General features: G+C 68.8%; 205 protein-coding genes, 1 tRNA gene and 3 pseudogenes (2 of these 209 cut by a window edge). 84 read left to right on the top strand and 125 right to left on the bottom strand.

Annotated features, from left to right (window positions below; genetic code table 11):
• Positions 1 to 14,696 carry the 5' portion of a non-ribosomal peptide synthase/polyketide synthase gene (locus ABI214_RS16250; protein ID WP_348603554.1) on the bottom strand. Its footprint begins 9,682 nt before the window's first position, so 14,696 of the gene's 24,378 nt are visible here — the first part of the coding sequence; it begins with the start codon at positions 14,694 to 14,696; the stop codon falls past the left edge of the window.
• Between the two features lie 285 nt (positions 14,697 to 14,981).
• On the opposite strand from ABI214_RS16250, the gene ABI214_RS16245 reads away from it, so the two are divergent.
• The 4 genes from ABI214_RS16245 to ABI214_RS16230 all read left to right on the top strand — a co-directional run bounded on the left by ABI214_RS16245 (position 14,982) and on the right by ABI214_RS16230 (position 18,361).
• Positions 14,982 to 15,728 carry a TetR family transcriptional regulator gene (locus ABI214_RS16245; RefSeq protein WP_348603553.1) on the top strand — a complete coding sequence of 249 codons (747 nt, stop codon included), beginning with the start codon at positions 14,982 to 14,984 and terminating at the stop codon, positions 15,726 to 15,728.
• Between the two features lie 205 nt (positions 15,729 to 15,933).
• Complete coding sequence (locus ABI214_RS16240; protein ID WP_348603552.1) at positions 15,934 to 17,091, top strand: acyl-CoA dehydrogenase; 1,158 nt, start codon at positions 15,934 to 15,936, stop codon at positions 17,089 to 17,091.
• 99 nt (positions 17,092 to 17,190) lie between these two features.
• Positions 17,191 to 17,364: a hypothetical protein gene (locus ABI214_RS16235; RefSeq protein WP_348603551.1), complete on the top strand. Its 174-nt coding sequence runs from the start codon at positions 17,191 to 17,193 to the stop codon at positions 17,362 to 17,364.
• A gap of 148 nt (positions 17,365 to 17,512) precedes the next feature.
• Positions 17,513 to 18,361: a 3-hydroxybutyryl-CoA dehydrogenase gene (locus tag ABI214_RS16230; RefSeq protein WP_348603550.1), complete on the top strand. Its 849-nt coding sequence runs from the start codon at positions 17,513 to 17,515 to the stop codon at positions 18,359 to 18,361.
• Between the two features lie 147 nt (positions 18,362 to 18,508).
• On the opposite strand, the gene ABI214_RS16225 is transcribed toward ABI214_RS16230, so the two are convergent.
• From ABI214_RS16225 to ABI214_RS16200, 6 genes are all read right to left on the bottom strand, one after another.
• Positions 18,509 to 18,643, bottom strand: a complete 135-nt coding sequence (locus ABI214_RS16225) for a hypothetical protein (protein ID WP_348603549.1) — start codon at positions 18,641 to 18,643, stop codon at positions 18,509 to 18,511.
• A gap of 218 nt (positions 18,644 to 18,861) precedes the next feature.
• Positions 18,862 to 19,536, bottom strand: a complete 675-nt coding sequence (locus tag ABI214_RS16220) for a hypothetical protein (RefSeq protein WP_348603548.1) — start codon at positions 19,534 to 19,536, stop codon at positions 18,862 to 18,864.
• 166 nt (positions 19,537 to 19,702) lie between these two features.
• Complete coding sequence (locus ABI214_RS16215) at positions 19,703 to 19,924, bottom strand: hypothetical protein (RefSeq protein WP_348603547.1); 222 nt, start codon at positions 19,922 to 19,924, stop codon at positions 19,703 to 19,705.
• A 2-nt stretch (positions 19,925 to 19,926) separates the two neighbouring features.
• Positions 19,927 to 21,075, bottom strand: a complete 1,149-nt coding sequence (locus tag ABI214_RS16210; protein ID WP_348603546.1) for a Rieske 2Fe-2S domain-containing protein — start codon at positions 21,073 to 21,075, stop codon at positions 19,927 to 19,929.
• Positions 21,076 to 21,205: 130 nt separating this feature from the next.
• Complete coding sequence (locus tag ABI214_RS16205) at positions 21,206 to 22,000, bottom strand: RsiV family protein (RefSeq protein ID WP_348603545.1); 795 nt, start codon at positions 21,998 to 22,000, stop codon at positions 21,206 to 21,208.
• A 10-nt stretch (positions 22,001 to 22,010) separates the two neighbouring features.
• Positions 22,011 to 22,511, bottom strand: a complete 501-nt coding sequence (locus ABI214_RS16200; protein ID WP_348603544.1) for a hypothetical protein — start codon at positions 22,509 to 22,511, stop codon at positions 22,011 to 22,013.
• Between the two features lie 228 nt (positions 22,512 to 22,739).
• Here ABI214_RS16200 and ABI214_RS16195 point away from each other — a divergent pair, with 228 nt between their 5' ends.
• Both ABI214_RS16195 and ABI214_RS16190 read left to right on the top strand, forming a co-directional pair.
• On the top strand, positions 22,740 to 23,993 hold the full coding sequence (locus ABI214_RS16195; protein WP_348603543.1) for an acyl-CoA dehydrogenase family protein: 1,254 nt from the start codon (positions 22,740 to 22,742) through the stop codon (positions 23,991 to 23,993).
• Positions 23,990 to 25,453: an MFS transporter gene (locus ABI214_RS16190; RefSeq protein WP_348603542.1), complete on the top strand. Its 1,464-nt coding sequence runs from the start codon at positions 23,990 to 23,992 to the stop codon at positions 25,451 to 25,453. Before ABI214_RS16195 ends, ABI214_RS16190 begins: the two co-directional genes overlap by 4 nt.
• A 7-nt stretch (positions 25,454 to 25,460) precedes the next feature.
• Here ABI214_RS16190 and ABI214_RS16185 read toward each other — a convergent pair whose 3' ends face one another.
• The 8 genes from ABI214_RS16185 to ABI214_RS16150 form a co-directional block, all read right to left on the bottom strand.
• Positions 25,461 to 26,885 carry an amidase gene (locus tag ABI214_RS16185; RefSeq protein WP_348603541.1) on the bottom strand — a complete coding sequence of 475 codons (1,425 nt, stop codon included), beginning with the start codon at positions 26,883 to 26,885 and terminating at the stop codon, positions 25,461 to 25,463.
• A gap of 94 nt (positions 26,886 to 26,979) precedes the next feature.
• Complete coding sequence (locus ABI214_RS16180) at positions 26,980 to 27,969, bottom strand: ABC transporter ATP-binding protein (protein WP_348603540.1); 990 nt, start codon at positions 27,967 to 27,969, stop codon at positions 26,980 to 26,982.
• Complete coding sequence (locus ABI214_RS16175; protein WP_348603539.1) at positions 27,969 to 29,042, bottom strand: ABC transporter ATP-binding protein; 1,074 nt, start codon at positions 29,040 to 29,042, stop codon at positions 27,969 to 27,971. The genes ABI214_RS16180 and ABI214_RS16175 overlap by 1 nt, the downstream gene beginning before the upstream one ends.
• On the bottom strand, positions 29,039 to 30,151 hold the full coding sequence (locus ABI214_RS16170; protein ID WP_348603538.1) for an ABC transporter permease: 1,113 nt from the start codon (positions 30,149 to 30,151) through the stop codon (positions 29,039 to 29,041). Before ABI214_RS16170 ends, ABI214_RS16175 begins: the two co-directional genes overlap by 4 nt.
• A complete protein-coding gene (locus ABI214_RS16165) occupies positions 30,144 to 31,097 on the bottom strand; it encodes an ABC transporter permease (RefSeq protein WP_348603537.1) in 954 nt (317 codons plus the stop codon). Before ABI214_RS16165 ends, ABI214_RS16170 begins: the two co-directional genes overlap by 8 nt.
• Positions 31,098 to 31,163: 66 nt before the next feature.
• Positions 31,164 to 32,774, bottom strand: coding sequence for an ABC transporter substrate-binding protein (locus ABI214_RS16160; protein ID WP_348603536.1), 1,611 nt, complete (start codon positions 32,772 to 32,774; stop codon positions 31,164 to 31,166).
• On the bottom strand, positions 32,771 to 34,474 hold the full coding sequence (locus ABI214_RS16155; RefSeq protein WP_348603535.1) for an amidohydrolase: 1,704 nt from the start codon (positions 34,472 to 34,474) through the stop codon (positions 32,771 to 32,773). The genes ABI214_RS16160 and ABI214_RS16155 overlap by 4 nt, the downstream gene beginning before the upstream one ends.
• A 143-nt stretch (positions 34,475 to 34,617) precedes the next feature.
• A complete protein-coding gene (locus ABI214_RS16150) occupies positions 34,618 to 35,328 on the bottom strand; it encodes a GntR family transcriptional regulator (protein ID WP_348603534.1) in 711 nt (236 codons plus the stop codon).
• Between the two features lie 532 nt (positions 35,329 to 35,860).
• Between ABI214_RS16150 and ABI214_RS16145 the strand changes: the two genes are divergently transcribed.
• Positions 35,861 to 37,465, top strand: coding sequence for an ABC transporter substrate-binding protein (locus ABI214_RS16145; RefSeq protein ID WP_348603533.1), 1,605 nt, complete (start codon positions 35,861 to 35,863; stop codon positions 37,463 to 37,465).
• Between the two features lie 83 nt (positions 37,466 to 37,548).
• Here ABI214_RS16145 and ABI214_RS16140 read toward each other — a convergent pair whose 3' ends face one another.
• The 3 genes from ABI214_RS16140 to ABI214_RS16130 all read right to left on the bottom strand — a co-directional run bounded on the left by ABI214_RS16140 (position 37,549) and on the right by ABI214_RS16130 (position 41,010).
• The gene (locus tag ABI214_RS16140; RefSeq protein WP_348603532.1) at positions 37,549 to 39,288 is read right to left on the bottom strand and encodes an N-acyl-D-amino-acid deacylase family protein; all 1,740 of its coding nucleotides are present in this window, start codon (positions 39,286 to 39,288) and stop codon (positions 37,549 to 37,551) included.
• Positions 39,281 to 40,261: an alpha/beta hydrolase gene (locus ABI214_RS16135; RefSeq protein ID WP_348603531.1), complete on the bottom strand. Its 981-nt coding sequence runs from the start codon at positions 40,259 to 40,261 to the stop codon at positions 39,281 to 39,283. The genes ABI214_RS16140 and ABI214_RS16135 overlap by 8 nt, the downstream gene beginning before the upstream one ends.
• A 122-nt stretch (positions 40,262 to 40,383) precedes the next feature.
• Entirely contained in the window at positions 40,384 to 41,010 is a 627-nt protein-coding gene (locus tag ABI214_RS16130; protein WP_348603530.1) for a TetR/AcrR family transcriptional regulator, read from the bottom strand.
• A 97-nt stretch (positions 41,011 to 41,107) separates the two neighbouring features.
• Here ABI214_RS16130 and ABI214_RS16125 point away from each other — a divergent pair, with 97 nt between their 5' ends.
• Both ABI214_RS16125 and ilvD read left to right on the top strand, forming a co-directional pair.
• Complete coding sequence (locus ABI214_RS16125) at positions 41,108 to 42,736, top strand: flavin-containing monooxygenase (protein WP_348603529.1); 1,629 nt, start codon at positions 41,108 to 41,110, stop codon at positions 42,734 to 42,736.
• Positions 42,737 to 42,854: 118 nt separating this feature from the next.
• A complete protein-coding gene (gene ilvD / locus ABI214_RS16120; protein ID WP_348603528.1) occupies positions 42,855 to 44,561 on the top strand; it encodes a dihydroxy-acid dehydratase in 1,707 nt (568 codons plus the stop codon).
• Positions 44,562 to 44,592: 31 nt separating this feature from the next.
• Here the strand turns inward: ilvD and ABI214_RS16115 are convergent, their stop codons facing one another.
• Complete coding sequence (locus ABI214_RS16115; RefSeq protein ID WP_348611678.1) at positions 44,593 to 45,249, bottom strand: S1 family peptidase; 657 nt, start codon at positions 45,247 to 45,249, stop codon at positions 44,593 to 44,595.
• A gap of 184 nt (positions 45,250 to 45,433) precedes the next feature.
• A complete protein-coding gene (locus ABI214_RS16110; RefSeq protein ID WP_348603527.1) occupies positions 45,434 to 46,216 on the bottom strand; it encodes a DUF6319 family protein in 783 nt (260 codons plus the stop codon).
• Between the two features lie 259 nt (positions 46,217 to 46,475).
• On the opposite strand from ABI214_RS16110, the pseudogene ABI214_RS16105 reads away from it, so the two are divergent.
• Positions 46,476 to 46,784: pseudogene (locus ABI214_RS16105) on the top strand (adenylate/guanylate cyclase domain-containing protein); the annotation flags it as partial.
• A gap of 146 nt (positions 46,785 to 46,930) precedes the next feature.
• Here ABI214_RS16105 and ABI214_RS16100 read toward each other — a convergent pair.
• On the bottom strand, positions 46,931 to 47,650 hold the full coding sequence (locus ABI214_RS16100; protein WP_348603526.1) for a TetR/AcrR family transcriptional regulator: 720 nt from the start codon (positions 47,648 to 47,650) through the stop codon (positions 46,931 to 46,933).
• Between the two features lie 73 nt (positions 47,651 to 47,723).
• Between ABI214_RS16100 and ABI214_RS16095 the strand changes: the two genes are divergently transcribed.
• Complete coding sequence (locus tag ABI214_RS16095; protein WP_348603525.1) at positions 47,724 to 49,289, top strand: MFS transporter; 1,566 nt, start codon at positions 47,724 to 47,726, stop codon at positions 49,287 to 49,289.
• A gap of 26 nt (positions 49,290 to 49,315) precedes the next feature.
• Here the strand turns inward: ABI214_RS16095 and ABI214_RS16090 are convergent, their stop codons facing one another.
• The 7 genes from ABI214_RS16090 to ABI214_RS16060 form a co-directional block, all read right to left on the bottom strand.
• On the bottom strand, positions 49,316 to 50,962 hold the full coding sequence (locus ABI214_RS16090; RefSeq protein ID WP_348603524.1) for a class I adenylate-forming enzyme family protein: 1,647 nt from the start codon (positions 50,960 to 50,962) through the stop codon (positions 49,316 to 49,318).
• Positions 50,963 to 51,008: 46 nt separating this feature from the next.
• Positions 51,009 to 52,157: a steroid 3-ketoacyl-CoA thiolase gene (locus ABI214_RS16085; protein ID WP_348603523.1), complete on the bottom strand. Its 1,149-nt coding sequence runs from the start codon at positions 52,155 to 52,157 to the stop codon at positions 51,009 to 51,011.
• Between the two features lie 80 nt (positions 52,158 to 52,237).
• The gene (locus ABI214_RS16080) at positions 52,238 to 53,458 is read right to left on the bottom strand and encodes an alpha-hydroxy acid oxidase (RefSeq protein ID WP_348603522.1); all 1,221 of its coding nucleotides are present in this window, start codon (positions 53,456 to 53,458) and stop codon (positions 52,238 to 52,240) included.
• Positions 53,455 to 53,775, bottom strand: a complete 321-nt coding sequence (locus tag ABI214_RS16075; RefSeq protein WP_348603521.1) for a galactose-1-phosphate uridylyltransferase — start codon at positions 53,773 to 53,775, stop codon at positions 53,455 to 53,457. The genes ABI214_RS16080 and ABI214_RS16075 overlap by 4 nt, the downstream gene beginning before the upstream one ends.
• Positions 53,772 to 54,527 (bottom strand): class II aldolase/adducin family protein, encoded by a 756-nt coding sequence (locus ABI214_RS16070; RefSeq protein WP_348603520.1) that lies wholly within the window; start codon positions 54,525 to 54,527, stop codon positions 53,772 to 53,774. The genes ABI214_RS16075 and ABI214_RS16070 overlap by 4 nt, the downstream gene beginning before the upstream one ends.
• Before the next feature lie 48 nt (positions 54,528 to 54,575).
• Positions 54,576 to 55,448, bottom strand: a complete 873-nt coding sequence (locus ABI214_RS16065) for an alpha/beta fold hydrolase (protein WP_348603519.1) — start codon at positions 55,446 to 55,448, stop codon at positions 54,576 to 54,578.
• Positions 55,449 to 55,458: 10 nt separating this feature from the next.
• On the bottom strand, positions 55,459 to 56,664 hold the full coding sequence (locus ABI214_RS16060; protein WP_348603518.1) for an amidohydrolase family protein: 1,206 nt from the start codon (positions 56,662 to 56,664) through the stop codon (positions 55,459 to 55,461).
• A gap of 104 nt (positions 56,665 to 56,768) precedes the next feature.
• Between ABI214_RS16060 and ABI214_RS16055 the strand changes: the two genes are divergently transcribed.
• The 7 genes from ABI214_RS16055 to ABI214_RS16025 all read left to right on the top strand — a co-directional run bounded on the left by ABI214_RS16055 (position 56,769) and on the right by ABI214_RS16025 (position 65,720).
• Positions 56,769 to 57,503, top strand: a complete 735-nt coding sequence (locus ABI214_RS16055; protein WP_348603517.1) for an IclR family transcriptional regulator — start codon at positions 56,769 to 56,771, stop codon at positions 57,501 to 57,503.
• Positions 57,504 to 57,634: 131 nt separating this feature from the next.
• Complete coding sequence (locus ABI214_RS16050) at positions 57,635 to 58,552, top strand: AurF N-oxygenase family protein (RefSeq protein WP_348603516.1); 918 nt, start codon at positions 57,635 to 57,637, stop codon at positions 58,550 to 58,552.
• 338 nt (positions 58,553 to 58,890) lie between these two features.
• Complete coding sequence (locus tag ABI214_RS16045; RefSeq protein ID WP_348603515.1) at positions 58,891 to 59,682, top strand: enoyl-CoA hydratase/isomerase family protein; 792 nt, start codon at positions 58,891 to 58,893, stop codon at positions 59,680 to 59,682.
• Positions 59,683 to 59,722: 40 nt separating this feature from the next.
• Entirely contained in the window at positions 59,723 to 60,703 is a 981-nt protein-coding gene (locus tag ABI214_RS16040; RefSeq protein ID WP_348603514.1) for an ABC transporter substrate-binding protein, read from the top strand.
• Positions 60,704 to 60,829: 126 nt separating this feature from the next.
• Positions 60,830 to 63,169, top strand: coding sequence for a CaiB/BaiF CoA-transferase family protein (locus ABI214_RS16035; protein ID WP_348603513.1), 2,340 nt, complete (start codon positions 60,830 to 60,832; stop codon positions 63,167 to 63,169).
• Positions 63,170 to 63,232: 63 nt separating this feature from the next.
• Positions 63,233 to 64,180, top strand: a complete 948-nt coding sequence (locus ABI214_RS16030) for a quinone oxidoreductase family protein (RefSeq protein ID WP_348603512.1) — start codon at positions 63,233 to 63,235, stop codon at positions 64,178 to 64,180.
• Positions 64,181 to 64,214: 34 nt separating this feature from the next.
• Positions 64,215 to 65,720, top strand: coding sequence for an AMP-binding protein (locus ABI214_RS16025; protein WP_348603511.1), 1,506 nt, complete (start codon positions 64,215 to 64,217; stop codon positions 65,718 to 65,720).
• A 29-nt stretch (positions 65,721 to 65,749) separates the two neighbouring features.
• Here ABI214_RS16025 and ABI214_RS16020 read toward each other — a convergent pair whose 3' ends face one another.
• The 16 genes from ABI214_RS16020 to ABI214_RS15945 all read right to left on the bottom strand — a co-directional run bounded on the left by ABI214_RS16020 (position 65,750) and on the right by ABI214_RS15945 (position 80,117).
• Entirely contained in the window at positions 65,750 to 66,415 is a 666-nt protein-coding gene (locus ABI214_RS16020; RefSeq protein WP_348603510.1) for a DUF6891 domain-containing protein, read from the bottom strand.
• 75 nt (positions 66,416 to 66,490) lie between these two features.
• Entirely contained in the window at positions 66,491 to 67,381 is an 891-nt protein-coding gene (locus ABI214_RS16015; protein WP_225017833.1) for an IclR family transcriptional regulator, read from the bottom strand.
• Between the two features lie 140 nt (positions 67,382 to 67,521).
• Positions 67,522 to 68,373, bottom strand: a complete 852-nt coding sequence (locus tag ABI214_RS16010) for an alpha/beta fold hydrolase (RefSeq protein WP_348603509.1) — start codon at positions 68,371 to 68,373, stop codon at positions 67,522 to 67,524.
• Entirely contained in the window at positions 68,373 to 68,693 is a 321-nt protein-coding gene (locus tag ABI214_RS16005; protein ID WP_225017837.1) for a 4Fe-4S dicluster domain-containing protein, read from the bottom strand. The genes ABI214_RS16010 and ABI214_RS16005 overlap by 1 nt, the downstream gene beginning before the upstream one ends.
• 3 nt (positions 68,694 to 68,696) lie before the next feature.
• Positions 68,697 to 69,701: an NAD(P)/FAD-dependent oxidoreductase gene (locus tag ABI214_RS16000; protein ID WP_348603508.1), complete on the bottom strand. Its 1,005-nt coding sequence runs from the start codon at positions 69,699 to 69,701 to the stop codon at positions 68,697 to 68,699.
• Positions 69,702 to 69,861: 160 nt separating this feature from the next.
• Positions 69,862 to 70,644 (bottom strand): class II aldolase/adducin family protein, encoded by a 783-nt coding sequence (locus tag ABI214_RS15995; protein WP_348603507.1) that lies wholly within the window; start codon positions 70,642 to 70,644, stop codon positions 69,862 to 69,864.
• Positions 70,645 to 70,676: 32 nt separating this feature from the next.
• Positions 70,677 to 71,510, bottom strand: coding sequence for an ABC transporter permease (locus ABI214_RS15990; RefSeq protein ID WP_348603506.1), 834 nt, complete (start codon positions 71,508 to 71,510; stop codon positions 70,677 to 70,679).
• The gene (locus ABI214_RS15985) at positions 71,507 to 72,316 is read right to left on the bottom strand and encodes an ABC transporter ATP-binding protein (RefSeq protein WP_225017844.1); all 810 of its coding nucleotides are present in this window, start codon (positions 72,314 to 72,316) and stop codon (positions 71,507 to 71,509) included. Before ABI214_RS15985 ends, ABI214_RS15990 begins: the two co-directional genes overlap by 4 nt.
• Complete coding sequence (locus tag ABI214_RS15980) at positions 72,313 to 73,266, bottom strand: ABC transporter substrate-binding protein (protein ID WP_348603505.1); 954 nt, start codon at positions 73,264 to 73,266, stop codon at positions 72,313 to 72,315. Before ABI214_RS15980 ends, ABI214_RS15985 begins: the two co-directional genes overlap by 4 nt.
• A 219-nt stretch (positions 73,267 to 73,485) precedes the next feature.
• Entirely contained in the window at positions 73,486 to 74,433 is a 948-nt protein-coding gene (locus ABI214_RS15975) for a 2-hydroxyacid dehydrogenase (RefSeq protein WP_348603504.1), read from the bottom strand.
• Between the two features lie 81 nt (positions 74,434 to 74,514).
• A complete protein-coding gene (locus tag ABI214_RS15970) occupies positions 74,515 to 75,387 on the bottom strand; it encodes an alpha/beta fold hydrolase (RefSeq protein WP_348603503.1) in 873 nt (290 codons plus the stop codon).
• Between the two features lie 35 nt (positions 75,388 to 75,422).
• Complete coding sequence (locus ABI214_RS15965) at positions 75,423 to 76,376, bottom strand: catechol 1,2-dioxygenase (protein WP_348603502.1); 954 nt, start codon at positions 76,374 to 76,376, stop codon at positions 75,423 to 75,425.
• Positions 76,376 to 77,719, bottom strand: a complete 1,344-nt coding sequence (locus ABI214_RS15960; RefSeq protein ID WP_348603501.1) for a M20 family metallopeptidase — start codon at positions 77,717 to 77,719, stop codon at positions 76,376 to 76,378. The genes ABI214_RS15965 and ABI214_RS15960 overlap by 1 nt, the downstream gene beginning before the upstream one ends.
• A 124-nt stretch (positions 77,720 to 77,843) precedes the next feature.
• Positions 77,844 to 79,139, bottom strand: coding sequence for an aromatic ring-hydroxylating oxygenase subunit alpha (locus ABI214_RS15955; protein WP_348603500.1), 1,296 nt, complete (start codon positions 79,137 to 79,139; stop codon positions 77,844 to 77,846).
• A 94-nt stretch (positions 79,140 to 79,233) separates the two neighbouring features.
• Positions 79,234 to 79,635, bottom strand: coding sequence for an acyl dehydratase (locus ABI214_RS15950; protein WP_348603499.1), 402 nt, complete (start codon positions 79,633 to 79,635; stop codon positions 79,234 to 79,236).
• Positions 79,632 to 80,117 carry a hypothetical protein gene (locus ABI214_RS15945; protein ID WP_348603498.1) on the bottom strand — a complete coding sequence of 162 codons (486 nt, stop codon included), beginning with the start codon at positions 80,115 to 80,117 and terminating at the stop codon, positions 79,632 to 79,634. The genes ABI214_RS15950 and ABI214_RS15945 overlap by 4 nt, the downstream gene beginning before the upstream one ends.
• 102 nt (positions 80,118 to 80,219) lie before the next feature.
• Here ABI214_RS15945 and ABI214_RS15940 point away from each other — a divergent pair, with 102 nt between their 5' ends.
• Together ABI214_RS15940 and ABI214_RS15935 are read left to right on the top strand one after the other, a co-directional pair.
• Positions 80,220 to 81,071, top strand: coding sequence for an alpha/beta fold hydrolase (locus ABI214_RS15940; protein WP_348603497.1), 852 nt, complete (start codon positions 80,220 to 80,222; stop codon positions 81,069 to 81,071).
• Positions 81,068 to 82,324, top strand: coding sequence for a multidrug effflux MFS transporter (locus tag ABI214_RS15935; RefSeq protein WP_348603496.1), 1,257 nt, complete (start codon positions 81,068 to 81,070; stop codon positions 82,322 to 82,324). Before ABI214_RS15940 ends, ABI214_RS15935 begins: the two co-directional genes overlap by 4 nt.
• Here ABI214_RS15935 and ABI214_RS15930 read toward each other — a convergent pair.
• The 3 genes and pseudogenes from ABI214_RS15930 to ABI214_RS15920 all read right to left on the bottom strand — a co-directional run bounded on the left by ABI214_RS15930 (position 82,287) and on the right by ABI214_RS15920 (position 84,882).
• A complete protein-coding gene (locus tag ABI214_RS15930; RefSeq protein WP_348603495.1) occupies positions 82,287 to 83,033 on the bottom strand; it encodes an IclR family transcriptional regulator in 747 nt (248 codons plus the stop codon). The two genes, ABI214_RS15935 and ABI214_RS15930, sit on opposite strands and share 38 nt — an antisense overlap.
• Before the next feature lie 114 nt (positions 83,034 to 83,147).
• Positions 83,148 to 84,115: pseudogene (locus ABI214_RS15925) on the bottom strand (2-hydroxyacid dehydrogenase).
• A gap of 5 nt (positions 84,116 to 84,120) precedes the next feature.
• Positions 84,121 to 84,882, bottom strand: a complete 762-nt coding sequence (locus ABI214_RS15920) for an SDR family NAD(P)-dependent oxidoreductase (protein WP_348603494.1) — start codon at positions 84,880 to 84,882, stop codon at positions 84,121 to 84,123.
• Positions 84,883 to 85,064: 182 nt separating this feature from the next.
• On the opposite strand from ABI214_RS15920, the gene ABI214_RS15915 reads away from it, so the two are divergent.
• Positions 85,065 to 85,841 carry an SDR family oxidoreductase gene (locus ABI214_RS15915; protein ID WP_348603493.1) on the top strand — a complete coding sequence of 259 codons (777 nt, stop codon included), beginning with the start codon at positions 85,065 to 85,067 and terminating at the stop codon, positions 85,839 to 85,841.
• A 71-nt stretch (positions 85,842 to 85,912) separates the two neighbouring features.
• Here ABI214_RS15915 and ABI214_RS15910 read toward each other — a convergent pair whose 3' ends face one another.
• The 8 genes from ABI214_RS15910 to ABI214_RS15875 form a co-directional block, all read right to left on the bottom strand.
• Entirely contained in the window at positions 85,913 to 86,728 is an 816-nt protein-coding gene (locus ABI214_RS15910) for a MaoC/PaaZ C-terminal domain-containing protein (RefSeq protein ID WP_348603492.1), read from the bottom strand.
• A 26-nt stretch (positions 86,729 to 86,754) separates the two neighbouring features.
• Positions 86,755 to 87,933, bottom strand: coding sequence for a lipid-transfer protein (locus tag ABI214_RS15905; RefSeq protein WP_348603491.1), 1,179 nt, complete (start codon positions 87,931 to 87,933; stop codon positions 86,755 to 86,757).
• Positions 87,933 to 88,379, bottom strand: a complete 447-nt coding sequence (locus ABI214_RS15900) for a MaoC family dehydratase (RefSeq protein WP_348603490.1) — start codon at positions 88,377 to 88,379, stop codon at positions 87,933 to 87,935. Before ABI214_RS15900 ends, ABI214_RS15905 begins: the two co-directional genes overlap by 1 nt.
• Positions 88,376 to 89,488 (bottom strand): acyl-CoA dehydrogenase family protein, encoded by a 1,113-nt coding sequence (locus ABI214_RS15895; RefSeq protein ID WP_348603489.1) that lies wholly within the window; start codon positions 89,486 to 89,488, stop codon positions 88,376 to 88,378. The genes ABI214_RS15900 and ABI214_RS15895 overlap by 4 nt, the downstream gene beginning before the upstream one ends.
• Positions 89,488 to 90,471, bottom strand: a complete 984-nt coding sequence (locus ABI214_RS15890; protein ID WP_348603488.1) for a bifunctional MaoC family dehydratase N-terminal/OB-fold nucleic acid binding domain-containing protein — start codon at positions 90,469 to 90,471, stop codon at positions 89,488 to 89,490. The genes ABI214_RS15895 and ABI214_RS15890 overlap by 1 nt, the downstream gene beginning before the upstream one ends.
• Entirely contained in the window at positions 90,468 to 91,634 is a 1,167-nt protein-coding gene (locus tag ABI214_RS15885) for an acyl-CoA dehydrogenase family protein (protein ID WP_348603487.1), read from the bottom strand. Before ABI214_RS15885 ends, ABI214_RS15890 begins: the two co-directional genes overlap by 4 nt.
• A 266-nt stretch (positions 91,635 to 91,900) precedes the next feature.
• A complete protein-coding gene (locus ABI214_RS15880) occupies positions 91,901 to 92,746 on the bottom strand; it encodes an SDR family oxidoreductase (RefSeq protein ID WP_348603486.1) in 846 nt (281 codons plus the stop codon).
• 1 nt (position 92,747) lies between these two features.
• Complete coding sequence (locus ABI214_RS15875) at positions 92,748 to 94,388, bottom strand: AMP-binding protein (protein WP_348611675.1); 1,641 nt, start codon at positions 94,386 to 94,388, stop codon at positions 92,748 to 92,750.
• A 367-nt stretch (positions 94,389 to 94,755) separates the two neighbouring features.
• Between ABI214_RS15875 and ABI214_RS15870 the strand changes: the two genes are divergently transcribed.
• From ABI214_RS15870 to ABI214_RS15840, 7 genes are all read left to right on the top strand, one after another.
• The gene (locus tag ABI214_RS15870) at positions 94,756 to 96,420 is read left to right on the top strand and encodes a class I adenylate-forming enzyme family protein (protein ID WP_348603485.1); all 1,665 of its coding nucleotides are present in this window, start codon (positions 94,756 to 94,758) and stop codon (positions 96,418 to 96,420) included.
• Positions 96,420 to 96,902, top strand: a complete 483-nt coding sequence (locus ABI214_RS15865) for a nuclear transport factor 2 family protein (protein ID WP_348603484.1) — start codon at positions 96,420 to 96,422, stop codon at positions 96,900 to 96,902. Before ABI214_RS15870 ends, ABI214_RS15865 begins: the two co-directional genes overlap by 1 nt.
• A 42-nt stretch (positions 96,903 to 96,944) precedes the next feature.
• A complete protein-coding gene (locus ABI214_RS15860) occupies positions 96,945 to 97,286 on the top strand; it encodes an EthD domain-containing protein (RefSeq protein WP_348603483.1) in 342 nt (113 codons plus the stop codon).
• Positions 97,287 to 97,341: 55 nt separating this feature from the next.
• On the top strand, positions 97,342 to 98,265 hold the full coding sequence (locus ABI214_RS15855) for a TIGR03619 family F420-dependent LLM class oxidoreductase (protein WP_348603482.1): 924 nt from the start codon (positions 97,342 to 97,344) through the stop codon (positions 98,263 to 98,265).
• Positions 98,262 to 98,786 (top strand): nuclear transport factor 2 family protein, encoded by a 525-nt coding sequence (locus tag ABI214_RS15850; protein WP_348603481.1) that lies wholly within the window; start codon positions 98,262 to 98,264, stop codon positions 98,784 to 98,786. Before ABI214_RS15855 ends, ABI214_RS15850 begins: the two co-directional genes overlap by 4 nt.
• Positions 98,787 to 98,945: 159 nt before the next feature.
• The gene (locus ABI214_RS15845) at positions 98,946 to 100,190 is read left to right on the top strand and encodes a phytanoyl-CoA dioxygenase family protein (RefSeq protein ID WP_348603480.1); all 1,245 of its coding nucleotides are present in this window, start codon (positions 98,946 to 98,948) and stop codon (positions 100,188 to 100,190) included.
• Between the two features lie 58 nt (positions 100,191 to 100,248).
• On the top strand, positions 100,249 to 100,977 hold the full coding sequence (locus ABI214_RS15840; protein ID WP_348603479.1) for a helix-turn-helix domain-containing protein: 729 nt from the start codon (positions 100,249 to 100,251) through the stop codon (positions 100,975 to 100,977).
• Here ABI214_RS15840 and ABI214_RS15835 read toward each other — a convergent pair.
• Positions 100,914 to 101,303, bottom strand: a complete 390-nt coding sequence (locus ABI214_RS15835; protein WP_348603478.1) for a VOC family protein — start codon at positions 101,301 to 101,303, stop codon at positions 100,914 to 100,916. The genes ABI214_RS15840 and ABI214_RS15835 overlap by 64 nt on opposite strands.
• 186 nt (positions 101,304 to 101,489) lie before the next feature.
• On the opposite strand from ABI214_RS15835, the gene ABI214_RS15830 reads away from it, so the two are divergent.
• The gene (locus tag ABI214_RS15830) at positions 101,490 to 102,233 is read left to right on the top strand and encodes a hypothetical protein (protein ID WP_348603477.1); all 744 of its coding nucleotides are present in this window, start codon (positions 101,490 to 101,492) and stop codon (positions 102,231 to 102,233) included.
• 115 nt (positions 102,234 to 102,348) lie between these two features.
• Complete coding sequence (locus ABI214_RS15825; RefSeq protein ID WP_348603476.1) at positions 102,349 to 102,753, top strand: hypothetical protein; 405 nt, start codon at positions 102,349 to 102,351, stop codon at positions 102,751 to 102,753.
• A gap of 27 nt (positions 102,754 to 102,780) precedes the next feature.
• Here the strand turns inward: ABI214_RS15825 and ABI214_RS15820 are convergent, their stop codons facing one another.
• From ABI214_RS15820 to ABI214_RS15790, 7 genes are all read right to left on the bottom strand, one after another.
• Positions 102,781 to 103,569 carry an SDR family NAD(P)-dependent oxidoreductase gene (locus ABI214_RS15820; RefSeq protein ID WP_348603475.1) on the bottom strand — a complete coding sequence of 263 codons (789 nt, stop codon included), beginning with the start codon at positions 103,567 to 103,569 and terminating at the stop codon, positions 102,781 to 102,783.
• A gap of 83 nt (positions 103,570 to 103,652) precedes the next feature.
• Positions 103,653 to 104,303 (bottom strand): PaaI family thioesterase, encoded by a 651-nt coding sequence (locus tag ABI214_RS15815; protein ID WP_348603474.1) that lies wholly within the window; start codon positions 104,301 to 104,303, stop codon positions 103,653 to 103,655.
• On the bottom strand, positions 104,300 to 105,172 hold the full coding sequence (locus ABI214_RS15810; RefSeq protein ID WP_348611672.1) for a MaoC/PaaZ C-terminal domain-containing protein: 873 nt from the start codon (positions 105,170 to 105,172) through the stop codon (positions 104,300 to 104,302). Before ABI214_RS15810 ends, ABI214_RS15815 begins: the two co-directional genes overlap by 4 nt.
• Positions 105,172 to 106,380 carry a lipid-transfer protein gene (locus ABI214_RS15805; protein WP_348603473.1) on the bottom strand — a complete coding sequence of 403 codons (1,209 nt, stop codon included), beginning with the start codon at positions 106,378 to 106,380 and terminating at the stop codon, positions 105,172 to 105,174. Before ABI214_RS15805 ends, ABI214_RS15810 begins: the two co-directional genes overlap by 1 nt.
• Positions 106,381 to 106,391: 11 nt before the next feature.
• Entirely contained in the window at positions 106,392 to 108,584 is a 2,193-nt protein-coding gene (locus tag ABI214_RS15800) for an acyl-CoA dehydrogenase (protein WP_348603472.1), read from the bottom strand.
• 40 nt (positions 108,585 to 108,624) lie between these two features.
• Positions 108,625 to 109,788: a steroid 3-ketoacyl-CoA thiolase gene (locus tag ABI214_RS15795; RefSeq protein WP_348603471.1), complete on the bottom strand. Its 1,164-nt coding sequence runs from the start codon at positions 109,786 to 109,788 to the stop codon at positions 108,625 to 108,627.
• 192 nt (positions 109,789 to 109,980) lie between these two features.
• Entirely contained in the window at positions 109,981 to 110,619 is a 639-nt protein-coding gene (locus ABI214_RS15790; protein ID WP_348603470.1) for a TetR family transcriptional regulator, read from the bottom strand.
• A 150-nt stretch (positions 110,620 to 110,769) separates the two neighbouring features.
• Here ABI214_RS15790 and ABI214_RS15785 point away from each other — a divergent pair, with 150 nt between their 5' ends.
• Entirely contained in the window at positions 110,770 to 112,356 is a 1,587-nt protein-coding gene (locus tag ABI214_RS15785) for an FAD-dependent oxidoreductase (protein ID WP_408586874.1), read from the top strand.
• A gap of 25 nt (positions 112,357 to 112,381) precedes the next feature.
• On the opposite strand, the gene hsaA is transcribed toward ABI214_RS15785, so the two are convergent.
• The gene (gene hsaA / locus ABI214_RS15780) at positions 112,382 to 113,548 is read right to left on the bottom strand and encodes a 3-hydroxy-9,10-secoandrosta-1,3,5(10)-triene-9,17-dione monooxygenase oxygenase subunit (RefSeq protein ID WP_348603468.1); all 1,167 of its coding nucleotides are present in this window, start codon (positions 113,546 to 113,548) and stop codon (positions 112,382 to 112,384) included.
• A 308-nt stretch (positions 113,549 to 113,856) separates the two neighbouring features.
• Between hsaA and ABI214_RS15775 the strand changes: the two genes are divergently transcribed.
• The 5 genes from ABI214_RS15775 to ABI214_RS15755 all read left to right on the top strand — a co-directional run bounded on the left by ABI214_RS15775 (position 113,857) and on the right by ABI214_RS15755 (position 117,832).
• Positions 113,857 to 115,011, top strand: a complete 1,155-nt coding sequence (locus tag ABI214_RS15775; RefSeq protein ID WP_348603467.1) for a Rieske 2Fe-2S domain-containing protein — start codon at positions 113,857 to 113,859, stop codon at positions 115,009 to 115,011.
• Positions 114,992 to 115,255, top strand: a complete 264-nt coding sequence (locus ABI214_RS15770; protein WP_348603466.1) for a hypothetical protein — start codon at positions 114,992 to 114,994, stop codon at positions 115,253 to 115,255. Before ABI214_RS15775 ends, ABI214_RS15770 begins: the two co-directional genes overlap by 20 nt.
• 28 nt (positions 115,256 to 115,283) lie before the next feature.
• Complete coding sequence (locus ABI214_RS15765; RefSeq protein WP_348603465.1) at positions 115,284 to 116,075, top strand: SDR family NAD(P)-dependent oxidoreductase; 792 nt, start codon at positions 115,284 to 115,286, stop codon at positions 116,073 to 116,075.
• Positions 116,076 to 116,158: 83 nt separating this feature from the next.
• Positions 116,159 to 117,052 (top strand): nuclear transport factor 2 family protein, encoded by an 894-nt coding sequence (locus tag ABI214_RS15760; protein ID WP_348603464.1) that lies wholly within the window; start codon positions 116,159 to 116,161, stop codon positions 117,050 to 117,052.
• Between the two features lie 78 nt (positions 117,053 to 117,130).
• The gene (locus ABI214_RS15755) at positions 117,131 to 117,832 is read left to right on the top strand and encodes a hypothetical protein (RefSeq protein WP_348603463.1); all 702 of its coding nucleotides are present in this window, start codon (positions 117,131 to 117,133) and stop codon (positions 117,830 to 117,832) included.
• 20 nt (positions 117,833 to 117,852) lie between these two features.
• On the opposite strand, the gene ABI214_RS15750 is transcribed toward ABI214_RS15755, so the two are convergent.
• Complete coding sequence (locus ABI214_RS15750; RefSeq protein WP_348603462.1) at positions 117,853 to 118,668, bottom strand: DUF72 domain-containing protein; 816 nt, start codon at positions 118,666 to 118,668, stop codon at positions 117,853 to 117,855.
• A 114-nt stretch (positions 118,669 to 118,782) separates the two neighbouring features.
• Between ABI214_RS15750 and ABI214_RS15745 the strand changes: the two genes are divergently transcribed.
• The gene (locus ABI214_RS15745; protein WP_348603461.1) at positions 118,783 to 119,946 is read left to right on the top strand and encodes an alpha/beta hydrolase; all 1,164 of its coding nucleotides are present in this window, start codon (positions 118,783 to 118,785) and stop codon (positions 119,944 to 119,946) included.
• An 87-nt stretch (positions 119,947 to 120,033) separates the two neighbouring features.
• Here ABI214_RS15745 and bphC read toward each other — a convergent pair whose 3' ends face one another.
• The 5 genes from bphC to ABI214_RS15720 form a co-directional block, all read right to left on the bottom strand.
• Positions 120,034 to 120,939: a biphenyl-2,3-diol 1,2-dioxygenase gene (gene bphC, locus ABI214_RS15740; RefSeq protein ID WP_348603460.1), complete on the bottom strand. Its 906-nt coding sequence runs from the start codon at positions 120,937 to 120,939 to the stop codon at positions 120,034 to 120,036.
• A gap of 39 nt (positions 120,940 to 120,978) precedes the next feature.
• On the bottom strand, positions 120,979 to 122,151 hold the full coding sequence (locus tag ABI214_RS15735; RefSeq protein ID WP_348603459.1) for a hydroxylase: 1,173 nt from the start codon (positions 122,149 to 122,151) through the stop codon (positions 120,979 to 120,981).
• A 40-nt stretch (positions 122,152 to 122,191) separates the two neighbouring features.
• Entirely contained in the window at positions 122,192 to 122,380 is a 189-nt protein-coding gene (locus ABI214_RS15730; RefSeq protein ID WP_348603458.1) for a hypothetical protein, read from the bottom strand.
• A gap of 158 nt (positions 122,381 to 122,538) precedes the next feature.
• Positions 122,539 to 124,251 carry an FAD-binding protein gene (locus ABI214_RS15725; RefSeq protein WP_348603457.1) on the bottom strand — a complete coding sequence of 571 codons (1,713 nt, stop codon included), beginning with the start codon at positions 124,249 to 124,251 and terminating at the stop codon, positions 122,539 to 122,541.
• 13 nt (positions 124,252 to 124,264) lie between these two features.
• On the bottom strand, positions 124,265 to 125,131 hold the full coding sequence (locus tag ABI214_RS15720; RefSeq protein ID WP_348603456.1) for an alpha/beta fold hydrolase: 867 nt from the start codon (positions 125,129 to 125,131) through the stop codon (positions 124,265 to 124,267).
• A 248-nt stretch (positions 125,132 to 125,379) separates the two neighbouring features.
• Here ABI214_RS15720 and ABI214_RS15715 point away from each other — a divergent pair, with 248 nt between their 5' ends.
• Entirely contained in the window at positions 125,380 to 125,919 is a 540-nt protein-coding gene (locus ABI214_RS15715; protein WP_348603455.1) for a flavin reductase family protein, read from the top strand.
• Between the two features lie 27 nt (positions 125,920 to 125,946).
• Here the strand turns inward: ABI214_RS15715 and ABI214_RS15710 are convergent, their stop codons facing one another.
• On the bottom strand, positions 125,947 to 126,840 hold the full coding sequence (locus ABI214_RS15710; RefSeq protein WP_348603454.1) for an IclR family transcriptional regulator: 894 nt from the start codon (positions 126,838 to 126,840) through the stop codon (positions 125,947 to 125,949).
• A 285-nt stretch (positions 126,841 to 127,125) separates the two neighbouring features.
• Between ABI214_RS15710 and ABI214_RS15705 the strand changes: the two genes are divergently transcribed.
• Together ABI214_RS15705 and ABI214_RS15700 are read left to right on the top strand one after the other, a co-directional pair.
• The gene (locus tag ABI214_RS15705) at positions 127,126 to 128,007 is read left to right on the top strand and encodes a TIGR03619 family F420-dependent LLM class oxidoreductase (protein ID WP_348603453.1); all 882 of its coding nucleotides are present in this window, start codon (positions 127,126 to 127,128) and stop codon (positions 128,005 to 128,007) included.
• 59 nt (positions 128,008 to 128,066) lie between these two features.
• Positions 128,067 to 128,564 carry a nuclear transport factor 2 family protein gene (locus tag ABI214_RS15700; protein WP_348603452.1) on the top strand — a complete coding sequence of 166 codons (498 nt, stop codon included), beginning with the start codon at positions 128,067 to 128,069 and terminating at the stop codon, positions 128,562 to 128,564.
• A 66-nt stretch (positions 128,565 to 128,630) separates the two neighbouring features.
• Here ABI214_RS15700 and ABI214_RS15695 read toward each other — a convergent pair whose 3' ends face one another.
• Positions 128,631 to 130,247: an acyl-CoA synthetase gene (locus ABI214_RS15695; RefSeq protein ID WP_348603451.1), complete on the bottom strand. Its 1,617-nt coding sequence runs from the start codon at positions 130,245 to 130,247 to the stop codon at positions 128,631 to 128,633.
• Between the two features lie 283 nt (positions 130,248 to 130,530).
• Here ABI214_RS15695 and ABI214_RS15690 point away from each other — a divergent pair, with 283 nt between their 5' ends.
• The 4 genes from ABI214_RS15690 to ABI214_RS15675 all read left to right on the top strand — a co-directional run bounded on the left by ABI214_RS15690 (position 130,531) and on the right by ABI214_RS15675 (position 134,939).
• A complete protein-coding gene (locus ABI214_RS15690) occupies positions 130,531 to 131,472 on the top strand; it encodes a 3-oxoacyl-ACP reductase (RefSeq protein WP_348603450.1) in 942 nt (313 codons plus the stop codon).
• A gap of 19 nt (positions 131,473 to 131,491) precedes the next feature.
• The gene (locus ABI214_RS15685) at positions 131,492 to 132,244 is read left to right on the top strand and encodes an SDR family NAD(P)-dependent oxidoreductase (RefSeq protein ID WP_348603449.1); all 753 of its coding nucleotides are present in this window, start codon (positions 131,492 to 131,494) and stop codon (positions 132,242 to 132,244) included.
• 119 nt (positions 132,245 to 132,363) lie between these two features.
• On the top strand, positions 132,364 to 134,019 hold the full coding sequence (locus tag ABI214_RS15680) for a GMC oxidoreductase (protein ID WP_348603448.1): 1,656 nt from the start codon (positions 132,364 to 132,366) through the stop codon (positions 134,017 to 134,019).
• A gap of 140 nt (positions 134,020 to 134,159) precedes the next feature.
• On the top strand, positions 134,160 to 134,939 hold the full coding sequence (locus ABI214_RS15675) for a VOC family protein (RefSeq protein WP_348603447.1): 780 nt from the start codon (positions 134,160 to 134,162) through the stop codon (positions 134,937 to 134,939).
• Between the two features lie 6 nt (positions 134,940 to 134,945).
• Here the strand turns inward: ABI214_RS15675 and ABI214_RS15670 are convergent, their stop codons facing one another.
• Positions 134,946 to 135,803, bottom strand: coding sequence for an amidohydrolase family protein (locus ABI214_RS15670; protein WP_348611669.1), 858 nt, complete (start codon positions 135,801 to 135,803; stop codon positions 134,946 to 134,948).
• Between the two features lie 223 nt (positions 135,804 to 136,026).
• Between ABI214_RS15670 and ABI214_RS15665 the strand changes: the two genes are divergently transcribed.
• Entirely contained in the window at positions 136,027 to 137,166 is a 1,140-nt protein-coding gene (locus ABI214_RS15665; protein ID WP_348603446.1) for an NADH:flavin oxidoreductase, read from the top strand.
• A gap of 130 nt (positions 137,167 to 137,296) precedes the next feature.
• On the top strand, positions 137,297 to 137,749 hold the full coding sequence (locus ABI214_RS15660) for a hypothetical protein (protein ID WP_348603445.1): 453 nt from the start codon (positions 137,297 to 137,299) through the stop codon (positions 137,747 to 137,749).
• Between the two features lie 3 nt (positions 137,750 to 137,752).
• Here the strand turns inward: ABI214_RS15660 and ABI214_RS15655 are convergent, their stop codons facing one another.
• Positions 137,753 to 138,295, bottom strand: a complete 543-nt coding sequence (locus tag ABI214_RS15655; RefSeq protein WP_348603444.1) for a ribonuclease H family protein — start codon at positions 138,293 to 138,295, stop codon at positions 137,753 to 137,755.
• A gap of 73 nt (positions 138,296 to 138,368) precedes the next feature.
• Here ABI214_RS15655 and ABI214_RS15650 point away from each other — a divergent pair, with 73 nt between their 5' ends.
• Positions 138,369 to 139,301 carry a DNA-3-methyladenine glycosylase family protein gene (locus ABI214_RS15650; protein WP_348603443.1) on the top strand — a complete coding sequence of 311 codons (933 nt, stop codon included), beginning with the start codon at positions 138,369 to 138,371 and terminating at the stop codon, positions 139,299 to 139,301.
• Positions 139,302 to 139,379: 78 nt separating this feature from the next.
• Here the strand turns inward: ABI214_RS15650 and ABI214_RS15645 are convergent, their stop codons facing one another.
• Genes ABI214_RS15645 through ABI214_RS15635 form a run of 3 tightly spaced genes read right to left on the bottom strand, consistent with a single transcriptional unit; the run spans position 139,380 to position 142,379 of the window.
• Entirely contained in the window at positions 139,380 to 140,177 is a 798-nt protein-coding gene (locus ABI214_RS15645; RefSeq protein ID WP_348603442.1) for an SDR family NAD(P)-dependent oxidoreductase, read from the bottom strand.
• Positions 140,170 to 141,216 (bottom strand): 2,3-butanediol dehydrogenase, encoded by a 1,047-nt coding sequence (locus tag ABI214_RS15640; protein ID WP_348603441.1) that lies wholly within the window; start codon positions 141,214 to 141,216, stop codon positions 140,170 to 140,172. Before ABI214_RS15640 ends, ABI214_RS15645 begins: the two co-directional genes overlap by 8 nt.
• Positions 141,213 to 142,379 carry an LLM class flavin-dependent oxidoreductase gene (locus ABI214_RS15635; RefSeq protein ID WP_348603440.1) on the bottom strand — a complete coding sequence of 389 codons (1,167 nt, stop codon included), beginning with the start codon at positions 142,377 to 142,379 and terminating at the stop codon, positions 141,213 to 141,215. The genes ABI214_RS15640 and ABI214_RS15635 overlap by 4 nt, the downstream gene beginning before the upstream one ends.
• Positions 142,380 to 142,523: 144 nt before the next feature.
• Between ABI214_RS15635 and ABI214_RS15630 the strand changes: the two genes are divergently transcribed.
• Positions 142,524 to 143,291 (top strand): helix-turn-helix transcriptional regulator, encoded by a 768-nt coding sequence (locus ABI214_RS15630; protein WP_348603439.1) that lies wholly within the window; start codon positions 142,524 to 142,526, stop codon positions 143,289 to 143,291.
• On the opposite strand, the gene fabG is transcribed toward ABI214_RS15630, so the two are convergent.
• Positions 143,264 to 144,025 carry a 3-oxoacyl-ACP reductase FabG gene (fabG, locus tag ABI214_RS15625; protein WP_348603438.1) on the bottom strand — a complete coding sequence of 254 codons (762 nt, stop codon included), beginning with the start codon at positions 144,023 to 144,025 and terminating at the stop codon, positions 143,264 to 143,266. The two genes, ABI214_RS15630 and fabG, sit on opposite strands and share 28 nt — an antisense overlap.
• A gap of 56 nt (positions 144,026 to 144,081) precedes the next feature.
• Positions 144,082 to 144,531 carry a hypothetical protein gene (locus tag ABI214_RS15620; protein ID WP_348603437.1) on the bottom strand — a complete coding sequence of 150 codons (450 nt, stop codon included), beginning with the start codon at positions 144,529 to 144,531 and terminating at the stop codon, positions 144,082 to 144,084.
• A gap of 249 nt (positions 144,532 to 144,780) precedes the next feature.
• Here ABI214_RS15620 and ABI214_RS15615 point away from each other — a divergent pair, with 249 nt between their 5' ends.
• From ABI214_RS15615 to ABI214_RS15590, 6 genes are all read left to right on the top strand, one after another.
• The gene (locus ABI214_RS15615) at positions 144,781 to 146,226 is read left to right on the top strand and encodes a coniferyl aldehyde dehydrogenase (protein ID WP_348603436.1); all 1,446 of its coding nucleotides are present in this window, start codon (positions 144,781 to 144,783) and stop codon (positions 146,224 to 146,226) included.
• Between the two features lie 67 nt (positions 146,227 to 146,293).
• Entirely contained in the window at positions 146,294 to 146,746 is a 453-nt protein-coding gene (locus tag ABI214_RS15610) for a nuclear transport factor 2 family protein (protein ID WP_348603435.1), read from the top strand.
• A 121-nt stretch (positions 146,747 to 146,867) separates the two neighbouring features.
• Positions 146,868 to 147,503 (top strand): TetR/AcrR family transcriptional regulator, encoded by a 636-nt coding sequence (locus tag ABI214_RS15605; protein WP_348603434.1) that lies wholly within the window; start codon positions 146,868 to 146,870, stop codon positions 147,501 to 147,503.
• Between the two features lie 149 nt (positions 147,504 to 147,652).
• On the top strand, positions 147,653 to 148,168 hold the full coding sequence (locus ABI214_RS15600; RefSeq protein ID WP_348603433.1) for a nuclear transport factor 2 family protein: 516 nt from the start codon (positions 147,653 to 147,655) through the stop codon (positions 148,166 to 148,168).
• 72 nt (positions 148,169 to 148,240) lie between these two features.
• Positions 148,241 to 148,765 (top strand): nuclear transport factor 2 family protein, encoded by a 525-nt coding sequence (locus tag ABI214_RS15595; RefSeq protein ID WP_348603432.1) that lies wholly within the window; start codon positions 148,241 to 148,243, stop codon positions 148,763 to 148,765.
• Between the two features lie 17 nt (positions 148,766 to 148,782).
• Complete coding sequence (locus ABI214_RS15590; RefSeq protein WP_348611666.1) at positions 148,783 to 149,910, top strand: 12-oxophytodienoate reductase; 1,128 nt, start codon at positions 148,783 to 148,785, stop codon at positions 149,908 to 149,910.
• Positions 149,911 to 149,998: 88 nt separating this feature from the next.
• On the opposite strand, the gene ABI214_RS15585 is transcribed toward ABI214_RS15590, so the two are convergent.
• From ABI214_RS15585 to ABI214_RS15550, 8 genes are all read right to left on the bottom strand, one after another.
• A complete protein-coding gene (locus ABI214_RS15585) occupies positions 149,999 to 151,036 on the bottom strand; it encodes an NAD(P)-dependent alcohol dehydrogenase (protein ID WP_348603431.1) in 1,038 nt (345 codons plus the stop codon).
• Positions 151,014 to 151,955, bottom strand: coding sequence for an alpha/beta hydrolase (locus ABI214_RS15580; protein ID WP_348611663.1), 942 nt, complete (start codon positions 151,953 to 151,955; stop codon positions 151,014 to 151,016). The genes ABI214_RS15585 and ABI214_RS15580 overlap by 23 nt, the downstream gene beginning before the upstream one ends.
• 11 nt (positions 151,956 to 151,966) lie before the next feature.
• Positions 151,967 to 152,605 carry a TetR/AcrR family transcriptional regulator gene (locus ABI214_RS15575; RefSeq protein WP_348603430.1) on the bottom strand — a complete coding sequence of 213 codons (639 nt, stop codon included), beginning with the start codon at positions 152,603 to 152,605 and terminating at the stop codon, positions 151,967 to 151,969.
• A gap of 39 nt (positions 152,606 to 152,644) precedes the next feature.
• A complete protein-coding gene (locus ABI214_RS15570) occupies positions 152,645 to 153,994 on the bottom strand; it encodes a flavin-containing monooxygenase (protein ID WP_348611660.1) in 1,350 nt (449 codons plus the stop codon).
• 229 nt (positions 153,995 to 154,223) lie between these two features.
• Complete coding sequence (locus tag ABI214_RS15565) at positions 154,224 to 155,324, bottom strand: DUF7064 domain-containing protein (protein WP_348603429.1); 1,101 nt, start codon at positions 155,322 to 155,324, stop codon at positions 154,224 to 154,226.
• Positions 155,324 to 156,469 carry a phosphotransferase family protein gene (locus ABI214_RS15560; RefSeq protein WP_348603428.1) on the bottom strand — a complete coding sequence of 382 codons (1,146 nt, stop codon included), beginning with the start codon at positions 156,467 to 156,469 and terminating at the stop codon, positions 155,324 to 155,326. The genes ABI214_RS15565 and ABI214_RS15560 overlap by 1 nt, the downstream gene beginning before the upstream one ends.
• 335 nt (positions 156,470 to 156,804) lie before the next feature.
• Positions 156,805 to 157,281, bottom strand: coding sequence for a pyridoxamine 5'-phosphate oxidase family protein (locus ABI214_RS15555; RefSeq protein WP_348603427.1), 477 nt, complete (start codon positions 157,279 to 157,281; stop codon positions 156,805 to 156,807).
• 48 nt (positions 157,282 to 157,329) lie between these two features.
• Complete coding sequence (locus ABI214_RS15550; RefSeq protein WP_348603426.1) at positions 157,330 to 158,079, bottom strand: enoyl-CoA hydratase-related protein; 750 nt, start codon at positions 158,077 to 158,079, stop codon at positions 157,330 to 157,332.
• A 453-nt stretch (positions 158,080 to 158,532) separates the two neighbouring features.
• Between ABI214_RS15550 and ABI214_RS15545 the strand changes: the two genes are divergently transcribed.
• Entirely contained in the window at positions 158,533 to 159,144 is a 612-nt protein-coding gene (locus ABI214_RS15545) for a TetR/AcrR family transcriptional regulator (RefSeq protein ID WP_348603425.1), read from the top strand.
• Between the two features lie 99 nt (positions 159,145 to 159,243).
• The gene (locus ABI214_RS15540) at positions 159,244 to 159,918 is read left to right on the top strand and encodes a TetR/AcrR family transcriptional regulator (RefSeq protein WP_348603424.1); all 675 of its coding nucleotides are present in this window, start codon (positions 159,244 to 159,246) and stop codon (positions 159,916 to 159,918) included.
• Here ABI214_RS15540 and ABI214_RS15535 read toward each other — a convergent pair.
• The 6 genes from ABI214_RS15535 to ABI214_RS15510 form a co-directional block, all read right to left on the bottom strand.
• Positions 159,915 to 160,565 carry a CoA transferase subunit B gene (locus ABI214_RS15535; protein ID WP_348603423.1) on the bottom strand — a complete coding sequence of 217 codons (651 nt, stop codon included), beginning with the start codon at positions 160,563 to 160,565 and terminating at the stop codon, positions 159,915 to 159,917. The two genes, ABI214_RS15540 and ABI214_RS15535, sit on opposite strands and share 4 nt — an antisense overlap.
• The gene (locus tag ABI214_RS15530; protein WP_348603422.1) at positions 160,562 to 161,308 is read right to left on the bottom strand and encodes a CoA transferase subunit A; all 747 of its coding nucleotides are present in this window, start codon (positions 161,306 to 161,308) and stop codon (positions 160,562 to 160,564) included. Before ABI214_RS15530 ends, ABI214_RS15535 begins: the two co-directional genes overlap by 4 nt.
• Entirely contained in the window at positions 161,305 to 162,489 is a 1,185-nt protein-coding gene (gene fahA, locus ABI214_RS15525) for a fumarylacetoacetase (protein WP_348603421.1), read from the bottom strand. Before fahA ends, ABI214_RS15530 begins: the two co-directional genes overlap by 4 nt.
• Positions 162,486 to 163,397 (bottom strand): hypothetical protein, encoded by a 912-nt coding sequence (locus ABI214_RS15520; protein ID WP_348603420.1) that lies wholly within the window; start codon positions 163,395 to 163,397, stop codon positions 162,486 to 162,488. Before ABI214_RS15520 ends, fahA begins: the two co-directional genes overlap by 4 nt.
• Positions 163,394 to 164,593: a homogentisate 1,2-dioxygenase gene (locus ABI214_RS15515; RefSeq protein ID WP_348603419.1), complete on the bottom strand. Its 1,200-nt coding sequence runs from the start codon at positions 164,591 to 164,593 to the stop codon at positions 163,394 to 163,396. The genes ABI214_RS15520 and ABI214_RS15515 overlap by 4 nt, the downstream gene beginning before the upstream one ends.
• Before the next feature lie 273 nt (positions 164,594 to 164,866).
• Positions 164,867 to 165,436, bottom strand: a complete 570-nt coding sequence (locus ABI214_RS15510; RefSeq protein WP_348603418.1) for a MarR family winged helix-turn-helix transcriptional regulator — start codon at positions 165,434 to 165,436, stop codon at positions 164,867 to 164,869.
• Between the two features lie 234 nt (positions 165,437 to 165,670).
• Between ABI214_RS15510 and ABI214_RS15505 the strand changes: the two genes are divergently transcribed.
• The 4 genes from ABI214_RS15505 to ABI214_RS15490 all read left to right on the top strand — a co-directional run bounded on the left by ABI214_RS15505 (position 165,671) and on the right by ABI214_RS15490 (position 171,157).
• The gene (locus ABI214_RS15505; RefSeq protein ID WP_348603417.1) at positions 165,671 to 166,354 is read left to right on the top strand and encodes an IclR family transcriptional regulator; all 684 of its coding nucleotides are present in this window, start codon (positions 165,671 to 165,673) and stop codon (positions 166,352 to 166,354) included.
• Positions 166,355 to 166,625: 271 nt separating this feature from the next.
• On the top strand, positions 166,626 to 168,932 hold the full coding sequence (locus ABI214_RS15500; RefSeq protein WP_348603416.1) for a cytochrome P450/oxidoreductase: 2,307 nt from the start codon (positions 166,626 to 166,628) through the stop codon (positions 168,930 to 168,932).
• Positions 168,933 to 168,973: 41 nt separating this feature from the next.
• On the top strand, positions 168,974 to 170,320 hold the full coding sequence (locus ABI214_RS15495; RefSeq protein ID WP_348603415.1) for an MFS transporter: 1,347 nt from the start codon (positions 168,974 to 168,976) through the stop codon (positions 170,318 to 170,320).
• A gap of 75 nt (positions 170,321 to 170,395) precedes the next feature.
• Positions 170,396 to 171,157, top strand: a complete 762-nt coding sequence (locus tag ABI214_RS15490; protein ID WP_348603414.1) for an alpha/beta fold hydrolase — start codon at positions 170,396 to 170,398, stop codon at positions 171,155 to 171,157.
• Positions 171,158 to 171,235: 78 nt separating this feature from the next.
• Here ABI214_RS15490 and ABI214_RS15485 read toward each other — a convergent pair whose 3' ends face one another.
• The 6 genes from ABI214_RS15485 to ABI214_RS15460 all read right to left on the bottom strand — a co-directional run bounded on the left by ABI214_RS15485 (position 171,236) and on the right by ABI214_RS15460 (position 176,807).
• Entirely contained in the window at positions 171,236 to 171,724 is a 489-nt protein-coding gene (locus ABI214_RS15485; protein ID WP_348603413.1) for a nuclear transport factor 2 family protein, read from the bottom strand.
• Between the two features lie 66 nt (positions 171,725 to 171,790).
• Positions 171,791 to 173,140, bottom strand: a complete 1,350-nt coding sequence (locus ABI214_RS15480) for an MFS transporter (protein WP_348603412.1) — start codon at positions 173,138 to 173,140, stop codon at positions 171,791 to 171,793.
• Positions 173,141 to 173,182: 42 nt separating this feature from the next.
• The gene (locus tag ABI214_RS15475) at positions 173,183 to 174,646 is read right to left on the bottom strand and encodes an FAD-dependent oxidoreductase (protein ID WP_348603411.1); all 1,464 of its coding nucleotides are present in this window, start codon (positions 174,644 to 174,646) and stop codon (positions 173,183 to 173,185) included.
• Positions 174,643 to 175,428 carry an SDR family NAD(P)-dependent oxidoreductase gene (locus tag ABI214_RS15470; RefSeq protein WP_348603410.1) on the bottom strand — a complete coding sequence of 262 codons (786 nt, stop codon included), beginning with the start codon at positions 175,426 to 175,428 and terminating at the stop codon, positions 174,643 to 174,645. The genes ABI214_RS15475 and ABI214_RS15470 overlap by 4 nt, the downstream gene beginning before the upstream one ends.
• A complete protein-coding gene (locus tag ABI214_RS15465; RefSeq protein WP_348603409.1) occupies positions 175,421 to 176,272 on the bottom strand; it encodes an SDR family NAD(P)-dependent oxidoreductase in 852 nt (283 codons plus the stop codon). Before ABI214_RS15465 ends, ABI214_RS15470 begins: the two co-directional genes overlap by 8 nt.
• A gap of 79 nt (positions 176,273 to 176,351) precedes the next feature.
• Positions 176,352 to 176,807 carry a nuclear transport factor 2 family protein gene (locus ABI214_RS15460; RefSeq protein ID WP_348603408.1) on the bottom strand — a complete coding sequence of 152 codons (456 nt, stop codon included), beginning with the start codon at positions 176,805 to 176,807 and terminating at the stop codon, positions 176,352 to 176,354.
• 138 nt (positions 176,808 to 176,945) lie between these two features.
• On the opposite strand from ABI214_RS15460, the gene ABI214_RS15455 reads away from it, so the two are divergent.
• A complete protein-coding gene (locus tag ABI214_RS15455) occupies positions 176,946 to 177,686 on the top strand; it encodes an IclR family transcriptional regulator (RefSeq protein ID WP_348603407.1) in 741 nt (246 codons plus the stop codon).
• Between the two features lie 88 nt (positions 177,687 to 177,774).
• On the top strand, positions 177,775 to 178,617 hold the full coding sequence (locus ABI214_RS15450; RefSeq protein WP_348603406.1) for a MerR family transcriptional regulator: 843 nt from the start codon (positions 177,775 to 177,777) through the stop codon (positions 178,615 to 178,617).
• Between the two features lie 52 nt (positions 178,618 to 178,669).
• On the opposite strand, the gene ABI214_RS15445 is transcribed toward ABI214_RS15450, so the two are convergent.
• The 3 genes from ABI214_RS15445 to ABI214_RS15435 form a co-directional block, all read right to left on the bottom strand.
• Positions 178,670 to 180,586, bottom strand: a complete 1,917-nt coding sequence (locus ABI214_RS15445) for an FAD-dependent monooxygenase (protein ID WP_348603405.1) — start codon at positions 180,584 to 180,586, stop codon at positions 178,670 to 178,672.
• Positions 180,587 to 180,588: 2 nt separating this feature from the next.
• Complete coding sequence (locus ABI214_RS15440; RefSeq protein WP_348603404.1) at positions 180,589 to 181,914, bottom strand: MFS transporter; 1,326 nt, start codon at positions 181,912 to 181,914, stop codon at positions 180,589 to 180,591.
• A 165-nt stretch (positions 181,915 to 182,079) separates the two neighbouring features.
• Positions 182,080 to 183,006, bottom strand: a complete 927-nt coding sequence (locus ABI214_RS15435) for a LysR substrate-binding domain-containing protein (RefSeq protein ID WP_348603403.1) — start codon at positions 183,004 to 183,006, stop codon at positions 182,080 to 182,082.
• A gap of 112 nt (positions 183,007 to 183,118) precedes the next feature.
• Here ABI214_RS15435 and ABI214_RS15430 point away from each other — a divergent pair, with 112 nt between their 5' ends.
• Positions 183,119 to 185,080: an acyl-CoA dehydrogenase family protein gene (locus tag ABI214_RS15430; protein ID WP_348603402.1), complete on the top strand. Its 1,962-nt coding sequence runs from the start codon at positions 183,119 to 183,121 to the stop codon at positions 185,078 to 185,080.
• On the opposite strand, the gene ABI214_RS15425 is transcribed toward ABI214_RS15430, so the two are convergent.
• Positions 185,077 to 186,306 (bottom strand): MFS transporter, encoded by a 1,230-nt coding sequence (locus tag ABI214_RS15425; RefSeq protein ID WP_348603401.1) that lies wholly within the window; start codon positions 186,304 to 186,306, stop codon positions 185,077 to 185,079. The genes ABI214_RS15430 and ABI214_RS15425 overlap by 4 nt on opposite strands.
• Positions 186,307 to 186,430: 124 nt before the next feature.
• Here ABI214_RS15425 and ABI214_RS15420 point away from each other — a divergent pair, with 124 nt between their 5' ends.
• Entirely contained in the window at positions 186,431 to 187,405 is a 975-nt protein-coding gene (locus tag ABI214_RS15420) for a LysR family transcriptional regulator (RefSeq protein WP_348603400.1), read from the top strand.
• 33 nt (positions 187,406 to 187,438) lie between these two features.
• A complete protein-coding gene (locus ABI214_RS15415) occupies positions 187,439 to 188,974 on the top strand; it encodes a bifunctional 3'-5' exonuclease/DNA polymerase (RefSeq protein ID WP_348603399.1) in 1,536 nt (511 codons plus the stop codon).
• Here the strand turns inward: ABI214_RS15415 and ABI214_RS15410 are convergent.
• Positions 188,953 to 190,245, bottom strand: coding sequence for a hemolysin family protein (locus ABI214_RS15410; RefSeq protein ID WP_348603398.1), 1,293 nt, complete (start codon positions 190,243 to 190,245; stop codon positions 188,953 to 188,955). The genes ABI214_RS15415 and ABI214_RS15410 overlap by 22 nt on opposite strands.
• Before the next feature lie 263 nt (positions 190,246 to 190,508).
• Here ABI214_RS15410 and ligD point away from each other — a divergent pair, with 263 nt between their 5' ends.
• Entirely contained in the window at positions 190,509 to 191,483 is a 975-nt protein-coding gene (gene ligD / locus ABI214_RS15405; RefSeq protein WP_348603397.1) for a non-homologous end-joining DNA ligase, read from the top strand.
• Between the two features lie 77 nt (positions 191,484 to 191,560).
• Positions 191,561 to 193,792 carry an MMPL family transporter gene (locus ABI214_RS15400; protein WP_348603396.1) on the top strand — a complete coding sequence of 744 codons (2,232 nt, stop codon included), beginning with the start codon at positions 191,561 to 191,563 and terminating at the stop codon, positions 193,790 to 193,792.
• A 4-nt stretch (positions 193,793 to 193,796) separates the two neighbouring features.
• On the opposite strand, the gene ABI214_RS15395 is transcribed toward ABI214_RS15400, so the two are convergent.
• Positions 193,797 to 194,318, bottom strand: coding sequence for a MaoC/PaaZ C-terminal domain-containing protein (locus ABI214_RS15395; RefSeq protein WP_348603395.1), 522 nt, complete (start codon positions 194,316 to 194,318; stop codon positions 193,797 to 193,799).
• Between the two features lie 159 nt (positions 194,319 to 194,477).
• Here ABI214_RS15395 and ABI214_RS15390 point away from each other — a divergent pair, with 159 nt between their 5' ends.
• The 3 genes from ABI214_RS15390 (at position 194,478) to ABI214_RS15380 (ending at position 198,779) form a co-directional block, all read left to right on the top strand.
• Positions 194,478 to 195,929 carry a catalase gene (locus tag ABI214_RS15390; protein ID WP_348603394.1) on the top strand — a complete coding sequence of 484 codons (1,452 nt, stop codon included), beginning with the start codon at positions 194,478 to 194,480 and terminating at the stop codon, positions 195,927 to 195,929.
• 67 nt (positions 195,930 to 195,996) lie between these two features.
• Positions 195,997 to 197,382, top strand: a complete 1,386-nt coding sequence (locus ABI214_RS15385; RefSeq protein WP_348603393.1) for a hypothetical protein — start codon at positions 195,997 to 195,999, stop codon at positions 197,380 to 197,382.
• Positions 197,379 to 198,779 (top strand): PQQ-binding-like beta-propeller repeat protein, encoded by a 1,401-nt coding sequence (locus ABI214_RS15380; protein WP_348603392.1) that lies wholly within the window; start codon positions 197,379 to 197,381, stop codon positions 198,777 to 198,779. The genes ABI214_RS15385 and ABI214_RS15380 overlap by 4 nt, the downstream gene beginning before the upstream one ends.
• 39 nt (positions 198,780 to 198,818) lie before the next feature.
• Here the strand turns inward: ABI214_RS15380 and ABI214_RS15375 are convergent.
• Positions 198,819 to 199,080: pseudogene (locus tag ABI214_RS15375) on the bottom strand (3-methyladenine DNA glycosylase 2); the annotation flags it as partial.
• Positions 199,081 to 199,268: 188 nt separating this feature from the next.
• Here ABI214_RS15375 and ABI214_RS15370 point away from each other — a divergent pair.
• Genes ABI214_RS15370 through ABI214_RS15355 form a run of 4 tightly spaced genes read left to right on the top strand, consistent with a single transcriptional unit; the run spans position 199,269 to position 203,134 of the window.
• A complete protein-coding gene (locus tag ABI214_RS15370; protein WP_348603391.1) occupies positions 199,269 to 201,734 on the top strand; it encodes a sensor histidine kinase in 2,466 nt (821 codons plus the stop codon).
• A gap of 2 nt (positions 201,735 to 201,736) precedes the next feature.
• Positions 201,737 to 202,150, top strand: a complete 414-nt coding sequence (locus ABI214_RS15365; protein WP_348603390.1) for a roadblock/LC7 domain-containing protein — start codon at positions 201,737 to 201,739, stop codon at positions 202,148 to 202,150.
• 6 nt (positions 202,151 to 202,156) lie between these two features.
• The gene (locus ABI214_RS15360) at positions 202,157 to 202,546 is read left to right on the top strand and encodes a DUF742 domain-containing protein (RefSeq protein WP_348603389.1); all 390 of its coding nucleotides are present in this window, start codon (positions 202,157 to 202,159) and stop codon (positions 202,544 to 202,546) included.
• 6 nt (positions 202,547 to 202,552) lie between these two features.
• Positions 202,553 to 203,134 (top strand): GTP-binding protein, encoded by a 582-nt coding sequence (locus tag ABI214_RS15355; protein ID WP_348603388.1) that lies wholly within the window; start codon positions 202,553 to 202,555, stop codon positions 203,132 to 203,134.
• A gap of 52 nt (positions 203,135 to 203,186) precedes the next feature.
• On the opposite strand, the gene ABI214_RS15350 is transcribed toward ABI214_RS15355, so the two are convergent.
• The 13 genes from ABI214_RS15350 to ABI214_RS15290 all read right to left on the bottom strand — a co-directional run bounded on the left by ABI214_RS15350 (position 203,187) and on the right by ABI214_RS15290 (position 213,701).
• Positions 203,187 to 204,053: a DNA-3-methyladenine glycosylase family protein gene (locus tag ABI214_RS15350; RefSeq protein WP_348603387.1), complete on the bottom strand. Its 867-nt coding sequence runs from the start codon at positions 204,051 to 204,053 to the stop codon at positions 203,187 to 203,189.
• Positions 204,050 to 204,715 carry an alpha-ketoglutarate-dependent dioxygenase AlkB family protein gene (locus ABI214_RS15345; RefSeq protein ID WP_348603386.1) on the bottom strand — a complete coding sequence of 222 codons (666 nt, stop codon included), beginning with the start codon at positions 204,713 to 204,715 and terminating at the stop codon, positions 204,050 to 204,052. Before ABI214_RS15345 ends, ABI214_RS15350 begins: the two co-directional genes overlap by 4 nt.
• Entirely contained in the window at positions 204,716 to 204,979 is a 264-nt protein-coding gene (locus ABI214_RS15340) for a metal-binding protein (protein WP_348603385.1), read from the bottom strand.
• Positions 204,980 to 204,986: 7 nt separating this feature from the next.
• Positions 204,987 to 205,700: a 2OG-Fe(II) oxygenase gene (locus tag ABI214_RS15335; RefSeq protein ID WP_348603384.1), complete on the bottom strand. Its 714-nt coding sequence runs from the start codon at positions 205,698 to 205,700 to the stop codon at positions 204,987 to 204,989.
• Positions 205,697 to 206,284, bottom strand: a complete 588-nt coding sequence (locus ABI214_RS15330; RefSeq protein WP_348603383.1) for a methylated-DNA--[protein]-cysteine S-methyltransferase — start codon at positions 206,282 to 206,284, stop codon at positions 205,697 to 205,699. Before ABI214_RS15330 ends, ABI214_RS15335 begins: the two co-directional genes overlap by 4 nt.
• Positions 206,281 to 206,787, bottom strand: coding sequence for an RNA polymerase sigma factor (locus tag ABI214_RS15325; protein WP_348603382.1), 507 nt, complete (start codon positions 206,785 to 206,787; stop codon positions 206,281 to 206,283). The genes ABI214_RS15330 and ABI214_RS15325 overlap by 4 nt, the downstream gene beginning before the upstream one ends.
• Before the next feature lie 46 nt (positions 206,788 to 206,833).
• The gene (locus tag ABI214_RS15320; protein WP_348603381.1) at positions 206,834 to 207,337 is read right to left on the bottom strand and encodes a methylated-DNA--[protein]-cysteine S-methyltransferase; all 504 of its coding nucleotides are present in this window, start codon (positions 207,335 to 207,337) and stop codon (positions 206,834 to 206,836) included.
• A gap of 72 nt (positions 207,338 to 207,409) precedes the next feature.
• Entirely contained in the window at positions 207,410 to 208,183 is a 774-nt protein-coding gene (locus tag ABI214_RS15315) for a polysaccharide deacetylase family protein (protein WP_408587034.1), read from the bottom strand.
• Positions 208,184 to 208,245: 62 nt separating this feature from the next.
• Positions 208,246 to 208,761: an Lrp/AsnC family transcriptional regulator gene (locus ABI214_RS15310; protein ID WP_348603379.1), complete on the bottom strand. Its 516-nt coding sequence runs from the start codon at positions 208,759 to 208,761 to the stop codon at positions 208,246 to 208,248.
• A 16-nt stretch (positions 208,762 to 208,777) separates the two neighbouring features.
• Positions 208,778 to 209,629 (bottom strand): universal stress protein, encoded by an 852-nt coding sequence (locus ABI214_RS15305; RefSeq protein ID WP_348603378.1) that lies wholly within the window; start codon positions 209,627 to 209,629, stop codon positions 208,778 to 208,780.
• Between the two features lie 114 nt (positions 209,630 to 209,743).
• Positions 209,744 to 211,204, bottom strand: a complete 1,461-nt coding sequence (locus tag ABI214_RS15300) for a wax ester/triacylglycerol synthase domain-containing protein (RefSeq protein WP_348603377.1) — start codon at positions 211,202 to 211,204, stop codon at positions 209,744 to 209,746.
• 891 nt (positions 211,205 to 212,095) lie between these two features.
• A complete protein-coding gene (locus tag ABI214_RS15295; protein WP_348603376.1) occupies positions 212,096 to 212,227 on the bottom strand; it encodes a hypothetical protein in 132 nt (43 codons plus the stop codon).
• A gap of 1,003 nt (positions 212,228 to 213,230) precedes the next feature.
• The gene (locus ABI214_RS15290) at positions 213,231 to 213,701 is read right to left on the bottom strand and encodes a hypothetical protein (protein WP_348603375.1); all 471 of its coding nucleotides are present in this window, start codon (positions 213,699 to 213,701) and stop codon (positions 213,231 to 213,233) included.
• Positions 213,702 to 214,465: 764 nt separating this feature from the next.
• Here ABI214_RS15290 and hppD point away from each other — a divergent pair.
• Positions 214,466 to 215,641 carry a 4-hydroxyphenylpyruvate dioxygenase gene (gene hppD, locus ABI214_RS15285; RefSeq protein ID WP_348603374.1) on the top strand — a complete coding sequence of 392 codons (1,176 nt, stop codon included), beginning with the start codon at positions 214,466 to 214,468 and terminating at the stop codon, positions 215,639 to 215,641.
• 22 nt (positions 215,642 to 215,663) lie between these two features.
• Here the strand turns inward: hppD and ABI214_RS15280 are convergent, their stop codons facing one another.
• Complete coding sequence (locus tag ABI214_RS15280; protein WP_348603373.1) at positions 215,664 to 216,476, bottom strand: mycofactocin-coupled SDR family oxidoreductase; 813 nt, start codon at positions 216,474 to 216,476, stop codon at positions 215,664 to 215,666.
• Between the two features lie 155 nt (positions 216,477 to 216,631).
• On the opposite strand from ABI214_RS15280, the gene ABI214_RS15275 reads away from it, so the two are divergent.
• Positions 216,632 to 216,708: transfer RNA gene (locus ABI214_RS15275), tRNA-Met, on the top strand.
• Positions 216,709 to 216,803: 95 nt separating this feature from the next.
• On the opposite strand, the gene ABI214_RS15270 is transcribed toward ABI214_RS15275, so the two are convergent.
• Together ABI214_RS15270 and ABI214_RS15265 are read right to left on the bottom strand one after the other, a co-directional pair.
• Complete coding sequence (locus tag ABI214_RS15270; protein WP_348603372.1) at positions 216,804 to 217,160, bottom strand: hypothetical protein; 357 nt, start codon at positions 217,158 to 217,160, stop codon at positions 216,804 to 216,806.
• Positions 217,157 to 217,633, bottom strand: coding sequence for a hypothetical protein (locus ABI214_RS15265; protein ID WP_348603371.1), 477 nt, complete (start codon positions 217,631 to 217,633; stop codon positions 217,157 to 217,159). Before ABI214_RS15265 ends, ABI214_RS15270 begins: the two co-directional genes overlap by 4 nt.
• Before the next feature lie 172 nt (positions 217,634 to 217,805).
• Between ABI214_RS15265 and ABI214_RS15260 the strand changes: the two genes are divergently transcribed.
• The 3 genes from ABI214_RS15260 to ABI214_RS15250 all read left to right on the top strand — a co-directional run bounded on the left by ABI214_RS15260 (position 217,806) and on the right by ABI214_RS15250 (position 219,450).
• Positions 217,806 to 218,279, top strand: coding sequence for a DUF309 domain-containing protein (locus ABI214_RS15260; RefSeq protein ID WP_348603370.1), 474 nt, complete (start codon positions 217,806 to 217,808; stop codon positions 218,277 to 218,279).
• Between the two features lie 17 nt (positions 218,280 to 218,296).
• Positions 218,297 to 218,941 (top strand): LON peptidase substrate-binding domain-containing protein, encoded by a 645-nt coding sequence (locus tag ABI214_RS15255; RefSeq protein WP_348603369.1) that lies wholly within the window; start codon positions 218,297 to 218,299, stop codon positions 218,939 to 218,941.
• Between the two features lie 62 nt (positions 218,942 to 219,003).
• Positions 219,004 to 219,450 (top strand): SRPBCC family protein, encoded by a 447-nt coding sequence (locus tag ABI214_RS15250; protein ID WP_348603368.1) that lies wholly within the window; start codon positions 219,004 to 219,006, stop codon positions 219,448 to 219,450.
• 6 nt (positions 219,451 to 219,456) lie between these two features.
• Here ABI214_RS15250 and ABI214_RS15245 read toward each other — a convergent pair whose 3' ends face one another.
• The 3 genes from ABI214_RS15245 to ABI214_RS15235 all read right to left on the bottom strand — a co-directional run bounded on the left by ABI214_RS15245 (position 219,457) and on the right by ABI214_RS15235 (position 222,568).
• Positions 219,457 to 220,431, bottom strand: a complete 975-nt coding sequence (locus ABI214_RS15245) for an alpha/beta hydrolase (protein WP_348603367.1) — start codon at positions 220,429 to 220,431, stop codon at positions 219,457 to 219,459.
• A 92-nt stretch (positions 220,432 to 220,523) separates the two neighbouring features.
• The gene (locus tag ABI214_RS15240; protein ID WP_348603366.1) at positions 220,524 to 221,165 is read right to left on the bottom strand and encodes a TetR/AcrR family transcriptional regulator; all 642 of its coding nucleotides are present in this window, start codon (positions 221,163 to 221,165) and stop codon (positions 220,524 to 220,526) included.
• A gap of 257 nt (positions 221,166 to 221,422) precedes the next feature.
• Positions 221,423 to 222,568, bottom strand: coding sequence for an alkaline phosphatase family protein (locus tag ABI214_RS15235; protein WP_348603365.1), 1,146 nt, complete (start codon positions 222,566 to 222,568; stop codon positions 221,423 to 221,425).
• Between the two features lie 118 nt (positions 222,569 to 222,686).
• On the opposite strand from ABI214_RS15235, the gene ABI214_RS15230 reads away from it, so the two are divergent.
• From ABI214_RS15230 to ABI214_RS15210, 5 genes are all read left to right on the top strand, one after another.
• Positions 222,687 to 223,694: an NAD(P)H-dependent glycerol-3-phosphate dehydrogenase gene (locus ABI214_RS15230; protein WP_348603364.1), complete on the top strand. Its 1,008-nt coding sequence runs from the start codon at positions 222,687 to 222,689 to the stop codon at positions 223,692 to 223,694.
• Between the two features lie 98 nt (positions 223,695 to 223,792).
• Complete coding sequence (locus ABI214_RS15225; RefSeq protein WP_348603363.1) at positions 223,793 to 225,262, top strand: flavin-containing monooxygenase; 1,470 nt, start codon at positions 223,793 to 223,795, stop codon at positions 225,260 to 225,262.
• 62 nt (positions 225,263 to 225,324) lie between these two features.
• Positions 225,325 to 226,575, top strand: coding sequence for a zinc metallochaperone AztD (aztD, locus tag ABI214_RS15220; protein WP_348603362.1), 1,251 nt, complete (start codon positions 225,325 to 225,327; stop codon positions 226,573 to 226,575).
• 186 nt (positions 226,576 to 226,761) lie between these two features.
• The gene (locus tag ABI214_RS15215; RefSeq protein WP_348603361.1) at positions 226,762 to 227,241 is read left to right on the top strand and encodes an alpha-isopropylmalate synthase regulatory domain-containing protein; all 480 of its coding nucleotides are present in this window, start codon (positions 226,762 to 226,764) and stop codon (positions 227,239 to 227,241) included.
• A gap of 180 nt (positions 227,242 to 227,421) precedes the next feature.
• Positions 227,422 to 230,686 carry the 5' portion of a protein kinase domain-containing protein gene (locus ABI214_RS15210; RefSeq protein ID WP_348603360.1) on the top strand. 11 nt of this gene lie beyond the right edge of the window, so 3,265 of the gene's 3,276 nt are visible here — the first part of the coding sequence; its start codon is at positions 227,422 to 227,424; its stop codon lies off the right edge, out of view.

The following is a 230,686-nucleotide window of genomic DNA, read 5'->3' as shown; positions in this document are numbered from 1 at the left end:
CGGTCGACGACGACGACGCGTCCGCCGAATGCGATGGCGCCCCACAGTTCCCAGACCGCGAAGTCGAAGGCGTAGGAGTGGAACATCGTCCACACGTCGCTGCGGTCGAAGCCGAGGACGTCGCGGGCGCCGGAGAGCAGCGTGACGACGTTGCGGTGTGTGACGACGACACCCTTGGGCCGCCCGGTCGAGCCGGAGGTGTAGATGACGTACGCCGGTGAGTCGGCGCGCAGCGGACTGGTGCGCTCGCGGTCGTCGACGGGGCCCGCCGGGCGGCTGCCGATCCGATCCCGGGTGTCCGGTGCGTCGAGTCGGACGACCGGCACGTCCCCGGCGGCATCGGCCACCCGCCCCGCCGAGACGTCGTCGGTCAGGACGCACACCGCCCGCGCGTCCGTGAGGACGAATCCGATGCGTTCGACGGGATAACCGGGGTCCACGGGCAGGTACGCCGCGCCCGCCCGGACGACCGCGACCAGGGCTGTCACCAGGTCCACGGACCGCTCCATCGCGACGGCCACCACCGATTCGGGACCGATGCCTCGCTCGATCAGCCAGCGCGCCAACCGGTTCGACCGCATGTCGAGGTCGCGGTAGGTGAGCCGCGCGTCGCCGCCGACGACGGCCTCGCTCTCCGGTGTCGAGGCCGCCGCCGATGCGAACATCTCGGCCAGGGTGCCTCGGGCGGCGGTGGGCTCCGCGGCCGGCACCCATCCCTCGGTCAGCTCGATGTCGCCGACCGGAACCGACGGATCGGACGCGACGGTCGCGAGCAGCCGGGGCAGCATCGCGGCCAGACCGGTGACGGTGGTGTCGTCGAACACGTCCGTCGCGAAGACGATTTCGCCGGACAGCCCGTCCGGGGCGCCGGCCTCGTCGACGTGCTCGCCGATCCCGATCTGCAGGTCGAACTTCGCCTCCCCGGTGTCGACGTCGACGGATTCGACCGTGAGTCCCGGTAGCTCCACACGGGGCCGGTCGACGTTCCGGAACTCGAGCAGCACCTGGAACAGCGGGGCGTAGGACGTGTTGCGTGCGGCGCCGGAGCGGACGATCAGTCGCTCGAACGGCAGGTCCGCGTGCGCGAACGCGTCGACGTCGACGCCGCGGACCCGCTCGAGGACACTCGCGAACGGGGCCGCCGGATCGATCTCGGTACGCAGCGGCAGCGTGTTGACGAACATGCCGACGACGTCGTCGAGTTCGGCCTCACCGCGCCCGGCCACGGGCGTACCCACCACGATGTCGCGGTCCTGTCCGATCCTGGACAGCAGGACAGCCAGCGCCGCGTGCACCACCATGAAGATCGTCGAATCATGCTGCGCGGCAACCCCGGACAGCGCGCGGCGCACGTCCTCACCCACCCGCAGCGGCACGCGTGCGCCGCGGGTCGATCGCCGCGCACCCCGCGGGCGATCCAACGGGAGCGTCGTCACCGGCGGCGCACCGGCCAACCGCTCGAGCCAGTGCGACTCCTCGCGGGCGACCAGCGACGACGGATCGTCGGGATCGCCGAGAACCTCCCGCTGCCACAGCGCGTAGTCCGCGTACTGGACGCGGAGCGGATCCCAGTCCGGGGCACGACCGGAGACGCGCGCCGAGTAGGCGGTCACCACGTCACGGGCGAGCGGGCCGATCGAGAAGCCGTCCGCGACGATGTGATGCACCACCAGCACCAGGACGTGGACGTCCGGTTCGAGCCGCAGTACCCGGACACGCATGGGGGCGCCCTGTGCCACGTCGAATCCCGCCGCGATCAGCTCCCCGATCCGGGCGTCGAGGTCCGCGGCCCGCACGGGTTCGGCCGCGAGGTCACCCACGACGTCCTGCGCCGCCACGGTCACCTGGAACGGCCCGGACGGCGACGGGGGGAACACCGTCCGCAGCGATTCCTGCCGCGTCACCACGTCGACGACCGCGGCCTGCAGTGCGTCCGCGTCGAGCGTGCCCGTCAGTCGCAGCACCATCGGCACGTTGTAGGTGGCCGACGTGGGCTCGAACTGGTCGATGAACCACATCCGTTCCTGCGCCCACGACAGCGGTATCCGGTCCGGCCGCACGACGGTTCCCAGGCGCGTGGTGGACTCGGCGCGGGCACGCCCCGCCCGCGCCGCGAGCCGTCCGGCCGTTCCGCACTCGAACAGGTCACGCACGTCGATCCCGGACCCGAGCGAGCGGTTGATGCGCGCGACCGCCCTTGTCGCGCTGAGGGAATTGCCGCCGAGTGCGAAGAAGTTGTCGTCCACTCCCACCCGCGGGGCGCCGGTGACGTCCGCGAACACGGCCGCGACCCGCTTCTCGGCGGGCGTGCTGGGGGCACGGAATCTCGGCGCCGCCGAGGAGAAGTCGGGCTCGGGCAGGGCGTCGCGGTCGAGCTTCCCGACGGGGGTGAGGGGGAGATCGTCGAGGACGACGATCGCGTTGGGCAGCATGTGCGCGGGCAGCCGCCGGGCCGCGAACTCGGTCAGCGTCGCGCCGTCGACTCCGTCGTCCGTCGCCGGCACCACGTAGGCGACCAGCAGCGGGTCGCCACCGCCTCCGCGCCGACGAGCCGCGGCGACCGCGTGCGCCACCGCCGGGTGGGCCACCAGCGCGGCCTCGATCTCGCCGAGCTCGATGCGGAATCCGCGCACCTTCACCTGGAAGTCGCTGCGCCCCAGATAGTCCATCGCGCCGTCCGCCCGTCGTCGCACGACGTCCCCGGTGCGGTACATGCGGTCGCCGGGCGCCCCGCCGGGACCCGCGACGAAGCGCGCCGCGGTCAGCCCCGGCCGGCGGTGGTAGCCGCGGGCGGTGCCCGCGCCCGCGACGTACAGTTCCCCGGGCACGCCGGTCGGGACGGGACGCAGGAAGGCGTCGAGCACCACCAGATCGGTTCCGCGGACCGGCGTCCCGATCGGGATGTCGGCTCCGGGCACGAGCGGCTCGCTGATCGTGGTGAGCACGGTCGACTCCGTCGGCCCGTAGCCGTCGAGCATCACCCGGCCGGGTGCCCACGCGGCGACGAGTTCCGACCCGACGGCGTCGCCGGCGACCACGAGGACGTCCAGCGTCCCCGTGTGATCCGGTTCGACGGTGGCGAGCGCCGCGGGCGTGATGCAGGCGTGGGTGATTCGCTGCGCGGTGAACAGGTCGGCCAGCGCGGTCCCGCCGTACACGTCCGGCGGCGCGACGACGAGGGTCGCCCCGGCCGCGCACGCCTGCAGCAACTCGAGCACCGCCACATCGAAGCTCGGCGAGCAGATATGCAGGCACCGCGCCGACCTCGGGACCGGATACCGGCGGTGCTGCTCGTCCAGCAGGCTCGCCAGCCCGCGGTGGGTGACGGCGACGCCCTTGGGTCGTCCCGTCGAGCCCGACGTGTAGATCAGGTACGCGACGTCGTCCACGTGCACCGGCCGGGTCCGGTCCCGATCGGTCACCGCGGCCGCGGACGGCGCCTTGCCGTCGACGCCCGGATCGTCGGGGAACAGCCAGTCAACGGTGTCCGGCAACGCTTTCCGCGCCGCGGCCGACGTCAGACCGACGACCGCCCCGGAGTCGGTGAGCATGTGCTCGATCCGCTCACGCGGGTAGGTGGGATCGACGGGGACGAACGCCGCCCCCGTCTTCGCGACCGCCCACACCGCGAGCACCGAGGCCGCGGAGCGCGGCAGCGCGCACGCCACGACGTCACCCGGTCCGGTTCCCGCGCCGATCAGCACACGCGCGAGCCGGTTCGACTGCTCGTCGAGGTCCCGGTAGGTCAGCCGCGCGTCGGCCGCATCGACGGCGGACCCGTCCGGATTCGATGCGGCGCCGGAGTCCAGGATCTGCGGCAGCACTCGCGGCGACGACGGATCGCCGCCACGCGCGACAGCGGCCGCGCGTTCGGGCGCCGACAGCAGATCGATGCGCGCGATCGGCGGATCTTCAGGGGCGCTCACCTGAGCAAGTGCGAATTGCAGTCGCTGACGGAGCGATTCGATCCCGACGGCATCGAACGCGCCGGTGCGGTACTTCAACGTCACGTGCAGCCGATCGGTGAGCCCGGCCAGCAGGGTCAAGGGATAGTGGGTGGCGTCCAGCCCCCGGACCGCGACCACGGAAAGCCCGGCGATATCGATGTCGCGTTCGAGCGCGGACCGGTCCACCGGGTAGGACTCGAACACGGTGAGGGTGTCGAACACCGCGCCGGGACCGGCCGCCTGTTGGATGTCCGCGAGGCCGACGTCGTGGTGGTCCATCAGGGCCGCTTGTTCGCCTTGGACGCGGCGCAGCAACTCCCCCACGGTTTCACGTGGATCCAGACGCACCCGCACCGGCAGGGTGTTGATGAAGAGGCCGATCGCCGACTCGATTCCGGGTACGTCCGGGGGACGGCCCGACACCGTCGCACCGAACACGACATCCGTTCGCCCGGTGAGGACCCCGAGCACCAGCGCCCACGCCACCTGGACAACGGTGTTGGGGGTGACGCCGTGGGCGCGCGCGGCCCTCGTCAGCGCCGCGGTGGCGGACTCGTCGAGGACCAGTTCCACGTCACGGGATTCGCCACCGCGTTCCGCCGCGTCCGGTGCCGCGAGCAGCGTCGGGTCCTCGGCGCCGGCGAGTGCGCGGCACCAGGCTGCGACCGACGCGTCCCGGTCGCGCGCCGCCAGCCACACCAGGTAGTCGCGATAGTCGCCGGCCGGAGGAAGGATCGTCGCGTCGCCCTCGGCGGCGTACAGCATCAGGAGTCGTTGCAGCAGCAGCGGTGTCGACCAGCCATCGAGCAGGATGTGGTGGTGCGTCAGCAGCAGCCGGTAGGCGCCGGGGCCGACGCGGGCGAGCGTGAACCGCAGCAGCGGTGCCCGATCCATCGCGAAGCGCAGGTCCCGGTCCTCGGCCAGCAGGTCCCGCCACCGGCTCTCGACGCCGTCGGACGCGCCGTCCGACAGGTCGACCTCGCGCCACGGCATCGACACGTCGGACGCGATCACCTGGAGGGTCTCGCCGTCGACGTCGTCGACGAAGCAGGCACGCAGGTTGGGGTGCCGGTCGAGCAGGGTTCGGGCCGCGTCCCGCAGGCGTTCTCGCACCGGTTCGCCCCGCAACTCGATCACGAGCTGGACCATGTAGGCGTCCGGAACGTCCGCCGCGAGGTGGGCGTGGAACAGCAGCCCCGCCTGCAACGGGCTCACCGGCCACACGTCGACCACGCCGTGCCGATCCGCCTCGAGCGCGTCGATCCCGCGCTGATCGAGGCGGACCAGGTCGAGGTCCGACGGCGTGAGACCGCCGGCACCCGGGGTGCGCGCGTAGGCCGCAAGTCCGCGCAGCGCGTCCCGCCACAGGTCGGCGAGGCGCCGGACGTCGGCGCTGTCGAGCACGCCCGTCGCGTACCTCCACGCCGCCTGCAGGGTCGCACCACCGGATCCGGTGCGCACGCCCGCAGCGATGTCGACGGCGGCGGTCACCGGCATGTCGGGGTCCTGTGTGCCACCGAGGCCGCCGGCCGACACCGGCATCCACGGAGTGGGTTCCCCGGCAGGGTCGTCCACGACGGACAGACGTCCGAGGTAGTTCAGCACGATCTGCGGCGCGGCTCGCAGTCGCCGACCCTCGTCACCGTCGAGTTCGGTGAGCAGTCCGTACCCGATCCCGTGATCGGGGGCGGCCCGCAGGTGTTCCTTGACGAGCTTGACGGCGGTTCCCGCGGCACGCCCCCCGGCGTAGGCGTCGGCGAGGTCGATCCGCGAGAGATCCGGCCGTACCGGATGAATCGTGGTGAACCACCCCACCGTTCGACTCAGGTCGGCGCCGGGGACGGCCCCCTCCTCACGCCCGTGCCCCTCGATTCCGAACAGCGCGGGGCGCTCGTCGCGGTCGCGTTCGGCGTCCCACCGGGCCACGGCCATCGCGAGTGCGGTGAGCAGGACGTCCTGGGCGTTGCCGTGGACGGCGGCGGGCAGTCCGGTGAGCAGCGCCGCGGTGTCCGCGGACGGCACGTCGACGTCGATCACGTCCGTCGTCGCGTGCACGTCCCGCTCCGGATCGAGCGCGCCGCGCCCGACGGGCGCCTCGGGACCGTCGACGATGGTCCTCCACCAATGCAGTTCGGCGGCCCTGGCGGGGACGGCGTCACGGAGGGCGTGCGCCCACCGCCGCATCGACGTGCCGACCGGTTCCAGCACGGGAGTCCGCCCCTCCGTGGCTTGGGCCCACGCTGCGGCCAGGTCGGGCACGATCACTCGCCAGGACACGCCGTCGACCACGCTGTGGTGGATCACGAGCAGCAGCCGCCCGGTTCCGTGCGGGCCGGCGAACCACACGAGCCGAACCATCCGGCCCGCCGCAGGATCCAACCGGTCGGCCGCCGCATCCAGTTCGGCGGCCGCATGCCGCTCGAAGTCCTCGCCGAAGCCGCGCACCGCGGACCGGGTGAGGACGTCGCGGGCGTCGACCGCACCGATCGGGAGAACCTCCATCCGCCATCCGGATTCGTCGCCGACGAGCCGCGCACGGAGCATGTCGTGCCGGTCCAGGACCGCCTGCACGGCGTCCACGAGGTCCTGTTCTCGGACGCCGGCGGGCAGGTTCAGCAGCACCGACTGCGCGAAGCGGTCGATCCGGTCGCCCGCGCGCCGCACCAGCCACGCGAGGATCGGCGTCAGCGGTACGTCCCCCACCCCGCCGCCGTCGAGTTCCGGAAGGGTGTCGGCCGCTTCCTCGTCCGAGGTCGCGACCGCCGCCAGCGCCGCGACGGTACGGCGGTCGAACACGTCCCGAGGGGTGACGGACAGCCCGGCCGTCTTCGCGCGCGCCACCAGTTGGATCGACATGATGCTGTCGCCGCCGAGGTCGAAGAACGAGTCGTCGACGCCGACGGTCTCGAGCCCCAGCACGTCCGCGAACACCCGGGTCAGGGTGCGCTCGACGTCGGAGACCGGCGCCCGGCTCTGCGTCGTCTCGGTGCCGAAGTCCGGTTCCGGCAGCCTGACGCGATCGACCTTGCCGTGCACGGTCACCGGGATCCGCGGGAGCACCGTGATGTGCGAGGGGACCATGTACGACGGCAGCCGCGCAGCGACGGCGGCGTGCAAGTCCCCGGTGTCGACGTCGGCACCCGCGGCCGGAACGACGTACGCCACCAACCGTTCCCCGATCCGGCCCACGCGCCGGATGTCGGCCGCGGCCTGGCCGACGTCGGGATGCTGTGCCAGCACCGCCTCGATCTCGCCGAGTTCGATCCGGTACCCGTGGAGCTTGATCTGCCGATCGACGCGGCCGACGTACTCGAGTGTCCCGGCGGCGGTCCACCGCACCCGGTCACCGGTGCGGTACATGCGTTCGCCCGGTGTCCCGCTCGGGTCGGCGACGAACCGGGACGCGGTGAGCGGCGGGCGCCGATGGTAGCCGCGGGCGAGGGCCGGTCCGGCGAGATAGAGCTCTCCCGGGGTGCCGACCGGGACGGGATGCAGTCGCGAATCGAGCACCAGCGCATGAAATCCGGGAGTCGGTCCGCCGATCGTCACGGCGGCCCCTGGTGTCAGCGGCGCACTCAAGGTCCCGACGACGGTCGTCTCGGTCGGGCCGTACGCGTCGAGCATCGTCCGGTCGGACGCCCACCGTTCGACGACGTCCGACGGGCACGCCTCACCGCCGGTCAGCACGCACGCGAGGTGATCGAGGCCGCCGGGGTCGGTGGCGGACAACGCGGTCGGCGTCACGAACGCGTGTGTCACCCGCTCGGATGTCAGCAGCTCGCGTAGTTCCTCGCCGCCGTAGACGGGAGCGGGCGCGATCACCGTCGTCGCGCCCGCCCCGAACGCCAGCACCAGTTCGAGGATCGACGCGTCGAAACTCGGTGACGCGAGTTGGAGGACCCGGGAGTCCGGGGTGGTCCGGCACCGGTCGTGGAGCAGGGCCGTGAACGAGGCGAGCCCGCGATGTGTGACGGCGACACCCTTCGGGATTCCGGTGGAACCCGACGTGTAGATGAGATAGGCAATGTGGTCCAGGTTCAGCGGCGCGATCCGTTCGCCGTCCCGGATCGGGCGGTCGTCCGGTCCGGCGGCGGACGGGTTCTCGTCGAGCACCCACCACGGAAGACCGTCGGGGAACGAGCCGCGTGATGCCTCGACCGTGAGTCCCAGCGAGGCGCCGGAGTCGGCGAGCATCAACCCGATCCGGTCGGGCGGGTGCGCCGGATCCACGGGCACGAACGCCGCACCGGTCTTCGCGACCGCCCACAGTCCGGTGAGGAACTCGGGGCACCGCCCCATGCCCAGCGCCACCACCGCACCGGGTCCGACGCCCGCGCCGATCATCCTGCGGGCCAGCACGTTCGATGTCCGGTCGAGTTCGCCGTAGGTGACGTCGGAGCCGTCGTAGCGGATTGCGGGGTGCAACGGGTCGCGGTTGGCGGCAGCGACCAGCAGGTCCGCCAGGGCGCGTGGTGCCGTCCCCGCGGCGCCGTGGACGGGCACCAGGGCCTGCCGCTCCTCCGGATCCAGGACATCGATGTCGGCGACTAGGGCGTCCGGTGACGAGGACACCGCCCGCAGGATCCGGACGAAGCGTCGGGCGAACCGCCTGACGGTCGCCGCGTCGAACAGGTCGGTCGCGAAGACCAGCCCGCCGGACATCCCCTGGGCCGAGCCGTCGTCGTCGAACTCCTCGCCCACATTGAGCTGCAGGTCGAAGGCGGCCACCTCGTCGGTCCGCTCGAACGGCTGCACCCGCAGGCCGGGAAGGTCGAGAGCGGGGCTGGTGATCGTGCGGAACTCGAGCATCACCTGGAACAGCGGCGAATGCGTCGTCGACCGTGGCGGATCCACGGCCTCCACGACCCGCTCGAAGGGAACGTCGGCGTGCATGAAGGCACCGAGATCGGTGTCGCGGACCCGGTCCAGCAGACCCGCGAACGAGCACCCCCCGACGTCGCAGCGCAGCACGAGCGTGTTGACGAACATGCCGACCATCTCGTCGAGCGTCGCCGAGCCGCGGCCCGCGATCGGGGTGCCGATCGCGATGTCGTCGCTTCCGCTGAGCCGGGCCAGCAGCACCGCGAGCGCCGCGTGCACAACCATGAACACGCTCGCGCCGCGCTCACGAGCGAGGCGGACTAGGCGCTCGTGCAACTCCGCCGGAACCTCGAACTCGACGCGCCCGCCGCGCTGCGAGCGCACGTCCGGGCGTGGCTGGTCCGTCGGCAAGTCGAGCACCTCCGGCAGCCCGGCCAGGGTGTCGGCCCAATAGGCCAGCTGCCGCGCCGACGGCGCGTCCGGATCCGCGGTGTCGCCGAGCCAGTCGCGCTGCCACAGCGCGTAATCCGCGTACTGGACGTCGAGCGCCCGCCACACCGGGGGCGCACCACCGAGGCGCGCCACGTACGCCGCGGCGAAGTCGCGCGCCAGCGGGGTGAGGGAGAACCCGTCCGCGAGGATGTGGTGGAGGACCACCGTGAGGACGTGCTCGCCGTCACCGAGGCGGAACAGGCAGGCCCGAAGCGGGACCCGTTCCGTCACGTCGAATCCCCCGGCCATCACGGCCCGCATCCGGGGCAGCAGTTCGGACTCGGCCTCGACATCGACGACGTCGAGGACCGCGCCCTCCCGCCCGGCCGGCAGCACCTCCTGTCGCGGACCCGCATCGTCGAGGGGATAGATCGTGCGGAGGGACTCGTGCCGGTCGACGACGTCCGCGAGTGCGGCGCGCAGTGCGTCCTCGTCGAGTCGACCGGACAGCCGGACCGACAAGGAGATGTTGTATGTGGGTGAGGTGGTGTCGAACTGGTTGATGAACCAGATGCGTTGCTGCGACGGCGAGAGCGGAATGCGTTCCGGCCGTCGCCGTGCGACCAGTGGGGGCCGCGCGGCTTCGCCGCTCGCGGTGGCGCGACGGGCGAGGCCCTCCACGGTGGGCTCGTCGAAGACGTCCCGGACGCCGAGCCCGACGCCGAGCACCTCGCCGATCCTCGCCGCCAGCTGCGCCGCGACCAGCGAGTTGCCGCCGAGCGCGAAGAAGTCGTCGGAGGTGCCGACGTGGTCGAGGCCCAGCAACTCCCCGACCGTGGCGGCCACCGCCTCCTCGATCGGGTTTCCCGGTGCGCCCCGCGGCCGCTCCTCCGCGTCCGGTGGCGGTAGCGCGGCGCGGTCGAGTTTGCCGTGGACCGTCGTCGGCATCCGGTCGAGGACGACGACCGCCGACGGCACCATGTAGCTCGGAAGCAGTTGCGCCACAGCATCTCTTACGGCATCCGGATCGACCGATGGGGATTCGGGCACCACGTAGCCGAGGATCCGGGTACCGACCGGGCCCTCGGCGGCGATCGCGACGGCGGATGCCACCCCCGGCGCCGCGGTGAGCGCGGACTCCACCTCCCCCAGTTCCACCCGGTATCCGCGTATCTGCACCTGGAGGTCGGATCGCCCGGCGAAGCGGAGGGTACCGTCCGACGTCCATGTGCCCAGGTCTCCGGTGCGGTACATGCGACCGCCGGGGTCGAAGGGGTCGGCCACGAAACGGGCGGAAGTGAGCCCGGGGCGGTCGAGGTACCCGCGCGACAACTGCGCACCGGAGACGTACAGCTCCCCCGTCACTCCGGGCGGCACGGGGTGCAGCCGCAAATCGAGGACCCGCACCGCCAGGCCCGGGACGGGGGTGCCGATCGACCCGACCGGGGCACCCGTGATCGCCTCGGGGTCCAGCGGATCGTGGGTGACGTGGACGCAAGTCTCGGTGATCCCGTACATGTTCGTCATGCGTGGAGACGACGCCGGGTGCCGCTCGAACCACCCGGACAGATTCGCCGGGTCCAGTACCTCACCACCGAAGACGACATGCCGCAGCGCTGGGAGCTTGTCCCCGGCGGCATCGTCCGCGAACTGCCGATCGGCCTCCGCCAGCTGCCGGAACGCACTCGGCGTCTGGTCGAGGACGGTCACCCGCTCTCGGCGCAAGAGCTGCAGGAAGTCCCGGGGAGATCGTGCGGTGTCGTGGTCGACGAGCACGACGGTGCCACCGTGCAGCAGGCCACCCCACAGCTCCCACACCGCGAAGTCGAAGGCGTACGAGTGGAACATCGTCCACACGTCCGAGGCATCGAACCCGAACAGCGGCAGCGTACGGTCCAGCAACGTCACGACGCTCCGATGCGGCACCGCCACACCCTTCGGCCGCCCGGTCGAACCGGACGTGTAGATCACGTAGGTGATCGAATCGGGCTGCAGCGGTGCACGATCGGCGTCGGTAACCGCATCGGGTGACCGCGACGCGATGTCGGCAGCGACGGCCGGATCGTCGAGATCCACCACCGGAATCTCGAGCGCCGCCGACGACAACCGCCGCGCGCCTGCCGCGTCGGCGAGCACGCACGCGGGCGACGAATCAGCGAGCACGAACGAGATCCGCTCGTCGGGGTAGTCCACGTCCACCGGAACGTACGCGGCGCCGGCGCCGACCACCGCTGCGAGCACGACCGGCAGATCCACGGACCGTGTCATTGCGACCGCCACGCGGCGCTCAGGTCCGATTCCGCGATCGATCATCCACCGCGACAGCCGGTTCGACCGTTCGGCGAGAGTCCGATACGTCATCCGATCCACCCCGGCGACCACCGCGATCGCGTCCGGGCGCTGCGCCGACACCCGCGCCAGCCGGTCCGGCAGCGTCGCGGGGACACCCACCCGGTCGGCGTGCGCCGCAGACAGGGCGCGCTCCGTGTCGTCGGTGACCCGGATGTCGCCGACGACGGCATCACCGTTCGCCGCGACCGTTGTCAGGATGCGGGAGAACCGCTCGACGAACCGGACGACGCTGTCGCGGTCGAACAGGTCGGTGGCGAAGTGCACGGCCGCCGACAGACCGGCAGGCTCGCCCGACGGATCGACGCGCTCGCGGACACTTAACTGCATCTCGAACTTGACGACGGGCGAATCCACCTCGGTCACTTCGGCGTCCAGGCCGGGAAGTTCCACCGACGTGGTTTCGGTGTTCTGCAGCTCGAGGAGCACCTGGACGAGCGGGGCGTGCGCGGGCGAGCGTTCGGTGGCGAACGCCTCGACGAGGCGTTCGAACGGCAGCTCGGTGTTGGCGAGCGCCTGCAGATCCGTCTCGCGCACGTGGGCGAGCACGTCGACGAACGACGCCCCGGGATCGACGTCGGTGCGCAGGACGAGGGTGTTGACGAACATCCCCACCAGGTCGTCGAGTTCGGGCGCGGCACGTCCGACGACCGGGGTGCCGATCGCGACGTCGCGACCGGCGCCGAGTCGCGCGAGCAGCACGGCGAATGCGGTGTGCAGCACCATGAACAACGTGCAGTCGCGGGTCCGGGCGAGATCGACCAGGCTGCGGTGGACGTCGGGGCCGATCACGAACGGGACCGTGTCACCGGCGGGCGACATCAGGGGCGGGCGAGGGCGGTCGAGCGGCAGCGAGATGACCGGAGGTAGGTCGGCCAGTTGCGCTGTCCAGTACCGCAGCCCACGGGCGGACACCGAATCGGTGTCGGCCGGGTCGCCGAGCAGGTCCCGCTGCCACAGCGTGTAGTCGGCGTACTGCAGCGGCAGCGGATCCCATCGCGGCGCCTGCCCCTCATGGCGCGCGGCGTACGCCACCATGACGTCGCGCGCGAGCGGCACCATCGACTGCCCGTCCGCAGCGATGTGATGCGCGACGACGGCCAGCACGTGCTCGTCGGGTGCGGTCCGAAAGAGTCTGGTGCGCAGCGGAAGCTGCGCGCTCACGTCGAACCCCACTGCGGCCTCGGCGAGCACCGCGTCCCACAGGTCCCCCCGGTCGATCTCGACGGGCCGAAGATCCGGCACGGCGTCCCGGGCATCGACGACAACCTGGTGCGGCCCGAGCGCATCCGACGGGAACACCGTCCGCAGCGTCTCGTGCCGCTCGACGACGTCGGCGAGAGCCGCGCGGAGCGCGTCGGTGTCGAGGTCTCCGGTCAGGGTCACCGCGAAGGGGATGTTGTACACCGGGGACGCCGTGTCGAGCTGGTCGACGAACCACATGCGCTGCTGCGCCGGCGACAACGGCAGCCGGTCGGGCCGGTCGCGGCGAGTCGGCGCGGACGGAGCGACCCCGCTCGCCCACGACCCGTCCTCGCCGAGCGCCGACTCGACGAATCCCGCCAGTCGCCGCACCGTGGGCCTCTCGAACAGGTCGCGGACGGTCAGCGCCGCGCGGAGCGTCGCGTTCAGGCGGGCGACCACCTTCGTCGCCACCAGCGAGTCGCCGCCCAGGTCGAAGAAGCTGTCCTCGGGGCCGACGGGCCGCCCGGTGGCGAGCACGGCCGCGAACGTGTCGGCGATCGCCCGCTCGATCTCCGCCTCCGACTCAGTCAGTGCTGCGGCGGCATCGGAGTCGTCGGCCTCCCCGGTCTCGGCGGGCGCGGGCGTCCGCGTGGCCGGGTGTGAGAACGGTGGCGATGCAGCCGCGCGTAGTTCGCCGAGGGGCGTCTGCGGATCGGCGGCCACGAACTCCTCGACCAGGTCCACGAACAGCCGATGGTAGGTCCGCTGCTCGCCCGCACCGTACCGGTTCGGGTTCGCCCGGAAGTCGACGAACGTCCGTACGGGCGTTCCGGATTGGTAGACGTTGACCAGCAGGTCGTCGACCGGACCGGAGGTGAGGATGTGGAACTCGGTGCGGAGGTCGCCCATCACGATCTCCGGGTGGAAGAACATCACGTTCACGATCGGCGCCGGCGGATCCCTACCGAGGTCACGCAGGATGTCGGCCCGGTTGCAGCGCTGATGTCGCAGCGCCGCAACGAGTTCGAGCTGGATCCGATTCGAGAGCGACGCCACGGTGTCGTCACCGGCGATCTCCACCGGCAGCGGCAGGAGGTTGACGGTCATTCCACCGGACCGCCGAAGCAGCGCAGTGGTGCGGGCCGAGACCGGGATGTTCACGAGCACGTCCCGCCGCCCCGTCATCCGACTCAGGTAGCACGCGAACGCGGCGACGATCCGCACGGCGGCCGACACCCCGGTCGACTCCGCCCCCTCCGACCGCTCGAGTGCGCGGACCGTCGGGGCCGACAGTGCGGCGCTCGCGAGCCTACTCTCGGCGACCGCGGGCGCCGTCGACTCGCTCAGTGAGATCCCACGGACATCGGAAAGCGTTCTCGCCCAATACTCCCGGTCCGCCTCGTGGCGTCCCGACCCCCGGTAGCGCTCGTCGATCTCGAGTAGGGCGCGCAGGTCGGCCGCACTCGCCGGATCGGGCTCGCGCCCCTCGATCGCAGCAGTGTAGAGGTCGGCGATCCGGTAGAGCATCGTGGCGGCGGCGTAGCCGTCGAGCGCGATGTGGTGACTTCGGCTGTACCACAGGAAATGCCGATCGCCGACCTGGAGGACTGCGGTCTCGATCAGCCAGTCGACGGACAGATCGATCGGGGTCGCCATCTCGCGCCGCATCCACTCCTGAGCGGCACCGATCGGGTCGCGCTCGGCGCGCAGATCCATGAGCCTGATCGACCTGTCCCGCACCGGGTCGACGTACTGCAGCGGCTCGCCGTCCACGGTGACGACTCGCACGCCCGGCGACTGGAACTCGAAAGCTGCACGGACGTTCGCTTCCCGCAGACGGTCGATATCGAGCGGGCCCTCGATATCGACGTACTGCGCGATGAACAGTGGGACGTCGGGCACGAGCTGCTGCGCGAACCACAGGGCGCGCTGCGCCTCCGACAGCGGGAATCGGGATCCCACCAATTGCCGTCGCGGCTCGCGAGAATCGGCAGCGCCGGGTTCGGGTTCACGTTTTGCGGGTCCTGCGGAGTCCACGTATCGCCCCCAGAAGGATCGGTTCGCCGCGGTGGCTCGCGCCACCGTCGCCGAACGACACTCCCTCAGGCGGAAGCCGTCCGCGACGGGCAGCGCCTATGTGTGAGTATCCGCCCACGTCGCAATACGGTCCAGATCGGCAGGTCAGACGAGCCGGACGGATCGGTCGGGCGAACGGACCGGCGCCAGCGTGTGTGGATACTGGCACCCATGAGTGAGCGCGCCGAGGGCACCGAACCCGACAAAAGCGGCGAACCCGCCGACTTCCGGGTCCATGTCGCGAACCAGGCCATCCGACTGTTCGCCGAACACGGGTACGAGGCGACGACCGTCGACCAGGTCGCGGCCGCCGCCGGTGTCTCGCGACGCACCTTCTTCCGGCAGTTCCGGTCGAAGGAGGACGTGATCTTCGCCGATCACGAATCGCTGCTCGAGCAGGCCTCGGCGTACCTCGCCACCACCACCGAGGATCCGTGGGTGGCGGTGTGCGAGGCCGCCCGTCTGGTGTTCGACCGATTCCGGGAGAACCGCGAACTGTCGGTCCGGCGATACCAGGTGGTCCAGCGGGTGCCGGCGCTGCGCGAGCGCGAGTTGGTCACCGGGCACCGCTACGAACGGCTGTTCACCGACTACCTGCGCGGCGCGGTCCCGTCGGCGAAGCCCCTGGACGTCGTGGGTTTCGCGGCGTCCGTCACGGCGTGCCACAACTACCTGCTGCGGGCGATGATCCGGGGCGACGAGACCGCGACCCCGGCCGAGTTGCAGCGCACGCTCGCAGAGATCCGACGCAAGTTTCTGTCCGTGACCACGGGTCCCGACGCCGCGCCGACCTCGGCCGACGGGACAGCGGTGACGGTCGTGACGTACCCGGCCGGCACCCCGGCGGAGGAGGTGGCGCGGCGCGTGCGCCTGCAGTTGGAGGCGGCGTCGCCACCGACGGGATCACCGAGCCCTTGACTGGCACTAAGTGCCATGGTTCACTGGGGCCATTCGTGGATCCACGTGCGTGATCGGCAATTGAACACCAGAAACATGCCGACGAGTACGCCACAGCACGACGAACAGCCGTGGCACTGAGTGCCCCAAGACACATGGTGTCACTCGCTGCCAGCAGACCGTTCACGAACAACCGACCGTCCTGCACACCCGAGGAGCGACCCCCATGGCCGGCAACCCCGATTTCCCCCTCTTCCAGCTGAACGAGGAGCACGACGAGCTGCGGGCCGCGATCCGCGCTCTCTCCGAGAAGGAGATCGCGCCCTACGCGAAGGAAGTCGACGAGCAGGCCCGCTTCCCGCAGGAAGCTCTCGATGCGCTCGTGAACTCGGGTTTCAACGCCATCCACGTCCCCGAGGCCTACGACGGGCAGGGCGCCGATTCGGTCGCCACCTGCATCGTGATCGAGGAGGTCGCCCGCGTCTGCGGTTCGTCCTCGCTGATCCCCGCCGTCAACAAGCTCGGCACCATGGGCCTGATCCTCAAGGGCTCCGAGGACCTCAAGAAGCAGGTGCTCCCCGAGATCGCCGCCGGCGCGATGGCGTCGTACGCCCTGTCCGAGCGTGAGGCCGGCTCCGACGCCGCGAGCATGCGCACCCGCGCGAAGGCCGACGGCGACGACTGGATCCTCAACGGCTCCAAGTGCTGGATCACCAACGGCGGCCAGTCCACCTGGTACACCGTCATGGCCGTGACCGACGCCGACAAGGGCGCCAACGGCATCTCCGCGTTCATGGTCCGCAAGGACGACGAGGGCTTCGTCGTCGGCCCGCTCGAGCACAAGCTCGGCATCAAGGGCTCCCCCACCGCCGAGCTGTACTTCGAGAACTGCCGCATTCCGGGCGACCGCATCATCGGCGAGCCCGGCACCGGCTTCAAGACCGCGCTCGAGACCCTCGACCACACCCGCCCCACGATCGGCGCGCAGGCGCTCGGCCTGGCACAGGGCGCGTTCGACGCGGCAGTGGCCTACACCAAGGACCGCAAGCAGTTCGGCAAGTCGATCGCCGACTTCCAGAACACCCAGTTCATGCTCGCGGACATGGCGATGAAGATCGAGTCGGCCCGCCTCATGGTCTACACCGCTGCCGCCCGCGCCGAGCGCGGCGAGAAGAACCTCGGCTTCATCTCCGCCGCCGCAAAGTGCCTCGCGTCGGACGTCGCGATGGAGGTCACCACCAACGCCGTGCAGCTGTTCGGCGGCGCCGGCTACACCACCGACTTCCCGGTCGAGCGCATGATGCGCGACGCCAAGATCACCCAGATCTACGAGGGCACCAACCAGATCCAGCGTCTGGTGATGTCACGCGCACTGCTCAAGTGACGCACAGTTCCGCTGCGACGGTTTCCGACCCCGCGGTCCCCGACGTTCAATAGGGGTTCGGGTCCGGTGCCGTGACCGACGCGGAGGAGTTGAGTTCACATGGGATCGATCAGCATGCTGGGGGAACTGGTGCAGGTGTTTGCCCAGTTGATGACCCTCATGGGCGGTCAGGGTAACGGCGGTACCGGGGGTGGGGGTCTCGGCGGCCTCGGAGGTGGGGGTCTCGGCGGCCTCGGGGGTGGTGGCCTCGGAGGTGGCAGCCTCGGCAGCTGACCGGTTCGACGACACCCGCCGTACCCGTCACCCCGGCGTCGGAGCTTCCGACGCCGGGGTGCCGGGTGCCAGGCCCCCAATAGCAGAATGACCTTGACAGCACGTCGCTCTACCGGCGACGTGAAGAGACGACAGTGGAGATTCGACTGTGGAGCTAGTTGGTGTGATCGGTGGCGGCACGATGGGTGCCGGCATCGCAGAGGTGTGTGCCAAGGCCGGAAGCAACGTCCTGGTTCTCGAGACGAAGCAGGAGTTCGCCGACGCCGCACAGGCGCGCATCGCTAACTCGATCAGCAAGGGTGTCGCTCGCGGAAAGATCACCCAGGAGGAGGCGGACGCCGCCATCGCTCGGGTGCGCGTGACCCTCGACATCAACGAGTTCGCGGACCGAGACCTCGTCATCGAGGCCGCTCCGGAGATCGAGGCCCTCAAGGCCGACATCTTCGGCAAGCTCGACAAGATCGTGAAGCCGTCCGGCATCCTGGCGACCAACACGTCGTCGATCCCGGTCATCAAGATCGCCAACGCCACCGAGCGCCCGTCGCAGGTCGTCGGCGTCCACTTCTTCAACCCGGTGCCGGTCATGCCTCTGGTGGAGATCGTGGTCAGCCTGGTCACCTCCGAAGAAACTGTCGCGGCGGTGACGAATTACGCACGCGACGTCCTCGGCAAGAAGGCCGTCCGTGCGGGTGACCGCGCCGGCTTCATCGTCAACGCGCTGCTAATCCCGTACCTGTGCGACGCCGTCCGCATGCTCGAGTCGGGCTACGCGACCGCCGACGACATCGACGAGGCGATGAAGGGCGGCTGCGGCTACCCGATGGGTCCGCTGACGCTTCTCGACACCGTCGGTCTCGACGTCGCGCTCGCCGCGGCCGAGTCGATGTACGCCGAGTTCGGTCAGCCCAACTACGCGCCGCCGGCCCTGCTCCGCCGCAAGGTGGACGCCGGTCACCTCGGCAAGAAGGTCGGCCAGGGCTTCTACAGCTACAAGTAGTCCACCCAGTACCAGCAAAGCCCCCCATCGCCAGTATGGCTTTGGGGGGCTTTGCCGTTCGCGAGCTCTTCATGCCGGCAGCACAAAGACATCCGGCCCGCACCCGACGACGAGGACGGAGTGCGGGCCGGAGGCGGCAGCTGGAATTCAGCTCAGCTTGAGGGCGTTCAGCGCGCCGATCACGCTCAGGACGGCGCCGATGCCGCCGAGGATGGTGCCGATGCCGCTGACGACGGGCTGGATCTGCTTGATCAGGGCGAGATCAGCGTCGGAAGAACCCATGACAAAACTCCTCACAGTGGATGTGTGTACGCGTTGTGCGCGTTCGATGTACTGCACGACGCCCACGAGAGTACGTAGGGCGGCCGGGCAGAGATTCTGCAAGACAGTCGATTTCGCTTCCGACCAGCTCGAATCTCCGTGAGTAATATTCACGTGACCCGGCAACGATCTTGGAACGATCAGGTGTCGAACAGGCGAACAGCAGCGGTCGAATCGGATCAGTCGCGTGACCGTGAGCGAAGCACCCGGACGACCCCCGAGAGCGGGCTCTTCCTGTCCGAGAAGTCGTAATTCGGCGTACGTCCGTTCCCCAGATTGAAGTAGACGCCGGCCTGACCCAGCTCCGGAGGCACCGGAACCGAGGCACACGCGACGCTGACGATGCACGGATAACCGGCGAACATCGCTGCGATCCGCTTCTGGTCCGACGCCGAGATCCGGAATCCGGGATCGATCAGAGAGTCGATCTCCACCTGGAAGTACTCGACGCCGGCGTCGACGAGCCGGTCCAGATGTTCGAGGCTGTCGAGCAGGGACACGTCGTCCTTCAGGATGAAGAATCCGTTCGCGATCTTCGGCACGGTCAGCCGCTGCAAGAGATCCAGTTGCTCGTCGACCTGCGAGACCTTCGCCGAATCCACGGACGTGAACTCGAAGTAGGCGGGCCGGAGCGAATCGACGGCATCGACGACAACCTCCGGCGTGTACCCCGCCGAGGCGTCGACGTACAACGACGTTCGGGGGCCGATCGCCTCCTGTAGGGAGGCGAATGTAGTCGCATCGACCACCCGCTTGTCGGTTGCGTCCGGATCGCCGAGGCAGATCCCCACGACCTCGACGTCGCGCAGTTTCTCCGCCTCTGCGCGCGAGACGACCTGGTTCACCTTGATCACAGAAACCTCCTGGGCGCGCACCGTCCCCTCGGATGGTAGGCGGGCCGAACCCGGATTCCGGCAGGCACTTCGGACATCCGGGCAGAACCGGGCTGGATCGAGACGGAGGTCCCCGCGCTCGTGAAACGAGCACGGGGACCTCCGTGGACTGCGAGCGAAACCGCTCTCACTCGTCGAGAACGGTAAGCCGCCCCTCGACCGCGGCGCGGGCGATGGAGTCCCGCATCGCGGAGCAACTTCGGGACCGTGCCCCGGGATCGTCCGGCTCGCCGCCCAGCTCCTGGCATGCGGCGCGCGCCTCGGCGGTCCACTGAACCGCGGTGTGCTGCCAACTGTTCTTGCTCACCAGCACGCAGCACCCGCAGCGGTCGCACTCGACGGGTTCCACGACTACGCCTCCTGCGCTGCTGCGCGGCGGGCGAGGTTGTCGGCGACCTCCGCCTGCCAGGCCTCGACGGGCTTGGTGGTGTCGAGTTCGAACTCGAAGCGGTCGACCATGTCGGGGGTGATGTCGGCGACGTCGACGTAGAACTGCTCGTACCAGCGGCGCAGCTGGTAGACGGGGCCGTCCTCGTTGGTGAGCAGTGGGTTCTCGATGCGGGTCTTGTTCTTCCAGATCTCGATGTCCTGCTCGAATCCGACGCCGATGTAGCCGATCATCGCGTCCACCAGCTGGTCGGCGATCTCCGCGGGCACTTGCTCGGTCTTCTTCACCGAGATGCCGTACATGAGCACGAACTTGTCCGGGGCGATCGGGTAGTGGCAGTTGATGAGCACGGACTCCACGTCGTACTTGTCGTAGTGGTAGACGAGGTCGTCGATCATGAACGACGGGCCGTGGTAGGCCGCGACGGAGGTGTTGCCCACCAGCTTCGGGACGTCCGGGTCGGTCCACTCGGTGACGTCCTCGCGGCCGACGCCCTTCTGCTCCTGGATCGCGACGTGGCCCTCGAAGATGTTCTTGAAGTAGGTGGGGAACGAGTAGTGCACGTAGAAGAAGTGCGCCATGTCCACGACGTTGTCGACGATCTCGCGGCAGTTGGTGTCGATGACCAGCGACTTCCACTGCCAGTCGGTCCACTCGGCGTCGGTGGCGCGGATCGCGGGGATCGCGACCTCCGGCGGGGGCGGGTTGCCCTCGGGGTCGTTCCACACGAACAGCAGCTCGTCCTGCTCGAGCGTGGTCCACGCGCGGGTCTTCGCGACCGGGGGCACGCGGCGGGCGTAGGGGATGTCGGTGCAGCGGCCCTTGCCGTTCCAGCGCCAGTCGTGGAACGGACACGCGACCGAGTCGCCCTTGACGGTGCCCTGGCTCAGGTCACCGCCCATGTGCCGGCAGTACGCGTCGAGGACCTTGACCTCGCCCTTGCTGTCGGCGAACACGACCAGCTTGGTGCCGAACGCCTCGACGGGGTGCGGCGTGCCGTCCTTGAAGTCGGCGACGAGTCCGAGGCAGTGCCAGCCACGGGCGAAGCGGGCCGGCGGCGTCCCGGCTTCGATGATGCGGATCTCGGCGGTGTCGGCATCCACGGAGGTCATGGTCAGTCCTTTCGTTCCCGGAACACGCATACGGGCTGTGCAGTGCTCCGCTCTGATCTCCAATCTCCTGTCGGGCGAGCCTCCGTTCCAGACGTCCTCCCGTTGACCGGTCACCCGTCCGGCGGACCGGTCAGCTCGACACCACGCCGACGAGGTCCGGTGCGACGACGTCGGAGAGGCGGTCCCACGGAACCGTCACCACGATCAGGCCGATGGCGTGCGGCCCCACCTGGTAGTCAGTGAAGTGGATCTCCATCCCGGCCGGGGTGGCCACCCAGTTCGCGAAGTTCTCCCGCTTCGGCTCGATTCCCTCGCGCTGGAAGTCGGGGCCGGCGGCAGTGGCCGGCAGCAGGCGAGCGGATTCCTCCGACAACCGGTTCAAACCCGCCTGAAGATCGGGGAACAGTCGGTCGAGCGTGATCGGCTGCGCGTCGTCCGCGTCGATCACCACCGTCGCCACCAACGGCGTCGGGTGCGCACCCGGCGGATCGGCGTTCCACGACGTCACCAACAGTCCGCTGAGGACCCGGGATCCGATGTGCACGACCGACGACTCGTTCCGGGATTCGAGGGTGAACCGCTGTCCCGTCCAGCCGTCGATCTGGTCCTGCAGCGCCGCCCGCATCGACTCGTCGAACTCCGCCGCGACGGCCGGATCCCCTCCGTCGACCTGCGGCACCACGACGTCGTAGCGGACCCGGCCGGTGTCCCCGGTGATCCGCACGGCCGTCGCGGTGTACCCGGCTTCGATCTCGGAGATCGGTGCGGCGCTCGGCGGCGCCGACACCGTCGTCGGAGCGGCCGACACCGGCACTTCCCGCGTTTCCGGCGTGCCGTCGGTGGTGCCCGAACAGCCCGCGACCGCGACCAGCACGCCGACCGACAACGCCGTGATCGCTACCCGAAGGATCGGAGTGTTCGCCATCACCCCATCATCACGCACAGGCGGGGGACGACAGCCCCGCCATGCCCACGAAGCCGCACGCGTTGTCCTGTGACAGCTTCCAGACGCCGTCCTCGGCGACGAAGTTGATGATGGTGTCGGGGCCCGGTTGACCGTCGAGCGTCATGACGGCCGTCGCGGCGACCATGCCGTCGCCGAGGTCGGTCACGTCGGTGACCTGCGCGGCCACCTTGTTCGCCTTCGCCGCCGCAACCACCTGGTCGATCAGTTGCGGGTCCGCCTCCGCGCCCTGGACCAGCGTGACCTTCTCCGCGGCCGGGACGTTCTCGTCGAACGCCCGCACCAGGCTGGCGTTCAGTTCGGTGGGTGTCGGTGGCGGGATCGGCGGTTGCGACGGTGTCGCCGTAACGGTGGGCGTCGTCGGAGAGTCTCCGCCTTCACCGTCGGAGCACGCCGAGAGCGCAAGCACCGCAAGGCACATCGCTCCGGCAGTCGCCGCCCGCCCGATGCCCTGCACACGCGTCGAGATCATGCCATTCCCCCATCGTTCGTCCGTCCGGTCGATCGAGGCACGGTATCCCGGCACAAGCCCCGAATGCGGCGATCCAGGCGCATTCTCACAATCCCCTCACGATTCGCTCGCGTCAGCTTGTCTCGGTACAGATTCCGCAACCAGGACGGCCCCTCCAACGAGCGGGGATATCCTGGCATCGAGTCACCGACGGCCCTCGGGCGAGCAGGGGCGGAGAAGGGAGTCCCCGTGGCAATCGACTTCACTTTCACCGAAGCCCAGAGCGCCCTGCAAGCAGCCACTCGGGAACAAGCACGCAGGATCCTGGACAACGTGGCCGAACAGACCCGCTACCTGCCGACGCCCGAAGAACGGTTCCGGGCCACGCGACCGGCCTATGAGCAACTGGTCGCGGAAGGGCTCCTCCGCAAGCTCATTCCCGCCGCCGTGGGCGGCGAGGGCAACGGGCTGGTCGACGCGGCGATCATCGCCGAAGAGCTGTACGCCGGCGACGCCAGCGTCGCGCTCACCGCGCTCGGCTCCCTCCTCGGACTGCTGCCGATCGCCCTCGCCGGCAATCCCGATCACACCCGAAAGACCGTGCCGCTCTTCCTTTCCGGCGAAGGCGCCCCGCTGGCAGCCCTGTGCCACAGCGAACCGGGCGGAAGCGCCAACTTCGATGCTCCCGCACCAGCGGAAGGGGTGCGCACCACGGCCCGTCTCGACGGTGACGAATGGGTGATCAACGGCGAGAAGCGCTGGGTCTCGAGTGCCACCGGATGGGACGGCAACGGCGCCGACGTCCTCACCGTCGTCTGCCGGACCGCCGAAGACCCCGCCACCCCGGCGGACCAGGCCCTGTCGGTGCTGCTGGTACCCGGTGGTGCCGACGGGTTCGTCGACCACGGGGCAATCGACATGATCGGCCACCGCGCGCACCTCGCCCCCACCTTCGCCTTCGACAATGTCCGGGTACCCGCCGGCAACGTCGTCGGCGCGGTCGGCATCGGCAAGGCACTCGTCGAAGGCAGCTTCGCCGCCAGCGCCGCCCTCGTCGGAATCTTCGGCGTCGGCCTCATGCGCCACGCATTCGATTACGCGCTCGACTTCGCGCGACGCGAGCACCGCGCCGGCCCGCACCCCATCGTCGACTATCAAGCCGTCGGCTACGCACTCGCCGACGCCAAGACCGCGATCGAAGCCGCGCGCTGGCTCAGCTACCGCGCCTGCCACGCCCTCGACACCCTGGAACCCGCGGCCCTGGAACTGGCCGTGCAAGCGAAGATCTTCGGCTCGGAAACTGCGGTCACCGTCGTCACCGACCTGATGCGAGTCGTGGGCATCGAAAGCTACGACACCGACAACCCCCTCGGCCGACTCCTGCAGGACGCCCTCGCCCTGCCCATCTTCGACGGCGGAAACCTCGGCGTCCGCCGCCGCCAACTCCACCAGCTCCTCCGCGCCCCCGAGTACGACCCCCTCGCCACCATTACGACGACATGAGCGCTCCGGAGCTCCACCTGAAGTCCGCACGGGGCCGGTGGGTCGTAATCGCGACCGTCCTCGGCTCGTCACTCGCGATGCTCGACGGCACCGTCGTCAACGTCGCTCTGCCCCGGATCGGCGCGGACCTCGGCGCCGAGGTCGCGGGAGTGCAGTGGGTCCTCAGCGGCTACACGCTCACCCTCGCGTCCCTGATCCTGCTGGGCGGCGCCCTCGGAGACCGGCTGGGGAGACGACGCGTATTCGTCTGGGGAACAGTGTGGTTCGCGATCGCGTCCGGGCTGTGTGCGCTCGCCCCCGACGTGGGCACCCTCGTGGCGGCTCGTCTGGTGCAGGGCGTCGGTGCGGCGTTGCTGACTCCGGGGAGCCTCGCGATCATATCGGCGTCGTTCGACGACGACGATCAGGGCGCGGCGATCGGCCTGTGGTCCGGGCTGGGCGGGGTGGCGGCGGCCGTCGGACCGCTGCTCGGCGGCTGGCTCGTCGAGGTCGCGGGCTGGCGCTCGGTGTTCCTCATCAATCTGCCCCTGGCCGTCGCCGTCGTGTGGGTGTCGGTCCGGCACGTGCCCGAGACCCGGGATCCACACCCACCCGAACGCCTGGACGTACCGGGGGCGGTGCTCGCGGCCGTCTCGCTGGCGGCGCTGACGTACGGGCTGATCGAGAAGACCGTGTGGGTGGCGGTCGCCGGTGTCGTCCTGATGGGCGCCTTCGTCGTGGTCGAGCGGCGCTCGCGGTACGCGCTGGTGCCCAGTTCGCTGTTCGCGTCGAGGGTGTTCGTGGCCGCCAACCTGGTGACGCTCGCGGTGTACGCGGCGCTCGGGGGCGTGTTCTTCCTACTGCTGCTGCAACTGCAGATCGTGTCCGGCTACTCGCCGCTCGCTGCGGGGATCGCATCGCTGCCGATCACGATCCTCATGCTGCTGCTGTCGTCGCGGGCGGGACGGTGGGCACAGGTTCACGGGCCGCGGATCCCGTTGACCGTCGGCCCGCTGCTGGGCGCGGCCGGGCTGCTGCTGATGCTGCGGATCGGCCCGGACGCGTCGTATCCGACGGAAGTCCTGCCCGCGGTGCTGGTGTTCGGGCTCGGCTTGTCCGCACTCGTCGCGCCGCTGACCACGGCCGTGCTCGGGTCGGTGTCCTCGGACCAGGCCGGGATCGCGTCGGGCGTCAACAATGCGGTGGCGCGGACGAGTCAACTGCTCGCGGTCGCCGCGCTGCCCGCGCTGGCCGGTATCGGCGCGGACGCCCTCTCGGATCCCGCGGCGTTCGCATCCGGGTTCCGGATCGCGATGCTCATTTGCGCGGGCCTGCTGGTGGTCGGTGCACTGATCTCGGCCGTGATGATCCCTCGCCGCGCCGCTGCCGAGGAGCCCCCGGAGGTGCCGGCGGGCGAGAACGTCGCGTGCCAACCGCACTGCGACGTCACTGCACCCGCCGTCCAACCCCCGACGCACTGATCTGGACTCAGCCGGTGACGGCCGGCCACGCGGGAGACGTGGTCCACGGGTACGCCGCCTCGAGCTGCGAGGCGACGCGGATCAACAGATCCTCACGTCCGTGCGCCGCGACAAGTTGGGCACCGAGCGGCATGCCGGTCGAATCCTTGCCCAGCGGAAGCGAAATCGCCGGCTGACCGCCGCTGTTGAACGGGGAGGTCAGCGCACCGTAGACGCCGGCGTGCTTCCACATGGCCTCGAGATCCATCGCGTCGAGCAGTCCCAGCGGGGGCGTCGGGCTGCCGAGCGTGGGGGTCAGCAGCAGGTCGAACTCGGTGAAGAACCGGCCGATGTCCCGTGCCGTCCGCTCGAGTTCGGTGTACGCGAACGACAGGTCGGTCACGGATTGCGACTTGCAGCGCTCGTACTGCACGCGAGCCATCGTCTCGAGGTCGTCGTCGCGCAGCTCCCGACCCAGTTCGGCCAGCCGATGATCGATCTCGACCGACATCGGCGCGGACATCAGGTACTGCATCGCCGCCGCGAGCGCGTCCTGGTGGAACACCGGCGCGGCGGTCTCGACGTGATGCCCCAGCTTCTCGAGCATCACCCCGACGTCCGACGCCACGGCCGCGCAGTCGGGGTGGACCTGCTCTCCGTTCGGCATGGTCGTGGTGATGCCGATGCAGAGCTTGCCGGGGTCGGCCCCCACCTCTCCGACGTACGGACGTGCCGGCGGGGCGACGCCGAACGGTGCGCCCATCGCGGGACCGGACGTGAGATCCAGCAGCAGCGCGGTGTCCCGCACGCTGCGGGTCACCGCGTGCTCCACCGACAGCGGCCCCGCGAGCGGCGAACCCGACGGCATGCGCCCACGCGACGGCTTGAGACCCACGAGGCCGTTCGCGGACGCCGGGATTCGGATCGAGCCGCCACCGTCGCTCGCGTGCGCGGCGGGCGTGATTCCCACGGCCACGGCCGCGGCCGCACCCCCCGACGAACCACCCACGCCGTGCGTGAGGCGGCGCGGGTTGCGCGTCGGCCCGAACAGGACGGGCTCGGTGCTCGCGTTCTGACCGAACTCCGGCGTGTTGGTCTTGCCGATGATCACGAGACCCGCCCGGCGGTAGCGGGACACCAACTCGGTGTCCCGCTCGGCAACCCGGCCCGCGAACAATCGCGACCCGTTCGAGGTGGGCAACCCCGCAACGTCGGCGTGAAGATCCTTGATCAGGAACGGGATTCCGCGAAGCGGACCGTCCGGCAGTCCGGTGTCCACTTCGGCGAGCGCCTCCGCGGCACGGTCGACCACCACCGCGTTGACGGTGCCGTTGCGCTCCTCGACTCGGCGCAGCGCGAACTCGACCACCTCACGGGCCGACACGTCACCGTTCCGGATCGAGGCAGCGAGCCCGGTCATGTCCTGGCCGTCGTACAAACTCTCCATTGACATAGCTGCTCCTCCCACCCCCGCGTTTTGCGCACTTATCGCGCTCCGGGTGCCGGATTTCCAACGACAAGTGCGCAAAACGCGGGAGATATATGTGTCAGACGTTGTGGCAGGCCACGAAGTGGTCGGGGGCGATCTCCCGCAGCTGGGGCTCCTCCGCCGCACAGTGGTCGGTCGCGAGGGGGCAGCGCGTGCGGAAGCGGCAGCCCGACGGTGGGTCGAGCGGCGACGGGAGGTCGCCCTCGATCTGGGGTGTCGACTCGGCTTCGCCGCGGTGCACATCGGGGTCGGGGATCGATGCCAGCAGGAGCCGCGAATACGGGTGTCGCGCCTGGTTTTCCATGTCGCTACTCGGGGCGATCTCGCAGACCTTGCCGAGGTACATCACCATCACGCGGTCGCTGATGTTCTTGACCACCGCCATGTTGTGGGCGATAAAGATCATCGTGAGCTCGAACTCGGTCTTGGTCTGCTCGAGCAGGTTGAGGATCTGCGCCTGGACCGACACGTCCAGGCTCGAGACGGGCTCGTCGCAGATGAGCACCTTCGGTTTGAGCATCATCGCGCGGGCGATGCACACGCGCTGGCACTGGCCGCCCGACAGCTCGCCGGGCAGCCGTTCCCAGACCATGTCCGGGTCCAGCCCGACCGCCCGGAGGAGTTCGCGGGCGAGCTGGTCGAGGCGTTCGGTGTTGCGTTGCCCCCACATTCGGGGTCCCTCGGTGACCAGGTGCTTGACCTTGCGACGCGGGTTCAGCGAGGAGATCGGGTCCTGCATGATCATCTGGATCTGGGCCCGGGTCTTGCGCAGCGCGGACGGACTCAGGGTCGTGAGTTCGATGCCGTCGATCTCCACGCTGCCGGATGTCGGGGCCGGCAACTGCAGGACGGCGCGGCCGGCCGTGGACTTGCCACAGCCGGATTCGCCTACGATTCCGAGGGTTTCGCCCGGCAGCAGATCGAAGCTGATGTTCGACACGGCGTGCACCGTCTGACCGCGCCCGGCGGGGAACTCCACGACCAGGTTCCGGGCCGCGAGGACGGGCTTGTCGTCGGTGCGCAGGTGCGCGACTCCACTTCCGGCCATCAGATGCTCTCCACTTCCAGCTCACGATCGTCCGCGCCCGCGGTGGGGGGCGCTGCGAGGTCGACGACACCGGCACCGCCGCGCGGGAAGTGGCACGCCACCTCGTGCGGGTGCCGGGCGCCGGCGGTGTCCGGGGCGGCGGTGAGGGTCGGCGCGGTCTCCCGGCACTTGTTCTGCGCGTACTTGCAGCGGGACGCGAACGCGCACCCAGTCGGTGGTTTCGTCATGTCCGGCAGGCCGCCGTCGATGGACTCGAGCCGGGTGTGGGGCTGCTGCTCGAGGCGGGGAACCGCGGCGAGGAGCGCCTCGGTGTAGGGGTGCCGGGGACCGGCGAACAGTTGCCGGGTCGGTGCGGTCTCGACGATCCGGCCCGCGTACATGACCGCGACCCGATCAGTCTGTCCGGCAACGACTCCGAGGTCATGGCTGACAAGGATCCCGGCCATGCCCATCTCGGTGCGCAGCGACTCGAGCAGCTCGAGGATCTGCTTCTGCACCGTCACGTCCAGCGCGGTGGTTGGCTCGTCGGCGATGGTCAGCTTCGGATCGCACGCCAGCGCCATCGCGATCACCACCCGCTGGCGCATGCCGCCGGAGAGTTCGTGCGGGTACTGGTCGATCCGCCGCGTCGGCTCGGGGATGCGGACCTTGCGCAGCAGCTCGATCGCCCGCTCTCGGGCCTGCGTCTTGTCCAGGCCGAGGTGGGCACGCAGCGACTCGGTGATGTGCGTCCCGATCCGCTTGAACGGGTTGAGAGCCGACATCGGATCCTGGAACACCATCGCGATGTCCTTGCCCCACACCTGCTGCTGCTGCGTGCGGGTCAGTGCTTGCATGTCGCGGCCCATGAACTGCACCTCACCGGTGACCGTCGTACCGCCGCCGCTGGAGACGAGTCCCATGATGGTCTGTCCCAGAACGGATTTACCGGATCCGGACTCGCCGACCAGGCCGAGGGTCTCGCCCGCGTCGAGCGACAGCGTGACCTGCTCGACCGCTCGGAGCTGCCCTCGCTTGGTGCGGAAGCGGGTGGAGACGCCGTCCACCGTCAGGAGTGGTTCGTTGCTGCTCACAGTTTCACCTCCCGGGTGCCGCCGGTGCGTTTCTGGGCCTTCTCGCCGACCATGTTGAACGAGAACACCGTCAGGAACAGGAACAGGCCGGGCACCAGCACGATGTAGGGGTGTTGGGCGAAGACGTTGCCCTGGCCCTCGGAGATCATGTTGCCCCACGTCGGGGCGGGCGGCGCGATGCCGAGCCCGAGGAAACTCAGCGACGCCTCGGCGACGATCATCACCGAGATCATCACCATGCCCAGCGACGCGACCGGCAGGACCACGTTGGGGGCGATCTCGCGCAGCATCACCCGCCACTTGCTCGCGCCCATCGCCCGTGCCGCGAGGACGAATTCGCGTTGCGAGAACACGAGCGTGTTCGCCCTCGCGATGCGGACCATGGACGGGATCGCCAGGACCGCGAGCGCGAGGGAGATGTTACGCAGGTTCGGCTCGAGCACCGAGGCAAGCGCGATCAGCAGGATCAACGCCGGCACCGCGAGCAGCGAGTTGGTGAGCACGCCGACGATCCGGTCGACCCAGCCGCCGAAGTAGCCGGCGGCGATACCGATCGCGCCACCGACGATCATCCCGATCAGCACCGCCGCGACCGCGACGACCAGCGACGACCGGGCACCGAAGATGGAGCGGGCGAGCATGTCGAGTCCGAAATTGTTGGTGCCCAACGGGTGCGCCGAGAACAGGCTCGGCGCGGCATAGCTCTTCGCGCTGAGCGTCTTGGTGGTGTCCTGGTGCTCGGCCAGCGGCAGCACCGGCGCGAGCACCGCGGCCGCGATCAGCACCACCAGCCACACACACGACAGGATGAACGTGAGGTCGAAGTCCGACCCGAAGCGCGCCAACCCGATCCGTCGCACACCCATGTAGAGCGCGACGAGGCCGACCAGGAAGATCACGACACGTGCCCCCATGACCAGCATGGGCGCGAGACCGATCCCGGCCGCGATCACGCCCACCACGGTGAGGATCGTGCCGACCCGGTAGAGGTTGCGGCGCTCGGCCAGATCCGACGCGTTCGCCGACTCCTCGGCACCCGCATCGTCGAGGACCCGGCCCGTGATGGCCGGCATGTCGACGTCGATGTCGTCAATCTTGATCTCAGACATGGGCTCGTCGGCTCCTTGGGTCGAGGTATCCGTAGGAGATGTCGATGACACCGTTGGCCACCACATAGATGACCGCGATCACCAGCACCGCACCCTGCACCATCGGCATGTCACCCTGCTGCGCCGCACGGACGATCAGCGAGCCCATGCCCGGCAACGAGAACAGCGTCTCCACGATCACGGTGCTGCCGATCATCGACCCCAGCACGATGCCGAGCATCGTGATCAACGAGAACGACGACGGCCGCAACGCATCACTCAGCAGCAGCCGCGTGTTCGACATGCCCTTCGCCTTCGCGACGAGGATGAAGTTCTCCTTCAGCGTCATCACCAGGTCACTGCGCAGGATCCGCGTGAACATCGCCATCTCCAACAGGCTGATCGCGATCGCCGGCAGGATCGCGTGATACAGGTTCTGCCCCAACCCATCCGAGATCCGCACCCACTGCGAACGCGGGAACCACCCGAGATAGTTCACCATCACCATGATCAGCAACAGACCCGACAGGAAACTCGGGATCGACAACACACCGAACGTGCCCGCCCCGATCGCGCGATCGATCCAACCACCCTGGTGCCGGGCGGAGAACATCGCCAGCGGCACCGCGACGACCAGCGCGATGAACAAACCCATCACCGCCAACTGGATGCTGACCGGGATCGCCGCACTGATGCTGTCGGTCACCGGCCCCTGCGGCGGAACCATCGAGTTCCCCAGATCGCCCCGCAACGCGCCCGACAACCAGTGCCAGTACCGCGTCAGGAACGGATCGTCGAGACCCATCTCCGCACGCACCCGCGCATAGTCCTCGGGCGCATGCCCCTCACCGAGAATCGCGACCGACGGATCGCCCGGAATGAACGAAACCAGCGCGAACGTGCCGAGACTGACGATGAAGAGCACCACGACCAGCTCGACCACCTTGTCGATCACCGTCCGCGCCATCGCGTCACCGCCTCCTTCCTGTGTTCATCGGGCGTCCCGAATCCGAGTGTTGCCATGGAGTCGCCTCTAGGACGCGGAATCGGAAGCGAGCCAGGCATTTCCGAACAGCATGATCCCGTCCGCACTGGGGGTGATCCCGTGCGTATTCGTGCTCCACGGGATGAAGTACTTACCGGCGCTGACAACGATCACCGGGGCGGTCTCGTTCACGACGGTCTGGATGTCCTCGAGGACCTTGCGGCGATCGGCGTCGCTCGGTGCGGTCTGCAGCTTGCCGAGCAGCGCGTCCATCTCGGGGTTCTTGTAGCCGAGGACGTTCGACGTCGACTCGCTGTAGAAGTTGCCGTACATGCGCACGAACGGCGACTCGTCGAGAATGTTGAACCCCGCGTACCCGATGTCGTAGTCGTGCTGCACGTACATCGTCTTCACCAGGTCGTTGATGCTCGTCGTGTAGACGATGTCGACGGTGAACCCTACGGCCTGCAACATCGACTGGAACGCGAGCGCGCTCTGCTGCGTCGCGGGATCGTTGAGTCCGACGTACGTGAGCTTGCCGTCGTAGCCGTCAGCCTTGGCCTCGGCGAGGTACTTCTTCGCGGCCTCCGGGTCGTAGCCCGTACCGGCGACGTCACCGTGCCACTTCGACCAGGACTGGAACATGTCGCTGCTCGGCATGCCGAAGCCGGCCTCGACCCGCTGGTTGAACGTCTCCGGGTTGAACGCCGCAACGATCGCCTTTCGCACGCGTTCGTCGGACGCGGGTCGGCCCTCACGCTCGTTGATGTTGCCGACACCGCCCATGTTGGCGGTGTAGACGTAGCCGACGTCGCCGGCCTCGAGGGCGTTGTGGACCACCTCGGCATTGCGCAGGTACGCCGCCTGCACGCCGCCGGTGTGCAGCGCGTCCAGCTTGGCCTGCTCGCTCACGATCGCCGGGAAGCGCAGCTTGTCCAGGTGCGGCTTCCCGTTCCAGTAGCCGGGGTTCGCGGCGAGCAGCAACTCGTCCTGCGACGCGAACTTCTCCACCGTGAACGGGCCCGCACCGACCGCGACGAACTTGCCACTCGCCATCGACGACGGCGACACGATCATGCCCGGACCGGTGGTGAACAGGATCGGGAACTCGTTCCACGGCTGCTTCAGCGTGAAGACCACCGTCGACGGATCGGGCGAGGACACGTCGGCGACCGACGCCTTCCACACCTGCGTGTGGGTGCCCTTCTTCTCCAGGTAGTGGTTGATGCTCCACTGCACCGCCGCCGCGTCGACCGCGGTGCCGTCGCTGAACTTCGCTCCCTCGCGCAGCTTCAGCGTCCACACGGTGTTGTCGCCGTTCGCCGTCAGCGCCTGCGCCAACTGCGGCTGGTACTGCTTCGACTCCGGGTCGTAACGCATCAACAGGTCGTAGATCGCGGCCATCTCGCTGCCGCCGGTGGCGCCGCCGTCCTGACGGTCCGCCGGATCCAGGCTGCTGACACCGTTGTACGTCGCGTAGGACAGCGTCCCGCCGGACGTCGGATCACCACCGTCGGCCTGGTCGCCGACCAGGCCGGTCGTGACGTCCGACGCATCGGTTGCCGAACCCGAACCTCCCGCGCACCCGGCCAGCAGCACCGTCGCGGCGGTCAATGCCGTGAACAGCGTTCCGATCCGGGCAAGTGACGATCGCTTCATCCGCACTCTCCTTCGTGAGATCCGTCGATTGCCGATCCGAGATCCCGGTCGGCCGCGTACACGACGCGGTCCCCGACGACGGTCGCGAGCACCTCGATGTCCTTGATCGTCGCTGGATCGCAGGCAAGGGGGTCGCTCGTGAGAACGACGAAGTCCGCCAACAGGCCTGGCGCGATCGCGCCCTTCACGGCGCTCTCGGCGCCGAGGCGAGCCGCCGACGTCGTGTATCCGGCTACCGCCGTCTGGGCGTCGATCCGCTGCTCGGGACCCAGCACCCGCCCGCCCCGCGTGACGCGGTTGACCGCGGTGTGGATGGTGAACAACGGATCGACGGGGGTGACGGGACTGTCGCAGTGCAGCGCGAACTGCAGATCCGCCGCCGCGATCGATGCGAGCGGGCTGATCCTGCTGCCGCGTCGCGGTCCCAGGAAGCGGTCCCGGTGCCGGTCGCCCCAGTAGTAGACGTGGTTGACGAACACCGAAGCCGCGACGCCGAGTTCACGCATCCGCAGGATCTGGTCCTCGCGCAAGGTCTGGACGTGTTCCAGGCGGTGCTGCAGTCCGGGCGGTGTCAGAGCAGCATCCCCCGACGCCGCCCTCGCCTTCTCGATCGCATCGAGCGCGACGTCGATGGCACGGTCCCCGTTCGTGTGGATCGCCACCTGCCGGCCCGCGGCGTGACATCGAGCCACCATCTCGTCGAGATCCCCGGGCGGAATCGCCATGTCACCGCAGCGACAACCACCCAGGTCGTGATAGGGCTCGGACAGCGCACCCGTGTGCAGCTGGATCGACCCGTCCGAGATCAGTTTCACACCACCGACACTCAGGACGTCGTCGCCCTCCACGGTGGCGCTGTCCCCCAGGGCGAATCCGTCGAGCATGCCGAAGCCCGCGTACAGACGACCGCGAAGCATCAGTTCTCCCGAGGCGTGCAACCGTCGGTACGAGTCCGCCATGACGGGGGTGGCGAACATGTCGTGGAAGCTCGTGACGCCGACGGATGCCATTCGCGCCAGCGCACGACGGAGCGAATCGTCGAGCTCGCCGGCCGGCGGCATCGTTTCACTCGGATCGAGCACCAACCGCATGGCCGGGATCTCGCAGAACTCCCCCGTGGGACGCCCCGTCGCGTCGCGAACGATCACGCCACCTTCGGGGTCCGGTGTGTCACCGTCGATTCCCTTGTCCCGCAGTACGAAAGAGTTGACGTACACGCCGTGCCCGGACAGGTGCCGCACGACGATCGGACGATTCGTGGCGGCGCGATCGAGGTCGGCCGAGGTCAGTCCGCGATCGTCGACGACGAGGCTGTCGTCGAATCCCGTCGCGCGGATTGCCTCCCCGGGCGCGGACGTCGACGCCCGGGCCGCCAGCGCACCGATGAGTGATTCGATGTCCGGGCAGGCCTCCACTCCGGCGTCGACATCGAGACTGCCCGCACCCGACATGTGCGGATGAACATGCGTTTCGATGAATCCCGGGAGCACCGCACGACCGCCCAGATCGACCGATACGGTCCGCGGACCCGCGAGAACCCGGACCTCCGCATCGGATCCGACCGCGACGAACCGTCCGGCGCGGACCGCGAAGGCGGTTGCACGTCCGGCTCCCACCATGGTCCGCACGCTGCCGCCCAGGTAGATCCGGTCGGGATGCTGCCCGTCCGCGAGCGGACCGGCTGCCGGACGATCGACCACTCGACTCCTCCTGAGATGTGCGTCACACGGTGTTTCGAAGAGGCTAGCTCACAATAGAATTCATGTCAGTGCTCGGCGCGAAAGTACTGCCGAGTAGTTTTCCGACCAGGCCGATCGCCTGTCCGGGACCAACCGTCGGGACGTCAGATCGGAGCGATCGACGACCCGACGGACGTGGCGACTCGGTACCGATCGGCGGGGTGCGTGTGCACCCCCACCGCCTCCAGGGCGTCGCTCGAGTTGAAGTGCCGATGAACGACAACCAGTGCTGCGCTCGCCTTTTCGACACCGAGTGCATCTGCAACGGCGGGTGTGACGGTCTCCGCCGCGACTTCCTGTTCGATACGCTGGCGCACGAGGTTGACGATGTCGAACCGCCCCCTCAGCAACATTCGCCGATGGGGAAGATCCGCTTTCAGATACAGCTCACTCCAGCAGACCGGCGCCGCCGACGATCCACGGAGCTCGCGGGCACCCGACACGCAGTACCACTCACTGCCGACGGGCACGCCGATTCGTTCCGACAGATGCTCGTCCGCCGCAACGATATTGGTCTCGGGGTCACGAATCCTCGTGCGCTGCACGAAGGCCAGCATCTCGGCTCGGCTGGTGACGAACGCCCGATACCCGCCGGTCGGCAGCGGCGCGGCGACCGTGGTGCCGGCACCACGCCGTCGATTGATCAATCCCGCGTCCTCGAGATGCTTCAGTGCCTGCCGCACCGTCCCCCGAGCCAGCGAACGACTCTCGCACAGTTCGAGTTCGGTGGGCAGCCTGTCCCCGACCCGGAACTCTCCCGCCTTGATCCGCGCGATCAGTTCTTGCGCGAGGATCACGTGCTGCGGGTCCGTCACGGTTCAGGGGCTCTCCGCACGTTGCCGGAGACGGGTAAAGCACGCACTTCCTGGTACATCGAGAGAGCCCTCCCGCCTCGGTGCCGGTCGTCGTCTTCGCACACGCCCGCCCGGAAAGGCCGGCGACCTGCGAAAACGGGACAAGGAACTTTGTCTATACAAACCCGCGTCCCGACAATCTAGGACGCATTTCTCAATTCCACAAGCGTTTCGTACGGATTGGGGCCGGTCAATTGTTCGACAGCCCGAGGGGCCGCGGCTCGGTGGCTACCGGTGCCGCGCGGGTGTCGGCCGAATACCTCTGCACCAGTTCGGAATCACCGAATCGCCGGAGTCCTTGTGGACAGCAGTTCGTCCGGTTAGAGTCCGATTCTGCAACGGACCGATCGGCGATGAACGCCGGGGCCGTCAGCACTCGGCGACCGGGCGCTCTGCCCTGTCTGGACCCGAGAAGTCAACTCGATCAGGCGGACGCGCATTTCAGCCCGTACCGACAGCGCGGGCGTCAACCCCGAACCGTGGAGGTTGCTTCATGAGCAGGTATTCGACAAGGGTCGGCCGGATGCTGGCGATGGTCGCCGTCGGCGCCGTCGCTCTCGCCGGCTGCGCCAGCGCCGAAGGCGACAGCGAGAACAGCTCGTCCGGCCCGACGACGACGGCGTACGGCGTCCTGGGCGACCAGGGCGACGGCGGCACACCGGTATCCGGCGGCACGGTGAGCTTCGCGTCGTACGCACCGGTGACGAGCCTGGATCCGACGGTGACGCAGCCCGCCGGTGCGACCGGCGGCACCGAGATGGCGGCGGTGTACGACGTCCTGATGCGCTACGACACCGGGTCGCAGAGCTTCCAGCCGCAGCTGGCGAAGTCGTTCGAGGAGAGCGCCGATCACCTCACCTGGACCCTCAAGCTCCGGGACGGCGTGACATTCAGCGACGGGTCCCCGCTCGACGCGGACGCCGTGGTGGCGAGCATCAACAGGTACAACCAGCGGCGCGGCGGCAACTCGCAGGTGTACACGCAGATGGTGGCGAGCACCGCGGCGCAGGATCCGTCGACGGTTGTCTTCACCCTCAAGCAGCCGTGGCGCACCTTCCCCGCGATGCTCGCCTACGGGCACGGGATGATCGTCGCACCGTCCTCCCAGCAGGGCGACAAGTTCACCCCGATCGGGGCCGGACCGTTCACGGTCGTCAGCCTGCAGCCGCAGCAGGAACTCCAGCTCGAGGCGCGCCCTGACTACTGGGGCGGCGCACCGAATCTCGAGGGCCTGAAGTTCGTCGCCATCGCCGGTGAGCAGCCCAAGATCGACGCCCTGAAGACCAACGGCGTCGACATGGTCTACCTCCGCAACGCGGCGACCGTGAACGCCGCCAAGGCCGAGTTCCCCGGCTACATCGAAACCGTGAGCATGTCGATGGTCGGTCAGCTCAACGAGGCGCCCGGGCGCCCGGCGGCCGATCCGCGTGTGCGCCAGGCGATCGCCTACGCCGTCGACCCCGAGGTCCTCAACCAGCGCGTGCGCGCCGGCGAGGGTATGCCCGGAACCGACATGTTCCAGCCCTGGTCCGAGTGGTTCGGCGACACCACCGGCATCACCCCGGACGCGGCGAAGGCCAAGGAACTGCTCGACCAGGCCAAGGCCGACGGCTTCAACGGCAAGATCACCTACGTCGGTGTCAACGACCCCGATGCGCAGCAGATGGCACTCGCCGTCCAGGCCCAGATGAATGCCATCGGATTCGACGTGTCGCTCGAGACCACCAGCAGCATCACGGACATGGTCAAGCGGCTCTACATCGACCGCAACTACGACATGAGCTACAGCGCATACAGCATCTCGGACGTCGCGCCCGAGATCCGGCTGTTCAGCGCGCTGTCGAGCACCTCGACGAACAACATCCTCGGCTACAAGAACCCGCAGATGGACGAGCTGCTCGGGAAGGCGCTCTCGGCTCCGGACGACGCCGCCAAGCGCGCGGCGATCGTCGACATCCAGAAGCTGGTGAACACCGACCAGCCGTTCCTCTCCTGGGGCGCCGGCGTCAACTATGTGGCGTGGTCGGACAACGTGTACCGCGCCAACCCGACCGTCGACGGAATCATCCTGTTCGACAAGGCATTCAAGAAGAACTGACCCGCTCCGGAACCATCCGGGCACCGGGCGCACCGGAAGGCCCCACCACTCCCGAGTGGTGGGGCCTTCCCCGTCCGATCACGTCACGCTCGGGCGTCCCAGGCAGGCGCGGGCTGCGCCCCACGGATCAGACGGCCGGGCAGCCCGCCGGTGTGCTCGCCGTTCTCGAACACCACCTCGCCGGCCACGACGGTAGCGACGTATCCGGTCGCGGACTGCATCAGGCGCCGGCCGCCGGTCGGCAGGTCGTACAGCACCTGCGGACGATCGGCCTGCAGCCGATCGAAGTCGATCACGTTGAGGTCGGCCCGGTAGCCGACACGCACCTGGCCACGATCGAGCAGTCCCACCACGGCGGCGGTGTCGGCGGTGTGCCGCTTGACCAACCACTCCACGGGGAATCGACCGTCGCCCTGGCGATCCCGGCCCCAGTGAGTCAGCAGTGTCGTGGGGAAACTGGCGTCGCAGATGGCTCCACAGTGCGCACCGCCGTCGCCGAGCGCAGGCACGGTGTCGGTCCTCGCGAGCATCTCCCGCACGGCGTCGAGATTTCCTGCCGCGTAGTTGAGCATCGGGAAATACAGTAGCCCGCGGCCGTCCTGCTGCATCATCGCGTCGTACGCGACCTCGGTGGGACTCACCCCGGAACGTGCCGCCAGGGCGGCGACGGAGTCGTCCGGTCCCGGTTCGTAGTTCGGGGGATCGCCGAGCAGATACACCTGGTCGAACCGCGTCGACAACCGTTCGACGAACTCGCTATCGGTCTCGGGCGTCTCCGCGAGGACCGCCGCCCGCACCTCCGGTCGGCGCAGCCGCTCCACACGTTCCGCCGGAGCCAATGCCGCCAGAGCCTGGAAACTCGGGTACGCCATGAACGGATGCCAGCTCAGCTCCCAACCGAGCATGACGCCGACCGCGCGGGGCGCCACCTGACCGGTGATCGGAATACGCTGCCTCGCCGATACTTCCGCCAAACCGTCGAGCAGGCTGCGCCACTTATCGGGCGCCCGGTCGCTCTGCACCACCGACACCGACAACGGCCGCCGCGCGGCCTCCACGATCGCGCTGACGAGCTCCATCTCCTCCGGCTCGTCCATGAAGTCGGAGATGAAGTCGATGACCCCGGCCCCGGCCCCGGCCTTCGCGAGACCGCGTGCCATGCCGGTCAGCTCCGCGCGCGACGCGGTCAGGCTCGGTGTGGGTGAACCGTCCGACGCCCTGTGGACGGCGGAGCGCGACGTGGACCAGCCGAGCGCGCCGGCCTCGACCGCCTCGGCCACGAGGTCGCACATGCGCTCCATCTCGTCCTCGGTCGGGCGCGCCAGGTGGTCGCCGCCGCGACGGCCCATCACGTAGGTACGCAGCGCACCGTGCGGCAACTGCGCCGCGAAGTCGATCGCGTGCGGAGTGTCGATCGCATCGAGATACTCGGGAAACGTCTCCCAGTTCCACGTCATGCCCTCGGCCAGAACGGTTCCGGGGATGTCCTCGACGCCCTCCATCAGGCTGATCAGCCAGTCCCGCTGGTCGCGCTCGACGGGGGCGAACCCCACCCCGCAGTTGCCCATGACCACGGTGGTCACACCGTGCAGCGACGACGGCGTCAGCAGCGGATCCCACGTCACCTGCCCGTCGTAGTGCGTGTGGATGTCGACGAATCCCGGGGTGACGAGCCTGCCCGCGGCGTCGATCTCGCGGCGCCCCGCCTCGGGCACCTCACCGACCGCGGTGATGCGACCGTCGTCGACGGCGACGTCGGCTGCGCGCGGGGCCGCCCCCGTTCCGTCGACCACGAGACCACCCCGGATCACCAGGTCATGCATGAGCACCTCCGGTTGTCGAGTCCATCTGTGCAGCAGTCTCTTCGAGAAGCCTCGCGGTGGCGGACGCGATCTCGGCGATCGCGTCCGCCGACGCCGGCGAGACCGCGGTGAACTGCAGGAATCCGTGCGGCAGTGTGGGGTACCGCAGTAGTTCGACGGGCACGCCGCTCGCGGCCAGGCGCTCGGCGTACTCGAGGCCCTCGTCGAGGAGGGGATCGTGGCCGCCGATCACCACGACGGCGGGCGGCAACGCCGACAGGTCGGCCGCCTGGAGCGGGGCGAGCCGCGGCGACGTCCGCTGGGCCACGTCGGGGCAGTAGTGATCGAGGAACCACTGCATCTCCCTGGCGCCGAGGAAGATTCCCGAGTTGGCGGCGTAGGAGTCGCGGCCCAGGTCCGCGTCGACCACCGGGTAGACGAGCACCTGACCGACCAGCTCGATGCGGTCGTCGTCTCGCGCCAGGTGGGTACAGACCGCCGCCAGGTTGCCGCCGGCACTGTCGCCCGTCACCACGATGCGCGGGTCCAGCCCCTCGGATCCGGCTGCCACCCAGTGCAACACGTCCATCGCGTCGTCGACCGCGGCGGGGAACCGGGCCTCCGGCGCGAGTCGGTAGTCCACGCTGACGACCGCGGCCCCGGACCGGTCGGCGATGGTCCGGCAGGTCGCGTCGGCGTAGTCGAGATCCCCCGTGACCCAACCGCCCCCGTGGAAGTGGACGACGGTGCCGACCGCCTCGCGCGCGAGCGGTCGGTATATCCGCACCGTCGCATGCTCACCTACGGAGTGCGTCGTGACCGTGTCGACCTCGGGTCCGGCCGCGCACGACTGCCGCGCCGCTCGGATCCGCTGCCGCGCACCGTGCGGGTCCAGTTCGACCATTGGCGGCAACCCCGACCCGGCTACCGCGTCGGCCACCGCGCGCAGGGCGGGATCCAGTCCTGCCCGCGTTTCCTCCACACCGCTTGTCATGAACTAGAATCTAACTCTAGTCTGCGCATATGACAACGGTCACACCCCGTCCGGTCTGCGGAACACGGATCCCCGAATTCAGCTTGCGGGTCTTGATGTCTCGCGCTCGGCGGCCGGCCTTCTCAGTCCCTCGGATCCAGCGCGAAGACCATGTCCACCGTGCGATCGAGGAGGCGATGGACCTCCACGATGTCCTGCCGGCCCAGCCCGAACAACAGCAGTTCGTGCGTGAGGACGGCGGTCACGACGGCGACGATGTCCGACGCGTCCTGGTCCGGGAGGTCGAACAGCTGCGCCCGATAGGACTCGAGCGCCTGTGCGGAGAACTCGGCGAACAGCGCGCACACGACCGGGTCGGTGGACTGGCGCAGCACGTTCTGCAGGCGCAGGTAGGTCGGGTACTCCTCGAACCGGTGGACCGAGTGGTGCAGGCGGATCCGGATTCGCTCGGCCGGTGGCAGATCCGGGTCGGGTGCCCCCTGATGCTTGATCGGATCGCCCGCCGACCAGTCCCGGAGGACCGCCGCGTAGAGGTGCTCCTTGGACGAGAAGTACCGGTACACGGTGCCGAGGGCGACGCCCGAACGATCGGCGACGTCCCGGATCTGGATGCGCTCGAAGTCGTCCGCCACGAGGAGTTCACCGGCCGCGTCGACGATGCGCTGCCGCCGCTCCCGCTGGCCCTTCGGCAACGACGCGGGGTCGAGCACCGTCGGCCTGTCCGACCGGTCCGGATCGCCTGCGCCCACGCTCGTCTGCCTCCCGTCGCACCCGCCCGATCGGCGGGATACCTGCACTGATGCTACTGGCACCCCTCTCTCCGTCCACGAAACGAGGTCACTCCCCATGCCGAACACCGCACCTCCCGAGCCCACCCACGATGTCGTCGTCGTGGGCGCCGGATTCGCCGGTCTGTACGCGCTGCACAGTCTTCGGCAACGGGGAGTGTCCGTGCGGCTGTTCGAGGCCGGCGACGGCGTGGGTGGCACGTGGTACTGGAATCGCTACCCGGGTGCGCGCTGCGACGTCGACAGCGCCGACTACTCGTACTCGTTCGACGACGCACTGCAGCAGGGCTGGGAGTGGACCGAACGCTTCCCCGCGCAGCCGGAGATCCTGCGCTACCTCGAGCACGTCGCCGATCGGTTCGGGCTGCGCGAGGACATCACGTTCGGTACCCGGGTGACGTCGGCGCACTTCGACGAGACGTCCGGGCTGTGGACGCTCGGCACCGACGGCGGCGACGGCGGCACCGTGACCGCGCGCTGGACCGTCATGGCCACCGGACCGCTCTCGGCCGCACGACTCCCCGACATCGACGGTCGTGACACGTTCGCGGGCGAGGTCCACCACACCGCGCACTGGCCGGCGGACAGCGTCGACTTCACCGGCAAGCGGGTGGGCGTCATCGGTACCGGTTCGTCTGGTGTGCAGGCGATCCCGGTGATCGCGGACCAGGCCGCGGCGCTGACGGTGTTCCAGCGCACCGCGGGATTCGTCATCCCGGCCCGCAACCGGCCCCTGCGCCCCGGGGAACTCGCCGAGATCAAGGCGAACTACCCCGCACGCCGACAGCTGCAGCGGGAGTCGTACGGCGGCTGGATCCTCCCGGCGCCGGTCGGTCTCGCACTCGAGACCGCACCGGAGGTCCGGGTCAAGGAGTACGAGACCAGATGGGCTGCAGGCGGTCTCGCCTTCCAGACCACGTTCGGTGACATCATGACGGACGCCGCGGCCAACGAGACCGCCGCCGAATTCGTGCGCTCCAAGATCCGCGAGACGGTCACCGACCCCGCCACCGCCGAAGCGCTGTGCCCCCAGGGCTATCCGCTGGGAACCAAGCGCGTGTGCATCGGCACCGACTACTACGAGACATACAACCGCGACAACGTCGACCTCGTCGATCTGCGCGCGACCCCGATCGAGCGGATCGTCCCCGACGGTATCCGCACCGACACCGGCCTGCACGAACTCGACATGATCGTCTACGCCACCGGATTCGACGCGATGACCGGCGCGCTGGGCGCGATCGACATCCGCGGCCGCGGCGGCGTCACGCTGCGCGAGACCTGGGAGGCGGGCCCGCGCACCTACCTCGGTGTCGCGGTCGCCGGGTTCCCGAACCTGTTCGTCCTGGCGGGGCCCGGCAGCCCGTCGGTGCTCTCGAACGTGGTGGTCTCGATCGAACAGCACGTCGAATGGGTGGTCGGCTACCTCGACCACATGCGCAGCACCGGTGCCCGGTTCGCGGAGGCGACGGCGGCGGCGCAGGACCAGTGGGTCGAGCACGTCACCACCATCGCGGAGCCCAGCCTCTACATGCGGGCCGACTCCTGGTACCTCGGCGCCAACGTGCCGGGCAAGCTGCGCAGCTTCATGCCGTACCTCGGCGGCGTGGCCACCTACCGCACCCTGTGCGCGCAGATCGCGGCGGACGGCTACCGCGGCTTCACCACGACCACCGACCTCGCCTGACGTCCGTCCGGTGTCGACGGGGCGTCTCCTTCGCCGGAGACGTCCCGTCGCGTCCGGCGCGGTGGTTACATGGACCAGAGCACGCCATCCGTGACGATCGATCGTTGGGAGCAGCGCCGTGACCACCTCGCAGAACACACCGGACATCAAGCCGCGCAGTCGAGACGTCACGGACGGGCTCGAGAAGACCGCCGCCCGCGGGATGCTGCGGGCCGTCGGCATGGGCGACGACGACTGGGACAAGCCGCAGATCGGCATCGGGTCGTCGTGGAACGAGATCACCCCGTGCAACCTGTCCCTCGACCGGTTGGCGGACGCGTGCAAGGACGGGGTGTTCGCGGCCGGCGGCTACCCGCTCGAGTTCGGCACCATCTCCGTCTCGGACGGCATCTCGATGGGGCACGAGGGCATGCACTTCTCGCTCGTGTCGCGGGAGGTGATCGCCGACAGCGTCGAGACGGTGATGCAGGCCGAACGGCTCGACGGCTCGGTCCTGCTCGCCGGGTGCGACAAGTCGTTGCCCGGGATGCTCATGGCGGCCGCGCGCCTGAACCTCGCGAGCGTGTTCCTCTACGCCGGGTCGATCCTGCCCGGTATCGCGAAACTGTCCGACGGCACCGAGAAGGAAGTCACGATCATCGACGCCTTCGAGGCGGTCGGCGCGTGCTCACGGGGCCTGATGAGCCGCGAGGACGTCGACGCGATCGAGCGCGCGATCTGCCCCGGCGAGGGCGCGTGCGGCGGTATGTACACCGCCAACACGATGGCGTGCGCGGCGGAGGCGCTGGGGATGTCGCTGCCCGGCAGTGCCGCTCCCCCGGCCACCGACCGGCGGCGCGACGGCTACGCCCGGCGCAGCGGGCAGGCCGTGGTGGAGCTGCTGCGCCGCGGGATCACCACCGCCGACATCCTCACCAAGGAGGCGTTCGAGAACGCGATCGCCGTCGTCATGGCGTTCGGCGGCTCCACCAACGCCGTGCTGCACCTGCTCGCCATCGCGCACGAGGCGGAGGTGTCGCTCACCCTCGACGACTTCGCCCGCGTCGGCGCGCGCGTCCCGCACCTGGCGGACGTCAAACCGTTCGGCCGGCACGTCATGATCGACGTCGACCGCATCGGTGGCGTGCCGGTGATCATGAAGTCGCTGCTCGACGCCGGACTGCTGCACGGCGACTGCCTCACGGTCACCGGTCGCACGCTCGCCGAGAACCTCGCCGAGATCGCCCCGCCCGACCCGGACGGGAAGGTGCTGCGTGCCCTCACGTCCCCGATCCATCCGACCGGGGGCATCACGATCCTGAAGGGGTCACTCGCGCCGGGCGGCGCGGTGGTCAAGTCCGCCGGGTTCGATTCGTCCGTGTTCGAGGGCACTGCACGGGTTTTCGATCGGGAGCGCGCCGCCATGGACGCCCTCGAGGACGGCACCATCACCGCCGGCGACGTCGTCGTGATCCGCTACGAGGGCCCCAAGGGCGGGCCGGGGATGCGGGAGATGCTGGCGATCACCGCCGCGATCAAGGGTGCCGGACTCGGCAAGGACGTGCTGCTGCTGACCGACGGCCGGTTCTCCGGCGGCACCACGGGCCTGTGCGTCGGGCACGTCGCGCCCGAGGCCGTCGACGCCGGGCCGATCGCGTTGGTTCGCGACGGCGACCGGATCCGGCTCGACGTCGCGAACGGCGTTCTCGACCTGCTGGTCGACGAGAAGGAGCTCGCCACCCGCCGCAGCGGATGGGAGCCCCTGCCTCCGCGCTACACGCGCGGTGTCCTGGCCAAGTACACCAAGCTCGTCGGGTCCGCCTCCGACGGCGCCGTGTGCGGGTGAGCTTTCGGCGACGCCGCCGTCGGAGGCCGGATCAGATAGGTCGGTAGCCGGCCCCCACCCCGCCGGTCGCATTGATGTCGTTGATGATCGAGACCATGTTGGTGCCGAGCTCGGGACCGACGCACGCCACCCCGAGATAGGCGTTCACCATGGCGACCAGTGTCGTACCGACGACGACCGGTGATCCCGAGTCGCCCTCGATGACGCACATCTGGGTCCACGTCTCCTGCGACTGCAGCAGGTCGCCGTAGACGACGCCGCACGTGTGCCCGGTGGTGCGGCCCTGCTTACAGGCGACCGCGGGGAACTGGGCGGGCTTGCCGATGCCGGTGATGGTGACCTCCCCGATCGTGTTCACCGGCGTGACCTTTGCGGGATCGAACTCGATGACCGCGTAGTCGTAGTTGTGGTTGGACACCACGAACCGGCCGACGACGCCCGCGTCGGGAACGGCCTCGGGGACCACCGTCGAGCCGGCCTCCCCGCAGTGCCCGGCGGTGATGCCGACGAGCCGCCCGGCGTTGTCGTGCCCGATGGTGGTGAGCGTGCACTCGTACATGTTGTCGATCACGATCCCGGACCCGCCACCCAGGACCGCCTTCGGCGGCGCGGCGGTGGCGGTCCCGATCCCGAGAGTGGCGGCGATGACCGCCAGTGCCGCGAAGATCAAGGAAAGGCGCTTGAGCATGTTGTCCTCCGGTTGGCGCTGTGAATGTGCCATTCGGTCGATCACCGCCCGCATGCCTGCGCAACCAAACTGCCTGCACTCCCCGAGGCTCTGACCCCGAGGCGGCGGGACACTCTATCGGCCACTTTCCCACCCGGGAGTCAGCCCCCGGGCTGCCTTGATCCGATCGTCACCTAATCGCCGACTAGGACGTCGCGCCGAGCGCTTCGAGTGCCCGCCGCGCGTCCTCGAGTTCCTGCGACAATGCGGCAATTCGCTGTTCCGCAGCCTCCCGAGCAGCGGAAATGACCGATTGGACCGCCTCGAGCGCACTGGGCTCGCCGAGTTCACGCATCGCGCGATCGACCGCGTCCGGGGTAACGGGAACCGCCTTGTTCGGACGCTTGGCGCCGTGTGCGACGGTGACCGTCCACTCGTTCTCCGGACCGGCGTGGATCGTCACGCTCACACCACCCTGCGGCTTCTTCGTCCGGCGCGGGGCCGACGCGGGGGCGGGAGTCCGAACCGGGGCGGGGGCCGGCGTCGGCGCCGCCACCACAGTCGGTACGGGAGCGACCGACGGCTTCGGGATGGCAGGCGGCTTCGGGGCGGCGGACGCCTGGGGCGCCGACGTCGGGGCAGGGGCCGGCGTGGACGCGACGGCCCGCGGTGCGGTCTTGCGCGGGGCCGGCGTCGACGCGGCAGACCGGGCAGGCTTGGCCGGCTCGGGCGCCTTGCGCGTCATGCGCAGCTCCTCCGCCTCGAACGGCAGTTCGTCGTTGACCCCCTTGGGGCTGATGACGACCGTGTTCCCCTCCACCGAAACGACTTTCGCCGAGCAACCGGCCTCGATCCCGAGGCTGGGGGTGGCCTCGCGGAGATAGACGGTGGCGCGCTTGCCCTCGGCCACGGCCGCAGCCAGCGTTTCGAGGTTCTCCGCGGTGAGGTGTTCCGGCGTCGACACACCGGAGCGGCTGCGGGGCGGCATGATGAGGTTCCTCCTGAATGCCTATGGAAATTCGTGCACCGGCTACTTTTCCACAGTCCTCCGACAGCCGGTGCGGGCCACGAGACGGTAGAAACATCCCCGAGAACAGACCCGCCGGTTCATCGTCGGGCGGTCGACACGGAATGAGGGTCCTGCCATGGAACTGTCCGAGCACCTCGACCCGGCCGTGCTGGGCCTCATCCAGTCCGAGGTCGAGCAGACCCGACGGCGGGGCACTCGCCGTGGATGCCGCGGTCGCGAGGACTTCGAATCACGCACGATTGCCGTGATCGCGCGGGGCGGAGGATGGGTGATCAAGAACGTCGGCGACGAAGTGATGTTCGCGGCCGAGCGCGCCGCGGACGCCGCACGAATTGCGCCGCCCGCCTGACGACCGCGGCGCGGCCCGGCACGGTACTGGTTCGACGCGGACCTCGCGGCCGCCCTCCGGGAGGACCCCGCACAGGCCGCGGGCATGGAACTCAGGTCGCTGCGCCCGCTCCGGGTCCGCGGCTACAACCGACTGCGCGCGTACGCGCTGCGGCCCGGACCCGGTGCGGACGCGTGAGAGTCAGCTGCCGTTCGGCAGGCTGCCCTGGGGAATCTGGTAGCCGCTGCTTCCGGCCGAACCGGAACCGACCACATTGAGAATCCAGTTGAGCGCATTCGTGATCATCGTGTGCCCCTCCCTCGTGACGATGCTCGATCCCCGGCTCAGGCCACGGTACCGTCGGTCTCCACCACTGTCCGGCCTTCGACCGGGTTGCCCGCGCCCCGGACCCGCTCCGCAGCCCGGGCCGCGAGGAAGTCGTCGACGATGCGCACGCACGCGTCCGGACCGAGCGGTGCCAGGGTCGCCAGCCGAGTGAAGACGAGCGGCCCGACCAGTTGCGCGAGCGCGAGGTCGTAGTCGAAGTCGCCCAGCAGGGCTCGCGCCTCGTCCGTGCCGAGGACCCGGTCGAAGGCCGCCCGGTACTGCACGACGACGTGTTCACGCAGCGACCTGAGCTCGGGCCGGTCGTGGTCGCCCCGGTCGCCGGCGTCGAGATCCGACGCGCTCGAGTAGTTGTCGAGCGCGGGCCCCATCCCCAACCAGCACAACGCGGTGACGTGCATCGGCGCGTCCTCGATCATCCGCGCCTGGACGGTGAGCAGCTCGATCAACTGCTCGCGCAGGTCGCCCGAGACCGGCACCTCGGGGGCCGGTGCCACCAGCTTCCCGAACGCCGCGGCCACCAACTCGGTCCCGCTGTCGAAGTGTCGGTACAGCGTCGCGCGTGCCACCTTCGCGAGCTTGGTGACGGCGTCGATGGTGACCGCCTCGGTGCCGCCCTTCGCGAGCAGGGTCGTCGCCGCGTCGAGCAGCCGCGCCCGTGACCGCGCCTTGCGGGGATCCTGCTCGGCAGTGGTCTCGTGCCCGCCTTCGGTACCCATCCGTCACCACCTCTTGTGGAACCGTCAGTTCACCTACGATACTGGCAGTCTTGTTTCCTACGGGGAGGCCCGCATGGCTGGAAAGCGCACCGGAAACATCGACCGGATGACCTGGGGCCAGATCTGGACACTCACCGTATCGTGCGCGGCGGTCGCGCTGGTCGTGGCCGCGATGGCCGCGCTCAACACCGCGCTCGCCGACATCGCCCGCGACACCGGCGCCACCCAGTCGCAACTGACCTGGATCGTCGACGGCTACACGCTGGCACTCGCGTGCCTGCTGCTGCCGTCCGGCGCGCTCGGGGACCGCTACGGCCGACGCGGGGTGCTCGTGTTCGGTCTGCTGGTGTTCGGACTCGCCGCGGCGTCGCCCATCGTCCTCGACATACCGACGTGGATCATCGCCGCGCGCGCCGTCGCGGGGGTCGGCGCGGCGTTCGTCATGCCCGCGACGCTGTCGATCCTCACGGCGAGTTTCCCTGTCGCGCAGAGAGCCAAGGCCGTCGGCATCTGGTCGGGTGTGGCCGGCTCGGGCGGCATCGCCGGGCTCGTCGGCTCCGGACTGCTGCTCGAGAAGTGGTCGTGGCACGCGATCTTCATCGGCCTGGCAGCCGTGTCGGCCGTGCTCTTCGTGCTCGCCTTCACCATCCCGTCCTCACGCGACGAGCACTCCTACCCCTTCGACGCCCGCGGCGCGGTGCTGAGCGCCGGATCGATCGGCCTGTTCGTGCTCGGCATCATCGAGGCCCCGCAACGCGGTTGGCTCGACCCGTGGGTGCTGGCCGCAATCGTCGGCGGCCTGGCGGCCGGCGCCGTGTTCGCGGTCGTCGAGACCCGCACTGAGCATCCGCTCCTGGACGTCCGACTCTTCGGCAACCGCTCGTTCGGTGTCGGCGCGACGTCGCTGACGCTCCAGTTCCTCGCGACGTTCGGGCTGTTCTTCCTCATCGTCCAGCACCTGCAACTCGTGCTGGGCTATTCGCCGCTGCAGTCCGCGCTGGCGCTCGCGCCGATCGCCGTGGTGGTCCTGGCGCTGTCGATGGCGGCGCCGTGGCTGATTCCGTTGTTCGGGCTGCGGGTGCTCACCTTCGTCGGCCTCGCCGTGCTCGGTGTCTCGCTCGCGCTCCTCGGCCAGCTCGACACCGACAGTTCCTACCGCGACGTCGCGGTGCCGCTGGTGATCGCGGCCGTCGGGCTCGGCCTGTGCACCGCCCCGGCGACCACCGCGATCGTGCAGAACACCCCGACCGCCAAGCAGGGAGTCGCGTCGGCGGTCAACGACGCGACCCGGGAGATCGGCGCCGCGATCGGGGTCGCCCTGGCCGGCAGCGTGCTGGCCGCCGGCTACGGACGGCACATCCAGCCTGCGGTCGACGCCGTGCCCGAACCGGCCAAGCAGCCCGTCGGCGACTCCCTCGCTGCGGCTCTCGAGGTGTCGAAACTGGCCGGGCCGCAGGGGCAGCAGCTCGCCGAGTTCGCCAAGGAGTCCTTCCTCCACGGCATGCAGGAGGCGTCGACGGTGCTCGCCGGCGTCATGCTGGTCACCGCCGTCGTCCTGGGCGTCTGGGCGCCCGGCGGTCGCGGAATCTCCTCGCTCACCGAAGAATCCGGCGCCGAGGAGTTCGCCGACGTCGACTGACGGGCCACAGCGGCTTTCGTGGCCTGCTACGGAAGGGCGGCGACGACGTCCGCCCGCTTCACCTTGCCGGTCGCGTTGCGCGGCAATTCCTCGGTTGCGAGGACCCACCTGCTCGGCACCTTGTATCGAGCAATACGTTCGGCCATGAACGCCCGCAGATCCTCCGCGGTGACCGCATCGCGATCCGCGACCACCACCACCGCGCATACCTCCTCGCCGAGGTCGGCGTGCTCGACGCCGAGCACGATGCACTCGCGCACCGCGTGGTGCTCGGCCAGGACGTTCTCGACCTCGACGGGATAGACGTTCTCACCGCCGCGCAGAATCAGATCCGAACGGCGACTACTGATCCGGAGATAACCGTCCTCGAGCGTGCCGAGGTCGCCCGTACCCATCCACCCGTACTCGTCGATCGAGGCCGCGGTCGCCTCCTCGTTGTTCCAGTACCCCAGCATGACAAGCGGACCTCGGATACAGATCTCACCCTCGACACCGTCCGGTACCGCGTTGCCGTGCTCGTCTCGAACCTCGACACACATGGTCGGCACCGCAGTTCCGACCGTATCCGGACGCTCGGCCAGGTCCGCAGCAGTGGCAATGGTTGCCGCCGAGGATGATTCGGTCAGTCCGTAGGTGGTGCCGAGGGAGCGACCGGCCACCGGCAGCGTCTTGCGTAGCTGCTCCTTGAGGGCGGCCGACGACGGCGCCGAGCTGACCGAGATCGTCTGCAGCGACGACAGGTCGTAGCCGGAGAGGTCGCCGTGTTCGACGATCCGACTCACCATGGTGGGGACCGCGCCCCAGTTCGTCACGCGTTCGCGCTCGATCAGCCGCAGCACCCGGTCGATGTCGAATCGACCGGTGGTGATGACCGCGGTGTCACCGAACGCGAGGCGCGGTACAGCGAGATTGTGCAGGGCCGCAATGTGGAACAGCGGTGTCGCCAACAGGAATCGGCGACCGCTCGGCGCCCGGCCGAGTTCGGTCGCCAACGCGTCGTTGAACCGGTGGAAGTCCACCGCGGCGATCATGTTCCGCTGCGAGTGCGTGGCGCCTTTGGGCCGGCCGGTGGTCCCACTGGTGAAGAGAATGACCGCGGGATCCTCCTCGTCCACGTCGGGGTCCGGCAACTCGGCGCCCGGATGGGCCGTCGACAGCGCCGGGATGTCGTCCTCGACGGTCAGGACCGGGACGTCCACTGCGCCGAGCAGTTCCCGGCGCGGAGCGTCGGCCACGATCAGGCTCGGCTCGGAAAGCTCCACGCCATACTCGATCTCGCGGGCCGACCACAGCGAGTTCATGCCGACCGTGACGGCGCCGAGCGCCGTGGCCGCCCAGAACGTCATGACCCATTCGGCGTTGTTGGCCGACAGGATCGCGACCCGGTCGCCCTTGCCGATGCCGTATCGGGTGCGCATCGCGTGGCTCAGTGATGCGACCCGGTCGAGGTGCTCGGTGAAGCTCAGCCTCAGGTCGCCGCACACCAGGTAGTCGGTGTCGCCGAACCGGGCGGATTCGGTCAGTATCCGGTGCAGCGACCGGTACCTGTTGCGGAACACCTGCATCGGTGTCCCGCGCACCGGTTCCTCGACGATCTCGAACTCGGCGCCGGGGGCGGTCAGTCGCGCCACGGCTTCCGCACGCGGGTCGGGTACACGGGAAGGATCGGACATCTCTACGCCTTTCGTGAGGATCGGACGCGACCGACGGGCGCGGGCGTCAGAGCCGCTCCACGATCGCTCCCGATGCCATCGCGCCGCCCGCGCACACCGCGACGAGGGCGCGTTCGCCGTCGCGGCGCTCGAGTTCGTCGATCACCGCGCCGATCAACCGGACACCCGACGAGCCCACCGGGTGGCCGAGCGCGATCGCACCGCCGTTGACGTTGAGCCGGTCCTCGTCGATGCCGTGCACGCGGGCCATCGACATCGGCACCGCCGCGAAGGCCTCGTTGACCTCGAAGATGTCGATGTCTCCGACCGTCAGTCCGGTGCGCTCGAGCAGGTAGTCGGTGGCCTGCACCGGTCCGTCGAGCAGGAAGTGCGTCTCCGCGCCGATCAGGCACTGCGCGACGAGCCGGCCCCGCGGGCGCAGGCCGAGATCGCGGGCCCGCGCCTCGTCCATCAGCACGGCCGCGGCCGCGCCGTCGGAGATCTGCGACGACGTGCCGGCGGTGTGCAGGCCGCCGTCGAGGACGGGGTTCAGGCGCGCGAGTGCCTCCATCGACGTCTCCCGCAGGCCCTGGTCGCGGGTCACCTCGGTGGGGGCCGCGCCGTCGGCGCTGGGGGCCTTCACCGGGATGATCGCGCGGTCGAACCGGCTGTCGGCCCACGCCTGCGCCGCGCGCTGCTGCGAGCGGAGGCCGAACGCGTCGAGGTCCTCGCGGGTGAGCCCGCGGCGGCGCGCGATGCGGTCGGCGCCCTCGAACTGGGCCGGGATGTCCACGGTCCAGTCCGCGGGCTTGGGGCTGCCGAAGTCGCCGCTGATGTTGGACAGCAGGGGAACTCGGGACATCGCCTCGACGCCGCACGCCATGCCGGCGTCGATGACACCGGCGGCGATCTGGGCCGCGATCAGATGCACCGACTGCTGCCCCGAACCGCACTGGGCGTCGATGGTCGTCACACCCGTCCGCTCCGGCAGGCCCGCGTGTAGCCACGCGTTGCGGCTGACGTTCGACGCCTGCTCCCCCGCCTGGGTGACGCAGCCACCGATCACCTGCTCGACCAGCGTCGGGTCGAGATTTAGCCGCTCGAGCAGCCCCGACTGGACGGCACCCAGCAGTTCCGCGGCGTGGAGGCCGGATAGCCAGCCGCCACGACGACCGATCGGCGACCTCGCGACGTCGACAATCACCGGGTTACCCATAGCAGTCCTCCTCGAGCAGTACCAACGTCTGGAATCCGATTCTTGATACAGAAGAAGTCAGCGCCGCTGTGTCGCCAGTCTCACTGGGTGGTAATCACCGGCATGGAAATCCCGTTCTGATCGCCGAGTGCGGCCGGGCGCACGTGTGTGCGATCGAGATCCCTGATGTCGCGTACCCCGAGGAGGGTGAGCCCGCGCTCGATCTCCGCCCGCAGGATCGTCAGCACGTGCTCGACGCCGCGATCACCCGCCACCGCCATCCCGTAAAGACACGGCCGGCCGATCAGTACCGCGTCCGCCCCGAGTGCCAGCGCCTTGATCACGTCGGTGCCGCGCCGGATCCCGCCGTCGAGCAGGACCTCGGCCCGCCCGGCGACGGCCTCCGCGACGGCCGGCAGCGCGGAGACCGACGGAATGCAGCTGTCCAACTGGCGGCCGCCGTGATTCGACACCACGACGCCGTCGAGGCCGAGATCCACGGCCCGGACCGCGTCCTCGGCGCGCAGCACCCCCTTGAGGTGGAGCCGGCCCTTCCAGTTGTCCCGCATCCAGGCCAGGTCATCCCAGTTCAACCGGGACTGGACGAGATGGCGCTCCTGGACCTCGATCGACGCGAGGGCCGCGGTCACGCCATCCCCGGACGCGAGGTTGCGACCGCCGATCCGACGATGACGCACGACGTCGTACGCCCACCGCGGGTGCCGGGAGACGTCCAGCAGCCGTCGCGGCGTCAGCACAGGCGGCACGCCCATGCCCGCACGCTTCTCGCCCTCACGGTTGCCGACGGTCGGGACGTCCACAGTCACGAACAGGGACCGGAAGCCGGCGTCCCAGGCCCGGCGCATGAGGGCCGCGGCCACACCGCCCGAACCGGGGTACAGCTGGAACGCGTGCTGCGCACCGGCCGCGTCCGCGATCTCCTCCACCGACCACGTCGACGCCGTGCTCACAACGCACCGCGTCCCCACCCGCTCGGCCGCCCGGATCGCATCGAGGTCGCCGCTCCAGCGGGTGAGCCCGTTGAAACCCGTAGGGGCGGTGAGAACCGGCATCGACACGGGCAGCCCCGCAACCTCGGTGGCGAGATCGTGGGTGTCGTGTCCGGCGAGGACGCTCGGCACGAGCCACCAGTCGTCGAACGCCGACCGGTTGCCCGCGACGGTCCGGAGGTCGTCGGCGCCGCCCTCGACGTACGCCCACACCATGCGCGGTACGTGGCGCCGCGCCGCGCGGCGGTAGTCCTCGACGCTGATCAACTCGTCCGAAGCCCTCCAGCGCCAGTCGAATCCGAACGCCTTCACTGCGACACCGCCACACGGGATCCATCTTCCGATCGGCGCGCCGCCACCCACGCGAGGATGTCCGCCGGCCAGATCGGTCTGGCGTGCAGGCGGTAGTGGTCCCACGTCGCGTCCAGTACCTCGGATTCGGTGCACCCGCAGAGCAGTTCGGCCCAGTAGTACTCGTCGAGCCGTTCACCGGGTGGGCGCCGTTCGATCCCGGAGATGATGCGGATGACCTCGCGGCACGTGAAGATGTCGGCGGCACGCTCCGCCGAGGCGGGACGGACCTCAGCCGGATCCGGTCCCGCCTCGACGGGGGTCGGCTGCACGGTCATCGCGGCCGCGACAGGATCTTGTCGGCCAGCACCGGATCGGCGCGGAGCTCCTTGCGCACCGCCGCCTCCCAGAAGCCGTGGAATCCGTTGCCGTCGTTCTTCAACTGCCGATCGAGCCACCAGTCCGGGAGCGACGTCTTGTCCGGCCCGCCCGCGACACGCACCATCCACGCGTTCTTGCAGCGCTGTTCGAGGGCCACCGCCCGGAGGAACACCGCCTTGGCAGTGTCGGCGATGACGAAGACGCCGTGCCCACCGAGCAGGGCGCGATCGGCATCGCCGATGGCGCGAACCGCCTTCTCGGCGGCCTCCATGCTGTTGACCGCGCCGTCGTACTCGTCGACGAGCACCACATCGCCGCCACCCAGGCTCGAACTCTGGTCGTACGCGGGCGGCACCTCCTTGATGTCACCCCACACGGTGCCGTACTCGGAGTGGTTGTGCAGCGCCCACACCACCTCGGGCCGAGCATTGTGCAGCGCGAGGTGCAGCGGGATACCGAGCGGTACCGGCCAGTTGCCCTCGATCAGGTTGCCCTGCAGATCGATTCGCAGCAGATCGTCCGGGCAGACCTCCTCCCACGTCAGCAGCCACGGGTTGCACAGCAGGGTGCCGTCACCGAGGTTGTAGGTGATGTGGCCGGCCAGGTGGTCGCGGTACCCCTCGTTCCAGAGGGTGCGGCCGAGCATAACCATCTCTTCCCGCGCATCGAGTTCCGGGATCAGACGATCTGCGGTGGGTGTGAATTCCAACGGAGTATCTCCTCTCATGTTGCGAGGCACGCCGGCCTCGGTTGACGCTCAGTCGAGTTCGCCGCACCGCCACGGTTCGAGGAACTCTGCGATTGCACGCACGACGTCGTCGGGAGAGTCATCGACGAAGAAGTGCCCTCCCGGGATCGACCGTCCGGTCACGTTGTGCGCAAATCGCTTCCATACGTTCAGCGGGTGCTCGCGCCGGGTGAGCGGGCCCCGATCGCCCCACAGGGCGAGTACCGGGCAGGCGATCCGACGACCGGCGTCGAGCGCGTCGTGCTCGAGGTCGACGGACGCGCCGGCCCGGTAGTCCTCGCAAGTCGCGTGAACCACCGCCGGGTCGCGGAAGTAGCTCTTGTAGTGCTCGACGTCCTCCTCCGACATCGAGGTGTCCGCCCCGCCGGCCAGGCCGAGCACGTTGTCCATCCACGCGTCCGGATTGCCGTCGATGAGCTGCTCGGCGAGCCGGTGCGGCCGGATCAGGAAGAACCAGTGGAAGTACATCGTCGCCAGCTGGCGATCGGTGGTCGCGTAGACCTCCGACGTCGGCAGGATGTCCAGCAACGCTGCCTGTACCACCTTCTCGGGATGATCCAGGCACATGCGGTGCACGACCCGTGCACCCCGATCGTGGCCGGCGACCGCAAATCTGTCGAAGCCCAACCTGTGCATGACTTCTACCTGGTCGCCGGCCATCGCCCGCTTGGAGTACGTCGCGTGGGCGTCGTCGCTCACCGGCTTGCTGCTGTCGCCGTAGCCACGGAGATCGGTGGTGACGACGGTGAAGCGGTCGGCGAGGTCGTCGGCGACCCGCTCCCAGACACGCCGGGTCTGCGGGTACCCGTGCAGCAGCAACAGCGGTGGGCCGGAACCCACCACCCGAGTGGCGATCTCCACTCCACCCACGTCGGTGAGCAAGCGATCCCCCTCAGCCTCGGGGAAGAACGATCTCGGGCAGCGGGTGGCGGTAGAGCTTGGCGGCGTTCTCGCTGCACATCATTCGCAGATCCTTCGCCGGGAATCCGCCCCAGTACTCCTCGACGACGCTCTGGGTGTGCGGCCACGTGCCGTCACCGTGCGGATAGTCGGTCTCGAGCATGATGTTCTCGACCCCGATGACGTCGCGCAGTGCGATGGTCGACGGATCGTCGAGCGTGCAGAACCAGAAGTTCCGTCGCAGGACGTCCGCCGGACGCTCCGCCCAGCCCAGGCCGTAGCCGGACCGGTCGATGATGTTGTCGAGGCGGTCGATCAGCATCGGCACCCAGCCGATGCCACCCTCGCTCATCGCGATCTTCAGCGTCGGGTGCCGCACGGGGTAGCCCGACCACAGCCACTCGCTGCACGCGCCGAGCGAGAGCTGACCGAACATGGTGGCGCCCAGCTGAAGTCCCGGCGCCCCCTGCGGGTACTGGTACATGCCGGAGCTGCCGACGTGCAGCGAGATGACGGTGTCGGTGTCGACGCATGCCTGGATGATCGGATCCCAGTGGTCGCGATCCCACAGCGACGGCAGGCCGATCGCGTGCGGACGCTCCGGAAAGGTGACAGACGTGAACCCGCGCTCGGCGTTGCGCTTGATCTCCTTGACCGCCTCGACCGGATCGGTGAGATACGTTATGCCACCGGGGATCACGCGCGTCGGGTACTCGAGGTACCACTCGTTGTAGAGCCAGTCGTTCCACGCCCGCACCGCCGCGATGCCGACCTCCTTGTCGGAGGCGTGCGCGAAGACGCGACCGCAGAAGCCGGTGATCTGGGACGGGAAGTTGAGCATCGCCCAGATGCCGCCGAGGTCCATGTCCTTGACGCGGGCATGGATGTCGTAGCATCCGGGACGCATCTGGTCGAAGCGGAACGGCTCGTACTTCACGGACTCCTTCCGTCGTCCCGCGACCGCGTTCATGCCCACCTGGGAGTAGATGTTGCCGTCGAACTCCCAGACCTGGGAACCGTCCTCGCCCTCCAGGATCCGCGGGCCCCGGTCCTTGAGCGAGGCGGGCATCCACGTTTCGAACAGATGCGCCGGCTCGACCACGTGGTCGTCGACGGAGATGACCGTGTACTTCACCTCGGCCGGTTCGGGCTCGGGGTTGAAGAGTTCGGGATCGAGTTCCTGATTGACAGCCGTCACGGCGCACTCCTTCGGAGAATCACATGAGGCCGACCTCGTAGGGGCCTTGCCACGTGATGTATCACTATGCGATAGTAGGTATCACTTGCAGATACACATTAGGAGTGGTCCACATCTCAGTCAAGACTTTGGGCACCCTCGCGCGCGGTCTTCGCGTCATCGAGGCGATCGCCGCGCACCAGCCGATCGGACTGACCGAACTCTCGCGCGTGCTCGACGAGGACAAGAGCGCACTCCAGCGGACCCTCGCGACGCTGCACGACGCGGGCTGGATTCGCCCCCTTCCGGATTCGCCGCCGCGATGGGAGGTGTCCACGAAACCCCTCACCGTCGCGGGCCTCGCCCTCGCGTCGTCGACACTGCCCACCCGCGCGCGGCCACTCCTCGGATCACTGCGCGACGCCACGAGCGAGACCGCACACCTGGCGCTCGTCGACGAGTCGGCGATCGTCGTCGTGGACGTCGCGGAGGGGAAGCAGATCGTGCGCACCACCCTCCAGATCGGTCAGATTCACCCACCGGAGGCCAGCGCGGCCGGACGGGCGATCTGCTCGCGACTCTCGCCGGAGGCGCGGACGGCCCTCGCCGCACACCCCGAGGCGCTGCTCAGCGACACCGAGTACGCCGAGATCGTCACTCGCGGTTGGTCACTGTGCGAGGGCGCCGTCAGACCGGGGTCGACGAGCATCGCCGCCGCCGTCCTGGACTCGACCGGGACCCCCATCGGCGCCGTCGTCGTGAGCGGCCCGGACACCCGCCTCACCCCCAACCGCTACACCGAGGTCGGGGCGCTCGCACGGGACGCCGCCGCCGAACTGCGAGGAGGTCGCCAGCACTGACGGACCCGCACGCAGGAACTTCCCCGTTGCCATCGTGACAATGGCCATTGTATGGTTCAGCTAACAGTTACCAGCAGTCACATACAAATGGCTCGCCGCGACCGGGGCCGTGACCGTACGAGGGGAAGTCAATGACCACTGCGACTCCGTCGACTCGCACAGCTCCGCCGGTGTCCGACCGGGAGGAGACCGCGCAGCGACTGCTCGCCTCCTCGGCGCGCAAGTCCTACGACCCGATGGTCGAGGTCGACTGGGAGGCACCGCTGCCCAGCGACAAGTTCGGCCTCACCCCCGAGTGGAGCACGCTGTACGGCACGCCGCTGTGGGACGAGATGACCGACGAGCAGAAGATCGAACTCACCAAGCACGAGGCCGCCAGCGTGTCGAGCGTGGGCCTGTGGTTCGAGATCCTGCTCATGCAGATGCTGCTGCGCGACGTCTACGGCCGCGACAAGCATTCCCGCCACGTGCAGTTCGCGCTCACCGAGGTGGCCGACGAGTGCCGCCACTCGGTGATGTTCGCCCGCGCCGGCGAGCGGCTCGGGATGCCCGACTACGGCCCGATCCCGTTCATCCACAAGGCCGGTCGACTGTGGGGCGGCTTCTTCCGCGGCGCCAACGCGTACGCCAGCGTGATGGCGGCCGAGGAGATCCTCGACATGATGCAGCGCGACTTCATGAAGGACGAGCGCGTCCAGCCGATCACGCGCACGGTCAGCAAGATCCACGTGCTCGAGGAGGCGCGGCACATCCGCTTCGCCCGCGAAGAGGTCGCTCGCCGCTTGAAGGGTGCATCCCGTGCGCGCCGCGCGTTCGAGCGCGTCAGCACCGCCGCCACCGTCTACTTCGTCATGAAGAGCATGGTCCACCCCGACGTCTACACCAACGCCGGTCTCGACAAGGAACGCGCGCTCGAGGTCGCGCGCACCAACAAGCACCACCACGACAGGATCCGCACATCGGGCTCGAAGCTGATGAGCTTCCTCGACGGCGTCGGCCTCGTCGGCGGGCCGTCGAAGGTGCTCTACAAGAGGGTCCACCTGCTCTGACGGCGGGGGCACGGCGCGAGTGCGCGGTGTGCGAGCAGGTCTCGCGCACCGCGAATTTCGCGCTTCCCGGGATCCGACAGCCGTGCTATGCCGGCGGATTCACCGGGCTGCCGCCCGACCCGCTGATGCCGAAGCCGGTCGAGCCCGCAGGGACTGCTCGGTGCCGACCGGGCCTGAGCCCCGCCCGCTATACCGCCACGGCTCGCAACCGTTCGTGAACAAGGACATTCCGGTTCGCCCACCGGACCGACGGTCGTGCCCACCGCACCAACTCCCGTCGATACTCGGCTCCTCTCCACGGGTTCACCGGACCCGATTCACCGAGACCTGGAGCCGCCATGACGATCGACAGCCCACCCACCACCGAGTGCGTCGATGTGACCCTCGCGAACGGCGTCGCGACGCTCACGATCGACCGGCCGCCCGCCAACGCGTTCGATCCCGCGCTGATCGCCGAACTGCTCACCGTCCTTCCACCGCTGTCCACCGACCCCGACGTCCGCTGCATCGTCGTGCGTGGAACCGGTCGATTCTTCGTCGCGGGTGCCGACATCGGGGTCATGCGTGAGCTCACCGAGGCGACGCAGCGCGCGATGCGGCCGTGGATCGACGTGCAGAAGCTGCTGGAGTCGGCGCCGAAACCCGTTGTCGCAGCTTTGAACGGCCATGCTCTGGGCGGCGGCGCGGAACTCTCGCTCGCGTGCGACGTCCGAGTGATGACGGAGTCGGCGACCATCGGTTTCCCCGAGATGGGGCTCGGGCTCTTTCCCGGCGCCGGCGGCAGTCAACGACTCCCCCGACTCCTCGGAGCCCATCGCGCGAAGCTGCTGATGATCCAGGGAGGCCGGTTGTCGGCTGCCGAAGCCCTGCGCATCGGCCTGGTCGACGAGGTGGTTCCCGATGACCGATTCGATTCCCGCATCGATGAACTCGCGACCGAGTTGGCCGCGAAGCCGACGCGCACCATCGGCATGCTCAAGCGAATCGTCGAAGTGGGCCGCACGCTTCCACTCGACGAGGCACTCGATGTCGAGTTCGCCGCCGTCCTCGAACTGATCCGCACCCGCGACACCGCCGAGGGGCTGCAGGCCTTCCTCGACAAGCGGCCGCCGACGTTCACCGGCCACTGAGCACAGCACGCACCGATTCCCCTCCCCACGAAGGAAACCCATGACCTCCAGATTCCGGCGCCGCGCACTGGCCGCCGTCGCGGCACTCGCCGCGGTCACCGTCGCCGCCACCGCCTGTTCCCGGCCCGCATCCGAGTCGGCCGCGTCCGCCCCCGACGGATTGGTCCGCATCTCGGTCGGCGTCGACCCGTCGTACGCACCGTTCTTCGTCGCCGAGAAGGAGGGCCTGTTCGAGGCGGCAGGCCTGAACGTGCAGATCATCCAGACCGAGGGCGGCGCCGCGAGTGCCCAGAACGTCGTGGCCGGCACCTCCGAGATGTCCGGCAACGCCGACTCGACCGCCCTGACGGTGATGGCCGCCAACCCGAGCCTGCGCGCGCTCGGCGTCTACGAGGAGTCCGACCGCTACTTCCAGGTGGTGCTCCGCCCGGGCGTCACGCCGCAGTCGATAAGGACGATGGGCGTGTTCCCCGGCATCGGTCTGTACTTCACCGACGCGTACCTGCGCAGCCTCGGCCTCGACCCGGCCGCGGTGAAGCTGGTGAGCACCAGCCCGCCGGAGCAGCCCGCGCTGCTCGCTCGCGGCGACATCGACGGCTTCATCTCGTTCGACCCGTGGGTCGCGCAGGCCGTGGCGACCGGTGGACGCGTCGTCGGTACCAGCGGCGACTTCGGCGCCCGCTACTCGCAGTGGCTGCTCACCTCGGAGTCGTGGCTGGCCGCGAACGAGGAGCTGGCGGCCCGGGTCTTCGCGGTGGTCGCCGACGCGGCCGCGATCGTGGACTCGGACCCCGATCGCGCGGCCACCGCGATCGCATCGGCGATCCAGATGGATCCGGCGGAGGCGAAGCGCACGGTGACCCAGATCGACTTCGTCGGACGCGACTTCACCGCCGACGACACGGCCCGCGCCGACGACCTGGTCACGTTCTTCCGCGACCAGGGCAAGATCGCCGGATCCGTCGACACCGACACGGTGATGCTGCACGGCTGGGTGACCGAGCACGCGAAGGGCGATTGATCGCGCCGTTCTGCCGGCCGGACCGCGCCCGGTTCGGTCAGCAGAACGGAATCGTTTCCCGGGACCCGACGTCGCCATAGTGTCGGCGCACTCACCGAAGAATCCGCGTCACCGATCGGAGCAGCCGTGGTCGAATCCGCAATCCGGGTGGTCGAACTGTCGAGCCCCTTCACCCGCTTCGCCGGACGTATCCTCGTCGGCCTCGGCTACGACGTCGTCCTCGTCGAACCGGCCGACGGCGATCCCAGCCGGCGCGAGTTCGGCGGGCACGCGTACGGCCACTGGCACGCCGGCAAGAAGTCCGTCGTCCTCGATGTCGGGTCGGACGCCGGACGTCGTGACCTTGCACGGCTGGTCGCGGCGTCGGACATCTTCCTCGACGGCAGCGCCCCGGGGGCGGAACAGGTTTCGGTGCAGCGCGACTCGACCGTGCACGTGCGGGTGACCCCGTTCGGTGTCGACGGACCGCGCAGCGGTTGGGCGGCAACCGATCTCACCGTCGCCGCCGTCGGCGGCATGCTGGCCCAGGTCGGCGATCCGGGCGGCCCTCCTCTCCTGCTCCCCGAGGGGCAGGCCGAGCAGTTGGCCGGCGTCAACGCCGCGATCGGCGCGCTCCTCGGGCTACGCGCGCGCCGACTCGGCCCGGTGCCGGTCGTCGACGTCTCCGCCCAGGAGTGCGTCGCCGCGAGTCTCGAGGCCGGCACGCTCGCCTACCTGCACGAGGACCGGGTGCCGCCGCGACCCGGGCGCGTGCACCCGTTGGTGCCGCACGGTCTGTTCCGCGCGGCCGACGGCTTCCTGGGTGGCGGACTGGGCGGCAGCCCCCGCATGTGGGACGCGCTCCTCGCCTGGCTCGTCGAGGAGGGCGCGGCCGACGACCTCGCCGATCCCCGCTGGGGCGATCCGGTGGAACGAAAGCGGCATCAGGACCACATCTTCGAGGTGGTGCAGCGTTTCCTCGACAAGTGGACCAAGGAGGAGTTCGCGGTCGCGGCGCAGACCCGCAAACTGCCGTGGTCGGCCGTCGACCGCCCGGACGAGCTGCTCGTCAACCCGCAACTGAACGACCGCGACTTCTTCGTCGACGTCGTGTCCGACGCGGGCGTGACGCGCGACCTGGGATTCGGCTTCGCCTTCCCGGAGGGCACCCGCGTCCGCGACCTCCCGGTGGCCGGCCTCGGTGAACACCAGTCACTTCTCGACGCAGACGGAGAGCGGAATCACGCCGTGCCCGAGAGCGATTCGACGAGGCTGCCGCTCGACGGCATCCGGGTCCTGGACCTCACTTGGGTGCTCGCCGGGCCGTACTGCACCCGCATCCTCGCCGACCACGGCGCGGACGTCGTCAAGGTCGAGTCGCTGGGCCGGCCGGACCCGACACGGTTCGCGCCGTTCATGCACCTGTCCCGCGGCCCGCACGACGACCCCGACACCAGCGGCTACTTCAACGACGTCAACCGGAACAAGCGCAGCATCACCCTCGACACCCGCTCCCCCGCCGGTCTCGAGGTTCTCGCGGACCTGATCGCGCAGAGCGACGTCGTCGTGGAGAACTTCAGTTCGTCGGTCATGGAGAAGATGGGCTTCGGGTACGAGCGGCTACGTGAACTGCGCCCCGACATCGTGTACGTCTCGATGTCCGGCATGGGCCACACCGGGCCGCGCAGCGGCTGGGTGTCGTACGCCGACATCGTCTCCGCGGCAACCGGGTTGACGGCGCTGACCGGTTGGAGCGCCGACGAGGTGGTGGGCGTGATCTACGGCCACGGCGACATCGTGGCGGGACTGCAGGCCGCGACCGCCGTCCTCGCCGCGCTCGAGCACCGCGACCGCACCGGCCGCGGCCAGCACGTCGACCTGTCCCAACTCGAGGCGATGGCGTCGCACATGGCCACCAGCGTCGTACAGGCCACCGGCACCGGAAGGTTCCCGACACCGATCGGCAACGCCCATCCCACGATGTCGCCACACGGGGTCTTCCGGTGCCTCGGCGTCGACCGCTGGTGCACGATCGCGGTCCGCGACGCCACCGACTGGCAGCATCTGTGCGAGGCGCTCGGACGTCCGGAATGGTCCGACGACAGCAGGTTCCGCACCGCACCGGGACGCCGCGAGCACGAGGCCGAGATCGCCGACGCGATCGCGTCGTGGACGGCGTCCCTGCCCGCCGAGACCGTCGCCGACCGCCTCCAGTCCGCCGGTGTCCCCGCCGGTGCCGTCCAGAACGGTCGCGACCTGGTCGAGAGCGATCCGCACCTGCGGGCACGCGGCTACTACGTTCCCGGTGACCACCCGAAGGCCGGCCGCTTCCTGCACGAGGGAGCACCGGTTCGCGTGGGTGCCCCGGTGTCGATCCGCCGCGCGGCCCCACTGCTCGGCGCCGATACCGATGCCGTGCTGCGCGACGTCGCCGGGTACCCGCCCGAGACCATCGCCCGGCTGCGCGCCGACGGCGTCCTGACCTGACCCCGGCCTGATTCCACGGCCCACGGGCCGACCCAGTTTTCGAAAGATCCAGAAGGAGAACACATGCGCGCCGCTCGGCTCCACAGTTTCGGACAGGCCCCCGTGATCGACGAGGTTGACGCCCCCACCCGGGAGTCCGGCCAGACCCTGGTCCGGATCGACGCGGCCGCCCTCGGCCACCTCGACATGACGGTCGCGAGCGGCACGTTCGACGTCCGTCCGTCGCTGCCGCACATCGGCGGCACGGACGGCGCGGGCACCGTCGTCGAATCCGACGCCTTCGCGCCCGGAACCCGGGTCCTGGTGCGCGGCGGCGGGATCGGGTTGTTCAAGAACGGCTGCTGGGCCGAGTACGTGGTGGCCGCGGACAAGGCGTTCACCCCGTTCGATTCGGGTCTCGATCCGGCGATCGCGGCAACCTTCCTGCTGCCCAGCACCACCGGATACGTGGCCGTCCACGACGTCGCCGACGTCCGGGTGGGCGAGCGGGTCGTCGTGTCGGGAGCGTCGGGCGCGGTGGGGGCGATGGCCGCGCAGTTCGCGCTGCTGGCCGGGGCCTCCGAGGTGATCGGGGTGGTGCCTCGCGAGGACCAGGTCGCGCTGCTGCCGGAGGGTGTCCGGCCGATCGTCGGGCGCGGCGAGGAGGTGGCCGAGGCACTCGGGCCCGATCCGGTCGCCGAGGTCCTGATCGACACCCTGGGCGGGGACGCGCTGCCGCACCTGCTCGCCCGCGTCGTGCCGGGCGGGCGCGCCGCGCTGATCGGCTACACCCTCGGCACGCAGCTCACGATCGACCTGCCGAACTGGCTGCTCAGCGACGTTGCGATTCTGCCGGTCAACATGATTCGCAAGACGGCGCGCCAGGCCGAACTCGCCCCCGACATGATCGCCCGCCTCGTGGCCGGCGATATCCGCCTCGCGGTCCAGCAGTTCCCGCTCGACGACATCGCCGACGCGCTGCACCTGATGCGTGAGGGCAAGGTCGCCGGCCGTGCCGTCGTCGTTCCGTGACCATGTAACCGGAGCACTGCCACTGCCGGAATCGATGACGATCCCGGCACTGCTCCTCGACCGCGCCGATCGCCGCGGCGATCACACCGCACTGCGCGTCGGGGACGTGCGGGTGACCTACCGCGAACTGGCGGACCGCGCAGCCGCGATGGCCGCGTCGCTCGCGCGCCGCGGGGTCCGGCGCGGCGATCCGGTCGCCGCGATGACCACGAACCGCATCGAGCTGATCGACCTGATCCTCGGTTGCGCGTGGCTGGGCGCCGTCGCGGTGCCGCTCAACACCGCCTTCCGCGGCGACGCGCTGAGCCACGTCCTCGCGGCGTCGGGCGCGCGCCGGCTGCTCGTCGAACCGGAGTACGTCGCCCGGGTCGAGGGGGCGGGCTTCCGCGGCGAGCGGTGGATCGTCGGCTCCGGCTCTGCGCCGCAGCCGGATTCAGCACCGGTGCCGCCCGAGGCGGTCATCTCGGCGCTCGACCCGGCTGCCGTGCTGTTCACCTCCGGCACCACCGGGCTGCCGAAGGGAGTGCTGTGTCCCCACGCCCAGTTCCTGTGGTGGGGGCGGGGTGTGGGGGCATCGCTCGATCTGGACGCCGACGACGTCCTCTACAACGGCCTGCCGCTGTTCCACACCAATGCCATCAACGCCTTCTTCCAGGCCGTGGTGGCGGGTGGCACCTTCGTGCTGGGACAACACTTCTCGGTGCACGAATACTGGCGGCGCGTGGCCGACGTGGACGCGACCGTCGTGTATCTGCTCGGCGCGATGGTCGCCATGCTGGCCGGCCGGCCGCCGACGACGGCCGATCGGGCGCACCGGGCGACGCGTGCGCTCTCCCCTGCGACACCCGAGCGGCTGTGGCGGCCGTTCCGGGACCGGTTCGGCATCGAGCTGATCGACGGCTTCGGCACCACCGAGACCAACCTCGTGCTCGGCACCCTGCCCGGTGACCGACGCGCGGGCTACCTCGGCACGATCATGCCGGGCTACGCCGCACTCGTCGTCGACCCGGCCGGCCACCCGGTCCCGGACGGCACCCCGGGCGAGTTGCTGGTGCGCACCGGGCTCGACGGCGCCTTCGCGCTCGGCTACCTCGGCGACGCTCCCCATGCCCCGGGCGCGTGGCTCGCCACCGGTGATCGGGTGATCCGCGAACACGACGGCTGGTTCCGGTTCGTCGACCGCATCAAGGACGTCATTCGGCGCCGCGGCGAGAACATCTCGTCGGCCGAGGTCGAGGACGTACTCGCGCAGCATCCCGGTGTCGCGCAGGTGGCGGTGTTCCCGGTGCCGTCGGCTCTGGCCGAGGACGAAGTGATGGCCGCCGTCGTCGTCCGGCCCGGGCACCACGTCGATCCCGCCGAACTGCGCCGGTTCGCCGAACCTCACCTCGCCTACTTCGCGCTGCCCCGGTACATCGACGTCGTCGATGCCCTGCCTCTCACCGAGACGGGCAAGGTGCGCAAGGCGGAGCTACGGGAACGTGGCGTCGGGGCACACACGTGGGATGCCGATGCCGTCGGAACCGCGCCCGGCCGCTGACGTCCGCCCGACCGCGACGAACGGACGCGCTACGCCTCGATCGGGGCGTACCAATCGGCGTTCTCGAGCAGCACCCGCGTGCCGAGGTTCCGGTCCCACACCGGCTCGATGCCGTGCCGCCGGAGGACGGGAAACACCTCGCCGTCGAGCAGGAGCGTCACGTCGGCCGCGTAGAGGGCCTCCCTCGCGTCCTCACTGAGCGCGTCGTAGGCGGCCTCGTCGAACTTCTCGGGCGGAAACGCGCCGTAACCGATGTGGGTCTTCCCGTCCTCGACGAGACGGTCGGTGTCCTGCTGGTGGAAGTACACGTACCCCTTCCAGTGGCGGCTGTCGTCGCGCTCGTCCCAGATCTCACCGGACGCGCAGGTGCCGCAGCACGAGAAGTCCATGCGGGCGACGACACCGTTGGCGTTCAGTTCCTCGAACGCGGCGGTCGTGCGGGACGTGTACGCCCCGATCTCCGCCTGCTGCCGCAGCCGGGCCGTGCGGAGCGCAGCGAACGCGGCCTCGAGCTGTTCCTCGGTGAGCTCGTAGTCCTCGCCGTAGAAGTCGATGAAGTCGTCGACGTCGTCCCGGCCTGTGATCAGCTGATCCCAGATCTGCCGGCCGAGCTCGGCTCGATCGTCCTCGGCGAGGGGCAGTTCGGGAAGAACGGCATAGGGCGGGAACGCATTCGGGTCGGACAACGCGCTCACGGCGCCACCTCCAGACGACTCGTGGAACCGGGCGGATCACCCGGGATCCACGAGATTACCCAGCGCTCCCGACACTCACTTGCCGCAGCCGTTGAACGAGCACATCGTGGGGCTGCAGGCCATCCCCCGTGCGAGGTCGGCGGGGGCGTGCGTGCACTTCATCGCGTGCAGGGCGCGGCTGATCCCCATCCCCGCGGTGCGCAGCGCGCCGGTGACCCGGCTGACGTTGAGACGAACGGTGGGGCCCGTGACCGACAGGGCGCCGGCGATCGTGGTGGGTCCGCTGAAGACCGGAACCGCGACGCTCATGTAGCCCAGTCGCGTCTCCTCGACCTCGACCGCCAGCTGTTCCTTGCGCATCCGCTCGAGCTGCTGGCGCAGGACCGACACCGACATCGTCGTCCGCGACGTGAGCGCGGTGAAGCCCTGCTCGACCACCTCGTCGAACACCGACTGCGGGGAGAACGCCAGGATCATCTTCCCGGTGGCAGTGCAGTACAGCGGCAGCCGGCCGGCGACGCGGGACTGCTGGTTGAGCCCGCGGTGGCCGATGATCTTCTCGATGTAGAGGACGTCGATGCCGTCCCGCACCGCGAAGTGCACGGTCTCCTGCGTCGCCAGCAGCAGGTCCTCCATGTACGGCAGTGCCGCGTCACGCAGGATCCGCTGCCGGGGCACCAACTGTCCCAGCTCGAACAGGCGCAGCCCCAGGCGGTACTTCGTGCCGGCCCGCTCGAGCAGGCCCCACTCGACCAGTTCCCCCGCGAGACGGTGCACCGTGGCCTTGGCGACCCGGCTGCGGCGCGTCAGCTCGGTGAGCGAGAGATCGCTGTGGTCGTTGTCGAAGGCGTCGAGGATCGAGCGGGCCTTCCCCAGCACCGACGACATCTCGCCGCCCTGCCCCCGAGCCGACTGGATCGGCACCACCGAACCGAGATCGACCGATCGCTGCATCGCTGTCGTCACTGCGGCCTCCTGGCACTCTGCGGGGCTCTCTCCGACTCGGAGGTCCGAGCGGTGTAACCCTTTCGGTGTCAGTGACGCTAGGGACCAAAGTCCCGAGACGCACGTCACACGTTCCGCCCAGCGGACCGGTTTCACAGGGTTTACAAATGCCGCGTAACCAGCGTGTCCGCCGTCACCGCGCCGGCGCCGGTGTTCACATTCGCCAGGAACTCGCACACCGCGGTTGCGACCCGGCCCGCGTGCCGTTCGACGAGGGCCACTGTGCCGTCCTCGATGACGACCTCGGTCACCGACGGTGCAGCCGTCAGGTGCGTGCGCAGCTTCGGCAGCGCGGGCATCGAGAACGGGTCCGCTCCCGCACCGATCAGCAGCACGGGCACGGCAACGTCCCCGACCCGGTCCTCCATCCGGTACCGGCCGCACGCCCGATGCCCCTCGGCCGGGTCGACGCCGAAGGCGAGCGCGTCGTGGAGGAACCGGTCCAGCAGGTCCGTGACCGGTTCCGGGTAGTACGGGCGACGCAGATCCCACAGCGTCCGCAGGTGGGCGCCGTCCGGGACACGCTCGGCGCAGTCCACCCCGCCCGCTCCCGTGTGACCGGCACGGTACTCGGCATCCGCCCACGGGCACGACGACAGCACGACGGCGTCGAGTCGTCCATCGTCCGCCGCCGCCATCTCGAGCGCCACGGCCGCACCGGTGTGGTGCCCCAGCACGGTGGCCCGGTCGACGCCCAGGGCGTCGAGCAGCTCCCAGGCCCCCTGCGCGAACACCTCGATGGTCTGCGGGGCGGGAAGCGACGCGCTCGCACCGAACCCCACCATGTCCATCGCGACGACCCGGAAGTTGCTCGCCAGCAACGGAATCAGCTCGCGGAACTCGTCCCACGAGCGCGGGGTCTGGTGCAGCAGCAGGATCACCGGCCCCCGCCCCTGGTCGGCGTAGTGCAGCTGACCGAACGACGTGTCCGCGTAACCGAACCGCACGCCCATCAGTACGCCGCCACCATCGGGGTGTCGACGCCGATCACGTCGATCTTGGCCGCGCCACCCGGATTGCCGACGGGCTCGGCCCGGGTCGGCAGGATCTCCAGGAAGAACCGCTTGGCGTCCTCCTTGTACTCGGGGTCGGCCTTGCGGTCGACGGTGATGGCCTCTACCGGGCAAGCGAGTTCGCATGCGCCGCAGTCGATGCACTCGTTCGGATTGATGTAGAGCTTGCGCTCCCCCTCGTAGATGCAGTCGACCGGGCACTCCTCCATGCAGGACCGGTCCGTGTAGTCGATGCATGCCTCGCCGATGACGAATGCCATTGTTCAGCCCTCCTGTTCGGTGGAATGTCCGGGGAAGATCTCGGCGTCGGGGTCGATCACCGCGGCCGCGTTGTTGACCGCGGTCGCCGCCTCTCCGAAGCCGACCGCGATGAGCCGGACCTTGCCGGGGTAGTCGGTGATGTCGCCGGCCGCGTACACGCGGGGAACCGCGGTCTCCATGCGGGTGTTCACGACGATGTGGCGCGAGTCGATCTCGAGGCCCCACTCCGTCAGCGGACCCAGATCGGCGGTGAAGCCGAGTGCAGCGATGACGGATTGCGCAGGCAAGGTGCTGGTGCTCTTCTCGAGCTTGTGTGCGACGTCCACCTCGGAGATCCAGCCGTTGCCGCGGACCGCGGACACGTCCGCGTTGACGATCATCCGCACACCGCTCTCCCGGACCTTCGTGACCGTCGCCGCGTGCGCACGGAACTTGTCGCGGCGGTGCACCAGGGTGACCGACGACGCGATCGGCTCGAGGTGAACCGCCCAGTCGAAGGCGCTGTCGCCGCCGCCGACGATCACGACGTCCTTGTCGGCGTGCGCCGACAGATCCGGGACGAAGTAGCTCAGCCCGCGATCGAGGAAGTCGAGGCCCTCGGCGAGCGGGCGGGGTGTGAAGGTGCCGATACCGCCGGTGACGATCACCGCACCGGCGGTGACCTTGCGCCCCTTGCTCGTTCCGACGACGGCACGACCGTCCGCGAGGTGTGTGAGGGTCTGCGCCTGCTCCCCGAGCAGGTACTGCGGGTCGTACGGCGCTGCCTGCTCGAGCAGTCCGTCGATCAGATCGCGCCCCTTCACGGAGGGGAATCCGGCGATGTCGAGGATGGCCTTCTCCGGATACATCGCGCTCACCTGGCCGCCGGGCTCGGACAGCGCGTCCAGCACGGCCACCCGCAGGCCCCGGAAACCGGCGTAGTACGCGCCGTAGAGGCCCGCCGGGCCGGCGCCGATGATCAGGATGTCGACCTCGAGCTCGGTCGAGACGTTGGACGAAGCGTTCATGTCGGCAACGCTAATGACGTTGGTGCCCTTGACATATGAAACCGGTCCGGTCAGCAGACTGTGTTCGGTCCCGCACGCAGGGTGCGCACACGCCGAAAGGCGGGCCCACCGGCGAAGGGGAGGTCTGCCGGTTGGCCCGCCGTCACGGCGCGCAGAGGAGTCAGCCGAAGATGTGCGGCTCCTCCGCGGCGATCTTCTGGATGATGGTCGAGTAGGCGAACCAGCCCACCTTCTCGGTACCGACGGCCTCGTACGTCTGCGCGGCGATGTCGTGCTGCAGCGCAACGGGCTCCCCGGCGGCACGCGCGGCCAGCTCGGCCTGCATCGACCGCTCCATCGACACGTACCACCACACGGCGCTCTCGACCGAGGTCCCGACCGTCAGGTGACCGTGGTTGGTGAGTACGACCGCCTTGTTGGGTCCCAGCGCGGCCGCGATGCGCAGTCCCTCCTCCTCGTCGAGCGCGACACCGTGGTACTCGTCGTAGATCGAGTGGTCCTCGTAGAAGGCGCACGCGTCCTGCGTGATCGGGCTCAGCAGACGGTGCAGCGACGAGAACGCCTTGCCCTGCAGCCCGTGTGCGTGCACGGCGCCGACGACGTCCGGTCGCGCCTCGTGCACCTTGGAGTGGATGACGAAGGCGGCCCGGTTGAGTGGCCCGTCGCCCGACAGGATGGTGCCGTCGGAGTCGACGTGCAGCAGCTCGTCCGGTCCGACCTGCGAGAAGTGCCGGCCGAACGGCGCCGTCCAGAACGTGTCGGGACGCTCCGGGTCCCGGGCCGTGATGTGCCCCGAGATGCCCTCGTCGAGACCGAAGCGCGAGAGGATCCGGTAGCCGCCGATCACCGCGACCTTCCGGCGCCGGCGTTCGCTCTCGACGTCGTCGGACTCGGGTCGTCCGGGGATCCCGGCCAACTCGGCGATGGTGGGTGCGTGAGTCATTGCGTCCCTTCTGGTTCGACGGGTGGAGGGGTCTACTTGACGCCGTAGCGGGCGAGGTACCGTGTCGAGAGCAGGCGCAGGATCCGGTCGAACAGGAAGCCCATGATGCCCAGCACGATGATGCCGACGAACGTCCAGTCGATCCGGCCGTAGTTGCGGGCCTGCCAGATCATCGAGCCGATGCCGTGGTCGGCGGCGACGATCTCGGCGGAGACGATCGTCAGGAAGCTGTTGCCCATCGCGAGGCGGGCACCGGTGATGATGCCGGGCACCGACGACGGCAGCACCACCGTCTTCATGAGCTGCAGCTTGCCCGCTCCCAGATTCGCTGCAGCCTGCAGCTTGTTCTCGCTGATCGAGACGGTGGCGGCGATCGTGCTGACGGTGACGATGAAGACCGAGGTGTAGAAGATCAGGACGACCTTGGAGGTCTCACCGATGCCGAACCACACCACCGCGAGGGTCACGAACGCGATCGGCGGGATGAAGCGGAAGAATTCGATGTAGGGGTCGAGGAGTTGCCGCACGATGTTCACGCGGCCCATGAGGATGCCGATCGGCGCACCGATCACGACGCCGAGGCTCCAGCCGATGAGGATGCGCTGCGCGGACGCCCAGATCGACGTCCACAGCACACCGCTCTCGGCCAGTTCGGTTGCGGCCGTCCATACCTCGGCCGGGGAGGCGATGGTCGTCGGTCCGTACCACCAGGCCAGGAACGACCACACCGCCAGGCCGATCGCGGCGGACGCGATCCACAGCAGCGCGGTGCGCACCGCGGCGGCGGACGCACCGGCACTGCGGCGGCGGGTGCGGGGTGTGCGCGCGGCGCGCGCGGTGGTGGGGGTATCGGCCACGGCGGTCACAGCTGGTCCTCCTCGATGCCCTGGTTGCGCAGCGACGCCACGACCTCGGCGCGGATGTCGTCCCGCAGTTGCTCGTACAGATCGATCACCTCGGGATGGGCGCGATCGCGCGGCCGGGGTGCATCCACCTCGTAGATGCTCTTGATGCGCGCTTTCGGTCCCGCTGACATCACGACGACGCGGTCCGCCAGGGTGAGCGCCTCGTCGATGTCGTGCGTGACGAAGACGACGGTGCAGCCGGTGTGCCGCCAGATCTTGTCGAGTTCGGTCTGCAGCACCTGACGGGTCTGGGCGTCGAGCGCGCCGAACGGCTCGTCCATCAGGACGAGGGACGGCTGGTTCGCGAGGACGCGGGCGATCTGCACGCGCTGACGCATGCCGCCCGAGAGCTGGGCCGGGAACTTGTCACCGGCGTGCGGCAGACCGACCATCGCCAGGTACTCGGCGGCGATCCGGGCCTGGGCCGCCTTGTCGGCGCCGTGCATGCGGGGTCCGTACGCCACGTTCTGACTAACGGTCATCCACTCGAAGAGCGCCTCCGAGCTCTGGAAGACCATGCCCGCGTGCGGGTTGCTCCCGTAGACCTCGTCACCGTCGCACACGATCTCGCCGGCGGAGGGCTTCACAAAGCCCGCCATCGCCGAGAGCAGGGTCGACTTGCCGCAGCCGCTCGGGCCGAGCAGGCAGACGAACTCGCCCGGCCGGACGTCGAGATCGATACCCGAGACGATCTCGGCGGCACCGAAACTGATGCCCAGATCGCGGACGTCGATGGGGACGCCCTTGATGGTGGTTGTCGCTGTCATTGCTTGTCCTCCTGATACCAATCGAGCAGCATCGCCGAGGTGAGGTCGGGCTGCTCGGAGAGAACGCCGATCTTCTTGTAGAAGTCGACGATCGACTGCGCGGACTCCACGTCCTTCTCGGTGAGATTCTCGACACCGAAATCGATTTCGCTCACTGCAGTGACGGTCTGGTCCTCGGCCACGTTGACGGCCTTCTTGGTCGCGGCGGCCGCCGTCTGCGGGTCGGACTCGACCCGCTCGCTCGCCTGGGCGAGCACCTTCGCGATCTTGCGGGCGGTGTCCTCGTTCTGGTCCAGCCACGGGGCCGTCGTGATGGCCCAGTGGTGGTAGAACCAGTCGTAGTCGCCGGTGACCGCGACGACGTGCCCGCTGCCCTGCGAGAGCGCGGTGGCCGGCCACGGCTCCCACAGCACGTAACCGTCGATGTCGCCGCGGCTGAGGAGCGCGGGCATGTCCGTCGGTGTCGCCGAGACCATCTCGACTGCGCCCGGGGCGATTCCGTTGGCCTCGAGGTACTTGTCCGTCGAGATCTGGCTCAGTCCGGGAACGATGCCCATCTTCTTGATGCCGGCCGCCGAGTCGACCCCGTTGCGCAGGACGACCTTGATGTAGTCGCCGGACACCTCGTACGAGTACATGGCCCGCAGCGACGGGTTCTGACGCAGCTGCGCGATGGTCGTGGTGTCGGAGCTGCCCGCCACCTGGACCTGACCGGTGGCCAGCGCGTCGACGGCCTCACCGCCACGGCCGAACTGGACCAGCTGGACGTCGAGTCCCTCGTCCGCGAACATCCCCTCCTGATCGGCCACGAAGAACGGCGCGTAGGACGCGTCGATGCCCACCGCGATCCGGAGCGGGCCGCCCCCGGTGTCGGCCGTGCTCTGGGTGGCGGGCCGGCTGCACGCCCCCGCGGCCACCGTGAGAACAAGTGCTGCTGATGCAAGGGTCACCTTGCCGAATGTCGATCGCCAGGCCATGTGTGCACACCTTCGTTCTGTGATCTGCGCCGCATTTGCGGGGTCGTGGTGAAGAAACCTAACGGCGCGGAAGAGCGGCGAAAACCAACGCGGTCCACCGTGCGGACCGGGCCGGAGAACTTACCGCCGCGCAACATCGCTCCTGGTCCGACAGGATTGTTCGAAATGCAAAGGAAACAAATTGGACGTGGCTCACAGCGTCCACCGCGGCGCGCCACCGTGGCACACGCGCGCGACGTTGGCGGCCGTCATCTCGTAGATCCGGCGCCTCGCGGTGACGCTGCCACCGGCCACGTGCGGACTGAGCAGCACCCGGTCGAGCCGGCACAGGTCGCTGTCCGGTGCGAGCGGTTCGTGGTCGAAGACGTCCAGCACCGCCCCGCCCAGACGCCCGGATCGCAGCGCGGCCGCCAGCTCGTCCGTCCGGACAACCGGGCCGCGGGCGACGTTCACGACGATCGCCCCCTCCGGCAGTCGGGCGAGTTCACGAGCACCGATCGACCCGCGGGTCGACGGCGTCAACGGCACCGCGAGCACCAGGACGTCCGACACGGCGAGCAGGTCGTCGAGCGGGAGATGTCGTGCCGTCGCGTCGGCCCTCGGACGGCGTGCCGTGTACGCGACCTCGCAGCCGAAGGCCGCGAACAGACCGGCACAGCGTCGGCCGATGTCGCCGAACCCGACGATCCCCACCCGGCGATCACCGAGGTCGCGACAGCCCTGTTCGAGGATGCGGTCCTGCGGCCACTCCCCCGCACGGATCCTGTCGTCGGCCCAGCCGATCGAGCGGCTCAGGCTCGCGGAAGCGACGACCGCCCATTCCGCCACCGAGGCCGCGTTGGCACCGGGCGTGTTGGCCACCGGAACGCCGACCCGGCGCCACGCGTCGACGTCGATCCAGTTGACCCCGACGCCCGGTTGCTGGACGAGCCGAAGATGACCTCCGATCTCGGTTTCGTCTGCGCCCATGGGTAATTCACCACTCCAATCGCCGACGACGATGTCGACATCGGGCAGCAGGGCGCGTAGCTCGGTCCGTGTGCGGGTGGTCGGTCGGACCACCTCGACGTCCTGCGTCGTGTCGCGCAGGAGGCGTCCCAGGACATCGTCATCGTCCGGAGCCAACAACAGGATCCGCATCGCGGAACCGTCCTCTCGATGCGTGGAGCCGGCCACGCGACGCGCGGCCGGCTCCACGAACTGTGTTGCGGGGAAGGCGACTCAGGCGACGCTGCGTGCCTGCGCGGACGCCTTCGCCAGGAACTCGAGGCTGAGCGGGTTGTAGAGCGCCGCCTGCTCGTGCTGCGGCCAGTGCCCGCACTCGGGGTAGAGCTGCAGCTGCGCGCCGGGAATGTCCGCGGCCATCTTCTTCGCCTCCGGCACGTCACCGAACGGGTTCTCGTGACCCCACACCACCAACGTGGGCGCCTGGATCCGGGCGAGCCGATCGGGACGCAGCAGGTTGCGTTGGCGGGTCTCCATGTCCTGCAGGGACAGCAGGTTGTGGATGTTCGCGACGAAGTCCGGCTGGTGGTAGATCCGGTGCCGCGCCTCGACGAGCTCCTCGGTGGCGTTCACCGGGTCGTGCATCAGCAGCCGCAGCCGCGCCCGGGTGAGCTCGACGTCGTCGCTCTGCACCGCCTTGGTCGTCGAGGTGCGGATACGCTCCATGACCTCCGGGTTGGCGACGGTGCCGCCGGCCGCGAGCAGCTGCAGCGACAGCACCCGCTCGGGCTGCTCGCTGGCGAGGTGGGCCGCGACCCAGCCGCCGAGGGACTCGCCCACCAGATGGGCCTTCTCCAGGCCGACGGCGTCGAGGTAGTTCACGAGATGCTCGACGTAGCGCGGAATCTCGTACGGGTAGTCCGGCTTTCCGGTGTAGCCGTGGCCGAGCATGTCGATCGCGTGGCACTCGTAGTGCTCGGCGTGTACCGCGATGTTGCGCGCGAAGGCCTCGAGGTGGCCGCTGGTGCCGTGCAGGAACACCACCGCCTCGTCACCGGATCCGGCCTGCAGCGAGCGGGTGGGGATGCCCGCGGCGTCGACGGTCTTGACCGCGAAGTCGAGGCCGGCCAGTTCGTTCCAGATTGTCATGAGTGTGTCCTTTGCAGAAGGGATGGGAGTGGATGTCAGTGCGCCGCCGGCGCCGCCGCGGGGTCCAGAACCACGACGCCCATTCCGGTGAGCCATTCCGGAATCGCTTCGTAGGCAAGTCGTTCGGCGGGGATGTAGTCCATCATCGCGGCCATCATCAGCCACGTGCGCAGTTCCTGGGCGCCATTGCCCGCCTCGGCCTCGATGTCCGCGCTCGTGTAGCCGGCCAGTTCACCGGCCTTGCCGACCGCGAACAGGTCGAGGATCCGGTCGTCGAACTCGGGTGAGATCGCGGCCTCGGCGGCGCGGATGATCTGGCGACGGCGCACGTCGTAGTCGGACCAGTTCTCCCGGCCGTCGAGCCAGGCCTGGACCATGAAGTCCTCGTCCTCGCCGTGCGGGTCCCGCCAGTCCGGCCACGGCAGCCGGTGCGACAGCCCGCCCGAGGCGACGACGACGACCCGCTTGTCGCCGGGGTACGACTCGATCGTGTCACGCAATGCGAGGGCGAGGCCCTCGCACCGCTCGAACGTCGGCAGCGGAGGGGCGAACACGTTGACCACGAGCGGGACGATCGGGACGTCGAGCCCCGCCAGCAGATACTGGATCGCGTGCGACTGGCCGTGATCGATCTGTAGACGCGCCGAGAACGCCAGGTCGAACCGGCCACTCTCGACCACGCCGTCTGCGAGGTGACGCGCGAGATCGACGTCGACCTTCTGCGGGCCCTTCGGCGTTCCGGATTCCCCGCTCGCGTTGCACTCGCCCACCCCGAGAGTGAACGGGGGGATGAGGTCGAGCCAGAAGCCACGGAAGTGGTTGGACCCCAGCAGGACGACCACGTCGGGCCGCGCGGCGGCGATGCGGTCGCGTACCACCCCCAGGGCGTCGCGGAACCGCTCGGCCTCCGCCTTGTGCGTCGTCTCCTCCCAGTGCGTGTTCATGAGGGTGCTGTGCGATGCACCGACCCCCAGCACCAGTTTCGCCATCAGTCGATCCCCACTTCCTCGAGAGACCGGGTCACGGTGTCGACGGCGACCCGGATCAGGTAACGCGTGAGGCGTTCCGCCTCGCGCAGGTCCACGGTGTTCATGCCCATCGCGAAATCGACCTCGAACGGGGCGTCGGTCACCTTCGGCATCCCGACCCGCACGGTCGGGATGCCCCGACCGCGCAGGATGTTCGCGTCGGTCGCACCGCTGGCGTCGTGGAACTCGTGGTGCGGTCCGCCCTCGAACGCCTCCCATGCCTCGATCGCGCTGCGACACAGCCACATCTGCTCGTCGGACGACTCCCCCGGGATGGCCAGGACCTGTTCGACGTCGATCCGCGCGTCCAGGTCGGCGGCGATGGTCCGCACCGCCTCCACCAGCTCGCGTCTTGCCGCCGACGGCGTGGTCCGCGGGCTCAGCCGCAGATCCACCATCATCCGGACCTGTCCCGGTGTGAAGGACGCGGTGCGCTCCCAGCCACCACGGATGTTCGCGACCATCCCCTGCGGGAGCACCAGGCCGTCCCGGTGCCGGCTCGAGTACTGCGGGAACCATTCCTCGAGCCGCAGCGCCACCTCACCGGCCAGCGCGACCGGGTTCCGGTAGGGCAGCCGGTGCCGCGAGCCGACGTAGGTGTGGCTGCCGTGCACCGTGATCTCGAACCACGCGAGCCCCACCTCCTCCCACGACACCGTCCAGCCGGGCTTGGCGATGAGCGCGAAGTCTGCCCACACGCCCTGCTCGAGCAGGTACGAGCAGCCGACTCCCTGACCGGTGTTCAGCCGTGGATTGCCCACGCCCGGACGGGCGTTGGTCGGCATGCCGCCGGCGCCGAAGCCGACCAGGAGGTCGCCTGTCAGCGGGATCTCCGCGGCCCGGATCGCCTCCACGGCCGCCATGACGCATGCCGCGTGCCCCTTGGGATTCGACGCCCCGAGACCGATGACGTAGTCGCCGTCGACGGCGGCCTCGGCACACAGATCCGGCCGTAGTGTCTCCGCGGCCCACGGCACGTCCTCCGCGGCGTTGCCGCTCGTGACGGTGTCGATCGGCGCGTAGAGCAGCAGGTCCGGCCCGCTCCCGTCGCCGCGCACCCGGCCCCACGAGTTCGCCTGCCGGTCGTCGAGGTACATCGTGTGCGCCTCGACCCCACCGGTCGTCAGTGCGTTCGTGATGTGCCGGGCGAGCGGGGCCTCGTCCCCCGTCGGGCTGGCGATGTCCACCAGCCCGACCGTCAGTTCGCGCAGTCGCTCGCGATCCACCTTCCCCCACGCCTGATCGACCCAGCGGCGGCGCTCCTCGTCGAGACCGGCGAGGGGATCGACGGTCCCGGGGGTCACGAGTTGACCTGGTGTACCTGAGTATTGCTGCGGGCTGCGACGAAGCGCCAGGCCACGGGCGCCCCGGCTGCAAGCAGGACACCGAGCGTCACGCTCACGAGAGTCTTGAACATCGTCTTCTCCTCTAGTCCGAAGCGGCCGGGGTGTGCGGTGCCGCTGCGGCATCGCCCGATTCCGCGGCGGGGGTGGCTCGGCGGCGCTCACGCACCGGGCGGGTCGGTGGCTGCGGGGTGTGCGCCACCGCGGCGGCGATCTTCTCGGCGTACTCCTCCTCGGCGAGGTTGCGCCACGCGGTGAGCGAGATGTCGGGGCGGTAGAGCTTCTCCGGCGGCGCGTCGGTGACGCGGACCATCCACTCGTCCTGGCCCGAGAACTGGCCGTGGAACAACCAGCGGATCGCGCCGAGGTACTTGGCGTAGAAGCCGAGCTTCGCTGTGCCGGTGACGAAGTTGACCATGAGGCCCACGTACTGGTGGTTGTCCTCGTCGACCGGGACGTAGAACTCGTAGTGGATGAAGTTCGGGTAGGCGATCCGCAGCACGCCGGGCATCGACAGCGAGGCGAAGCCCGGGAACTTCTGGGCCTCGATCACGGGGTTCACCTTCAGGCCCGCACCGACGTTGCCGATCTGCGAGATCTGGGTCTCGTCGGGCTTCTTCTTCCACCAGCGCTTGTTGGTCCACTTGCCCACGCCGGGGAAGTCCGCCTCCCAGTAGACCTCCTCCTGCACTCGGAAGAGCCACCGGCCCTCGGGCACGATGCTGGTGATGTTCCACGTGGGCATGGGCTTGAACAGCCGCCACAGCGCGGTGCGGTGCAGGTACTTGGCGTGCCCCTCGTCGAAGCCGTTCTCGCACGCGAATCGCCAGTTGCCGCCGCGCGGTTGGATGCGGCCGCCCACGATGCCCTCGTTCTCGACGAGTTCGCGGGGCAACTGCTCGTCGATCGGCGGCGCGGGCTCCTCCGCGATCGGAATGTAGACCCACACCAGACCGAGCCGTTCCTCGATGGCGTACGTCCGGACGGAGAGCTTGCCGCAGATCTTCGAGTCGGGTCCGTCGGTGATGACCGCGGCCAGTTTGCCGTCGTTCAGCCGGAACGTCCAGCCGTGGTACGGGCAGCTGACGGTGCCCGGGAACTGCTGGTCGCCCTCCGACAGCGGCACACCGCGGTGCGGGCAACGGTCGTGCAGCGCATACACTTTGCCGCTGTCACGAATGATGGCGAGCTTCTCGCCGCAGATCGTGTAGCTCTTGGGATCCTTGGTGATGTGGCTGGACCACGTCACCGGGTACCAGTAGCCCCGGTAGCCGCTGCCGGCCTCGTTGTATCGGGGCCACGCCGTCCAGTCCTGCCGACCGGCCGCGCGCGGCCTCTCCGGGAGCGCCTGCGTGGCGTCCGGCGCCTCGACACCAGTCATGTGAAGTCCTCTCGACACGAGATCTTTTGGTACGCAGATCTTCCGACGAACCCTCCGTCCTTCCAACGGATCCGGTTCACTCAGCAGACCGGGTTCACCGCCGGGCCACGACGGCCTCACCGGCGGCGCACAGCGTCCCGTCGGAGTCGCGCTCCTCGAGGTCCAGAACGATCCGATCGTCGTGGACCTCGCGCACCGACCCGGTGACCGTGAGCGTCGTCCCGACGTACGCGGGTGCGCGGTTCCGCCACCCGACCGACAGCACGGCGTCCGGGTCGCCCACGTACCGGGCGGCCGCGCGGAAGAACAGGGTGCCGTGCAACTGCGCCATCACGACCCGGTCGTCGAGCCCCTCGAACCGTGCGTACGCGGTGTCGTAGTGGATCCGGTGCGCGTTGTGCGTGGCCGCACCGAATCGTTGCACTCGCACCGGATCGGTCTGCAGCACAATCGATTCGATCGACTCGCCGACGGCGGGAGCGGCGTGTTCACTCATCGGACGATGAACCTTTCCGTGACGGTCGCCAACACACCGGCTGCGATCGCGCGGTAGGTCTTGACGACGGTGATCAACAGGAACGGGGCGTCGTCGCGCCCCTTCCACTCGATCCGGTCGACGGTCTGGTCGGCGGCGATACGCTGTCCCAGCGGCGGCGTCCGGTGGAAGGTGATGTCCTGTCCGCCAGCCATCAGCCGGACGTCGAGTCCGGACGTCCCGGGCACCTCGTCGGAGAACATCCCGTCGGGTCGGTACTCGCCGTCCCGCGCGCCGCTGGGCCCGCGCAGCAGGCTGGGCACGTACATGGCGTGCACCGCGAAGTCCGGCCGGTCCGGTTCCAGGTAGCGAGGGTCGTCCTCCGCACACGCGCGCGCGAAGGCGACCGCCTCGTCGGGGCGGATCGCCCCGAGGTCGCGGTGCTCGCGGGTGCCGATCGTCGACGACACCCGCTCGTGGACGATGTCCAGTGGAGTTCTCATGCGGCGACGCTAGGAGCGGCACCACCTGCAGGGCCACAGACCGGGACCGCCTGACGGACCGCGATCCTTTGCCCGCGCACGCCGATCGGGTCAGGTATGCGCATGACGAATCGACCGAACAGCTTGTACACCACCGCAGCCGGCGTGAAGTTCCACTACCACGACCTCGGCGAGGGTGCGCCCACGATCTTCCTGCACGGCGGCGGTCCGGGCTGCACCGCGTGGTCCGATTTCGGGCCGGTGGCTCCACTCTTCGCGCAGGACCGCCGCGCGATCCTCGTCGACATCCTGCAGTACGGTCTGTCGGACAAGTGCACCATCACCGGGCCGATGTGGGACTTCCACGCCGCCAAGATCGTGGCGCTGCTCGACGAACTCGGCATCGACCGTGCCGATTTCGTGTGCAACTCGTGGGGTGGCACCATCGCCCTGAACCTGGCGGCGAAGTACCCCGACCGGGTGCGCTCGCTGGTGATCACCGGCAGCATGCCGGTGTTCTACGGCCCGCTCGCGCCGCTGCCCGAGGACGGCCGGCGGGGGCGCAACGCCCGCGACGTCTACTACGGCGGCGAGGGCCCGACGCGCGAGAAGATGCGTCAGCTCATCACCAAGCTCGAATGGTTCGACGGCGAGCGCCTGCCCGAGGAAACCCTCGACATGCGCTACGAACAGAGCCTCGACCCCGACGAGATGGCGCTCGCGGCGGCGTCGGACAACCCCCGCGGAGACTGGCAGGATCTCACCGCGGAACTCGGAATGATCCAGGCGCCGGTACTTTTCGCGTGGGGCATGCACGACGCCTTCCTCACGCCGGACTACCCGCTCATGCTCGCCCGGATGATCGAGCACGGTCACCTGTACGTGATGGACAAGGCGTCGCACCACCTCCAGGAGGAGCGGCCGCACGACTACTACACCGTGGTGACCGGGTTCCTGAACCAGCAGCATCCGTGACGGCCGACGCGACGACCGACGCGGCCCGCGAGGGTGCCCGCGTCGCCGCGCCCGAGGGCGGGAGCCGGATCCGACTGGTCGTGATCCTCGGCCTGCTCACCGCCCTCGGGCCGTTCACGGTGGACATGTACCTGCCGGCGCTACCCGCGATCACCGACGATTTCCTGACGTCGGACGCCGCCGTGCAGCTCACGCTCACCGGGACGCTGCTCGGCCTGGCCCTGGGCCAACTGGTGATCGGGCCGCTCTCCGACGTGTTCGGACGCCGACGTCCGCTCGTCATCGGGACGTCGCTGCACGTCGCGGCGTCGGTGGCCTGCTGGTTCGCGCCGTCGATCGCGGTCCTCGGCGCACTGCGCGCGCTGCAGGGGCTCGGCGCGGCCGCGACCGGGGTGATCGCGATGGCCGTCGTCCGCGATCTGTTCGACGGCCGGGACGCCGCCGTCGTGATGTCGCGGCTGATGCTCGTCATGGGCGTCGCCCCGATCCTGGCGCCGTCGATCGGCGGCGTGTTGCTGACGGCGGTCTCGTGGCACGGGGTGTTCCTCGTGCTCGCCGGTCTCGGGCTCGTCATGATCGTGCTCGGTGGGGTCGCGATGCCCGAGACACTGCCGCCGTCGGCACGGGTCGGCCGCGGTGTCGCACCGGTGCTGCGCACGTACGCGACGCTGGCCCGCGACGGGCAGTTCATGGTGCTGGTGCTGGTGTGCGGGCTCGGCCGGGCGGTGCTCTGGGCGTACATCGCAGGCTCGTCGTTCGTGATGCAGGACCAGTTCGAGCTGGCGCCCGGGGTCTACGGCATCGCGTTCGCCGCCGGCGCCGTCGTGCTGATCGGCGCGTCCCAACTCAACGTCGTGCTGCTGGGGCGCTGGACGCCGATGGGCATCTGCGTGGCGTCGCTCGCGGTGAGCACCGTGCTCGGAGCCGTCGCGATCGGGTTGGCGGCGACCGACACCGGCGGATTCCTCGGCTTCGCGCTGCCGGTCCTGGCATTGCTGTGCGCCACCGGGTTCGTGATGCCGAATGCACCGGCGCTCGCACTGTCCCGGCACGGAGAGGCTGCGGGCACCGCGGCGGCGATGGTGGGGTTCGCGCAGTTCGGGGCGGCGGCGGTCATCGCCCCGATCGTCGGGCTGCTGGGGAACACGTCCCTGGCGATCGCCGTGGCGATGACCGGTTCGGCGGTGCTCGCACTGTTCGCGTTGGGGGCCGTCGTCAGGCCGTCCGCGCGATCTCGTGGAGCGCTCGACTGACGCCCTGCCCCGCGGTCTGCAGCGGTCCCGAGATCCGGGCGACGTTCATCCGGGCCGTGCTCGTCGACACGCTGATGGCGCCGACAACGGTCGATCCTCCCGAGAAGATCGGGACCGCCGCGCTGGCCGTCCCGAGCCGAACCTCCTCGGCCTCGACCGTCATCGCCTCGCTGCGGGCGCGTTCGAGTTGCCGGCGCAGCATTGCCGCCGACGCCACCGAGCGATGTGTGTACTTCGCGAGGCCACGGGCGACAACCTGCTCGAACACCGCGGGCGACGAGAAGGCGAGCATGACCTTGCCGGTGGCGGTGACCTCGACCGGCAGCCGGCCTGCGACGCGGGACGGCAGGTCCACCGACCCGTGCCCGGAGATCTTGTCGATGTACAGCACATCGAGGCCGTCCCGGATCGCGAGGTGGACGGTCTCGCGGGTGATCGCGTGCAGTTCCTGCAGGAACGGGAGCGCGGCGTCCCGCAGGATCCGCTGCGTCGGCACCAGTTGACCCAGTTCGAACAGCCGCAGTCCCAACCGGTAGTCGGTAGCGACCCGCTCGAGCAGCCCCAGTTCGACCATCTCGGCCGCGAGCCGGTGCACGGTGGCCTTGGCCACCCCGCTGCGCCGCGACAACTCGGTGAGCGACAGCGAACCCGACTCGGCATCGAAGGACTCGAGCAGCAGGCGCACCTTACCCAGCAGCGATGTCACCATCAGGTGCCTCCTACGATCGCCGTCCCATTCAGCGGGACCGGTGCGCAGAGCCTACCGAGAATCGATCGAATGTTCGTTTCGATACCAGCGGCCACCGAAGCGGGCGGCGAGGTGTCAGCCGACCGTCCACAGCGGCGCCTCGCCGCGGCACACCCGCGCGACGTTGTCGCCGGTCATGCGAAACATCCGCTGCCGCGCGGTGGAACTACCGCCGGCGAAGTGGGGACTGAGCACCACGTTGTCGAGGTCGAACAGTTCGCTGGCGGGATCGAGCGGTTCGACGGCGAAGACGTCCAGCGCAGCGCCGGCCACCGAGCGGGACCGGATCGCCGCGGCCAGTGCGGCCTCGTCGACGACCGGCCCCGGGCCGCATTGACCACCAGCGCTTCGGGAGGCAACAGCGCCAGTTCGCGCGCACCGATCAGGCCCCTGGTCCGGTCCGTGAGCGGGACCGCGACCACCAGGACGTCGGAGTCCGACAGCAGATCGTCGAGCGCGCGATGGCGCAGCGCGGAGCTCGGGTCCGGCCGACGCGACGTGTACGCCACGTCGCACCCGAACGCCTGGAACAGTGCGGCGCACCGTCGGTTGATGTCGCCGAAACCGACCAGTCCCACCCTTCGCTCGCCCAGGTCCCGGGTGTCGCGCTGCAGGATCGACGTCTGCGGCCAACGGCCCGAGCGCATCTCGGCGTCCGCCCAGCCGATCGAGCGACACAGGTTCGAGGTGGCCGCCAACGCCCACTCCGCGACGGACGCGGCGTTCCCGCCGGGCGTGTTCGCTACCGGGACGCCGGCCTCCGCCCACGCGTCGACGTCGATGTACGCGATGCCGACGCCGGGCTGCTGGATCAGACGCAGATGCCGGCCGAGCGCGGCCTCCTCCGCGCCCAGGGACAGCCGCCCGGACCAGTCCGCGACGACGATGTCGACGTCGGGCAACAGCTCCCGCACCACCTCTGCGGTGCGGGAACCCGGCCGGACGATGGACCCGGCGCCGCCGACGGCATCGCGCACGGCCACCTCGATCGCCGGATCCGCGGTGAGTACCAGGATCCGGTTCCGGCCGAGCTCCCCGTCCATCTCCGTCAGCCCCAGCGGGACTGGCCGCCGTCGAGCGGGATGGTGGCGCCGCTGAGGTAGCCGGCGTCGCTGCTCACGATGAAGACGACAGCCCGCCCGATGTCGCTCTCGGGATCGCCGATGCGACGCAGCGGGATACCGGCCTTGAACTCCTCGGCCTCCTCGGGGTACTCGTTGATCCACCACTCGAGCGCCGGCGACAGGGCATGGGGCGCAATCGCATTGACGCGGATGCCGTCGACACCCCATTCGCAGGCCGCGGCACGCGTCAGGGCCCGCATCCCCTCCTTGGTCGCGGCGTAGGCACCGTAGTTGCTCGCGTCCCACCGGACCGCCGCCGACGTGACGAGATTGATGATCGAACCGCCGCCGCGTTCCTTCATGGACGGGTAGCACGCCCGCATCAGGCGCAGGGTCGCGAGCGGACCGGTCTCGAACGATCGCTCGAAGTCCTCATCGGTGACGGACAGCAGCGGGCCCGGCTTGCAGTCGTTGGCGTTGTTCACCAGGATGTCGACCCCACCGAAGTGCTCGAGGGTGCGTGCGACCGCCGCATCGATGTCCTCGGCCTTGCTGACGTCGCACGGCACGGCCACCGCCTTGCCGCCGTAGGCCTCGATCTGTTCGACCGTCTTGACGAGCTTCGACTCGGTCCGGCCCGAGACGGCGATCGAGACGCCCTCCTTGGCCAGCGCGTGCGCGATGCCCTGGCCGATGCCCTGTCCGGCGCCCGTGATGAGTGCGACCTTGCCGTCAAGCTTGCCCATGTGTACTCGCTCTCGAAGTCTCGTGAACTGGGAAGACCTGGTGTGACAGACCTCCAGTCGACTATTCTCAACCAAGCATTTGCTTGAGCGCAGCGTTATCGCGAAATTGGTGGCGAAAACTTCTGGGCACCAAGGATCCTCATGGTGTGCGGGCGCTGCGACACGACAGAAAGGCAGTTCGCATGAACTACCCCAACCCGATCGACTTCTCCGGTCGCGCAGTGGTCGTCACGGGCGGCACCAAGGGCATCGGCTTCGCCATCGCCGAGCACTTCCTGCAGGCGGGCGCTGACGTGCTGGTGTGCGCGCGCAACGAGCCCGACACCCTGCCGACCGTCGACGGCCGCAGCGCCGCCTTCCGCGCCGTGGACGTCCGCGACCCGGCCGACGCGACCGCCCTCATGGAGGACGCCGCCTGCCGCTTCGGCCGCCTCGACGTGCTGGTCAACAACGCCGGCGGCTCCCCCGACGCCGATGCCGCGACGGTGTCGCCGCGCTTCGTCGAGAAGATCGTCGCGCTCAACCTGCTGGCGCCGTACTACATGGCCCAGGCCGCGAATCTCGTTATGCGCGAGCAGGAGACGGGCGGGGCGATCGTGAACATCGGCAGCGTCTCGGCGCATCAGCCGCAGCCGGGCACCGCGGCCTACACCGCGGCGAAGGCCGGACTCCTCGGACTGACCAAGGCGCTCGCGATCGAGTGGGCACCCAAGGTGCGCGTCAACCACATCACCACCGGACTGATCCGCACCGAGGCGGCGGCGTCGGTGTACGGCGAGGACGGCGGCGCCGCGGTGACCCGCACGCTGCCGATGGAGCGCATGGCCGTCCCGTCGGACATCGCCAAGGCGTGCCTGTTCCTGGGCAGCGACCTGTCGTCGTACGTCAACGGCGCGGACCTGGCGGTCCACGGCGGCGGCGAGTACCCGGCCCGCTACATGGCGACGCAGGGCAACTGAGCTGAAGTCCTGGCCGAATGTCACATGCGTCCAGTTGGACTGAACGCATGTGACATTCGGTCGTCACACACCTACTTGGCGAAGACCGCGTAACCGCCGGAGATGGCCGGCTTGCCCTCGCGGACGAGCTCGAAGGACAGGCCCGAGGCGTCGCCCCACGCCTTCAGATCCGCGGTGTCGCCGGGGAACACGGGCGCGGCGAAGCGGCCCTGCAGTTCCGTCAGGTCCGCGGGGTGCACGCCGAGTTCCTTCGCGAGCGGCAGCGTCGACGCGGCGAGCGTGCACAGGCCGTGCATGATCGGACGCGGCTGGCCGATGCCCGCGGCGGCGGCCGGATCGATGTGGATGTGGTGGCGGTCGCCGGTGAGGCGGTACAGCGCGGCCACGTTGAACGCGGTCTCGAGCTGAGCCGTCACGTTGGCCTCGCCCTCCGGTGCCGGCGGCTTGGACGGGCCACGCTCGCCACCGAATCCGCCTGCGCCCGGGGCGAACAGCGACCAGGTCGCGACGAAGTAGTCGCACTCGACCTTGACCTCGAACACCGCCGCGGCGCCCTTGTCCCAGACCTCGCCGACACTGGCCTTCAGCGTGACCTCACCGCTGCGGGGCAGCGGCGCGAGCACCTTCAGCTCCTGCGACCCGTGCAGCGCGGTCTTCATGTCGAAGGCACCGCGCTGCCCCAGCTCGTCAGGAGCCCACTGGGCCAGGGTCAGCGCGAACGTCGGCAGCACCCGCAGCCGGTCCTCCATGACGAGGTCCAGATCGGTGGCCTTCGCACCCACGGCGAGCGCGTACAGGATCGCGTCGCGCTCGTCGTAGCTCACCGTGCGGGTGCCGAGGTCGACCCCACGCCACGCGCCGGCCGGCTTCTGCTCCACTGCCGTCATTCTTCGGTCCTTCCAGGTAATTCGGATCAGGCGGCGCCGAGAATGAGGCCGCTGGTGGGAACCGCGGTTCCCGCCGTGACGAGCACGTTCTCGACACCCTCGGGCTGGTTGGTGGACGTCCCACGCACCAACCGGACCGCCTCCGCGATGCCGTTGACGCCGTGCAGGTACGCCTCACCGACCTGGCCGCCGTGCGTGTTGCTCGGCAGCCGTCCACCGATCTCCAGATTCCCCTCGCGGATGAAGTCCTTGGCCTCGCCGGGACGGCAGAAACCGAGTTCCTCGAGCTGCGGGAGCACCAGAGGAGTGAAGTGGTCGTAGAGGATCGCCGCATTGATGTCGTCCGGCGTCAGACCGGCCTGGCCGTAGAGCTGACGACCGACCAGACCCATCTCCGGGATGCCGGTGATGTCGGGGCGGTAGTAGCTCGTCATCATGTGCTGGTCCTTGCCCGAACCCTGCGCGGCGCCCTTGATGATCGCGGGCTTGTTGCGCAGGTCCTTGGCGCGCTCGGCCGAGACGATGACGAGGGCCTGGCCGCCGTCGGTCTCCTGGCAGCAGTCGAGCAGGTGCAGCGGCTCGGCGATCCACCGGGAGTTCTGGTGGTCCTCGAGCGTGATGGGCTTGCCGTAGAACCACGCGGCAGGGTTGTTCGCGGCGTGCTTGCGCGCCACGACAGCAACCCGGCCGAAATCCTCACTCGTGGCACCGTACTGGTGCATGTACCGCCGAGCGAACATCGCGACCCACTGGGCGGGAGTCGCCAATCCCTGCGGGGTCAACCACGCATACGCTGCGCGGTCGGCGGTCGAGTCCATCGGGCGGTCGTGCTGCCCCAGGCCGAAGCGCATACCGGAGCGTTCGTTGAACGCGCGGTAGACCACCACGACCTCGGCGACGCCGGTCGCGACGGCCATCGCCGCCTGCTGCACCGAGGCGCACGCCGCGCCGCCGCCGTAGCCGATCCGGGAGAAGAACTTGAGCTCCCCCAGCCCGCAGTTGCGGGCGACGAGGATCTCGCCGTTGGTCTCCATCGTGAAGGTGCTGAGACCGTCGACCTCGGACGGGTCGATGCCGGCGTCGGCGAGAGCGGCGGTGACCGCCTCGCACGCGAGCTGCAGCTCGGAGCGACCGGACTTCTTCGAGAACTCGGTGGCGCCGATACCGACGATCGCGGCGGCACCCGAGAGCGGGCTGACAGCCATCAGGCATCCCTCCCTTCAGCGGCGGGGTAGGCGACCGTGACGGTTCCCGACAGGTGGTTACCCAGGCTGTTCGCGCCCTGGACCTTCACCTCGACGAGACCGTTCTCCTTCGAGACGACCTCACCGGTCATGGTCATGGTGTCGCCCGGATAGTTCGGGGCACCCAGGCGGATCTTCACCCGGCGCACCGTCGCGAACGGTCCAGCCCAGTCCGTCACGAACCGGCCGGCCAGCCCGTTGCTGGTGAGGATGTTCATGAACACGTCCTTCGAGCCGCGCTGCTGCGCCAGCTCCGGATCGTGGTGCACGTCCTGGAAGTCACGCGTCGCGATCGCGGTCGCCACGATCAGCGTGCGGGTGAGCGGGATCGCCAGCTCGGGCAGCACCTCGCCGACAGCGATGTCGTCGTAGCTGCGGCCCGTCACGGCGGCGGCGGTGGCGGTCATGAGACCACCTCGACACCCGCCGCGAGCTGTGCGCCCAGACGGGCGAGATCCGACGCGGAACCACCGAGGGTGGCACCGATCTGCTTGCCCCACAACAGGTGCCGGTGCACCGGGTAGTCGGTGTCGACACCCATGCCGCCGTGGACGTGGGTGGTGCGGTGCACGACGCGCTGGCCGGCGTCGGTGGCCCACCACTTGGCGACCAGCACCGACGTGCCCAGCTCCTGCCCCTCGGCGAGCAGCCACGCGGCCTGCCACAGGGTCACGCGCATCGCCTCGAGGTCGATGTAGCAGTCGGCCAGCTGGTGGTTGACGGCCTGGAACGTCGCGAGCGGACGCCCGAACTGGTGCCGGCCGTTGAGGTACGTGACGGCCTGCTGCACGGCACCCGAGCCGACACCGAGCTGGATCGCGGCCAGCGCGAGCTCGACGCGGTCGAGCAGCCACTGCGCGGTGGTGCCGTCGGCGGGGCCGAGCAGTTCCGCGGGAGCCGACTCGAGCGTGACGTTGCCGCAGATCTCCCAGTTGGTGGACTGCGTCTGCTCCACCGAGACGCCCGCGGCGGCGAGGTCCACGACGAACAGCGCCGCACCGGACGGCGTGGTCGCCGAGACGATCGCGCGGTCCGCGACGTGGGTGATCGGGACGACCGCCTTGGCGCCTGTCAGGGTCCACTGGCCGCCGGCCTCGGTGGCGGTGGTCCGCGGATCGCCCGGGGCGTAGGGGCCGAACTCCTCGAGCCCGATCGTCAGGAAGCTGCTGCCCTCGGCGACACCCGGGACCAGCGCGGCGCGCTGGGCGTCGGTGCCGAACTCGGCGACCGCGAGGGCCGCGAGGGTGGACTGCCAGATCGGCACGGGCGCGACGTGGCGGCCCTGCTGCTCGAGCAGGACGTACAGCTCGGACAGGCCCAGGCCGCCGCCGCCGAGGTCCTCGGGCAGCGCGATGCCGAGCAGGCCCGTGTTCGCCAGCTCGCGCCACAGGTCGCGGTCGAGACGCTCATCGCTCAGCTCGACCTGCTTGACGCGGTCGATGTCGGCCTTGCTGGTGAAGACCTCGTCGGCGAGGTTGCGAATTGCCTCTTGCTCTTCGCTGAAGTTGAAGTCCATCAGGAGTCCTCCCGTGCGGCCGGCCGGAACGCGGGCAGCGTCAGATCCGGGTCGGCGTCGATCCAGTCCAGTTCCACCGGCATGTCGATCTCGACGTCGTCCGGCGAAATGCCGGTCATGTTCGCGATCAGGCGGGTGCCCTCTTCGAGTTCGATCGTCGCCACGATGAGCGGGTACTCGAATCCGGGGATCTGCGGGTGGTGGTTGACGACGAAGCTGTAGACGGTGCCGCGGCCCGACGCGTCGACGGTGTCCCAGTCGAGCGACTGGCACGCACCGCACATCGGTCCGGTGGGGTGGCGCAGCACGCCGCAGTTGGTGCAGCGCTGGATCACCAGGCGGTGCTCCTTGGCGGCCTCGAACCAGAAGGCGTTGTCGGCGTTGAGCGCCGGGCGCGGACGCAGGCCCGGGATCGGCCCCGCCGACTTCTCCGACTTCTCTGCCGGCTTCTCCGCGGCCTTCTCGCTGCCCTTCGGCTTGAACCGCAGGGTCCGCCAGCGCTGGGTCGCGACGACCTCGTCGTCTCCGTTGCGATAGGTCTTGAGCGTCGTGACGAAGTGACCGACGCCGAGGCCCGTCTTCTTCTCCTCGGAGATGTCCTCGATCACCTCGGTGAGCGAAACCCGGTCGCCGGGACGCAGTTCCACGAAGAACTCGAAGTCCGAGTCGGTAGCGACGACGGACGTGAAGCCCTCGTCGTCGAGCGTGGCGATCAGGTCGGTCCACACCTGCGACGGATCGTTGTTGGCCATCTTGTCGTTGAACGTGCGCATCGTCCACACCTGCGCCATGAGCGCGGGGGCGACGGCGCCGTCACGACCGGTGGCGCGGGCGGCCTCGTCGTCGAGGTAGATCGGGCTGGTGTCGCCCATCGTCTCGACCCAGTGCCGGATCATCGGGGTGTTGACCTCGTCCGGACCCCACACGGTGGGGGTCAGGACCTGACCCTCGAATGCCTCGAGCTTGGTGAGGAATTCGCTCACTTGACCCTCTTCTCACGCGCGAGGCCCAGGCCCATGGTGCCGACCATGTCGCGCAGGACCTCGTTGACGCCGCCGCCGAACGTGTTGACCATGCCCTGGCGCGAGATCTGCTCGATCTGACCGGCCAGCAGTGCACCGGGCGACTCGGGGCGGATACGGCCCGCGGCGCCGAGGATGCCGAGCAGCGTGCGGTACACGTCGATGTGGGTCTCGGTGCCGTACGCCTTGGTGGCACCGGCGTCCGCGCCGGACAGCCTGTCCGCGGCGACGGCCGCCGTCATCTTCCAGTTCAGCAGGCGCATGGCCTCGAGCTTGGCGTGCGTGCGCGCGAATTCCTGCTGCACCCACGGGATCTCGATGGCGCCGTTCTCCTTGGCCCAGTCCAGGACCTGGTGCCACAGACCGTAGGTGCGGCCACCGATCGCGGCCAGACCGATGCGCTCGTGGTTGAGCTGCGCGGCGATCAGCTGCCAGCCGCCGTTGACCTCGCCGATGACGTCCTTCTGCGGGACGCGGATGCCGCTGTAGTACGTCGAGGTGACCATGAGACCACCGACGGTGTTGATCGGCGACCACGAGAAGCCGGGATCGTCGGTGGGAACCACCAGGATCGAGATGCCCTTGTGCTTGGGGGCCTCCGGATCGGTGCGGCACGCGAGCCAGACGTAGTCGGCGGTGTTGGCGCCCGACGTGAAGATCTTGTTGCCGTCGACCACCCACTCCTCGCCGTCGAGGACCGCGCGGGTCTTGAGCGACGCGAGGTCGGTGCCGGCCTCGGGCTCGGTGTAGCCGATCGCGAAGACGATGTCGCCCGCGAGGATGCCCGGCAGGAAGCGTTCCTTCTGCTCCTCGGTGCCGTACTTCATCAGCGTCGGGCCGACGGTGTTGACCGTGACGAACGGGAACGGCAGACCCGCCCGCTGCACCTCGTCGAAGAAGACGAACTGCTCCTCGATGGATCGGCCCTGTCCGCCGTACTCCTTGGGCCAACCGATGCCCAGCCAGCCGTCCTTGCCGAGCAGCTTGACGACCTCGCGGAAGTACTGGCCGCCCACGCCCTCCTCGCCGGCCTTGCGGCGCTTCTCCTCGGGCAACAGGGCCGCGAAGTACGCGCGCAACTCCTTGCGGAGCGCGAGCTGTTCGGGGGATTCCCTCAAGTCCATCGTTACTCTCCCTAACAACAAACGACTGACAATCGACGTCATTGCGAGGCAGACGGCCGTGCGAGGACGGCTGCCTGCCTTCGTTGGTCCGGACGCTAACCAGCGCGCCGGGGTCGCCGGGGCGCACATCTCGCCCAGCGGGAATCACTAGTGCACAAATCCGATCAGACCAGTCCGTGTCGTCGGGAGCAAGCCCCCCGTGCCCCTCCGCCCCGCCCACGACCGGTACGGGCCCGCGCGCCGGCGCCCGAAGCCCACCGGCCGCCTCAGTTCGCGGACGGACCGGTCAGGTCGTCCATCAGCTTCGGCGCCCACACCACCCGCCCGAGGAACCGCTCGGCGTCGGGTGCGGTCGCCAGCCACACCGCGGCGTCGGCGGGGACGGTCGCCGGAACCGACGCGAACCCGGCGTCCTCGATCTTGTCGGTGCCGCCGCGCGCCTTGCCGGACTCCGTGACGACGAAGCCGGGGCTGAGGTTGAACGCACGGATACCGCGACCGCGGTACTCGGCGTTGACGGCGCCGGCGAGGCGACCGAACGCCGCCTTCGACGCGGCGTACGCGACGCCCCAGCCGCCCTCGCCCGGCGCGGCCGGCGGATCGGTGGTCGCCGACCCGGAGACGAGGTTGACGACGACACCGTCGCCGTTCTCCACCATCGACGGCAGCACCCGCTGGATCAGCGCCAGCTGGTGCAGGTAGTTGCCGCGCACCATCACCTCGGCGTCGTCCGGACGGAGGTCGAGGATGCGCTCCATGTGACCGGCCGTCTGCGCGTACGCGTTGTTGACGAGGACGTCGATGCGGCCCCACTCGCGCAGGACCTCGTCGGCGGCGCCGACCACCGACTCCTGATCGAGCAGGTCCATCCGGATCGGCAGTGCGCGGACACCGCAGGACTCGATCTGGGCGGCCGTCGTCTCGAGGCTGCCGGGCACGGCGATGAGCCCCTCCCCCTCGGCTCGGGTGCGGGGCGTGACGGCCCCCTCCCCCTCGCGAACGGTGCGCGCGGTGATGGCCACGTCGAATCCCTTGCGCGCGAACGCCAGAGCGATCTCACGGCCGATACCGCGGCTCGCGCCCGTGACGAGGGCGACCTTGCGGGCCGTCATCTCACGCTCCCAGGAAACGCTGGCGCCCGAACGACACGAACTCGGCCTCGAGCGTCGCCTTGTCCGCATCGGTCATCTGCGTGTAGACCGGCTCGCCGCGCCCCTCCCAGCGGTACACCGGCTCGTCGGTGCGCCACAACTCGGCCTGCAGTTCACGCTTGAGGACCTTGTTGGACCCGGTGACCGGCAGATTCGTCGACACGCGCACGAAGCGCGGCGTCGCCTTCGTCCCCAAATCGCCCTGGGCACCGAGGTACTCGGCGAACTTGTCGGCGTCGAACGCGTCGAGCGCCTCGACCTCGATCGCCGCCATCACCTGATCACCCGACCGCGAATCCGGGATCGCGTACACGCCGGTCGCGATGACGTCGGGGTGACGGCGCAGCACCCGCTCGATCACCAGCGCCGAGGTGTTCTCCCCGTCGACACGGATCCAGTCGCCCTTGCGTCCGGCGAAGTAGATGAACCCGGCCTCGTCGACGTAGCCGAGATCGCCGGTCCAGTACCAGCCGTGCTTGATGCGGTCGGCGTCGGCGGCGTCGTTCTTGTAGTAGCCCTCGAAGGCGCGCGCACCCTCCTTGTTGATCATCTCGCCGATGGCCTCGTCCGGGTTCAGCACCCGGCCGTGCTCGTCGAGGATCGCGCGGGCGCACTCCGCGCGGGTCTCGGGATTCACGATGGCGATGCCGGCGTGCGCGGGACGCCCCAGCGCCGCCTCCGGGGCCTCCGGGTCGAGCTTGACCGATCCGGCGCCCTCCGACGAGCCGTAGCCCTCGAACAGCTCCGCCCCGAAGCGGCGCACGAACTCGACCTTGTCCTCGGGCGAGGCCTCGGTGCCGAAGCCGCGCTCGAGCTTGTTGTCCTTGTCGTCGGGCTGCTCGGGCGTCGCCATCAGGTAGGCCAGCGCCTTGCCGACGTACGTGAAGAACGTCGCGCCGAAGAACTTCACGTCGGGCAGGAAGCCGGACGCGGAGAACTTGCGGGCCTCGGGGAGACAGACCGTCGCGCCGTTCGCGAGCGCCGGGGCCCACAGCGCCATGAGCGCGTTGCCGTGGAACAGCGGCATGGGGCAGTAGTCGACGTCGTCGCGCTTGTGGCCGTACTTCGCGGTGTTGGCGTACGCGAGGCGCGACAGCCGGCCCTGGCTGCACTTGACGCCCTTGGACATTCCGGTGGTGCCGGACGTGAACAGCAGCAGGTACAGGCTGAACTCGTCGATGCCGTCGGCGATCGCGGGCTCGACCCGGTGCGCGTCGATCCGCTCGCGGTAGTCCGGGGCGTCGACCAGGACGAAGCGGTCCTCGGACAGGCCGAGATCGAGGCCCTTCAGCTTCGCCATGCCGGCGGCGTCCGTGACGATCAACTGGCAGTCGACGTAGCGGATCTCGGCCTCGAGCTCGGCGGCACCGCGGGTCGGGTTGATGCCGACGATGGTCGCGCCGGTGAGCGCCGCGCCGCCGAGCCAGAAGAGGAACTCCGGCACGTTCTCGAGCAGGACGCCGATGTGGAACGGACCGTCCACCCGGAGGGACTGCGCCAACGAGCCGCACGCGGCGCTCTCGCGGACCACCTCGTCCCACGTCCAATCCTGCTCGCGGGTGCGGAGACCGAGGTGCTCGTCGCCGACGCGATCGAGCAGCATCTCGGCAATCGTGGTGCGTTCCAACTCATACTCTCCTGTCGAGGCGCCGGTGGGCGCGGTCCCAATGACCGCCCGAGGCTCCGGCATGGTGACCGGCGTCGAGATCGACTCCTTCGGAACCGACCGCGCGGCCCGAGCAGCGCGATCGCTCCCGCTCCTCGGGCAGCGTTCTGTGCCGAAAACTAGACCTGGGCTGTCGCGCAGATCACCGTTAGTCTCGCTGAGTGGTAACTCACCCCGCAGGACCTTCGCGACGTGAGAAATTGCCGTGAGAAACCCGTCACACCCCATATCCCGCGTCCGGGACCTGGGCGTTCGCACGCAATTGGTGACAGGAACGACACTGTGACATGACGAAAGGCCACTCATGACTGCCCCTGCAGATCCGCAACTGCACCTGGATCAGGTCATGTCCCGCCTCACCGGCCCCGGCGGGCCGTTCGAGATCGTCGAGGAAACGGTCCTCGGTACCCGGATGCCGGTCATGAAGAATCGGAACAAGGCCGTGGGCGATCTGCTGGCCGAGTCCGTCAAGTGGGGCGAGCGCGACTACCTGGTCACCCAGGACCGCCGGGTGTCCTACACCCAGCACGCCGCCGACGCCTACGCCTTGGCCGCCGCCCTGCAGGAACGCTACGGCGTGGCGAAGGGCGACCGTGTCGCGATCCTCGCCGCCAACACCCCCGAGTGGGTCACCTCGTTCTGGGCGACGCAGGCGCTCGGCGCCATCACCGTCGGGCTCAACGGCTGGTGGGTCCCCCGCGAGATCGAGTACGGCCTGCAGCACAGCACGCCCAAGGTGCTGATCGCCGACGCCAAGCGTGCGCAGGCCCTCGCCGACATCGACACGGCCGGCGCCACGGTCCTGACGATGGAAGAGGACCTCCCCCGCCTGTTCGCCGAGTTCGCCGGCGCGGACCGCCCCGTCGTCGAGGTGGACGAGGACGATCCGTCCGTCATCCTCTTCACGTCCGGAACCAGCGGTCGCCCCAAGGGTGCGCTGCACTCGCACCGCAACCTGCTCGCCGTCGTCGACTACCACCGCTACAACGGCGCCATCATGGCGGCATTCACGGGCAAGCAGTTCGATCCGAACGTGCCGACCCACATGCGCGACCTGCTCACCTCCCCGCTGTTCCACATCGCGAGCCTGCACAATCTGGCGGTGCCGCGCCTCGCGATGGGCGGCGCACTGGTCATGAACCAGGGCTCGTTCGACGTCGACCGGATCCTCGGCCTCATCGAGCGCGAGCGGGTCACGAACTGGGGTGCGGTCCCCACCATGGCGTCGCGCCTGCTCGAGCACGGCAACCTCGACAAGTACGACCTGTCGTCGCTGACCTCGTTCTCGCTCGCGTCCGCGCCGTCGTCGATCGCGTTCAAGGACCGTCTGCGCGACCAGGTTCCGTTCGCGCGCAACGCGCTCGTCGACAGCTACGGGCTCACCGAGTGCAGCACCGCGATCGCCGTGGCCAGCTCCGCCGAACTCGAGGAGTACCCGGGCACGCTGGGCCGGCCGATCATCACGGTGAGCATGGAGATCCGCGACCCGTTCGGCGAGTGGCTGCCCGACGGCATGGAGGGCGAAGTGTGCGTGCGCAGCCCCTTCGTCATGCTCGGCTACTGGAACGACCCGGACGCGACCGCGAACTCGATCACCGCGGACCGCTGGCTGCGCACCGGCGACTACGGCGTCGTCGAGGACGGCCGTCTGCGGCTCACCGGACGTCGCTCGGACCTGATCCTGCGCGGCGGCGAGAACGTCTACCCCACCGAGATCGAGCAGACCCTCGACGAGCACCCGGCGGTGCAGGAGTGCGCGGTGATCGGCACCCCGCACCCCGACCTGGGCCAGGAGGTCTCGGCGGTGGTCGTGGTGGTCCCCGGCGAGAGCGTCACCGAGGAGGACCTGCGGGAGTTCGCGTCCGAGCGCCTGTCGTACTTCAAGGTGCCGACGAAGTGGCGTATCACCACGGACCTGTTGCCGCGCAACGCAACCGGCAAGATGGTCCGCCGCGAGATCCACGTCTGATGACCACCTGGACGGTCGAGCGCCTGGGCGCCGTCGAGGCGATCCGCGACCTGGCCCACCACTACACGCACCTCATCGACGAGGCGCGGTTGGAGGAGGTCGCGGATCTCTTCGCGCACGCCGTCTACGGGCAGTGCGACGGCAACGGGACACCGGTGGGCCCGGTCCGCGATCGTGATCGCGACGGTGTGCTGGCGGCGTGCCGCGCGTTCATCCGGATGCACGGCACGCCCCCGCGGCCGCGCACGAAGCATGTGGTCACCAACCTGCGGGTCGACGTCGCGGAGGACTGCCGCAGCGCGACGTCACTGTCGTACTTCACGGTACTGCAGGCCGCGGAAAACCTTCCCCTGCAGCCGATTCTGTCCGGTCGCTATTTCGACACCTTCGCCGTCGTCGACGGCGAGTGGGTGTTCACGCAGCGACTGACCTGTATCGACCTGGTCGGGAACCTGAGCGAGCACGCCCAGCGGGCCCTGTGAGAACCTTCGCCCTCCACAGTCGATCTTGACGAGGAAGTACCCGTGTTCAAAGCTGTAGCCCTGCTCGCCCGCAAGCCCGAACTGACCCGTGAGCGGTTCGTCGAGCACTACGAGACCGTCCACGCGCCCCTGATCCTGCGCTCGTTCCCCACGCTGAAGGCGTACCGCCGCAACTTCGTCGACCTCACCGACAGCGTGCGGGCGCCGGGGGTGGCCGATCCGGTCTTCGACGTCATCACCGAGATGTGGTTCGAGGACCGGGCGGGCTACGACGCGATGCTCGCCGCACACGCCGATCCCGCGATCGGCGGTCCGGTGGCAGAGGACGCCAACCTTTTCCTCGATATGTCGAAGACCCTCCAGTTCGCCGTTGAAGAGCACTAGCCGAACATCCGTAGGAAGCGAGCTGCCGAACCAGTAGCCGCGGAGCAGGAGCACCATGCAGGTCGGTCTGAACATCCTCGGAGCCGAGAACCTCTACGCCGGACGGATCCGCCCGGTGCTCGACATGGCCGCGGCCGCGGACCGCGCGGGAGTCGAGATGATCTCCACCGGCGATCACATCGGCTTCAACGCCGCCGCGCACGCGGAACGGGTCCGCACCAACAACTTCCCCTTCCCGATCGACCACGACTGGTACGAGCCGCTGTCGTTGCTGTCGGCCGTCGCCGCCGTTACCGAGCGGGCGCTCCTGAACGTGTCGGTCCTGATCGCGACGGTGCGGCCTCCGGTGCTGCTGGCCAAGCAGATCGCCACCCTGGACCGGCTGTCGGACGGCCGGGCCGCGATCGGCATGGGAGTCGGCTGGCAGGAAGCCGAGTACACCGCCACGAACATGCCGTTCGATGCACGCTTCGGCCGCATGGAGGACACCGTGCGCGCGTGCCGCGAACTGTGGACCAAGGCACCGGCCAACTTCCACGGCCGCGAATTCTCCTTCGAGGACTTCCACGCCCTGCCGTTCCCGGTACAGGAGCGGGTGCCGGTGATCTTCGGATTCGGGCCCAGCCGGCGCAACTTCGACCGCATCGCCCGCGTCGCGGACGGATGGACCGTCAATCCGGCTGACATGCAGACCTTCTCGGACAGTGTCACCCTGCTGCGCGACATCTTCGAGACGCACGGACGCGACCCCGGCTCCGCCATCGTGCAGGTGTCGGTGTCCCCGGAACGCCGCGACGACGGCACCGCCGACTTGGGCGCGACCGCCGAGAAGACCCTCGCCTGGCACGCCGCCGGCGCGACGGTCGCGGTGTTCCGACCTGCCACTTTCTGCACAGCGGGAGAAGAGGTTCCGGAGCTCATCGACTGGGCTGTAGGACTGAAGTCGAAGATCCAAGACACTGCGGAGGCGAGACGATGACGACGGTGAACAGGGACACGGCGATCGCCGAGCTGCTCGACAAGCAGGCCATCTACGAGGTGGTCATGCGCTACTGCCGCGGCATCGACCGCCTCGACTTCGACCTGGTGCGCGACGCCTACCACCCCGACGCGATCGATCACCACACCGGATTCGACGGCAACGTGGACGATTTCATCACCTGGGTCGAGCCGAAGCTGCGCTCGATCGGCGGCACGATGCACCACATCGGCAACCATCTCGTCGAACTGCACGGCGACTTCGCAGTGAGCGAGTCCTACTCCACCGCAGCCCACTGGGGCGGCGGCGAAGGCATCGGCATGGTCAACTTCACCAGCGGCTGCCGCTACGTGGACCTCATGGAACGACGCGACGGCAAGTGGGCCATCGCCGAACGCTGGGCGGTCCGGGAATGGACCCGCTCCGACGCCGGACGTCTCACCCTGCCGGAGAGCGACGGCCCGCGCGGCCGCCGCGACGGCTCCGATCCGCTCGACGCCCTGCGCGCCCGGCTGAGCTGAGGCCTCGCGCACCGTCCGAGGGGCTGGTGCCGTGCAACTTCTTCGAGGGCTCGGCATGCGTTGTTCACCGCCTGAATTTCCTTGACGGACGGCACCTCTCCCTTATCGTTCGATAGAACGACACAGGCACGCTTCGGAGCGACCCGGTGGGAGGGCTGTATGAGTAGCGGCAAACAGGGCACCAGACTTCCGTGGGTCGAGGCGATCGCCGATTCGTTCCCCAAGCATTCATTCGTCGCTTTCCACACCCACGATCTGCTGGTCCACAATGCAGAACGCCGAAACCTGGTCGTCGAGGACCTGGCCGGCGTCCCTGCGATCGCGTTCCGTCTTCCTGGCGGGCCGACGTTCACCTGGATCGCATCGTCAGAAGGGGTCACGGCTGTCGAGGGCGACGCGAACGCCGCCACCTTGGTCGACCTCGACGAAGACACGTTCTCGGCATATCTGAACGAATTACTCACCGCGAGCGGGTGTGTACGCACCGAGCGAGCCCGAGTGGTGCGTGGGACGGTGCAGGACTGGAAGCGGTGGGAGCCCGCAACGCGCGCGCTGCTCACGGGTCGCGCGATCTATTCGAATGCGGTCCGGGACAGACTCGTCGACCGCGACGGCAAGCCGCTGGATCTGCACGGCAGCTTTCCCGCGGACGGGGATCGCGAAGAGATGCGGCACTTCCTCGACACTGCGGGGTACCTGCACGTCAAGGGCGTGTACGGCGCCGCGGAAGTCGCCCGACTCGGCGCCGAGGTCGAAGTGGCGCGCGACCGGACGATGCCTGGTGACCCGTTCTCGTGGTGGTCGCTCAATGCTGTCGGCGACGAAGTGGTCACGAGGATCAACTATCTGGGCCGCCACTCCGAGATTCTCCATCAGCAGTGTTTCGAGCCGAGGATGACCGAACTGGCCAGGCTCACCAACGCCGAATACAGGGTCTGTGACGATCGCCTCGACGGTCCGATGGTCTTCATCAAGTCCTCCAATGTCGTCAAGGGCGACGGCGACCTGGGCTGGCATACCGACGACGGCATCGGTGGGCACCCCGTCCTCTGCCCACTCATCCAGGTCGGCATCCAACTCGATCACGCATCCCCGGCCAACGGCCAGCTCATGGTGCTCGCGGGCTCACACCGGTACGCCAAGCACTGGCTCGCGTGGGGCGAGGAGGGAGACCTGCCCGTGGTGCGGATCGAGACCGAACCGGGCGATGTGACGTTGCACTTCGGCGACCTCATGCACAGCACCCCGCCGCCCACCGGTCCCGACGCCGGTCGACGTGCGCTCTACTACAAGTTCTCGGAACAGAAGACGTTCGACTGGGTGCCGGCCGGCAGCCACTACAACGACGCACTCTTCCACGCCGACAAGACCGGAAAGATCTCCACGCGGGCGGCCACCTACTAGTACGTCCCGCGCGCCCGGCCGCGCCGAGCCTGTCACCGCCCCATGCTCTACTGAGGCCGTGTACCGCGAGCGCCCGTCACCGGTGGTCCCTGGGGCCATCGTCTGGCACACCGACCGTACGAGCGGCGGTGAGGTGCTGCCCGACGGTTGCATGGACCTCGTGTGGCACGACGGCGACGTCGTGGTTGCGGGGCCGGACACCCGACCGTTCACGGTCACCGCGTCGCCGCTTCCCGGCGTCGGACTGCGGTTCCCGCCCGGTCTGCTGCCCCACCTGCTGGGTGTCCCGGCCGCCGGCCTGCGCAATCTCCGGGTTCCGCTCGCCGACGTCGTCGGCCCGCGGGCAGCAGCGGCCCTCGCCTGCCTGGACCCCACCGACGCGGCAGATGCCTTCGAGGCATACGGCCGCTCTCGTCTGGCCATGGCCGGGCTTCCGAACCCGGTCGTGACCGCGGCGGCACACCTGCTCCGGACGGGGCTACCGGTCGCAGACGTCGCCTCCGCCACGGAGCTGTCCGAGCGGTCGCTGCACCGGCTGGCGACCCGCAATTTCGGCTACGGGCCGAAGACCCTCGCCGGGATCCTGCGCCTGCAACGGGCGCAGGATCTCGCCGCGCGCGGTGTCCCGTCCGCCGTCGTGGCCGCCGAGTGCGGCTACGTGGACCAGGCACACCTCATCCGCGAGTCCCGTCGCATCACCGGACGGCCGTTCGGCGAGCTTCGTCAGCCGGGCAGCGGCGCGAACAGGTCGACGCCGTTGCCGTCGGGGTCCTTCACGGTCGCGTAGCGCTGACCCCACGGGGCGTCGAACGGCTCGACCTCCCCGTACCCGGCCTCCGCGAGCCGTGCCCACACCTCGTCCACCCGTGCCGGACCGCCGCATTCGAACGCGAGTGAGACGCGGGAGTCGCCGGTGGGCGGGGTGTACGGCCCACCGAACGACTCCACCACCTCGACCGTGTCCCACATCAGACGCACGCCCCCGGCAACCACTTCGACGTGCGGTTGCAACGCGGCGTCGGCGGGGATGTCGAGACCGAGGAGCCGGTAGAAGCGCAGGGACGCTTCCAGATCCGTCGTGACGAGGCCGATCGCATTCAGCTGAGGAATCATGGCACCGATGCTAGGCGCCGGTATCGCTGCCCGATTGGATCTTTCGGACAGCAGCGATCCCTGCGCAGCCCGACGTGATGACCGACCCGACCGACAGGGCCGCCTTGGACAATTCCGGCGTTTCACGCGGGGGAATCCCGAACCGTGGTGTCTGATGATTCCACACCGACAGGGAGGGAATCGACCATGGCACAGCTGGATCCGAGCACTCCGACAACGTCCGCACGGACGTCGCGTGGCCAGTTCGCACGCATCACGGTGGCCGCCGCCGCGACGGCAGCCGCGATGGCGGCAGCTGCGCCGGCCATCGCGGGGGGCGCGCCGATCGAGGCGGCAGTCACCGGCCCCGCAGCACCGACGCTGACCACAGCGGTGGACGGAAACGACCTCACCATCACGCTCACCGACCCGAACACCAGCCAGCGGTTGACCACGTGCACGGCGGCACTCGTCAGTGTCGACAAGGCCATCCCGCTCCTGCCGTCACTCGCCACCGGAACGCTGCCGCCACTCAGCGAGATCGATCCCTCCGTCTTCGCATGGGGTCCGTCGTTGACAACGACGAACTTCCTCACCAGGGAGCGCACGTACCAGGTGACCGACGTCCCCACCGGCATCTACCTCACCCTGGGCATCTGCACCAACCTCGGCGGCGTCGCGGTGGATTACGCGCCCACCTTCATCGGCCCCACCGTGCAGGTCGGTTCGGCCGCGATCCAACTCGGCAGCACCGTGATCGAGACCCCGGGAGCCGTCGCCGCGATCCTCGAACTCCTCGGCATCGACACCGGGAGCCTGGGCAGCTCCGACAGTCTCGGGAGCGCCACCGGCAGCCTCGGCAGCGCCGACGGTCCGGTCGGGTCCGCCGGCAGCCTCGGTTCGACCGGCAGCATCGGGAGCGCTCGACCAACCGGCAGCATCGGGAGCTGAGGTCTCCGAAGGATTCCCGCAGAACAAGCAATCGCAGCGAATCCGCCCGTTCTCACCACCGGCGGCCCTCTTGTCGTGTTCTATACGTCAAAACATCGACAGAAGGAGCTCAATCATGGTGGTGAACGACCCGACGGCACGACAGTCGACGGCGAAACGATCGCGCGTGCGAGCGGCTCTCGGGACTGTCGCGCTGGCCGCGGGCGCCGCGGCGGCGCTGACGGCCTTTGCACCGGGCACGGCAGGCGCGATCGTCATCCCCGAGCCGACCCCGCTCGGCTCGCTCGGCTCGCTCGGCTCTGTCGATCCGATGCAGACGCTGCTCGGGCAGTTCGGCGGCGTAAACACCGGAGGCCTGGGCAGCGTGCAGATCATCATCGGCGGCCAGCCCGTCACCGGCAGCCTCGGCCTCGGCCTCGGCAGCCTGGGTCTGGGCAGCTCCAGCGGCAGCCTCGGCAGCACGTCCACGGGCAGCTTCGGCAGCTCGTACGGCAGCGTCCTCGACTCCCCCAGCACCTGACGGAGTCGGGCGCCCCAGCGTCGGCGATCAGTCCACCTGGGGCGCCCACTGCACGCCGTTGATGTGACCGCCGCCGTCGACGAAGAGCGTGTTGCCGGTGACGTACCGGGAGTCGTCACTCGCAAGGAACACCGCAACCGGACCGATGTCGTCCAGCGGATCACCGATCCGTCCCATCGGGTTCGCCTCCGCCATGGAGGCAGCCATCTGCGGATTCGCCTCTTTCACCCGGCGGTACGCCTCGCTCTGCGCGCCGGGACAGATCACGTTGCAGCACACCTGCTTCGGCGCCCACTCCCGGGCGGCGGTACGGGTGAGCGTACGCAGCGCCTCCTTGGCGGCGTTGTAGTGCACCGAGTACATGTGCGCGTTCACACCGTTGAGACTCGCCAGGTTGATCACGCGGCCGGTGCCACGCCTCTCCAGTTTGGGCAGGGCCCGCTGCATCGCCCAGAACGCGGCCATCACGGCCATGTCGAAGCCGCCACGTAGCTGCTCGTCCGTCATGTTCTCGAACCGAGCGAATCCCGAACTGCGCCAGGCATTGTTGACCAGAATGTCGAGACGGCCGAACTGTGCCACCGCGCCGTCGACCATGGCATGCACCTGGTCCTTGTCGGTGATGTCGGTCTGCTGGAACTCGGCCTTGACCCCCCACTCGTCCCGCAGCCACTGCGCGGTCGATTCACCCGCGGCCGTGTCGATCTCGGCCACCAGCACGTTCGCACCCTCCCGTGCGAACGCCCCCGCGATCCCGCGTCCGATGCCCATGCCGGCGCCGGTGACGATCGCGACCCTCTCGTCGAGCTTCCCCACAATGATCCCCTCTCCCGATAGAGCTGAAGGGTCCCTTCAATCGCCGACAGCGCACGAAGGGACCCTTCAGCTCGAACAGACGGTTACCGCGGACGCGGCACCGCCGCGTCGATGAACAGTCCCTCCACCGATACGCACACCTCACCGGCAGCGTTCTTGATGTCGCCGACGGTGTGAATCTTGCGGCCGTCCACCGAGATCTGCTTGCCGGTGACGGTCAGCGGCTCGAACAGCGGCGTCGGCTTGTGGTAGCGCACGTTGAGCTGCGCGGTCATACCGGCCTTGCCGCCCCACGCATTCGCGACACCGAGCACGTGATCGAGGATCAGCGACGAGACGCCGCCGTGCACGCACCCGGGCGGCCCCTGGTACGGCAGCGTCAGCGTGACGACACCCTGCACCGAACCGTCCTCGAGCCCCTCGAGCACGAGCGGCGGCGCGATCGCGTTCTCCGGCCCGGTGATGGGGTCGTGCCGGGTGACGCCCTCGCCGCTCCACATGTCGACCATCCGCTCGGCCACCTCGGGAGCGTGTTCCTCGAGATGGTCGGCGATGCTGTTCAGTTCCTCCGCGACGCGGTCGAGGTTCGCGTTGCCGCGATCGGTCCGCAGCATCGCGTCGATCACGCGGCGGGCCGCGGCGGTCGCACGATCGACCGGCGCGTCCTGCGGCGCCGACGTCAGGACCGTGCGGTGCGGATGGGTCTGCACCGTCGGGTGGTCGCCGACCTTCACGAGCGAACCTCCATGGTGGCGTGGGTGAGCACCGGCTGACCGTCGCGCTCGGGGCACGTCGCGAGCAGGGTGAGCCGATCTCCGTCCTGCCAGACGGACGTCTCGATGGTCTCGCCCGGATAGATCGAGCCCGCGAAGCGCACCGAGTAGCTCTCCACGCGCATGGGATCGCCGCCGAGGAGGCCGTCGACGACGGCCTTGCAGACGACGCCGTACGACGCGAGCCCGTGCAGGATCGGACGGTCGAAGCCGGCCATCTGCGCGAACGCCGGGTCGGCGTGCAGCGGGTTCATGTCGGCGCTGAGGCGGTACACGAGAGCCTGCTGTGCGCTGGTCGGCGAGACCAGGACCTTGTCGGCGTCGCGCTCGGGAACGGTGTTGGTGACCTCGGGCCCGGCGTCGCCGCCGAACCCGCCCTCGCCGCGCGCCCAGATCTGCATGCCCGTGGTCCACAACGGATTTCCGTCGAGATCCGTCGCGGACTGCTCGAGCACGATGACCGCGGCCTTGCCCTTGTCCCACACGTCGGCGACCCGCGACGAGATCCGGGCCGAGCCCGACGTCGGGATCGGTGCGTGCAGCGTCAGTGCCTGACCGCCGTGCAGGATCTTGCGCAGGTCGATGTCGATGCCGGGCATGTTCATCCCGGCCGGCTTCAGCGTGCCGGCCGAGACGCCCTGGCCCGCGACCATCGCGAACGTCGGCAGGACCCGCAGGCCCTTCTCGTAGACCCAGCCGAGCTCGGCGGGATCGAGCGAGTTGACGCCCGCACCCAGACCCAGGTGATAGAGCAGGACGTCGCGCTCGGTCCAGTTGGCCTCGCGCACAGTCGGTTCGGCCGACAGGGCGGCCTTCACATCGATGGGCATCATGACTCCTTGGAGAGGGTCCCGGCCTGGTACAGCGTGACGATGCACGCGCCACCGAGACCGAGGTTGTGCTGCAGACCCACGCGGGCGCCGTCGACCTGGCGGGCGTCGGCCTGACCGCGCAGCTGCCACGTCAGCTCGGCGCACTGCGCCAGCCCGGTCGCACCGAGCGGGTGACCCTTCGAGATCAGACCGCCCGACGGGTTGACGACGACCTTGCCGCCGTACGTGGTGGCACCGGACTCGACGAGCTTGCCGCCCTCACCGGGCCGGCACAGTCCCAGTCTTTCGTACGTGATGATCTCGTTGATCGCGAAGCAGTCGTGCAACTCGATGACGTCGACGTCGTCGATCGTCAGGCCCGACTCGGCAAACACCTGGGCCGCCGCGGCCTTCGTCATCGGGGCCCCGACGACGTCGATCATCGACTTGTCCGCGAACGCTTCGGCGGTGTCGGTCGTGAGGGCCTGCGCGACGATCTCGATCGCCTGGTCCTCGAGCCCGTGCTCGCGCACGAACCGCTCACTGACGACGACCGCGGCGCCCGCGCCGTCGGAGGTGGGCGAGCACTGCGAGCGCGTGAGCGGCGCGTGGATCATCTTGTCGCCCAGCACCTGCTGCAGCGTGTACTCGTCGCGGAACTGCGCGTACGGGTTGTTCACCGAGTGCTTGTGGTTCTTGACCGCGACGGACGCGATCTGCTCGGCAGTGGTGCCGTAACGCTCCATGTGCTCGAGGGCGGCGTTGCCGAACAGCTGTGCCGTCATGGGGCCGTGACCCCACTCGTGCTTGGCCGTCATGATCTTCAGATGGTTGTCGAGCGTCGTGACCTTCGGCAGCGTGCCGTCGCCGACGAGCGACTTCTTGGTCATCTTCTCGAAGCCCACCGCGAGGGCGACGTCGACGATGCCGCCCTGCACCCACTCACGGGCCATCATGAGCGCGTTCGAGCCGGTGGCGCAGTTGTTGTGGACGTTGACGATCGGGATGCCGGTCAGCCCCGTCTCGTACAACGCGCGCTGGCCGGCACACGACGGCTGGAAGACGTATCCGACCGCGGCGCGCTGCACCTGGTCGTACGCGATCCCGGCGTCGGCAAGCGCCGTGCCGACGGCCTCGGACACCATGTCCGGGTACTCCCAGTCACGAGATTCGATCTTCTCGAACTTGGTCATACCCACGCCGATGACGAACGTGCGATTACTCATGCTCGTGGAACTCACTTTCCGGGTTCGGGGTCGCGCGGCAGACCGAGGATCCGCTCGCCGATGATGTTGAGCTGCACGTTGGTTGTACCACCGGCGATGGACAGGTTCTGGCAGCTGAGGAACATCCGCGTCGCGGACCGGGCCCGGCCCTGATCGCCGAGCAGGGCCTGCGGGCCGGTCCAGTCCATCGCGACCTCCCACACCTGCTGGATGTGTTCGACGCCCAACAGTTTCGCGATCGACGACTCGGCGCCGGGCTGGGCGCCGGTGAGCGAACGCAGCGTGGTCCGCAGCCCCATCAGGCCGCCGGACTGCGCATCGCACAGCACCTTGCCGAGAACCGTGAGCTGCTCGTCGTCGAGGCCGCCGGGGGTCTCGGCCGCCAGGTTCAGCAGCGCCTCGCCACCGGAGCCGAGGGACGAGTCGTTCGACAGCGAGACCCGCTCGTTCGCGAGGGTGGTGCGGGCCAGTTTCCAGCCGTCGCCGGGCTCGCCGACCAGGCCCTCGTCGGGGACGAACACGTCGTCGAGGAATATCTCGTTGAACAGCGCCTCGCCGGTGATCTCCCGCAGCGGGCGGATGTCGAGACCACTGTTCTTGATGTCGATCAGGAAGTAGGACAGGCCCTTGTGCTTGGGGGCGTCGGCGTCGGTGCGGGCCAGGCAGATGCCCCAGTCGGCCTCGCGGGCCATCGACGTCCACACCTTCTGCCCGTTGAGTTTCCAGCCGCCGTCGACCTTGGTGGCCTTGGTGGACAGGGCCGCCAGGTCGGAGCCGGCGCCGGGCTCGGAGAACAGCTGGCACCACACGATGTCGCCGCGCAGCGACTGCGGGACGAACCGCTCGACCTGCTCGGCGTCACCGTGCGCGATCAGCGTGGGGATCACCCAGTTGCCGATGATCATGTCGTGCGGGGTGAGCTCGGCGGCGCGCAGTTCCTCGGCGATGACGAGCTGGGTGACGGCGTCGGCGCTCTTGCCCCACGGGGCGGGCAGGTGCGGTGCGGTGTAGCCCTTCTCCGCCAGGTAGGCCTTGCGGTCGGCGCCCTCGAGGTCGGTGGCGGGTGCGAGTTCGGCGCGCACGTCGGCGCGGATCTGCTCGGCCTCCGGCGGCAGCTCGACGCTGAGGACGCGGCGGGCGCCGTCGAGGGTGAGCTGCGCGACCCGGCGCCGCCAGGACGCGGTGGAGCCGAGCAGGATGCGCAGCGACTGCGCCCGCCGCAGATAGAGGTGGGCGTCGTGCTCCCACGTGAATCCGATGCCGCCGAGGACCTGGATGCAGTCCCTGGTGACCTGGAACGCCGACTCCAGCGCGACCGCGGCGGCGACCGCCGCCGCGAGCGACGCCTCGGACTCCGAGATGTCCTCGCCGAGCGCGCGGGCGGCGTCCCACGCGGTGACGCGGGCCTGCTCGGTGAGGGCGAGCATGCGGGCCGCCTTGTGCTTGACGCCCTGGAACTGGCCGATGACCCGGCCGAACTGCTGCCGCACCCGCGCGTAGTCCGCCGAGGTGGTCGTCGCCCAGTCCGCGAGACCCGACGCTTCGGCGGCGAACAGTGTCGCGGCGATGTCCAGGACCCGCTGCGAATCCAGTGCCAGCACATCACCGTCGGCGAGTTCGAGACCGTCGACGGTCACCTCGGCGTTGCGGCGGACCACGTCGTGGCTCGGCAGCTCGGTCACGTCCAACCGATCCCGCTCGACCACGACGAACCGGAGTGCGCCGGTGTCGTCGGTGGCGGCGAGCAGGAACACATCACCCACCTGGCCGCCGAGGATGAAGCTCGACGTGCCCGACAGCGTCACCGTGCCGCCGTCGCGGGCCAGTGTCAGCCCGCCGGGCTGCAGCGCGACCGCGCCGAACGCGGTGCCGTCCGCGAACCCGGCCAGCTCGGCGGTGCGGCCGGCCTCGTCGAGCACGGTCGAGACGACCGCGGTCGGCAGGAACGGGCCGGGCACCAGCGCGCGGCCGAGTTCCTCGGTGACGATGGCGAGTTCGACCAGGCCGTAGCCGGCGCCGCCGACCTCTTCCGGCAGGTGCAGGCCCAGCATCCCGAGCTCGGCCAGCGAGCCCCAGTACGCGGGACGCGTCTCCGACTTGGCCTCGACGGCCTCCCGGATCACCGTCGGGGTCGCATGCCGGGCGGCCCAGCCCCGCACGGAATCGCGGAGTTCGCGGTCTTCGTCACTCAAACCAATGGTCATGAAAGGTCCTCGGAAGTAGATGCAGCTCTGTGGAATCGGGTCAGATGCGCTCGATGACGGTGGCGGTCGAGAGCGCACCGCCCGCGCACATCGTCACGAGTGCGGTGGAGCGGTCCGAGCGCTCGAGCTCGTGCAGCGCCGTGGTGATCAGGCGCGAGCCGGTGGAGCCGACCGGGTGCCCGAGCGCGATCGCGCCGCCGTTGACGTTGACCTTGCTCATGTCCGCCTCGAGCACCTGTGCCCAGGACAGCACGACGGCCGCGAACGCCTCGTTGATCTCGACGATGTCGATGTCGTCCAACGACATTCCGGCCTTGCCCAGCACGTGGCGGGTGGCGTCGATGGGGCCGTCGAGGTGGTAGTACGGGTCGGCACCGACCATGCCGGACGACACGATGCGGGCGCGCGGGCGCAGCCCGAGGTCCTTCGCCTTGTCCTCGCTCATCAGCAGCACCGCGGCGGCGCCGTCGCTGATCTGCGACGACGAACCGGCGGTGTGGATGCCGCCGTCCATGACCGGCTTGAGCGCCGCCAGGCCCTCGGCGGTGGTCTCACGCAGGCCGCCGTCGCGGGTGACGGTCGCGACCTCGCCGGTCGGCTCGCCTTCCTTCGTCACGACCGGGGCCTCGACGGGCACGATCTCGCGGTCGAAGCGGCCCTCGGCCCACGCCTGGGCCGCGCGACGCTGCGACTCGAGACCGAACGCGTCGGTGTCGCCGCGCTTGATGCCGCGGTTGGCGGCGATGCGCTCGGCGGAGGTGAACTGGTCACCCATGTCGACGGTCCAGTCCTCCGGGAACGGGATCCCGGTGCCGGGCGCCAGCGCCTGGCCGAGGAACACGCGCGACATCGACTCGACACCGCAACCGATACCCGCGTCGATCTGGCCGGACGCGATCAGACCCGCCACCATGTGCACGGCCTGCTGCGACGAACCGCACGCGCAGTCGATCGTCGTCGCCGCGGTCGTGTAGGGCAGGCCCGCGTGCAGCCACGCGTTCCGCGCCACGTTGTTGGACTGCTCGCCGGCCTGCGTGACGACGCCGCCGACGATCTGGCCGATCTCCTCCGGAGCGACACCGGTGCGGTCCAGCACGCCACGCTGCGCGGCCCCCAGCAGGGTGGCCGGGTGAAGGCCCGACAGGGCGCCGCGACGGCGACCGATGGGGGTGCGGGCGGCGTCGACGATGACGACGTTGGTCATGTACAGCTCCTCTGGGGTGCAGCGAGTACGTGTGAATCCACGAGCTGCCCCGACCGGGAACTGCAACTCGTTCATTTTTGGAATGTATTCTACTTTCGCGGCCAGAGCAATGGACGCGAGAGAACCGTTCCCCCAAAGACGAAACCGGCCCCGCGGGAGAACCCGCGGGGCCGGTATTGAAGTTCGTTTCAGTTAAGCCGTCTCGATGGATGGCGGAAGCTGCGCGTTCGACAGATCGGCCAGTAGCAGTCGGCACGCCGTGCGCAGGTCCTCCTCGGCATCCGGGACGGAGATCCGCCCGTTCAGGCACGACTGGATGATCCCGAACCACGCCGAGACCAGTAAACGGACCAGGACCGAGTCGTTCTCCGTGACCTGCTCCAGACCGGCGGCCTCGAACAGCACATCGCGGAACTGCCGGTCCACGCGCGCCACATCGGGAATCGCGGTGACCTTGGCGGTGCTCGTCGACTGGATCATCGCGTTCGCCAACAGCGGCCGACGCAGGAGAGCGCGCGTGGCCCGGAGCAGGGTCTCGAAGATCTCGTCCTGCGGGGTCGGCGCCGGCTGCGCGCGTCGCGCGAAACCCTCGCTCATCTGGTCGATCTGGTCGACCATCACCGCGACGAACAGATGCGTCTTGGACGGGAAGTACCGGTAGAGCGTGCCGATCGCGACGCCCGCGAGCTTCGCGACCTCGTGCATCTGGACCCGCTCGAGTTCCTTCTCGGTGCCCAACTGAGCCGCGGCGTCGAGCATGCGCGCAAACCGTGCCCGCTGCTCGGCCGAACTCGGCTCGGCTGCGTCCCGCGCCTCGGCGACTCTCGGCACCGTCTGTCCCCCTGCTCTCTCTTCGTCCAACCGTGCGTCGCGGGGCGCGTCGCACACTGGAATGCTCCCACCCCACGTCAAATCAGGCGACGACCCACCGCTTGTTTCCGCTCAGTGGGAGTCCCGCTGTCCCGGAACAAGCACCTGCGATTGCGTTCCACATCGAACCCGAAATCGATGGAGGACACAACCATGCAGGATTGGACAACCGAGTGCGACGTCGTCGTCGTCGGCTCCGGCGGCGGCGCGCTGACCGGCGCATACACCGCCGCAGCGCAGGGGCTGAAGACGGTCGTCCTGGAGAAGACCGACCTGTTCGGCGGCACCTCCTCGTACTCCGGGGCGTCCATCTGGCTGCCCGGCACCCAGGTCCAGGAACGCGCCGGTCTGCAGGACTCGACCGACAACGCCCGCACCTATCTGCGGAGCCTGCTGGGCGACGCCGAGAGCGAGCGTCAGGAGGCGTTCGTCGCGACCGCGCCGGCCGTCGTGGAGCTCCTGGAGAAGGACCCGAACATCGAGTTCGAGTACCGCGCCTTCCCCGACTACTACAAGGCCGAGGGACGGATGGACAGCGGCCGTTCGATCAACCCGCTCGACCTCGACCCCGCCGACATCGGTGACCTCGCCGACAAGGTCCGCCCCGAGCTCGACCAGGACCGCACCGGTCAGGGTCACGCGCCCGGCAAGCTCATCGGCGGACGCGCGCTCATCGGCCGCCTGCTCGCCGCGGTCCAGGGCACCGGCAACGCCGAGCTGCGCACCGGTACCGAGCTCACCGAGCTGGTCGTCGAGGACGGCCGCGTGGTCGGTGTCGTCGCCGAGTCGAACGGCGAGCAGCTGCGGATCAGCGCGCGCCGCGGCGTGCTGATGGCGGCCGGCGGCATCGAGGGCAACGCCGAGATGCGCGAGCACGCGGGCACCCCGGGTGACGCCGCCTGGAGCATGGGCCCGTTCGGCGCCAACACCGGCACCGCGATCGCGGCCGGCGTCGCGGTGGGCGGCGCCACAGCACTGCTGGACCAGGCGTGGTTCTGCCCCGGCGTCGAGCAGCCGGACGGCTCCGCGGCGTTCATGGTCGGCGTCCGCGGCGGCGTCCTCGTCGACGCGCGCGGCGAGCGCTACCTCAACGAGTCGCTGCCGTACGACCAGTTCGGCCGCGCGATGGACGCCCACGACAAGGCAACCGGCGACGGCCGCACGATCCCGTCGTACCTGATCTTCGATTCCCGCGAGGGTGGCGGACTGCCCGCGATCTGCATCCCGAACACCGCGCCCGCGAAGCATCTCGAGGCCGGCACGTGGGTCCAGGCGGACACCCTCGAGGGGCTCGCCGAGAAGGCCGGCATCCCGGCCGATGCGCTGCGCGCGACGGTCGAGCAGTTCAACGACTACACCAAGCACGGTGTCGACGAGCAGTTCCACCGCGGCGAGGACCCGTACGACGCGTTCTTCTGCCCGCCGAACGGCGGCCCCAACAGCGCACTGACCGCGATCGAGAACGGCCCCTTCTTCGCCGCGAAGATCGTGCTGAGCGACCTCGGCACCAAGGGCGGCCTCGTCACCGACGCCGACGCGCGCGTGCTCACCGCGGACGGCACCCCGATCGAGGGCTTGTACGCGGCCGGCAACACGAGCGCGTCGGTCAGCGGCGCGTTCTACCCCGGTCCCGGCGTGCCGCTGGGCACGGCGATGGTGTTCTCGTACCGCGCCGTCCAGCGCATCCTGGCCGACTGACGTTGCGGCCGAGGACGACCGGTCGCTAGACCAGGTTGTCCTCGACCGGCAGCCCGAACGCGCCCCGCCCGTACATGGCGAGGGCGCGTTCGGCGTCGTTGGCGACGTGCACGCTGCCCGCGTGCGCGTCGCGCCACGCCCGTTCGATCGGGTTGCCGCGGTTGAGCGAGTTGCCGCCCGCGGTCTTGAACAGCAGGTCGATGGCCTCGAGCGCCCGCTCGGTGCCGCGAACCTGGTCGCGGCGCACCCGCAGGCGCTTGCTCATGGGCAGCGGCTGCCCCTCCTCGGCCAACTCGACCAGTTCCCGGATGTTGCGGTCCATCTGAAGGATGGCCGCGTCGATCTCGGACGACGCCCGGGCGACCGCGACCTGCGCGAACTGGTCCTCGGCGAACCGCCCGCCGCCGAGGCTGAGCCGGACGCGGTCGCGCATCGCGCTCAGGTAGATCTCGTAGCAGCCGGCCACCGTGCCGATCACCGGGGCCGCGACCGCGCTGGTGAAGATCGCCCCGAACGGCAGCCTGTACAGCGGCGCAGTATTGATCTTGGTTCCCGGAGCCCGCAGCTGGGCCGCGTCGTAGTTGCGCAGCACCCGGTACTCGGGCACGAACGCCTTCTCGACGGTGATCTCGTTGCTCGCCGTGCCCCGCAGACCCACGACGTCCCACACGTCGTTTATCCGGTAGTCGGTGCGCGGCACGATGACGGTCATGAAGTCGACGGGGCGCCGGTCCTCGCACACCACGAGGGCGCCGAGCAGCGCCCACGACGCGTGGTCGCAGCCCGACGAGAAGCGCCAGCTACCCGACAGCTCGTAGCCACCCTCCACCGGAATCAGTTCTCCGACAGGCGCATACGCGGACGACACAAGGACCGAGGCGTCCTGGCCCCACACCTCGTCCTGCGCGCGGACGTCGAACAGGCCCAGGTGCCACGGGTGCACGCCCAGCACCGACGCGACCCACCCCGTCGATCCGCACGCACCCGAGATCGCGCGAACCACCTCGTAGAACTCGACGGGGCTCGCCTCGAGACCGCCGTACCGCGCGGGCTGCAGCATCCGGAAGACACCGGCCGCGCTGAGGTCCCGGATGGACTGATCCGATACGCGGCGGGAGTCGTCGACAGTCTGTGCACGATCGGCGATGGCGGGCAGTAACTCGCGAACCGACCGCAGAACCTCGTGGGCCATGTGGTGCTCCTTCGCGACCCCGGACCGGGTCGCATGTCGGGATTGGGAGGGTACCCGCATGGTAGGACCGGTTTCCGCAAACCCGTCCCGCGGGAGTCCCCTTCGCCCGATTTCAACCGGCACCCACGCTTCCGCCGGTCGGCGGTCCCGCCCAGTGGGACTGCAGAAATCCGGGTGATAGGTGTCACCTAGCGTGGCCGTCAATGCCACCGGTGCATCCTCCGCGCGGAGACGCTCACCCACGGCCAGCGCTCGACATTCGAACGCGTCTGAACTCGAAATTGCATTTCCCTGAAAGGACGGACGAAGTGACCCTCAAGTCCGAAGAGCCCGAAGTCCGCGAGATCGTTGCCGGCAGCGCCCCGACCCGCTTCGCACGCGGTTGGCACTGCCTGGGCCTGTCCGAGTCGTTCAAGGACGGCAAGCCGCACTCGGTCCACGCCTTCGGCACCAAGCTGGTCGTATTCGCCGACAGCAAGGGCGAGCTCAACATCCTCGACGCCTACTGCCGTCACATGGGCGGCGACCTGAGCCAGGGCGAGGTCAAGGGCGACGCGGTCGCGTGTCCGTTCCACGACTGGCGCTGGAACGGCAAGGGCCGCTGCACCGACATCCCCTACGCCCGCCGCGTCCCCCCGGTCGCCAAGACCCGCGCATGGCACACCCTCGACCAGGACGGCATGCTGTTCGTCTGGCACGACCCCGAGGGCCAGGCGCCGGCCGCCGAGGACATGTACATCCCCCGCATCGAGGGTGCGACGAGCGACGAGTGGACCGACTGGGTCTGGTACACCACCGAAGTCGACACCAACTGCCGCGAGATCGTCGACAACATCGTCGACATGGCGCACTTCTTCTACGTGCACTACTCGTTCCCGACGTTCTTCAAGAACGTCTTCGAGGGTCAGGTCGCGAGCCAGTTCATGCGCGGTGAGGCCCGCACCGACATGCGTCCGCACGCGGCCGGCGTCCCGCAGATGCTCGGCAGCCGTTCCGACGCGTCGTACTTCGGTCCGTCGTTCATGATCGACGACCTGGCCTACGAGTACGAGGGCTACGACGTCGAGTCGATCCTCATCAACTGCCACTACCCGGTCTCGCCGGACAAGTTCGTCCTCATGTACGGGATGATCGTGAAGAAGTCCGAGGTCCTCGGCGACAAGGCGCTCGCGACCGCGCAGAAGTTCGGCGACTTCATCGCCAAGGGCTTCGAGCAGGACATCGCGATCTGGAAGAACAAGACCCGGATCGAGAACCCGCTGCTGTGCGAGGAGGACGGCCCGGTCTACCAACTGCGGCGCTGGTACGACCAGTTCTACGTCGATCGCAGCGACGTCACGGCGGAGATGACCGACCGCTTCGAGCACGAGATGGACACCACCAAGGCGGTCGCGTCGTGGCGTCTGGTCGTCGAGGAGAACCTCGAGAAGAAGGCACGTGAGAATGCAGCCGCTGGAGTGTGACCGCTGCGGGGCGTGTGTGCTGGTCCAGAAGCACAGCTGGGAGCACACCGCCGTCCAGTGGGACGAGGCCGCTCAGGAGGCGTGCCTCGAGATCCACGAGTGGGTCGGCCGCGAAGGTCGCCCCGGCGCACCGGTGATGCGATGCGAGGCGTTGAGTGCGGCGATCCAGGTCGCCGCCCTCGACGGCCGGCTCACCATCACCAACGAGGAGCCAGTTCCCACCCCGCAGGTCGTCGACCACTGAGTCGCACCGCAGACGAGAAGGATCTTTCATGATCGACAAGAATCAGTACGGCCCGTGGGTCGTCATCGCGGGCGGCTCCGAGGGCGTCGGCGCCGCGTTCGCCGACGAGCTCAGCCGCGCCGGCCTCAACCTCGTACTGATCGCCCGCAAGCCCGGACCGCTCGAGGAGACCGCGGAGAAGGTCCGCGCCAACGGCGTCGAGGTCCGCACGCTGTCCCTCGACCTCCTGGCCGACGACGCGCTCGACCAGATCCGCAAGGTCACCGACGACGTCGAGGTGGGCCTGCTCATCTTCAACGCCGGCGCCAACAGCTACGGCCACGAGTTCGTCACCGGCGACCTGACCGGCTTCGGTGGTGTCGTCAACCTCAACATCACCAAGCAGCTGGAGCTTTCGCACCACTTCGGCGCGAAGATGAAGGAGCGCGGTCGCGGCGGCATCATGCTGCTCGGCTCGCTCGCCGGCTACATGGGCTCGGAGCACCAGAGCATCTACGCGGCATCGAAGGCATTCAGCCGGGTGTTCGCCGAGAGCCTGTGGCTCGAGCTGGCGCCGTACAACGTCCACGTCGTCGAGCTGGTCCTGGGCGTCACCCGCACGCCCGCGATGGTCCGCGCCGGCCTCAACTTCGACATCCCCGGCATGATCGTGCAGGAGCCCGAGGACGCGGCCCGCGAGGGTCTCGAGCACCTCACCGACGGACCCATCTGGGTCGCCGGCGGCAACTACGAGGCCGCGCAGAAGCGCAGCGGTTTCCCCCGCGACAAGATGGTCAAGGGTGCGGCCGAGGCGATGCGCAAGCTGCTGAACCGCTCGTAGAATTTCAGATCGACAAGCTGTGGCTGCGACCGAAAGGTCGCAGCCACAGTCGTATTCGCATCACCGCCACGGAAGGAAGACCGATGAATCTCGAGATCCTGCTGGCCGAACGTGAGATCGCGCGCGGCGTCACCCGGTTCGCGCGTGCGATGGACGAGCGGAACTGGCCCGTGCTGCACGCGATCATGCTGCCCGACGCCACCGCGGATCTCGGGACCGGAATCCTGCACGGGCCCGGCGAGGTGGAGGCGGCGATCCGCTCGTTCCTCGACGACTGCGGGCCGACCCAGCATCTGCTGGGCAACATGCTGATCGACGTGGACCCGGACGCCGGCACCGCGATCAGCCGGACGTACGTGTCGGATCTGCATCTCGGTGTCGGGGACCTGCAGGGCCTGAGCTTCTCGACACTCGGCGACTACCGCGACGAGTGGCGGCTCACCGACGGCGTGTGGCGAATGAGCCACCGCACCAAGCACATGCGTGGCACACAGGGCGAGATCGAGGTCCTCGGGACGGGTCCCGCGCACTGGGACGGCGGCCACTCGCCCGTCAACCCGCGCACGGCGGCGGCGGACGTCGAGGCGATCAAGGCGCTCAAGGCCCGCTACTTCCGACTCATGGACACCAAGGACTGGGACGGCCTGGCCGCCGTCTTCACCGACGACGTCACGATCGACATGACCGAAACCGGCGGTGGCGTAACGCATTCGGTGACGGAGTACATGCCGTTCCTGCGCGCGAGCATCGAGGACGTCGCCACCGTCCATCACGGCCACACCCCCGAGATCACCCTCACCTCCCCCACCACCGCCACCGGCGTGTGGGCGATGGAGGACATGCTGTGGTGGCCGGACGGTGCCGCACTGCGGAGCCTGCACGGCTACGGGCACTACCACGAGGAGTACCGGAAGACGGTCGACGGCTGGAAGATCGGTGCGATGCGTCTGAGCCGGCTGCGGACCGAAACGGCGTAGGGCCAGTTGTCCGACCGAATTGTCCGATACCGTGGCGGCAGGCTGGTGGGAGGCCTGCCGCAACGGGGAGGAACACGGATGTCGAGGAACTGGGTCGCCGCCCTGGGGGTGGCCGGACTGCTGGGCGCCGCGGCGTGCACGACCACCCCGGTTGCGGCCCCCACCGCCGACCCGGCCGTCGTCCGCGCGGGCCTGCTGCCGGACGCGTCCGAGCTTCCTCCCGGATCCGTCGTCGAGCCGCTGGACGGCGAGGAGCAGATGGTCCTCAACCTGAAACTCGACGCTCCGAGCACCGGGATCGGGCTCGACCCGGGGGCGACATTCGACCCGCCGGAGTGCGACGAGCAGAACAGCTACTCCGACGAGGCCCGAATCCGTCTGATCGAGAACGGCTCCGCCGTGGGTGCGTTGCTCGGCGGCGAACGCGCCTACATCATGTTGGTCAGCGAGACCGGCATGAACATCTCCCGCGTCGCGGACGCCCACACCGGATCCTGCTCGACGTACACCGTCACCTACGACGATCCCGCCGCCTCCGCCCGGACGGTCCGTACCGAGCGACTCGATCTCCCACCGACGCTCGCGTCGGAGGACGCCGTCATCCTGTCCGAGGTCACCGACCCCGACAACCCGAGATGGGCCGACGACGAGATCCTGCTGGGATACGCGGCGGTCCGCGGCTACACCGTGATGGTGCTGGCGTACCACGGCAAGGAGTTTCGCGCCGAGTTCGACGACGTGTTCACACGGGTCGTCGAGAAGGTCCGCGACCGCGCCTGAGCGGGACTCCCGCGCACCGTTCACCGGAGCCGATCGAGCAGTGCCATCGCATCGAACGGCGCGTAACCCTTCATGTCGTTGTCGAAATAGACGAAGGCGTCCAGCCCGTCGCCGGTCCAGGCTCGCACCTTCTCGGCCCACCGGTCGAGGGCCTCCTCGGTGTAGCCGCTCGCGTACAACTCCGCGTCACCGTGCAGGCGGGCGTACGCGAAATCCGTCGTGTTCTCGTCGATGCGCGGATACCGGCCCGCGGTGTCGGCAAGCACCAGCGCCACACCGTGTTCGCGCGCGATCGAGACGACCTCGGGCGCCGCGAAACTCTGGTGCCGCACCTCGAGTGCGTGCCGGATCGGACGATCGGCGTCCGTGACGGCGAGGACTCGGTCGTCGGACAGCTTGTCGTCGCGGCGCTCGGCGAGCGCGCACGCCGCCGTGGTGGTCCGTGGTAGCTGCGCCAGAAACGTGTCGAGGCGGTCCGCGTCGAACTGCATGTTCGGCGGCAACTGCCACAGGATCGGCCCGAGCTTGCCGCGCAGGCCGAGCACGCCGGACGCGAAGAAGTTCGCGAGCGGGACCTCGACGTCCAGGAGTCGGCGCACGTGGGTGATGTACCGGCCGCCCTTGACCGCGAAGACGAATCCGTCGGGTGTCTCGTCGCGCCACTTCGCGAAGCTCGACGGCTTCTGCAGCGCGTAGAACGACCCGTTGATCTCGATCGATGTCAGGTGCTCGGAGGCGTACCGCAGTTCGTCGCGGTGGACAAGCCCCGTCGGATAGAACCCGCCGCGCCACCCCGGGTACACCCACCCGGAGATCCCCACACGGACGTCCGCCATGCGGCCGCAGTGTAGTACTGCCCGTCCCGCGATTCCGGCGACTCGGAAACGCCTGTCCGAAGGTCGCGGTACGGTCAGAACGCTCGATCCAAGACTGTAGGGGGGATTTTCTCCATGTGGAGTTCTTATCCGAGACGCGCCGCGCGACGCCGGATGCAGCGGGGGCTGCTCGGCGCGTCGCTCGCGGCACTGGTGGCGCTGCCGCTGGCCGGCGAGGCGGTGGCCGCACCGGGCAGCATCGGCGGCACAGCAAGCACCGGAAGCGCGAACGGCTCGAGCGGCAGCGCGGCCGCCAGCTCCGACAACGGCAGCGTGACGGCCGGATCGGTGATTCCGGGCCCGCTCCAGAACGAGCATCCGCCGCTTCCGCCGCTTCGCGACGACATCACGACCGCGGCCATCACCGGCGAGGTGCACAAGACCGATCAGCTGGTGCGCTTCACCGTCGCCTCGCCGGCGCTGCGCCGCGAGGTCGGGGTGGAAGTGCTCCTCCCGAAAGACAACTCGGTGCCGCGCCCGTCGATCTACGCGCTCGAGGGCGTCGACGCCGGCGAGGACACCAGCGGCTGGGTCACGATGGGCGGAGTCCCGCAGTTCTTCGCGGACAAGAACGTCAACGTCGTGATGCTCAACGGTGGCGTGTCCGGGCTGTACACCGACTGGGACCGGATCGATCCGGGCGTCGGACTGCACAAGTGGGAAACCTTCATCACCCAGGAACTGCCCCCGCTTCTCGACACCCGACTGAACACGAACGGCGTCAAGTCCTTGCTCGGGATCTCGATGGGCTCGCAGGGCGCGATGATGCTCGCGCACCGGAACCCCGGGATGTACCGCGGCATCGCGGTGTTCAGCGGCTGCTACTCGGCCACCGACGACCTGGGCCGGCTCACCGTGCAGTCGACCGTGTCGTCGCGCGGTGGCGACATCGCGAACCTGTGGGGCGACGTGGGCGGACCCGAGTGGGCCGCCCACGACACCGTGCGCAACGCCGAGGCGCTGCGCGGCATGGACATCTACGTCTCGGTGGGGTCGGGCGTGCCGGGCCAGTACGAGGATCCCGCGTCGTCCGACTGGTTCGACCGGGTGTTCATCGGTGGTCCCATGGAGGTCGCGGCGAACGCCTGCACCCGTCTTCTCGACTCCCGCCTCGACAACCTGAAGATTCCCGCCACCTTCGAGTACGAGCCGATCGGTATCCACGGGTGGTCGTACTGGCGGGACCGGCTGCCGAAGGCGTGGCCGACGCTCGCACGTTCACTCGACCTGCCCGCCTGACGAGCAGCGGCATCAGGACACGAGAAAGGGCCCCGCGCGGACGAATCCGCGCGGGGCCCTTGTCGTCGAGCATCACCTACCGGGCGATCACGCCTTCGGGATGAACGCCTTCAGCGGCTCCGAGGCCGACCAGTCGTGGCCCCAGTAGCTGTCCGCCGTGATCTCCTCGGCGGTGTAGAAGGTCTCGTCGACCAGCATGCCCTCGGTGCCGAACTCGAGGTCCCAGCCTCCGGGTGCGCGCACGTAGAACGACACCATCTTGTCGTTCGTGTGGCGGCCCAGGGTCGAGGAGATCGTGAAGCCGAGCTTGGCGACGCGGTCCAGTGCCTGGCCGACGGCGTCGAGGGTGTCGACCTCCGTCATCAGGTGAACCAGGCCGGGCTCGTCCGTCGGCGGCGCCGGGCACAGCGCAAGGCTGTGGTGACGCTGGTTGACGCCGAGGAACCGGACGCGCGAGACGCCGTCCTGCAGCCGGATCGCGCCACGCGGGAGGAAGCCGAGCACCTCGGTGTAGAAGGCGTACGACTCCGCGAACTTCGGCGTCGGCAGCACGACGTGACCGAGGCCCTGCGGGCCGGTGACCCACCGGCCGCCGTGCGGCGTCACGACCGGGCTGTGGTCCAGGACGGGGCCGAAGAAGACCTCGACGCGGGTGCCGGCCGGGTCGTCGAACGCGATGACCTTCTCGGCGTCGCGGTAGTCGGCCTCTTCGAGGGAAAGCTCCTCGACTGCGATGCCGGCCTTCTCGACGGCCTCACGGACTCGCTGCAGCGCGAACTGGTCGCGCACCTCCCAGCCGACCGCCAGTGCCTTGTCGGACTCGCCCGGCAGCACGATCAGGCGCGCACGCCGCTCGTCGAGCCGCAGGTAGAGGCCGTCCGGGTCCGGGCCCGAGCCGACCGCCATGCCGAGGCCGTCGACGACGAGCTCACGCCAACGAGCGATGTCCTGAGTCTGGATCCTGAGGTATCCGAGACCCCGAATTTCCGTCATATCAATCCGTCCTGAGTGAGGAATTCAGATGGGTTCGAACTAGATCATCGAGCGGTGGATGCCCTGGGGCTCGCCACCGAGCTGGGTCAGCGCCGACGCGTGGTTGATCGAGCCGGGCACGTGGATCGCGTGGGTCAGGCCGACGTGCGCGTCACGCCAGAAGCGCTGCAGCGGCAGCGTCACCTTCATCGCACCGCCGCCGGCGCGAGCGAAGATCTCGTCGAGGGCACTGACCGCGCGCCACGCGGCGTTGGTCTGGGTGCGGCGGCCGACCGCGCGCTCTTCGAAGGTGACCTCCTGGCCCTTCTCGGTCTTGTCCCAGAAACGGTCGACGGTCTCGAGGATCGACACTCGCGCAGCGTTGATCTCGTCGGCGGCCTGACCGATGGCGTAGAGGACGTACGGGTCCTCCTTGATCGGGACACCGGTCACCGCGACGCGCTCCTTCTGCGCGGCGATGTACAGGGCGAGACCGCCCTCGCACATGCCGATCAGCGACGAGGAGATGCCGAGCGGGAAGATGCAGGAGAACGGGAACTTGTACAGCGTCTCGTCACGGCCGGCGTGCTTGGCACCGTTGCCGCTGAGGACGATCTCGGAGTCGATCGTGCGGTACTCGGGGATGAAGGCGTCCTTGACCGTGAAGTCCTTGGAACCGGTGCCGCGCAGGCCGACGACGTTCCAGCTCTCGTGGTCGACGGTGTAGTCCGCCTTCGGGACCAGCACGTGCAGAACCTGACCGGTCGGGACACCCTTCTGGTCACCCACGAGAGCACCGATCATGACCCACTCGCAGTGGTCGTTGCCGGTGGAGAACGACCAGCGGCCGTTCAGGATGTAGCCGCCGTCGACCGGCACCGCGATACCCATGGGGGCGTACGGCGACGCGATCCAGGTGTCGACGTCCTCGCCCCAGACCTCCTGCTGCGCCTTGGGATCGAAGAAAGCCATCTCCCACGGGTGCACACCGACGATGCCGGAGACCCAGCCGGTGGAGCCGTCGACGGCGCCGAGGGCCATAGCCGTCTCGGCGAACTCGCGCGGGTGGGACTCGAGGCCGCCGAACTCCTTCGGCTGCAGCATCCGGATGACGCCGGCGTCGCGGACACGCTTGGCGTTTCCGTCCGAGAGGCGCATCAGCTTCTCGCCCTCGATACCGCCTTCACGGATCTCGTCCGCGAACTGCATGATGTTGTCCAAAACCTGACCCATAGCTATCAGCTCTCTCTCTCGACCCTACGACGACGCGGGTCTAATACTTTGCGGCCAGACCGACTGCCTTCTCGATCAGCTGGTCTTCCTGTCCTCCGACAAGCTTGCGGCCACCGGGCTCGATGAGATTCTCGGCGATGCCGTGACGCTTGGCATGCGAATTGGCATGCAAGAGGAAGCTGGGGTGAGCACCGGCGTGGCCCATCGTCGGTGGCAGACGATCGAGCATCGCGCCCTCCTGGTGCGAGTGGGGACCAACGCTCTTCGACAGCGCTGATCGTGTGTGTGGAACGGTCCCAGGAATCCGGCCGGGAGGACAAAACACCTCCCGCTCAGCGGGACTTGGATTCGGCCACGTCAGAGCCGGTTTCACGTCCCGCTGAGTGATCACTCGGGAACTTTCCCCGACTGCCTCGTGCCGGGGCCGTCGACGCGCTGGGCATCGCTGTCGGCGACGTGGTTCGCGGCCACGTAGCCGAAGATCATCGACGGTCCGATGGTGGCGCCTGCGCCGGCGTACTCGTTGGCCATGACGGACGCGGCAGTGTTGCCGGTCGCGTACAGGCCGTCGATGGCGGTGCCGTCCTCGCGCAGCACGCGCGCCTTGGCGTCGGTCACGAGACCACCCTTGGTGCCGAGGTCGCCGGCCTCGATGCGGACGGCGTAGAACGGGCCCTTGACGATCTCGTCCATGGCCGGGTTCTTCATCGTCGGGTCACCGTAGTACTGGTCGTACGCGCTGTCGCCGCGGCCGAACTCCTCGTCCTTGCCCGTGCGGGCGTAGCCGTTGAACCGGTCGACGGTCTCGAGCAGGTTCTGCGGTGGGACACCGATCTTCTCGGCCAGCTCGCTCAGCGAGTTCGCCTTGTGGACGATGCCCTGGTCGTAGAAGCCCTGCGGGAACGGGGCGCCCGGCAGCACCTGTGCGAACGGGTACCGCGAGCGGGCCTTGCTGTCCATGACGAAGTACGCCGGGACGTGGCCGCCGTCGATCTGGTCGTGCACGAAGTTCACGTACGGCGCCGACTCGTTGGTGAAGCGCTTGCCGTCCTGGTTGACGATCACCGACGGCGGGATGGAGCGCTCGGACACCAGCGGGATGACCGCGCCCATGGGGTGCTTGACCGACGGCATCCACCAGGCGTCGTCCATGAGATCGACCGCAGCACCGAGCTTCTGGCCGGCGACGATGCCGTCACCGACGTTCTCGCGGGCGCCGGCACTGATGTTCTCGATGCCGTGCTGGGGGAGGTACTTCGCGCGCATCTCGTCGTTGTGCTCGAAGCCGCCGGTCGCGAGCAGGACACCCTTGCGGGCACCTATGCGCACGAGCGTGCCCTCCCTCTCGACGGTGGCGCCGACGACGGCACCCCGGTCGTCGACGATCAGCTCCTTCATCGACGTCTTCAGCCACAGCGGGACGCCGGCGTCCTCGAGCGCCATGCGCATACGTGCGACGAGCGCGCGACCACCGGTCGCCATGTGGCGGCGGCGGATCATGTTCGACGACACGCGCCACGCGGCGACCAGCGACGCCTTGCGTCCACGCCACGTGCGCTTGACCATCGCCAGGTCGCGGTAGTCCTTGGACGTGACCCACAGGCCCAGCGGGCCCTCGAGGCTGTTGGGACGCTGGTACTTCTCGTCGTCGCCGAGCTTGCGGGTGTCGAACGGCGTGCACTCGATGGTGCGGCCGAGGGGGCGCCCGCCCTCCTCCTCCGGGTGGTAGTCGGAGTAGCCCTTGACCCAGTAGAACTCGATGTGCGGGCTCCGCTCGAGCAGTTCCATGAGCGGCGGGCCGTTGTCGACGTAGGCGTCGACGCGTTCGGCCGACACCTTGCCCTCGGTGATGATGTCGAGGTAGCGCCGGATCGAATCACGGGAGTCCCGCTGTGCACCGCTGCGCAGCAGCACCGGAGCGTTGGGGATCCAGATGCCACCGCCGGAGATCGCGGTGGAGCCGCCGAAGGTCTTGCCTTTGTCGACGATCAGGGCGGACAGACCGCGGTCGGCGGCAGTGATGCCGGCGGCCATGCCGCCGCCACCACTGCCGACGATCAGGAAGTCGACGACGGTGTCGAAGTTCCGGTTCTCGGTCATTGCGACTTGTCGATCACTTCTCGTCGCGTCGCAGGAACGTCAGAACGGTCGAGACCCAGGCGTCGCGCGCCTCGATCATGGTCCAGTGACCGCAGTTCGGGAACACGTGGAACTCCGCGTTCGGGATGTCGCGCATCGGCAGCAGGCCCATGTCGACGGGGCTCACGCGGTCGTCGCGGCCCCAGGTGATGAGGGTCGGTGCCTTGATCTTGCCGAACTGCGCCCAGTACGGCGTGCCGTCGGCCTGCGCGTTGGCGGCGGCCATCGCGGCGAACGCCTTGGTGCTGTACATGCGGCGGGCGATCTCGAGCGTCTTGGGCTCGGTAGCGAGCGCCCAGCGCTCCTCGATGAGCTGCTCGGTGACGATCGCGGGGTTGTAGACCATCGACTGGAGCCAGCGGATCAGGCTCTCGCGGGTGGGGTTGTCCGTGAACTCCATCAGCAGCTTGATGCCCTCGCCCGGGTTGGACGAGAGGACGTTCTTGCCGACGCCGCCGATGGAGACCAGCTTGTTGACCCGCTCCGGCTGCGCGATCGCGATGCGGGCACCGACGACACCGCCCATCGAGTTGCCGATGATGTCGACCGCGCCGAGGCCCAGGCCGTCGAGGAAGGTCGGGACGGCGTTGATCGCCTCGACCATCGGGTGACCGTCGCACGGATCGGACACGCCGAATCCGGGGAACTCGAGCACGTAGCAGTGGAAGTGCTCGGCGAAGTCCGCGAGCACGCCACGGTAGTTACGCCATCCCGTCACGCCCGGGCCGGAGCCGTGCAGCAGCAGCAGCGGCGGGCCGTCGCCGGCCTCGTGGTACCGGAGCACGCCCTGATCGGTGTGCAGTTCCCGCAGAGTTCCCTCGTAGCTCAGCTCAGTAGTCATCGTCGCCTCTGTCCCTCATGTGTCATCCGGGTCACAGCCCATTCGGGTCGCAGGCTGCCAGGCCACGCCCGCGTGGGCCATATCTCATCCCGATGAGCGAGATCAGCCGCTCGCCGTCTGCGCCCGTCGGGGGTGGTTCCGCTGACCGAGACAGCAGTTCAGGGCCGCGAACACGCAGCCATACGCTCGCAAACATCAACTTCGGCGCACTCGGCGCCGATCGATCCCGTCGAATCGGAGGTGGCCCCATGCCCACAGAGCTGATTGCACACGAGAACTCGGCGGCAGCGCCGACCCCCGATGAGATGCGCCGCGTGATGAGCCAGTTCGCGACCGGTGTGACCGTGGTGACCGGCCTGGACGACGAGGGCCCGGTCGGGTTCGCGTGCCAATCGTTCGCGTCGGTGTCGCTCGAGCCGCCGCTGATCCTGATCTGCGCCGACCACCGCGGGCGCGCCTGGCCGCGGATCCGCGAGACCGGCCGCTTCTGCGTCAACGTCCTGCACGAGGAGCAGTCCGACCTGTGCTCGCGCTTCGGCTCCAGCAAGGGCCGCAAGTACGAGGATCTGGACTGGGAGCTGTCCCGCTGGAACACGCCGGCGCTGCCCGGGGTCCTGATGCGCGTGCACGCGGAGGTCCACGACGTCCACGTCGCCGGCGACCACGACGTCATCATCGGCCGGGTTCTCGAACTCGACGCCGTGTGCGAGGAGCGGCCGATGGTGTTCTTCCGCGGCAAGTTCGGCATCGAGACCCCGATTCCGGCCCCGGCGGGCGCCACCGCCTGATCCCCGTCGGGCGTCAGCCGATCCTGATCAGATCCACTGCCCGCTCTGAATGGAGAGCAGCCGGTCCATGGCGTCGGCGGACCAGGTGTCCACGGGGGTGACCGGTGCTCGTCGACCGCGACGGGGCGCGCCGAGTTCGGGGTAGAGGGTGCGCGACACCTCGCGGGCGGCATCGACGACGAGCGGTGCGACGCGCTCGAGCTGGGCGGTGCGGGCGTCGCCGCACAGCGAGATACCGGCGACCGGACCCTCGTGACCGCGAACCGCGACACCGACGCACGCGACACCGCGGACCGACTCGCCCCGCTCGAAGGCGAGGCCCCGCCGCTGCCGGATGCGGTTGAGTTCCTGGTGCAGCGTCGGGATGTCGGTGATCGTGCGATCGGTGCAGCGGCTCAGCCGCTGCTCGTAGAGACTGTCGACGCGCTCGGGATCCAGCCACGCGAGCATCGACTTGCCACCGGCCGTCGAGTACGCGGGGCCCCGACCGCCGACCCGCGACGGCAGCGTCGATGCGAAACGCCCACCCACCTTGTCGAGGTAGACGCTCTCGCTGCCGTCGAGGACCGCGAGGTGGACGACCATGCCGGTCTGCATGTGCAATTCGTGCAGCAACGGCGCTGCCGCAGCACGGATCTCGCTGTGGCCGCCGTCGCCGCCGCCGAGCCCGAGCGCACGACGACCGAGGCAGTAGCCGAACGACGCGTGCTCCACCCAGTTCAGGCGGACGAGCTGATCGAGGATTCGGTGCACCGTCGAGCGGGGCAGCTGGGTACGGCAGGCCACCTCTTCGAGGGTCAGCCGCGAAGCGCGGCCGTCGAAAGCGTCGAGAATCAGGGTCATCCGTTCGACCATGGACGGCGGCAGATCACGGCGCGGGGCCTGCGCAGCGGTCGCCTCACCGGAATCGACGACTGTCATAGACACCTCCAAGCAACATCCACGCCCCTGGTCAGAGGAGCGAAACGAAGCAAAACTGAAATCAATTCTGACAGGCTAGCAGGTGGGTCCCGCTGGACGGGAGAGATTCCCTGCCGAGTGTTTGCCCAAATCGGACATCGCCATCATGACGTGGCCGGAGTCGCTTCGCACACCCACGGGTGACAGGCCAGAGAAACTCCCGGTGACCGGAAACGCCGCAGCGGGTACTGCCTCGACGGGGTAGAACGAAGCGATACTGACCGATCCAGCAACGGAGCCGTAGGGATGCACATCGGAATCGTCTCCCCCGTGGTGGTGCTGCACCCCGAAGCCCACTCGGAGTGGGAGCGCGGCGCCGACATCTCCGACCTCGCCCAGGTTGCCGAAACAGCCGATCGGCTCGGGTTCCACCATCTGACCTGCAGCGAACACGTCGCCGTGCCGGTGGACGTGGCCCGCGCCCGGGGCGGCACCTACTGGGATCCGCTGGCGACGTTCGGCTACCTCGCCGCCCGCACCACCCGGATCCGCCTGGCCACCCAGGTCCTCGTCCTGGGCTACCACCACCCGCTCGAGATCGCGAAACGCTACGGCACCCTCGACGTCGTCAGCGGCGGACGACTCGTCCTCGGCCTCGGCGTCGGGACACTGCGGGAGGAGTTCGAACTCCTGGACGCACCGTTCGAGGACCGGGGCGCCCGCGCGGACGACGCCCTCGCGGCGCTCCGCGCCGCGCTGTCCCGGAGCCTGCCGGAGTACGACGGAACCTATTACGAATTCCACGACCTGCTCGTCGAGCCGCACGCCGTCCAGGACCGCGTCCCCCTGTGGGTCGGCGGCCGCACGATGCGCTCGCTGCGCCGCGCCGTCGAACACGGCGACGGGTGGGTGCCGTTCGGGCTGGGCGTCGACGAGCTCGCCACCATGCTGGGCAAGGTCGACGTCCCCGCGGGCTTCGAGATCGTGCTGAGCGCCGGCGCTCCCCTCGACCCGCTCGGGGACCGCGACCGCACCGTACGCGCCCTCGATCGCCGGCGCGCAGCCGGAGCCACCATCGCCAGCGCGGCGATCGCCGCGACGGGCGCGGCGCACTACTGCGATCAGCTCCAGGCCCTGCAGGCACTGGGCACCGAACTCGGTCTCGAGTTCGAGCCCGCACAGGACTGACTGCCCCACCCACACATGCACATGCACATCCACAGCGGGACAACACCGAAGGAGATCCGATGACCGATATCGCGACCGACACCGCCGCGCTCGTCCAGTCCCTCGTCGAGCGCGTTCAGCTGCTCGAGGACAAGCTCGCGATCCAGGAGCTCATCACCGCGTACGGCCCGGCCGTCGACGCCGGTGAGGCAGAGAAGGTCGGCGCGCTGTGGGCCGAGGACGCCGTGTACGACGTCGACATGCGCCTCATGGACGGTCGCGCCGAGATCATGGAGATGGTCCGCACCCGCCCGCACCAGGACTACATCAACGACGGCTGTGGCCACCTCCTCGACCCGGTCAACATCGTCGTCAAGGGCGACACGGCGATCGCGACGTGCCACTCTCAGCTGCTGCGCCGCAACGAGAACGAGGATTCGTTCCGGGTCTGGCGGGTGACCGCCAACCGCTTCGAGCTCGCGAAGATCGACGGCGAGTGGAAGATCCGGCGCCGTACCTCTCGGGTGCTCGACGGCCGCGCCGAGGCCCGCGATCTGCTGGCCCGCGCCGGCAGCTGATCGACCGGTGGAAACCACGAACGGCCTGCCCCTCGTCGAGGGGCAGGCCGTTCGGTTCCGATCGGATCAGCCGGCGGCTTCGAGGGTCGCCTTGGCCCACCGGTAGTCGGCCTTACCTGCGGGCGACCGGACGACCTCGGGGACCACGACGACGGTGCGCGGCACCTTGTAGCCGGCCACCTGGGTGCGGCAGTGCGCGATCACCTCGTCCTCGTCGAGGTCGTCGACGCCGGTGCGGGCCGAGATGACGGCCGACACCCGCTGGCCGTACGTGGGATCCGGGATACCGGCGACGAGCGCGTCGAGCACGTCGGGATGGCTCTTGAGCGCCTCCTCGACCTCCTCGGCGTACACCTTCTCGCCACCGGTGTTGATGCACGACGATCCGCGGCCGAGCACGACGATGGTTCCGTCCGCCTCGACGCGTGCGAGGTCGCCGAGCACGGACAGCCGCACGCCGTCGACGACCGGGAACGTCGCCGCCGTCTTCTCGGGGTCGCCGAAGTAGCCGAGCGGCACGTGCCCGGCGCGGGCGAGGTAGCCGACGGACTCCGAGCCCGGTTCGATCGTGGAGAAGTCGGTGTCGACCACGCGCGCCTTCGGCGACGGCGGCATCCGCAACAGGCCGTCCTCGTCCTTCTTGAGTTCGCCGTCGTTGCCGGACTCCGACGAACCGAACGCGTCCCGGAGGTAGACGTTCGGCAGCAGCTTGTTGAGCTTCTCGCGGACACTGGCGGACCACAGTGCGCCGCCGGAACCGATGATCCACAGCGTGCTGAGGTCGAACCGTTCGCCGTGCTCCTCGATCGCGTCGGCGAGCGGACGGGCGATCGCGTCGCCGACCACCATCACGGTGTTGATCTTGTGCTGGTCGACCAGCGCGAGCGCCTCGACCGGTTCGTACTTGGGCATGAGGACCTGCTTGGAACCCATGAACATGCAGGTGAACAGCGAGTACGACGCCGCGCCGTGCATCAGGGGTGCGGTGACCAGGTAGGTCATCGCGAACTGGTTCGCGGCCGCGGCGGCACCGAGTTCGGCGGGCGAGAGGATGGGATCGCCGCCCATGATGGCGCCGCCGGCGAGTGCGGCGTGGTAGAAGTCCTCGTGTCGCCACATCACGCCCTTGGGCATGCCGGTGGTGCCACCGGTGTAGATGACGTAGAGGTCGTCGGCGCTGCGCTCCGGGAAGTCCCGCTCGGACGACTGGGCGGCGGTGGCCTCGTCGTAGTCGACGAGCGAAACATTCGCGGCGGCAGCGGCTTCCGACAGGGCCGGACCGGCCGCATCGCCGATGAGCACGATGCGCCGGAGGTCGGGGCACTTGGGCAGTACCGCGGCGATGACGTCGCTGAACTCGCCGTCGGCGATCACGGTGGCCAGGCGGGCGTCGTTGTAGAGGTACGTGAGTTCGGCGTCGACGTAGCGGAAGTTGACGTTGACCGGAACGGCGCGAACCTTGAGGCAGCCCAGCAGCGATTCGACGAACTCGATGCTGTTGCGTGCGTGCAGACCGACGTGATCGCCCGGCTGCACCCCCTGCGCCGCGAGGTGATGGGCGATGCGGTTGGCGCCGGCGTCGAACTCGGCGAACGTGCGCGACTCCGATCCGCAGACGAGCGCAATCTTGTCCGGAACGGCATCGATCACGGCTTCGGTCAGATCGGCGAGATTCAGTGTCATGGCTGACCCTTCAGGTGAATCGCACACCGAGCAACAGTGCGTTCTACCACAAACCCGCCCCCCGTGTGCCTGAGATCACAACCAGGTGAGTAGAACATATTCCGATACCACGATCAATAGCCGACCGAACAGTTTTCAGGATTCCGGGCGCCAGAGGGGGTGCATCGCAGCCATCTGCGGGAGACCGCCGCGCCCAGTGGGACGGAAATGCCGAGGACTCTTGTGCCGAAACTAGAATGAATACTAGTTTGGAGCGCATCGCACTGAAGGTAAGGAGCCTGACATGGTGGAATCCCTGAGCTTGGCCGGTCGCACGGCCATCGTCACCGGCGCGGGAGCGGGACTCGGTCGCGCCGAGGCGCTCGCCCTCGCCGAGGCCGGGGCGGCGGTCGTCGTCAACGACATGGGTGCGGCCGCACACGACGTCGTCGACGAGATCAAGGCCGCCGGCGGCCAGGCGCTCGCGATCACGGGCGACGTCTCCGACTGGTCGCTCGGCGAGCGGATGATCCAGGAAGCGGTCTCGAACTTCGGATCGATGGACATCCTGGTCAACAACGCCGGCATCCTGCGGGACAAGATGATCTTCAACCTGTCGGAGTCCGACTGGGACGACGTCATCCGCGTCCACCTCAAGGGCCACGCCGCGACGTCGCACGCGGCGGCGGTGCACTGGCGCCAGGCGAGCAAGGACGCAGGTGGACCGATCTTCGGTCGCGTGATCAACACCTCCTCCGAGGCGTTCCTCTTCGGTTCCGCGGGACAGCCGAACTACTCGGCGGCGAAGGCCGGCATCACCGCGCTCACCCTGTCGACGGCGGCGGGACTGTCCCGCTACGGCGTGCGCGCCAACGCGATCTGCCCGCGCGCCCGGACAGCGATGACCGCCGAGGCGTTCGGCACCGAGAACAACACCGGCGCACAGGGCCTCGACCCGCTGGCGCCCGAGCGCGTCGCCACCCTGGTCAGCTACCTCGCCTCGCCCGCGTCGGACGAGATCAACGGCCAGGTGTTCGTCGTCTACGGCAAGATGGTCGCGCTGATGGCGGCGCCGCTGGTCGAGAACCGTTTCGATGCAGCGGGTTCCGAGTTCTCCCTCGAGGAGCTCGCCGGACAGCTCACGCCGTACTTCTCGGGTCGCGGCCCCTACGAGACCTACGCCGCGTACAGCGTCGCCGGTCTCGAGAAGATCGCGCTGGCCACTGACGCTCCCGCCGAAGTCTGAGCCGGAACCGGGGTTCGGCATGAGGCTGGCAGGAAAGGTCGCAATCGTCACCGGCGGTGCCGGCGGCATCGGCCGCGCGATCACCCGGGTGTTCTCCCGCGAGGGCGCGAAGGTGCTGTTCGTCGATATCGACGAAGGACAGGGTCGAGAACTCGAACGAGAGATCACGGACGCCGGTGGTGAGGCAAAGTTCCTCAACGTCGATATCTCGCAGAAGGATTCGGCAACGACGATCCGCGACACCGCCGTCGAGGCGTTCGGCCGGATCGACGTGCTGGTGAACAACGCGCACGCGTCGCGGCAGGCGCCGCTGCTCGAGCAGACCCAGGAGATGTTCGACATCTCGTTCAACACCGGGTTCTACCCGACGGTGCACCTCATGCAGGCGTGCTACCCGCAGTTGAAGGAGTCGCAGGGCTCGATCATCAACTTCGGTTCCAGCTCCGGACTCGAGGGCATGCCGACGCAGACGTCGTACGCGGCGGCCAAGGAGGCCATCCGCGGCGTGAGCCGGGTGGCCGCCAACGAGTGGGCCGCGGATCAGATCCGTGTGAACGTCCTGTGCCCGTTCGCGGCGACCGAGGGAGTCGTGGCGTGGCAGAAGGCGTTCCCCGAGCGCGCCGCCGCGTCGGTCGCCAAGGTGCCGCTGCAGCGGATCGGCGACCCCGAGACGGACATCGCCCCGATCGCGCTGTTCCTCGCGAGCGACGACTCGAAGTACATGACGGGCCAGACCCTCATGGCGGACGGCGGCAGCTTGAAGCTGCGCTGACCGGAACCGGAATGCACCAATTTTCCGGTACCGCCTCGTAACCTCCTCTGTCGGCGGTATAAACCCTGGCAGCTTGCTGCGATGCAGGCTGCCAACCAAACCGCCGACAGAGGAGTTCCATGACCGATAGCCGGGCGAACACACGAACTTCAACTCAGGGAATCGGGCAGGTCTCCCGCCGCAGATTCCTTGCGGGAACGGGACTTGCGGCCGGAGCGGTCATGCTCTCGTCGATGTCTACGTTTGCCTCCGCGGCCCCCCGCCGCGCGCTCGCGGACGGTGACCGCATTCCGGCTCTCGTGATCGGCAGCGGGTACGGCGGTGCCGTCGCCGCCCTCCGACTCACCCAGGCCGGGATCCCCACCCAGATCGTCGAGATGGGCCGCAGCTGGGACACCCCCGGCGCCGACGGCAAGATCTTCTGCGGGATGCTCAATCCCGACAAGCGCTCGACGTGGTTGTCCACCACGACCGATCAGCCCGTCAGCAACTTCATGGGCTTCGGCATCAACAAGTCCGTCGACCGGTACGTCGGTGTGCTCGACGCCGAGCGGTTCTCCGGCATCAAGGTCTACCAGGGTCGCGGCGTCGGCGGCGGCTCGCTCGTCAACGGCGGCATGGCGGTCACTCCGAAGCGCACCTGGTTCGAGGAGATCCTGCCGTCGGTCGACTCGAACGAGATGTACAACACGTACTTCCCCCGCGCGAACACCGGTCTGGGCGTCAACAACATCGACCAGGCCTGGTTCGAGTCGACGCCGTGGTACCAGTTCGCGCGCACGGGCCGCAAGACCGCTCAACGGTCCGGTTTCGCAACGACTTTCGTGCCGAACGTCTACGACTTCGACTACATGAAGAAGGAAGCCGCCGGACAGGTCACCAAGTCGGGCCTCGGCGGCGAGGTCATCTACGGCAACAACGCCGGCAAGAAGTCGCTCGACAAGACCTACCTCGCGCAGGCGGCCGCCACCGGCAAGCTCACGATCACCACCCTGCACCGCGTCACCAAGGTCGCCCCGGCGGCCGGCGCGGGTTACAGCGTGACGATGGAGCAGATCGACGAGCAGGGCAATGTCATCGCCACCAAGGTCGTCACCGCCGACCGGGTGTTCTTCGCCGCCGGCAGCATCGGCACCAGCAAACTGCTCGTGTCGATGAAGGCGCAGGGCTACCTGCCCAACCTGCCCGCGCAGGTCGGTGAGGGCTGGGGCAACAACGGCAACATCATGGTCGGGCGCGCGAACCACATGTGGGACGCCACCGGATCGCAGCAGGCCACGATCCCGACGATGGGCATCGACAACTGGGCGGACCCGACGGCGCCGATCTTCGCCGAGATCGCCCCGCTCCCGGCGGGCCTCGAGACCTACGTGAGCCTGTACCTCGCCATCACCAAGAATCCCGAACGTGCTCGCTTCCAGTTCAATTCGGGCACCGGCAAGGTCGATCTCTCCTGGACGGTGTCCCAGAACCAGACGGGCATCAACATGGCCAAGAAGGTCTTCGACAAGATCAACCAGAAGGAAGGCACGATCTACCGGACGGACCTGTTCGGCACGGTCAAGACCTGGGGCGACGAGTTCACGTACCACCCGCTGGGCGGCTGCGTGCTGAACAAGGCAACCGACAACTACGGCCGTCTGCCCGGGTACCCGGGCCTGTACGTCGTCGACGGCTCGCTGGTCCCGGGCAACACCGGCGTCAACCCGTTCGTCACCATCACGGCGCTGGCCGAACGGACGATGGAGAAGGTCATCGCCGCCGACATCGTGTGACGGTCGCACCCGTGTTCCCGTCGCTGTGAGCCGGGAACACGGGTGGTGCGGGCTTTCCCGTTCTGCGTTTTCCCGTTCTGCACCCCTGCGTTCTGCGATAGCCTGGCCACGTGCTCGACGGTGCATGAGAGGACATCGCGATGTCTCGACACTCGAGTTATACGGAAGGCACGCCCAACTGGGTGGATCTGCAAACCCCGAACCAAGCCGCGGCCAAGGCTTTCTACACAACACTTTTCGGCTGGTCGTACGACGAACAGCCGATGATGGAGGACGAGGTCTATTCGGTCGCGACCCTGCGGGGCGAACGGGTCGCGGGCATCGCCCCGATGCCGCACGGTTCGCCCGCCGACGCGACCGCCAGGTGGAACACCTTTCTCGCCGTGGACGACGTCGACGCGGCGGCGGCCAAGGTGGAACCGGCCGGCGGACACCTGGTCCTCCCACCGTTCGACGTCGTCGAGGCCGGGAGGATGGCACTGGTCGCCGACCCCACGGGCGCCGAGGTGGCCCTGTGGCAGGCCCGAATCCACATCGGCGCGACGCTGGTCAACGAGACCGGGACCCTGATCTGGAACGAACTGGTGACCGATCGCCCGGACAGCGCGCTGGCGTTCTATCAGGCGGTCGTCGGACTGGGGTCGGCTGCGATGCCGATCCCCGGATCGGGTGACTACACCGTGCTTCAGGTCGGTGGCGACGGGGTGGGCGGCTGCATTCCGCCGCCCCGGCCCGACGTCCCCAACCACTGGCAGGCGTACTTCTGCGTCGAGAACACCGACGCCACCGTCGCGCAGGCCGTCGAGGCGGGCGGGACGGTGGTTGCCGCCCCGTTCGACATGACCTCCGTAGGGCGCATGGCGGTGCTGTCCGATCCGCAAGGCGCGGTGTTCAGCGTGATGCAGCCGGAATCGGCCTGACCGCGCTCAGTCGATTCCGAACAGGCGCACGGCGTTGTCGTGCACCACGGCGCGCACCCAGTCGTCGCCCAGGTCGAAACGGGTGACGGCCTCGAGCGCGTCCAGGTAGGTATACGGGATGTTGGGGAAGTCGCTGCCGAAGAGGATGCGGTCCCCCAGATCCCGCAGGCGCGGGACCTCCTGCCTGGGGAACGGGACCTGCGATTCGGTGAAGTCGGTGAACGCCATCGTCGTGTCCAGCTGCACCAGCGGGTAGCGGTCGGCGAGATCGAGGAACTCGATGTATTCGGGCATCCCCATGTGCGCGACGATCAGCGCCAGGCGCGGGTACCGCGCGAGCAGGGCCTCGATGCGGTCCGGTCCGGTGAACCGGCCGGGCGCGGGGCCGGAGCCGCAGTGGATGACGATCGGCGTTCCGCTGTCCTCGAGCAGTCCCCACACCGGATCGAGCAGCGGATCGTTCGGGTCGTAGTCCCCGACCTGGATGTGGGACTTGAAGACTCGGACACCCGCCTCGAGGGCCGCGGCCACGTAGCCTGGCGCCGACTCCTCCGGATAGAACGTCGCGGTGTGCAGGCAGTCGGGGGTACGGGCGGCGAAGTCCGCGGCCCACTGGTTGAGCCACGCGCCCATGTCCGGCTTGTGCGGGTACAGCATGGACGTGAAGCGGCTGACGCCGAACGCACGCAACTGCTCGACCCGCGACTGCTCCTCGGTCTTGTAGCGGATGGGCCATTCCCGGCCGACGAGCGGGCCCGCGGAGTCGAAGTACGCCCACACCTTGTCCATCACGTTCTGCGGCATGAAGTGGGTGTGCACGTCGATCAGCGCGGGGAGCCCCAGCCGGTCCCGGAACGCGACCACACCGGCGACCTCCGACTCCCAGTCCTGTTCAACCTGTCCAGCCGATTCGCACACCGATCGCTCCTCTCGTCACGCGACGGTCCGGTTTCCCGGACACCTCCACAGACCCTAGTCGCGAACCGTTTGCGCTCAGTGAGACCTCGGTTTGACTGGCCGAGAAAGCCCCTGGAACGCTACCTAGCAATTGCTTGGTTGACGACGACCCCGAGAAGGCACTGACGACATGACCTCTTCATCTCCCCTGTTCCAGCCGCTGAAGGTGCGCTCGCTCGAACTCGCGAACCGCATCGTCATGTCGCCGATGACGCGGTCCCACTCGATCGACGGCATCCCGGGTGACGACGTCGCCGGCTACTACCGCCGCCGCGCCGAGGGCGGCACGGGCCTGATCGTGACCGAGGGCGTCGCGATCGACCATCCGACGGCGGTCGACAACTCACGCGTGCCGCGCCTGTTCGGCGAGGAGGCCCTGGCGGGCTGGCGCAAGGTCGTCGACGGCGTCCACGAGGCCGGGGGCAGGATCATCCCGCAGCTGTGGCACGTGGGTCCGCTGTGGGGCGCGATGAGCAAGGTCGACCCGGCACTCAAGCCGATGCGTCCGTCCGGCGAATGGGGACCGCTCGGCACCACGTCGTACCCGGACTCGTACGTCGAGTGGGCGCAGCAGGCCACCGAGGCGATGACCGAGCAGGACATCCAGGACGTCATCTCCGCCTTCGCCCGCGCGGCCCGCAACGCGATCGACGTCGGGTTCGACGGGATCGCGCTGCACGGCGGCCACGGCTACCTGCTCGACTCGTTCCTGTGGGCGGGCACCAACAAGCGTGACGACGAGTGGGGCGGCGACCTCGAGCGCCGCACCCGCTTCCCCGTCGCGGTGGTGAAGGCGATCCGCACCGAGATCGGCGAGGACTACCCGATCTTCTTCCGCTTCTCGCAGCACAAGCAGCAGAACTACACCGCGCAGATCGCCGAGACCCCCGCGGAACTGAAGACGATCCTGGGCGCCCTCGTCGACGCCGGTGTCGACGTCCTCGACGCCAGCATCCGGCGCTTCGACATCCCGGCGTTCGAGGGCAGCGAGCTGTCGCTGGCCGGCTGGGCCAAGGAGGTCACGGGCGCGTTCACGATGGCTGTGGGCAGCGTCGGCATCGGAAAGTCCCTGCGCGACAGCCGGATCGACGGTTCGGCACCGGTCGTCGACAACATCCCCGAGCTCGAGAAGCGCATCGGTGGCGGCGAGTTCGACCTCATCGCGATCGGCCGCCTGCACCTGGCCGACCCGGCACTGGCGTCGACGCTGCGCGCCGGCGCCCCGCTGCCCGCCTTCGTCCGCGACGTCCACGAGGGCTCGCTGACGTAGACGACGCACGCGAGGAGCCGTCCACGAGCTCGGCATGATCAGATGGTCGCCGCAGCACTTCCAGCGAGGAGTTGCGGCGACCATCTCGTTTGTCGGACGGCAACGCGGACCGACTCGAAGAAAGCGACTCATGACCGACTCCATGACGAAGTACGACGACGCCGACTGGCACTACGGCGGCACGTTTCCCGAGGACCTGCCGAATGCGGCCGGTGGCACCCACATCGGCATGTTCGTGGCGTGGTGCCTGCTGAGCGGCTTCGCAGGTGCGGACGTGGAGGACGAACTCGAGCCGCTCGAGTCGCAGGAGACGACGCCCGGCGCCTTTCTGATGGACGTGCTCGACGAGAAGTTCGTCAGCGACGACCTCACCGCCGACGGCAACGCCTTCGCCGTCGCGTACTACGCCGGCGAGAACGACGACTCCCGGTACATCGACGACTACCTGGACGCGTTCGACACGACCGCGGCGGAGATCTACCGGGTCGAGGACAGCTGGGAGACGTACGACGTGATCGCCGAGCGGATCGACGCCCGTTTCCGCGCCTGGGTGGACGCCGGGCGGCCGCGATTCCTGGCCTGACGGTCAGAACAGCGTGAGCAGTGGCTCCGGCTCGGGCTCCGGCTCGGCCACGGTCACCGGGGCGGTCGTGGCGTCCGGCCGCCCGAGTCCGCGCCACGGGCGGGCCTTGTCCGGCGTGTCGGCGACGGCGCGCGCGGCCTCACCGGCCAGCTTGTCCGCCATCTCGTTGAAGTGATTGCCCACGTGCCCGCGGACCCATTTGAAGCGCACCGGCCCGGTCCGTTCGGTGATCGCCCGGTCGATGTCCTGCACCAGTTCGAGGTTCTTCACCGGACCACCCGACGCGGTCTTCCAGCCCTTCCGCTTCCAGCCGGGCAGCCACTCGGAGGCGCACTTGATGGCGTACTGGGAGTCGGACTCGATGAGCAGCGGCTCCGGTCCGGGATGCGCCACGATCGCCTCGACCAGCGCCCACAGCTCGGCGATCTGGTTGGTGCCGGAGACGTCACCGCCCGACCGGCTGGGACCCTCGTGATCGACCCAGGCCCAGCCGATGGCGCCACCGGGGTTCTTCAGGCACGAACCGTCGGTACTCACGATGATCATGGCTTCGGACAATACGTGCCGCCCCGGGCACGCGCCGGTCGGGTCCCGGGCCGGTGGCGATAGGCTGCCCGGGATGACCGGTACGGCGCCGATGGTGCAGCTCGAGGTGGTCACGAAGCGTCCGGTGGACCTCTCGTCGACCCTGTCTCCGCTGCGCCACGGACGCTTCGATCCGTGTCACCGCACCGAGCCCGACGGCACCGTGTGGCGCACGTCGCTGCTGCCGTCCGGGGCGGTGACGTACCGCCTGCGTCAGCTCGGCCCGTCCACCGTCGACGCCCGGGCGTGGGGTCCGGGCGCGGAGGAACTCGAGATGTACGTGCCCGGTCTCGTCGGCGAGCACGACGCCGAGCGGGCCGCCGACTTCGCGCCCACCCATCCCAAGCTGGTCGACGCGCACCGCCGGTTCCCGAACCTGCGGATCGTGCGCACCGCGCGGGTGCTCGAGTCGCTCGTGCCGGCGATCCTCGAACAGCGCGTGCACGGTGTGGCCGCGCAAGCATCGTGGCGTCGGCTCGTGACGAAGTTCGGTGCGCCGGCGCCGGGGCCGGCCCCCGACGGCATGCGGGTCCCGCCGAGCGCCGAGGCGTGGCGGCGGATCCCGTCGTGGGAGTTCCACCGCGCGAATGTCGACCCGCAGCGCGCGAAAACGATCGTCGCCTGCGCCCGCGTCGCGGATCGGCTCGAGGAGACCGTCGACCTGGACCGCGCCGCGGCGCACCGCCGGTTGCGGGCGGTCCCGGGGATCGGGGCGTGGACGGCGGCGGAGGTCGCCCAGCGCGCGCTCGGCGACGCCGACGCCCTGTCGGTCGGCGACTTCCACCTCGCGTCGATCGTCGGGTGGAGCCTCCTCGGACGGCCCCTCGACGACGACGGGATGGTGGAGTACCTCGACGACCTGCGGCCGCACCGCTACCGCGCGATCCGGCTGCTCGAGGTCAGCGGCCAGGCCCGCAAGCCCAAGTTCGGGCCGCGGACGCCGATCGTCGACCACACGTGGCACTGAGCCTGAGCGCCCATTCCCTGATCCGATCCGCGGGAACCTACGTGGGACCGGAAGGAATGGGCGCTCAGGCCGACAGCCCTAGCCGCCGAGCTTGGTGAAGTCCGGGTAGTTGGAGATCTCCCAGCCGCCGTCGACCATGAGGCTGGTCCCGGTGATGTAGCTGGCGTCGTCGCTGGCCAGGTACAGGCACGGCGCCGCGATCTCGTCCGGGGTCGCGGGACGACCCATCGGGATGCGTTCGACGAACATGTCCAGCAGCGGCTCGTAGCCCATCACCGCGGCCACCAGCGGGGTGTCGACGAGGCCCGGCAGCACCGTGTTGACCCGGATCCCGTGCCGGGCGAGCTCGACGGCCGCGTTCTTGCCGAACATCTCGACGCCGGCCTTGCCGGTCGCGTAGGGGCTGCCACCGATGACCGGCACGCGCCCGTTGAGCGACGCGACGTTGACGATGGCGCCGCCCCGCCCGCTGGCCACCATGTGTCGGGCCTCGTGCTTGGTGCAGAGGAACACGCCCTTCTGCACCAGATCGACGGTGAAGTCCCAGTCGGCTTCCTCGAGGTCGAGGATCTGGCCGCCCTTCTGCGAACCGGCGACATTGAAGGCCATGTCGAGCCCCCCGAAGCGCTCGACCGCCACGGCGACGGCCGCGGCGACCGCGTCCTCGCTCGTGACGTCGGCGACCGCCCCGACGAACTTCTCGCCGAGTTCCTTCTCCATCACCTCGAGCGCGTCGGCGGAGATGTCGATACCGACGACGGACGCGCCCTCCCCGACCAGTCGCGTCGCGACGGCCGCACCGATCCCGGACGCCGCGCCGGTCACGACCGCGGCCTTGCCGTCGAACCTCGTACCCATCACTTCCCTCTCAGCCATGTCCCACCTCGACGAGCACCTTCATCTTGTGGCCGGCGGATGCCGCCTGCACACCCTCGACCACCACGTCCGCGAGCGGGACGCATTCCACCCACCCGTCGAGCGGGTACGCTCCGTCCGCCATCCGGTCGATGACGGTACGAAACTCCTTGCGCGAGTATGCCAGCGATGCCATCAGCCGCGCCTCGGTGAACATCAGCATGTACGTCGCGAGCGGCACCTCTTCCTTGTAGGTGGCGAGCAGGACCACCGCCCCGCGGGCCCGCACCGCTCCGATCGCGGTCTGCACCGCCACGGCCACCCCGGCACATTCGAACACCGCGTCCGCACCGGCGCCGCCGGTTCGCTCGGCAACAGCCGCCACGGGATCCTGCGTGGCGGGATCGATCACGTCGAATCCCATTCCCGCGGCCACCGCCCGGCGCGCTGGGGACGGCTCGCTGAGCAGGATCCGGTCGACACCCCCGGCCCGCAGATTGAGGGCCGTCGCGATGCCGATCGGGCCCGCCCCGAGTACCAGCGCGAACTGTCCCGGCTGCAGACCGGCCAGCTCGACGGCGTGCAGCGTCACGGCGAGCGGCTCGACCACCGCGGCCTGCATGAGGCTCACGCCGTCCGGGATCTTGTGCACGTTGCCGGCGGGGACCACCGTGCGCTCCGACAGTCCGCCGCCGTCCGCGTTGAGTCCGTGGAAGGCGATGACCTGGCACAGGTGCTCGAGGCCCGCGGCGCACCGCACGCACGTGCCGCAGCTGTAGTTCGGCTGCACCACGACGCGGTCGCCGACGGACAGATCGTCGACGCCGGCACCGACCTCGCGTACCACTCCGGCGAACTCGTGACCGAGGATCTGCGGTCCGCAGGCACCCGTGAGCGGATGCGGATACTCGGAGACGCCGAACGTGTGGATCATCCCGAGGTCCGAACCACAGATTCCGTTGTACGCCACGTCGATCAGGACGTGGCCGTCGCGCAGTGCGGGCTCCGGGACGTCCTCCACCCGGAGGTCCTCGACGCCGTGCAGGACCGCGGCCCTCATGCCTTGGCCGCCAGTTCGTTCTCGTACTTCTTCGTCATGTGCGCAATCGCCGCGTGCTGCGCCTGGTTGTGGCCCTCGCGGACCTTCCCGGCGCGGGTCGCCGCATCGAACAGCGGCTGTGACTGCCCCTGGAAGTGGGGCGCCACCTGCTGCGCGATCAACTCGAACGAGCGTCGGGTCGCGGCCGGGTTGGCCCAGTCGGTGCCCATGATCAGCATCGAGCCGAAGCCGCCGGACTGGTCGATGAGCTTCTGGATCAGTTCGCGCGCCTGCGCGGGAGTTCCGATGATGCCCATGCCCGAATGGTTCATGTACTGGATCATCTGCTCCATGGATGCTCCACCGGAGCCGAAGTGCGGGAAGGCCGCGACCTTGCCGAAGTAGTCGATCCACTCCCCGAGGCCGAACCGCACGTCCTGCTGGGCCTGCTCCTCGGTCTCGGCAATGTGCATGGGGCACACGAGCCGCCACTGGTTGCGGTCCACGGTGGTCCCGAACTCGGCGGCCCGCTCCTCCATGATTCCGAAGTGGTGGCCGAGGGCGTCGAAGCCTTCGGGGGTGAGGGTCGCGCCGATCGACAGCAGTCCCAGTCCGTGCTTGCCGGCCAACCGCGGTCCGGTGGGCGAGGCCACGCCGGCGACGACGATGTCGAACATCGGATGCGAGTAGGGCCGCATCTGCAGCTGGGCGTCGACGAGGTTGTGGGTCTTGGTCTTCGCCGTGACCCGCTCACCGTTCAGCAGTCGCATCACGATGTCGAGGTTGTCGTCGAGCAGTTCGCGACACTCGGTGGGGTCGAGCCCGATCATCGACGAGTCGGTGGGCAGCGAGCCCGGGCCGACGCCGAGCATGACGCGGCCACGGGTGAGGTGGTCGAGCAGCACCATGCGATCCGCGGCCCACAACGGGTTGTGATAGCTCAGGGAGGTCACGCCCGTGCCGAGCTTGATGCGCTTGGTTCGTTCGGCGGCCGCGGCGATGAAGATCTCGGGGCTGCCGATGATCTCGCTGCCCGCCGAGTGGTGTTCACCGATCCACACCTCGTCGAAGTCGAGGCGGTCGAGATGCTCCACCAATTCGAGGTCGCGTTGCAACGCGACGGTGGGATTCTGTCCTGCCGCATGATGGGGTGCGATGAAGGCACCGAAACGTAGCCTGCCCATGCGTGTACTCCTCGGGAAATCGCTGAAACGCAGTCGACCCCGACGCTAGAATTCCTTCCGGCCGGGCGACAGTGCACTTTGGTGGACAGTTCCCGTGAACCGGTACGAGACATGCCGTTTCGACAGGATGGGTGGTGAACCGAATTGACCGACGTCGCGTTGCGAACCACCGACTACGAGCGCGTGTTCGAGGTGCTCGACCGGTGCTCGGACGTGCGGACGGTCCCGGAGTTCCGGACTCGGATCGTCACCGCCATGACCGAGATCTTTCCCGTGCGGGTCGCGACGTGTTTCGTCGGCAGTGACTACGACAGTCAGTTCGCTGATCCCGACGCGACGCTCGCTGGAGCCGGATCATGGGAAAGCAACCGGTCCGTCTACCAGAAGGACTGGGCCAGGTTCGACGTCTTCGGCACACCGGAGGCGCGACGGCGGTTGGAGACGCGACGGGTCGCGTCACTCGGCGACCTGCGTGATCTGCCGGAGGAGTCGGCGGTGTACGTCCGCGACTACCTGGACATGTGGAGCTTGCACTCCGTCAACGCCATGTGCCTCGACCTTCCCGGCAAGGCGCGGGCCCTGGTGGGCCTGTTCGACAACGACGAGAATGCGCTCGGCCCGCGGGATCTGACGGCACTGCAACTATTGGCGCGTCAGCTGTCGGTGCTCACCCGCAGCCTCGACGCGGCGCCGCGGCGCGATTTGCTCGCGCCTCTCACCGACCGGCAGCGAGACGTGGCGCGGCTGGTTGCCGACGGGCTCAGCAACGCCGCCATCGCCCGTCGGCTCACCCTCACCGAGGACACCGTCAAGAAGTACGTCAGCCGCATCCTCGCGGCCACCGGGTGCGCGTCCCGCACCCGGCTCGCCGTCGACCTGCAGCGTCAGTCCTTCGGTCCGCCCGCCACGTAGATCACCTGTCCCGAGACGAATCCCGCGCCCTCACTGATCAGGAACGACGCGGTGTGCGCGATGTCGGCGGGCAGGCCGACGCGACGCACGGGCGTCTCCGCGGCGGCCGCCTCCATGAAGTCCTCGAACGAGACGCCGAGTCGTTCCGCCGTCGCCGCCGTCATCTCGGTCGCGATGAAGCCCGGCGCGATCGCGTTCGCGGTGACCCCGAACGGGCCCAGCTCGAGCGCCAGGGTCTTCGTCAGCCCCTGCATGCCGGCCTTGGCGGCCGAGTAGTTCACCTGCCCGCGGTTGCCGAGCGCGGAGATGCTGGACAGATTGACGATCCGCCCCCACTTCTGCTCCACCATGTACTTCTGCACCGCCCGCGTGAGCAGGAAGGCGCCACGCAGGTGCACGTTCATCACCGCGTCCCAGTCGTCGACGCTCATCTTGAACAGCAGGTTGTCCCGGGTGATCCCCGCGTTGTTCACGACCACGGTGGGGGCGCCGAGTTCGTCGGCGATCCGGGCGACGGCGGCCTCGACACCGGCCTCGTCGGACACGTCGGCGCCGATCGCGAGCGCGCGCCCGCCGGCGTCGCGGACCGCGGCGACGGTGTCACCGCACGCCGACTCGTCGAGGTCGAGGACCGCGACGGCGAGACCGTCCGACGCGAGCCGCTTCGCGATCGCGGCACCGATACCGCGTGCCGCGCCCGAGACCACCGCCACACGCTGATTGCCGTCCGTCATCGTCGTACCCTCCGCTCTCCGGTGCAGTCCGCCCGAAGGCTACGCGGAGATCGCCGTCAGGACAGCGAGACCGGCGTGATGGTCGCGACGATCCGGTCGATCGCGCCGTCCTGGAAGTCGAACGTCTCGACGATCTCGACGGTCATCAACCGCTGCCCCGCGATGCCCGCGTCCAGGAGGTAGCGGGTGCGCACCGTGTCGCCGCTCTCGGTCATCGTCAGGTCCCGCACCCCCTCGATGACGCGGTACTGGATTCCGTGGTTCAGGTCGTTCGTCAACTGCGGACCGTTGAATCCGGTCTGGAGGCCGGCCTCGACGCGGGTCGCGACCGGCGTGAACAGGACGGCGCTCGCGTCGTGGTCGACGAGTGCGTCGATGTAGGCGCGGGCCATCGCCTGGTTCGGCGTGTCGGCGGGATTCGGTGCGGCGAACGCGACGGCGGGCGCGGCGACGGCGACCGCGGTAGCGGCGAGCAGGGACAGCGTCGAGGTCTTGGCGATTCGCATGCCGCATCGTAGCTAGAACGTGTTCCACTCACCGGAAGAATCGTCGACGAGGACGAACGTCCCGGCGGGCGGGAGCCCCGCGACCTCCCGATTCCGGTACCTCCTACCGGGATCCTCGCCGCTCACCGGGGCCGATCGACCCTTTCCGGGGCCGCCGCCGAAGAGCACTCCCGATCAACGAGACGTCGCACTGTTACCGCCGACACAGCTCGCCTAGCGTCGTGACATCGGCAACGACAGGAGTTACCCATGAGCGAGAACGTCACCGCCACCACCCCGATCGCGCAACTGCCCTCGATCCTCGAGGCCCAGAAGCGCGCGGCAGCAGAACAGGGCACCGCTTCGGCGGAGATTCGCCGTGAACGCCTGCAGCGGATGATCGATCTCCTCGTGCGTCACCACAAGCCGCTCACCGAGGCCATCGACGGCGATTTCGGTGGACGCCTCGTCGCGTACTCGATCATGAACGACATCCTCGGGTCGCTCACGTCGCTCAAGCACGCCCGCGACTCGTTCGAGTCGTGGATGGGCAACGAGGAGCGGCCACCGTACCCGCCCTACGATCAGCTGGGCGCGCGGGCGTACATCCAGTACCAGCCCAAGGGATCGGTCGGGATCATCGGCACGTGGAACGCCCCGCTGTTCACGCTGCTGAGCCCCCTGGCGTGCGCACTCGGCGCCGGCAACCGCGCGATCCTCAAGCCGTCCGAGATCGTCCCCCGCACCGCCCAGGTCCTCGCCGACGCCGTCGCCGAGGTCTTCGACCCGTCCGAGATCGCGGTCGTGACGGGCGGCCCCGACCTGGCAGACGCGTTCACCTCGCTGCCGTTCGACCACCTCGTCTTCACCGGTAGCACCGAGGTCGGCAAGCTGGTCATGGCGAACGCGGCGAAGAACCTGGTTCCGGTCACGCTCGAACTGGGTGGCAAGTCTCCCACGATCGTGGGTCGCAGCGCCGACCTCGAGACCGCCGCGAACAAGATCGCGATCGCGAAGGCCACGAACTCGGGGCAGATCTGCGTGTCGCCCGACGTCGTCTACGTCCCGCGCGAGCAGCTCGACAGCTTCGTCGGCGCACTGGAGAAGTCGTACGCGGCCCTGCTGCCGACGGTCACCGACAACCCGGATGTGGTTGCGATCGTGAGTGATCGACACCTCGCCCGTGTCGAGTCGCTCGTTGCAGACGCCCGCGATCGCGGCGCCCTCATCGTCGCGACCCCGGTCGACGAGACCGCTCAGCTCGACGGCGACCGCAAGCGCCCGCTGCGACTGGTGGTCTCGCCGCCGGCCGACTCGAAGATCATGCAGGAGGAGATTTTCGGACCGGCGATCATCCTGCTCCCGTACGACCAGACCGATGAGGTCATCGCGGACATCAACAGTCGGCCGAAGCCGTTGGCGCTCTACTACTTCGGAACCGACGCGGCGGAGCAGGAGGCTGTGCTCACCCGCACCTGGTCGGGCGGCGTGACCGTCAACGACATCATGATGCACCCGGGTATGAACGACGCTCCGTTCGGCGGCGTCGGCGCGTCCGGCATGGGGCACTATCACGGCCGGGAGGGATTCCTCGAATTCAGCCACGCTCGTACGGTTTTCGAGGCTCCCGAGCACGACCCCCGCGCCGAGTGGGGAACCCTGCCGCCGTACGGCGACGGCTTCCTCGCGGCCATGGAGGCTCAGGTCGTTCCGTAGCCACGGTTCTGCCGATCAGTGAGAAGTCTTCCCACCGATGCCCGCATCGGCGGGAAGAATGCTCGTCATGACCCGTGAACTGGCAGACCGCCTCGCCCTCTCGGACCTCGTCGCGCAGTATGCGATCGCCGTGGATCGCCGGGACGAGCTCGCCCTCTCCGCCCTCTTCACCGACGATGCCCGGCTGGTGCAGCCGGCGGGGTTGGTCCGCCGCGGCAAGGACCCCGTCCTGAACGGCGCCGAGGCGATCGCCGCGGGCGTGCTGGGCGCCGTCGCGCATCTGCACTCGACGCGGCACGTGGTGAGCCAGCAGATCGTCGACGCGACGGGCGACACCGCACGCGGCGAGGTCTACTGCGAGGCGCACCACGTGTATGCCGTCGAGGACGGACATCGCGACTACGTCGTGGCGATCCGGTACGAGGACGAGTACCGCCGCGAGGCGGGTACGTGGCGCATCGCCCGGCGTGAACTGTTCGTCGACTTCACCCACGACCGCCCCGTCGACCTCCTCAGGTGAGGCCGACCCGTCCGCGCAGCTCAAAGCGGTTTTGCTGAGCGGAACAGGCCTTCACCAATCCCCCACCCGCGCCCTATAGTCCGACCGAGCACGTGTTCGGCATCGGCAGGGAGGGCCAGGAGTGACGGAGTCGACGACGCGGCGGCGGGAGATCCTCGACGCTGCCGCCGAACTGTTCGCCGGCAAGGGTGTGGGCGCCACGCCGATCCGGGAGATCGCCGATCGGGTCGGCGTCGTGCCCGGTGCGCTCTACCACCATTTCCCGTCGAAGCAGGCGATGGCCGACGAACTGGCCGCCGAGTACCTCGACAACCTGCGCACCCGCTACCGGTCGATCGACGCCCGGAACCTCGACCCCCGGTCCCGGCTGCGCGCAATCGTGAACGCGTCCCTGGCTGCGGCGCAGGAGAACCCGCACGCGACGGCGGTGTACCAGGACGAGCTGTCGCGGCTCCGTGACGCGTCGCCTCACGCCCGGGCCGGTGACCTCGCCGACGAGATCAAGCAGACGTGGCTCGAGACGATCGAGGACGGCAAGCGCCAGGGCACGTTCCGCAGCGATCTGCCGGCGGACGTGTTCCGCCGACTCATCCGCGACAGCATGTGGCTGTCGATCAAGTGGCACGAGGCGGACGACGCGTATCCGACCGCGCGCCTGGCCGAGGACTACGTATCGATCTTCCTGGACGGCTTCGCGGTCGATGGGTCGGGCGCTCACCGTGCCGACGGACGCGGTCCGGCGCGCGCGGCAGCCTGACCGGACGTCCGGCGGGCCTGCATGGTGACCGGCAATTCGGGAAGGCTTCCGCTGGGCGGGATTTGCCGGAAATGTGGCACCGATATGGATATGCTCGGCGCGCCTATCAACTGCTTGTTTGACCATGTAATCGACCGGAGGTTGAACCGATGAGCGGTGCCGTCGAATCCCCGCAAACCGAGTCCGTGACCCTCTCCCCCGAGGAGCAGTTGCTCGCGATCGAGGAGATCAAGCGCCTCTTCGCGGCACGCCTGCGCGTCATGGACACCAAGCAGTGGGACGGCTACGGGCCCCTGCACACCGACGACGTCGTCAGCGAGTCGTGGGGTGCGGGCAGTCGCGTCGTCGGCCCGGAGGCCCTCACCGCGGCGATTCGGAACACCCTGGACGGCAACGTCTCTGTCACCACCGCGCACCACGGCCACACCCCGGAGATCACCCTCACCTCCGACACCACGGCCACCGGCATCTGGGCCATGGAGGACGAACTGTGGTGGACCAACGGCGACACCGAGGAACACCTCCACGGCTACGGCCACTACCGCGAGGAATACCGCAGGGTCGACGGCAAGTGGCTCATCAGCTACCGCACGCTCACCCGACTCCGCGAGACGTCCACCCCGAATTTCTACGACTACCGCCAAACCTCCCGGCCGTCGCGCTAGCTACGCTGCGCCGTACCACCAAATCAATCGATTGATTGATTGTTCGAATCGAATCCACAGAGAGGTCCAGCCATGGGTGAGCCCACCGGCGCATTGACTCTGACCGCGGCCGAGCAGTTGCTCGCGATCGAGGAGATCAAGAAAGTGTTCTCGGCGCGCCTGCGCGTCATGGACACCAAGCAGTGGGATCTGTACGGGCCCCTGCACACCGAGGACGTCGTCACCGAGACGTGGGGTGGGCTGCCCGACGACAAGCAGCCGACGGCGGGCGGCCAGTCCAACCGCGCCTCCGGACGCGAGCATCTCACCGACTCGATCCGCGGCATGCTCGGATCGTCGACGCACGTGACCACGGCGCATCACGCGCACACCCCGGAGATCACCCTCACCTCCGACACCACGGCCACCGGCATCTGGGCCATGGAGGACGAACTGTGGTGGACCAACGGCGACACCGAGGAACACCTCCACGGCTACGGCCACTACCACGAGGAGTACCGCAACGTCGACGGCAAGTGGCTCATCAGCTACCGCAAGCTCACCCGACTGCGCGAAACCCACACTCCCAACTTCTTCGACTACATGGGAGCTCTGTGACCGCCGCCGCCACGGATATGTCCGCCCTCTTCGCGCCGCTCACGGTCCGCTCCCTCGAGCTGAAGAACCGAATCGCGATGTCGCCCATGACGCGTCACGGCTCGCCCGGCGGCGTTCCCACCGACGACGTCGTCGCCTACTACCGGCGTCGCGCCGAGGGCGGAACCGCGCTGATCGTCACCGAGGGCACCGCGATCGAGCACCCGTCGGCGGTCGATGCCGACACCGTCCCGGTGATGTACGGCGAAGCGGCCCTGGCGGGTTGGCGCAAGGTCGTCGACGCGGTGCACGCCGCGGGCGGCAAGATCGTCCCGCAGTTGTGGCATGTCGGACCGCTCTTCGGCGCGATGGGACCGGTCGGTGACGTCACGCCCATGCGTCCGTCCGGACACTGGGGCAGCGTCGGCAACACGATGTACTCCGACGAGTACGTCGAGCAGATGCGTCCGGTGACGGCGGCGATGACCGAGCAGGACATCGCGGACGTCATCGCGGCCTACGCGGCCGCCGCGCGCAACGCGATCGACGTCGGATTCGACGGCATCGCGCTGCACGGTGGGCACGGCTACCTCCTCGACGCGTTCCTGTGGGAGCCGAGCAACCAGCGCGACGGCGAGTGGGGCGGAGACCTGCAGCGCCGCACGCGATTCCCCGCCGAGGTCGTCAAGGCGATCCGCCGGGAGATCGGCGACGACTACCCGATCATCTTCCGGTTCTCGCAGCACAAGCAGCAGGATTTCGCGTCGAAGATCGCGCAGACACCCGAGGAGCTCGGCGTGATCCTGAACGCCCTGGTGGACGCCGGCGTCGACATCCTCGACGCGAGCATCCGCCGCTTCTACGCACCCGCGTTCGAGGGCAGCGATCTCTCCCTGGCCGGCTGGGCGAAGAAGGTCACCGGCGCCACCGTCATGGCCGTCGGCAGCGTCGGACTCGACAGCGCGCTCAACGAGCAGGTCATCGTGGGGCTGCCGCAAATGTCGGACAACATCCCGGACCTGATGCGCCGCATGGACGAGGGCGAGTTCGACCTCGTCGCGATCGGACGGCTCCACATGGCCGATCCGGCCATCTCGCAGCGACTGCGCGACGGCGATCCGATGCCCGAGTTCGACCGCAAGGTCCACGAGGGTCGTCTCTACTGACCAATACCCTGTAAACCCCGAACGGGAGTTCACTGCACACCTTTCCGGCGAAAGCGTGCCGCGAACTCCCGTTCGGCGCTTCGGGCGCCTATCCCCTGCCCGGCACCAGGATCGCCCGGCCCTTGATCTTCCCGGCCTCGAGGGCATCGAACGCCGCGACGGCGTCCTCGAGCGGGAAGGTCTCGGCCTCGATCGTCACGAGCCCGCGCCGCGCGAGGTCGATCACCGCACGCTGGTCGGCGCGGGTGCCGGCGTAGCTGGTGCGCACGGTGGCGCCCCACGGCAGCGCGAACCCCGTCCAGTCGAACTTGCCGCCGCCCAGTCCGAGCACGCGCAGGGCGCCGTCGCGTCCGATGACCTGGGTGGCGATGTCGACGGTCCCCTGCACGCCGACGCAGTCGAAGACCGCGTCGACGCCGATCCCGTCGGTCAGCTCGAGGATCTTCTCCACGCACGACGCGTCACTGGCGAAGGCGTGGTCGGCGCCCAGTGTGGTGGCCAGTTCGAGCTTCTCCTCCGCCGAGTCCACCGCGATGATCCGGGTCGCGGTGGTCGCCGCGAGGATCTGGACCGCGGTGTGCCCCAGGCCGCCGATTCCCAGCACCACCGCCGTCGTGCCCGGACCGAGCCGGTCGCGGGCACCGTCGATCGCGTGATAGGTGGTGAGACCGGCGTCGGCCAGCGGCCCCGCGGTGACGGGGTCGAGGTCGCCGAGCGGTTCCACGAAACGCGCGTCGACCTTCATGTACTCGGCCATACCGCCGTTCGCCGCGAGCCCCGGACACAGGGGCATGCCCTGCCGGCCCATCGACCGCTCGCAGGAGTTCTCGCGCCCCTGAACGCAGGCCCGGCACGTGCCGCAACTCCACACCAGAAAGACGAGGACCGCGTCGCCGACCGTGAGGGAATCGACCCCGTCGCCGAGTGCGGCTACGCGCCCAGCGGTTTCGTGCCCGAGCGTCATGGGCGGCGGGATCATCGTCATCGGCGAGTGCCGCATGTGGATGTCCGAGTGGCACAGTCCGGACCCGGCCACCTCGATCAGTACCTCGCCGGGCCCGATCTCCGGGATCTCCGTGTCGACGACCGCGATTCGGCCGTAATCAACCAGCTGCAAGGCGCGCATCGGCGTCCTCCTCGATCGACGAGACGGCATCCACCGCGAGATGCCGACGCAGGAACAGGATCTGGTGCTCGAGCGCCTGATCGAACCACGGCTTGCCGGGGTAGACGTCGAAGTGGTCGCACGGGTAGTGCCGCACCTCCGCCCGCGCACGCTCCGCGGCCTTGGCCGCCGCGTGCGGGGGCGCGCTGCGGTCGAGGTCGCCGATCTGCACCAGCAACGGCGCCGTCACCTTGTCGGCGACGGTCACCGGCCGGTACGAGCCGATCTCCAGGAAGGACCGCGCACTGACCTCGTTCCGCCAACTCGGACCGGCGATCGACAGGTAGTCCTCGTAGATCCCGGGCAGCGCAAGCGCCGCCACCTCGCCCGGACGCGCGGTGAGCGGAATCGTGACGCCGACTCCGCCGCGGGCCGACGCAACCTTGTCGCGGACTGCGGCGAACCCGCTCTTCGCCAGGTGTCCGGGGTTGTAGTGACGCATCGATGCCGCCGACGCCGCGCGGGCGTCCGTCGCCGGCGTCAACGAGATCAACGCGGCCAGGCTCGGGTCGCTCGCCCCGAGGCTGAGCACGTGGCCGCCCGCGAGCGATACGCCCCAGGCCACGATGCGGTCGGGGTCGACGCCGTCGAGGCGTCGGGCCGCCGCAATCGCCGCGGCATAGTCCTCGAGCTGGCCGCGGATCGAAATCGTCTGCCGCACTTGTCCACCACTGCGGCCAAAGCCGCGGTAGTCGAACGCAAGGACGTCGAGACCGGCCGCGGCCAGACCCTCGGCGAACCCTTCGAGCCCCGAGTCGACGGTTCCGCCGAATCCGTGTGCCATCACGACGCACGGCCGGCCGGCCGCGGTCAGGAAGGCGTCACTCTCGCCTGGGTAGTGCCAGGCCGAGCAGGTGGTCCCCTGTACGGGGAAGTCCACATCGGTACGTGTCACTGTTTGCTCCCATAGATTGTGTTGAGCCACACCGCAACAAGAGCCTCGCGGGCCGCGGCGGGGGTGAGCGCCCCCATCCCGCCTCGCGACAGACTCTCGACGGCGCGATCGTTCATGTCGAGTAGAACCACGGCGAGCGCCCGGCTGTCCGGTCCTTCGATCGCCCGCCCCGACGTCCGTTCGGCGTCGATCACCGACGCCACCGGATCGACGAAGCTGAAGCGGTCGAAATCCCACATCTCGCGCACCGCGGGATCGGAATCCCGCGCGTCACGCAGAGCTCGGTACAGGTTGGGGTGACGTTCCCAGGTCCCGATCACCTCGGTGATCAGACCCTCGATCATCTCCCTCGGGCTGCCTTCCCGTCCGAGGTATGCACCTGCACCGTCGCGCATCTCGCCGTAGACGGTCCGGGACAGGGCCGCGACGGCCTTGGCCTTGTTGTCGAAGTAGAAATAGAACGCCGACCGCGTGACACCCGCGGCGCGCGAGATGTCACTGATGCTGATCTCGTCGAGGCTGCGATCCTCGAGCAGACTTTCGACTGCGTCGAGGATCGCGGCCCGGCGCTCCTCCCCCTTGTTCGCCCTCCGGGTACCGGATTCGGTGGTGGGCACGGGGTGACGGCTGCTCATGTGTCGGCTTTCGGGTCGGTTACGGCGTACGGCTCCTCATCATGCCGGGACACCGGCGAATCGGACCGGGCCGCTCCTGCGCACCCGGTCGAGCCCGGCGGGCAACTCCTTGGTCCGCATCTCGTGCTCGTAGATGTAGTAGTCCACCTGCTGGGTGTGCCGGGGCCGGTTGTTGAAGTGACCCACGAAACGCGCCTCGTCCTCCTTGATGACGCGGTTCATCTCGTCAGCCGACGGCGGCCGGTAGGTGCCGGCCAGGTACGCGGCGAGCGTTCGGGACTGGCATTCGACGAACGGGAACAGCGTCGGCGCCGACTGCGCGAAGCCGATGAATGCGAGATCGTCGAAACCGGGCTTGAAAATGCGCTTGTACAGGGGGAAATTGTTGCCGGGCGCGCTCAGGAAATCCTCGTCGAAGAACGGGAACGTGATGTTGTAGCCGGTGGCGTAGATGATGACGTCGAAGTCCTGGCTCGTGCCGTCGACGAAGTGGACCGTCTCGCCGTCGAGCCGCTCGATGTTCGGCCGCGCATTCAGGTCACCCGAGCCCAGGCGAATGTAGAGCTCCTGCGACTGCGTGGGATGCGCCTCGCCGAAGTGATGGTCGGGCTTGGGCAACCCGAACTTCTCCGGGCGACCCGACAGGAAGATCGGGCCCCGTCGGCCCATCCGGCGCTGCCAGGACAGCGGGATCTGCGGGATCGTCTGGATCAGCGTGTCGGCCGGGACACCGAACGCGTACTTGGGCACGACCCAGGCGCCCGAACGGGTCGAGAGCGTGACCTTGTTCCGCAGGGTTCGGTGCGAGAGCTCCACCGCGATGTCCGCCGCGCTGTTACCGAGGCCGACGATGAGAATTCGCTTGTCCCGCAGATGCAGCGGCGTCTCGGGATCGATGTACGCATGGGAGTGGATCGACTCCCCCGTGAACTCGCCGGGAAAGTCCGGGAGCCGGGGGTCCCAGTGGTGCCCGTTCCCGATGACGAGGAAGTCGAAACGACGTGTCTCGCCGTCCTGCGTGAGGATCTCCCACCCGCCACCGGGCAGTCGCTCCGCGTGCTCGACGCCGTTCCGGAAACTGATCCGGTCGAGCAGCCCGAAGGCCTCGGCATAGTCGTCGAGATACCGCTTGATGTCGGTGTGGTGCGGGAAGTCCGGGAGTTCCTGAGGAATCGGGAAGTCCTTGAACGACAACCGAGTCTTCGACGTGTCGATGTGCAGCGAGCGGTAGGCACTCGAATGTCCGTTCGGATTTCCGAACGCCCAGTTGCCGCCGATCCGGTCGGAACTCTCGAAGCACTCGTAGGGGATGTCGTAGTCGGTGAGCATCTTGCCGGCGGTCAGGCCGCTGATCCCGGCTCCGATGATGCATGTCACGGGTTTCGCCATCATGCTCCGTTCGATGTGGATCACGAGGTGGGCGCTGCGCCGAAGCCGCCCACACCAAGTTCAGTGAGGTACCTCACACGGTAGGTAGAAAATTGACACGTGTCAATAGTTCCGAGATCGACTGTCTCGCTGAAGAAATCTCTCTTCGCCCAGATCCGGGGGCGTCAGCGTTCGCGCGAAGGGCCGGACGGCGACTGCCGTCCGGCCCTTCGCGGCGTGCGATGTCCGATCAGGGAGCCATGTCGAGCCAGCCCACGAATCCCGACGGATCGTGGCGGCCCATGACGGCGTGCTCGAACATGCCCCAGCCCTCCCGGCCGTCACAGGTCGCCTTCGCGATGTGGTCGATGGTGCCGTACGGGAGCTTGCCGACGATCTCGGGCGCGGTGAGGTCGTACACCGACGACGACGACCAGTTCCGGCCGCGCCATTCGCCGTGCGTCCAATCCGAGTCGCCGCCGTACCCGGCACCGACGTTGAGTGCCACGAAGCCGACCGTCTCGATTTCGACGACGAGGGGCTCACCCGCCGGCGTCGTGAGGTGCATCCGCGCCCACACGGGATGCCGTGTGCCACTGCTGTAGCCGATCTCGATACGCGGCCACCCGAGCTGCTCGACACGGCCGTCCGCGAACACGCGGGTCGCGTGGCTGAGGGTGCGGTACCCGTCCGGGGACTCCTGGACGATCACCATGAGTGCGAAGTCGTCGAAGCGAAGCGGCACGTAGGTCCACCAGTGGCCGCCGGTGGGCTCGTCCCCCATCCGTCCCTGCGGATCCGGTTCACCGACCGGGCGGATACCCCACGAACGATCGCGCGTCCCCGTCCAGGTCTGCGGGTCCACGGTCAGGTCGCGGCCACCCACCGACATCGTCCCGGACCAGCTGCCGACCTGCGCGAACCGGGTCGCGTCCAGGATCGGCCGCGGTCCGGCCATCAGCATGTGGTGCTCCTCGAGCACCGAGGGAAACGAGCCCTCCCATGTCATGTCGAACGACAGGTCCTCGTGCTCGCAGATCAACCGGATCGTCTCCAGCGGCTTGACGACCTCGATCCTGTACCCGCAGACCGCGGTGTCAGTCGACCGCTCGTCCAGGGCGTCCGAGAATCGCACCGCCACCTGCGAATCACCCTGCCGCACCGTCGCGAAGGCGTCGACGACACCGAGATTCGGGTACACGCCGAGCCCCGTCACGAGGAAGACGTCACCCGTGCGGTCGTGTGCATTGAAGTAGCAACGGTCGTAGAAGTTTCGGTCGCTGGTGGCCACCCGGGCCATCGACAACGGCGACTGGTGGACCGGGAACTCGTCGAGCGGAACCGGCTTCATCACTTCTCCCATTCGTAGGTTTCGTCGATCAACTGCGCGAGCATGCGGTGGTGCAGCACGTACTCGTCGGGGTTCTCGGGGATCTCCACCTCGCCGAAATGGATCCGTCTGCGCTCGATCTGCGACATCACGATGCCGTGCCGCAGTGCCGCGTACACGAGGTAGAAGTCGAGATCGCGAACCTGTGCCCCGGCTGCGTTCTCGTACTGCGCGACAACGTCGGGCCGCCGGAACATCTCGGGTAGTCCCGGCATCGAGAACTGCTCGGCCAGGTCCTGGAAGCACCGGTGGAAGAAGAGGAACCAACCCAGATCGAGCTCGCGCGGAGCGAGTACCGCGGATTCCCAGTCCAGCACCGCAGCCGGTGACGTCCCGTCGTACATGATGTTGCCGATCCGCGAATCGCCCCAGCACAGCACGTCGGGCGACGGCTCGGCCGGCCAGTGCGCCTCGAGCCAGTCGAATGCCCGCTCGAGCACAGGGATGCGCAGTCCATCGTTCCGCCTTGTCCATTCGTAGTACGCACGCTCGTTCTCGAAGTGGCGGCGCAGGCTCGACTCTCCGGACCGAACCGCCAGCGACGGAGCCTTCGCGGCCGGATCCTCGATCGCGTGTACCCGTGCCAGAACCCGGACGCTGGCCTCCTGCAAGGCTTCCCGCCCGTCGGCGTCGAGCTCGTGCAGCCACCCACCGAAGACGTACGGCGGGTTGTCCACCGGCACGGCCCCGCTGACCCTCTCCATCACCAGGAAGGGGCTTCCCAGCGGCTCCGCCGAGGTCTCGACCCACCGCACGTGTGGAACCGGCACGTCGCTGTGCTTGCGGACCGCGGCCATGACGTCGAACTGATGCTGCAGGTCGTATCCCGGAAACACAGGGAAGGCGGTGGCCTCGGGAGCGAGCCGCGCAACCAGGTGCGCGGTGTGCGGAACACCCTGCGCGGTCCAGTCGAGATCGAAGAGCACAGAGACACTGGACATCCCGGAGTGTCCCGGACGGCTGAGGTTGTACACACACAGCACGGTGTCGGCGTCCAGTCGGTCGGCGAGCCATCCCTCCAACCGCCCCCGCAGGTCCTCCAGATCGGTCTCCGTCGTGGTGATCTTCGCTTCCACACCGTCAGGCATCACGCTCTCGGTGGTCATGCCCGTACCTCCAGTTCTTGCTTACGAAGTGATTCCGAGCATCGCTCCACGGCGGTCTCACGGCGGACGGCCCGCCCGGGCGACAATCGGATCGGAGAAGAGATCGAATCGGGATCTCTTGTCGTGCAGACACTCTCGATCCGCTTCGCGACGGTGGTCACACCCCGGATCCGCAAGAAGTACAGCAGCCACCGGCCACCGATGTCAACGAAATCGGCAAGGAAATTAGAGTCCAGTTCCAGTCCGTGGGGACGGGCCGACGCGGGCGACGACAACTGGCCGGGCCACTGACGTGACCCGGCCTCGATACGCTGTATCCGACTGTGCGAGAACGCCTAGCGCGACCACTGCTGCAGCACAGCGTTCTTCCGGAAGTCCCAGCTGACGACCTCGTCGGCCTTGATCCGCAGCCACGCGTGCCGACCGTCGGCGATGAAGTGGTCACCACCCATGTACTTGCGGGCGAACAGTAACTCCGCGTTCGCGACCGAGTGGTCGGGCGTCGAGGTGCGCGGGACCTCGCCGACAACTTCCGCGGCGCCGCCGATTTCGACGCCGTGGAGCTCGTGGAACTGCTCGCCCGCGTCGATCACGACCGCGATCCGCGGATCCCGCTGCAGATCAGACCAGCGCTTGCTCTTCACGATCGAGTTGAGCCACAGGTACTCGCCGTCCCAGACGAACCACAACGGGGCCACGTGCGGGCGGCCGTCGCCGGCTGCCGTCGCGACCCGACAGGTGCGCTCGGCTGCGAGAAAGGCGTCGACCTCCTCGCTGCTCATCGCTATGGCCTTGCCTCTGCGTTGCGCCATCTTCCGTGCCCCTCTCCGAAGTTCAACAGTTCCCGTCGCGCGGACGGACTACCGCCCGCGCCACACCGGCTCGCGGCGCGCCGCGAAGGCCTCGATGCCCGTCCGGAAGTCGTCCGAGTCGAGAACCACCCGCAGGGCGTCGGCGGTGGCCTCCCACCCGCGTGCGTCGTCAGCCGAGGTGAGCGCGTCGAGCGCGCGCAGGCTCTCACGCACCGAGACCGGCGAAGCCTCGCACACCTCACGCGCCATCGTCATCGCTCCCGCGAGCGCCCCGCCGGGTTCGGTGACCTCGTTGACCACCCCCAGCCCGAAAGCACGCTCCGCCGAGAGTGTTCGACCGGTGATCAGCAACTCGCGTGCCACGTTGATCGGCAGCGCACGAGGGGCGCGGAAGAGCGCACCCGAGCTGGCGACCAGGCCGCGGCGCGCCTCGGGCAGCCCGAACTCAGCCGTCCGGGCCGCGACCACGAGATCGCACGCCAGCGCGATCTCGAATCCTCCGCCGAGTGCATAGCCTTCGACCGCGGCGATCAGCGGCTTGACCCGCTGGCGTCGGATGATCCCGTACTCGCCGCCGCGGGGCATGCGCAGGTCCGCCCGCTCGCGAATGTCGGTACCGGCGGAAAACACTCGCTCCGTTCCCGTCACGACACCGACCCACAGCTCGTCGTCGTCGTCCAGGAGGTCGAATGACTCCTCCAGGCCTTCGGCGGTCTCTCGATCGATCGCGTTGCGGCGTTCCTCGCGTTCGATCCGAACCACGAGGACACGTCCGTCCCGCTCGTACCGCACCGTCATGAATCGTCTCCGATCTCGCCGGTCAGGATGCAACCTCTTCGTCGACTGAGGTCCGACACCGATACCGAATGTCGCTACAGCTCCGGAGATCTCACTCGATCTCCCGATTTCTAGACTCGGAGGCTAAAGATAGACGCTAGTCTAGGTTTTTGGAACAGGTTCGCTATTTCTTTCCGGGATCGCGCTCGAATGTGGGCCGCCGACATACCGAAACATCCGCCACGACGCGCCTGCCACTACAATCTGCTGGGCGCCACGCGGCACTACGCCGGGTCCGAGAGTTCGAACCTGGCGAGGTCGGCACGGACTGGGGGACGAGCTCGCGCTGGAGGGGGATTGGACATGGCTACGCCCTGAGCAACGACCACCGGGCGCCCTCCGCCCTGGCAGGAACCCTGGATCGGGTCGAGATCGGCCCGCTGTAGATCCTCGATCGGGAGATATCTGAAGAGCATGAACGACCCCACGACACTCGGCCGACGCGAGCGGAACAAGCAGCAGACGCGCGGACGGTTGCTGGACGCCGCGCGGTTGCTGTTCGCCGAGCGGGGGGTGGTCGGCACGACCGTCGAGGAGATCGCGGACCAGGCCGGCGTCTCGCGCGCCACGTTCTTCAACTACTTCCACACCAAGGACGAACTGCTCGGGGCGCTGCACACCAGCAACATGGCCTCCCTGGCGGCGACGATCGACAACCTGCTGGCCCAGGATCTGACGACCGAGGAGCGCATCCTCGGCCTGTTCGCGGACTTCGTGCAGGCGACGGAGGACCTGCCCGGATTCCTACGTGCCGTGACCGGGGAACTCGAACGCGACCTCGCAACACCCGAGATCAGCGTGGAACGCACGGACCGATTCAACGACGAGATCCTGCGGATCCTGGAGCCGGGACTCGAGCGCGGCGAGGTTCGTGCGGATTACCCGCCGCTGTTCCTCGCCCAGATGGTCGCCGCCATTTACGTCTCGACCATCCGCTACTGGCGACAGGACCCGGACTACGACCTCGCCGACGGCTTCGGCATGGCCGCTCGTTACGCGGCCGAGTCGCTTGCGCCCCGCGACTGATGTCCAGTTCGTGAGGTTTGTCCTCACGGCGCCGGCCCGAAGGGGTAGGTTCTGTTTTGTACTGGCCGGTCGGAATGCTGGGTGGAACGCGGGGGCAACATGACGGACGAGCGAGAGATCGTCACTCGACGTGAGGAACGGAAGCAGCGGACACGTGAGCGGTTGGTCGAAGCAGCACGGACACTGTTCTCCGAACAGGGGTTCGACCACACCACGATCGACGACATCGCGGCGGCCGCGCACGTCTCGCGGGGCACGTTCTTCAACTACTTCGAGAACAAGGACGCCGTTCTCGCAGCGCTGCACGGCGGCCACATGGACAAGTTGCCCGGGATCATCGACGACCTGCTCGCGCGGGACCTGACCACCGCCGAACGAATCCATTCACTCTTCGACGACGTCGTCGAAGCCGCGGTGACCCTCGAACAGTACTTCCGGGCCACCACCCGGGAACTCGACCGGGACCTCGCGACACCGGAGATCAGTGCCGCCCGCACGGAGCGATTCATCGTCGCGTTCGGCCGCGTCCTCGAGGCCGGCATTCCCCGCGGCGAGGTGCGCTCGGACTACCCCCTGCGTTTCCTCTCGCAGATGGTGACCGCCGTGTACGTGACGACGATCCGGTACTGGCGCCAGAACACCGTCTTCGACATGGAACTGGAGTTCCGGCGCGCGGCACAGTTCATCGCCGAGGCGGTCGCGCCGCCCGAGGTTGGGAACCCGTCCGGCCGGACGGGGGGGAGGTCCGGGCCGGACGGGGGATCGGGGGGTTAGGCGGCTTCGCCCGCCAGGTCGACGACCAGCTCGGCGCCGGTCGCGGCGCGGACCTGCTCGACGGTGACGTCGGGCGCGAGTTCACGGAGCACCAGCCCCGCATCAGTGACGTCGACGACCGCGAGGTTGGTGATGATGCGCTGCACCACCGCCCGACCGGTCAACGGCAACGAACATCGCTCGACGATCTTCGCGCCACCATCGCGGTCCGTGTGCTCCATGACCACGATCACGCGCCGGGCACCGTGCACCAGATCCATGGCGCCGCCCATACCCTTGACCATCTTGCCCGGCACCATCCAGTTGGCGAGGTCCCCGTTCCGGGAGACCTGCATGCCACCGAGGACCGCGGTGTCGATGTGCCCACCGCGGATCATGCCGAACGACAACGCCGAATCGAAGAACGCCGCACCCGGATTCACCGTCACGGTCTCCTTGCCCGCGTTGATGAGGTCCGGATCGACCGCATCCTCCGTCGGGTAGGGGCCGGTGCCCAGGATGCCGTTCTCCGAGTGCAGAACCACCTTGACGCCCTCGGGCAGGTAGTTCGGGATCAGGGTCGGCAACCCGATCCCCAGGTTGACGTACTCGCCGTCGATCATCTCCGCCGCGGCGCGCGCAGCCATCTGCTCACGTGACCAGCTCATGCCGACACCGTCCGCTTCTCGATTCGCTTGTCCTGCAGACCCGTATGCACCACCCGCTGGACGAACACACCCGGCAGATGCACCTGCGCCGGATCCAGCTCGCCCGGCTCGACCAGCTTCTCGACCTGCACGATCGTCGTCCGGCCGGCCATCGCTGCCAGCGGGTTGAAGTTCATCGCGGTCTTGTTGAACACCAGATTGCCCTCGGTGTCACCGATCTCGGCGTGCACCAGCGCGAAGTTCGCGACGATCGACTCCTCGAGCACGAACGTCTTGCCACCGAACTCGCGCGTCTCCTTCGCCGGCGACGCGACCGCGACCGAACCGTCCGCGTTGTAGCGCCACGGCAGACCACCCTCCGAGACCGGGGTACCGACACCAGCCGGGGTGAAGAACGCCGGGATACCCGCGCCACCGGCCCGCAGCCGCTCGGCCAGCGTGCCCTGCGGGGTCAGCTCCACCTCCAGCTCACCCGACAGATACTGCCGCGCGAACTCCTTGTTCTCCCCGACGTACGACGCAGTCACGCGCCGGATCTGACCGGCCGACAACAGGATTCCGAGACCATGGTCGTCGACGCCGCAGTTGTTGGAGAACACCTCGAGTCCCGTGACACCGCGGTCGGCGAGACCGGCGATCAGGTCCGTCGGGATGCCGCACAGACCGAAACCACCGACCGCGAGCGAGGATCCGTCGACGATGTCGGCGACGGCCTCGGCTGCCGTTGCGAAAACCTTGCTCATCGGGCATCACCGGTGGGGGGCAGGATACGGGCACGGACCTCGCCGAAACCGATACGTCCGCCGTTCGCGCCGGGCGCGGTCGCGGAGATCGAGATCTCGTCGCCGTCCTGGATGAACGTGCGCTGCTCGCCGGCAACCTCGACGGGTTCGGCGCCACCCCAGGTCAGTTCGATGAAGGCGCCTCGTTGATCCTTCTCGGGACCCGAGATGGTGCCGGAACCGAACAGGTCACCCGTGCTCGCCGCCGCACCGTTGACGGTGGTGTGCGCCAGCATCTGCGCGGGCGACCAGTACATCTGGGCGTAGGGCGGACGGGACACGATGTCGCCGTTCCACTCGACCTCGAGGTCGATGTCCAGGCCCCACTTCTCCTCGCCCTGCAGGTACGGCAGCGGGGTCGGATCCTGCACCGGGGTGTCGACGCGGGCGGCCTCGAGCGCCAGCAGCGGAACCACCCACGGGGAGATGGACGTCGCGAAGCTCTTGCCGAGGTTCGGGCCCAGCGGGACGTACTCCCAGACCTGGATGTCACGAGCCGTCCAGTCGTTGAGAATCACGGCGCCGAAGCAGTGCTCGGCGAACTGGTCCGGGGTGATCGAGGAGCCCATCGGCGAACCCACACCGACGATGAATCCCATCTCGGCCTCGATGTCGAGGCGCATCGACGGACCGAACGTGGGGGCCGCATCGGCCGGAGCCTTGCGCTGACCGCACGGGCGGACGATGTCGATGCCCGACACCACGACGGTGCTCGAGCGGCCGTGGTAGCCGACCGGCAGGTGCTTCCAGTTCGGCATCAGCGCAGCCGAATCCGGGCGGAACAGCTTGCCGAGGTTGGTCGCGTGGTTCTCCGACGCGTAGAAGTCGACGTAGTCGGCGACCGTGATCGGCAGGTGCATCGTGACGTCGTCGACGGAGAACACGGCGTCGTCGGCGATCTCGCCGGACACCAGCTCGGTGATCTGCGCGCGGACCGCGACCCAACGGTCGCGGCCCTGGGCCATGAACGCGTTGAGCGTCGGCTGGGCGAACACGTCGTCGCCCAGCGCCTCGGCAAGATCGACGACGCTGTCGCCGACGCGCACGCCGACCCGCGGGCCCGCGTCGGCGGTCGAGAACACGCCGTAGGGCAGGTTGTCGGTACCGAACAGGGAATCGGCAGGAATCGAGATGACGGTCATGCGCGGGATCCTTCGTCGATCGGGTTGGAATCCACCGAACCCGTAGGCGCGGAGAGTCCGGTGGATGCTGAGGGCACCAGTCCGAGGCCGACCAGTTCGGTCAGCGGATCGCTGATGCTGCAGGTGCCGAAGGACAGGAAGCTCGCGCGCAGCGCGTCCACCGCCTCGGCCGACAGGGCGTCGAGTTCGCCTGCCAGACGCTTCCCGTCACGATCGGCCAGCGTCGACGCGATCTCGTCGAGGCTGGCACCGTCCGCGGCCCGGTGGGCCGCGAGCATGACGTTGAGGAAGCCGTGCTGTTCGAATCCCGTGTCCGGGTCCGTGTTCCGCACCGCGTGGTGCAGGCCGGCGGTCGCCTTGAACCGCACGCCCGCCCCGACCACGGTGTGGATCGCGGCGGCCAGTTCGGCCTCGTCCGGGTACGCGGCGGCGACGATGCCACCGGTACGGAACTTGGCCGCGTACGCGGTTCCCGCCAGCCGGGCCAGGATCTCGGGACGACGGTCGTCACGCGGGACCTCGACGAAGATGTCGACATCCGGTGCGGCCGGAGCGATCTCGTCGAGGGTGGCGAACAACTCGTCCGGCGTCTGCCCCTCGGGAACGCCGATCTCCATCGCGACGAGCTTGACGCCGTCGATGGCGCGAAGCTGCTCGAGCGCCGCCGGTACGGCGGCGGTGCCGGCCGGCACCGTCAGGCTCAGCTCGAGCTCGCCGTCCTGCTCCGCGACGATGGCGGGCAGCTCACCGAGCCGCGGCGCCGGGAACACGAACGGGCCGACGAGCGAAGCGTGGTCGCTGCGCTCGTGCGCGAGGTGCGCGGGCACCGCAGCGTCCATCGGCGCGTTCCCCGGGGGGAACAGCGCCGCGTCGTCACACAGACCCTTCAGCAGCGGCGAGATGGTCACTTGTTCGGCCCCCGCCCGGACCAGGACCACGGGTAGGCCTCGTCCTCGCACGCCAGCGCGCCCTCACCGAGCTCGAGCGGGCGGAAGGTGTCGACCATGACCGCCAGCTCGTCGAAGAACTCGACGCCGATGCTGCGCTCGTACGCACCCGGCTGCGGGCCGTGGGCGTGGCCGCCGGGGTGGATCGAGATCGAGCCCTGGCCGATGCCGGAGCCCTTGCGGGCCTCGTAGTCGCCGCCGCAGTAGAACATGATCTCGTCGGAGTCCACGTTCGAGTGGTAGTACGGCACCGGGATCGACAGCGGGTGGTAGTCGACCTTGCGGGGCACGAAGTTGCAGATGACGAAGTTGTTGCCCTCGAACGCCTGGTGCGCCGGCGGCGGCTGGTGCACGCGGCCGGTGATGGGCTCGTAGTCGGAGATGTTGAAGGTGTACGGGTACAGGCAGCCGTCCCAGCCGACGACGTCGAACGGGTGGTTCGGGTACACCATGCGGGTGCCGACGATCGCGCCACCGGCGCGGTGCTTGACCAGCACCTCGACGTCGGCGCCCTCGGCGACCAGCGGCTCGGCGGGGCCGTGCAGATCCCGCTCGCAGAACGGCGCGTGCTCGAGGAACTGGCCGAACTTCGACAGGTAGCGCTTGGGCGGCACGATGTGGCTGTTCGCCTCGATTGCGTACGCGCGCAACGGCTCCGATCCCTGCGGCACCCAGCGGTGGGTGGTCGACATCGGGATCAGCACGTAGTCGCCCTGACGGGCGCGCAGCGCACCGAACACGGTCTCGACGATCGCCTCGCCGGACTCGACGTAGACCATCTCGTCGCCGAGCGAGTTGCGGTACAGCGGCGACTCCTTGGCGGACACCACGTACGAGATGCGCACGTCGCCGTTGCCGAGGATCAGCCGGCGCCCGGTGACCACGTCGGTCTCGGCCCACGTCTCCTCCGGGAAGAGGTCGTGCAGCTTGAGGTGCCGCGGCTTGAGCGGGTGGTTCGGGGTGGTCGTCTGGTCGCGCAGTTCCCACACGGTCGCGTCGACGATGGCCGACGGGATGTGACGGTGGTACAGCAGCGACGAGTCGGAGGAGAAGCCCTCCTCGCCCATCAGCTCCTCGAAGTAGAGCTGGCCGTCCTCGTCCCGGTGCTGGGTGTGACGCTTCGGCGGGATGTTGCCGAGCTGTCGGTAGAACGCCATGACCGGCCTCCTGATGTGGTCGTGCCCGCTGACTGCCGGGCTGTGTCGTCACCGTCGGCGGAACAGCAGCGCGGCTGCGTTCGTCGCGGCCGCCGGTTCCTCTCCGAGGTTAGTAAACAGATTAACTAGTTTCGGGGCGTGAGCGCAACCACACGAACGGTCTCGTAGTCCGCACTCGCCCGGCCCGCTCCCCGCTCCCGCGATTTGCGCACTTATCGGCCCCGCGCAGGCACCCGTGGCGCCGATAAGTGCGCAAATCGCGGGGGTGTGGCGTCAGTTGCGGCCGCGGACGTCGAACTGGCTGCGGTTGGTGATGAGCTTGTCGAGCAGCATGACGAGAACGTGCTGTTCAGCCTCGGTGAGGACGCTCGCCCACGCGTACTCGCGCTCGTTGTGCTCGCGGTAGGTGGCGGCCATCTCGGCCCGCCCCTTCTCGGTGAGCGACAGCTGCACCGAACGCCCGTCGTGCTCGTCGGGCGTCCGCTCGAGAAGGTCGGCCGCTTCGAGCGTCTTCGTCAGGTTCGACACCGCCGCGCGGCTCATGCCGGTCAGCTTCGCGGCGCTCTTGGGCTCGATCGGACCGGCGAGCCAGGTCACGAACAGCAATCGGAACGCCGACCACGACAGTCCGCGGGGCCGGTGCACGGAGGATTCCAGGTCGTAGGTGACCACGTTGGCGGCCCGGTTGAGGGTCAGTAAAACCTGCGTGGCCAGCTGGTGCGTGGAACCGAACTCGGTGCTGAGCCGGCGGTTCGCGAGGTCGATGAACGACCAGAAGTCGAGCGAGCCGGGCGCGATCGCGTCCTGCGCCGCCTGCGCACTGCGCCCTTCGTCCCCGCTCATGCGGCCACCCTATCGCGGCAGGTGCCGGGCGCGCGCAGCGCAGATCGTCCTGGATAATTCACCCAAATAGTATATCTGTGAACTAGTTTTCGGATGGGCGGGACGGTGCGGAGCGTCGGCGCCGGCCGTCGCGTCGAGCACTGTGCCGCAACGGGTTACCGCTCGGCGCAGGAATGTCTGTACAAAGGATTCGAACCCGCCGGACCGGCGACTGCCCGACGAACAGGATCCGACATGAGCACGCTCCAGACCCTCGACCGTGGTCTGCGCGCGCTCGACATCGTCGCGCAGTCCTCGGCCGGGATCTCGGTGGCCGACCTGGCCAGGGAGCTCGACGTCCACCGGGCCATCTGCTACCGGATCGTCGCGACGCTCGAGGAACACGCGCTGGTCACGCGCACCGGCGACGGCCGGATCCGGCTCGGTGTCGCGGCCGCAGTCCTCGCGTCGAGGTTCGAGCCGCAGTTCGCGAGCGACGTCCAGCCCGTGCTGCATGCGCTCGCCGACGAGACCCGCGCGACCGCGTTCGTCTCCGCAGTTCAGGGACAGAACTGCGTCGTGATCATGGTGGCCGAACCCGAGGGCACGCTGCTGCGCGTCGGCTACCGCGTGGGCAGCAGTCACCCGCTCGACCGCGGCGCCGCCGGCATCGCGATCCTCGCGCTGCGCCCCGAATCACCGAGCGACTCCGACGCGGTCCGCCAGGCTCGCGCCGACGGTTACAGCCTCACCCGCGGACAACTCGAGCACGGCGCGGTCGGTATCGCGTCGGGCATCGCGCTGCCGCAGGGCGTCGGTTCGACGGCGGGCCTCGAACGCAGCGTCGGCGTCGTCGCGATCGACGGACTCGACACCGACGGGGCCGCGGCCGCGGTGATGCGCACTTCCCGCGAGATCGAACACCTCATCAGCGCCTGACGCTCCCCCGCCACGCGTTGGCGCCCTTCTCGGGCCACAGCATGCCCTCCGGAGCCGGATAACCAGGCAAAACGGACACGCTCCGCGGCCGATTCGGTCCGCCCGTGGCACCAAAGCCGCAGAACAGACCACCTGCGTCGTTATGTGAAGCGCACTTGACCTCGAATGTGACCGCACTTACTCTGTGCGGAGTTCGCTCACCGATACACGATGTGCGTTATTAGTAACTTCGCAGCTCAATGCGAGTTTTGAGACAACGGAGATGCAAGTCATGAGCGTGTGCCCGATCGACCACACGGCCCTGCAGAACACGGGCTGCCCGGTTTCCGCGAATGCCGCCGCCTTCGATCCCTTCACCGGCCCGTACCAGGTGAATCCCGCGGAGTCGCTGCGCTGGTCGCGCGACGAGGAGCCGGTGTTCTACAGCCCCGAACTCGGGTACTGGGTGGTCACCCGGTACGAGGACGTCAAGGCGGTCTTCCGCGACAACATCCTGTTCTCGCCGTCGATCGCGCTGGAGAAGATCACCCCGGTCTCCGACGAGGCGACGGCGACTCTCGCGAAGTACGACTACGCGATGGCGCGCACCATGGTGAACGAGGACGAACCCGCGCACATGCCGCGGCGCCGGGTCCTGATGGATCCGTTCACCCCCAAGGAACTGGTCCACCACGAGCCGATGGTCCGCCGCCTCACCCGCGAGTACGTGGACCGGTTCATCGAGACCGGTCGGGCCGACCTCGTCGACGAGATGCTGTGGGAGGTCCCGCTCACCGTCGCGCTGCACTTCCTCGGCGTGCCCGAGGAGGATATGGACGAGCTGCGCAGCTACTCGATCGCGCACACCGTCAACACGTGGGGCCGCCCGGCGGTCGAGGAGCAGGTCGCGGTCGCCGAGGCGGTCGGCAAGTTCTGGCAGTACGCCGGCAAGGTGCTCGAGAAGATGCGCAAGGATCCGTCCGGCCACGGCTGGATGCCGTTCGGCATCCGGGTCCAGCAGGAGCAGCCCGACGTCGTCACCGACTCGTACCTGCACTCGATGATGATGGCGGGAATCGTTGCGGCACACGAGACCACGGCAAACGCTTCGGCCAACGCCTTCCGTCTGCTGCTCGAGAACCGCAGCGTGTGGGAGGAGATCTGCGCCGATCCGAGCCTGATCCCCAACGCGGTCGAGGAGTGCCTGCGTCACTCCGGTTCGGTCGCCGCGTGGCGCCGCCTGGTCACCGACGACACCACCATCGGCGGCATCGACATCCCGAAGGGCTCGAAGCTGCTGATCGTCACGTCGTCGGCCAACCACGACGAGCGCCACTTCGACAACGCCGACGACTTCGACATCCGCCGCGAGAACTCCAGCGACCACCTGACGTTCGGCTACGGCAGCCACCAGTGCATGGGCAAGAACCTCGCCCGCATGGAGATGCAGATCTTCCTCGAGGAGTTCACCAAGCGTCTCCCGCACATGGAGCTGGTTCCCGACCAGGAGTTCACCTACCTGCCCAACACGTCGTTCCGTGGGCCGGATCACGTGTGGGTGCAGTGGGATCCGGAAAGGAACCCGGAGCGCGCCCACCCGTCGATCCTCGACGACCGCCAGCCGGTGAAGATCGGCGAGCCGTCCAAGACCAACATCTCGCGCACCGTCTCGGTCGACGCGATCACGCCTGCGGCCGACGGCGTCGTGCGCGTGACGCTGTCCGATCCGACGGGCAAGCCGCTGCCCAAGTGGACCCCCGGCTCGCACATCGACGTCGAACTCGGCGACCTCTCGCGCCAGTACTCGCTGTGCAGCGACCCGAACGACCTGTCGTCGTACACGATCGCGGTGCTCGAGGAGCCCGAGAGCCGCGGCGGGTCGCGCTACGTGCACCGCACCCTGCAGGCCGGCGACACCCTGAAGATGCGCGGACCGCGCAACCACTTCAAGCTCGACCCGGACGCGCAGCGCTACATCTTCGTCGCCGGCGGCATCGGCATCACGCCGATCATCGCGATGGCCGACCACGCGAAGGCGTCCGGCAAGGACTACGAGATCCATTACTGCGGGCGCGATGTCGCGACGATGGCGCTGCTCGACCGGCTGACGGCCGACCACGGCGACAAGGTCGAGGTGCACTCGAGCGCGGCCGGCAACCGCCTCGACATCCCGGCACTGCTCGCGACGCCCGTCGACGGGACCCAGATCTACTCGTGCGGCCCGGAGCGTCTGCTCGCCGCGCTCGACGAGGCCACCGCGCACTGGCCCGAGGACTCGCTGCACGTCGAACACTTCACGTCGAACCTGGCCACGCTCGACCCGGCCAACGAGCACGCGTTCGAGGTCGAACTGCGTGACTCCGGTCTGACGATCCAGGTCGCCGCGGATCAGACGGTGCTCGACGCCCTCCGCGCGTCGAACATCGACATCCAGAGCGACTGCGAGGAGGGGCTGTGCGGATCGTGCGAAGCCCCCGTCCTCGACGGCGAGGTGGATCACCGCGACATGGTGCTCACCAAAACCGAACGGGCCCAGAACAAGTCGATGATGACCTGCTGCTCGCGCGCGTGCGGCACGAAGGTCACCCTCGCACTCTGACCCACCTCCCAGAATCTCTCCAGCACCCGAAAGGATCCGTCATGGGATCTCCGACCGTCACCGGACCCGCCGTGCCCGGCGCGTCCGCGAGCGCGCAGCCGCCCAAGTCCAGCTTCAAGCGCGTCCTCACCGGCAGCATGGCCGGTGCCGTGCTCGAGTGGTACGACTTCGCGATCTACGGCATCCTGGCCGCCACCGTCCTGGGCCCGCTGTTCTTCCCCGGTGACGACGGCGTCGCGAAGCTGCTGCTCGCGCTCGCGACGCAGGGCCTCGGCTTCGTCGCACGCCCGTTGGGCGGCATCGTCTTCGGCCACCTGGGCGACAAGTTCGGTCGCAAGCCGATGCTGGTGACCACCTTCATCATGCTGGGCAGCGCGACCGCCGCGATCGGCCTGCTCCCGACGTACGACCAGATCGGCATCTGGGCGACGGTCCTGCTGGTGGTGCTGCGCATGATCCAGGGCTTCGCACTGGGCGGTGAGTTCGGTGCCGCGGTGCTGCTGGTGAGCGAGTACGGCGAACCCAAGAAGCGCGGCTTCTGGGCGTCGTGGCCGCAGGCCGGCGCCCCGATGGGCACCGTCCTGGCGACCGTGGTCGTCTCGGTGCTCGGCCTCTTCCTCACGGACGACGCGTTCGACCAGTGGGGCTGGCGTGTGGCCTTCCTGTTCGCGATCCCGCTGCTGATCGTCGGCTTCTGGGTGCGCCGCGGCGTCGAGGAGTCCCCGGTTTTCAAGGCGGCGCAGGAGCAGGCCGCGAAGGCTCCGGCGGCACAGGAACGTTCGAGCATCCTCGAGGCGCTGTCCCGCCCGCGCGCGGTGCTCACCGGCCTGGGCATGCGCCTGGGCGAGAACATCGCGTTCTACGTCTACACGGTCTTCGTCATCGCGTACGCCACGACGTACTACGGCTTCCACCGCGGCGACGTCATCATGGCCGTCACGTTCGCGTCGCTGTTCCAGTTCGTCGGCATGATCGGCGGCGGCGCGTGGTCCGACCGCGTGGGCCGCAAGAAGGCGATGCTCGTCCCGGCGATCGTCCTCGTGGTGTGGGCCCCGGTGTTCTTCTGGCTGGTCCAGCTCGAGAGCCTGCCGATGCTGTGGCTCGGCGTGTGCGTGGGCGCGTTCTTCCACGGCATGCTCGCCGGCCCGGAGGCCGCGTGGATCACCGAACTGTTCCCCACCCGCTACCGCTACGCCGGTTCGTCGCTGGTGTTCCAGGGCTCGTCGATCATCGCCGGTGCGCCGGCCCCGTTCATCGCGGTCTGGCTCATCGAGAACTTCGGTGTCGGTATGGTTGTCGGCTATCTGGTGGTCACGATGGCGATCACGGTGATCGCCCTCGCGTTCAGCCGGGAAACCAAGGGCGTGGATCTCGACGACGTCGCATGAGCTGAAGGGTCCCTTCATGCGCTGTCAGCGTGTGAAGGGACCCTTCGGCCCATTGATCAGGCAAGGAGAACTCGAATGGCAATCGCGCACAAGATCGTCGGTCACGGCCCCGTCAAGGTGATCGCGCTGCACGGCTGGTTCGGCACGTCCGAGGGCTGGGGCATGCTGCCCGAGCTCGTCGATCCCGACGTGTACACGTACGCACTGATCGACTACCGCGGCTACGGCGCCCGCAAGGACGAGGCCGGCGACTACACGCTCGAGGAGATCTCGGCGGACACCCTCGCCCTCGCCGACGAGCTGGGCTGGGACCGCTTCGCCCTGATCGGTCACTCGATGGGTGGTGCCGCGGCGCTGCGCGTGCTCGCCGACGCCCCCGAGCGGATCACCGCGGTTATCGGCATCAGCCCGGTGCCGGCGTCGGGTGTCCCGTTCGACGCGGACAGCGACGCGCTGTTCACGGGTGCCGAGAACGAGGACGGCAACCGCTACGCGATCCTGGACTTCACGACCGGTAACCGGCAGTCGGCGTACTGGCTGCGACAGATGACGCAGTTCTCGGTGGACTTCACGGCCCGTCCGGCGTTCGGCGCCTACCTGCGCTCCTGGGCGGGCGCCGATTTCGTCGCCGAGCTGCCGCAGACGACCATCCCGGTCAAGACGATCGTCGGCGAGCACGACCCGGCGCTCGGTGCGGAGACGATGAAGGCCACGTGGATGGAGCAGCTGCCGCAGTGCGAGCTGGACATCCTGGCCAATGCCGGACACTACGCGATGTTCGAGGCTCCGGTCGCGATGATGACCAGCATCGAGCAGGCTCTCTCCCCGCTGCAGTAACTGCACACACGGCAGCGCCGGCACCCCGCGGGCGGGGCGCCGGCGCTGTCGTCTTCGCGAACCCGGAAGCGTTGCCGATCAAGGTTTTCCGGTGAAGACCGGGTCCTCGAAGGACCGACGGGATCGGACCCAGGAGGGGGCCAGGCCGTCCTCGATCTCGTCGGTCACGGACTCGTCGAACACGACGATGCGGTCCGCGATGCGCCACTGACCGTCGCGCCGCTCGAAGCGGTCGACGTAGCGGCACTTGATGGTGGCGCGCGACTGCGCCTCCCCCGGCCGCGCCGGGGCCTGCCGCAGGTAGCACAGGCAGTACGACTCCACGTTCGCCGTGTCGCCGTCGAGCTCGATCAGCACGTTGGTGATGTAGTGCAGCGACGAGTCGATCGTGGCGTGCCGGGACTTCATGTCCTCGATCAGGCCGTCCACGGTGCCGATGTAGCCGCCGTGGTTGTCGATCGCGTCGGGGAAGTAGCAGTCGGCCACGCGGTCGAAGTCCTTGCGGTCCACCGCTCGTGCGTAGCGGTAGAGGACCTCGGTGATCTCCTGCTTGTCGATGAGCGACATGTGTATCTCCTGTCGGACGAACGGGCCCTGCCGGTGTCGCCACCGGCAGGGCCCGACCGAGCCGTTCTAGTCGGCGCGGAGCTCGATGCCCTTGGTCTCCTTGACGAAGAACACCGCGCAGAGGGTGAGCAGCGCACAGAACACGAAGTAGCCGGCCGGCGCGAGCCGGTTGCCGGTGACGTCGATCAGCCACGTCGCGATGAACGGGGCCGTGCCACCGAGCGCCATGTTGGTGATGTTGTTGCCGAGCGCGAGACCGCTGTAGCGGACCGACGCCTTGAGCATCTCGACGTACGTCACGTACGACGCACCGTTGACCACCGACACCGTGATGAACAGCACCGACTGGCCGACGACCGCCTGCCAGATGCTGCCGCCCGCCATGAGCATGAACATCGGGATGCCCAGCACGACGGCCGCGATGCTGCCGACGAACAGCACGGGCTTGCGGCCGTAGCGGTCGGCCAGGTAGCCCGCGATCGGCAGCGTGATCACACCGAGGACCAGCGCCAGCGACGTGGACAGGAACGCGACGGTGGACGACTGCCCGCCGGCCTTCTGCAGGTAGGTGGCCGCGTACACCGAGGCGATGTAGTAGCCGCCGGTGATGAGCGCGCCGAGGAAGATGATCTTCACGAGCGAGGCGCCGGAGCTGGTGAGCAGCTCCTTGACCGGGACCTTCGCGGTCTCGCCCTTGTCCTCGAGCTCCTTGAACTGCGGGGTGTCCTCCATGTGGTTCCGGATCCAGATGCCGACCACACCGATGACGACACTGAGCAGGAACGGAATTCGCCACGCCCACGACATGATCTGGTCGTGGGTGAACACCGAGGTGAGCGCCAGCGCGGTCAGCGACGCCACGAGGGAGCCGATGTAGGTGCCGGAGTTGACCATCGAGGTCTGGAAGGCGCGCCACTTGGCCGGAGCCGACTCCGACACGAAGGCGTTGGCGCCGCCCAGCTCGCCGCCGGCCGCGAAGCCCTGGAGGCAGCGGGCCAGCACCAGGATCGCCGTCGCCCACACGCCGAGCGTGACGTAGGTGGGCATCATGCCCATCGCCGCGGTAGCGACGACCATCAGCAGGATGGTCCAGGAGAGGGCGTTCTTGCGGCCGTACTTGTCGCCGATGTGGCCGAAGAAGATGCCACCCGGCACCCGCAGGAAGAAGGCGACGGCGAACGTCGCGAACGTACCGAGCAGCGCGGCGGTGTCGTTCTCCGAGACGAAGAACAGCGACGCGATGATCGTGGCCATGTAGCCGTAGATGCCGAAGTCGTAGTACTCGACGACGGTGCCGACGATGGCCGCCCGAACCACCTTGACGGTGGACTGCTTCTGCTCGGCCGGCGCGGGATCCGGCCCGCGGGCGGGCTCGGAGTTACGAACCGCGGGCTCCACAATGTCGTTCATTGCCATGGATGGTCCTTTGTAAGTGTTCGGTGTGCAACACGCTCGGTGTCAGATTCCTGCAGTTGTCATTGCCGCCGACGTCGCTGTCGACTCGCCGCGGGCGGTGCGCGCGGCGCTCAATCCGGCGATCCGGCCCATCGTGAGGGCGTTCGCCACGGCGTTGCCGCCGCCTACGTACCGGAGACCGAGGATTCCGGCCCCGGCCTCTCCGGCCGCGAACAGTCCGTCGACCGGACGACCGGTCTGATCCAGAACTGCTGCATTGCTGTCGATCTCGACACCCGCATGGGTGCAGACGAGTTCCGCGGGGAGCAACCGCGCGGCGTAGAACGGACCCTCGTCGATCGGGTCCGGGTTGGCGGTGGAACCCTTGTTCGCGAGGGTGCGGTGACGCAGGAAGTCGTCGTCCGCACCGTTCGGGAGTTGTTCGTTCCACCGCGCGACAGCCGCCTCGAGCGCGCCGGCCGGTACGTCCATGACCCCGGCCAGCTCCGCGAGGGAGTCGGCTCGGAGTGTCCGTCCGGAGTCGACCTCTTCGAGAATCCGCTCCGGAGCCCAATCAGCATATCCGGCAGGAAGATTCAAGCGAGCCTTTTCGTCGAACACGACCCAGGCGCCGCCCTCCTGCGCGTCGATGATCCCGGTCGAGACGGCGTACGACGCGTCCTCGTCCATGAAGCGCCGGCCGTCACCGTTGACGTAGATCCGCGACTTCGGCGGGAAACCCGACTGCCAGTGGTGGTAGCGCTGGAAGTACGCCGTCGGCAGCATGAGGCCCCAGCCCTCGCCCGTGACCGCGGCGCCGACCTGCTCGCCGAACTTGAGGTGATCGCCCTGACTGCCCGGCGCGGCCACCACGAAGAGGGAGTCCCCGCCCCGGTTCGCGAACGGGTACAGCCGGTCGACGAGGTCCTTGTTCTGCGCGAATCCACCGCTCGCGATCACGACCGCGGATGCGCGGACCTCGATGTCGTCGGCCACGACACCGACCACGGAACCGTCCTCGACGACCAGCGCCTGGACGCGGGTGTTCATGACCACCTCGACGCCCCGCTCGCGGCGGGCCTTGTCGAGCACCTGGACCAGCCCGTAGCCCTGGTCCTTGGGCACGTGCCCGCGCCAGACGTCCTCGACACCCGCCTGGCACAGGCCCGGCATGTGCGCGTTGGCCGACTCCCGGGCGGGGATCTCGACACCCAGACCGATGAGCCATTCGAGCGTCGGCCCGGCGTTCTCGCAGAACGCGCGGACCAGGCCCGGCTTGAGGATCCAGTGGTTGAGGTCCATGTAGTGCTGGAAGAACTTCTCGGCGGTGTCCTCGATGCCGAGGCCGCGCTGGACGCTGGTCCCGGCAGCCGTGAACAGCCCCGCCGACAGCTGCGTCGAGCCACCCAGTTCGGTCTGCGACTCGAACAGCAGCACCGACGCGCCCTGCTCCGCCGCGGACACCGCCGCCGCGAGTCCGGCTCCGCCGCCGCCGATGACGACAACGTCCCAGTTGTCTTCACTCATGAGAGGACACCTCCCGTCTCGGCGAGGATGCGGTGGTAGAGCCCGTTGGACACCAGGCCGCCGTCCACCGTCACCTCACTTCCGTTCATGTACGTGGACCGGTCGGACAGCAGGAACAACACCGCGTTCGTGATCTCGTCGACGGTGCCCATGCGTCCGGCCGGGATGCTGTCCAGCGACGCCTGGACGAAGGCGTCCGCTCCCCCGACGAGAGCGGTGCCGACCAGGCCGGGGTGCACCGAGTTCACCCGGATCCCCCACTTCGCGAACTGTCCGGCCGCCGACTTCGACAGGCCCGTCAGGCCCCACTTGCTCGACGCGTACGCCGGCGAGAAGTACCCGACCTGGCCGGAGATCGACGAGATGTTCACGATCGATCCGCCCCCGCTCTCCCTCATCAACGGAGCGGCGGCCTTCATCCCGTAGAACGGTCCGAACAGATTGATCCGCATGGTCAACTCCCAGACGTCGTCCGGGGTGTCCATGAACTCGCGTCGGCGGCTGATCCCGGCGTTGTTGACCAGGCCACCGAGTTCGCCTTTGGTGGAACGGATCTCGTCGATCACGCGAGTCCACGCGGCCGGGTCGGCGACGTCGAGTTCGTGCGCCGACGCGCTGCCCCCGGCATCCCGGATCTCAGCGAGCACGGCGGACGTGTCCGCGACGTCGGCGACGCATACGTGCACGCCGCGTTCGGCGAGCGCCTTCGCGTGGTTGGCGCCCATTCCGGCGGCGCCGCCGGTGACGAGGACGACGCCCGGGTAAGCGATCGACTCAGACATGGCGCGACCCACCGTCGACGGCGATGGAGTGGCCGGTGACGTAGCGGGCGCTGTCCGAGAGCAGGAACAGCAGCGGTCCGAAGACCTCCTCCGGCGAGCCGAGGCGGTGCAGCGGAACGACGTTCAGCGCGTGCTCGAGCGCGGCCGGATCCTCGCGGACCCAGCGGGTCATCTCGGTGTCGATGTAGCCGGGAGCGATCGCGTTGACGCGAATACCCTTGTCGCCCAGTTCCACCGCGAGCGACTCGGTGAGGTGCGCGACCGCTGCCTTGGACGTGCAGTAGGCGCCGCGGCCGCGACGGATGCGCGACGCCGACACCGACGACATGTTCACGATCGCGCCGCCGGGCGCCATGTGACGCGCCGCGGCCTGCGACCCGAACAGCACGCCCTCGACGTTGACGTCCAGGACGGCGGCGATCTGCTCCGGCGAGATCTCCTCGACGAGGGCGAACGGGAAGATGCCGGCGTTGTTGATCCAGAAGTCGATGTGGCCGAACTCCTTCAGCGCGGCCTGCGCCAGCGCCTCGTGCTCGTCGGCCTTGGTGACGTCGACGCGGGCGCCGACGACGCGGCCGGGGGTCTCGGCGAGCGAGTCGGCGGCGAGCGAGTCGGCGGCGAGCGAGTCGTTGATCTCCTGCGCGGTGGCCACCATCTGCTCTTCGTTGATGTCGGCGCCGACGACGTTGACGCCGCGGGTCGCGAGACCGGCCGCGAAGGCCGCGCCCATGCCGCGCGCGGCGCCGGTGACGACTGCGACCTTGCCGGCCATCTCCGGGTACAGCGCCGTCATCTGCGACGCGTCGGTGCGGCCGGGGTTCTGGATGCCTGCGGTTTCGGTCATGATCGGGTGTTCCTCCAAAAACAATGTTCTGCAAAAGATTCGGGGCGCTCGCAGCCGAGGCCTCGACGGAAAAGGACGGTCAGGCCGGTCGGTTCTGGTCGTCCCGTCGGACGGTGCGGCGCGCGATGCGCCAGCACCCGTCCTCTCGCACGACGCGGTCGGTGACGGTGGTGAACCGCACGAGACGGGAATCCCCGCCGATCCGTGTCGCGACGATCTGCAGGTAGGCGCGGACCTCGAGTTCGTCGTCTGCGATGCGTCCGACAACGATGTTGGTGAGCACGTGCCGATGCGCTTCGCCCGCCACGGACGCGTTCGTGAAGAACCCGTGCGCGAACTCGGTGAGCGCAGTCGTTCCGACGACCGGGGCCGGGTAGCTGGGCGAGTGGAACTCACCCTCGGCCGTGAAGGTGGCCGCCCACTCGGCCGCGTGCCCCTCGTCGATGAGATGACTCTGACGGCCGTACAGCTGGTGGATCTCCACGAACGCGGCCGCGCCGACGTCGGTGCGGCTCTCGATACCGGTCTCGGTCATGAAACGAACTCCTCGGTCACTCTCCGGTGCCTCCCGATCGGGATTGCACCGCCCCGCCATGTGTGCGATAATCGAACGCATAGTGCGATTAAGAAGAAGAGTAGGTGTCTCGCCTCACACACGTCAAGGGAGGGATCCATGGCATCGGTCGGTTCCGACGAACAAACGAACGAAAGTCCTGGGGGAACGAACGGCGTACAGCTCGATTCGCGGATGTCGAAAACGCTGCACAACGGCCTCGAAATCCTCGAATTGCTGACGCAGCACAAGTACGGGCTGACGATCACCGAGATCGGCGAGGGCATCGGCGTGCACCGGACGGTCGCGGATCGACTGGTACGCACACTCGAGGCGCACCGCCTGTGCCGACGCACCGAGAACAAGCGCATCCTGCTGGGCTCGGGCCTCGTCACGCTCGCGGGTGCGGTGGAGCAGGACCTGCGGGAGCTCGCGCGTCCGATCCTCGAAGAACTCGCAGACACGGTGGAGGCGACGGCGCACCTCGCGGTCCGGGAGGGCGAGGACGCGGTACGCGCGTTGATGGTCATCGAGCCGCGGAACTCGCGCGCCCACGTCGGCTTCAACGCCGGTCAGATCGACCCGATCAACCGCGGGTCAGCCGGGTTGGCGATGCTCGCGGCACTACCGCCGCGGGAGGGGGAACGCCCCGAGGTGACCCGCGCCCGCGAGCGCGGGTTCGCGGTGACGTCCGGGGAGGTGACTCACTCGGTCACGGGTATCTCGGCGGCACTGCCGAACCGTCGCCCCGCCGACCTCGTCAGCATCGGCGTCTCGGTGTTCGACTCGTCCGACGAGCAGAAGCTGGGTGAGGCCGTCATGGCCGCGGCCCGCCGTCTGGGAGCACTCCTACTCCGATGAACAGCGCGGTGCGGGTCAGCGGGAATCCCTGGCCCGCACCGCCGTGTCGGGTTGACTCTGACATCGTGTGAGGCTGCAGACTCGTTCCGTGACCGACCCCTCGAAGCTGATGTCCATCGGCCGCTTTTCCTCGTTGAGCAGGATCAGCGTGCGGATGCTGCGGCACTACGACGCGAGCGGCGTGCTGATTCCCGCCGCGGTCGACGGCGCCAGCGGATATCGCTGGTATTCACCGGAGCAACTGGGTGATGCCGGCCGGATTCGGCAGCTGCGTGACGTCGGGTTCGGCGTGTCCGCCATCGGAGCCCTGCTCGCCGTGTTCGGCACTCCCGCGTACGGCGCTGCGCTGCGATTGCAGCGCCGGACACTCGTGGACGAGGCCGCCTCGGCCCGGCATCGGCTGGCCCTCATCGAGCACATGCTCGACCAAGACGAACTGGAGAACACCATGTCCGACATCGAGGTTCAACTGATCGACATCCCCGCGCAGACACTCGTGACGCTGCGCGGGACGGTGCCCGACTACGCCGCCGAAGGGCAGCTGTGGGGGCGTTTCATGCCCGAGCTCCAGCGGCAGAAGGTCGCGATGACCGGGCCGAGCGGCTGCATCGAACACGACGGCGAATTCCGGGAATCCGACGTCGATGAGTCGGTGTTCGTGGAGACCGCTGCCGGCGTCGAGGTCCAAGCCCCGCTCCTCGCGCTGCACTTCCCGGCTCGCCGCGCGGTGCGCGCGACCGTGACGGGCCCGTTCGCCGAGGCGATCCCGCAGGCACACGAGCGGATCGCGGCCTTCATCAGTGACAACGGTCTACGGATCGCTCGCGCCGACGACGATGTCTCGACCCACCATTTCAACGTCTATCTCAACGACCCCAGCCAGGTGCCCGAATCGGAGGCCGTGACCTCGGTGACCGTCCCGGTCGTCTGACGCGGCTCACCGGGAGCGTTGCGGGTCAGCGGGAAACCCTGGCCCGCAACGCTTAGCCACCAATGGTGACGTCCGCGTTGTCGTCGGCGGGGACGGTGAGCGACGGGTCGGTGGCGGCCGCGATGGCCTCCTCGAACTCGCGCTGCCCCAGCTGCGATCCGAGCACCAGGGCCAGGCGGGCCAGGAAGCCCTCGCGGTCGTTGTCGCGGACCTGGTCGAGGGCGTCGGACAGGCCCATCCACACGTTCTCGCGGCGCAGTTCGGCCGGATCGATCGCCGGTCCGCTGTCGACGGCGGCGCTCGCGCCGGCCGGGGCGTCGCCCAGGCTCAGGTGCCGGGCGACGTCCTCGATGCGTCCGACACCGTCGATGCGGCACAGCAGCAGACCGTCGGGGCGGACCACGAAGACCTCGCCGTCACGAGCGCCGAGCGCGGCGGCGACCCGGCCGTCGGCGTCGGGCACGACCGCGACGGACGCGTCCGACGTGTCCGTTCCGATCAGGATGGCGCGCACCGACTCCGGCGCCAGCGCACCCGCGAGCGTCGCCGTGGCGGCCGCGAGCGCCGCGGCGTCGACTTTCACGCCGAGCACCGCGAAACCGTTGCCGCGCAGCATATTCAGCGACGTCTCGGTGCGGTCGTGCGTGACCACCCGGCGGTCCTCGACCGGATCACCGGCCGCGACACCCGTGGCGTCGGCGGGCGTCGGCCAGGTGAGCGGCGAGATCCGCGCGTCGGTGGCGCTGGACTGGCGCGGGTTGATGAGGTGGCTGAACTCGGGCCGGGTCACCGACAGCGCGAGGATCGCGTCACGGGTCGTCAGGTAGCCGTGGCTGCCGGGCGACATGATGAGCGTGCTCTTGCCGGCGTTCGCGACGTTCTGCCGCCACGCGTCGTGGCGCTCCACCGAGTATGCCTGCAGCAGTTCGGGACCCGCGTTGCCGTGGATCACGGCGGCCAGCTGCCACGCGAGGGTCTCGGCGTCCTCCATGCCCGAGTTCAGGCCGCGGACACCGAAGATCGGCACCAGGTGGGCCGCGTCGCCGGCGAACAGGATGCGTCCGTGGGCGAAGTCCTCGAGCGCGAGGGCGCGGGCGCTGTAGAAGCCGTGCCACTCGAGCGTCCACGGCAGATCGCTGCGCAACCACTCCAGGTGCCGCGTGATGCGGTCCCGGATGCGGTCCTCCTGCGTCTCGACCTCGGCGTCCTCCGACGGGTCGAGCTGGTAGTCGATGCGCCAGATGTCGCGGGGCTGCTTGTGCATGATGATCGTCGAGCCCGGGTTGCTCGGCGGGTCGAACCAGACCATGCGCTCGGCCGGCAGTTCCGACTCCCAGTGGATGTCGGCGATGACGTAGCGGCCGTCGTAGTTGTTGCCCTGCATGCGAATACCCGCGAGCTCACGCATGCGGCTGCGGCCGCCGTCCGCCGCCACGACCCAGCGGGCGCGCAGGTGGCGCTTGCCGGACGCCGTGTCGATCTCGAGGGTGACCTCGTCGTCGGCGCGCAGCACGCCGGCGATGCTCGCGGACCAGTGCAGCGTGATGAGCGGGTTCGCCTCGATCGTGTCGACCATGATCTGCTCGAACTCCGACTGGGAGACGTTGATCATGGGCGGGCGCACGTCGTGCTCGGCGTTGCGCATCTGGAAGTGCAGCACCTGCTGGTCGCGGTAGAAGCTGCGGCCACCGACCCAGGGCAGCACGATCTTCGCGAGCTCGGCGCCGAAGCCGAGGCGCGCGGCGGCCTCGAGGCTGTGCCGCGAGATGCAGATCGCGCGGCTGCCGAACGACACCTGGTCGGCCGCCTCGAGGATCGTGACGGGGATGCCGCGCTGCGCGAGGCCGAGCGCGACGGCCATGCCGACGGGTCCGGCACCGACGATGACGACCGGGAGAGTCTCGTCGCCGGCGGCCATGGACTCGAAGTCCGAGGCCGCGTACTTCTTGGGCTGGTAGTAGGTCGACATGATCAGACCGCTTCCTGCTCGATCGGACGGGAGGACTTGGTACCGGGAACCTTCAACACGAGGATGCTGGCGAGGCTGACCAGGGCGATCAGCACGAAGTAGCCGGTGATCGCGAGCGACGTGTCGAAGCTTGCGTACAGCGCGGTGGCGATGATCGGGGCGAGGCCGCCGCCGAGGATGGCGCCGATCTGGTAGCCGAGGGAGGCACCCGAGTAGCGGATGGCCGGAGGGAACAGCTCCGCGAACAGCGCGGACTGCGGACCGGCACAGCAGCCGAGGACGAAGCCCATCGCGATCATCGCGGCGGCCATGACGGGCAGCACCGCGGTGTCCATGAGCGGGAAGAACACGGCGGCCACGACGACGAGGGCGATCGAGCTGCGGACGTAGACGGTGCGGCGGCCCAGGGTGTCGGACTTCCAGGCGCTGAACGCCATGCCGCCCATCCAGAACGGGCACGATCCGATCAGCAGGAACAGCATCGTGGTCTTGCTGAAGCCGAGTTCCTTCTCGCCGTACTTGAGGACGTAGACCATGTACGCGTAGGCGATGCCGTTGGTGGCGATGAACGTGCCGCCGGCCAGCAGGACCGTCTTCCAGTGCTTGGTGAGGACCTCGACGATCGGCAACTTCTCGGGCTGCTTGTCGTCCCTGGACTCCTGGAACTCGCTACTCTCCTCGAGGCCGAGGCGGATCCACATCGCGACAAGGACGAGGACGGCACTGAGCAGGAACGGGATTCGCCAACCCCACGCCTTGAACGTCTCGTCGCTCATGAACGCGGTGAGCGGCAGGTAGACGAGGTTCGCGACGAGGACGCCCGCCGGCACACCGATCTGCGGGGCGGCACCGTAGAGACCCTTGCGGCCCTCGGGGGCGTTCTCGGTGGCGACGAGCACCGCGCCACCCCACTCGCCGCCCACGCCGAGGCCCTGGATGAAGCGCAGCGTCACCAGCAGGATCGGGGCGAACACTCCGATCGCGTCGTAGTTGGGGAGGACACCGATGCCGATGGTGGCGAAGCCCATGAGCAGCAGCGAGATCACGAGCATCGACTTGCGACCGACCCGGTCACCGAAGTGGCCCATGACGACGCCACCGATGGGGCGCGCGATGAACCCGACGGCGAGGGTCGCGAACGACGCCAGCGTGCCGGCCAGGTCCGAGGAGTTCGGGAAGAACTGGTGACCGAGCACCAGCGCGGCAGCCGTGCCGTAGATGAAGAAGTCGTACCACTCGATCGCGGTGCCGACGAAGCTGCCCAGCGCGGCCTTGCGTGCCTTGCGGTGCAACTCCTGCGGCGGAGCCGCAGCCATGGTTGCCGTCATGGTTCGGGTGCCTTTCAACTCTGGAACCGCGCAGGGAAGAGACCCACCTGCACGCGCGCCGACGAAGCGGCCTGCAGGACATCTTGACCTGGATCACATCGTGTGAAAAGCGCAAGAAAGCGAGGTAGAAGCGCAGGAATCCTGCGGATAGGTCGGCGCGGAGGGTCAGAAGGGAGTGCCGTCGCCGTCCGCCGCGAACTCCACGAACGCCCGCGCCGCGCGACTCAGGAGTGCGTCCTGCGACCACACCAGCAGAATGTCGACCTCGGGCACCGGCGGCTCCACCTCGGGACGCACGACGACGCCGAGCCCCTCGTAGGTGACGTCGAGCTGGGGGCGCTGGATCAGCAGGGTCCAGCCGAAGCCGCGGCCCACGAGCGCGCGGGCCGTCTCGAAGTTCTTGGGGCGGAATCGGATCTGCGGGGTGAACCCGGCCCGGCTGCACATCTGCAGGGCGTGGAACGAGCTCGGCGGCGCGTCGAGCAGCACCATCGGTTCGTCCGCGAGTTCGGCCAGCTCGATGACGGGGGCGTCGGCCAGCCGGTGCTCGGCGGGCAGCAGGATCGCCGGCTGGCGGGTGTCCATCCGGGTCCGCCGCAGCTCGGGCGACAGGTCGAGGTCGTAGACGATCGCGAGGTCCAGTTCGCCCGACATCAGGCGTTGCTCGAGCCGGTCCTGGGTGTCCTCGACGAAGTCCACCGTCACCTGCGGGTGCAGCTGGTTGAACTCGTAGAGCAGCCGGGGCAGCAGCGTCGGGCCCAGGGACGAGTAGCAGCCGATCGCGAGCGGACCGGTGAGGACGCCCGCGGCGCCGGACGCCTCCGCGGCCAGGTCCCCGGCCTGCTCGAGCAGGGCCTTCGCCCGCGTCAGCACCCGCTCGCCCGTCGGCGTCAGCTGGACGCCGTGCGCGCGGCGGCGCACGCACAGCTGGGACTTGAGCCCGCGTTCCAGTTCGGTGATCGCGAGCGAGACCGCGGACTGGGACACGTGCAGTCGGTCGGCTGCGGCGCGGATGGTGCCGGTCTCGGCGACGGCCACGAATACGAACAGTTGGCGCATTGTGTACGTCGGGGGCCTTGCCGAGCTGACCATCGTTACCTCCGCATCGATTCTGGCACGGGTTCCGCAAACCCGGATCGAGGGGAATACTCGCCAGTAGCTTTGTGGATAGGTTCTTCGATCGCTCTCGTCGAGGAGGCGGATCATGGTTGCACCTACCGAGGTGACGGAAGAACAGGCGCGAGCTGTCGCCGAGGAAGCACGCGAGGAGGGCTGGGAAAAGCCGTCCTTCGCCAAGGAGTTGTTCCTCGGCCGGTTCCAGCTCGACCTGGTACACCCCTTTCCCAGGCCTGCGCCCGCGGAGGAGGAGCGGACGAAGGCGTTCATCGCCCAGCTGGAGGAGTACTGCCGCGGTCTCGACGGGTCGGTGATCGAGCGGGACGCCCGCATCCCCGACGAGTACGTCGCGGGCCTGGCCGAACTCGGCTGCTTCGGGCTCAAGGTGCCCACCGAGTACGGCGGGCTCGGCCTGTCCCAGGTCGCCTACAACCGCGCCCTGATGGTGGCGTCCTCCGTGCACCCGAGCGTGGGCGCGCTGCTGTCGGCGCACCAGTCCATCGGCGTGCCGGAGCCGCTGAAGCTGGCCGGCACCCCCGCGCAGAAGCAGGCCTTCCTGCCGCGCTGCGCGAAGGGCGCCGTCTCGGCGTTTCTGCTGACCGAACCGGATGTCGGCTCGGATCCGGCCCGGATGGCCTCGACCGCCACTCCGGTCGACGGCGGCGCCGCCTACCTGCTCGACGGCGTCAAACTGTGGACCACCAACGGTGTGGTGGCGGAACTTCTCGTGGTGATGGCGCGCGTCCCGCGGAGCGAGGGTCATCGCGGCGGGATCAGCGCCTTCGTGGTCGAGGCCGACTCCCCCGGCATCACCGTCGAACGCCGCAACGCCTTCATGGGTCTGCGGGGAATCGAGAACGGCGTCACCCGACTGCACCGGGTGCGGGTCCCGGCCGAGAATCTGATCGGACGCGAAGGAGACGGCCTGAAGATCGCGTTGACCACCTTGAACACCGGCCGACTGGCGCTGCCCGCGATGTGCGCCGCGGCCGGCAAGTGGTCACTCAAGATCGCCCGCGAGTGGTCCGCCGAGCGGGTGCAGTGGGGCAGGCCGATCGGCGAACACGGCGAGGTTGCCGCGAAGATCTCGTTCATCGCTGCCACCACGTTCGCGCTGGAGGCAGTGCTGGATCTGTCCGGTCAGATGGCCGACGAGGGCCGCAACGACATCCGCATCGAGGCCGCGCTCGCCAAGCTGTGGGCGAGCGAGATGGCGTGCCAGATCGCCGACGAACTCATCCAGATCCGCGGCGGGCGCGGCTACGAGACGGCCGCGTCGCTGGCCGCCCGCGGTGAGCGCGCGGTGCCGGCCGAACAACTGCTGCGAGACCTGCGAATCAATCGGATCTTCGAGGGGTCGAGCGAGATCATGCGACTGCTCATCGCCCGCGAAGCCGTCGACGCGCACCTGACCGCAGCCGGCGATCTGGCCGACCCCAAGGCCGACATGCAGCACAAGGCCAAGGCCGCGCTGGGGGCCAGCGGCTTCTACGCCAAGTGGCTGCCGCACCTGGTCTCCGGCAAGGGGCAACTGCCCAACTCCTACGGTGAATTCGGTTCACTGGCAACACATCTGCGGTTCATCGAGCGAAACGCCCGGAAGCTCGCGCGATCCACGTTCTACGGCATGGCGCGCTGGCAGGCCGGGATGGAGAAGCACCAGTCCTTCCTCGGCCGCATCGTCGACATCGGCGCGGAACTGTTCGCCATGTCGGCGGCCTGCGTGCGCGCCGAGATGGAACGCACCGAGGATCCCGCCCGGGGCGCGACCGCCACCGACCTGGCCGACGCGTTCTGCCGGCAGTCCCGGCTGCGCGTCGAGCGACTGTTCGCCGCGCTGTGGGAGAACACCGACGAGACCGACCACCGCATCGCTCGCAAGGTGCTCGGCGGTGAGTACACCTGGCTGGAGACCGGGGTGCTCGATCAGACCGAGGGCACCGGGCCCTGGATCGCGCCCTGGGCGCCGGGACCCTCGGCCGAGGAGAACGTGGCCCGCCGCTACCCGGCCGCGACACCCGCCGACGCGGCGGAGGAGCCGACCGCCTAGACGGTCGGCGCCGTCACGGGATCGAGCATGTGCTCGGGCTTGGGCAGCAGGAGCGGGGTGGCCAGCAGCAGCACGCCGGAGACGGTGATCGCGGCGAGCGGGTCGGTGAGCGTAGCGAGGATGCCCCAGACCACCACGAGGGCAGCTTGGAGGAGTTTGCTGCTGACACTCCATGCGGTGAGGACTCGTGCGGCGTGATCGGCGGGAGTGCGTTGCAGGCGTTCCGTCGCGCTGATCGGGTTGAAGATGCCCATGCAGGTGATCAGCAGGCCCTCGACGACGATCACCGTGAGGAGTCCTGCGATGCCGGGTTGGATGAAGGCGAGGCCGAGCGGGAAGATCGAGCGCAGCCAGCCGGAGACGGTCATGACTCGGTGACGGCCGTAGCGGGCGACGAGGCGCGCGGAGAGACGGGCACCCGCGAAGCCGCCGAGCGCCGGGACGCCGAACGCGAGACCGTATTGCCAGGCCGGGAAGTGGTATTCGCCCAGCAGGAGGACGGCCAGGAGCGGGACGGTGGCCGTGATCAGGCCGGCGACCAGGATCGAGTTGAGGAACAGGCGCCGTAGTGCGCGGTCGTGAAGGATCAACAGCCAGCCGCCCAGGAGGTCGGTGACGCGCAATCCGGTGGCCGTGTCCCGGGGAGCCGCGACGTCGTCGCCACGGATGCGGAGGACCCCGAGCGCAGACAGCAGAAAGCTGACGGCGTCGGCGGCGACGGTGACGACCGGGCCGAGAAGCCCGACGAGTGCGCCGCCGAGGGGCGGCCCCACCGCGGTCGCCACCCAGCTCGTGCCTTCGAATCTTCCGTTCGCGACAAGGAGCTGGTCGCCCCGGACGAGGTGTTTCAGGTACGCGCCGGACGCGGCGGTGAAGGCGATGCCCGCGGTTCCGGAGACGACCGATACGACCAGCAGTTGGCCGTAGGTCAGCAAGCCGACGAAGTACGCGATCGGAACGCTCGCCATCGCGAGGAACCGGCCCAGGTCCATGGCGATCATCACCGGTCGTTTGGCCCGGTGTTCGATCCAGGGCCCGAGCGGGACTGCCACGATCGCCGCGACGGTCAGCCCGGCCGCGTCGAGCAGCGAGACGGCGAAGGCCGATGAGTGCAGCACGTGCACCGCGATGAGGGGGAACGCACCGAAGGCGATCCACGTGCCGTAGGCACTGACGGCGTAGGCCGACCACAGCCGGTCGAGGCTGCGTCCCGATTGCACGCGCATGCGACTCCTCTGCCACAACCGATGTTTGGGGGGACCGGAATCACATCAGCCGCATCGGTGCAGGATCAAACAACTGGCCGCCGGAGAGCCACAACGATCGGTTGGGCACTTGTAGGCTGGGCCGGTGGATACCGAGGCAGTGCGATCCTTCGTCCGCGCGGCCGAGCTCGGACAGCTCCAACACGCGGCCGGCGAGTTGGGCGTGACGCAACAGGCCGTCTCGAAGCGGATCGCGACCCTCGAGCGCGAGCTCGAGGTCCGCCTGTTCACCCGTACCGCCCGCGGGGTCGAGCTGACGCTCGACGGCCAGGCGTTCCTTCCCCACGCACGAAGCATCGTCACGGGTGTCGATCGCGCCGTCGCCGCGGTGCGGCCGGGCTCGCGGGCCCTGCGGATCGACGTCCTCGGCTTGCGGACCGCGCAAGCCGTTGTCCTACACGACTATTGGCGGGCGCATTCCGAAATCGACCTCGACGTGGTGACCCTCAAGGTCAACGACCCGCGGGCGGCGGTCGCCGCCGTCGAGGCGGGCGAGATCGACGCATCGTTCCGCACGGTCACCGATCCGGCAACGCTGCCGGGCGCCGTGCACATGATCCACGCGTTCGACTCGCCGCTGGAACTCCTCGTCGGCCCGAGACATCCCCTCGCCTCCGCGCGGACGCTGACACCACCGCAGCTGCGCCGGCATCGGATCTGGGTGCCGGGTATCGCGCCCCGCAGCGAATGGGCGGAGTTCTACGATCAGCTCAGCGCCGCCTTCGATCTCCGCATCGATGCCGCGGGCCCGAACTTCGGCAACGAGGTGCTGTTCGACACGCTCGCGGACTCCCCGGACGTAGCCACCCTGGTCGGCGCGCGCGATCGCTACATCTGGCCGACGAACTACGACCTGCGCCGGATCCCGATCGCCAACCCCACGCTCGCTTACCCGATCTCGCTCATCCTGCCCAGAACGAATCCGCACCCCGGACTGCGCGGAATCGTCGACCACTTCCGCGGCCTGGCCCCTGTCCCCGAGCCGACGTGGCTCCCGTCCTGGGCGGTTCACCCGAGTCGCCGCGACGGGGACATCGCCCGCGGCACTGCCGTCACCTAGGCGGTGTCGGTGCCGTCACGCACACTGGTCGGCGTGAGAACGGTGCTGGTACCCGACAGCGACGGTGCCACGCTGGTCCGGACCGACGAGTCCGGCACGGTGCTCGGCGAGCCGCGACGCGTGTCCGACGTCGCCGCCACGGTCCGCGAGATCGAGGCGGCCGAGCACCCGCGCTGGGTGTTCGAGGACACCGCCCGGGTCAGTCCGCCGCTGCTGGCGGACGGTGTCCGGGTGCGGCGGTGCCACGATCTGCGGCTCACCGGCGCGCTGCTCGACATGCGGGCCGGTCGGGTCACTCCCGCCGCCGATGTCCCCGTCGACGATCGGCCGGGACTGTTCGACGCGGTGCCGACGACCCCGCCCGACGTCGTCGTCGAACGGCACCGGCGGCAACTGGCCGCGGTGGCCGACGATCCGCGGCTGCGACTGCTGGTGGCCGCCGAGTCGGCGGGCGGGCTCGCGGCGGCGGAGATGAGCCACGACGGGTTGCCGTTCTCGACCGCGGCGCATCGCGCGCTGCTCGAGCGTGCGCTCGGTCCGCGCACCCCCGAGCATGTGCCGCCGGTCCGGCTGCGCGAGGTCGCCGACGAGGTGGGGGCGGCGTTCGGGCGGCCGGTCAACCCGGCGTCGCAGCCGGAGGTGGTGGCGGCGTTCGCGCGCGAGGGCATCGAGCTCGGCTCCACCCGCAAGTACCTGCTGCGCGAGGTCGACCACCCGGCCGTCGAACCGCTGCTCCGCTACCGCGACCTGGCGAAGCTGCACAGCACCAACGGCTGGACGTGGCTGGACGCGTGGGTCCGCGGGGACCGGTTCCGGCCGGTGTACGTGCCGGGCGGCGTGGTGTCGGGCCGCTGGGCCAGCCGCGGCGGCGGTGCGCTGCAGATCCCGAAGGCGTTGCGTTCGAGCGTGATCGCCGACCCCGGGCACACGTTCGTGATCGCCGACGCCGGCCAGCTCGAGCCGCGCATCCTCGCGGCGATGTCCGCCGATCCGCGCATGGTGGCCGCTGCCGGCGCCGACGACCTCTACTCCCCCGTCGCGGCGGAGGCGTTCGGCGGTGATCGCGCGCAGGCCAAGGTCGCGATCCTCGGTGTCCTCTACGGCGCCACCGCCGGTGATGCCCGCGCGCTACTGACCATGCTGCGCAAGCGTTTTCCGGTGGCGGTGCAGTTCGTCGAGGACGCCGCCCGGGCCGGCGAGCGCGGCGAGGTGGTGCACTCGTGGCTCGGCCGGGCCTGCCCACCGCCGTCGGACTCCTGGTGGTCGAACGGGGACGCGCACGCCCGCGGCCGGTTCACGCGCAACTTCGTCGTGCAGGCGACGGCGTCCGAGTGGGCGCTGTGCCTGCTCGCGGATCTGCGGCGCCGACTGGCCGATTCACCCGACGACGGCGAACTGGTGTTCTTCCAGCACGACGAGGTGGTGGTGCACACCCGCCGCCCCGACGCCGCGGCCGCGCACGTCCTCGCCGCCGCCGATGCGGCGACGCGACTCCTGTTCGGCGACACCGCCGTCCGGTTCCCGATGGATGTCGGGGTCCGGGAGTGCTACGCGGAGCCGGAGGAATAGCGGGGCGAGAGTCGCAACGCCGCGATCCGTCGGCCGTCCAGTTCGCTGACCGTCAGCCGGAACCCGTCCACGTCCACGCCGTCCCCCACCCGCGGCAGGCGCTGCAGCCGGTGCAGCACGTAGCCCGCGACGGTTTCGTACGGACCCACCGGAACCGTTGCCCCGGTTTCCTTCTCGAAGTCCTCGACCAGGAGCAATCCGTCCATCTCCCGACCCGCGTCGGGAGCGGCGGGCGCGGACCTCGGTAGCGGGTCGAACTCGTCACCGATCTCGCCGACCACCTCCTCGACGATGTCCTCGAGGGTCGCGATACCGGCCGTGCCCCCGTACTCGTCGACGACGAGGAGGATCTGCTCGTTGCCGCGGCGCATCAGCGACAGGGCGGCGAGCGCGGGCTTGGACCCGGGCAACCGCAGGATCGTCCGACACAGCTGACCGACGGCGGGCGTCCGGTCGAGATCGGCGAGCAGGAGATCCCGAACGTGGACGAACCCCACGATGTCGTCGAGCGAGGTTCCCACGACCGGGTACCGGCTGTGGCCCAGCGCCAGGGCCTCGCCGCGCGCCTTGCGAACCGGGAGGTCCGCGGCGAGGAAATCGACCTCGGTCCGCGGGCGCATCACCTCGGTCAGCGTCCGCTGCCCCACGTCGAACACCTCGGAGAGTACGCGGCGTTCCTCGTCGGCGATGCCGGCGTGCCCGAGGACCAGCTCGCGCAGTTCCCCGGACGTGATCTCCTCGCTCTTGCGGGAGGGGTCCCCGCCGAGGATGCGGACGAGCACGTTGGTCGAGACCGACAGGAACCAGATTACCGGACGGACGACGGTCGCGAATCGGTCCAGCGGGGGTGCCGTCACCAGCGCGACGCCGGTGGCGTTCTGCAACGCAATACGTTTCGGAACGAGCTCCCCGAGCACCAGCGACAGGTACGCGATCACCAGAGTCGTACCGATGAGCGCCACGGCGTCCGCCGCGCCGACCGACAGACCCCAGTCCTCCAGCGTCGGAGCGAAACTCGGCGCGAGTGTCGACGCGCCGAACGCGGCGGAGAAGAATCCGGCCACGGTGACGCCGATCTGGACCGAGGAGAGGAAGCGATTCGGGTTCCGGGCCAGGGCGGCCGCCCGTGTGCCGCGGTGGCCGCGCTGTGCGAGCGCTCGGATCTGACCCTCGCGCAGCGACACGAGCGCCATCTCGGTCGCGGCGAACACGCCGCCCACCACGACGAACACCAGCACGAGAACGGCGTCGAGCAGCGTGCCGCCGTTCACGGCCGATACCGCCGATCGGTTGGTCGGTGGCGGTCCATCGTCCTCTCACCTCGCCGGGACGCAACCACACCCTCACCTCGAGACTATCCCCGATCACCGCGCCGCGTTCCCTCCCCGGGGCCACCCGACCGCCGTATCGTCGGGACCGAGGCTCCATCGGGCGGACCGGACACGGCCCCAACGACATCGGAGGAGAATCATGAGGCTTGCCGGAAAGGTCGCGATCGTCACCGGTGGTGCGGGCGGGATCGGACCGCGCTGACATGACCGGCCCGCGATCGACGCCGCCCCAGCCGATGCTGGCCACCCTGGGCCGACCACCGGCCGGCGAGGGGTGGGCGTTCGAGATGAAGTGGGACGGTCAGCGCATCATCGCGTCGGTCGCGGGCGGCGTGTGCCGGCTCTTCAGCCGCAACGGGATCGAGGCCACCGGCGCCTATCCGGAGCTCGTCGATCCCCTCGTCCGGCTGCTCGCCGGGCGCGCGGCGGTCCTCGACGGCGAGGTGGTGGCGCTCGACGCCGACGGGCGCCCCTCGTTCTCCCGCCTGCAGCATCGGATGCACGTGCTGCGGCCGACCGCCGCACTGCGCCGCACCACGCCGGTCACCTACTACGTGTTCGACGTTCTTGCGCTCGAGGGTGATTCGACGACGTCCCGGGGATACCTGCGGCGACGGGAGCTGCTCGACGGACTCGGACTGGACGCGCCGGAGGTGCGCGTGCCACCGCACTGGGTGGACGGCGACGGCGGCCGGATGCTCGACCTGGCGCGGGAGCATCGCCTGGAAGGAATCGTCGCCAAGCGCGTCGACTCGATCTACCGGCCGGGCATCCGCTCCCCCGACTGGGTCAAGACGCCGCTCCGGAGCAACACCGAGGTGATCGTCGTCGGATGGGTGCCGGGAACGGGATCGGCCCGCGGGGGTGTCGGGTCTCTGCTTCTCGCGGCCCGCGACGACGACGCCCGGCTCGTCTACATCGGGCACGTCGGCACGGGATTCACCGGCGCGACCCGGCGGGCGCTCCTCGAGAAGCTGGAACCTCTCGAACGGCCGACCAGTCCGCTGGACGCCGCTCCGCCCGCGCGGGAATCGCGTGACGCCCGGTGGGTGGAGCCGCTTCTCGTCGGCGACGTCGAATATCGCGAGTACGTCGGCGGGAGCCTGCGGCATCCCAGTTGGAAGGGTCTGCGTGACGACAAGTCGCCGGACGAAGTGGACCTGCCGGGTCGGCACTGATCGCCTTACCCCAGCGGCCGTCGCGTGTTGTACTGGTCTGCATTGGTTGCCCACCACGACTTCGTACAGGAGCACCAATGACACGAGTGGAGTCCACGGACGGAACCCCGCCGGGCACGGTCGACCGGGTCACCCGCGGCTGGCCGGTGTTCACCGTCGTCACGCTGGCGATCGTCGTGTTCTTCCTCGGCGGACTCGGTGGTTCGTTCCAGAGCAAGCTCACCGACATCCAGAAGAACGACAACGCGTCCTACCTGTCGTCGTCGGCGGAATCGACGATCGTCGCGAACGAGACCGCGAAGTTCGTGAACCTGCAGACGATTCCGGGCGCGGTCGTGTTCCACCGCGACGGCGGTCTGACGGACGCGGACAAGGCGGCGATCGACCGCGCGCGCGTCTCGATGGCATCGGTCGAGGGCGTCGACGCGTCCAGCGTCACCCCCACCCAGTACTCGGCCGACGGCACGACCGCGTCGGTGTTCGTGCCGTTGATCGCCCAGCAGGACGAGACCACCGCCACCGGCCCCGAGCTCGCGGCCGCCGAACAGAACGTTCTCGACGCCGCCCAGAACGCCGTGAGCCCGGATCTCCAGGTGCTTCCGGCGGGCCCGGGCGGCCTGCTGGTCGCGTTCATCGACGCATTCGAAGGCCTCGACTCCACCCTGATCGCGGTGGCGCTGCTCGTGGTGGTCCTGATCCTGCTGGTCGTGTACCGGTCGCCGGTGCTGTGGTTCTTCCCGCTGTTCTCGGCGCTGCTGGCGCTGGGGCTGTCGTCGATGATCATCTACCTGCTCGCCGACCACGACATCCTCACGCTCACCGGGCAGAGCCAGGGCATCCTGTTCGTCCTCGTGATCGGCGCCGGCACCGACTACGCGCTGCTGCTGATCTCCCGCTACCGCGAGGAACTGCACTTCCACGACAACCGCTTCGACGCGATGATCAAGGCCTGGAAGGAATCCGCGCCCGCCATCACCGCGTCCGCGGTGACCGTCGTCCTCGGTCTGCTGTGTCTGGGCTTCTCGGAGTTGAACTCGAACAAGAGCCTCGGCCCGGTCGCCGCGATCGGGATCGCGTGCACCTACCTGGTGATGATGACGTTCCTGCCCGTCGCGCTGTCGGCCGTCGGGCGCTGGGTGTTCTGGCCCCGCAAGCCCCAGGTCGACGGTGCGACAGACATTGCGACACACGGGCTGTGGGGGCGGATCGCCGACGTCGTCGGGCGGCGCGACCGTCCCGCGTGGATCGGGGCCACCGCCCTGCTGGTGGTGCTGTTCGCGGTCGGCATCGGCAGCCTGCAGACCGGTGGGCTGACCGCGACCGAGAACTTCACCAACGAGCCGGAGGCGATCCGCGGCCAGGCGCTGTACGACGCCAACTTCGACCAGGGCGCCGGGGCGCCGGCCGTCATCACCGCGAACGCGTCGAGCACCGACGCGGTCATCAAGGCGACGAGCGGTGTCGAGGGCGTGCGCCAGGGCCCGGGATCGGTGTGCGTGCAGGTCGACATCGCGAAGGTCAAGGCGTTGCTGCAGAACTCCGGCGGCGCCGCTACTGCGCAGCAGTTGCCGCCGGGCTGCCCGCCCGCGCTGCTGAACGTGGCACCGATCGACGGGCGGACGGTGATCAATGCGGCACTTGCCGATTCGTACGATTCGCCCCAAGCGCTGCAGACCGTGGAGCGACTGCGGGACACGCTGCACGCGCTGCCCGGCGCCGACGCCCAGGTCGGCGGCAGCTCCGCCGCGACGCTCGACCTGCACACCGCGTCGGTGCACGACCGGAACCTGATCATCCCGATCGTCCTCGTCGTGATCTTCGTGGTGCTCGCCGTGTTGCTGCGGTCCCTGCTGACGCCGCTGATCCTGATCGCGACGGTGGTGCTGAGCTTCGCCGCGACGCTGGGGGTGTGCGGCTTCTTCTTCACGCACGTCTTCCATTTCGCGGGCGCGGACCAGGCGTTCCCGTTGTACGCGTTCGTGTTCCTGGTCGCGCTGGGCATCGACTACAACATCTTCCTCATGACCCGCGTGCGGGAGGAGACGCTCACGCACGGCACCCGCACCGGGGTGCTGCGCGGGCTCGCGGTCACCGGCGGGGTGATCACGTCCGCCGGCGTGGTGTTGGCGGGCACGTTCGCGGTGCTGGGCGTGCTCCCGCTCGTGTTCCTCGCGGAGGTGGGCTTCGCGGTCGCGTTCGGTGTCCTGCTCGACACGATCGTCGTCCGCAGCGTCCTGGTGCCGGCCCTCTCGCACGACATCGGCAAGCCGATCTGGTGGCCGTCGAAGCTGGCGCGGGCGCGGGACTGAGCGCTCACCAGTCGGCGTCCGGGGCGCCGACGCGCTTGTGGATCAACATCGTTCGCTCGAAGGTCATCACGACGTCGCCACGCTGATTGCGGCCGGTGGTCTCGACCGTCACGATGCCCTGGGTGGGCCGGCTCCGCGACTCCCGTTTGGCCAGCACCCTCGACTCGGCGTACAGCGTGTCCCCGCCGAACACCGGCGCGGTGGCGCGCACCTTGTCCCAGCCGAGATTCGCGACCACCTTCGCGCTCACGGTGCGGACGCTCATGCCGGTGAGGATCGCGAGCGTGAGGGTCGAATCGACCAGCAGCCTGCCCCACTCGGTGCGCTCCGCGTAGGCCGCGTCGAAGTGGACCGGCTGAGTGTTCATGGTCAGCAACGTCATCCAGATGTTGTCGGTGTCGGTGACGGTCCGGCCCGGACGGTGCTCGAACACGTCCCCGGGCACGAAGTCCTCGTAGTACAGACCGGACGTCTCGCGGTACCGGTGCGGCGCCACCTCGCGGTACGCGGGAAACGGTTCGTCCACGTCGCGCTCCTCTCGGCGAGGCGATCGGTTCAGCGTCGCACATCGGTTGACGGATCGGCTGCGAAGTGGTCGGCTGGTAAGTGATGGATGGCGCGCTCGGTACGCGCCGCCTCATCGTCTCTACCCCACGGACGCCGTGACTCGTAGGGAAGGAATGAGATGTCGAACTACACAACCGACGACTCCGGAATCCCGGTACCGAGCGACCAACATTCGTTGACCGTCGGACCCGACGGGCCGATCCTGCTCCAGGACTACTACCTGATCGAGAAGATGGCCCAGTTCAACCGCGAACGCGTGCCCGAGCGGCAGCCGCACGCCAAGGGCGGCGGCGCGTTCGGCACCTTCGAGGTGACGAACGACGTGAGCGCCTACACCAAGGCCGACCTGTTCCAGCCCGGCAAGAAGGTCGAGATGCTGGCGCGCTTCTCCACGGTGGCGGGCGAGCGGGGCAGCCCGGACACGTGGCGCGACCCGCGCGGCTTCGCCCTGAAGTTCTACACCGAGCAGGGCAATTTCGACTTGGTCGGCAACAACACCCCGATCTTCTTCGTCCGCGATCCGATGAAGTTCCAGGACTTCATCCGGTCCCAGAAGCGGCGGGCCGACAACAATCTGCGCGACAACGACATGCAGTGGGACTTCTGGACGCTCTCCCCGGAGTCGGCACATCAGGTGACGTGGCTGATGGGTGACCGCGGGATCCCCCGCTCGTGGCGGCACATGAACGGGTATTCGAGCCACACCTACATGTGGGTCAACGCGACGGGCGAACGGTTCTGGGTGAAGTACCACTTCAAGACCGATCAGGGCATCGAGTTCCTCACCCAGGAGGAAGGCGACCTGATGGCCGCGACGGACACCGACTATCACATGCGGGATCTGTGGCAGGCCATCGACCGGGGCGACTACCCGACGTGGACGCTGAAGATGCAGATCATGCCGTACGAGGAGGCGAAGACCTACCGGTTCAACCCGTTCGACCTGACGAAGGTGTGGCCGCACGGGGACTACCCGCTGATCGACGTCGGCACCATGAAGCTCGATCGCAATCCCACCGACTACCACTGCGAGATCGAGCAGGCGGCGTTCGAACCGAGCAACTCGGTCCCCGGCACCGGCCCGAGCCCGGACAAGATGCTGCTGGGCCGTTGGTTCTCGTACCCGGACGCCCACCGCTACCGCATCGGCTCCAATTACAAGGAGCTGCCGGTCAATTCGCCGCACGCGGCGCCGCTGGCGTCGTACACCAAGGACGGGCAGCTGCGGCACCACAACCGCGGCGACCCGGTGTACGTGCCGAACTCGAAGGGCGGACCGCACGCCGACGTCGACGTGTCCGGCGAGTCGGCCGGCTGGTTCAGCGACGGCGAGATGGTTCACCAGGCGTACACGCTCCGCAAGGACGACGACGACTGGGGCCAGGCCGGCACGATGGTGCGCAAGGTGCTGGACGACGCGGCCCGTGAGCGACTGGTGTCCAACATCGTCGGGCATCTACTCAAGGGAGTCACCGAACCGGTCCTGGTGCGCGCGTTCGAATACTGGCGCAACGTCGACAAGGACCTGGGCGACCGGGTCGAGGAGGGGGTGCGCGCCGGGCAGGCGTGATGTCCGATTGATCCTGGATCCGTGATAGACAGCTTCCCACGGGAGGCTGTCTGCCACGGGGAGGGACATGGTCGACGACAACGGCGCGGGGACGTCACGCACGGTGGCCGCATGGATGTTCGGTTTGTCCCTCGTGTCCGTCGTCGCAGCCGGCGTTGTGGTGGCGGGTCTCCTCCACAGCCCTGAACCCGAACTCACGACCGCGTTGCCGACCACGACGACGACCGCCGCGGCGCCGGAGGCGCCCGAGTTCACCTACGTCACGCCGTCGGTGACGTATCCGACGCAGATCGCAGGCTGCGACGTCGTCGAACCGCCCGCGCACACCGAATGGTTCGGATTCGTCAGTTTCGACGAGTACGGCTACGACAACCCCGACTACCCGTGGTTCTCCGGCCCCAAGGCCGGCGCCATGTCGCAGTCGCTGCATGCTGCGCTGCCCGCCGGTGTCGAGGTGTCGTTCGCGTCGCCGGGTCAGTCGCTGATGTTCCAGCCGATCACCAGCGACGACGACATGATGACCTCCGACGAGTCCGGTGACGTCGAACACGGTGGCGACACGGACGCATACGGGACGCTGCTGCGCGGCGACACGCGGGGCTCGCTGTCGGTGTCGGTGCGCGCCAGCACCGACCCGCTCCCGCCCTGCGTCGCGGGACAACTCGACGCCCGCCGCGCGCTCGCGGACGGAACCGTCGTCGACGTCCTCGATACCTGGTCCGAAACCAACGGTGTGCGCACGTTATCGCGCAGCGCCCACGCCTTCGTCCCGGACGGCACCCGCGTATCGGCCTACTCCACCGATGCAGGGAACCTCGACGGCAACCAGACGAACAGCGGAACCATCCCGCTGACGATCGACGAACTGGTCTCGATCGTCACCGCACCCGATCTGCGTGTCACGACACCCGTCCCGCCCGGCACCGGCGCACCCCCGGAATCCTGCTACCCGCCGGTCGAGGAGGGCTCGGGTCCCACCATCGACCGCGCCACTGCCCAGCGGCTGGGCGCGGTGCTCGCCGCAGTTCCGCTCGACGGGGTCACGCTCGACCGGCCGCTCGGCGAGCTGTGGCCGACCGAGTACGACGACAGCGCCGTGTGCCAGACGGTCCGGGTCACCACCCCCGGACAGGAGTCGACGCTGGAGATCGCGATCACCGGCGGACAGGACCTACCGGCGTCCGATCCGGTGCCGAGCTATGACGGTCCGATCACGACATACCGGCGGACGCCCGACGGCGCCCTCATCGAACACAGCCAGCACAGCTCCACGGGGGTGAGCATGCGCGGCGGATCGGAGTCGACGTACGAGACGAGACGCATTGTCACGGTCACGCGGCCGTCGGGCACCATGATCCGGGTGGTCTCCGCGGCAGACTCGCCGGCCACACCGCTGTCGTTCGAACAGCTCGACGCCATCGCGCTCACCCCCGGGATCGAGGCGCCGAGGTGAATCGAGGGATCCGCAACCTGCTCCTGGCCGCCACGACGGCCGCCGTGACCGTCGCCGGTGCCGTTGTCGTCGCCGCGCACGCGGGAGGCGACGGCACCCGCAAGATCACCGGCACCGTCGATGCGGCCCCGGGGCTGGGGTGGTCGGTGGACGCGGCCGCGATGTACGGCCGGTCTTTCGCGGAGTTCCGCGACCCGCGTAACGGAAGCGAATATGACTGGGGTGATCCGGGATTCGTCCATGCCAACGACGTTCTGGTGTCGGTGGTCGGTGTCTCCCATGGCGGCATGAGCCTGAAGAGCCCGGCGATGGTCGGCATCGACGCGGCCAGCGGAGAGGTGCGCTGGCAGAGCCCGGCCGACGATCTCGGGGGATGCACGTCGGTTCCCGTCGACGGCCAGCTCGTGTGCTTCACGTCGCCGGCCGCGACCGAACCCGCGCTCGTCGGCTTCGACCTCGGCACGGGCGAGATCACCCGAACACCCACGGACTGGATGGTTTTCGCACTCGCTGCCGTGGACGATCGTTTGTACGTCGCGGAGGGAAACATCGAGGACGACGACGTCCGCCTCCACGCCGGAACTCTTGCCGATCCGGACGGACAGTGGTCGCAGCCCTTCGCGATGGGGTCTGTCTGGGAGGACGACCTGACCAACGCTCTGGACGTGTCGCACGGTCAGGGAGTGCTCACGCTCGGCCCGGATGTCGCCGGATTCGACCTCGACAGCGGACGACCCACCTGGACTGCGCGGTTGGACGGTTGCTCGCGCGCGACCCCGAGCGACGGCGGCGTGGTCGTCCGATTCCGCACCGACTGCGTCGGCCATCGGATCACCGGTTCCGATGCCGTCGATCGCAGCGGACGCACACTCGCCTCCGTCGACAGCGAAGTAGCACAGCCTCTTTCGCTCGACAGACCGGCCGACGATGGGATTCCGCTGCTGCTCGGCGACGGTGCGTACGATCGGCGAACCGGCGCACTGCTGTGGACCAGCCCCGACCTGATCTCCGCTCGTGAAGCCGACGAGTACAACGCGAACACCACCCAGGGCACCGCGGTCGCGGTGGCCGGGGACGTCGCAGTCCTGCGCGACCACGGCACGAAGACGACGACGGGACTCGACCTGCGCACCGGAAGCCGACTGTGGCGCCATGACGACGAATCCCTCGGGACCGTCGATGCCCTGGACGGAAATATCGTGCTGACGCTCGGCGCCGAGGGAATCCGTGCGGTCGACACTAGGAGTGGCGAATCACCCTGGGAAACCCCGTTCCTGGCGATCGACGACGATCCCGACGCCCTCTCCTCGAACGGCATGCTGGCGTCCCCGCAGCCGGGGCGCTACGTCTACGCCTCGGCCCGGACGATGATCGGGTTGCGCCCGCTGCCCCGGTAGGCGCCGGCGCCGCGTGTCCTCACAGGAACGCCTGACTCGCCACAGGTGGAACAGGGCGTACGCCCGCCACGGCCGCCACGGCTCCGATGCCGCGGCGGCCTCGCGCGCGGTCTTCACCCCCCAGCGCCCGGCGCAGCACCAGATCACCCGATGGGTAGGCGTCGCGGTCGCTGAGCACCCTCACCGCGAGATATTCGGCGGTCCACGGGCCGATCCCGGGAAGGCCGAGCAGGCGGGCGTGGAACTCGACCGGGTCGGCGTCGGGACCGAGGTGCAGTCCGTCCGCCGCCGCCTGCGCGAGACAGGGAAGCGGACGTGGGTTGATCGGTGGGACACCGGCCTGGTCTACATCGCCGGCCGCTCGGAAGCGCCCACAATCCACACCACCACCCCTAGGTGTCAAAAACCAAGGGGCCGACCGGATCGAGAGAAAATCGGGGCTGTGAAGCCGAGGTATACATCTGAGAATCAGTCAGCTATATTGCCCCGATGTTGAAAGTGCGCCTCGGCATCCGAGCCCGGATCCTGGCCATCGCATTGGTGCCTAGCCTGGCATTGCTCGGTATCGGTGTAGGAACCGCGGGCTACCTGATTCGTGAGGGTCGACATTCCGAGCAATGGGCGGCCGCGAACCAAGAAGCCGTGAGCCACGCTCGCGATGTGGTTGCCTGGGTGGAACAGGAGCGGATGCTGTCGCTGTGGCAGCTGTCCGGTGAACAGAGCGATCCGGCCGCGCTCGACGCAACACGGAAGAAACTCGACACCGCGTTCGCGGAGCTGGCTCTCTACTCACCAAAGCTGGAGACCCTGTCGAGGGGTGCCATGGGTGCCGACACGGGTGGGTTCGACACCTTGAGCGCTGCCCTGCCCCAGATTCGCGGTCAGATCGACGCAGGACGAATGTCGATCGAGGACACATACGCCATCTACAACCGCATTCTCGATGCGGTTGCGCTCGGCAGCAACCTCATCACCTCCAACGCGCCCAACGCCCAGGTCGGCGTCACACTCCTCAATGCTGTGCGCACCCTCTACGCGGTGGAGGGAATGTCGCGGTCCGCCGCGCTCACCGCTGCTGAACTGAATGGACGGCTCAGCAGCGGTCCACTGCGTAACGACTATCGAAATCTGGTCGGGTCGTATCGGATCGCACTTCCGCAGCTCGCCGCCGACCTGGGCGCTGATCCAGCAGCTGACACGATCCGGGCAGCACTTGCATCTCCCGGCTGGCAGCAGGTGGCCGCGATGGAGGACTACCTCATCAATCCGCCGAAGCCGGACAAATACGGTGACGTCCCGCCACCGCCAATGACCTTCGCCGAGTGGCGTTCCGCGCAGGAACAGCTGTCTGTACCCGTGATCGACGCATGGAAGAGCCTGAACGACCATGCGAACCAGATCGCTGCCGACGAGGGCAAGCGCACGGCGGCGAACTCACTGTGGGCGGGTGCGGCTGTGCTCGCGCTTGCGCTCGTGGCCTTCCTGCTGTCGCTGTGGCTGGCCAACCGGCTGATCGGCCGGCTCAAGCGCCTACGCAAGGAAACGCTGGACCTGGCAGAGGTCGAACTGCCCGAGACCATGCGCAAGCTGGCCGCGGGCGAGCAGATTGATCCCCAGGCTGCGCACCTGGACTTCGGTGACGACGAGATCGGCTCGGTGGCTAAGGCTTTCAACCGCGCACACACGGCCGCCGTGTCTGCCGCCGTCACCGAGGCCCGCACCCGCGAGGGTGTGCGCGCGGTGTTCCTCAACATCGCCCACCGAAGCCAGATGGTGGTGCACCGGCAACTCGAGGTCCTCGACGAGGCGGAACAACGCCAGGAGGATCCCGCCATGCTGGACGCATTCTTCCGACTCGACCACCTGGCGACCCGCGAACGCCGCAACGCCGAGAACCTTGTCATCCTCGGTGGCGGCCAGCCCGGCCGCCAGTGGCGGACTCCGGTGCCGCTGGTCGATCTGGTGCGTAGCGCGATCAGCGAGAGCCTCGACTACACGCGGGTGCACAACCGTCGCATGCCTCAGGTGTTCATCGTCGGCAACGTGGTTGCCGACCTCATCCACCTGCTCGCCGAACTGCTCGACAACGCGACGGCGTTCTCCCCGCCGCAGTCGCGCGTCGAAGTGAGCGGCACCGTGGTCGGCAAGGGGGTCGTGATCGAGATCAGCGATCAGGGCATGGGAATGTCCGCCGAAGAACTCGACCGCGTCAACGAGATGCTGCGCAATCCACCGGATTTCGGAGTCGAAACACTCTCGGAAACGTCACGCCTGGGCTTGTTCATCGTTTCGCAGCTGGGGGTGCGGCACGGAATCAGTGTGCAGCTGAGCGAATCCGAGTACGGCGGCATTCGCGCCATCGTGCTGGTACCGAACTCGGTGGTCGCCGCCGATACGACACCTGTGGTCGGCGATGTACCGGATCGGTTCGCCGACCATCGGCCAGAGGTGCGGACTGCCAGCGCGCTGCCGGATCTCGACTCTGCCGAATCAGCCTCGGCTGCGGTGGGTGTCGCAACGCTGGCACCCGTCACTCCGGCGCCTCCCATCGAACAGCTGGTGCAGCCGGTTGCCCCGGAGCGGGCGTGGTCGCACCTCGACCGCGTCGACAGCGCGCCACAGGCCGAGTACACGGAATATTCCGCTACAACCGCGTGGCACGAGGTGCCGACCCCGGCTGCCGAACGGGCGTCCTCCACCCCGCAACCGTTGCTCGACAACGGCGGTGACGGTCGCCCGAACCTGCCTCGCCGTCGCCGGCAGGCCAGTCTGGCACCGGAGTTGGCGCATGATCCTCAACCCGAGCCCGAGACGGAAGCGCAGCAGCCGCAACGATCGGCGGAGCAAGCGCGAGATCTGATGTCCGCCATCACGTACGGTACCCAGCAGGCTCGACAATCGGCACCCGCGCCCGAGCATCCAATCTGGGACGAAATGAAAGATGATGGAAGGTGAACGTGACGACGTCCAACTCAGGTGATCTGAACTGGCTTCTCGACGATCTGGTCAATCGTCTCGCCGGGGTGCGCTACGCAGTCGTGCTTTCCACCGACGGGCTGCTGCTGGGCCGATCCACGACCATGAGCCGTGAGGACGCCGAGCACTTCGGCGCCATGTCGGCCACTCTGTACGGGCTGGCACGCAGCGCGGGACATCGCTTCCAAGGCGGCAGCGTTCGCCAGGCCGTCATCGAACTCGAGAAGGCGGTGCTGTTCGTGACGGCGGCCGGACGCAACGCATGTATCGCATTGCAGGCCAACGACACCGCAAATCTGGGTATGGTCGCGTACGAAATGAATATGACTGTGCAGCGCGTAGGTAGCTATCTGTCCACCGATCCGCGCCACAGCGCGACAGAGCGTGGAGCATAGACTGCCGTGACAGGTATTGGTCAACCGGTGTTCGACGATGCGGCCGGACCTCTGGTCCGCCCGTACACCCTCACGCGGGGCCGCACGATGGGCGCGGGACACGATCTCGACATGCTCACGCTCGTCGTGACCGTGTCCCCCACTCCGCGGCTGCGGCACATCGAATCGGAGTACGCGGAGATCGTCCAGCTGTGCCGTCTCGCGCAGTCGGTGGCCGAAGTCTCGGCGCACCTGAATCTGCCTCTGGCGGTGACCAAGATCCTGGTCGGCGATCTCATCACCGAGGGAGTACTGAACTTCCGGGCTCCCGCCAGCGCTGACTCCTACAACGACATTGCCGGGATCGGCGACGTGAAAATTCTGCAAGCAGTGCTCGATGGAATCCGAAAGCTGTAGACAACCATGCATGACAATGCGTCCTCAGCCGACCTGGCTGCTTCGGTCAAGATCCTCGTAGCCGGCGGATTCGGAGTCGGTAAGACCACGATGGTGTCCTCCGTCAGCGAGATCGCACCACTACGCACCGAGGAGACGATTTCCGAATTGTCCACCGGCATCGACGATTTGTCGGGCGTAGAAGGTAAGACCACGACCACCGTGGCCCTGGACTTCGGTCGTATCACCATCGATGACAGCCTCGTGCTGTACCTGTTCGGCACGCCTGGACAGGACCGATTCTGGTTCCTTTGGGACGAACTGGTGCGTGGGGCCCTCGGCGCCGTCGTTCTCGCAGATACCCGCCGGCTGGAGAACTCGTTCGCTGCCATCGACTACTTCGAACGGCGCGGAGTCTCGTTCGCGATCGCGGTGAACTGCTTTGACAGCTCCCAGGCCTACACGATTGACGAGGTTCGCGACGCACTCGACCTCGACACCAAAACCCCCATCGTGCTTTGCGACGCGCGTGACCGCGAATCGTGCAAGTCCGTACTGATCACGCTCCTCGAACACCTCATCTACCAAGCCAGCACCGCGGTGGCCTGAACCCACTCGACCCTCACCGAACCGGTGCCGGCGCGCGCCGGGCAGGGGTGATCTACAGGAACGCCTGACTTGCCCACAGGTGGAACAGGGCGTACGCCCGCCACGGCCGCCACGGCTCCGATGCCGCGGCGGCCTCGCGCGCGGTCTTCACCCCCAGCGCCCGGCGCAGCACCAGATCACCCGACGGGTAGGCGTCGCGGTCGCCGAGCACCCGCACCGCGAGATAGTCGGCGGTCCACGGGCCGATCCCGGGAAGGTCGAGCAGGCGGGCGCGGAACTCGACCGGGTCGGCGTCGGGACCGAGGTGCAGTCCGTCCGCCGCCGCCTCCGCGAGCGCCCGCACGGTGCGGGCGCGGGCACCGGTGAGGCCGACGGCCTTCTGGATGACGGGCGGGTCGAGCGCGGCCAGTTTCTCCGGTTCGGGGAAGCTCACGAACCCTTCGAACTCGGTCGGGGTACCGAACGCTGTCACGAAGCGTGATCCGAATGTTCTTGCTGCCGACAGCGACACCTGCTGCCCGAGCACCGTCAGCACGGCTGTCTCGAAGCCGTCGACCGAGCCGAGGATCCGCAGTCCGGGTCTTGCTGCCACGTGCGGCGCCAGCAGTGTGTGGCGCGACAGTGCGGCATCGACGGTCTCGGTGTCGGCGTCGAGATCCAGCCAGCGGCGGACCACCGCTTCGACGTGTGCGACGTCGTCGGGGTGGGACGTCCGGATCGACGCCGTCACGTGATCGGCGCCGTCGAATCGCACGCTCACCACCGACGGCCCGTGCGGGGCCGGGACCACGCGGGTGTGGGTTCCGGTGTCACGGTCGTGGCGCTCGAGTCCGTCGACGGCGTGCGCGGCCAGCGCACCGAGCATGGGTGCAGTGGTGAACGGCGGGCGGAACGGGAGGTGGAGCGCGGCACCGGTCATCGATTGTCCTCCAAGCCCGTGACACGCAGCGTGATGTTGAGCCGCCCCGACGTCAGCCCGCACTCCGGATCCGCGCTGCCCGGAAAGACCTTGGGCACACCGTGATACGCGAATCGGGACGGGCCGCCGAAGACGAACAGATCCCCCGACTCGAGCTCGACGTCCGTGTACGGCTTGCCGCGCGTGTCGGGGTTGCCGAAACGGAACGTGCACGTGTCGCCGATGCTCAGCGACACGACCGGTGCGTCCGCGCGCTCCTCCTGGTCGCGGTGCATGCCCATGCGGGCGGTGTCGTCGTAGAAGTTGATCAGCGCGGCGTCGGGCTCGTACGACGCGGCGGCGTCGAGGTCGCCGTAGGCGTCGGCGACGGCCCGTTTCCCCAACTGCGCCAACCACTCCGGCACGGGAAGCACCCGACCGCCGCCGGCGTCGTCGGCGATGCGGCTGTAGCGGTACGGCTGCCAGTGCCAACCGAGGCAGACGGTCTGCACCGACATCGAGTGTCCCGTCGGCAGTCGGGCGGCGCGCATCGGCACCGGTCCGCGCGCCCACTCGCGGCACGCGTCGACGAGTCGGCGTTGCTCGTCGAGATCGAGCCAGTCGGGGACCAGTACGGCACCGGGGGCGACCGTGCGGCGGGGCCGTGGGATGAGCGCCGACATCTACCGACTCCCCTTCCCCGACACGGCCTTCCACGCGTCGTACTTGTCCCGCAGGCAGACCGCGCACGGCCGGTAGCCGGCCGCGATCGCGGTGTCCTCGCCGGCGAAGAAGACGCGTTGGGTCACGTAGCCGCCGCGGGCGATGGCGCGGGCGGCGCCGGGGCAGTCGAGCGTTCCGTAGATGCGGCCGCGCCGGTGACCGCCGAGAGCGCCGGGAGTGTTGCTCTCGTACGGTTTCCCGTCCCGGCCGATCAGTGTGTACATCCCTCGCTCATTCCGCGTCGTGCAGGACGAGGCCGAGGGTGCGCCGGGTGCCGCTGCGCACCGTGCTGACACCGTGCCGCATCGGCGCCGCGGACCACCCGCGCACCGACTGCACCGGTCGGTCGTTGGTGGTGAAGACGAAGGCGTGGCCCTGCCGCAGCACGGTCGCGGTGCCGCGGGACTGCGCCCGGGCCCGTTGCTCGACGAGCAGGAACTCCCCGCCCTCGTGGTCGACGCCGGGCTGGTCGAGCCCGATGACCACCTGCAGTGGAAACATCAACTCGCCGTACAGGTCCCGATGCAGTGCGTTCCAGTCGCCGGCCCCGTACCGCAGGATCAGCGGGGTGGGCCGCACCTGACCCGCCTCGTGGCACATCGCGAGCCACTCGTCGAGGGTGTCGGGCCACGGCGCCGGGCGGCCGAGTCGCCACGCCCACTCGCGCGCCACCGGCAGCAGTTTCACGTAGAACCGCGCCCGCATCTCGGCGATCGGCGCCGGTAGCGGGTAGGCGAAGTATCGGTACCGGCCGGAGCCGTAGCGGTGGCGCGCCATGTCGACCGTCGACCGGAACCGGCCCTCGTGGTCGTAGAGGTCGGCGAGGGCGCGGCACTCGTCGGGCTCGAGGACCGGACGCGCGCTCTGGGCGCCCCCGAACCGGTCGAGTTCGTCGAGCAGCGCCGGCCACTCGACCGCGTCGACGCGCTCGGTGAGCGTGCTCATGCCGCCTCCAGCGTCAGCAGCGCGCGCTTGGTGTCGGCGCCGCCCGCGTACTGGCCCATGCTGCCGTCGCTGCGCACCACCCGGTGGCACGGCACGAACAGCGGCAGCGGGTTGGTGGCGCAGGCCGTGCCGACGGCCCGAACCGCGCGGGGGCTGCCGGACGCCTCGGCCACCTGCGCGTAGCTGGCGGTGGTGCCGTACGCGATGTCGGGCAGGTGGGTGAGGACCGTGCGGCGGAATCCGCTGGACAGCCGCAGGTCGAGGGGCACCTCGAAGCGGGTGCGCCGGTGCGCGAAGTACTCGTCGAGCTGGCGGGCCGCGACGTCCAGCCGGGCCGGGGCCTCGAGGATGCGCGGGCTCACCTGCGCGGCCAGCGTCGCGAGCACCGCGTCGTGGTCCTCGCGCGGGTAGGCGACCCGGACCAGTCCGGCGTCGGTGGCGGCGAGCAGCAGCCGGCCGACGGGGGTGTCGACGGACCGGTAGGCGATGTCGAGGAGCCCGTCGCGGTTGGCGGCGGCGGCCAGGCGGGCGTGCAGGCGGCTCAGATCCGAGGGATCGATGCTCGGGGTGGGGATGACGCTCATCGGACGGCTCCTTCCTGTGCGAATGGTTCGGTGTCGGCCGGGTAGGTGCGCCGCAGGCGGGCGATGCCGTCGGCGGCGGCGCGGCGGGCCGCGACGGTGCTGTTGCCGAGGATCGCCGAGACCTCCGCGTACGGCAGGCCGGCCAGGTGGTGGTAGACGACGGCGGCCCGCTGCGTGAACGGCAGCTCGGCCAGCGCGTCCCACAGTTCGTGGTCGAACGTGCCGGGCAGATCCCGCGGCGACGCCCGGTCGGGCAGGTCGTCCGTCGGGATCGGCGTCCGCTGCCGGACGCGGTGGACGTCGACGGCCTTGCGGTGCGCGATGGTCACCAGCCACGCCTCGACGTTGGCGCCCGGCGCCAGGTCGGGATAGGCCCGCAGCGCCGCCAGGAACGTCTCGGACCAGGCGTCGTCGGCGTCGACGGGACCGAGCAGCGCGCGGCACACCCGCAGCACCACCGGCCCGTGCTCGGTGACGATCTTCTCGAACGGTTTCAGTCCCACACCGGGTAGACGCTCCGGGGCGCCGGAACGTGAGGTTCGACCCGCGTCAGAACAGTCCATCCTGGATTCCCACGGAGGCGGGGCTTTCCAGATCGAGCAGGAACCGCTTGCGCTCGAGCCCGCCCGCGTAGCCGGTGAGCGAGCCGTCGCTGCCGATGACCCGGTGGCAGGGGACGATGATGCCGATCGGGTTCCGCCCGTTCGCCGCGGCCACGGCGCGGATCGCGGCGGGGTTGCCGAGATGCTCCGCGAGCTGCAGGTACGTCCAGGTCTCGCCGTACGGGATGGTCCGCAGCGCCGCCCACACCCGCTGCTGGAACTCGGTGCCCCGCGGCGCGAGCGGCACCGTGAACTCGGTGCGCGTGCCGGCGAAGTACTCGCCCAGCTGCGCGGTCACCGCGTCGAATCCCTCGCCGACGCGCGGGCCGAACCGGTCGCTGTCGGGCAGGTGACGCTGCGCGTTCATGTACAGCCCGCACAGCCCGTCCGGGTTGCGGACCAGCGTCAGCGGCCCGACGGGCGATTCGACGACGGTGTGTACGGCATCCACGCCCCCGATCCTCCCAGCACCCTCCGACAGCGCGCGCGTCCGGCCGACGCGGCTCCGGAACGGGTGGTCCGTTCAGTGCTGGGGAGTAAGGAACGCGTCGCTGAGCGTGACCATCGACAGGTTCCGTTCACGGATGATGTCGACGAGCTGCCCGTAGACGTGGGTGACGGGCGGATGGTTGGCGTGCCCGATCACGATCGCCTGGGCGACGAAGTACTTGCGCGCGCACTCGAGCAGGTACTGCTCGGTGATCACCCCCGAGTCGGACAGCGAGCCCGCCCACAGGGTCGGCACCGTGTAGCCGTGGTCGGCGGCGATCCTGTCGACCGTCGCGTTCCGATAGCCGTACGGCGGCCGGAAGAAGGGGGTGCCGTCGACACCGAAGGTGTTGCGCAGGAACGTCTTGGTGCTGTCGAACTGGGACGCCGCGGCGGCGGTCGACAGCTTCGTCAGGTCGGGGTGGTCCCACGTGTGGTTGCCGAGCTGGATCTGGCCGCTGTCGACGAGCGGGCGCAGCGCGTCCTTGTGCATGGTCCACGAGTCGTAGACGGCGGTGACGAAGAACGTGAACCGGGCGCCGGTGTCCTTCGCGAACTGGATGTAGGCGGCGACGACGTTGGGGTCGGTGCCGTCGTCGACCGTGAGCGCGAGGTTGTTGCCCGGACCGGGAATGGCGGTGAGGGGGCCGGGAGGGACGGGGACGCGCGACGACGGCGGCGGCGGGCCGGGCAGCAGCGGCTTCTGCGGCTGCGGCGGCGGTGCGGCCGCAGCCGGTGCCGATTGTGGCGTGGCGGATCCGTCGATGGTGCAACCCGCGGTCAGCGATAAGGCGCCCGCCGCCAACATCGCAAGAAACGTTCGTCTGTCCACGCGGCGAAGTGTAGGGTCCGGCTGTCGGCGCTGCTCGGTCACGTGCCACGCCTGGGTGAATTGTCGTGATCCTGCGGGCGAACAGTTTTCGCGATCAGCGGCAGTGTCCGGAATGGCACGATTTCGGACAGCACCACCACCGAAACCGACCGCGCGACCGTCGACGAGTGGTGCAGTTCGATCAGCAGCGCCTGCAGGTCGTCGTGGGATGCGGCCGCCACCCGGCAGAGGACGTCGCCGGCGCCGGTGGTCGCCCACGCCTGCACCACCTCCGGGAACTCCTCGAGTTCCTTCGTCAGCTGCCCCAGCGAACCCTGCGCGATCTCCAGCGTCACGAACGCCTGTACCGGGTATCCGGCTGTGCGCAAATCGATTTCGGGTCCGTATCCGGTGACGATGCCGGCGTCCTCGAGTCGGCGCAGCCGGGCCTGCACCGTGGCCCGCGCGACGCCGGCCCGACGCGACAGCTCGAGCATCCCGATCCGCGGTTCGGCGCGCAGCCGGCCGATCAGGTCGACGTCGAGCGCGTCGAGTCGGTGCCCACCACGGTCCACGACAGTTCCCGCACGGTCAGGGCGTGACGCGGGATCGGGCGATGATCACCGGGCACTGTGCGTGGTAGAGCAGCGACTGGCTGGTGGAGCCGAGCACCGCGGCCTCGAACCCGCCGAGGCCGCGGGTGCCGACCACGATCGACCGCGCGGTGGCGCTGAGCGACACCAAATGTTTCGTCGGGCCGGCCTCGGCGATGACGGTCTCCACCTGCACGGACGGGAACTTCGCACCCCACGTCGCGATCAGGCGGTCGATCCGGCCGCGCGCCTCCTCGTCGGCCTCCTTGCTGCCGCGGCGGCGGCGCGCGTGGATTGCCATCATCTCGGTGTGCCGGATGGACGCCTCCTGCATCGCGGTCCCGACGACGATGTCGGCGCTGTCGGAGTGGTCGACCCCGGCGATGATCGCGCCCCTGGTGGGCGGCTCGGGGCTGCCGTCGGCGCCGCGGACCACCGCGACCGTGCACTTGGCGTGGTGTGCGAGCGACAGCGCCGTGGAGCCGAGCACCATGCGGGCGAAGAATCCGGTGCCGACCGAGCCGACCACCAGCAGGCTCGCGTGTTCGGACAGGTCGACGAACGCCCGGTTGACGCGGCCGCGGAGGAGTTCGACCTCGACGTCGACGGTGTAGTCCTCGACGGTGGCCGCTTCCCGGCCCGCTTTCAGCGAGCTGCGCCCGAACGCCTCTTCTTCTTCGAGGTCGTCGGCGACGAACGGGAAGTCGTTTTCGGTGTCGATGACGTGCACCAGCTTGAGTGGCACCTTGCGTGCGTGTGCCTCGACGGCGGCCCACTTGACCGCGTGGATTGCGGCGTCGGATCCGTCGACGCCCACGATCACCGGCCTGGTCTCGTTCGCTGGTGACATCGTCCACTCCGATCGGCTCGTGTGGTGCGGCACGTTGGGTATCAGACTAGCGGCGAAGGCGCGCGGGCGGCGCGAGCTCGAGCAGGCAGGTTGCGCCGCACGCGGCGGATCCGGTCAGGAGGCGATCTCGTCCGACGGGTCCTGTTTCGTCGCGTCGGCCGCGGCCTCCTCGAGTTCGGCGAGACTCGCGCGAATCAGGCCAAGGTAGTGGTCCGGGTCGGGCATCGTCGCCGAATCGGCGACCACCGTCAGCATCAGGCTGCCGTCCGCGGTCGTCACGACGAAGTGACGCAGACCGTCTCCATCGACAGGCGGTTGGGCCCCGATCACCGCCACCGCCGGTGCGCCGTTGAGCGTGAAGCCCGCGATCGAGAAGGGCATGTTGCTGACCATCGTGTGCTGGTAGCGGGGGCGGCTGAGGTCGTGGGTGTTCTTCTTGCGCGAGTATGCGATCAGCCTCAGCAGGGGTGGCGGCGCTGCCTCGACCACGGCCGCGAGGCGGCGGGACGCGAGGTGGGAGGTGCGGGTCTTCTCCGACTTCGACGACTGGGCGATGCGCGCCAACCGATCGAGTGGGTTCAGGACGTCGGTGTGCATGTCGACGACCATGACCGCCAGACGGTTCGCCGACTCCCATTCCTCCACCTTGCGCATGGATCGCGGCACCATCGCCGCCAGGGACCCCTTGTGCGGTTTACCCTTCTCTGCCAGGTACCGCGCGAGAGCTCCGCCGACGACGGCGAGCAGGGCATCGTTGACGGTGGCCCCCGGAACCACATCTCTGATTCGCCGAATCACACTCGTGGACAGGGTTATCGGCGCCATCGATCCGGATCCGCTCGCCTTGCCGTTGAAGCGGATGGCGGGCTGCTCGCGGAGATACTCGCCCCATTCGCTGGCGGCCTCTGCCTCCTTCACTGCCCGGCCGGCCGCGCGGTTGCCGGGGACTTCCTTGGCGAACCGGAGTAGCTGTCGGGGGAGATCCAACACCGACTTCATAAACATCCGCCCGCGCAAGAACGGCACGGCGCGTTCGACGCCGGCCGGCCGCACGTTGTCCGAGAAGATGTTCTGGGCCAGTTCCAGGACCGCCAGTCCGTCGCCCGCGCTGTGGTGGGCTTTGAGCACCACAGCCGTCAGCCGGCCGGGTAAATCGCCGAGTCCTTCCACGCCAGTGAAGAAGTGCAGTTCCCACGGCGGGCGGGTGAGGTCCATCCGCGTGGTCAGCAGTGTGTCGAGGTGTTGTTGCAGTGGGGCCCAGCCGGATGCGGTGATCGCGGTGACCCGCACGTGGTCGCGGACGTCGAAGTCCGGGGCGGGCGCCCAGTGCGGGTGCTCGAGGCCCAGCGGTACGCGCCGGATGGTGTGCGTGAACATGCGGTGGTGGCCGAGTCGCGCGGTGGCCCACTCGACCGCCTTATCTTGCGAGAACTCGGCGTCCGGGTGCCGCGAGGTGTCGAAGAGGTACACGGCAAGCAGATGGCTCAGGTGGCCGTCGTACTCGTTGTAGACGAAATCGGCGTCGCGCGGATCCAAAAGTTCGATTCCTGAGGCGAGCTGCTGAGACGCATGCATGAATCACTCCGTACGGCGCACCGGCCACACGGAGCGGCCCGCCAAACATCTATGCACCACATTCATAATGTTGCGAAGTCGAGGTTCCCCTCCGCTGGAGCACAAAGGAACCTCGACTTCACACACGGACAGACTGCCAACCACTCAGATTTTGCGTAGGGATCCAGAAACGATGACTCATTACACTCGAGTCGATCACTTGACGGGCGGATCCTTGATGAACTTGCTTCCAGTGGCCGTCAGGTCAAGCACCATACCCACCCATCGGATCATCTTATCCACATAACCCTGCAGCATCTCAACACCTTCCTCTAGACGATGGACTGGACAGAGGAGGCCTCCAGGCACTCCTCGGACACGCTCACCAAACAGACAGGGCGGTCAGATACTTGGCGAAAGTGTTCACCAGATCGACAGATCCAAACTTCACGATGTCGGAACTGTAGGTGAATGATAGATCGAACATGTTCTTCCCTTTCTTATGACAGGCCGCCGACAGAGCCGAGGGCCGCCTGGATGCTGCTGTTCGAAACAGCCGAACCTGCCGGCCACAGGGCGATGACATCGCCGATAGCCTTGAACAGTGCGTTAGACAGGTCCTGCAGAGGTGCAAGCACTGGTATCAAAGATCCCACGTCAACGCTCGTAATCAGGTTTACGAGACTACCGGTATCCACTACGATTCACTCTCCTCAAAATTGCCGAAGCCCGGAATGAAGGGTCTAGAACATATTGGGGACTACCGATGCAGCAATCGGCATGAATAGAACCATCCCGATGATCTGCTTCACAATATCCCCGTACGGCGGCTCGAACATTTTGGCGATCGATCCCAGATCCATCGTCCACTCCTGTCGTCAGAATAGTTTGGGAGGTTACTCGCGGCCGCCGTCAGCTGAGTCCGATGGCCTGGACCAGCGAGCCTGTGGCGCCGTCAATACCCGGCATGAACGATCCGAGGTACACATTGCCCACCAGATCTTGCAGCAACTTTGCTGTCGCATCCAAGAACATCACGCTCATACGAAATCCCACCCTCTCATCGTTGTTGGACCCATTCCTCGAATACCTGCCCGGCGTCGCCCCCATCTTCCATGAAGAGCGATATCGAGCAGCACACAGAACACTCCAGAAGTCCTCACGCCGGGCCCCCCGATTGCCCCACCCTGACACCCCTGCGGCTGTGATGGCACTGAAGGTAACGCAAGCCGGTCCAATTTGGGTAGCTTTTCGGCAAGGACCTTCAAAATACTACGAGCGATGTCCTTTTCGCCCCGATCGCTACCACCCAAGAGGGCCCGCGACCTGGCGTTTCCGCGCAGCTAAACCCCGCTGTAGTCGCACCGAAATGCGCTAGTCTCGAGCGCGTTGTCGATCGCATTTGGCGGATTGGAATAATTGCACTGGAGTACAATTTTGAACAATTAACTGTTTGAGGCGAGCGGCTGGCTGTGCAGCCGATCAACCCTCGCAGCACGCCGGCTCCCAGCGGCTAATCTGCGCTTGGCGCCGCCCAATCCGACGCCGCCAACACGCTCTGGTCGCACAGCTCCCCGGTAGGACCAGCTACTGGTACGCACAATCCCGCAGCGGCCAGACCGGGTCGGGACGACCAACGGCAGCGGGCGGTCGACCGTTATGAAGCAACCCGTAACATCGTCGGATCCAGCTATCAGCTATTCAAACGCTAGTAGCTGCGCCCCGGGCCCGACGGTCGGCGCCACGATCGAGAAGCCGCGCCGCCATAGGATGTGGTCCGGCTACTGTGTCGCCGACCCTTTCTCCAACACCAACCTGGCCCACGGCGCGACAGCGGGCTGCGCTAATACTGCCGACCGCCGTGCACGTAATCCTCGGGAGGTCGGCCTGGTGGGCTCGTTTGCCATCCGCGGAGAGAAATGAACCAAGCATGGCCGGCAACGCCGACAGGCCTCGAGTGCGCCACCGAAGTGACCCACCCGAGGCCTGTCCTTCATCAGGAGCAGATCGCGGCAACGTCAGACGTCGCCACTCGCTGATGCGAAGTTTAGGTGGTTGCGAAGTGGAACTGGTAAGCCTTCGAGCTCAGCAACCCGCCATACTGATGGGCGAGGAATACTCCGGTGTCGATCTTGGTCTGGCCACCACTTGTCGCCCAGGGGTTTGAACTCGGGGGATTGATCGTGTGGCCCGCCGGCAGCGATGTGGCGGTGAGCACCGCGTACCCCCCGGCAAGGACGGTCGACTTCAACGTTCCGGACGTGTCAGTGATGCAGTACCCGCCCGTAGCATTCGTACTCGAAGCCTGAGTCGTCTGCGCGACGTTGTTCTTGTCGTACACCGTCGCGGAGACGGTAGCGCCCTGGAGAGCGGTGGCGCCCGCAGGCGGAGCGCCATTCTCGACCCAGGTTCCCGCGTAAACATTCCCGCAGAGGGTGTTGTCCGCCGTCGGAATCGCGTTGACAGGCGCGACCGCCTGAGCAGTACCGGCGAACCCGAGGGCCGCGGCCGCAGCCATCGCCGCTGCACCGACCCCAATCCTTGCTCGACTCATATTTCATGACCTCCGTGTTGTGCAGTTAAGTGGATCTTCTTCCCTTGATTGCACGTGCGGGTTGGGCGTAGTCGCCCGGCTTGCACCCCGGTTGAAGGCTGATCCAGGAACCACCTTGTGAGGAGCGCCGTGGACCGGGTTCAGACACTAAACGACCAAAATGCGCCTTCGCTTGAAATTGAAGAATATTGCGGAATCCACGAGGAGCGCGCAACTCGCGGCATTGTTAACAAAGGCCTGAAGTGGGGCTAAGATTGAACTGCAGTGCAATTACTATCAAAACGCTGGACGTTTGTTCCATTCGATAAAGAGGCGGTGCATGTCAGCGGGCGTCTGAGCCTTTCGCGAAGACAAGTCGCTCTACTCGACACTCATCGTTGGAGGGGTAGGTTTAGCGAAGTCACACCCTTGCAGGCTTCACAAACTCGACGGAAGAAGCCCGTTCGCTCCGCCGTGATGGCAGTGGTACTCGTTCACGGTAGCTGCAGACCGCGCAAGAGTCCGGACGCTTATGACGACCACCGCAGAGGCAGGCGATAGAGCCCGACAGCCTGCCCTCGATCGAACGCCTCGCTCACGACTGACCGTCCCCGCTACTGCACAAATTGACCAACCCAACGGCCCTTTGACGGGGCCGATTGTCCACTCTGGGCAGCGGAATCCGCCGATATTGCCGGCGCCGATGCGCAGCGGTGTGATCGAGAGACGCCGTCTCGGGAGGTCCACTCATGACCGTCGAACAGTCCCTCGGCCGCCTCGACGACGCGGCGCTGCGTCAACTCCTCGGGCTCGTCGAACACGATCCGTCCGCAGATCCGTTCCCTGTGGTCGGCTGGGACGCGATCGTCTGGGTGGTGGGCAACGCGACGCAGGCCGCCGCCTACTACCGCGCGGTGTTCGGCATGGAACTCGAGGCGTACTCGGGGCCCGAGACCGGCAACCGCGATCACCGCGCCTTCGTATTGCGCAGCGGTGCCGTCCGATTCGTGCTCACCGGTGGCGTCGACCCATCCAGCCCCTTCCACGACCACCACCGCCGGCACGGCGACGGCGTCTTCGACGTCGCGCTCGAGGTCACCGACGTCGACCGCTGCATCGCGCACGCCCGCGGTCAGGGGGCGCACGTCCTCGTCGAGCCGCACGACGTCGCCGACCAGCACGGCACCGTCCGCACCGCGTCCATCGCCGCGTACGGCGAGACCCGGCACACCCTCGTCGACCGCTCCCACTACACGGGCCCGTATCTGCCCGGATACGTCTCGCGCTCGAGCACCTTCGGCACCGGTCCGCAGGTGTTCCAGGCGCTCGACCACGTGGTCGGCAACGTCGAACTCGGGAAGATGGACCAGTGGGTGGACTTCTACCACCGCGTCATGGGGTTCACCGACCTCGCCGAGTTCGTGGGCGACGACATCGCCACCGAGTACTCGGCCCTGATGAGCAAGGTGGTCGCCAGCGGCAACCACCGCATCAAGATCCCGCTCAACGAGCCGGCGGTGGGCCGCAAGCGCTCGCAGATCGACGAGTTCCTCGAATTCTATTGCGGCCCAGGCTCACAGCACCTGGCGCTGGCGACGTCAGACATCCTCGGCGCGGTGGACCGGCTGACCGAGGCGGGCGTCGAGTTCCTGGCCACGCCGGCGTCGTACTACGAGGATCCCCAGCTGCGGGCCCGCATCGGCGAGGTGCGCGTCCCGATCGAGGAGCTCGAGCGGCGCGGCATCCTCGTCGACCGCGACGAGGACGGCTACCTGCTGCAGATCTTCACCAAGCCGATCGGGGACCGGCCCACGGTGTTCTTCGAACTGATCGAGCGGCACGGCTCGCTCGGGTTCGGCAAGGGCAACTTCCAGGCCCTGTTCCTGGCGATCGAACGCGAGCAGGAGCGGCGCGGCAACCTGTGACCGCGCCGCTCCCGGGGACGCGTCAGATGGACGTGATGCCCAGGTCCAGCACCATCTGCGATCCGGTGACGGTGCGCGACCGGTCGCTGGCGAGGTAGAGCACCGCCTCGGAGACGTCGTCGACGCTGCACTTGTCCAGCCCGGCGAGCGGCCACTTGTAGTTGTCGAGGTAACGCGGGTACTGCATGAGGATCTTGCCGACGTTGGCGTCCTGGCCCATCGGGGTGTCCACCGCGCCCGGGTGGATCGAGTTGACGCGAATCCCGAACTCGCCCAACTCGATCGCCGCGGTCTTCGTCAGGCCCACCAGACCGTGCTTGGCGGAGGTGTAGTTGGCCGTGCCGGGGCTGGCCTTGAGGCCGGCGGCCGAGCTGACGACGATGATGGAGCCGCCGCGGCCGCCGTCGATCATCGCGGGCACCGCCGCCTTGAGGGTGCGCCACACGCCGTTGAGGTTGATGTCGATCATCGTGGTCCACTGCTCCTCGGGCATCTCCCAGAAGCGGTTCCACGTCGAGATGCCAGCGTTGGCGACCACGACGTCGAGGCGGCCGAAGCGCTCCACCCCGGCGTCGACGGCGGCCTGCAGCGCCGTCTGGTCGCGCACGTCGCCGATCGCGGTGACGATCTCGCGGCCCTCGGCGCGCACCAGGCGCGCGGTCTCCTCGAGGTCCTCGGGCGTCGCCGCCGGGTAGCCGACGTCGTCGGACACCGGCGCGCAGACGTCGAGTGCGACGATGTCCGCGCCCTCGCGGGCGAAGCGCACCGCGTGGTTGCGTCCCTGTCCGCGCGCCGCGCCGGTGATGAAGGCGACCTTGTTCTCGAGCAGTGCCATTGCGAACCCCTCCGGATCCCTCGCCGTGCAGTACCCCCGCACATTAAGGCGGCGACTCAACCCCGCGGACCGTCGTTCCGGTGACCGGGAACACAGCCGCGGATCGCCTCGATGGTAAATCGGCCCCGAATAGTCGTGTAAGCTGAAATTACCGACGCGGGGTGGAGCAGCTCGGTAGCTCGCTGGGCTCATAACCCAGAGGTCGCAGGTTCAAATCCTGTCCCCGCTACCACCGAGGAACCCGGTATCGCATCTGCGATACCGGGTTTTTCTTTGCCCCGATCCGCCTGCTGCGGGTGAGAAACGGCCCTGCTTGGGTACGTCCAGCTAGTCGGTGGCTTTGGGGTGACTGGTACCGGCAGCTTTGATCCACAGGGTGCGGCGTGGGGTGTCGACGAGGTACCAGAGGCGTCCACCGGCGGTGACCTCGTACTGCCATTGCTCCATCACCGTCCCACCGTGGGCGGCGGTGGCGAGCGAGCCTTTGAGCTGATGGTGCCGTGAGGTCGGCGGCGCGGTGTCCGGGCGTGAGCGCAACTCGTTCCAGGCGGTGAGGACGTTTGCCGGCGCCTGCTGGCACAGCGCTTCCCAGCCCTTGACCGCGTCGGTGGTGGCGAACCTCAGCTCCCACCCACCTGCCGGATCGGCCGGTGGAGCGACACCGTCGCCGCGTTTCGGGCTCACGAAACGTCCGGCGCGGGAACCACACCGAGGTCCTCATCGGTGTCGGCCGCCAGGATCGCCGCCAACTCCGGATCGGCCAGTACCTCGGCGGTGTGCCGCCAGGCGTCGATCACCTGCACCACCGGGGCGGGGTTGTCGAGCGACTCCGCGGCCCGCAGGGTCGTCACCAACTCGACGACAAACACCTCCACCTCCTCACGCGAGAGGAACGCCACCCACGGGAACACCTCGGGCAGCACATCGGTGACCAATTCCCGAGCCCGCCCGTCGCGCTGCATCAACGCCACGAACATCCGTGTGGTGACCGATGCCGCCTTGTGCTCGAGCTCCGCCCGTGCCGCAGTGGTGAGTACCAGGTCTTCGGCGTCACGGCGCCGCACCCGCAGCGACTGGGCCGGTGAGCGGCGCAGCCGCTCGACCGTCGCTTTCCCCTGCAACTGCAGTTCCGAGAACGTCACCTCATCCACACTCATACTTTGAAATTACTTCTAAAGTATGAATCTGTCGATCGATCTAGATGTGGTACCCGTCGGCCCGGTGCGAGATCGCGGCGACCTGCCCTCGGCGGGCATCCTCGTCGGGAGCAGCACCCGGCCACCCCGCCACCCCTCCCCCGACACCCCCGTCGGCGACTAGATTGCATCTATGGCCGACCGCGATCGGGACACCCTCGGGAAGCCGCGCAACGCCCGGCCCCGGGATCGCCTGGGTCGGCCGCTGGAGTGGGGCGAGGAAGGGTTTCCGACGATGCCCGACGACCTGAACCTGGAGCCGAGCGAGGCGATCACCGAGGCGCAACGCCTGCTCGACCACGACCTGCCGTTCCACGCGCACGAGGTCCTCGAATCCGCGTGGAAGAAGGCGCCGCACGAGGAACGCGGGCTGTGGCAGGGCCTGGCCCAGCTGGCGGTCGCGGTCACGCACCAGATGCGCGGCAACCCGGCGGGCGCGGTGTCGCTGCTGCGCCAGGGCCGGCACCGCATCGTCCCCTACGAGGACAACCCGCCGCACGCGCTCGACATCACGGGCCTGGTCGCGTGGGCCGACCATCTGATCGTCGAACTGGATCGCGACACCCCGCCCGACACGGTGCCGGTTCCCCGTCTCCGGATGCCCTGATGGGTGATCCTGGTCGAATGACCGTTATGCCGATGTTCCCCCTCGGCTCCGCAGTGCTGCCCGGGGAACGGCTTCCGCTGCACGTGTTCGAGCCCCGCTACCAGGCGCTGGTGCGCGACTGCCTGAGCGCGACCGAGGGCCCGGTGTTCGGCACCGTCCTCATCGCGCGCGGCCACGAGGTGGGCGGCGACGACGTCCGGAACGACATCGGCACCGCGGTGCGCATCGTCTCCCACGTCGGCATCGGCGACGGCCGGTGGGCGTTGGACTGCGTCGGCGAGGAACGGATCCGGGTGCGGCACTGGCTCGGCGACGACCCGTACCCGTGCGCGGAGGTGGAGCCGTGGCCGGTGGGCGCACAGGGCCGCGTCTCCGACGGCCAGCTCCAGCACCTCACCGACAAGATCACCGAGCTGTACATCGTGCTGACCCGCGTTCGCGAACTGCGGGACACGCCGCCGCCCGCGCCGCCCCGCATGTTCGACGTGCTCGAGCAGCCCGGCGACCACCTCTACGCGCTGGCGTCGTGGGTGCCGATGGGCGCCGCGGACAAGTTCGCGGTGCTGGCCGCGGAGACCGCGGACGACCGCCACCGCGCCGTGGCCGACGCGATCGACAACGCCCGCGAGATCGCCGAATTCCGACTTTCGGGACGCCGGTGACGGGGGTCACACCCGGGGTGCACTAACGTCCGACCTCCGGGGAGTTCAGGGGAGGGAGACACGTGATCCACGTACGACACAGGGCGGTCGCGGTCGTGCCGGTCGATCTGGCGTTCGCACACATCGACGACTACCGGAACGTGCCCGACTGGATGTTCGGCATCACCCGGTTCGACCCGATCGGCGACCTCGACCAGGGGCTGGGCGCGCAGTACGACGCGGCGATGCAGCTCGGCCTCAAGACGATGAAGTCGACGGTCGAGATCACCGAGTGGGAGCGGGACCGCGTCATCACGCTGACGTCGGTCGCCGGGTTCGGCAACCGGTCCAGCTGGATGTTCGCCCCGGTCGGCGACGACCGCACCGAGCTGTCGGTCGACTTCGGCTACGAACTGCCCGGCGGGCTGGCGGGCCGGGCGCTGGGCAAGCTGATCGAGCCGTTCGTCGTCACCGCGATCCGGCAGACCGAGGCCAATCTGCGCAAGCGGATCGAGACGCTCGGCCCGTAGCCGCGCTCACGCCGAGTGCCGGCCGCGGTATCCCAGTGCGCGGCGGACGAAGTCGAGGCTGAGCGTGACCGTCATCGCGGCCTCCTTCAGCACCGTGCCGAACACCGGGTACGCGTGGATCTGCCCGCTCCACACGTGGGTCTCGACGGCCTGCCCGGCGTCCTCGAGCAGGCCGGTCATCGCCTCGACGTCGGGGCGCATCAGCTCGTACTGCGCCACGCTGAAGAACACCGGCGGGTACAGGTGCGGGTCGGCCTCGATGGGCGAGTCGGCGCCGACGATCGGCTCCGGACCGCCCGCCCACAGATCCTTCAGGTTCTCCACCTGACTCATCGGCAGGTACGCGTCGCGGCGCATGTAGTCCGGATCGTGCTTCTCGAGGGCCAGGTTGAGCAGCGGCGAGTAGCCGATCACCGCGGCGGGCGTCACCATGCCGCGCGTCGCGGCCAGCTCGGCGACCTTCATCGCGAGGTAGCCGCCGGCCGAGTCCCCGGCCAGGATGATCTTCGTCGGGTCGTCGCACCTGCCGAGCAGTTCGGTGTAGGCGGCCATCGCATCGTGGATCGAGGTGCCGATGCCGCCGGCGGGGAGCTGCCGGTACTCGACCGAGACCACCGGGACCCCCGCCCGCGCGGCCAGCACCGCGCACAGGCTGCGGTGCGAGGACAGGCCGCAGAACACGAAGGCGCCGCCGTGGAAGTAGAGGATCGTGGCACCGGCCAGCGAGTCCGCCGCCTTGCGGGGGTGGGTGATCCGCTCGCTCGGGACCCCGCCCAGCGTCGTGGGTTCGACGACGACCCCGTTCGGCCGCGGCAGCCGGTCGACGACCTTCTCGAGCCGTCCGAGCACCGCCAGCCCGCGATCGGTCATGGGCCACGCCGCGAACAACGGTTTGACGAAGATGCGGGCGAACCAGAACACCAGCCAGGCCCGCAGGCTCACCTTCCAGTGCCTGATGATCGTCGTCTCGCGCGTTCGCATACTGCCCCCAGCCGTCCTCCGCACAGGGGTGGCCTGGTCCACCCCGTCCGCCACCATAGAGTCCGACGCTTCCCGGCGCAGCGACTCGCTCGTCACACTTGCCGGAGCGGTGCCCGATCGCTCACGGTCGTCGCCCCGGCCGCGGGCATGACACCGTGGAGCACGATGTCGACGAGCGTCGATGCCAGCCGCTCCTGGTCCTGGACGTCGCGCGCCGACTGCGCGAAGATCGCGGCGCCGGCGATCGCGTCGAGGAGGGTGTCCGCGTCGATGCCCTCACGCAGTTCGCCGGCGTCGACCGCCCGGGCGATCCGGTCGCCGAGTTCCTCGCGGACCACCTCGAGTTGGTCCGTGACCAGAGCCTTGCGCAGTTCCGGGTCGCTGCGGCCCTCGCTCATCAGCCCCGGCACGGCCTCCCGCGCCGCCGCATCGCCGAACAGCGCAACCGCGCCGTACGTCAGTCGGCCGATCTCCTCGGCGATATCGAGGTCGTCGGACACGTTCTCCGACTCCATCACGGGATACACCGCGTCGTGCACGATGTGCGCCTTCGACGGCCAGCGTCGGTAGATGGCGGGCCGCCCGGCACCGGCGCGTGTGGAGATCGCGTCGATCGTGGTCCCGGCGTAGCCGTTCTCGATCAGTAGCTCCCGCGTCGCCCGCAGAACGGCCTCGTCGATCGCAGGATCTCGTTGCGGCCCAAGCCGATGCTGCGCCTGCCGCTTCCTGGACATTGCTCGAAACCCCTTGCATCGCGTTTGTGACGGCCGTTACAGAGTGTAACGGCTTAGCCGTTACAGAGTGTAACGGCTTAGCCGTTACAGGTTGTAACGACTCGAGCTTACCGCGCCGCCAACACCCCGGAAAGTGGAGCGAATGACTTCCGTATACGCTGCACCGCAACGCTTTTCGGAACTCGACATATTGACGAACCGATATCGCCCCGGGGCCGGCAATTCGTGCCGATTCCGGGCTCGCGTGCGCGAGATCGTCACACCTGCAGGAGCGGAACCAGCAGTTCGTCGTCGGTGAGCGCACCGTGCTGGCCGCTGAGCATCGACATCCGCGGTTCCACCTCGGTGCGCACCACGGCGGTGCCGCCGCGGGCGATGGCCACCACGTCGCCGATGCGGCGCACCGCGGCCGGCGTCGGGTCGGGCCCGATCAGCCCGGCCGCCACGACGTCGTCGCGGGTCCCGACCCAGGCCCGCTCTCCGAGCACCTCGCGCCAGCGGCGCAGCACCGCGACGGTGCGGCCGGGCTCGGTGTGGACGTACCGACAGCGGGCCTCGCCGGTGAGCGCCGCAACCCCGTCCGACAGGTCGGTGGTGATGTCGAAGTCGATCCGGTCCGACGGGTCGACGTCGGCCATGCCATGGTCGGCGGTCACCAGCAGGTGGACGTCGGGGCCGAGTCGGGCGACGAGGTCCTCGACGAACCGGTCGACGATCGTCAACTGCGCCACCCAGCCCTCGGATCCGGGCCCGTACACGTGCCCGAGGGTGTCCATCTGGCTCAGATAGCAGTAGACGAGCGTCCGTTCGCCGGCCGTCGCGGCGTGGACGGTCGCGTGCAGCAGGTCGCCGTACGCGACGGTGCCGACGAATCGGGCACCCCGCAGCGTGGCGCGGGTGAGACCGCTGCCGGCGAACTCGCGCGGCAGGACCGTCGACGCCACCACCCCCGCGGCGGTGGCCCGCTCGAAGACGGTGGGGGACTGTTGGATCCGCTCCGGCACCACCCGCGTCGACGCGTCGCGTCGATCCCCGACCCGCTGCCACCGCAGCCAGTTGAACGGCCCACCCGCCTCGGCGACATCGGAGACGTACCCGGTGATTCCGTGTCGGCCGGGCGGCAGCCCGGTGCCGAACGATGCCAGCGACGTCGCGGTGGTGGTCGGGAATCCGGCCCGGATCGGACGCGCCTCGATGCCGTTGAGGAACGGCGCGGCATCGAGGTTGCGGCGCAGCAGGTTCCATCCGAGGCCGTCGATCAGCAAGACCACCGTCCGATCGGTCTCCGGCAGCCCGAGCCGGTTCGACTCGCCCGCGACACCCGACGAGGCGAGCACCGACGGCAGCACGTCCGCGAGCGTGGGCTCGGCGTACACGTCGTGCAGCGGCAGGTCGTCCGACACGTAACCGACTGTAGGCGCGCACCGGTGTCGAGTTCGGGGAATCGCCACCGCTGACCCGCCGAGAGTGCCAACCTGAAGTCATGACCTGCCACGACGTCCGCGCACGAGGTGATCGCTGATGGCCCGACCAGTCCGCGTGGTGGTGCTCGGCTCCGGGTCGTGGGGCACCACGGTGGCGGGACTCGCGTCCCGGAACACGCCCACGCTGCTGTGGGCACGGCGCCCCGAGACGGCCGACGAGATCAACACCGTGCACCGCAACTCGCAGTACCTCGGCGACCACGTCCTGCCGGACGGCCTGCGCGCGACGTCCGACATCGTGGAGGCCGCGAACGAGGCCGACGTGCTGGTGGTGGGGGTGCCGTCGCACGCGATCCGCAGCACGCTCAGCCTCATCTCCAACGAGGTCCGCGCCTGGGTGCCCGTGCTCTCGCTCGCGAAGGGCCTCGAGCCCGGCACCCGGCAGCGACCCACCGAGGTGATCTCCGAATGCCTGCCGGGCCACCCCGTCGGACTGCTGGCGGGGCCCAACATCGCCAGCGAGATCGCCGACGGCCTGGCCGCCGCGGCGGTGGTCGCCACGCAGGACGAGGACGTCGCGACGGCGCTGCAACCGCTGTTCGCCTCCAAGGTCTTCCGCGTGTACCGCAACACCGACGTCCTGGGCTGCGAGCTCGGCGGGGTGCTCAAGAACATCGTCGCGATCGCGTCGGGCATGGCCGACGGCCTGGGCGTCGGCGACAACACCCGGGCGATGGTCCTCGCCCGCGGGCTCGCGGAGATGACCCGCCTGGGCGAGGCGATGGGCGCGAACCCGCGCACGTTCGCCGGGCTCACCGGCGTCGGCGACCTGATCGCCACCTGCATGAGCCCGGCGTCGCGCAACCGGCGCGTTGGTGAGGCCATCGCCCGCGGGCTCACCGTGGACGAGGCGGTGGAGGAGCTCGGGCAGGTCGCCGAGGGCGTCAAGACCGCACCGACCGTGATGGAACTGTCCCGCGACTACCGCGTCCCGATGCCGATCGCGGCCGAGGTGGAGGCTGTCGTGGCCGGCCGGCACACGCCCGCCGAGGCCTACCGCGGCCTGCGGAAAGTCCAGCCGGGCGGCGAGGACGAGGTGGCGTGAACCGCCCGACCGATTTGTCTTGAACACCGTTCAAGTTGCACACTGCTGACGTCGGGCGGCGAGGGAGGCGCTGCACAGATCTCGAGGCAGGAAGCAGCGTGTCCCAGCAGGTACGTCACACCCGGGTACTCGTCGTGGGCGCCGGTTTCGCCGGACTCGGGATGGCACTGGAACTGACCCGCCGCGGCGAGCGCGACTTCGTGATCCTCGAGAAGGCCGACGCCGTGGGCGGCACGTGGCGGCAGAACACCTACCCGGGTTGCGAGTGCGACATCCCGTCGGTGCTGTACTCGTACTCCTTTGCCCCCAAACGGGATTGGTCGAGTTCGCACGCCGCGCAGCCGGAGATCCTGGACTACCTGTCCGAGCTCACGGAGCGTCACGATCTCGGGGAGCGCATCGAGTTCGGCACCGAGGTGGCGGGCGCGCGCTGGAACGAGACCGATTGCCGCTGGCATGTTTTCGACCGGACGGGACGCGAGTTCGTGGCGCGGTACCTCGTGATCGCGTCGGGCGCGCTCAACATTCCCCGGCTCCCCCGCATCCCGGGTGCGGAGACCTTCACCGGCCAGGCCGTGCACTCGGCGACGTGGCACGACGACGTCGACCTCACCGGCAAGCGCGTGGCAGTGATCGGCACCGGCGCCAGCGGGGTGCAGGTGGTGCCCCGGATCGCCCGGGACGCCGCGAGCCTGCGCGTGTTCCAGCGGACCCCGGCCTGGGTGCTGCCGCGCCGACGGTTCCGGGCGGCAATGGCCGTCAGCCGTCGGAGCACGCTGGCCCGCAAGGCATTCCGTGCGGCCACCTACTGGGGTGCGGAATCGCTGGCGATCGGACTCGGCCGCAGCCCCCGGCTGCTCGGGGTCACCGAGGCACGCGCCCGCCGGCACCTGCGCCGCCAGGTTCCGGACGCGGACCTGCGCGCGGCCCTGACCCCCGACTACCGGATCGGGTGCAAGCGCATCCTGCGGTCCAACGACTTCTACCCGGCACTCGGCCGCGAGAACACGACGCTCGTCACCGACGCGATCACCGAGATCCGCCCCGACGGCATCGTCACCGCCGACGGCACCCACCACGAGGTCGACGTCATCGTCCACGCGACGGGCTTCCGGGTCGCCGGCGCCCTGAACCGCATGCAGCTGGTCGGACGGGACGGGGTGAGCCTGCTCGAGCGCTGGCAGCGGGGCGGCGTCCGCACCCACCTGGGCATCACCGTCTCCGGGCTGCCCAACGCGTTCTTCCTCTCCGGCCCCAACACCGGACTGGGACACAACTCGGTGATCGTCATGATCGAGGCGCAGATCGCGTACGCGCTGGACGCGATGCGCCTGGCCGACGACAGCGGCGCGGACGCCCTCGACGTCCGCGCCGACGCCCAGGACGCGTTCGACTCGGTTCTGCGGGAGCGCCTCACGCGGGGCGTGTGGAGCACCGGCGGATGCACCAGCTGGTACCTGGACAAGCTCGGCTCGAACCACGCGCTCTGGCCCGGCTCGTCGTGGGGGTACCGGCGGCGCACCCGGCAGGTGGACGCGGGCGACTTCGAGATGCTGCATGCCGCGTGACATGCACGAATGCATATTTTCGCCTTTGACAATCATTTTCATTAGAAGATAGACCTTGCGGCATGATCCGCATCGATCCCACTCCCCGACGACTCACCCTCGCCGCGTCCGTCGCGACGTGCGCGGCCCTGCTCGCCGGCTGCTCGGGCACCGGCGACGGCACCGAGACCGCGACGGCCGGCGCGCAGACCACCACGTCCAAGCCGTTCCAGGCCCGTGCCGCGACGCCCCGCCTGGCCCTCACCTACGACGGCGGCATCCTCGTGCTCGATGCCGAAACCCTGTCGGTGGTGGGCGAATCCGAGATCGACGGCTTCAACCGGCTGAACCCGGCCGGCGACGAGCGGCACGTGATCGTCTCCACCGAGGGCGGCTTCCGTGTGCTCGATACCGGCACGTGGTCGGAGGCACACGACGACCACGCCCACCACTACACCACCGCGCCCGCCCTCACCGACGTCACGTTCGACGCCGACAAGCCCGGCCACGTCGTCCGGCACGCCGGACGCACGGTGCTGTTCGACGACGGGACCGGACGCGTCGAGTCCTTCGACCCCGCCGCGCTGGAGGACGGCCGCCCCGAGACGTCGTCGTTCACCACCCCGCACGCGCACCACGGCGTCGCGGTGGAGCTGGCCGACGGCCGCCTGATCACCACGGTCGGCGACGAGAAGACCCGCACCGGCATCGTCGTCTACGACGCCGCGCGCACCGAGATCGCCCGCAGCGAGCAGTGCCCGGGCGTGCACGGCGAGGCGGTCGCCGCCGACGAGGCGGTCGTCTTCGGCTGCCAGGACGGCCTGCTGATCTACCGCGACGGCGCGATCACCAAGGTCACCAGCCCCGACCCGTACGGGCGGATCGGCAACCAGGCCGGCTCGGAGGACTCCGCCGTGGTCCTCGGCGACTACAAGAGCGACCCGAACGCCGAGCTGGAGCGTCCGCAGCGCGTGTCCCTCACCGACACCGCGACCGGCGAGCTGCGGCTGGTCGACCTGGGGACCAGCTACACGTTCCGGTCGCTCGGCCGCGGGCCGTTCGGCGAGGCCCTGGTCCTCGGGACCGACGGCGCGCTGCACGTGATCGACCCGGCGACCGGTGCCGTGGCGCGCCGGGTGCCCGTCATCGCCCCGTGGACCGAACCCGAGAAGTGGCAGTCGCCGCGGCCGGCGCTGTTCGTGCAGGGCTTCACCGCGTACGTCACCGATCCCGCCACCAATCGGATCCACGCCGTCGACGTCGAGAAGGGCGAGGTCACGGCCACTGCCGAGCTGCCGCACACCCCCGACGAGATCACCGGCGTCCGCGGTTGAGGGTTGCGTGTGCCCCAAACCGGAGGTTGCGTGTACCGAGGAGTCGCGCTTAGACTCCTCGGTCATGCAGCGCATCGAGGTAGTAGTTCACCGCCGTAGCGGGGTCTGAATCGGACCGACCCCTCGCTGCGGGTCGTTGAGCTATTCACCGTCGGTCCTTCCTTCACTTCAGGAAGACCTCGAAAAATGCGCACCTCCCAGGCTCTCGCCACCACCACCGCTTCGTTCTCGGACGATCCGTTCTCCCGCCGTTTCGGCTCCCAGCTGCCGCGCGACATGCGCGCGCAGGCCCAGGGCCTGAGCTGGACGGAGTTCACCCAGCGCTTCAGCCCCACGGGTGGCCCCGTCCGCCTGGGCAGCTGGGAGGCCGCCGGCCGCGGCGCCGGTTGCAGCACCTACACCGCGACCCTCGGCCTCGGTGACAGCATCACCTCGGCGTCCGCCACCGCCACCGGCCCGATCGCCGCGCTCACCTCGATGTTGTACGACGCCGGATTCCAGATCGAGATCCTCTCGTTCCACCAGCAGCGCACGTCGGCCGGCACCGCCACGTTCGTCCTGTGCGACCACGACGGCGAGCGTCGCTGGGCCATGGCCATCGGCGACGACTGCATCTCGTCGTCGCTCGACGCGATCATCGCCGGGGCCAACCTGCTGCATCGCTGAGACCGGTCTTCGAACCGCGGCGGGCGGCGTCCACGGGAAGCCGGGATCTCGTCAACGCACCCCCCGGCGGCCTATCCTGAGGGACGCGTCATACGAGGTGGGTATGTATCGGATCTCGGAGTCACGAACGGTTCGGGCGCCGCGCCCGAAGCCCTCGCGCTGGAATGGGTCGACCAGCCCATGACCGGTCCCGGCGGACACGAGACCCAACGCGACGTCGCGACCGGGGCCGGGGCCGCCGCCGAGTTGCGCGGTGCCGGTTTCGACGACGTGCAGCAGATCGGGTCCGGCGGGTTCGGTGTCGTCTATCGCTGCGCGCAGCCGGAACTGGACCGCACCGTCGCCGTGAAGGTGCTCACCGCCGACCTCGACGAGGAGAGCCTGACGCGCTTCCTGCGCGAGCAGCGGGCGATGGGCCGGTTGACCGGGCACCCGAACATCGTCAACGTCCTGCACGTCGGAACCACGGCCGGCGGCCACCCGTACATCGTGATGCCGTATCACCCGCAGGGTTCCCTGGAGGAGCGGATCCGTCGGGACGGTCCACTCGAGCTGGACGAACTGGTCCACCTGGGCGTCAAGATGGCCGGGGCGTTGGAGACCGCGCACCGGCTCGGGGTGATCCATCGCGACGTGAAGCCCGGGAACATCCTGATCACCGAGTACGCCGAACCCGCGCTCACCGACTTCGGTATCGCCCATGTCTCCGGGGGTTTCGAGACCGGCTCCGGCGCCGTCACCGGATCACCGGCATTCATGGCTCCGGAGCTGATCGAGGGCAGCCCACCGAGCCCGGCCTCGGACATCTACGGACTCGGCGCCACCTTGTTCTGCGCCGCCACCGGCCACGCCGCATTCGAACGCCGCAGCGGCGAACGCCTCGTCGTGCAGTTCGTGCGGATCACCTCGCAGCCGGTTCCGGATCTACGACGAGAAGGCATCCCCGACGAGGTGAGCTCGGTCATCGAGCGGGCGATGTCCGCCGCCCCCCACGAGCGTCCCACCGCCACCGAATTCGGTGATGCGCTGAGACAATTCCAGCTCCACCGCGGTCAACCCGTCGACGACATGGCGCTGCCCACCGGACCCGGCGACACCACACCCGCGACGCCGGCGGCGACCGTGCCCCCCGTTCGGCACCGGGACCCGACGCTGCCTCTGGAGCTGACCAGCTTCGTCGGCCGCCGACGTGAACTGACCGAGATCAAGAACGACCTCGCGGCGTCACACCTGGTGACCCTGACCGGGATCGGTGGCGTCGGCAAGACCCGCCTCGCACTGCGGGCCGCCGCGGATGTGCGGCGCGGGTTCGACGACGGGGTGTACCTCGTCGAGCTGGGCGAGGTGGGCGACGCGTCTCTCGTGGTGGACATGGTCGCCGCCGCCCTGCGACTGCAGAATCGATCTCCGAGCTCACTCGAGGACGTGGTGATGGAATTCGTCGCGTCGCGACACATTCTGCTCGTACTGGACAACTGCGAGCACGTGATCGAGGCGGCCGCCGACATCGCGCAATCAATGCTCCGCGCCGGCCCGCGGCTACGGATCCTGGCCACCAGCCGTGAACCCCTCGGCATCCAAGGTGAAGCGGTGATGCGTGTGCCACCGCTGGCAATACCCGACCACGAAGGCCGACGGGCCGCTGCGAAGACGCCCGCGAGCGAGGCGATGACCCTGTTCACGGAACGGGCGGCGGCCGCGGAGCCCGGGTTCGAGTTGACCGACAGCAACAGGACCACGGTCGCCGAGATATGTCGCCATCTCGACGGCTTGCCGCTGCCGATCGAACTGGCGGCCGCGCGCATGAGGGCGATGTCGCCGCAACAGATCCTGGAGCGGCTGACCGATCGGTACAAGCTGCTGGCCATGGGACCGCGCGGCGTGCCTACCCGCCTGCAGACACTGCGGATGTCCATCGACTGGAGCTTCGAACTCCTACAGCCCCAGGAACAGCTGTTGTGGGCACGCCTGGCGGTGTTCGCGGGCAGCTTCGATATCGATGCTGCGGAGGGCATCTGTGCGGCAGACATGCCGACAGAGGAATTGCTCGACCTGGTGACGTCACTGGTCGACAAGTCGATCCTGATCCGGGTGCCGGGAAAGTCGGTCGCGCGCTACCGGATGCTCGAGACCGTGCGCGAATTCGGGCGGGAGAAATCGGAGCAGTCCGGCGAGTCCCCGGCATTGCGCCGGCGGCATCGCGATTGGTATCAGCAGCTGGCGCTGGACGCGGAGGCCGATTGGATCAGTCCCCGCCAGATCGAGTGGATGGCCCGCCTCGACCGCGAGCTGCCGAACCTGCGTGAGGCAATGACATTCAGCCTGACGGAAACCAGCGAGCCGGACGACCAAACGGGCCTACGGATCGCGGCGGCGCTGTTCCCCTTCTGGCTCTCGCGCATCGGATTGTTCCGCGAGGGGAGGCACTGGCTCGACCTCGCCCTGGCGCACTCCCCTCGCCGGCCGACCGCGGAGCGCCTCAGCGCGCTGCAGGCGGCCAGCATGCTCGCCGGACTTCACGGCGCCTTCCCTGCGGGAACCGCCCTGATCGCGGAGGGGCAGTCGCTGCTCGAGGAGCTCGACGACCCGGTGAGCGCCACCCGCCTCGCCCTGGCCGACGGGTTCCTCTCGCTCTACGGAGCCGAGCCGGACCGCGCAATCGAGCGCCTGCACGCAGCCATCGAAACCCTCGGCACACACGACATAGTCCCCCATGTGGTCGTCGGGATCCAGGTGGTCCTCGGATGGGCGTACGGAGTGCTCGGCGACATCGCGAACTCCATGGAATGCAATGACCGGGTACTCGCGACAACGGAGGCCCACGGTGAATCGATGTTCCGCTCCTACGCGCTCTGGGGCAGCGCCATCGCCCGATGGATGGAGGGCGACCTGGACCAGGCGCGTCGATCGGCGGAGGAGGGACTTCGACTGATCCGGTCGGTCGACGACCCCGCCGCCGGAGCCATATATCTCGGGGTACTCGGCTGGATCGCATCGAGTGCCGATCAGGCGACGCGCGCTGCCGTGCTGTTGGGCGCGGCCGATTCGTTGCGCCGCACGATGGGACTCCTCATGTTCCCGCGGATAACCGCCCTCGACGCCGAGTGCGAACAGCGCGTTCGTCGGTCACTCGGGGAGCGAGCGTTCGACGCTGCCCTCCGCACCGGCGAGGCGCTGAGCTTCGACGAGGCCGTGGCCTACGCCCTCCACGAACGGCCCGAGCCCTCGATGCCGCAGACGGGGCCGGGTCCGGACTCCGCGCTGACCAAACGCGAGCAGCAGATCGCGGAGCTCGTCGCAGAAGGCCTGACCAACAAGGAGATCGCCACTCGACTGGTGATCTCGCCGCGAACCGCCGAGGGCCACGTGGAGCACATCAGGACCAAACTCGACTTCGCATCACGTGCGCAGATCGCGGCCTGGGTCGTCGAGCGAAAGCAGGCGG

The organism is Prescottella soli (genome assembly GCF_040024445.1).
GTDB lineage: Bacteria > Actinomycetota > Actinomycetes > Mycobacteriales > Mycobacteriaceae > Prescottella > Prescottella soli.
The sequence above is the reverse complement of the archived record's forward strand: the minus strand, read 5'-3'. Positions and strand labels throughout refer to the sequence as shown.

Coding starts and splice junctions, on each gene's coding strand:
- ABI214_RS16040 (WP_348603514.1), top strand. CDS start 59,723: ATGACCTCCAGATTCCGGCGCCGCGCACTGGCCGCCGTCGCGGCACTC.
- ABI214_RS15750 (WP_348603462.1), bottom strand. CDS start 118,668: ATGGCGGACGTCCGTGTGGGGATCTCCGGGTGGGTGTACCCGGGGTGG.
- ABI214_RS15305 (WP_348603378.1), bottom strand. CDS start 209,629: ATGTCACCAGCGAACGAGACCAGGCCGGTGATCGTGGGCGTCGACGGA.
- ABI214_RS16085 (WP_348603523.1), bottom strand. CDS start 52,157: ATGGGTAACCCGGTGATTGTCGACGTCGCGAGGTCGCCGATCGGTCGT.
- ABI214_RS15370 (WP_348603391.1), top strand. CDS start 199,269: ATGTTGAAAGTGCGCCTCGGCATCCGAGCCCGGATCCTGGCCATCGCA.
- ABI214_RS15435 (WP_348603403.1), bottom strand. CDS start 183,006: ATGGTCAGCTCGGCAAGGCCCCCGACGTACACAATGCGCCAACTGTTC.
- ABI214_RS15385 (WP_348603393.1), top strand. CDS start 195,997: ATGGTCGACGACAACGGCGCGGGGACGTCACGCACGGTGGCCGCATGG.
- ABI214_RS15715 (WP_348603455.1), top strand. CDS start 125,380: ATGCCCACAGAGCTGATTGCACACGAGAACTCGGCGGCAGCGCCGACC.
- ABI214_RS16185 (WP_348603541.1), bottom strand. CDS start 26,885: ATGTCAATGGAGAGTTTGTACGACGGCCAGGACATGACCGGGCTCGCT.
- ABI214_RS15540 (WP_348603424.1), top strand. CDS start 159,244: ATGACGGACGAGCGAGAGATCGTCACTCGACGTGAGGAACGGAAGCAG.
- ABI214_RS15565 (WP_348603429.1), bottom strand. CDS start 155,324: ATGAAGCCGGTTCCGCTCGACGAGTTCCCGGTCCACCAGTCGCCGTTG.
- ABI214_RS15945 (WP_348603498.1), bottom strand. CDS start 80,117: ATGAGAACTCCACTGGACATCGTCCACGAGCGGGTGTCGTCGACGATC.
- ABI214_RS15355 (WP_348603388.1), top strand. CDS start 202,553: ATGCATGACAATGCGTCCTCAGCCGACCTGGCTGCTTCGGTCAAGATC.
- ABI214_RS15620 (WP_348603437.1), bottom strand. CDS start 144,531: ATGCGAATCGCCAAGACCTCGACGCTGTCCCTGCTCGCCGCTACCGCG.
- ABI214_RS15535 (WP_348603423.1), bottom strand. CDS start 160,565: ATGAGCTGGTCACGTGAGCAGATGGCTGCGCGCGCCGCGGCGGAGATG.
- ABI214_RS15845 (WP_348603480.1), top strand. CDS start 98,946: ATGAGTAGCGGCAAACAGGGCACCAGACTTCCGTGGGTCGAGGCGATC.
- ABI214_RS16110 (WP_348603527.1), bottom strand. CDS start 46,216: ATGCCGCCCCGCAGCCGCTCCGGTGTGTCGACGCCGGAACACCTCACC.
- ABI214_RS16245 (WP_348603553.1), top strand. CDS start 14,982: ATGAGTGAGCGCGCCGAGGGCACCGAACCCGACAAAAGCGGCGAACCC.
- ABI214_RS15805 (WP_348603473.1), bottom strand. CDS start 106,380: ATGAGTAATCGCACGTTCGTCATCGGCGTGGGTATGACCAAGTTCGAG.
- ABI214_RS15915 (WP_348603493.1), top strand. CDS start 85,065: ATGAACTACCCCAACCCGATCGACTTCTCCGGTCGCGCAGTGGTCGTC.
- ABI214_RS15545 (WP_348603425.1), top strand. CDS start 158,533: ATGAACGACCCCACGACACTCGGCCGACGCGAGCGGAACAAGCAGCAG.
- ABI214_RS15920 (WP_348603494.1), bottom strand. CDS start 84,882: ATGGGCAAGCTTGACGGCAAGGTCGCACTCATCACGGGCGCCGGACAG.
- ABI214_RS15455 (WP_348603407.1), top strand. CDS start 176,946: ATGGCATCGGTCGGTTCCGACGAACAAACGAACGAAAGTCCTGGGGGA.
- ABI214_RS15905 (WP_348603491.1), bottom strand. CDS start 87,933: ATGGCTGTCAGCCCGCTCTCGGGTGCCGCCGCGATCGTCGGTATCGGC.
- ABI214_RS15505 (WP_348603417.1), top strand. CDS start 165,671: ATGAGCACGCTCCAGACCCTCGACCGTGGTCTGCGCGCGCTCGACATC.
- ABI214_RS15610 (WP_348603435.1), top strand. CDS start 146,294: ATGACCCGTGAACTGGCAGACCGCCTCGCCCTCTCGGACCTCGTCGCG.
- ABI214_RS15970 (WP_348603503.1), bottom strand. CDS start 75,387: ATGACAATCTGGAACGAACTGGCCGGCCTCGACTTCGCGGTCAAGACC.
- ABI214_RS15885 (WP_348603487.1), bottom strand. CDS start 91,634: ATGGACTTGAGGGAATCCCCCGAACAGCTCGCGCTCCGCAAGGAGTTG.
- ABI214_RS15600 (WP_348603433.1), top strand. CDS start 147,653: ATGAGCGGTGCCGTCGAATCCCCGCAAACCGAGTCCGTGACCCTCTCC.
- ABI214_RS15855 (WP_348603482.1), top strand. CDS start 97,342: ATGCAGGTCGGTCTGAACATCCTCGGAGCCGAGAACCTCTACGCCGGA.
- ABI214_RS15635 (WP_348603440.1), bottom strand. CDS start 142,379: ATGGGCAGGCTACGTTTCGGTGCCTTCATCGCACCCCATCATGCGGCA.
- ABI214_RS15995 (WP_348603507.1), bottom strand. CDS start 70,644: ATGACTCACGCACCCACCATCGCCGAGTTGGCCGGGATCCCCGGACGA.
- ABI214_RS15530 (WP_348603422.1), bottom strand. CDS start 161,308: ATGAGCAAGGTTTTCGCAACGGCAGCCGAGGCCGTCGCCGACATCGTC.
- ABI214_RS15985 (WP_225017844.1), bottom strand. CDS start 72,316: ATGACAGCGACAACCACCATCAAGGGCGTCCCCATCGACGTCCGCGAT.
- ABI214_RS15835 (WP_348603478.1), bottom strand. CDS start 101,303: ATGATTCCTCAGCTGAATGCGATCGGCCTCGTCACGACGGATCTGGAA.
- fahA (WP_348603421.1), bottom strand. CDS start 162,489: ATGACCGTCATCTCGATTCCTGCCGATTCCCTGTTCGGTACCGACAAC.
- ABI214_RS15645 (WP_348603442.1), bottom strand. CDS start 140,177: ATGGCTGAGAGGGAAGTGATGGGTACGAGGTTCGACGGCAAGGCCGCG.
- ABI214_RS16095 (WP_348603525.1), top strand. CDS start 47,724: ATGGCTGGAAAGCGCACCGGAAACATCGACCGGATGACCTGGGGCCAG.
- hsaA (WP_348603468.1), bottom strand. CDS start 113,548: ATGGCCCACGAGGTTCTGCGGTCGGTTCGCGAGTTACTGCCCGCCATC.
- ABI214_RS15810 (WP_348611672.1), bottom strand. CDS start 105,172: ATGCCCATCGATGTGAAGGCCGCCCTGTCGGCCGAACCGACTGTGCGC.
- ABI214_RS15940 (WP_348603497.1), top strand. CDS start 80,220: ATGACGAATCGACCGAACAGCTTGTACACCACCGCAGCCGGCGTGAAG.
- ABI214_RS16225 (WP_348603549.1), bottom strand. CDS start 18,643: ATGGGTTCTTCCGACGCTGATCTCGCCCTGATCAAGCAGATCCAGCCC.
- ABI214_RS15825 (WP_348603476.1), top strand. CDS start 102,349: ATGGTGGTGAACGACCCGACGGCACGACAGTCGACGGCGAAACGATCG.
- ABI214_RS16235 (WP_348603551.1), top strand. CDS start 17,191: ATGGGATCGATCAGCATGCTGGGGGAACTGGTGCAGGTGTTTGCCCAG.
- ABI214_RS15470 (WP_348603410.1), bottom strand. CDS start 175,428: ATGTCTGAGTCGATCGCTTACCCGGGCGTCGTCCTCGTCACCGGCGGC.
- ABI214_RS15830 (WP_348603477.1), top strand. CDS start 101,490: ATGGCACAGCTGGATCCGAGCACTCCGACAACGTCCGCACGGACGTCG.
- ABI214_RS16030 (WP_348603512.1), top strand. CDS start 63,233: ATGCGCGCCGCTCGGCTCCACAGTTTCGGACAGGCCCCCGTGATCGAC.
- ABI214_RS15615 (WP_348603436.1), top strand. CDS start 144,781: ATGAGCGAGAACGTCACCGCCACCACCCCGATCGCGCAACTGCCCTCG.
- ABI214_RS16165 (WP_348603537.1), bottom strand. CDS start 31,097: ATGGCGCGGACGGTGATCGACAAGGTGGTCGAGCTGGTCGTGGTGCTC.
- ABI214_RS16190 (WP_348603542.1), top strand. CDS start 23,990: ATGAGCGCTCCGGAGCTCCACCTGAAGTCCGCACGGGGCCGGTGGGTC.
- ABI214_RS15495 (WP_348603415.1), top strand. CDS start 168,974: ATGGGATCTCCGACCGTCACCGGACCCGCCGTGCCCGGCGCGTCCGCG.
- ABI214_RS15705 (WP_348603453.1), top strand. CDS start 127,126: ATGCACATCGGAATCGTCTCCCCCGTGGTGGTGCTGCACCCCGAAGCC.
- ABI214_RS16160 (WP_348603536.1), bottom strand. CDS start 32,774: ATGAAGCGATCGTCACTTGCCCGGATCGGAACGCTGTTCACGGCATTG.
- ABI214_RS15955 (WP_348603500.1), bottom strand. CDS start 79,139: ATGACTGGTGTCGAGGCGCCGGACGCCACGCAGGCGCTCCCGGAGAGG.
- ABI214_RS15515 (WP_348603419.1), bottom strand. CDS start 164,593: ATGGCGTTCTACCGACAGCTCGGCAACATCCCGCCGAAGCGTCACACC.
- ABI214_RS15965 (WP_348603502.1), bottom strand. CDS start 76,376: ATGGCGAAACTGGTGCTGGGGGTCGGTGCATCGCACAGCACCCTCATG.
- ABI214_RS15290 (WP_348603375.1), bottom strand. CDS start 213,701: ATGGCTGCGGCCGCGGCCCTCGGGTTCGCCGGTACTGCTCAGGCGGTC.
- ABI214_RS15215 (WP_348603361.1), top strand. CDS start 226,762: ATGCGCACCTCCCAGGCTCTCGCCACCACCACCGCTTCGTTCTCGGAC.
- ABI214_RS15730 (WP_348603458.1), bottom strand. CDS start 122,380: ATGCTCGATCGTCTGCCACCGACGATGGGCCACGCCGGTGCTCACCCC.
- ABI214_RS15910 (WP_348603492.1), bottom strand. CDS start 86,728: ATGACGGCAGTGGAGCAGAAGCCGGCCGGCGCGTGGCGTGGGGTCGAC.
- ABI214_RS15850 (WP_348603481.1), top strand. CDS start 98,262: ATGACGACGGTGAACAGGGACACGGCGATCGCCGAGCTGCTCGACAAG.
- ABI214_RS16125 (WP_348603529.1), top strand. CDS start 41,108: ATGCCGAACACCGCACCTCCCGAGCCCACCCACGATGTCGTCGTCGTG.
- ABI214_RS15745 (WP_348603461.1), top strand. CDS start 118,783: ATGTGGAGTTCTTATCCGAGACGCGCCGCGCGACGCCGGATGCAGCGG.
- ABI214_RS15240 (WP_348603366.1), bottom strand. CDS start 221,165: ATGTCCAGGAAGCGGCAGGCGCAGCATCGGCTTGGGCCGCAACGAGAT.
- ABI214_RS15725 (WP_348603457.1), bottom strand. CDS start 124,251: ATGACCGAGAACCGGAACTTCGACACCGTCGTCGACTTCCTGATCGTC.
- ABI214_RS15765 (WP_348603465.1), top strand. CDS start 115,284: ATGATCGACAAGAATCAGTACGGCCCGTGGGTCGTCATCGCGGGCGGC.
- ABI214_RS15550 (WP_348603426.1), bottom strand. CDS start 158,079: ATGACGGTGCGGTACGAGCGGGACGGACGTGTCCTCGTGGTTCGGATC.
- ABI214_RS16205 (WP_348603545.1), bottom strand. CDS start 22,000: ATGGCGAACACTCCGATCCTTCGGGTAGCGATCACGGCGTTGTCGGTC.
- ABI214_RS16100 (WP_348603526.1), bottom strand. CDS start 47,650: ATGGGTACCGAAGGCGGGCACGAGACCACTGCCGAGCAGGATCCCCGC.
- ABI214_RS15480 (WP_348603412.1), bottom strand. CDS start 173,140: ATGGCAATGAACGACATTGTGGAGCCCGCGGTTCGTAACTCCGAGCCC.
- ABI214_RS15315 (WP_408587034.1), bottom strand. CDS start 208,183: ATGTTGGCGGCGGGCGCCTTATCGCTGACCGCGGGTTGCACCATCGAC.
- ABI214_RS16180 (WP_348603540.1), bottom strand. CDS start 27,969: ATGGCCGGAAGTGGAGTCGCGCACCTGCGCACCGACGACAAGCCCGTC.
- ABI214_RS15690 (WP_348603450.1), top strand. CDS start 130,531: ATGGTGGAATCCCTGAGCTTGGCCGGTCGCACGGCCATCGTCACCGGC.
- ABI214_RS15880 (WP_348603486.1), bottom strand. CDS start 92,746: ATGACGGCCCGCAAGGTCGCCCTCGTCACGGGCGCGAGCCGCGGTATC.
- ABI214_RS15445 (WP_348603405.1), bottom strand. CDS start 180,586: ATGTCGACCTACTACCAGCCCAAGAAGTACGCGGCCTCGGACTTCGAG.
- ABI214_RS16135 (WP_348603531.1), bottom strand. CDS start 40,261: ATGACAAGCGGTGTGGAGGAAACGCGGGCAGGACTGGATCCCGCCCTG.
- ABI214_RS15440 (WP_348603404.1), bottom strand. CDS start 181,914: ATGACGGCAACCATGGCTGCGGCTCCGCCGCAGGAGTTGCACCGCAAG.
- ABI214_RS15340 (WP_348603385.1), bottom strand. CDS start 204,979: ATGTACACACTGATCGGCCGGGACGGGAAACCGTACGAGAGCAACACT.
- ABI214_RS15950 (WP_348603499.1), bottom strand. CDS start 79,635: ATGAGTGAACACGCCGCTCCCGCCGTCGGCGAGTCGATCGAATCGATT.
- ABI214_RS16240 (WP_348603552.1), top strand. CDS start 15,934: ATGGCCGGCAACCCCGATTTCCCCCTCTTCCAGCTGAACGAGGAGCAC.
- ABI214_RS16045 (WP_348603515.1), top strand. CDS start 58,891: ATGACGATCGACAGCCCACCCACCACCGAGTGCGTCGATGTGACCCTC.
- ABI214_RS15710 (WP_348603454.1), bottom strand. CDS start 126,840: ATGACAGTCGTCGATTCCGGTGAGGCGACCGCTGCGCAGGCCCCGCGC.
- ABI214_RS15755 (WP_348603463.1), top strand. CDS start 117,131: ATGTCGAGGAACTGGGTCGCCGCCCTGGGGGTGGCCGGACTGCTGGGC.
- ABI214_RS15490 (WP_348603414.1), top strand. CDS start 170,396: ATGGCAATCGCGCACAAGATCGTCGGTCACGGCCCCGTCAAGGTGATC.
- ABI214_RS15280 (WP_348603373.1), bottom strand. CDS start 216,476: ATGGCACTGCTCGAGAACAAGGTCGCCTTCATCACCGGCGCGGCGCGC.
- ABI214_RS16115 (WP_348611678.1), bottom strand. CDS start 45,249: ATGCTCAAGCGCCTTTCCTTGATCTTCGCGGCACTGGCGGTCATCGCC.
- ABI214_RS15660 (WP_348603445.1), top strand. CDS start 137,297: ATGACCGACTCCATGACGAAGTACGACGACGCCGACTGGCACTACGGC.
- ABI214_RS15265 (WP_348603371.1), bottom strand. CDS start 217,633: ATGAGTGTGGATGAGGTGACGTTCTCGGAACTGCAGTTGCAGGGGAAA.
- ABI214_RS15335 (WP_348603384.1), bottom strand. CDS start 205,700: ATGAGCACGCTCACCGAGCGCGTCGACGCGGTCGAGTGGCCGGCGCTG.
- ABI214_RS15685 (WP_348603449.1), top strand. CDS start 131,492: ATGAGGCTGGCAGGAAAGGTCGCAATCGTCACCGGCGGTGCCGGCGGC.
- ABI214_RS15870 (WP_348603485.1), top strand. CDS start 94,756: ATGACTGCCCCTGCAGATCCGCAACTGCACCTGGATCAGGTCATGTCC.
- ABI214_RS15570 (WP_348611660.1), bottom strand. CDS start 153,994: ATGGCGAAACCCGTGACATGCATCATCGGAGCCGGGATCAGCGGCCTG.
- ABI214_RS15260 (WP_348603370.1), top strand. CDS start 217,806: ATGGCCGACCGCGATCGGGACACCCTCGGGAAGCCGCGCAACGCCCGG.
- ABI214_RS15800 (WP_348603472.1), bottom strand. CDS start 108,584: ATGACCATTGGTTTGAGTGACGAAGACCGCGAACTCCGCGATTCCGTG.
- ABI214_RS15400 (WP_348603396.1), top strand. CDS start 191,561: ATGACACGAGTGGAGTCCACGGACGGAACCCCGCCGGGCACGGTCGAC.
- ABI214_RS15350 (WP_348603387.1), bottom strand. CDS start 204,053: ATGACCGGTGCCGCGCTCCACCTCCCGTTCCGCCCGCCGTTCACCACT.
- ABI214_RS15555 (WP_348603427.1), bottom strand. CDS start 157,281: ATGGCGCAACGCAGAGGCAAGGCCATAGCGATGAGCAGCGAGGAGGTC.
- ABI214_RS15465 (WP_348603409.1), bottom strand. CDS start 176,272: ATGACCGAAACCGCAGGCATCCAGAACCCCGGCCGCACCGACGCGTCG.
- ABI214_RS15255 (WP_348603369.1), top strand. CDS start 218,297: ATGACCGTTATGCCGATGTTCCCCCTCGGCTCCGCAGTGCTGCCCGGG.
- aztD (WP_348603362.1), top strand. CDS start 225,325: ATGATCCGCATCGATCCCACTCCCCGACGACTCACCCTCGCCGCGTCC.
- ABI214_RS15795 (WP_348603471.1), bottom strand. CDS start 109,788: ATGACCAACGTCGTCATCGTCGACGCCGCCCGCACCCCCATCGGTCGC.
- ABI214_RS15345 (WP_348603386.1), bottom strand. CDS start 204,715: ATGTCGGCGCTCATCCCACGGCCCCGCCGCACGGTCGCCCCCGGTGCC.
- ABI214_RS15875 (WP_348611675.1), bottom strand. CDS start 94,388: ATGCTGCTCGATCGCGTCGGCGACGAGCACCTCGGTCTCCGCACCCGC.
- ABI214_RS15760 (WP_348603464.1), top strand. CDS start 116,159: ATGAATCTCGAGATCCTGCTGGCCGAACGTGAGATCGCGCGCGGCGTC.
- ABI214_RS15460 (WP_348603408.1), bottom strand. CDS start 176,807: ATGACCGAGACCGGTATCGAGAGCCGCACCGACGTCGGCGCGGCCGCG.
- ABI214_RS15245 (WP_348603367.1), bottom strand. CDS start 220,431: ATGCGAACGCGCGAGACGACGATCATCAGGCACTGGAAGGTGAGCCTG.
- ABI214_RS15500 (WP_348603416.1), top strand. CDS start 166,626: ATGAGCGTGTGCCCGATCGACCACACGGCCCTGCAGAACACGGGCTGC.
- ABI214_RS15585 (WP_348603431.1), bottom strand. CDS start 151,036: ATGCGCGCCTTGCAGCTGGTTGATTACGGCCGAATCGCGGTCGTCGAC.
- ABI214_RS15475 (WP_348603411.1), bottom strand. CDS start 174,646: ATGAGTGAAGACAACTGGGACGTTGTCGTCATCGGCGGCGGCGGAGCC.
- ABI214_RS15330 (WP_348603383.1), bottom strand. CDS start 206,284: ATGAGCGTCATCCCCACCCCGAGCATCGATCCCTCGGATCTGAGCCGC.
- ABI214_RS15590 (WP_348611666.1), top strand. CDS start 148,783: ATGTCCGCCCTCTTCGCGCCGCTCACGGTCCGCTCCCTCGAGCTGAAG.
- ABI214_RS15895 (WP_348603489.1), bottom strand. CDS start 89,488: ATGGACTTCAACTTCAGCGAAGAGCAAGAGGCAATTCGCAACCTCGCC.
- ABI214_RS16010 (WP_348603509.1), bottom strand. CDS start 68,373: ATGGGCGTGCGGTTCGGTTACGCGGACACGTCGTTCGGTCAGCTGCAC.
- ABI214_RS16140 (WP_348603532.1), bottom strand. CDS start 39,288: ATGCATGACCTGGTGATCCGGGGTGGTCTCGTGGTCGACGGAACGGGG.
- ABI214_RS15485 (WP_348603413.1), bottom strand. CDS start 171,724: ATGTCGCTCATCGACAAGCAGGAGATCACCGAGGTCCTCTACCGCTAC.
- ABI214_RS15650 (WP_348603443.1), top strand. CDS start 138,369: ATGACCGGTACGGCGCCGATGGTGCAGCTCGAGGTGGTCACGAAGCGT.
- ABI214_RS16050 (WP_348603516.1), top strand. CDS start 57,635: ATGACCACTGCGACTCCGTCGACTCGCACAGCTCCGCCGGTGTCCGAC.
- ABI214_RS15975 (WP_348603504.1), bottom strand. CDS start 74,433: ATGCGGATCCTGTTGTTGGCTCCGGACGATGACGATGTCCTGGGACGC.
- ABI214_RS16145 (WP_348603533.1), top strand. CDS start 35,861: ATGAGCAGGTATTCGACAAGGGTCGGCCGGATGCTGGCGATGGTCGCC.
- ABI214_RS15680 (WP_348603448.1), top strand. CDS start 132,364: ATGACCGATAGCCGGGCGAACACACGAACTTCAACTCAGGGAATCGGG.
- ABI214_RS15655 (WP_348603444.1), bottom strand. CDS start 138,295: ATGATCATCGTGAGTACCGACGGTTCGTGCCTGAAGAACCCCGGTGGC.
- ABI214_RS15230 (WP_348603364.1), top strand. CDS start 222,687: ATGGCCCGACCAGTCCGCGTGGTGGTGCTCGGCTCCGGGTCGTGGGGC.
- ABI214_RS15640 (WP_348603441.1), bottom strand. CDS start 141,216: ATGAGGGCCGCGGTCCTGCACGGCGTCGAGGACCTCCGGGTGGAGGAC.
- ABI214_RS15770 (WP_348603466.1), top strand. CDS start 114,992: ATGCAGCCGCTGGAGTGTGACCGCTGCGGGGCGTGTGTGCTGGTCCAG.
- ABI214_RS15675 (WP_348603447.1), top strand. CDS start 134,160: ATGTCTCGACACTCGAGTTATACGGAAGGCACGCCCAACTGGGTGGAT.
- ABI214_RS15700 (WP_348603452.1), top strand. CDS start 128,067: ATGACCGATATCGCGACCGACACCGCCGCGCTCGTCCAGTCCCTCGTC.
- ABI214_RS15900 (WP_348603490.1), bottom strand. CDS start 88,379: ATGACCGCCACCGCCGCCGCCGTGACGGGCCGCAGCTACGACGACATC.
- ABI214_RS15575 (WP_348603430.1), bottom strand. CDS start 152,605: ATGAGCAGCCGTCACCCCGTGCCCACCACCGAATCCGGTACCCGGAGG.
- ABI214_RS15735 (WP_348603459.1), bottom strand. CDS start 122,151: ATGGGTCAGGTTTTGGACAACATCATGCAGTTCGCGGACGAGATCCGT.
- ABI214_RS15430 (WP_348603402.1), top strand. CDS start 183,119: ATGGTTGCACCTACCGAGGTGACGGAAGAACAGGCGCGAGCTGTCGCC.
- ABI214_RS15425 (WP_348603401.1), bottom strand. CDS start 186,306: ATGCGCGTGCAATCGGGACGCAGCCTCGACCGGCTGTGGTCGGCCTAC.
- ABI214_RS15510 (WP_348603418.1), bottom strand. CDS start 165,436: ATGAGCGGGGACGAAGGGCGCAGTGCGCAGGCGGCGCAGGACGCGATC.
- fabG (WP_348603438.1), bottom strand. CDS start 144,025: ATGACGGACGGCAATCAGCGTGTGGCGGTGGTCTCGGGCGCGGCACGC.
- bphC (WP_348603460.1), bottom strand. CDS start 120,939: ATGACGGAAATTCGGGGTCTCGGATACCTCAGGATCCAGACTCAGGAC.
- ABI214_RS15560 (WP_348603428.1), bottom strand. CDS start 156,469: ATGACCACCGAGAGCGTGATGCCTGACGGTGTGGAAGCGAAGATCACC.
- ABI214_RS16075 (WP_348603521.1), bottom strand. CDS start 53,775: ATGACCGTGCAGCCGACCCCCGTCGAGGCGGGACCGGATCCGGCTGAG.
- ABI214_RS15720 (WP_348603456.1), bottom strand. CDS start 125,131: ATGACTACTGAGCTGAGCTACGAGGGAACTCTGCGGGAACTGCACACC.
- ABI214_RS15930 (WP_348603495.1), bottom strand. CDS start 83,033: ATGGTGACATCGCTGCTGGGTAAGGTGCGCCTGCTGCTCGAGTCCTTC.
- ligD (WP_348603397.1), top strand. CDS start 190,509: ATGACCGGCCCGCGATCGACGCCGCCCCAGCCGATGCTGGCCACCCTG.
- ABI214_RS16210 (WP_348603546.1), bottom strand. CDS start 21,075: ATGACCTCCGTGGATGCCGACACCGCCGAGATCCGCATCATCGAAGCC.
- ABI214_RS16025 (WP_348603511.1), top strand. CDS start 64,215: ATGACGATCCCGGCACTGCTCCTCGACCGCGCCGATCGCCGCGGCGAT.
- ABI214_RS16200 (WP_348603544.1), bottom strand. CDS start 22,511: ATGATCTCGACGCGTGTGCAGGGCATCGGGCGGGCGGCGACTGCCGGA.
- ABI214_RS15390 (WP_348603394.1), top strand. CDS start 194,478: ATGTCGAACTACACAACCGACGACTCCGGAATCCCGGTACCGAGCGAC.
- ABI214_RS16005 (WP_225017837.1), bottom strand. CDS start 68,693: ATGGCATTCGTCATCGGCGAGGCATGCATCGACTACACGGACCGGTCC.
- ABI214_RS15665 (WP_348603446.1), top strand. CDS start 136,027: ATGACCTCTTCATCTCCCCTGTTCCAGCCGCTGAAGGTGCGCTCGCTC.
- ABI214_RS16170 (WP_348603538.1), bottom strand. CDS start 30,151: ATGTCTGAGATCAAGATTGACGACATCGACGTCGACATGCCGGCCATC.
- ABI214_RS15695 (WP_348603451.1), bottom strand. CDS start 130,247: ATGACACTGAATCTCGCCGATCTGACCGAAGCCGTGATCGATGCCGTT.
- ABI214_RS15300 (WP_348603377.1), bottom strand. CDS start 211,204: ATGCATGCGTCTCAGCAGCTCGCCTCAGGAATCGAACTTTTGGATCCG.
- ABI214_RS16000 (WP_348603508.1), bottom strand. CDS start 69,701: ATGAACGCTTCGTCCAACGTCTCGACCGAGCTCGAGGTCGACATCCTG.
- ABI214_RS15595 (WP_348603432.1), top strand. CDS start 148,241: ATGGGTGAGCCCACCGGCGCATTGACTCTGACCGCGGCCGAGCAGTTG.
- ABI214_RS15295 (WP_348603376.1), bottom strand. CDS start 212,227: ATGAGCGTGATGTTCTTGGATGCGACAGCAAAGTTGCTGCAAGATCTG.
- ABI214_RS15865 (WP_348603484.1), top strand. CDS start 96,420: ATGACCACCTGGACGGTCGAGCGCCTGGGCGCCGTCGAGGCGATCCGC.
- ABI214_RS16090 (WP_348603524.1), bottom strand. CDS start 50,962: ATGTCCGATCCTTCCCGTGTACCCGACCCGCGTGCGGAAGCCGTGGCG.
- hppD (WP_348603374.1), top strand. CDS start 214,466: ATGACCGTCGAACAGTCCCTCGGCCGCCTCGACGACGCGGCGCTGCGT.